We start from the raw sequence: 227,586 nt of genomic DNA on the forward strand, positions 1-227,586 counted from the left end.
CGAGCGCCTGGTGCAGCCACGCATGCTGGAGTTCCTCGGCCAGTTGCAGATCGCCTTGTTCGCTATCGACGAGGCGCACTGCGTGTCCCAGTGGGGCCATGATTTCCGTCCCGAATACCTGCAACTCGGTCAGCTGGCCGAGCAGTTTCCCGATGTCCCGCGCATCGCCCTGACCGCCACCGCCGACAAGCGCACCCGCGAAGAAATCGTCACGCGCCTGCACCTGCAGGACGCCGAGCGGTTCCTGTCGAGTTTCGACCGGCCGAACATTTTCTATCGCATCGTCCCCAAGGAGCAGCCGCGCAAGCAATTGCTGGCGTTCCTCAGCGAGCGGCGCAGCGACGCCGGTATCGTCTATTGCCTGTCGCGCAAGAAGGTCGACGAGGTAGCAGCGTTTCTCTGCGAGCAGGGCTTCCCGGCCTTGCCTTATCACGCTGGGCTGCCGTCGGATGTGCGGGCGGCCAACCAGAAGCGCTTTCTCAACGAGGAAGGCCTGATCATGGTTGCCACCATCGCCTTCGGCATGGGCATCGACAAGCCCAACGTACGCTTCGTTGCCCATATGGATCTGCCCAAGTCGCTCGAGGCGTATTACCAGGAAACCGGGCGTGCCGGCCGTGACGGCTTGCCCGCCGACGCCTGGATGGCCTACGGTCTGCAAGACGTGGTGATGCTCAAGCAGATGCTGCAGAACTCCGAAGGCGACGAGCGCCACAAGCGCGTCGAGCACCACAAGCTCGACGCCATGCTCGCACTCTGCGAGGAGACCCGTTGCCGACGCCAGGCGCTGCTCAAATATTTCGACGAAGACATGCCCAACCCTTGCGGGCACTGCGATAACTGCGTCGACGGCGTGCAGACCTGGGACGCTACGGAGCCTGCGCGTCAGGCGCTGTCGGCGGTGTTCCGTACCGGCCAGCGCTATGGCGTCGGCCATCTGGTGGATGTGCTGCTGGGCAAGGACAACGAGAAGATTCGCAGCTTCGGCCACCAGCAGCTGGCGGTCTGGGGTGTCGGCAAGGACCGCTCCGAGCACGATTGGCGCACGCTGTTCCGCCAGCTGGTCGCACGTGGCCTGGCCGACATCGACCTCGAAGGCTACGGCGGCCTGCGCCTGAGTGAAACCTGCCGGCCATTGTTGCGCGGCGAGGTGACCCTTGAACTGCGTCGCGAGCTCAAGCCACAGACCGTCGCCCGCAGTGGCGGAGGCAGCCCGGCCAGCCAACTGGTGCGTGCCGACGAACGCGAGCAGTGGGAAGCCCTGCGTGCGTTGCGGCGCAAGCTGGCTGAAGAGCACGGCGTACCGCCATACGTCATCTTCCCGGACTCTACCTTGCTGGAAATGCTGCGCAGCCAACCTCAGAGCATGTCCGACATGGCCCGCGTCAGCGGTGTCGGCGCGCGCAAGCTGGAGCGTTATGGCGAGGCCTTCCTCGAAGTGCTCGGGGGTACCGCCGAAGCGGCGCCGGTGGTTGCCGACATTCGCCACGAACTCATCAGTCTGGCCCGCGCGGGCATGACGCCGTCGCAGATTGCCGGTCAGCTCAAATGCACCGAAAAGAACGTCTACAGCCTGCTGGCCGAAGCCATTGCCGCCCAGCAGCTGTCGCTGGATCAGGCGCTGGACTTGCCTGAAGATCTCATGGCAGAAGTACAGGATGCGTTTCTCGACGGTGAAGGCGAGTTGCCGCCAGTGGCCGCCGTCGCCGAGCTCTTTGCCGGACGCGTGCCGGAGGGTGTCTTGTACTGTGTGCGCGCCGCGCTGCAGTCTGAATTCGAGGTCTGATCGCGGCGGGTTGGCGTAGTGATATCGGTATGACTATTGCGTCATGCCTGCGGACATGCTTAGCTCACTAATTATTAGTAATGTTCCTACGTGAGTCGAATATGCCGTTGACTGATCAACATCGTTTTGGAATGCAATTGGCGCAGCTGTCGCGCGGCTGGCGCGCCGAGCTCGATCGGCGTTTGATCGGCATGGGGCTGTCCCAGGCGCGCTGGCTGGTGCTGCTGCACCTGGCGCGCTTCACCGAAGCGCCGACCCAGCGCGAATTGGCACAGAGCGTTGGCGTCGAAGGGCCGACCCTGGCCCGGCTGCTCGACAGTCTTGAAGGTCAAGGGCTTGTCAGCCGCCAGGCGGTGCTCGAAGACCGTCGCGCGAAAAAGATCACCCTGAGCCCCCCGGCCTTGCCGATCATCGAGCAGATCGAGGCCATCGCCAACGACCTGCGAATTGAATTGTTTCAAGGCGTGGACGAAGAAGAGCTGCGTATCGCGATGCGTGTGCATTCGCGTATTCTCGCTAATCTGGAAAAGTAATCCCTGAGTAACGCTCAGGGTCGTGTTGGCCCTGGGCAGCCTCCTGTGCCCTGAGTGGCTTCTGTGCTTGGTGAAAACAGGCCGGCACGCTATAAAAGAGTCATCGGAAGCAGTTTCCTCAAGGGATTCCCATGCAAGAACGCGTTTCGTCAGGTTTCGGGCGGGTCATTCCGGCTCCCAAGGTTTCCCTTCTGGCCGCGATGGTCGCTGCCGGGGCGCTGTTCTATTCGGCGCTGGCGCCGGCGTTGGGGCTAGGCGAGATCAGCTTGCACTCGGCACTGAATCAGCCGCTCAATGCCGATATCGAACTGGTCGATGCGCAAGGGCTGGACCGCAGCGACCTGGCCGTTGGCCTGGCCAGCGCTGATGAATATAGCCGCGCTGGTATCGATCGCGTGTTCTTTCTCAATGATCTGCGTTTCACTCCGGTATTTCAGGGTAATCGCAAGTTCATTCACGTCAGTTCCGTGCGCCCGGTGGTCGAGCCTTATTTGAGCTTTCTGGTGCAGGTCAGTCGGCCAGGCGGCCAATTGCTGCGGGACTACACGGTACTGCTGGACCCAGCGGGTACGGTGCCCCTGACCCCAGCGAGCATTCCGACCGGCAGCGCCGCCTCGGCCGACCAAGGCACCGATTACACCCGCGCAGCGGCCTCGTCCTCGGCGCCGCCCCCTGCGCCGCCGAAGGCCGCCGCCACGCCGGCAGCAAACTTGCCGGCGACCAGCGAGAACAAGCGTTACACCGTGGTCGCCGGCGATACCCTCTGGACCGTCGGCAAGAAGCTGACCGCTGCTGGTACACCGACACCACCCAACCAGCTGGTACGAGAGCTGCGCGATCTGAACCCGGCGCGTGGCCCGTTGAAAGTGGGACAAAGCTTGCGGGTACCGGATTCCGCGGTATTGCCGGGCGCGCCCGCCGATCAGATCACGCCTGTCAGCGATGCCAGCGCCGGGGCTACACCGAGCAATCCTGGCGCGCCGGCGGCCAATGCGCAGACACCGGAGCAACTGACCGCGACCGTGCTGCAGAATCAGCAGTTGCAACAGAGCCTGGATGATGCCAACGCCCGGTTGCAGGCGATTCAACAGCAAGATGCGCTCAAGGATAAACAGCTGGCTGATCTGCAGGCACGTGCAGGCGCTACGCCAGGCGCTGTACCACCCGCCGGCAGCCAGGCGCAGCCGGCGACTCCGAGTGCGCCCGCTGTCTCAGGTACAGCGTCCGCCGCAGGTGCCGCAGGTGCCGCAGGTGCCGCGGGTGCCCCTCCTGCGCAGCCTGCGCCCGGCGCCAATCAGGCCGCACCGGGGCCCGCTGTATCGAAGCCCGTGCCGGCACCTGCCGCGCCAGTGGTACCGGACAGCGACGACTCCTGGCTACTGATTGCCGGTGCGCTGGCCGCCGTGCTGCTGTTGCTGGCAGCATTGCTGTTGGCAAGGCGTCGCCGCCAGCAGCAATCGGCCATCCTCGCCCCCGAGCTGATGGCCGCTGCGGTCAACGACGATGTGGTGGTGCGCTCCGCTCGCACGCCGGTCCTGGCGCTGACCGAAACCCAACTCAACGACGGCGGTCGCTACGGCGGCGAGCGTGCTACCAAAAGCGAGCCGACGCTGGCTGGTGCTCCCACGCCCGCCGTGCAGGCGCCTGCGCGACGCGAAAGCGGTCCGGCCACCGACGCCCTGGATGGCGCGAGCATTTATATCGCTTATGGCCGTTTCAATGAGGCCCTGGGCATCCTGCGCGAAGGCTTGAGTAACGAGCCCCACCGCACCGACCTGCGCGTGCGCATGCTCGAGGTCTTGGGCCAGCAAGGCGATGCACAGGGCTATGCCGAGCAGGAGGCGCTGCTGCTGGCGGGTGGCTACAGTGCGTCCACGCTGGAGCAGACACGCGCGCGTTATCCCAAGCTGGCGCCGGCGCCGGTGGCCCCCGTGCAACCGGCACCGGCCCACAGCACTGCGGACCCTGCGCCCGCGACAGCCGCTTTGGCTGCCGGGGTCATTGCAGCAGGTGTCGCTGCGGCTCAGGCCCTGGATCGCGAGCCTGAGCCGCCCGCCGAGGCCCAGGAGCAGGCAGGTATTTCGCCGGGGGCCGACGCCCCCGATCCGGTGCCGAGCGCCGAAACGGCTGCAGAGCCAGATCTTTCGACCGCCCACAGCTTCGACGCCCTGGCCGATGACTTCCCTGACCTGGGCGATTTCGACCAGCTCCCCGAGCTCGAACCCGCCGCCGACCCTGTGCCTGAATCCTTCGATGAATTCCAGCTCAACCTCGACGACCTGTCACTGGATGCCGATTGGGGCATGGTCAGCCCGTTCGACACCCCTGGGCGTCCCAAGGCCAGCGCGCCTGAAGCGCCTGCCGCTCCGGCGGAAGTCGATCACGATTTCGCCTCCAATCTCAAAGAGCTACCGGAAGTCTTCGAGATGCCCGACGAGCAGTTCCTCAGCGACTTCGCCGACCCGCAACTGCCTGTCGATCTTGAAGCGGGTATCGAGCTGGATGAACAACCCGACACCCATCAGATCGATCAGGACGCGTTGGACAACGCCTTTCTGGACAGTTTCATCACCGATGCCGATCTGCCCGAACTGGACGCCTTGACCGTCGACTTCGATGATCTGGAGCGTCAGCAGGCATCGGCGGAAAAGCTCGAGCAAGCTCAAGGGTTGATCGAGCAAGGCGATTTTTCCCAGGCCAGCGACCTGCTGCTTGAGCTGCTGCGCGAGGGTGACGACTCCTGCAAGCATGCTGCACGACAATTGCTGTCGAGCATCAGCTGATGCCCGCCGCTACTGCCAGGCCCCTAGTGGTCATCACCTACTGCACGCAGTGCCAATGGCTGCTGCGTGCCGCCTGGCTGGCGCAGGAGCTGTTGAGTACCTTCGCCGATGACCTGGGCGGCGTGACGCTGGTGCCGGCCAGCGGTGGCGCATTTGCCATCACCTGCGACGGCGTGCAGATCTGGGAGCGCAAGGCCGACGGTGGTTTCCCCGAGGCCAAAGTGCTGAAGCAGCGTGTGCGCGATCAAATCGACCCGCAGCGGGATCTGGGCCATAACGACAAGGTGACTTGACCTCTATCGATAAGTAAGCTGCCTTGCGTGCTGTTCCCTGTTTGCGGTATAGACCCAAGCAATGACACGGCAGAGAAACCCCATGGCCGCGCGCACGACCTCTTCAAGCTGGGCAACCGGCATCGTCAAGTCTTTGGAACTGGCTGGTCTGGATTGCGCAGCGCTGTTCAAGCAATTGGGGCTGGACTTCGCCGCGCTACAAGACCCCGACGCGCGTTTTCCCCAAGACGACATGACCCGCCTCTGGCGGTTGGCCGTGGAGCAGTCCGGTAATCCGGCCATTGGTCTGAACATGGGCAAGGTGGTGCGCCCGGCGTCGTTTCATGTGGTCGGTTACGTGCTGATGTCGAGCCCGACGCTGGCGACCGGTTTCGAGCGGCTGGTGCGTTACCAGCGCATCATCGCCGAAGGGGCCGATGCGATCTTCCGTCGCCTGCCGGACTGCTACCTGCTGATCCTCACTGTACACGGCGACCTGTTACCACCCACGCGCCAGAGTGCCGAAGCCTCGCTGGCCACGGCGCTGGCGTTGTGCGGGTGGTTGACCGGGCGAGTGCTGCACCCGATCAAAGTGCTGATCCAGGGCGATGCGCCGGTCGATTTGAGCCCTTACCGCGAGGCGTTTCACGGGCCGCTGGAATTCAACGCCGCCCATGATGCCCTGATGTTTCGTCATGAAGACATGGACGCACCGCTGCCCACCGCCAATGCCGCCATGGCAACCTTGCACGATCGATTCGCGGGGGAGTATTTGACGCGGTTTTCCGAGAGTCAGGTGACCCACAAGGCTCGTCAGGTGTTGTGCCGGATGATGCCTCACGGCGAGCCCAAGCGTGGACAGGTTGCACAGACCCTGCACTTGTCCCAGCGCACCTTGCAGCGCCGATTGCAGGAGGAGGGTACGAGTTTTCAGGCGTTGCTCGATGAAACGCGCCGACAGCTGGCCGAGCAGTACCTCGGGCAACCACGCATGACGCTACTGGAAATCGCGTACCTGCTGGGTTTCGCTGACCCGAGCAATTTCTTCCGGGCCTTTCGCCGTTGGTTCGATGTCACCCCAGGAGAATACCGCGCGCGTCTTGGGCAAGTGCCGCCGGTTCCCCTCAGTGACGCCAGAACGCCGGCATGCACAACACCAGCACGGTGATGATTTCCAGGCGGCCCAGCAGCATGCCGCCGGAGAGGATCCACTTGGCGGTGTCCGGGAGGCTGGAGAAGTTGCCGGCCGGGCCGATGGTTTCGCCCAGCCCTGGGCCGACCCCAGACACCGTGCTGGCGGCGCCGGTGAGCGCCGTCATCCAGTCCAGGCCCAGCAGCGACAGCGCCAGGGCGATAGCGCAGATGGTGATGGCGAAGAAGAACGAAAACGTCAGGATCGAGCGGACGATTTCTTCGTCCAGGCGGTGACCGTTGTACTTCTGCTTGATCACCGCGCGTGGATGGATCAGCTGATTGAGGCTGGCCTTGAGCAGAATGTAGGCGACCTGGAAGCGAAAGATCTTGATGCCGCCCGCTGTGGAGCCAGAACACCCGCCAATAAAGCCCAGATAGAAGAACAGCATCAGCGAAAAGTTGCCCCACAGGCTGTAATCGCCCAGCGCAAAACCGGTGGTGGTCACCACCGATGTCACGTTGAGGGCGACATGGCGGATGGCGTCCCACCACGGCAGCTTGGCAGTCCACCAGTACCAGGTACCGAGCACCAACCAGGTCACCACCAGCAATCCGAGGAAACCCTGCACCTGCTCGTCGCGGATCAGCGCCCAGCGATTGCCCCGCAGCGTCGCGACGTACAGGGTGAAGGGCACGCTGCCGAGGATCATCACCACCACTGCGACCCAGTGCACGGCCGGTTGCGACCACTTGCCCAGGGATTGATCGGAGGTCGAGAAGCCGCCCGTGGAGATCGCCGACATCGCGTGGTTGATCGCATCGAACGGGCTCATGCCCGCCAGCCAGAACGCCAGAGCGCCGAGGGCGCTGATGCCCACGTAGACCATGACGATGTACTGCGCGACGCGGTGGGAGCGAGGCATCAGTTTGTCGGAACGATCGGATGATTCGGTCTGGAACAGGCGCATGCCGCCAATCCGCAGCAGCGGCAGGATCGCCACGGCCATGCCGATAAAGCCGATGCCGCCCAGCCAGTGCAGCAGCGAGCGCCACATGAGGATGCCCGGCGACATGGTGTCCAGGCCGCTGAGCACAGTGGAGCCGGTGGCGGTGATGCCGGACATGCTTTCGAAGAAGGCGTCGGTGTAGCTGATGTGCTGGGTCAGCAGAAACGGCAGGGCGGCGAAGATCGCCACCACCACCCAACTGCTCACCGTCAGCATGTACATGTCGCGCGGACGCAGTTGCGCGTTGTCGGGCCGGCCGGGCGCGACCAGCGCCAGCCCGCAGACAAAGGTGATCAGGCTGGCCCAGAGGAACGAGTGCATGTCGCTGGAACGGTGGAAAATCACCAGGGTCAGCATCGGGATGACCATGCTGATGGCCAGGGTGACAAGGAAGATACCGATGATGAAACCGATCATCCTGAGGGTCGGCAAGGCCATTGAATCCGCTCGGGCATAGGAGAAAGGCGGCCATTCTACCTGCGGGCCCGGCCATGTAAACGTTAGAATAGCCGCTCATTGATCACAGGAGGTAACCGATGGAAGCTCTCGACGCTTTGCTCAACCGGGTCTCGATACCCCGTCTGGAAGCCCCCGCTCCTAGCGCCGAACAGCGCGAAATACTGTTCCAGGCGGCGTTGCGGGCGCCTGACCACGGGCAGTTGCGGCCTTGGCGGTTTCTCACCGTCGAAGGGGATCGCCGCGAGCAGTTGGGCGAAATACTCGCCGAGGCGGTGGCGCTCAAGGGCGGTGAAGTCAATCCGGCAGCCCTGGACAAGGCCCGGGCCATGCCGTTGCGCGCGCCGCTGGTGGTGGTAGTGATAGCCCGCTTGCAGGAGCACCCCAAGGTGCCGAAGCACGAGCAGTTGCAGGCAGCGGCCTGCGCGGCCCATGGCATTTTGCTTGCGGCGTATGCGCAAGGGATCGGCGCGGTGTGGCGCACCGGCGAGCTGGGCTATACCGAGCATGTCGCCGAGGCGCTGGGGCTGGGGGAGGGCGAGGAGTTGATTGCGTTCCTGTATCTGGGCACGCCGATGAAGGCGGCGCGGGTGCCGGAACCGTTGCCGACCGGCGACTTCGTTCGGGCTTGGTAGAACGCTGAAGCCACCCGTATCAAACCCCCGGCCGCGGCTCCAATGGCAACTCCAGCTTCGCGACGAAGCCCCCGGCCGGATGATTGCTCAGTTGCAGGCTGCCGCCGTGGCGTTCCGCTGCCCGTCGCGCAATCGCCAGGCCCAGGCCGTGCCCGGCCGATGTCTGCCCGGGCGCCCGGAAAAACGGCTCGCCCAGTTGCGCCAGGTGCTCGGTCGGCACCCCCGGCCCGTGATCGCGAACGGTAATCTCGATCTGTCCGTTGCGCAGCCGGGCGTTGATTTCGACGGGTCTGTCCGCCGGGCTGAAGCGCAGGGCGTTGCGCAGCAGATTGTCCACCGCGCGCTCCACCAGCATCGGCCATCCTTGCAGCGTCAGGCCAGGCTGAGCGTCGATCCGGACGTCGATATCGGCGGCGCTCAATTGCGCATCCTTGCGTACACCGCCCAATAGCATATTGACGTCCACGGTTTCGGCGCTGGCGTGTTCGGCATCGACCCGGGCCAAGGCGAGGATTTCGCTGATCAGATCCTCAAGTCGGTCGCATTCTCGAGTCAGTCGTGGCCACAGGGCTTCGCGCTGCTGCGCTTCGGCGCGCTCGGCCAGCGCCAGGGCAATGCGCAGGCGGGCCAGCGGCGAACGCAATTCGTGGGACACATCACGCAGCAATTGCCGTTGGCTGCCGATCAGGCTCTGCAAGCGCGAGCCCATGCGGTTGAAATCGGTGGCCAGCACGCCGAACTCGTCGCGCCGGTTGGCCAGTTGCGCCAGGCTGTTCTGCTGGTAGCTGGCCTGGCCAAGGTCGTGCACGGCGCCGCGCAGGCGGTTCAGCGGGCGGGTGATCGACAGCGTCACCAGCAGACTGAACAAGGTCAGTACCACCAGCGAGATGGCCAACGCCGACAGCGGCCAGAACAGGCTGTGCTTGCGCCATTCGTCCAGCTCCGGGAAGGGGATGCGGTAGATCAGCAGATAGGTGTCGCCGGAGGTCGGGCTGGTGTATTCGGTGGCCAGGCGCCGCCAGGGGAGGGGGCGATCATCGGCTCGGTTGTCATTGCGCTGGCGTGCTTCCATGGCCTCGGCGCGGGGCGGCACGGTGCCAGGCACTACCGGATCCCCGGATTCATTGAGCACCTGGATGCTGATATGGAACTGCCGGCGGCGTTGCTCCAGCAGTGCCTGGGCGGCATCTTTGCCTTGCTCCTCGAAGGTCTGCGTCCAGGTTTGGGCGAAGTCGCGGATAGCCGGATGGCGGCTGAGGATCCAGGCATCCTGATTCAACAGATAGCCCATCAGTATCGACAAGCCGGCGACGAGCGCGATGGCAAGCCAGAAACTGGCCAGAATGCGCCAGAACAATGAACGCAAGATGCACCTCAATGAGCAAAGCCCGGCACCGCGTGAGCGGGCCGGGCGGTTAATGTCCGGGCAAGGCCGAGCGCAGCCTTGCGTCAGCGCTTACTGAGCCTTCTGGCCTTTCTGCGCTTTCCAGGCCTGGAACTCGGCCCATTCGGCGCGACGTTCGTCCTGTTTCTTTTTCATGTCGTCGAAGGTCTTCTGCTGGTCGGGCTTGAGCACTGCACGCACGTCGGATTGGGTCTTGGTGCGGTTGGCGTCCATCTCGTCCTTCAGGGCCTTTTGATCGGCTGCCGGCAATTTTTGCAGGTACTTGTCGGCGATTTCGCGGCTGTGCTGGCGCTCTTCACCCATCAGTTTACCGATTTGCTCACGTTGGTCGCGGCTCAGGTCGAGTTTGTCGAAAGGGCCTTCGCCACGATGATGCTCCATGCCTGGGCCACCGAAACCTGGGCCGAAGCCTGGGCCTTTGTCCGGGCCATCACCCGGGGCAGCCATGGCAATGGTCGGCAGTGCGGTAGCGAACATCAGAGCGATCAGGGTCTTGCGCATGGTGTATCTCCTTGTCTCGTCGCCGGTGTCTGTACCGGATGTGGCCAGTTTAAGGAGATCAAGGTCAGCAGCAGTCAGGCGAGCGTAAAGCTTGAGTAAAGAGGCTCGTGACCAGCCCTGACAAATACGACTGACCACCTAGACCCCTATGGGAGCGGGCCCTGCCCGCGAATCACCAGGCAGCGTGAAGTGTCAGGCAGGACGCATCCGCCGTATTCGCCCAGGTCCTGCATTCGTGAGCAGAGCTCGCACCGACAGACAGGTGCCGATCACTCCGCGTAGTAGTACCCGCGGCTGCGCAGGGCGACGATACGCGGACGGCCATCGGCGTGGGGGCCGATCTTCTTGCGCAGATTGCTGACGTGCATGTCTAGGCTGCGGTCGTACAGGGTCAGCTTGCGCCCCAGAGCGATCTGCGCCAGTTCCTGCTTCTCCAGGGGCTCGCCGGGCTGGCGCAACAGTGCTTCGAGCAGGCGGCTCTCGGAGATCGTCAGGGTGATGTCGAGCTCCTTGATGGTAACCACGCCACGCGCCGGGCTGAAGCACAGGTCGCCCAGCTCCAGCTGCCCAGTGGCCGCCGCCGGATGGCTGCGGCGTAACACCGCGCGCAGGCGAGCGGTAAGTTCGCGTGGATCACAGGGCTTGGCCAGGTAGTCGTCGGCGCCCAGCTCAAGGCCGAGAATCCGGTCCAGCGGCTCGCCACGTGCCGACAGCATCACCACTGGCAACTCGGCATGCTCGCTGCGCAGCTGCTTGAGCACCTCCAGGCCGCTGCCGTCGGGCAGCATCACGTCCAGCACCACCGCGTCCGGCTCCTGCTCGGCGAGTGCCTTGCGGGCGCTGGCGCCGTCGTGGCAGGCACGCACCTGAAAGCCTTCCTGGCTCAACCAACTGCTCAGCAGTTCGCAAAGTTCGACATCATCGTCAATCAGTAACAGGTCGCTCATGGGGTACTCAGGCGCAGGGCTTCAAGGCAGCACTTGTTTGAACGGCTTGACCAGCACCTGCTGGTAGACCCCTGCACCGATATACGGATCGGCGTCGGCCCAGGCCTGGGCAGCTTTCAACGACTCGAACTCGGCGACGATCAGGCTGCCGGTAAAGCCCGCTTCGCCCGGATCGTTGCTTTCGATCGCAGGGTGCGGGCCGGCCAGCGTCAGGCGACCTTCGCTTTGCAGTTGTTTGAGGCGCTCGAGGTGGGCAGGGCGCACGCTCAGGCGTTTTTCCAGGGAATCGGCAACGTCGGTGGAGATGATGGCGTAGAGCATGTCAGTCCTCGGATGCAGGTTTGTCATGGAGGTAGCGGGACAGGTAGATACCTTGGCCCACCAGGAACAGCAGGGTCATGCCCAGGCTGCCGAATACCTTGAAGTCGACCCAGAAGCGCTCGAAGGTGAAGGCGACGAACAGATTGGCGGCGCCGCAGATGATGAAAAACACTATCCAGGCAATGTTCAGGCGCGTCCATACCGGCTCAGGCAGGGTCAGGGCATGGCCCATGACGCGCTTGATCAGCAGGCGGTCGCCGATGAAATGGCTGCCGGCAAACACCAGCGCGAAAATCCAGTTGACTGCCGGTGCCTTCCATTTGAGGAAGGTCTCGCTGTGGAAGGCCAGAGTCAGGCTGCCGAACACCAAACAGGCGATCAGCGTCAGCCATTGACCCTTCTCGAGCTTGCGCTGTTTGAGGTACAGCGCGCCATAGACCACCACCGAGCTCGCGATCAGTACTTTGGTGGCGCTGTAGATATCACCCAATTGCAGGCTGTAGCCGGCTACCTCAAGGGTGTGGGCCGGGACCTTGTAGACGATGAAGAACAGCAGCAGCGGAATGAAGTCGATTAATTGTTTCACAGAAGGCAGCCAGAACCAGGATGTGGCGGCATAATAACAAACATCAATGACCGAGAAAGCGCGCCACCTATGAATGTTGATCTGCACTGTCACAGCACTGCCTCCGATGGCGCCCTGGCGCCCGCTGCGGTGGTGGCCCGTGCTTTCGACAAGGGGGTGCGCTGCCTGGCGCTGACCGACCACGACACCCTCGAAGGGCTGGTCGAGGCCCGCGAGGCCGCCCGGAGCCTGGGCATGCAGTGGGTCAGTGGGGTGGAAATGTCCTGCACTTGGGGCGGCGCGACCATTCACGTGCTGGGCTACGGCTTCTCCCTTGACTCGCCACCATTGGTCGCCGCCATCGACAAGCTCCACCATGGCCGCTGGCTGCGGGCTGAGGAGATCAGCCGCAAGTTGGCGCTCAAGGGCATGCCCGGGTCGATGGAAGGCGCGCGGGCCATCCAGCAAGCGCTGGGCGATAGTGGCAACGCGCCGGCACGCCCGCATTTCGCGGATTTTCTGATCCAGGCCGGTCACGTCAAGGATCGCGCCGAGGCGTTTCGCAAGTGGTTGGGGGCCGGCAAGCTGGGCGACGTCAAGCTGCACTGGCCGACGCTGGAAGATACCGTGGCGACCCTGCGCGAGGCCGGTGCCTGGGTCAGCCTGGCCCATCCGCTGAACTATGATTTCACCCGCAGCAAGCGTCGCCGGCTGATGGCCGAGTTCATTCAGGCCGGTGGCCATGCCATCGAAGTGGTCAATGGCCTGCAACCGGCCGATCAGGTCGGGGTGTTGTCGATCCTGGCGCGGGAGTTCGGTCTGCTGGTCAGCGCTGGCAGTGATTTTCACGCGCCGGATCAATGGGCCGAAATTGGTGTCTACCGACCAGTACCTGAAGACCTCCCACTGTTACTGGGGCGTTTCAAACATGAGCCACTTGTCGTCTGACCAGGAAGAGCACGTGAGCCAATTTTTCCAGATTCATCCGGAAAGTCCCCAGTCGCGCCTGATAAAACAGGCTGCGGAGATCATCCGTCGCGGCGGCGTGGTGGTGTTCCCCACCGATTCCTCCTACGCCTTGGGCTGCCAGATCGGCGACAAGGCGGCGGTCGAGCGCGTGCGCCGCTTGCGCCAGCTCGATGACAAGCACAATTTCACCTTGATCTGCGCCGATCTCTCGCAATTGGGACTGTTCGCCAAAGTCGACACCGGTGCGTTTCGTCTGCTCAAGGCGCATACACCCGGGCCTTATACTTTTATCCTCAACGCCACGCGGGAAGTGCCGCGCCTGTTGATGCACCCCAAGCGCCGTACCATCGGCCTGCGGGTCCCCGAGCATCCCATCGCGCTGGCGCTGACCGAAGAACTGGGCGAGCCGCTGATGAGCGTCAGCCTGATCATGCCGGGTGAAACCGAGCCGATGAGTGACCCGTACGAAATGCGCCAGTTGCTCGAGAAGCACGTCGACCTGATTATCGACGGTGGTTTCGGCGGAGTGTCTGCGTCCACGGTGATCAACCTGGCGGGTGACGAGCCGCAAGTGGTACGCGTGGGCTGTGGCGACCCGACCCCGTTCATGGTCGAGGCATGAGCGATATCACCTCGGCGAGCACTGAATCGCTGACCGACATCCCCCAGCAGCTGCAACTTGCGTTGGTCTACGGTCAGGCCGTCACGGAAATGCCGGTCGACCTGTACATCCCGCCCGACGCCCTGGAGGTCTTTCTCGAAGCCTTCGAAGGCCCCCTCGACCTGCTGCTCTACCTGATCCGCAAGCAGAACATCGACATCCTCGATATCCCGGTAGCCGAGATCACCCGCCAATACATGGGCTACGTCGAGCTGATGCAGCACGTGCGCCTGGAGCTGGCGGCGGAATACCTGGTGATGGCCGCCATGCTGGCCGAGATCAAATCGCGGATGCTGCTGCCGCGTTCTGCGGCCGTCGAGGAGGAAGAGGGCGACCCGCGTGCCGAGCTGATGCGGCGTTTGCTGGAGTACGAGCGCTTCAAAGCCGCCGCCGAAGGGATCGACACCCTCAGCCGCGTCGGTCGTGACATCATCGTGCCCAAGCTCGATGCCCCCGAAGCCAAGGCGCGCAAGCTGTTGCCAGAGGTCAGCCTCGAAGAAGTGCTGCTGTCCATGGCCGAAGTGCTGCGCCGCGGCGATCTGTTCGAAAGCCACCAGGTCAGCCGCGAAGCGCTGTCGACCCGCGAGCGGATGAGCGAAGTGCTCGAGCGCCTCAAGGGCGGTGGCTTCGTGCCGTTCGTCGCGCTGTTCACCGCAGAGGAAGGCAAGCTTGGGGTAGTGGTGACCTTTATGGCCATTCTCGAGCTGGTGAAGGAATCGCTGATCGAACTCGTGCAGAATGAGCCTTTTGCCGCTATCCATGTCCGCGCGCGAGCCGAATAACGAGCACATGCATGAACCTCAATGAACCCCGCGAACTGGCCGCCCTGCTGGAAGCCTTTCTGCTTGCCTCGGGAAAGCCCCAGGGCCTTGACCGCCTGTACGAACTTTTCGAGGAAGGCGAGCGCCCCGAGCCGCCGGTATTCAAGAAAGCCCTCGACCTGCTGCGCAAGAGTTGCGACAACCGTGCGTTCGAGCTGGTCGAGGTGGCGTCCGGCTACCGGCTGCAGATTCGTGAGAAATACGCGCCCTGGGTCGGCCGCTTGTGGGAAGAACGCCCGCAGCGCTATTCCCGAGCGATGCTCGAAACCCTGGCGTTGATCGCCTATCGCCAGCCCATCACCCGGGGCGAGATCGAAGACGTACGTGGCGTGGCGGTCAACAGCAACATCGTCAAGACCCTGCTCGAACGCGAGTGGATCCGCGTAGTGGGCTATCGCGATGTGCCCGGCAAACCGGCCATGTTCGCCACCACCAAGGCGTTCCTCGACCACTTCAACCTGAAGAACCTCGACGACCTGCCACCGCTGGCCGCGTTGCGCGAAATGGAGCCCGAGCCGCTGCCCGACGTCGAGGACGCCCCCGTACCTGCACACTTGCAGGCCTTGGCCGATGCCAGCCTGGAGGATGAAGACGAGGCGGCGCCGCGGGATGAAACCAGTTTCCGCACCTTGTTGCTTGAGCTGGACGAGATGGAGCAGGGCCTCAAGACCGATTTCGATGATTTACGTGTGGAGGAGGTTCAGGCAAACCCTGACGAGCCAAACCCCGACGAGCCAAACCCTGAGGATTCAGGCGCTGAAGAACGGCGCGCAGACCAACCGGGCGCTGAAGAGCCAGGCCTTGCAGGAGCGCCTGGCGCCGACACGGATAATAACGTCGAGCCTGATCCGCCAGAAGTTCGCGCGCCGGTCAACGTGATCGGTGATTCCCCGGCGATCTTCGCCGAGCATCGGGCCAGCGTCGCCGCCGCACGGGAAGCGCTCAAGGCGTTGTACCAGCAGACGCTTGAACGGTCGTCTGCGGACGAGGACGAAGACGATCAGGATGAAGATGAACCGGACGATCCGGCCCGAGTCTGATACTGCATGAACGCTAAAAATCCCTGTATCGACATCTGTAAATTCGACGAAAACGTCTGCATCGGCTGCGGGCGTACCAAAGCCGAGTGTAAAGGCTGGAAGAAAATGGAAAAGGACGAACGCCGCGAGGTGAACGAACTGTCCATAGCCCGTCTCAACGACATGAAGGCCACCGGCCAGCGGAAAAAAAAGAAACACTGACTATTTCCACTACGCTGGGATGCGTAGCGCCGCTCAAGCGCGTATGATTCGCGACCTTTTGTGCTAAACCGCTTTGGTTTTCCACTGTGGGGCGGGCAAAGCCTGCTTGCACAGGTGCAGCGCACAAGACCATGATTTTTTGTTCGGGCACCTGCCCGAACTCGACCCACCGGGAGGTGCTTAAGATGAGTGAACTCGATCAGCAAGATCAGGAAATCGGTCCAGCCGGCGAAAAACTGCAGAAAGTGCTGGCACGCATCGGCGTAGGCTCACGCCGTGACGTCGAGGCCTGGATCGCCGCCGGCCGCATCAAGGTCAACGGCCGCGATGCCACCTTGGGCCTGCGCGTCGACCTGCACGACGCGATCACCGTCGACGGCAAGGTCATCAAGCGCGAAGAAGCGTCCGAGACCGTGCGTCGCGTGATCATCTACAACAAGCCCGACGGCGAAATCTGCACCCGTGACGACCCAGAAGGCCGTCCGACCGTGTTCGACCGCCTGCCGCGCCCGCGCGAGGGTCGCTGGATCAACGTCGGCCGTCTCGACATCAACACCACCGGTTTGCTGATGTTCACCACTGACGGTGAGCTGGCCAACCGGCTGATGCACCCCAAGTTCGAGATGGACCGTGAATATGCGGTGCGTGTACGTGGCGAAGTCGACGAAGACATGCTGTTGCGCCTGAAGAACGGCGTGATCCTCGAAGACGGTCCTGCCCGTTTCACCGATATCCAGGAAGCACCGGGTGGCGATGGTTTCAACCATTGGTATCACTGCGTGGTGATGGAAGGTCGCAACCGCGAAGTACGTCGCTTGTGGGAATCTCAGGGCTTGATGGTCAGCCGCCTGAAACGTGTACGTTTCGGCCCGGTGTTCCTCAATTCCGATTTGCCGATGGGGCGCTGGCGCGAACTGACTCAGTTCGAAGTCGATACGCTCAGCACCGAAGTCGGCCTGACGCCAGTCTTGCAGCCGACCGTCAGCACCAAGATCAAGGACAAGCTCGACCGTATGCAGCGCAAATCGTCGCGGCCGATGGGCCGTAGCGAGCGCGTGCGCCAGTTGCGTCCGGCACACGATGGGGCTGCACCTGCAGAGCGTCCGGCCCGCCAGCCTCGTGACGAGCAAGCCCGTGGCGGTGAAGCGCCGCGTGGTGAACGCGCGCGTACCGATGCAGGTCGTGGTGATGCCCCTCGTGGCGACCGTGCACGCAGCGAAGCTCCCCGTGGCGAGCGCAGCCGCACTGACGCCCCTCGTGGCGACCGGGCTCGCACCGAGGCTCCGCGTGGTGAAAAACCCACCCGTGGTACCCCGGTTGCGGATCGTCCACGCGATACCACCAAGCGCCCTGCCAAGCCAGCGCCAAAGCGCCCCGGTGTCGGCCTGACCGACGCGCCGTCGGGCAAGCGCCGTGGCCCGGCCGCCGGTGATGGCCAGCGCCCAGGCTTCGGCCGCCGCAAGCCGAAACCCGAGTAATCAGCGGGTGGCGATAAAAAACGCCAGCCTTAGCGCTGGCGTTTTTTTGCGCGCAGGTGGAACGCACTCCGAACTGTCTTCCTGAAGCGATCTGAGCCCCTGACCCCAATGCTCGAAATCTCCAACAACGTCCACCTCCCCGATGCCGAGATCGAGCTGACGGCCATCCGCGCCCAGGGCGCTGGTGGTCAGAACGTCAACAAGGTCTCCAGCGCGGTGCACCTGCGCTTCGATATTCGCGCGTCATCATTGCCGGAGTTCTACAAGGAGCGCCTGCTGGCACTGCGTGATAGCCGCATCACCAGCGACGGGGTGATCGTTCTCAAGGCCCAACAGTACCGCACGCAAGAGCAGAATCGCGCCGATGCGTTCGAGCGGCTGCGCGAGCTGATTCTGGGAGCCATCAAGGTGGAGAAGAAGCGCCGCCCGACCAAGCCCACGCTGGGCTCCAAGACCCGCCGCCTGGAGGGCAAGACCAAACGCGGGGCGATCAAGGCTGGCCGCGGGCGGGTGGATTTCTAGAGCGCGACGTCGGGATGGCGCGCCGCTTGTTGGCTTTGACGGAACAAACGCAGGCTTAGCACCATGCCGGCCAAGGCTGCCACTGCCGCGACCAGAAAGATCGCGGCGAAGCCGAAGCCACTGGCGACCGCACCCGCCACCGGGCCGGTGATGCCGAGGGACAAATCCACGAACAGCGAAAAGGCCCCTACGGCCGCACCACGACTGGAGGCAGGCACTAGGTTGACCGCCTCGACGCCTAGCGCCGGAAATACCAGCGAAAACCCGAAACCGCTCAACGCCGCGCCGGCCATGGCCAGTTCGGCATTGGGTGCAAGCCACAGCAGCAATAGCCCCAGCGTCTCGACGCTGAGGCAGGCAATGGCCACGCGAAAGCCGCCGATGCGGTTGATGAGGTTGCCGAACAACAGTCGCGCAAGGATGAAACTGCCGCCGAACAGGCTCAAGGAAAGAGCGGCGTTATCCCAATGCTGCGAGCCGAAATACAGGGTGATGAAGGTCGCGATGGTACCGAAGCCCACGCCGCCCAAGGCCAGGCCACAGCCATGGGGGAAGACTTTCCAGAGTACGTGCATGAACGGCAGACGCTCGCCGACCACGATTGGCGCGGGTGGCCGATTCCATGCGAAGGCAATCCCCACGGCGGCCAGCACGATAATGCTCATGCCCACGCTCCATAGCCCCAGATGCGAGGCCATGACCACACCCATTGGTGCACCGATGGCCAGCGCGCCGTAGTTGGCGATGCCGTTCCAGGAGATCACCTTGGCGGTGTGGGCCGCGCCGACCCGGCCGATGCCCCAGCCAATCGCCCCCGAGCCCACCAGGCTTTCGGCAAAGCCCAGAATGATCCGGCCAAAGAACAGGCTGACCAGGCTGGCCATGGGAAAACTGTGCAGCCAGGCCGACACCAGCATGCACGCACCGCTCACCCCGCAGGCGCCAAGACCGATCAATACCGCGCGTTTGCTGCCCTTATTGTCGATGATGCGCCCGGCGAACGAACGGCTCATCAAGGTCGCCAGGTACTGCACGCTGATCACCAGGCCGGCGATCACCGCGCCGAAGCCAAGGTCGGTGTGCACATAGCCGGGCAACACCGCCAGCGGAATGCCGATGCTGAGGTAGCCGATAAAGGTGAAGACAACAATGGAGACGACTTGCAGCGTGATCTGCATCGGCCGCTGGGAATCAGGCATGTAGGGGTCAACTCTGTTGCACGGAAAGGGGAGAGCTGCGGTTGTCAAGGTGGCTATGATAAGTCGCGCACGGTGTGAGTGACACCTTGTAACGATTATTTTAAGCGAGCGCTGTCAGCGGGTGGCGCAGTCCAGGCGACGCGATGATTCAGGACGCAGGGATCGAGGGTGCCAGCAAGCGGGTGGCAACCAGTGCGGCGACCGCTTTGTCGCGGCTGCCGAAGCGGGCCAGCAGGATTTTTTGCTTGGCGGCGGGCAAGCGCTGCCAGACGTCGAGCATCTGTTGCGCGGTCTCGATCATCAGGCCGGCCTGATGTTCGTCGATAGGTGGATTCATGGCGATTTCTGTCGAGGCTGGGAAACAGCCACCAGCATAGCAGGCGTCTGAGGCGCAGTGGAAAGCAGCAGGCGCTGCCGGGGATCACACTGCGCCAGAGGGTGACGTCTAGTCTTTGCGCTTGGCCGGCTGCGGTTCAGCGCGAGAGTCGGCATTCATTGCTTGTTGCTGGCTGGCCGAGACTTTGGATTCCGAGGGTTCTGGCTGGTGCAGGCTCGGGAAGGGGAGGTTTGGGATTTCATGCATCTTGGGCGCTCCACAGGGAAAGGAATGTTCGGAATATTACGAAAATGCGCCGACAGGATAACTCAGGGCATGTGACAGAGCGATTATAAGTCGATTAAATCTGCTAGATGGCAAATTGCCGCAGGGTGGGGAAAGAGGTGCCACATTGAGCGCCAAAACCCCATACGGCCCTAAGACGCCAGCTTGAGACCCAACAGCCCGATCACGATCAAGGCCACGCTCGCCAGCTTGATCAGCGCCATCGACTCGCCAAACAGCACCACCCCGGTGATGACCGTACCCACGGCGCCCAGCCCGCTCCATACCGCATAGGCCGTACCAACGGGCAGTTCGCGCACCGCGATGCCCAGCAGGCCGACGCTGCAGATAATCGCCAAAACGGTGAGTACGGTGGGGAGGGGGCGGGAAAAGCCGTCGGTGTATTTCAGGCCGACGGCCCAGCAGACTTCCAGCAAGCCGGCACAAAACAGAATGATCCAGGACATTACAGACACCTCATCGTTTGCAGATGGGGTCGTCCCCGGATTCAAGTCTGTGGCGACGAAGGTCGTCCTTCGTGCTGACCATGGTGCCTAAAATCGATTCCGGGGACAAGTTGCCTCAGTGGGCGGCGGGTTTGTTCTCCAAGGTTTCGCTTGGCACGTTTGGGTCCTCCATGCGGCGGAACCAGGTCGCCAGCAGTGCTCCGGAAATATTGTGCCAGACGCTGAACAGCGCGCTCGGCACCGCCGCCAGCGGCGAGAAGTGCGCACTGGCCAAGGCCGCGCCCAGCCCCGAGTTCTGCATACCGACTTCCAGGGCCAGTGACTTGCGTTGCGCCAATGGCAGCTTGCACAGCTTGCCGGTGAAGTAGCCCAGCAAGTAGCCGAAGCTGTTGTGCAGCATCACCACCAGCATGATCAACAGCCCGGACTCGGCGATTTTCGCCTGGCTCAGGGCAACCACCGCACACACGATCATGACGATGCTGACCACCGAAATCAGCGGCAATACCTCCACCGCCAGCTTGACCCGCTCGCCCAGCAGACGTTGAGCGACCACGCCAAGGATGATCGGCAGCATCACGAATTGCAGGATCGACACGAACATGTCCATGAATGAAACCGGCAGCCAGGCCGAGGCCAGCAGCCAGATCAGCGCGGGCGTGAGCAGCGGGGCCAGCAGCGTGGTCACAGCCGCGATGGCCACCGACAAGGCGAGGTCGCCTTTGGCCAGCCAGGTCATGACATTCGACGAGGTACCGCTCGGGCAGCAGCCGACGAGGATCACCCCTACGGCGATTTCCGCAGGCAGGTGAAACAGCTCGCAAAGAATCCAGGCCACGCCCGGCATGATCACGAAATGCGCGACCACGCCCAGGCCGACCCGCCACGGGTGGCGAGACAGTGCGGCGAAATCATCCAGCTTGAGCGTCAGGCCCATGCCGAACATGACCAGCCCCAGCAGCGGTACGATCCAGGTTTTCAGGCCCACGAACCATGTCGGTTCGCAGTACGCCAATACGGCGAACAGCAAGACCCAGTAAGCGAACGTATTGCCGACGAAGCGGCTCAAGGCGGCCAGTGCACGCATGGCGGTGTGTGTCCTTTTTATAATAAAAGAAGCAGGTCGTTCAAATGTGGGCGCGACCCCGGCCGCTCCCACAGGTCAGGTCTGTTTCAGATACCCTGTGGAATCTCTTCCCCGCCCAGTGCTTCGAAAAGCGCCGGGAGGAACTCGCCGAAGGTCAGCATCATCAGCGTGAAGCTCGCGTCCTGCTGCCCGAGATCGTCTTCGCCGCCGTTCTCTTCGGCTTCATTGGTCAGCAACTCCTCGAAGCGCAGGCGCTTGACCACCAGCTTGTCATCCAGCACGAAGGAGATCTTGTCCTGCCAGGCCAGCGACAGCTGGGTCACCTGCTTGCCAGTGCTCAAGTGCAGCTGGATTTCTTCGCTGGTCAGGTCCTGGCGCTTGCAACGGACGATGCCGCCGTCTTCGTGGGTGTCGCGCAGCTCGCACTCGTCCAGTACATAGAAGTCATCGGCGGCTTTCTGGGTCTTGACCCAATCGGTCATCACTGCGGTCGGGGCGATCTTCACGCCCAACGGTCGCACTGGCAGCGAGCCGATCACTTCGCGAACGGTGGATAGCAGATCTTCGGCACGCTTGGGGCTGGCCGAGTTGACCAGAATCAGGCCCAGTTTCGGCGCGATGGCGGCAAAGGTGGACGAGCGACGAATAAAGGCACGGGGCAGGAACGCCTGGATGATCTCGTCCTTGATCTGGTCGCGTTCCTTCTTGTAGACCTTGCGCATCTGCTCGGCCTCGATCTCTTCGACCTTTTCCTTGACCGCGTCACGCACGACGCTGCCTGGCAGGATGCGCTCTTCCTTGCGGGCGCTGATCAGCATGAAGTCCTGGCTGACGTGCACCAGTGGCGCATCTGCACCCTTGCCGACCGGGGCGACGAAACCGTAAGTGGTCAACTCCTGGCTTGCACAAGGGCGCGCCAGTTTGGTGGCCAGTGCGGTTTCCAGCGCCTCGGCGTCGAACGGAATATCCTGGGTGAGGCGGTAGACGAGCAGGTTTTTGAACCACATGAGGTGAATCTCTCCTTAATACACAAGGCGGGCATTATTCTCCCTGTAGCCGCTCAGGCCAACCGGTTCTAAGTCTTTGGAAGGCCTGAAAAAAATATTTTAAAAAGTGCTTGCCAGAGGTAGGGGGCGTCCGTAGAATGCGCGCCACACCGAGAGTGAAAGGGTGATTAGCTCAGCTGGGAGAGCATCTGCCTTACAAGCAGAGGGTCGGCGGTTCGATCCCGTCATCACCCACCAATCTCTCTTTGTGTATCGCGCAGCGGTAGTTCAGTCGGTTAGAATACCGGCCTGTCACGCCGGGGGTCGCGGGTTCGAGTCCCGTCCGCTGCGCCATATCTCGCTTCAAGGCCCACTGAACTCCTTGAAGCAAAAAACAAGCGACCTTAACCGGTCGCTTTTTTTTGTCCAGATTTTTCCCCTTTGCACCGAACCTGTAGCGAGGCGGCTTGCCCCCCGAGAGGCAGGCCCGCAACAGCGATGTTGTCGGCAACATTTTCGGGGGCAAGCCTCCTCGCTACAGGGGTAGGTAACGCAGCGGCATGGCCGTGGTGTATTTGATCTGTTCCATGGCAAAGCTGGAGCTGATATCCGACAGCCCGGGTATCTGGATCAACTGCTTGTACACTGCGTCGTAGCCGGCGATGTCCGGCACCGCCATCTTCAGCAGGTAGTCGGTGTCGCCGGCCATCCGGTACAACTCCACCACCTCGACGATCTCGGCTACCCGCGCATGGAAGGTCTGCAGCCATTCGGCACTGTGCTGATTGGTCTTGATCGACACGAAAACCGTCACGCCTATATTGAGTTTCGAGCGATCGAGCAGCGCCACGCGTTTGCGCAGGATGCCTTCCTCTTCGAGCTTTTGAATGCGCCGCCAGCAGGCCGTGGTGCCCAGGCCGATGCGTTCGGCGAGGGCGCCGATGGCGAGGGTGCAGTCATCCTGAAGGATTTCGAGGATGGCGCGATCGAATTTGTCCATTGTTCGTCCTGATCGATTAAGGCGCAGAGTTTACGCTGCGTCGTCGCATTCGAGCCGCAATTCACGGGCTGTCTTCAGCAGCGCGCCAGAATCCACTGCACGAAATCCTTCACCTTCGGCACCTCGGCCGCGTGCTCGGAGTACGCCATGAAGTGCGCGCCGTTGCTTGGGGTGACGTGGCTCAAGGGCACCACCAGTTTACCTTCACGCAGTTCCTCGGCGACCAGATAGCGTGGGATCAGGGCGATGCCGCAGCCGGCCAGCGCCGCGTGAATGCACATATAGAAGGTATCGAAACGCGGCCCGTGGTAGCTGTTCTGCGAACTCAAGCTCTGGGCCAGGAACCACTCATGCCAGGCCTCGGGTCGCGATGTACATTGCAGCAGCACCTGTTCGGCCAGTTGCGTAGGGTTGTCGAACGGGCGCTCGGCCAGCAGCTCCGGGGAGCACACCGGCACTACATCTTCACTGAACAGCTCCAGGCAGGTTGCACCCGGCCAGGTGCCCTGGCCGAAAAAGAACGCCACATCCGCCTTGGCCTGCAACAGGTCGAACGGCTCCAGTTCGCTGCGGATGTCCAGGTGGATATGCGGGAAGTGCTTGCCGAAGCCTTTGAGGTTGGGGATCAGCCAGCGCGCGCCGAACGTCGGCTGCGTGGCCACACGCAGCACCTCGGTCTCGGCGCCATAGGACAGGATGTAGCGGCTGGACATGTCGATCTGGGTAAGGATCTTGTCCACCTCGGTGAGGTACAGCGAGCCTGCCGGGGTGAGCTGCAGACGGCGGCGCACGCGTTGGAACAGATGGTGCTGGAGCATCTCTTCGAGCTGCGCCACCTGCTTGCTCACCGCGCTCTGGGTCAAGTGCAGTTCCTGGGCAGCACGGGTGAAACTCAGGTGCCGCGCCGCCGCTTCGAAGCATTGCAGCGCGGTCATGGAAGGGGTCAGGCGTCGGGACATGGTTGATCGCTTTCGGGGGCTGGCCCCTCGCTACAGGGTCTGGAGGTCTATTCCCTCACGGAATGACCCTGTGCGTAAAGGCCAGTGCTCACTGACCGGCGTTGCGGCTATGGCGATAATCGCTGACCGCTTGATAAACCGCCTTGCGCAGGCGATTGATGCCACCGATCGGGCGGTGAGCTTCAAGTCCGTGCCAGGGGTTGAACGACAGGTTGTCACACATGAGGTTCTGCTCTGGGGTATCGAAGTCCTGCGCTGGCACACGGATGCGGGCGACGGTCTCGAAGGGGGCATCGGCCTCGCGCCATTCGATGCTGGTGTCTTCGATGGGCATATAGCGGCGTGCGTCCTGGCGCTGGATCTGCAAGGCGAAACACGCCGGTTGGCGATCGGCCGACAGTTGCTGGAACAGTGCGGTGCGCAAGAAATTCGGCAGGTCGGTGTTCTCCGCCGGCACGCTGTAGGCCGGGCAACTGGCGGGGTCGGGGATAACGCGGAACTTGGCGTTGGCACTGCCGAACTTGTACGGCGATACCGAGTAGTAGGTCGCCAAGGTCGGGCTCGCCGGGGCGCCTGCCAGGGTCGCCTTGGCAATCATCAGGTGACGCAGCTGCCAGGTGCGCGGATCCCAGCTCGGGAAGAACGCCATGGCCTGCTTGCCATCCGCCTGCGCAGCGATGTTCTGCCGATACTCGGCGACGTCGCTGACGAAGAAGTTGGCATGGCTGAACATCACAAAATCCTGCTCGTGCAGCGGCTGGCCGTCGCTGCCCGTGGCATTGGGCAACAGTTGCGTACCGGGCACGTCGAGCAGCTTGATGGCCATGCCGCGGGCGTCGTGAATCGCGTCGAATTGCGGGTAGGCGTTGCCGTTGGACAGGCGAATCCAGGCGTTCCAGTGCTGCCCCGGCTGGGCGAATACACCCTGGCGCAAGTCGTTGCGCAGGTCCTGCGGCACCGTCACTTCGGCCTTGACGCAGCCGTGGGCCTTGGCATGGGCGTCGCGCAGGTAGCGGGTCTGCTCCTTGTGCTGGTCGACGATGCGCACGGCGGTCTGGATGATGTCCTGGGTCATGGCGGCTTCGTCAGCAGGGATCTGCTCCTGGTCCGCCACCGGCCCGGAAAACTTCCAGGCGTACCAGGCCGTACCCAGCAGCCAGCCCAGTGCACCAAGCACCAACAGCCACAGCAGCAGTCGTATCAGCAATCGACCGATTCGCAGCCACAGGCGCGCCAGCGGGCTCGGCAGGGCGGGGGTGAACATCCGACGTTCTCTCATTGCAGTTGGCTCTCCAGGGGCCCGCCCAGCACTTTCAGGTATTCGAGCAGCGCCCACCGTTCCTGAGGCTGCAGCAAGCGGCCGATCACCCCGCGGCCACGGGGGCCATCACGGAATTCATGGCCGCTGTTGTGGTTACCGGTGATGCGCGTATCGAACAGGAAACCGCCAGGGAAGGCCTCGGTGCGATAGCCGACATGGGCCGGGTCGAACTCGAAGGTGCCGCGGTAGAAGGTACGGGCGCGTTCGTCCTGCGGCGACAGCAGCTGGTAGAGGGTGGGGACTGAGCCGTTGTGCAGAAACGGCGCGGTGGCCCAGGCGCCATCCAGTGGCCGGGCCTTGTAGGCGCGCTCCTCGCGTACACCGATGGGCAGGCCGAAGCCGTCCATGACCTTGCGCTGATCGGCGTCGATGCCTGCTTCGCGATAGGCGCGGTCCTCGACAAAGGCGGTCACGTAGGCCAGGCCCTTGGCCGAAGACAGCTGGCTGAGGTCCAGCGTCGGGTTGGCCGGGTACAGGTTGACATCCAGCTTGGCCAGCTCGGCCTTGTCCCATTGCAGGGCGCTGAGGTCGTAACGATAGTCGGCGATGTTGTCGGCGGCGGTGGCATCGGTGCCGATGTAGTCCACGGGCAGGAGCTTGAGCGTTTGCACAGGCCGCGGTCCGCTGCGGTCCAGCGACGGTACGTGGCAGACGGCGCAGTTTTCCTGAAACAGCGCCCGGCCCTGGCTGGCCAATGGCAGGTCGATCTTGCCCAGCAGATCTTCGGGCCAGGTCGGCGGCTTGAGGCTTTGCAGGCTCTGCTCGATACGGTGCAGGTCGGCCAGGCGCACGCTGGAAGGGTATCGATCGTTGCCACGCAGTGGCTGGCCGTGATCGTCGAAGAACTTCAAGGTGGCGCCCACGCCCAGCGACTCGCCGATATTGCGCGCCATGGGCTGCTGCGCCGAGCCGTTCCATTGCACCCAGTCGAACGTCCAGATATCCCACAACTCGGGGTAGTCGACCGGAGCGTTGGCGACGCGATAGTTGCTGGGTGAAATGGCGTCACCAAAGGTGGCGTTGGCGATACGTCCGAAGGCGTCGGTACGGCCCGGGCCTTCGAGCGTCGGGTAGAGGCCCCGGTGAGTGTCGTTCCAGGCGACCTTGAGGAAGGTGTCGAGGGAAACCTTGAAATCCTTGCGCAGCTGCTCGTGCTCGGCCTCGTAGCGATCCTGCAGCACCGCATGGGCGAAGCGGTTGAATTTCCACGGCAGGTAGTAGGTGGCGGCCATGCTGGCGACCAGCGCCTGGCCAAAGGCACCACCGCGCAGGGTCGGCACGCTGGAAGGCAATACATGTTGCGCCGGGCCACCGTCGATGCGCAGCGCGGTACCTTTATAGCGCAGCTCGCCGGTATGGCAGGCAGCGCAGGTGATGTCCAGGTACTGCACAGGGTCGCTGGCATTCTGATGGCGGGTAAAGCCCACGGGCAGTTGTGCCGGGTTGCTGGCGCTCGGGGGATCGATCAGAAAGCCGAAGCGGCCCATATTCGCTGGGGCTGTAAAGCGCTCTGCGGAAAACGGCATTTCCAGCTGGGTGAACCAGTCGTAGTGCAGGCCCTTGATTTGCGTGCCTTGGGGGGTGAAGTAGTAGGCCTCGCGTTGCTCGGCGCTCCACTGCGGCAGGTAGCGGGTGCTTTCGGCGGGCTGCCAGGCCGGTAGATTGGGGTTGATGATGTAGTAGACCACCACACCGATGATCAGCACCACCAGCGCACCAAGCGCCAGGAGGACACGCGAGATAACGTGCAAGTTCAGACATCCTTGTATGAGTCGAACTGCTGTTATGCCTCAGTGCTGTCGTAGTGGCAAGTCGCTATTTTCTGCTTTTTGCAGGTTTTTTTCCGACGCTGCTGTAGGGGGAGTCTGGTACCGGTTGCAATCGCCGCATTTACGGGCAGTGCGGGTTTCGGCCGTGGCGGCTTTTTTTAGCTCGGATGACCGCTCCGGCCGTGCATGGGTGGCCTTTGCCACCTCTGACGTCACCGGAGCTCCGTCACATCCGGATCAATCTTCTTCTTTAACCGTGGCCACGTCGTCAGCGCGCACGCGCACCTTTTTGCCGGCCACATCGGTGAATTCATAGAAACCATCGGCGGTCTTGGTCTTGGGCATGTCCTTGGTGAGGTACTGGCTGCCGTTTTGCAGGGTCACCACGGTTTGGGTCGAGCAGCCGGCGAGGGCCAAGGTGGCGAGCAGGGCGGGGATCAGGTAGCGATTCATGAAGAGCTCCAGTGGGTAAATGTTTTTTCAAATGATTCGAGCCCGGCGCGCAGAAATAATTCTGTCAGCGGGTCATAGCGTCTCCGATGACCGGTCCAGCCCCGGTGGGGCAAGGGTCATAGCGCAAATTCATGCCCGTCATAGAAAAATCCGGCTGAACATTTTCACTCGGGCCGTGGTCGACTCTACAGACCGCGATGATCGTCTTGCGCGATCACTCCCCATCATTTGTTCAAACGACTGGAGATCCACCATGGCCGTCGCCAACGTTAAAAGTGAACTGAAAACCGTGTCCGCCGTAAAAAACAAAGCCGAGAAGGGCGAAGACGCACGCCTCTCGAACCAACCCGAAGTTGGCAAGGAACTCGCGGTGCTGCTGGCGGATGTATTCTCGCTGTACATCAAGACCAAGAATTACCACTGGCACATGCACGGCTCGCATTTCCGCGACTACCACCTGTTGCTGGAAGAGCAAGCCACTCAGCTATATGCCATTACTGACGTAATCGCCGAGCGCGCCCGCAAGATCGGCCAGCCGAGCATTCGTTCGCTGGAGCAGATGGTACAGATCAAGCGTCTCGCCAGCAGCGAAGCCACTGACCTGAGCGCCGAGCAGATGCTCACCGAGCTTCACGAGGACAACCAGGCGCTGGCGGCCTTCATGCGCACCACCCACACCATTACCGACGAAGCCAACGACGTGTCCACCACCAGCCTGCTGGAAGAGTGGATCGACCAGGCTGAAGAGCGCGCGTGGTTCCTGGGTCAGACCGTAGGTATCTGATCCGGTAGTTGCGTGATGACAAGAGCCCCACTTTAGAGTGGGGTTTTTTGTGCACGTTGTACGGGGATCTTTGCGGGCAAGCCTGGCTGCAACCCGTTTACGACTGAGGTTCGGCCAACGCTGTGCGAGCAAAGCTTGCTCGCGAGGGGGCCAGTGATCGCGGCGTAGCGGCACCGGACACCCTTCAGGTCATAAAACCCTGCATCAGTGCTTAAGCCCTGTCATGCAAGGTCGATAAAGAGGTCAATGGCCCGATTTTCGTCGGGCCGAACCTTTTCATCGTTGAGCATGGCCATGAAGCTTTCAAATATTTTCAACAGCAGCAAAGCCTCATCCCAAGGCAGTACCAGCGTGGTGTGCAGCGCCGGCGAGCTGGAGCGCGAGCTGCAAGCGCTACGCTTCACGCCGGTGCTGGTCACCGGCTTCGTCTCGCCCCACGTCGACCTCGATCAGGTCGCGCGGCGCATCAAGCAACGCTTCCCCAGCGCCGTCATCAGCCTGTGCACCACCTCGGGCGAGCTGTGCAACGGCGCCAGCCAGCTCTATTGCTCCACCGGCGAGCGTTGGGACCGGCTGGTGCTGCAACTGTTCGACAGTAGCGTGATTGCCTCGGCCGAGGTGGTGATGGTGCCGCTCGAATGCGAAGACATCCGCAGTGGCGGCAAGCGCCTGGCCATGCGCGAACGTATCGCCAAGCTGGTCGGCCATATCAAACGCGTGCGCATTCAGACGGCCATCGATCATCGCGACACCCTGGCCTATATCGTTTTCGACGGCTTGTCGGCCTCCGAATCGTTTTTCATGGAGGCGTTGTACGAGTCCGGCCGCTTCCCGTGCCTGTTCGTCGGTGGTTCGGCGGGTGGCAAGGGCGACTTCAAGCAGACCTTGATCCATGACGGCCAGCGCAGCTACGAGAATCACGCGCAGATCGTCTTTATCAAGACCCCGGCCGACGTGCGCTTCGGGGTGTTCAAGAGCCAGAATTTCCAGGCATCGAGCCTGAGCTTCAACGTGCTGACGGCCTCGGTCGAGGACCGCACCATTCATCAGATCGTCGACGCCCAAGGCAATATCAAGACCATGGTGCAGGCCCTGTGCGAGGCCTTCAAATGCACGCCGGATGCTCTTGAGCGGCATCTGGCCGAATATTCGTTCGCCATCCGCGTAGGCGAGGAACTGTTCGTGCGATCCATCGCGCGCATCGACTACGACCGCCAGATGGTGCAGCTGTTCTGCGACGTGGCACCGGGTGAAGAGCTGGTAATGGTCAAGCGCACCCCGATCCGCGAGGCGACGCGCAGCGATTTCCAGCGCTTCTTGCAAGGCAAGGGTGGCAAGCCTGTGGCGGCGATCCTCAACGACTGCATCCTGCGCCGGCTCAACAACGACAAGGACCTGGGCAGCATGACCGGGATCTTCGGCGACGTGCCGCTGGCGGGTTTCTCGACCTTCGGCGAGATTCTGGGCCTTAACCTCAACCAGACGCTGACGGCGATTTTCTTCTTCCGGGTGCCCAAGGCGGCAAGCTTCGCCGACGAATACGTCGACAATTTCATTGCCCATTACGGCGAGTTCAAGGCGTTCTTCCTGCGCCGCCAGATCAAGAAACTGGCCGGCCTCAACCACGTGGTGGTCAAGCAGATCAGGGCGCTTAACGGCAAGGACTTCACCAGCTACCTGGATACCCAGGGCATGGATGAAAACGTGCTGCCGGTGTTCAACGGGTTGTCCGACCTGGGCCGGGTCCTGGCTCAGGCCAGCGAGCAACAGCAGGAGATTGCCGATCAACTGCAGCATTATTCGGGCGAACTGCATTTGTCGATGGACGACCTGACCAGCACCATCGAGCGCCAGAGCAGCGTGGCGGCCGATGCCGGTGCCACCGTCGAGAGCCTGTCGGCGCAGGCCGGCGATACGGTCAACGGCGCGCGCGAACTGGCGCAATCGAGTTTGCGTATCCAGTCCATCGTCCAGGTCATTCAGCAGATTGCCGGGCAGACCAACCTGCTGGCGCTCAACGCGGCCATCGAAGCGGCGCGTGCCGGCGAGATGGGTCGGGGCTTTGCGGTGGTGGCCGACGAGGTGCGCAAGCTGGCGGAAATCACCCGCAAGAATGCCGGCGAGATCGGCGTCGATATCGACCTGCTGTCGAGTGAGATTCAACGGGTGGCGCAACAGATCGAGGATCAATCCACGGCCGTCGGCACCCTGCGCGAAATGCTCGACACCCTGGAGGACTCCAGTCGCCTGACCGGCGGTACGGCGCAACGGACCAAGGGCATCGCCGACACCCTGACAGGGCTGACGCACGGGGGCAGTCACTAGGAAGTGCATCGTCCGGCGCTGATGGGCAGCTACGCTCATGCAGCGTCGTGCGTTGCCGATACACCCTCTACCTGACAACAGTTTCAATCCTGCGGATATCCCCAGCATGCTAAAAACAATACAAGCTCGCTATACCGCCACCTTCGTGGGTTTCGTCCTGCTGATCGCCGTGCTCACAGGCGTCGGCATCAACCTGTTCATCACGCCCAGCCTCACTGCCACCGACGAGCGCCATCTGATCAACGAAGCGGGGCAGGTCAGCACCGTGATCAAGACCGAGCTGGCCAGGGTGCAAGCACAGCAACGGGTCATCACCGAAACCGTGCCGCAATTGGACAGCGACAGCATCGACCGGCTGTTGCCGAGCATGGTCAACCAGTATGGCGAGCTGAAGGTGTTCGGCGGCGGCGTCTGGCCACTACCTGACAAACGTACCCCCGGCCGGGCCAAGCACAGCACCTTCTACCACCGCGATGCCAGTGGCAAGTTGATCGTCAACACCCACTGGAACTCGCCTGAGTCCCTGAACTATTTCGAGCAGTCCTGGTACCTCGGTGGCCTCAAGACGCCTGCCGGGCAGTGCAACTGGGCTGCGGCCTATCGCGACGACGCCAGCCCCGAGCCGCGCACCAACTGCGCCATGGCCATCACCAAGGACGGCGCCGCCTATGGCGTGGCGACCATCGACGTGACCCTGGGTTTTTTCAACGATCTGATCGCCCAGAAAGAGCGGGAGATCCATGCCCAGCTGATGATCGTCGAGAGCGACGGCAAGGTGCTCAGCAACCAGCCGGAAATCCCGGGTAACAACGTGCTGAAGAACCTCAGCGACCTGGCTGGCCAGTACCCCTTTGCGGCAGCGCTGCAGAGTGCCCTGAAAACCCCCGCCAAGGCCGGCGCTACCCACACCACCTACACTGGCAGTGACGGCAAGGATTACAGCTTGTTCGTGCAGCCGCTCGAGGGCACCCCTTGGCTAATGGCAGTGGCGCAACCTACCGAGGTGCTGGCGGCGCTGAGCAGTAAGGTGCTGACGACTTTGGCCATGCTGCAGATCCCCATGGTGATCGTGATGCTGCTGGTGATCGTCTTCGCCCTCAGCCAGTTGATGAAGCGTCTGGCGGTGCTCAAGGCCAATATCGATACCTTGTCGGCGGGCGATGCCGACCTGACCAAGCGTATCGTCATCCGCGCCGAAGACGAGGTCGGTGCGGTGGGGCATTCGGTCAACCGCTTTATCGTCTACCTGCAAAAGATGATCACCGAGGTGTCCGAGTCGTCTTCGATGATCGCCGGTGGCATCGAGCAGTTGCGTGGTCAGTCCCATGGCACCAACCGGATTCTCACCCGGCACGCCAGCGAGACCGACCAGGCCGTTACCGCCATCACCGAAATGAGCTCTACGGCCGAAGACGTGGCGCGTAACGCCGCGCAAACGGCGAGCATGACCCAGGTCGCCAACGAAAAGGCCCGTCACTCCAAGATCGTGGTCGAGGACGCGTCGAGCAGCGTGCGCGAGCTGATCACCGAAGTGGAGGAGGCTACCAGCAAGGTGCGGGCGATGGAGCAGGATGCCCAGCGCATCAACTCGGTGCTCGGGGTCATCGGCGAAATCGCCGGGCAGACCAACCTGCTGGCGCTCAACGCCGCTATCGAGGCGGCGCGTGCCGGTGAACAAGGGCGCGGTTTTGCCGTGGTGGCCGATGAGGTGCGAGCCTTGGCCGGGCGCACCCAGGCCAGCACTTCGGAAATCAACGAAATGCTCACCAAGCTGCAGCAAGGTGTAGGCGCTGCGGTGGTGGCGATGGAGAACACCAAGGAGCGTTGCCAGGCGACGGTCGACAAAACCTCCAAAGTCAATGAAGGCCTGGACGGCATGGCCGAATCAGTGGTGCGCATCAATGACCTCAGCACCCAGATCGCCACGGCAGCCGAGGAGCAGAGCGCAGTGAGTGAAGAGATCAACCGCAACATGGTGGCGGTGCGGCATATCGTCGAGGAGTTGGTGGCAGGGGGCGCTCAGAGTGAGCAAAGTACGGCGGCGCTGGCGGCTTCGAATGACAAGCTGATTGCGGTGGTGCGCAAGTTCAAGCTTTAAGCGCGCAGCTTAGCTGCGAGCTCAAAGCCTGCGGGCTGCAGGCTGCAGGCTGCAGCTTGCAGCTCAACCCTTGCCGCTGCGCTCAATACGTTTGCCTTGGCGGGCTCCGATCGCCCGGGCCTGGCCGTCTCGCTGTTTGCCGGTGCGGGCCTCGCTGATCAGGCCGGGGATCAATGCGCCTTCGGGCAGGTTCTTCCAGAATCGTGTCGGCAGGTGCCCCTGCATGACCTTGGGGTTCAATCGCGCGGGGTTGAAGATGTGGCTGTAGTAGGTCAGCCACAATTCGCCCTGTGGGTCCTCGGCACCCTGAGCCAACTGCTGCCATGGCGGTGGGCAGCGGCGCTCGTGGATGAGCTGGGTGCCATCGTAGTAGACGCCATCCTGCGGTGTTGCGATCAGCCAGCGCTTTTGCCCCATGCGCCCGATGAAGTGCTCGCTGGCGCTGGCCAGAATGTCGTGGGCAGGCTCGTGCCAGGCCACGTATTCGGGGCCAAGGGTTGCATGGGCAGAGTCCGCTCCCGTAGTGGGCTGTGGATCTGTGGGAGCTGACTCTGGCTGCGAAGGGGGCAACTCGATAAACCGCAAGAACGCATGCAGGTGATGGGACTCCCTTGTCACCTGCTTGATACGCCGATGCAACTCACTGCCCAGTGCATCCCCCGCCAGCATGGCCGTGCGGTCGCCATGGCTGACACGCCAGAGCACTTCGTAAAGCAAACTCCAGCGCTGGTCGCCGCGATAGCGCGCTGCCGTCTGCAACAGCTCGATCAATGCCAGCGGGATGCGCGCCTGATAGGGCCCGGGCGTTGACGGCACCACCTCGTCGGTGGCGAACAGGTCGGCCACGGTGCTCCAGCTCACCTGGGCCGGATCGATCTGATGGCTTAGCAGCCAGCGTGCCTGCTGCCGCCAAGTGTCGAAGAGGTCATCGCAATCCAGGCTGATCATCCCCACAGCCCCAACTGCTGGGGCTGCGGGCGATCGCGCATCTGCTCGCGCAACAGGATGGTGGAAGTTTCCGCCTGCTGCGGGTGATAGTCGCTGGTGATGAAAAATGGCTTGGCCTTGGCCAGGACGCAGCGCAGGCGGGTCAGGTCTTCGTAGCGAATTCGTCGCTGACGGCGCAATTCGACCAGGCGCTTGGTGGTGCGGATGCCGATGCCGGGAATCCGCGCGATCAGGGCCGGTTCGGCGCGATTGAGGTCCAGCGGGAAGACACTGCGGTTCTCCAGCGCCCATGCCAGTTTGGGGTCGATGTCCAGCGCCAGATCGCCCGGTCCGGCGAGCAACTCGTCGGCGCGGTAGCCGTAGCTGCGCAGCAGAAAGTCGGCCTGGTACAGACGGTGTTCGCGCAACAGCGGCGGGGCGGCCAGCGGCACGCTTTTCGGGCTGTTGGGGATGGGGCTGAAGGCCGAGTAATAGACCCGCTTCAAGCCGTAATTGCCATAGAGCGATTCGGCGCTGTGGAGGATGGTGCTGTCGTCGGTGAGGTCGGCGCCGACGATCATCTGCGTACTTTGCCCTGCCGGCGTGAAACGGGGCGCGCGTGGCTCGTTGAGCACGGTCTGCTGGCCGGTGTAGATGGTGCCCATGGCCCGTTTGATCGAGCCCACGTCCTTTTCTGGCGCGAGAATCTGCAGGCTGGCATCCGTGGGGAGTTCGATATTGACGCTCAGGCGATCGGCATAGCGGCCGGCCTCCTCGATCAGCAGCGGATCGGCCTCGGGAATGGTCTTGAGGTGGATATAACCGCGGAACTGGTGCTCCTCTCGCAGCAGTCTGGCCACGCGAATCAATTGCTCCATGGTGTAGTCCGCCGAGCGGATGATCCCGGAGCTGAGGAACAGCCCGCTGATGCAGTTACGCCGATAGAAGTCCACCGTCAGACGCACCACTTCCTCAGGCGTAAAGCGCGCTCGGGGTACATCGCTGGAGCGTCGGTTGACGCAGTATTGGCAGTCAAACAGGCAGAAGTTGGTCAGCAGGATTTTCAGCAACGACACACAGCGCCCATCCGGCGTATAGCTGTGACAGATGCCCATGCCATCGGTCGCGCCCAGCCCGGCCTTGCCTTCAGAGCTGCGCTTGGGTGCGCCGCTGCTGGCGCAGGAGGCATCGTACTTGGCGGCATCGGCGAGGATGCTGAGCTTGTCGATCAGCTGCATGGGATTTTCCGTATACTGTTTTTATGTACAGTACAGTATCGTTGTGGGCCCCACAACGCCTCTGGTCGGGAGTTGCCCCAGCGCTCGCCGATGCCTATAGTCCAGATGCCTGCAGCCCACGTCGATCAATACCCTGGACAGCCCATGCTCAGCCAAGCACTTCCCCGTTTTCCACGCCTCGAACTGGTCGGCGCCCCCACCGCGCTGGAAAAGCTCGAACGCCTCTCGGCGCTGGTCGGCCGCGACGTCTATATCAAGCGCGATGACACCACCACCCTGGCCATGGGCGGCAACAAGGTGCGCAAGCTCGAATATCTGGCCGCTGACGCCTTGGCCCAGGGCGCCGACACCTTGGTGACTGCCGGCGCGCTGCAGTCCAATCATGTGCGCCAGACGGCTGCATTGGCAGCGAAGCTCGGGCTGGGCTGCCACGCCTTGCTGGAAAATGCCTTGGGCGATACCGCAGGGGCCGACTACCTCGGCAACGGCAATCGCTTGTTGCTGGACCTGTTCGGCACTGAGGTCGAGAACGTCGACAACCTGGACGCCGCCGATGCGCAATTGCTGGCCGCCGCCGATCGGCTGCGTGCGGCGGGCAAGCGCCCTTATGTCGTGCCGATCGGCGGCTCCAATGCGCTGGGGGCCCTGGGCTATGTGCGCGCCGGGTTGGAGCTGGCCAAGCAGATCCGCGCCAGCGGGCTGGATTTTGCCGCTGTGGTGCTGGCCTCCGGCAGCGCCGGTACCCACAGCGGCCTGGCGTTGGGGCTGAGCGAAATCCTGCCGCAGTTGCCGGTCATCGGTGTGACCGTTTCGCGCCCCTCTGCGACTCAGGCCCCGAAGGTTCAGCGCCTGGCCGAACAGACCTGCCATTTGCTGGAAGTCGATTTGCCCGAGCACTTCAATGTACAGCTGTGGGACGAGTATTTCGGCCCGCGTTACGGTGAGCCGAATGCTGGAACCCTGGCGGCTATCAGGTGCCTGGCGAGCCAGGAAGGCCTGTTGCTCGATCCGGTCTACACCGGCAAAGCCATGGCCGGTTTGCTGGATGCCATCGAGCGAGGCCGCTTGCCAGAAGGGCCGGTGATCTTCCTGCACACCGGCGGCGCTCCGGCACTTTTTGCCTATCCACAGGTCTGGAATAAATAGCATAAGGCTCGAATTTTTTATTCTTTTGCGTGCTTTGCGACACATCCTATAGTGGCGCCGCAAATCGACTCCCATCACAACAAAAGGGGCTGTAAATGATTCTTTCCGCTTGGCGTCGAAACCTCCTGTTGGGCAGCCTGGGCGTGGTGCTCGGCTCGGCAATGCTCGGCCAGGCCGTGGCCGGTGATCAGTTGCAGACTATCCAGAAAAACGGCTCGTTCAGCGTCGGTGTCGAGGGCACCTATCCGCCGTTCAGCTTCCAGGACGAGAACGGCAAGCTCAGTGGTTTCGAGGTCGAATTCGCCCAGGCGCTGGCCAAGCAGTTGGGGGTCAAGGTCAAGATCCAGGAAACCAAGTGGGACGGCATGCTCGCCGCGCTGGACTCCAAGCGCCTGGACGTGGTGATCAACCAGGTCACCATCTCCGAAGCACGCAAGCAGAAGTACGACTTCTCCCAGCCCTATACCGTCTCGGGTATTCAAGCGCTGGCCCAGAAGAAAGACGCCGGCAAGTACGAGAAGCCCGCCGACCTGGCCGGCAAGAAAGTCGGCGTAGGCCTGGGCTCCAACTACGAGCAATGGCTGCACGACAACGTGGCGCAAGCCGTGGTCAAGACCTACGACGATGACCCCACCAAGTATCAGGACCTGCGCATCGGCCGTATCGATGCGATTCTGGTGGACCGCCTGGCGGCGCTGGAGCTGATCAAGAAGACCGGTGACACGTTGGTCCTGGCCGGCCCTGCGTTCTCCCGTCAGGAAGCCGGCGTAGCACTGCGCAAGGGCGAGCCGGAACTGCTCGCAGCAATCAACCAGGCGATCGACAAGCTGCGCGCGGATGGCACCCTGGCGGCCTTGTCGAAGAAGTATTTCGGCGCTGACGTCACGCAATGAGCGAAAGCAGCTTGCAACTGATGCTCGACTCGGCGCCCTTTTTGCTCAAGGGCGCCTATTACACGGTTTTTCTGAGCCTGGGCGGGATGTTTTTCGGCCTGTTGCTGGGTTTTGGTCTGGCGTTGATGCGCCTGTCGACGTTCAAGCCCTGGAGCTGGATCGCGCGGATCTACGTGTCGTTCGTTCGCGGCACGCCGCTGCTGGTGCAGTTGTTCGTGATCTATTACGGCCTGCCGCAATTGGGCATCGAGCTGGACCCGCTGCCGGCGGCGCTGATCGGCTTCTCGCTGAACATGGCCGCCTATGCCTGTGAAATCCTGCGTGCGGCCATCGGCTCCATCGAGCGCGGGCAATGGGAAGCCGCTGCCAGTATCGGCATGACCCGCGGGCAAACGTTGCGCCGCGCCATCCTGCCTCAAGCGGCCCGCACGGCTTTGCCGCCACTGGGCAACAGTTTCATTTCGCTGGTCAAGGACACCTCGCTGGCGGCCACTATCCAGGTGCCTGAACTGTTCCGCCAGGCGCAGTTGATCACGGCGCGCACCTTCGAAATCTTCACCATGTACATCGGCGCCGCGTTGATCTACTGGGTGCTCGCCAGCGCCTTGGCGCACCTGCAACATCGTCTTGAACTGCGGGTCAACCGCCACGACCAGCAGTAAGGAGCAGCAACGCGATGATTGTGGTGGACAAGCTCAGCAAGCATTTCAACGGCGTCCCGGTGCTCAAGAATATCGACCTGCGCGTCGAGCCTGGCGAGGTGGTCGCCATCATCGGCCCCAGCGGTTCTGGCAAGACCACCTTCCTGCGCTGTCTGAACCTGCTGGAAACCCCGGATAGCGGGCGTATTCAGGTCGGCGATATAGAGATCGACGCCAGCAGGCCGTTGGCGCGGCAGCAGGAGCTGATTCGTCGGTTGCGCCAGCAGGTGGGGTTCGTGTTCCAGAACTTCAATCTGTTCCCTCACCGGACGGCGCTGGAGAATGTCGTCGAAGGCCCTATCGTGGTGAAGAAGGTCCCCCGCGACGATGCTCTTGAGCTGGGGCGCAGGCTACTGGCCAAGGTCGGCCTCGCCGGCAAGGAAGAGGCTTGGCCGCGGCGCATGTCCGGTGGTCAGCAACAGCGCGTGGCAATCGCTCGCGCCTTGGCGATGGAGCCCCAGGTGATTCTGTTCGACGAACCCACTTCGGCGCTCGACCCCGAACTGGTCGGCGAGGTGCTGGCCACGATTCGCAGCCTGGCCGAAGAAAAACGCACGATGATCATCGTCACTCACGAGATGCAATTCGCTCGCGATGTGGCCAACCGTGTGGTGTTTTTCGACAAGGGTGTGATAGTCGAGCAGGGTGAGGCGAAGGCGCTGTTCGCCGCGCCGAAGGAAGAGCGGACCCGGCAGTTCTTGAGCAAGTTTCTGGCGCATGCGCATTGAGGATAGCTGGGTTTGTGCCATCGCTGAAAAGCCCGCCTGGTCGTGATCCAGATCGGGCCCTGAAAATGATCAGGTTCAGGTGACTTCACGCCCCTTGCTCACCGCTCGGGTATGCCACAGCGTCGGCGCCAGGAACAGCATCGCCAGTGCGCACGCGGCAATCAGCAGCACGAAGCCGCCGTCCCAGCCAAAGTGATCCACGGTATAGCCCATCAACGCGCTGGCCGCGACCGAGCCGCCCAGATAGCCGAACAGGCCGGTGAAGCCTGCGGCGGTACCGGCGGCTTTTTTCGGTGCCAGCTCCAGTGCCTGCAGGCCGATCAGCATCACCGGGCCGTAGATCAGAAAGCCGATAGAGACCAACGCGATCATGTCGACCAGCGGGTTGCCCGGTGGGTTGAGCCAGTACACCAGGGTGGCCACCGTCACGAGGGCCATGAACACCATGCCGGTCAAGCCGCGGTTGCCGCGAAAGACCTTGTCCGACATCCAGCCGCATAGCAGCGTGCCGGGGATGCCCGCCCATTCATAGAAAAAGTACGCCCATGACGTGGTGTCGACCGTGAAGTGCTTGGCTTCCTTGAGGTAAGTGGGTGCCCAGTCGAGCACGCCGTAGCGCAGCAGGTAGACGAAGACGTTCGCCAGGGCGATGTACCAGAGCATTTTGTTGCGCAGCACGTATTTGACGAAGATGTCACGGGCGCTGAATTCGGCTTCGTGACTCTCGTCATAGCCTTGCGGGTAGTCGTTCTTGTAGTGCTCGATGGGCGGCAGGCCGACCGACTGCGGGGTGTCGCGCATGGTCACCAGGGCGAAGATCGCTACCACCAAGGCCACGGCCGCCGGTACGTAGAAGGCCGCGTGCCAGTCGTTGGTCCAGCCCAGGCCGAGCAGAAACAACGGCCCGATCAGGCCGCCGCCGACGTTGTGCGCGACGTTCCAGACCGACACCACGGCGCCGCGCTCCTTTTGCGACCACCAGTGCACCATGGTCCGTCCGCTGGGTGGCCAGCCCATGCCCTGGGCCCAGCCGTTGATGAACAGCAGGATGAACATGATGCTGACGCTCGAGGTCGCCCATGACGAAAAACCGAACACGAACATCACCGCTGCCGACACCAGCAGGCCCAGCGGCAGGAAGTACCGCGGGTTGGAGCGGTCCGAGACCAGGCCCATGAGGAACTTGGACAAGCCATAGGCAATCGCGATGGCGGACATGGCCATGCCCAGCTGGCCGCGGGTGTAGCCTTCCTCGATCAGATAGGGCATGGCCAGGGAGAAGTTTTTGCGTAGCAGGTAGTAGCCGGCGTAGCCGATGAAGATCCCGGCGAAGATCTGCCAGCGCAGGCGCCGGTAAGTGCTGTCGACTTCGGTTGCAGGAATGGGGGGCAGGTGCGGGGCAGGGCGCAGGAAGGCGAACATCGTGACTCTCCGTTTTATAGTTGGTGCGCGAAAACGAATGTTAAATTTTCGTTACAGAAAACAGGAGAGGTTAAGTATTACTGAATGTCTGCGAGCAGCAGGGCTCGAGGACGCGATGAAGCCAGCGTCCCCCAGAAGCGTGGTGCCTGAGGGGACGATCTCTCTGGGGTGGCCTGCTGGGCGTTCGATTCAGCCGCGAGGGGTTCAAGCCTTGAAGCGTCGTACCTTGGCGGCGTCGGTCTGCACCTCGGTCGCTTCAGTCGTGGCCACCAGGCACTTGCCATCGTGCTGCACGTTGATGTCTGCGATGCGGCGAACGGCTGGCATGCTCAGGAAACCGTCGCAGCCAAAGCCCTTGTCCGGTGCGCCGTGCTCGGTTACACGCAACAGCAGTCCTTGGGGGGGCAAGGCTAAGTCGAGTGGTTGTTGCTGGCCCGCGACCCAATATTGTCCGCCGGTCAGCGTGGCACCGATGCCCTGCAAAGAGGTCTTTTGGTTGGCGATCATCCAGTAGCTGGGCGTAAAACTCGGATCTGGATGTCCGCTTTGGTCAAGTCTGAATAGCAGACCGCCCACGCGGTCTGGATTATCTGTCGGCTGGTTGCTGCCGATGACGATGAGCGTGTTGCTGGCGGTGACCCAGACATTCTCCAGGGAGATGGCATAGCCGCTGACCGGGTTTTCGTCGGTCTCGAACCGCAGGTCATTCGCCCCGGTTGGCGCGGTGGCATAGAAGCCCTCCGTGCCAAAGCTTTTGTCCAGTCTGCCCTTGGCGTCAAGCCTGGCCATCAGGCCTGTGCGCCCCGCCTTGCCAGCGACTATCCAGCCTGCGGTGGGGGAGGGGATCATCGCGCGAATTTCCATAGCGGTGTCTTGGTACTGGAGTTGGAGGTAGCCATCCTCGTGAAAGCTGTAGTCGATGGAGCCGTTGCTGTTCAGCTGTACGATGTAACTGCGAGGTTGCTGGATAGCCCAATGCTGGTGGGTGAAGTCAACGGTGATCTTGCCGTCGACATCGACGTGGGGATGGGCTTTCACCGTACTCCGGCGCTGCGGTTGCTCCAGTGAATCGACCACATCTCGCAGCGGTGGGAAATGGCCCATCAGGACCCGTCCGTCATTGTTGAAACTGCCGTCGCGCTCACCATCGAGGTAGTAGCGAGTGCAGCCCAGATTATAGTCGTTGGTCTTGGGGTTGACGTACCGTACGAATGACAAGAAGCGCCCTTCATCGAACATCACCAGTTGCGATGGGTATGCGCTCAGGTAGCCGTCACTGGCATAGCGTTCGTTGAGGTAGCCGGTATTGTCGTTGAACGTCCTGTCGAGGCCTCCGGCAGCGTCGAGCTTCATCAGACCGGGGCCAAGCCTGCCGTTTTCGCGGATTTCAACGGCCACCAGGATCGAGTTGTCCTTCAAGACCAAAAGCGAGTTGACAGCGCGGACTTCCACTCCCTCCACACCAAGAAGCGAATGGAGATGGACCTCACCGGCCGCGCCGAAATCAGGGTCGAGAAACGCACTGGGAACACTACGGCGCAAAGGTGGCATGGACGACATCGCTTTTTCAAGTTGGAACGCTCACGCTATTCCACGATGTCCAGCTCTCCTACTCTCACATCTGTGAGCTACAGCGGGGGATTTTTTGTGGTAGGCACGGTGGCAGCGCCGAAGATGTCGGCCTCGCAACCCAGATCGGCCAAAGGGCGACTAGCCGGGGATGCAGGGGCGAACCCGAGCCTGTGCTCAAGGCCTGGGTTCTTGCACTCTGCCGAGGAGGTGACGGCAACCCGCCGATTTCAGTGCTGCCGACGGCGCCGCGGATCGGCGTCGGAATCCATCTTGATTGGCACCATGACCATGTCTTCATGACGTTTGCCGCCACGAATCAGGCCGATCGTCATGAAAAAGGCAACGACCAAAGCAGCTATCCAGCACAACGCGAAGGTGGCCATGGGAACTCCAGCATCAAAGGGGTGTAACTGGTTTTCGGCAGACCGTGTTCAGACTTTAAGCCGCTGGTCGGCGACGGCTGCGGCCATCACCCGAGGCGTGATGGGGTAGCGCTGGCACAACCGGAAACAGTTCCAAGGTGCTGACAGGTTGCCGCACGGCAGGCGCTGCTCTAAGGTCTGTGGGCGGCTGAGGAACGCCGCTTCTACTCGAACGATGTCATGGAGACTTCCGATATGCGCAACTATCTACTTCCTTCCCTCGTACTGGCCCTGGCAACGACTTTTTCTTCGGTGCCGGCGTTCGCTGCAACCCCCCCAGCCAGCGAAGCCGGGAAAATGGCTGAGATGGCGCCCATGAGCAAGGTCAACCTCAATACGGCCGACCAGGACACCCTGCAGCGCGAACTGACGGGGATTGGCGGTGCCAAGGCCGCGGCCATCGTCGAACACCGCCAGAGCAAAGGCGCGTTCGCTTCGGTGGACGAGTTGCTGGAGGTGCAGGGAATCGGCAAGGCGCTGGTGGAAAAGAACCGGGACCGGCTGACGATCGAATAAAACCGCGGCGCCCGTATTGAAAAGGCCGGTCCATGACCGGCTTTTTCGTGGGCGTCCCCTGGGGCGCATCGACTGAATGATACCCGTCATTTCATTTTATGGATTATGAGTGTAATTTAAAAGCCCCGGCGGGTTCACATGCGCCGGTGAACCAATGGGTAGAGGGTCATATGCTGAATCGCAGGATTGTAGTCACCGGTATGGGCGTGGTATCGCCTTTGGGTTGCGGCGTCGAAACCGTTTGGCAGCGTTTGCTGGCAGGACGTTCAGGATTGGGGCTGCTGCCCGAGACCGTGGTGGCAGATCTGGCCGGCAAGGTGGGGGGCAGGGTCCCGGATCTGGCGGATGACCCCCAGGGCGGCTTTGACGCCGACGCGGCGGTGGCGCCCAAGGATCAGAAGAAGATGGACCGCTTCATCCAGTTTGCCATGGCTGCGGCTCGTGAGGCCTTGCTGCAGGCTGGGTGGGCACCGCAAGGAGAGGCCCAGCAGTCGCGCACGGCCACGGTGATCGGCTCTGGGATCGGCGGTTTCGGTGCCATCGCCGAAGCGGTCCGTACCACCGACAGCCGTGGGCCGCGACGGTTGTCACCATTCACCATCCCGTCGTTTCTGGTTAACCTCGCGGCGGGCAATGTCTCGATCCAGCATGGTTTCAAAGGCCCCATGGGCGCACCGGTAACGGCTTGCGCGGCGGGTGTGCAGGCCATAGGCGACGCGGCTCGGATGATCCGTGCGGGTGAGGCGGACATTGCCCTGTGTGGTGGAACCGAAGCGGCGATCGATCGAGTCAGCCTGGCCGGGTTCGCCGCTGCGAGGGCCTTGTCCAGTGGCTATAACCATGCGCCAGAGCAGGCTTCGCGGCCGTTCGACCAAGGGCGCGATGGATTCGTGATGGGCGAAGGTGCGGGATTGCTAGTGATCGAATCGCTGGAGCATGCCTTGGCGCGGGGTGCACAGCCGCTTGCCGAACTGGTGGGTTATGGCACCAGTGCCGACGCCTATCATCTGACCGCCGGGCCCGAGGATGGCAGCGGAGCGCGCCGGGCCATGGAGCAGGCGTTGGCTCAGGCCGGTATCGAACCGCAGCGAATTGCTCATCTGAACGCCCATGCCACCTCCACGCCTGTGGGCGACAAGGGTGAGCTGGCGGCGATCCGCAGTGTGTTCGGCGCTGCGGCCAAGGTGGCTATCACCTCGACCAAATCGGCTACCGGGCATCTGCTTGGCGCAGCAGGTGGCCTGGAGGCGATCTTTACCGTGCTGGCGCTGCGTGACCAGGTCGCCCCTGCCACGCTCAATTTCGAGGTGCCTGACGAGGCGGTGAAGGCTCTGGACATAGTCAGTGGTCGAAAGCGACCGATGGCAATGGAGTATGCGATGAGCAATGGCTTCGGCTTTGGTGGCGTCAACGCAAGCATTGTGTTCCGCCGTTGGCCACAATAGTCAGGCCCGTCGTGATCACGACACAAGGTCAGTGGCCTGATCAAAAAACGATCAGATCTGCGCAGGCCATGTAAACCGTGGCCTGTAGGCGGTTCTCCCAAGGTTGTCCACAGGCAGACCTAGGGAAAATGTGCACAAGCCATTGAAACTGCTCGTTTTTTGTCCAGTCGGCTGCAAGCCGCTCAGGCTATGGGGTTGCGCAGTATTCCCCCAGCTTATGCACAGCCTGGTGCAGGTTTTTGATGAATAACCTTTGGTGCGTCTGCTGGGCAAAGGGCTCGCCGGCTAAGTGGACGCACATGCGGTCAGAAGTGAGCGTCACCCTGTAAGGAATTGCCAGAATTACGTGGATGACGTGATCAAAAAATAACCAGATGCCTGCAGCCCTTGCTAGCCGTGGCCTGTAGCCAGTTCTCCCAAGCTTGTCCACAGGCAGACGTAGGGAAAATGTGTACAAGGTATTGAAACTGCTCGTTTTTTACTCAAGTAGCGCAAAGCCATACAGGCTATGGCCTTGCGCCACGTTCCCCCAGCTTATACACAGGCTCATTCAAGTTTTTGATGAACAACTGCGAGTCGCGGTGCCAGCAGATTATTGAACTCAATCAGGCGCTTACAGCTGATCAATAATTGATCAAATCTGTGCAGCCCTTATAATCCGTGGCCTATAGCTAGTTCTCCCAAGCTTGTCCACAGGCAGACGTAGGGAAAATGTGTACAAGGTATTGAAACTGCTCGTTTTTCGCTCAACGTTGCGCAAGCCATGGTTTATAAGGCCCGCTGAGCGATTCCCCCAGCTTATGCACAGATTGACTCAAGGTTTCATGGGATATCTGCACCGGGGCGCGCCTGGCGTTTGAGCGCTTCGCGGGCGGTGGCCAGGATGCGGGCGGCGAAGTCTTGATCCTCGACGCTGCGAGAAAGTACCAAGGCGCCGATCAGCGTCGAAAGCATCACCAGGCTTTGCGCCTCGGCGTCTTCACCGTCGCCCAGCGCTTGCGCCATCAAGCCCGCACGGTGTTGTACCGCGCGGTCCACCAATGGGCTGGGTTGGCCACGCTGGCCCATCTCGGCGGCCATGGTCGGCAGCGGGCATCCGCGTTCCGGGTGATCACGATGGGCATCGCTCAGGTACATATCGATAAAGCCTTCCAGCGGCTTGTCCCCGGCGAACTTGGCGGCCACCAGGGTACCCATTTCCTCGCTGGCCGAGCGCAGCGCAGTCTCCACCAGATCGTCCTTGGATTTGAAATGCGCATAGAAGCCGCCATGGGTCAGCCCCAAGGCCTTCATCAGCGGTTGCAGGCCAGTGGCGCCGATACCGTCCTTGCGAAAGCGAGCAGCGGCTTCCTTGACGATACGCTCGTGGGTTTGGGCTTTATGATCAGCTGAGTAACGCATGAAGTACCTCTGCTGGTACGATTTGAATGTTGGTTGACATGTTAACAGGCCAAGTGCTCTCTGAGCATTTCGACCGCTGTGCGCGTAGTACAGAAGGTGAGAGCGCCAACCATTCTCCCCACGCGCTACAGCGTTATGAGTCCGGAATTGAATCAGCGCTCCCGAGCTTCCTTCGCATCCATCTCGGCGTTGCGCTCGTGGACGCGCTTGAGCTCTTCAGGCGTCATCTCGACCTTTTGTGCGCTTTGACGCAGGACCAGAAGGCCACCGACGATCGAGCCGATCGCCACTAACAGAATCAACCAGGCATACCAGGGCATGTGACCCTCCTAAGACAGCGGACTCGCCGCACGGGCTGCGACGAACTGGCGCTGATACCCGTTTGAGCGACGTGATGTCGCAGTGGTTCCATTGTAGCGGGTGACCGTCGCGACGCTTGCACAGTGCACGCGCAAAATCCGCTACAATGCGCGCCGATTTCGACTTGCCCTGAGAGCCCCGACATGTCCACCTGCCAGACGCCCATCATTGTCGCCCTGGATTTCCCGACCCGTGACGCCGCCTTGAAGCTGGCCAACCAGCTCGACCCGGCCCTGTGCCGCGTCAAGGTGGGCAAGGAGCTATTCACCAGCAGCGCGTCGGGCATCGTCGAGACGCTCAACGCGCGTGGCTTCGAGGTGTTTCTGGACCTGAAATTCCACGACATCCCTAACACCACCGCCATGGCCGTCAAGGCCGCTGCGCAGATGGGCGTATGGATGGTCAATGTTCATTGCTCGGGTGGCCTGCGCATGATGGCGGCGTGCCGCGAGGTGTTGGATCAGAGCACGGGCACCAAACCGTTGCTGATCGGCGTGACAGTACTGACCAGCATGGAGCGCGAAGACCTGGCCGCCATAGGCCTGGACATCGAGCCTCAGGAGCAGGTACTGCGCCTGGCGGCGTTGGCGCAAAAGGCCGGTATGGATGGCCTGGTGTGCTCTGCACTCGAAGCCCAGGCGCTCAAGAGCGCCCATCCGACGCTGCAACTGGTAACCCCGGGTATCCGCCCTGCGGGCAGCACGCAAGACGATCAGCGTCGCATCCTTACTCCGCGTCAGGCGCTGGATGCCGGCTCCGACTATCTGGTCATCGGTCGTCCGATCAGCCAGGCCGCCGATCCGGCCAAAGCACTGGCGGATGTGGTTGCTCAGTTGGCGCTTTGATCACCCATTCAGGCCCCGCCGCGCGCAAACTTCGCTCCCACAGTGCAACCGGCACCCGAGCCGTACACCTGTAGGGCAAAGCATGCTCGCGAAGAGGCTGCTTGCCCCAGCCTCATGATCTCTCACGCATCTGGCCTCACGTGAGTCGTCCACTTCGCACAACGACCCGCAACATAGCCAAAAGCGACATCCGCATAGCTATTTGCCATTATTCCGACGTCAAACACTTGTTGCCACGCTGATACAACCCTCACCCTGCACGAAACTTGTATGGGCAATGCCGCCCACCCGGGGCATCAAGGGAGCGAAGCAATGAAGTCGGCCAGCAGTGGATGGTTTGCCAACCTCGCGATGGCGAAAAAACTGGCGGTGGGCTTCGCCTTGGTATTGCTGCTGACCTTGGCCGTGGCCGCGCTTGGAGTATGGTCCCTGCGTACCATCAGCGAACGAGTCGACGGCCTCCAGCAGATGTCGGCGCTCAAAAGCGAGCTGCTGGCTGCGCGCCTGCTGGAACAGGATTTTGCCCTGCATTCGGACACCAAGCAGGCCGATGCCCTGCGCAAGGGCGTCGATGCACTCCTGGCCACTGCTGCTCGACTCAAAACCCTCAATCCCGCCAATGAATCGGTCATGAGCGGCGCCGAAGCCGATCTCAAGGCTTACCGTGCCGCGTTCGATCAGTTTTTCGATATCAGCCAGAGCAAAGAGCTGTCGCTGGAGATGGCCAGTTGGTCGGTGGCCAACGTCGCCAACAACCTCGACGTGTTGCAGGCCGGTTTATCCGATGATGGCACTTACGAGTTGAAGAAGTCCCAGGGCGAAAAGGGCAGCGAGTTCATCGACCAGGCCAATCAGGTTGGCCAGGTCGGGCGCCTGATGTTGCAGGCCATGGAGGAGGCCCGAGTGCGTCTGGACAAAAGTCGCAAGGGTGAAGCTGACGACAGCAGCCAAGGCCGCATCACCCAGGCGGACGACGCGTTGAGCCAGGCCAAGGAGCTGCAGACCAAGGTCGAGGACGCGGGCTATCAGACGGTGATTGGCGAAACCGTCACCCACATCACGGCCTTCAGCCAGACGCTGGGTGAATACACCGATCTGCTGGCCAAGGAAAAACAGACCTCCATGCAACTGCATGACCGCGCCAATCAGGTGGTTAGTCGCGTCAATCAGGCCTATGCCGAGCAGAATCAGGCAATGCAGGCCGAGCTGAAGAAAAACATGCTGTTGATCATCGTCGCTTCCGGCCTGGCGCTGTTGGTGGGCGTGCTGGCGTCGTGGCTGATCACCCGCCTGATCGTCACGCCTCTGCGCAGTGTGATTCGCCGTGCGCAGCAAATTGCCGACGGGGATCTGAGCGCTGAGACCAGCGTCGATCGGCGTGACGAAATCGGTCAATTGATGGCGGCGATGCAGCAGATGGGCGCGGGGCTGAGCCGCATCGTCAGCGGCCTGCAAACGGGTATCGATCAGTTGGCGCATTCGGCGCAGTCCTTGTCGGCAGTGACCGAGCAGACCAACCTCGAAGTCAGCACACAGCAGGAGGAAACCGAACAGGTGGCCACGGCAATGAACCAGATGACTGCCACCGTTCATGACGTCGCGCGCAACGCCGAGGAGGCAGCGCACGCGGCCCAGGCGGCCGATAACAAGGTCGAGAGTGGTCAGCAGGTGGTGCGTCAGAGCATGCGGCGAATCGAGCAGTTGGCCAGCAGCTCGCAATCCGCCAGTCAGGGTATTTCCAGCCTTAGTGAGGAAATCCAGAACATCGGGTCGGTGCTGGCAGTGATCAAGAGCGTTGCCGAGCAGACCAACCTCCTGGCCCTGAACGCCGCCATCGAGGCGGCGCGGGCAGGGGAGCAGGGCCGTGGCTTTGCGGTAGTGGCCGACGAAGTACGGGCGCTGGCACGCCGCACTCAGCAATCGACTGCGGAGATCGAGCGGCTGGTCAGTGCCTTGCGCCTTGGCGCCCAGGCGTCGGTTCAGCAGATCCAGAGCAGCGAGGAGTTGGTCAAGCTGGCAGTCAGCGACGCCCTGCAGACCGAAAGCGCCCTGGGCAGCATAGCCTCGGCGGTGTCGGTGATCCAGCAGATGAACCAGCAGATTGCCGCCGCCGCGGAACAGCAAAGCTCGGTGGCCGAAGAGATCAACCGTAGCGTCACCAGCATCCGCGCCAGTGCCGATCAGTCGGCGGTGGCGATGCAGGGTAACGCGGCTTCAAGTATCGAACTGGCGCAGCTGGGGCATGAGCTGAAAGGCATGGTCGGGCATTTCCGGCTGTAGTCAGGCGTAGATATCACCGGCCCTTCGCGGGCAAGTCTTGCGCCCACGGCGGTCGTACACCTGTGGAGCAAAGCTTGCTCGCGACAAGGCCAGTGCAAGCGCAACAAGCATCAGGCTTTGCGCCAGTTGAGAATCAGCAGAGTCAGCATCCCTGCCACGATGCCCCAGAACGCCGACCCCACGGAAAACAGCGTCAGCCCCGATGCTGTCACCATGAAGGTCACCAGCGCCGCCTCACGTTCTCTGGGCTCGCTCATGGCCTGGGTCAGGCCGTTGATGATCGAACCGAACAGTGCCAGTGCCGCGATCGACAGCACCAGTTCTTTGGGCAAGGCCGCGAACAGCGCTGCCAGGGTCGCACTGAAGATCCCCGCCAACCCATAGAAAATCCCGCACCACATCGCCGCTGTGTAGCGTTTTTGCGGGTCTTCATGGGCATGGGGGCCGGTGCAGATCGCCGCGCTGATCGCCGCCAGGTTCACCCCGTGAGACCCAAAGGGCGCCAGCAGCAGCGAAGCGATGCCGGTCGCGGTAATCAACGGCGATGCCGGCACCTGATAACCATCTGCCCGCAATACCGCGACCCCAGGCATGTTCTGCGAGGTCATGGCCACCACGAACAGTGGAATGCCGATGCTGATGGTTGCGCCCACCGAGAACGACGGCGTGGTCCATTCAGGCACCGCCACTTGCAAATGGAACTCGCTGAAATCCAGCAGCCCCAGCAAGCCGGAAACCACGGTGCCGAGTACCAGCGCCGCCAGCACCGCATAGCGCGGCGACACGCGCTTGACGATCAGGTAGGTGAAGAACATGCCCAGCACCAGGCCGGTACGATGCTGGGCTGCGACGAAGATCTCGCTGCCGATCTTGAACAGAATTCCCGCCAGCAGCGCCGCCGCCAGGGACGAGGGCAGGCGCTTGACCATTTTCTCGAAACTGCCGGTCACGCCGCAGATGATCACCAGCACCGCGCAAGTGATATAGGCGCCGATCGCCTCGCCATAGCTGACGCCGCCCAGGCTGGTGATCAGCAATGCAGCGCCGGGAGTCGACCAGGCCACGGTGATCGGCGTGCGATAACGCAGCGACAAGCCGATGCTGCAGATCGCCATGCCGATCGACAATGCCCAGATCCACGATGAAATTTGCCCGCTGGTGAGCCCGGCCGCTTGCCCGGCCTGGTACATCAACACCAGGGAGCTGGTGTAGCCGGTCATCATGGCAATGAACCCGGCAACCACCGCCGAAGGCGAGGTGTCGGCGAGCGGCCGCAGGGGCGTCTGGGTGGGATACTGCATGGATACCCTCCTTGGGCGATCAGAGGGGCGCCAGCCTAAACGTCGCAGTGGATAAGGCTGCGATACAGGTAGGGAAATGTTTTGCAATACAGTGAGCCACAAAGAGGCAGTCGAGCCCGTGCTTGGTTACCGGTGAGCAATGGCGATGATGGCTACCCACCATCGCTGCTGAAAAGAATCCGTCTCTTCTTGAGGCGCTGTTGTTCGCTGGAGATCTGCTGAGCAATATTTCAACGCCGTTTTCTCTATCCCTCGCTAGGGGTCCCCTGGCTTTGCTACAGTCATCCCCTATTCCATGGGGGACGCGAGATGTACAAGGTCTACGGCGACTATCTGTCAGGCAACTGCTTCAAGATCAAGCTGATGCTCCATCTGCTGGGCGTCGAGTATTCGTGGCACGCAGTGGACATCCTCAAGGGCGAGACCGAAACCCCCGAGTTCCTGGCCATGAACCCCAATGGCAAGGTCCCGGTGCTGGAGCTCGAAGACGGCACCTACCTGTGGGAATCCAATGCGATTCTGAATTTTCTCGCCGATGGCAGCCCGTTCCTGCCCACCGAACCGCGCTTGCGCACCCAGGTGTTGCAGTGGCAATTCTTCGAGCAATACAGTCATGAGCCGTATGTGGCGGTGGCGCGGTTCATCCAGTTCTATCAGAAGATGCCGCAAGATCGCCTGGAGGAATACAAGGTCTGCCACAAGCGTGGCTACAAGGCTTTGCGGGTGATGGAGAAGCAGCTGGAGTTGACGCCGTATCTGGTAGGCGATCAGTGCTCGATCGCCGATATCGCGCTCTATGCCTACACCCATGTTGCCGATGAGGGCGGCTTCGATCTCACGCCATTCCCGGCCATTCGCGCCTGGCTCGAGCGCGTGGCGGCATTGCCGGGTTATATCGGGATGCGTTGATCTCGGCCCGCACAGCTTGCCGAAAACCGTCGCAAGCCATCAGGCAGCAGCGAAACGCTTGTTGAGATACTCGATGATCACCTTGGATTCATACATCCAGGTGGTCTGGCCGTTCTCTTCGATGCGCAGGCACGGCACTTTTATCTTGCCGCCTTCGGCCAGCAGAGTATCGCGGGCGCTGGCGTCGTTCTTGGCATCGCGCAGGGTCACCGGCACGTTGAGCTTGTGCAGAGTGCGGCGAGTTTTCACGCAGAACGGGCAGGCGTGGAACTGATACAGGGTCAGGCCCTGGGCGGCTGTGTCGACGGCGGCCTGGGCATCGCTGTTGCGTTTCTGCTTGGGTGGACGGGTCAGCAGATCGCCAATCACGATCACCTGGCCAAGGCCCACGCGCAGGGCTTTCATCAACATTGCAGTCTCCACACGGTCAGTGTAGCGAGGGGGCTTGCACCCGAAAATCGCGATCAAGGCCCACCGTGGCGAGTCCTGAATCATTCAGGGGCAAGCCCCTCGCTACAGATGAGTTACTTGATCAAACTCAGAAATTCACTACGAGTCGCCGAATTTTCGCGGAATTCGCCCAGCATCACTGAAGTGATCATCGAGGAATTCTGCTTCTCGACACCGCGCATCATCATGCACATGTGCTTGGCCTCGATCACGACAGCAACGCCCAGTGCACCGGTCACCTGCATGATGGCATCGGCGATCTGGCGGCTGAGGTTTTCCTGGATCTGCAGGCGGCGGGCGTACATATCGACGATACGCGCCACTTTCGACAGGCCCAGAACCTTGCCGCTTGGGATATAAGCGACGTGCGCCTTGCCGATGAATGGCAGCAGGTGGTGCTCGCACAGGGAGTAGAGCTCGATGTCCTTGACCAGCACCATTTCGCTGTTGTCCGAGCTGAACAGGGCGCCGTTGGTGACTTCCTCGAGAGTCTGCTCATAGCCGCGGCACAGGTACTGCATGGCTTTGGCGGCGCGTTTGGGCGTGTCGAGCAGGCCTTCGCGGTTCACGTCCTCGCCGAGTTGGCCAAGGATCGCGGTGTAATTCTGTTCCAGGGACATGGATCTACCTGTCAAGTTTTTCGCAAACGCGAAGGGTACGGTTACCGGGCACGCGCCGCAAGTTAAAGCTTATTCGTCGCGGCCTTCGAGCATGGTCCGCTTGAGCATGACATAGACCGCGCCGGCGCCGCCGTGACGGGGTTGGCAGGACGTGAAGCCGAGCACCTGGGCATGTTGTCGCAGCCAGGTGTTGACGTGGCTCTTGATCATCGGCTTCTTGCCGTCCAGGCGCACTGCCTTGCCATGCGTGACCCGCACGCAGCGGACCTCGAAGCGCACCGCTTCGGCGAGGAAGGCCCACAGGGTTTCCCGCGCCTTTTCGACGTTCATGCCGTGTAGGTCGAGGCTGCCTTCGAAACCGATTTGACCGAGCTTGAGTTTGCGCATCTGGCTTTCCTGCACGCCGTCACGGGCCCAGTGCAGGTCGTCTTCGGGGCCGACGTCGATGACGAACTGATCAGACAGCCCGTCGACGAGGGTGGCGTCGGTGCGCACCGTGGCCGCCTTGCGCAGCGTGTTGAGGTTTTTGCGGTCGACCCTGGCTTTGCCGGTGTCGGCACGGTCATGGCGAATCGGCTTGACGCCTTTTACTTCGCTCTTGAACAGGGAAAAATCATCGTCTTGCATGTCGGCCTCCAGCGCAGAAGGAGGAGTTTACGCGAGTCAGTCATGCTTTTTCATCAGATGCGGCGACATGTTCAGCGCGCTGCTCCGGCGCAGGCGACGGCGGCAGGCACGCCAGAGGCCGACACCCAGCCACAGCACCAGTAGCCCCACGAGCGTGATGACGCCCGAGCCAACCGCTGTGGTGTTGAGATCGCCGATGGCCGGCGCGTGGCCCAGCAAGCTGCCAATGCCAGCCATGGTCAACAACACCCCCAAGGTGGCCAGCACTGCCGCAAACGCCGCCGCCAGGCGCATGCGCCAGGTGCCTTGGCCGCGAGGGCGAAGCCGACGGGCATTGAAGCCGCCATCGGATATCTTCATTACGCTTTCCTCAATGGGCGTTACTGGGTTGAACGTCGGGATTGGACTGCGCTGCAGCCATGATGTTCCGGGGGCGCGGGGTGCAGGCGCTGAACGCGCTGGCAAGCCCCACGGGGTCAGATCAGATCAGCTCGGCGGTGGTGCTCACCGAGGCGAAGTTGTCAGCCATGGTCGCCATGCCCACGGCCTTGACCTGTTCGGCGCTCAGCACGCTGCCTTTGTACGGCAGGTCACGAGTCGCGCAGGCGTCTTCGACCAAGGTGCAACGGTAACCATAGTCCTTGGCGGCACGGATGGTGGTGCTGACGCTGGAGTGGGTCATGAAGCCGCAAACGATCAGGTCGACATTGCCCAGGCCTTCAAGGTGCTGGTGCAGATTAGTGTTGTTGAATGCGTTGGGCAGGCGTTTTTCGATCACGGTCTCGTCGCCTTGCGGGCCGACGCCATCGATGAACTGGCCGCGATTGCCTTGCGGGTCGAACAGACCGCCGACGGTGCCGAGATGGCGGACGTGGACGATCGGGCGGCCAGCGGCGCGGGCAGCCTGGAGGAGCAGGGCGATGTTCGCGACGGCCTTATCGATCTCGAACAGGGCCAGAGGACCGCTGAGGTACTCTTGCTGCGCATCGATAATCACCAGGGTGGCGTGGCTCAAGCTGGTAGGCGGGTAACCGCGACCGCTGAGTTGAAACATCGTCTTCGGATCGGACATCGAGGGCTCCTTTGGTTAGGGCTTTTGCGACATTCTCCACTGCTTCGCGCGTTCTGTGAATCACTGTGATTGCACAGCCCGTGGTTACTGGCTTTGCGGGCTGTCCAAGTGGCCAGTATTCGGCGCCATGACGCGGTCGGAGTGCCTGCGGACACCGGCACTGTCCGTGATAAACTCCGCAGTCGTATCGATTGGAGTATGCCTGTGATCACTTCCCGCCTGCGCACTTTGCGCGACCACATCCGTTGGGCCGTCAGCCAGTTTCATGGTGAAGACCTGTTCTTCGGCCACGGCACCGACAACGCCTGGGACGAAGCGCGACAGTTGGTGCTGGGTGCGCTGCATTTGCCGTGGGAAATCGCCGACAGCTACCTCGATTGCCGTCTTGAGGACGACGAAGTCAGCAAGGTCCAGCATCTGATCAAGCGCCGCGTCAAGGAACGCATCCCGGCCGCCTATCTGCTGAACGAGGCGTGGTTCTGCGGCATGTCGTTCATCGTCGACGAGCGCGTGCTGGTGCCCCGTTCGCCCATCGGCGAGTTGATCGAAAACCGCTTCGAGCCCTGGCTGGCACAGGAGCCGGCGCGCATCCTCGATCTGTGCACCGGTTCCGGCTGCATCGGCATCGCCTGCGCCGACGTATTTCCCGAGGCCGAAGTGGTACTGGCGGATCTGTCCTTCGAGGCGCTGGAAGTGGCCAACCAGAACATCGAGCGCCACGGCGTCGATGCGCGGGTCTATACCGTGCAGGGCGATGGCTTCGACGGCCTGCCGGGCCAGCGTTTCGATTTGATCGTGTCCAATCCGCCCTATGTCGACGCCGAGGATTTCGCCGATATGCCGCCGGAGTACCAGCACGAGCCGGAACTGGGCCTGGCCTGCGGCGATGATGGTTTGAACCTGGTGCGGCGCATGCTCGCGCAAGCGGCTGATCACCTGAACGACCACGGTTTGTTGATCGTCGAGGTCGGTAACAGCCAGGTGCATGTCGAGGCGCTGTATCCGCAAGTGGACTTCGCCTGGCTGGAATTCAGCCGCGGGGGCCATGGGGTGTTCATGCTCAGCGCGCAACAGTGCCGCGAGCATCAGGCGCTGTTTGCCGAGCGAGTCTGACCTGTAGCGAGGGGGCATGCCCCCGTTTCGCGGTGCGTCAGACACCCCGAGGTGATGGGGGCCGCCGCTCCAGGTTCAGCGGTGCGTCGCCATCCAGATCAGCAACCCGGCCTGGAACACCGAGAAGGCAATCAGGCAGGCGATGGTGAAGCGCAGGCTGTGGTCGTCGCGCCGATACTGGCTGACCGACTCTTCATGTTTGCGCAGCTGCACTTCCTTTTCCGCCAGGTTGTGATCGGCCAGTTCCAGCATGGACGCCACGTCGAGAATTTCCACCGGCTGGATGCGTTCGGGGTTCCAGGTCGCCAGCAAGCCGCCGACCTTTACCGGCTTGTAGCTGCCCTTCAGATGCTGGGCATCTTCATAGCTGACTTCCAAACCATGGGTCGTGAGCACGTGATCGCGGCGCAGGCGATGGCCTTCGACCAGCGCCTCCTTGTTGGGCAGGTCAGCGCCTTCGATGCTGTAGGCCGACCATTTGGGCTGCGCCCAGATTGCCGCCTGGGCCAGCAGAAAGCGGCCGATGCCACGGTTGCCGGGTTCGGTCTGCAGCACCTCGGGAATGGTGCGCACGGTGTGTTTTTCGTGATCGACCCATACGTCCAGGCTGTTCTGCTCGGGCCGGGTGCGTTGCCCCGGCAGTTCGATTTCCAGGCGCAGCAGACTGTAATGGGCATTGTGCCGCTCGGCGCGCCCAAATTGGATGAAGCGCAACGGTCGCGGACCGGTGTTGCGGTCAGCGGGCAGGGGCACCAGGCGCAGCATCTGGAAATGCTCCGGGCGCACGTCGTCCCATGGCAGCTTGGGCGCTTCAGGGACGGTCGCTGCGGTCTTGGCGTCGACGGCCGTATTAAGGGGGGCGGTAGTCATGGGGGATTCCTCGTGCTCGAAGGGTGTATCGGCAGAGGTACAAAAAGCTGAAGTGGCGGTTCAGGGTGTGTGCAAGCTTTGCCGGCCTCTTTGCCGCCGAACGCGCAACCTTGCTCCCACGGATTTACACAGATCCGGTGGGTGCAACGCGCGCCCGCGGGGCGGCGATCTCACTGCAATCAGTGGTTTGCGGTAAACGCCAGCATTGCCGACAACTGGCACATCGGCAGGCCGCTGTCGGCGTGCCATTGGTTGAAGACGTCCTGCACCAAGGCCTGGTCGCGTTTGCTGCTGGGCACCTTGTCGACGATATTCTGTGCATTCAGGGCGGCTACCACGTCCCAGGTAGGGATGAAGGTGTCCTTGCCGATCATGCGCAAAAAGCGCGGCGCCGACAAACCACCCAGCTGGGTGCCGTGCTTGGCCAGGTATTGCCACAGCCCGGTGATCTCGGTCACCGGCCAGTCGGCGATAAAGGCGCCGAAACTACCGTGTTCGTGGGCGATGTCGAGGATCATCTGCGCGTTGCGGGGCACGCTCTTGAGCTTGCCCAGGTGGCGGATGATGCTTTTGTCCTGCATCAGACGTTCAAGGTGCTCGGCGCTCATCAGCACGACCTTTTCTGGATCGAAACCGAAAAAAGCTTTCTCGAAAGCCGGCCACTTGGCATCCACCAGGCTGTGCTTGAGGCCGGCCCGAAAGACCCGCAAGGCCATGGTCGACAGATAGCGATCGACGCTGATCTTGCGCAGCTTTGCGGGCGTGAGCGGCGTCGGCAGCTGAGCATCGAGGGCCTTTTGCGAGCCAAAGCGGTTGAGACAGAACTCGTGCAGCCATTTGTAATCTTGCATCAAGCCAGATCCTTTGCGACCTTGCCCAGGCGTTGGCCGAGGGCGCGGCACAGGGTCAGTTCGTGTTCGTCGAGGGGGAGCTTGCCATCGGCACCGGCGTGGTGGCTGGGGCCGTAGGGCGTGCCGCCGCCGCGGGTGTCGAGCAGAGCCGACTCGCTGTAGGGCAGGCCGGTGATGAGCATGCCGTGGTGCAGCAGCGGCATCATCATCGACAGCAGGGTGGTTTCCTGGCCGCCATGCAGGCTGGCGGTGGAGGTAAAGACCCCGGCCGGCTTGCCGACCAGATCACCACTGAGCCACAGGCTGCTGGTGCCGTCGAGAAAGTACTTGAGCGGCGCGGCCATGTTGCCGAAGCGCGTCGGGCTGCCGATCGCCAGACCGGCGCAACCTTTGAGGTCGTCGAGGCTGGCGTACAGCGCACCCTGCTCCGGAATCTCGGGGGTGACGGCTTCGCATTCGCTCGACACCGCCGGCACGGTGCGCAGGCGCGCTTCCAGGCCGCTCAGTTCAACGCCACGGGCGATCTGCCGGGCCATTTCCCGGGTGGCGCCGTGACGGCTGTAATACAGCACCAGAATGTAGGGCGTGCTCACTTACAGGATCTCCAGGACATTTTCCGGTGGCCGGCCGATGATGGCCTTGTCGCCGTTGACCAGGATCGGCCGTTCGATCAGGTTGGGGTGCGCGACCATGGCGTCGATCAGCGCGCTGTCGCTCAAGCTGCTGTCGGCCAACTCGAGAGCCTTGTATTCGTCCTCGCCGGTGCGCAAAAGTTGCCGCGCGCTTAGCCCCAATTTGTCCAGCAGGGTCTTGAGGGTGGCGGCATCGGGCGGGGTGTCGAGGTAGCGCACGATGGTCGGAGCCAGCCCGCGGGCTTCAAGCAACTCCAAGGCGCTGCGTGATTTCGAGCAGCGCGGGTTGTGGTAGAGCGTCAGGTCGGTCATGGCGGGCGCCTATTACTTGCGTTCGGTGGCGGCTATTCTAACCACCTGGTGGCATCGATAAAGAGGAAAGCGGCAATGACTCGGCATTTCATCTCTGGCGTGGCCCTCATGGTGGCATTGCTGCTGGGAGGCTGCGGAGCGGACTATGGCCCGGACCAGAACGGCAAGCCGGTGGCGGCGCGGCAACTGGATGATCAGTGGCTGGTGGTCAATTACTGGGCCGAGTGGTGCGGCCCGTGTCGCACCGAGGTCCCGCAGCTCAATAGCCTGGCCGATCAGCTCAAGGGGCAGGGCGTCGCGGTAGTCGGGGTCAATTTCGACAACCTGCAGGGCGCAGACCTCAAGCAGGCGGCAGACAATCTGGGGATTCGCTTCACGGTACTAGCGAACGACCCGGCGCCGCGTTTCGACCTGCCGCAAAGCGATGGGTTGCCGGTGACCTACATCATCGACAGTAAAGGCAAGGTGCGTGATCAACTGGTCGGCGAGCAGACGGCGGCGGGGGTGCAGGCGCGGTTGAAGGCGTTGCGTCAGGGGTGAAGTGGGGGGGCTGAACGGACGCCTTCGCGAGCAAGCTTTGCTCCCACAGCCGTGCGGAGCTGGACCGGCTGGCACCGTAGGAGCAAAGCTTGCTCGCGAAGCGGCCAGCCCAGTCGTCACATGTCTTCGATCAGGCCGCTGCCGCCTGGCATTTCGGGCAGCGATGTTGCTCACCCGTGGTGCGCCAGCCAAGTTCGGCGATCCGCGCAACGGCTGCCGGCTGCTGGGCTTTCTGGCCCAGCTTGGCATCGACGGCGAACTCGAACGTCAGCTCGGTGTTGCAGGTGTCGCATTGCACTTTCCATTCGTGAATCGACAACTCGCCGAACACTGGCCCTTTGGCCACAGCCGTCCATTGCCCCGGAGGATTGATCAAGTGACGAACCTTTTCCACCGTGAGGCGCATCGACAGGGTTTTCGAACCCTTAAGCGTGACCAGGAGCACGTCGTCGGCCTTGATCGAGCCGCCGTTGCCGGTGACCTGATAACGGCCAGGCACCAGCGCCCGGCACTCGGTCAGGGTGTGTTGAGGGTTGAATAGGCTGTAGCGGAAATCGTGTTCGACCATGTGGTCCTCCAAATTGGCGCGCATGCTATCACGGCGGCGGCGCTGCAGCGGCATTCAGGCAGGCGCTGTGCGATGCAGCGGCGCGCGCTGAGTCACCGCCATATTCAAGCCTCCTCCCGCGCCTGCTCAGCCAGCCGCATGATCGCCTGATCGAGTTCGTCCAGCGCTTTGCCCGCCCCTTCATCATGCTGTTTGAGCAAGGTCTCGCTGCGCTGACACGCCGCGCGCAGCTGAGGCACGCCGCAGTAGCGGGTGGCGCCATGCAGGCGGTGCACGCGCTCGATCTGCGCGTTGATATCGCCGCTGTCACGGGCCGCGCGGATCGCCTGGCGGTCGCTTTCCAGGGCGGCCAGCAGCATCGCCAGCATGTCGGCGGCGAGGTCGGCCTTGCCGGCGGCCAGGCGCAGGCCCTCCTGTTGATCGAGTACCGCCAGCGGCCCGGCTTCGCGCGGCGTTTCGAAGCTGCTGCGCGCGGGGCTCAGGTGCAGCACCAGGCCGGTCCATTTCAGGACCACCTGGGCCAGTTGCCGCTCGCTGATCGGTTTGGTCAGGTAGTCGTCCATGCCACTGTGCAGCAGCGCGCGCTTCTCGTTGGCCATGGCGTGGGCGGTCAGCGCGACGATCGGCAGCGACGGGCCGGTCTGCGCGCTCTCCCAATGGCGGATGCGCTCGGTGGTCTCACGGCCGTCCATGTCCGGCATCTGCACGTCCATCAACACCAGGTCGAAATGTTCGGCCTGCACCGCTTGCAAGGCCGCCATGCCGCTGTCGACGGCGCGTACTTCGGCCCCCAGGTCCTCCAGCAGCGTTTGCACCAGCAGCAGATTGGCTGGGTTGTCATCGACGCAGAGCACCTTGGCGATCCGACTGTTGCCAGTTTCCAGGTTGTTGCCCAAGCCCAACGACAAGCGCTTGGGGTTGATCAGGTCGGCCAGGCTGCGACGCAATTTGCGCGTACACGACGGTTTGGCCTGTAACTGACTGTGGGCATTGGGCACCCGCGGTTGATACAGCGTGTGTTCGGTGGTGGGGCACAACACCAGCGGCTGGCAACCGAATTGTTCGAGGCCGCGCACGTGTTGCTGCAGTTGGTCGGGTGGCATGTCGTGGCTGGTAACACCCAGCACAGCCAGCTCGATAGGCTGCCCGGCCAGTTGCGCGGCCTCGACGGCAGCGATCATTTTCTGCGCCGTAGGGAAGGCGCTGACGATCAGCCCCGAATCTTCAAGCTGATGCTGCAGGGCCTGGCGCGCCAGCTCGTGACTCTCGAGGATGGCCACGCGACGGTTCAGCAACGGCGGCGCCGGGCGATCTTCGGCATCGTCGCGGGCCTTGGGCAATGACAGTGAAATCCAGAAGGTCGAGCCCTCGCCCGGGGTGCTGTCGACGCCGATCTCGCCACCCATCTGCTCGACCAGGCGCTTGGAAATCACCAGCCCCAGACCGGTGCCTCCGGGCTGGCGCGACAGCGAGTTGTCGGCCTGGCTGAAGGCCTGGAACAGCGCCTGCACATCCTGGGTCGAGAGGCCGACGCCGGTGTCCTGAACGCTGATGCGCAATTGGGCGTTGTCCTCGTCGTCATCCTCGAGCATGGCGCGGGCGACGATGGTGCCTTCACGGGTGAACTTGATCGCGTTGCTGACCAGGTTGGTGAGGATCTGCTTGAGGCGCAACGGGTCGCCGACCAGCGAGATCGGCGTGTCGCGGTATACCAGGCTGACCAGTTCGAGCTGCTTGGCGTGAGCGGCGGGGGCGAGAATGGTCAGGGTGTCCTGGAGCAGGTCGCGCAGGTTGAATGGAATACTGTCGAGCACCAGCTTGCCGGCCTCGATCTTGGAGAAGTCGAGAATCTCGTTGATGATCCCCAGCAGGCTGTCGGCAGACTTTTCGATGGTGCCCAGATAGTCGAGCTGCCGTGGGCTCAGCTCGCTTTTCTGCAGCAGGTGGGTGAACCCGAGAATGCCGTTGAGCGGCGTGCGGATCTCATGGCTCATGTTGGCCAGGAACTCCGACTTGATGCGGCTGGCTTCAAGCGCCTCTTTGCGGGCCATGTCGAGCTCGATGTTCTGGATCTCGATGGTTTCGAGGTTCTGGCGGACGTCTTCGGTGGCTTGGTCGATACTGTGCTGGAGTTCCGACTGAGCGTCCTGCAGGGTCTCGGCCATGCGGTTGATACCGGCGCCGAGTTCGTCCAGCTCGTGACTGCCGAGGGGCGGCAGGCGGTTTTCCAGGTTGCCATCCTTGAGCTGCGCCACCGCCTGGCGGATGCGCGCGATGGGGGCGCTGATGCCATGGCTCAGGCGCAGTGCCAGCAGGCCGGTCAGCAGCAGGGCGCCCGCCATCAGCACTACGGTCATGAACAGGATGCGATAGCCGCGCAGCAGGGTGCCGCTGTGGGAAATTTCGATCTCGACCCAGCCCAGCAGCCGGTCCGCTTCGCCCGGGACGGCATCGCCCGCCAGGTCGCGATGGCGGCCGTATACCGGTTGCAGATAGCGGGTGGCGTCGTTGCCACTGACTTGTAGCTGGCGTTGGCCGCTACCCTCGGGCTCGGGGTTGAGCATGCTCGGCCCGGCGTGGGCCATGGGGCGCTTGTCGGCATCGAGGAACGCCACCGAACGCACATCGGCCTGTTCCAGCGCCTGCGCGGCGATGCGCTCGAGCCAGGCGTCGTCGTGCTTGATCAGCGCCGGGGCCACCAGCGGGGCCAGTTGCTCGGTGAGCAAGGCGCCGCGGCGCAGCAGGTTGTTCTGCAGCTGATCCTGCTGTTGCCAGGCAAAGTAGCCCCCCAGCAGCACCGCCATCAGCGCCGCTGGCAGCAGGGCCAGCAACATCACTCGGCTCTTGAGCCCCAATTTGTTCAGCACAGCACTCTCCACCATGGCCCATGCGGTGAAAAATACCCCGAGAAGCGCCGCTGCGCACCCACTAACTCATGCGCAAGTGGAGTCCAGGCGGGAGCGGGCTGTGCCCGCGAAGGCGTCCGACCTGACACCGCGCCACCCGTATTCGCAGGCAGAGCCCGCTGCCACAGGGATAACCCCGGGCAAACGTTGCTTGCCCATCCCTGTTGTTTAAACAATAATTCAGCAAATGAGAACCAACAGCAGAAGCCAATGAATCCCGCTCCGCTTGGCCCCCCCTCCATTCTTGCCGTTGAAGACGATCCGGTCCTCGGTGCCTTCGTGCACGATCAGCTCGGCCGTTGCGGCTTCGAGGTGACCTGGTGCCGCGATGGCAGAATCGCCCTCGACATGGTGCGTAGCAACGCCTACGACGTGGTGCTCATGGACGTGCTGTTGCCTGGCATGAACGGCCTCGATGTACTCGGCCACCTGCGCGAGCACTCGGCCACGCCGGTGATCCTCATGTCGGCGCTGGGGGCCGAGGCCGATCGCATCAACGGTTTTCGCCGTGGGGCCGATGATTATCTGCCCAAGCCGTTCAGCGTCGATGAGTTGCATGTCCGGGTCGAGGCGATTCTGCGCCGCGTGGCCATGGAGCGCCGCCATCAACCACCGCTGCCCGCCGCCCCGGTCGATGCCTTGACCTTCGACGAGCAGCGCACGGATGTCTGTCACGAGGGCCGCTGGGCCGGGTTTACGCCCAGCGAGTATCGGCTGCTCGAAACCTTGCACCGCAGCGATGAAGAAGTCCTGACCAAGGCCTTCCTCTATCAGCACGTGCTGCAGCGCGGCTATGCCCAGCACGATCGCAGCCTGGACATGCACGTCAGCCAGATCCGCCGCAAGCTCAAGGCCATCGGCTACGAGGCGCGGGCGGTGCGTACCGTGTGGGGGCGCGGTTATACCTTGAGTGCTGCCTCCAGCACGACGAGCGCGATGCCGAACGCCTACCATGCGCTCGGTTGATCTGCCCTACCGCCACTCGCTGTTCTGGAAGCTGGCGGGGCTGCTGATCGCGTTCTGCTTGCTGATGATCTGGCTGAGCTGGTCATGGGGGCGCTATATCGAGACCCGGAACGCCTATCTGTCCAATGAGGCGCGCCAGACCCTGAGCGGCTATGCCGAGCAGGCCGAGCACGCCTGGCAGCAGGGGGGGCGGTATGCCCTCGATGCGTGGCTGCTGAAAGTGCGTGAGCGCGAACGTGGCTGGGTGGCCGTGGTCGGCCCGAACCTGCAATCGTTGAGCAGTCAGCCATTGAGCGATGCCGACATGCAGCGCATGACCTTCTTGCGCGGGCTGGACTGGCCGACCAGCCGTCGGGCCAAAGCAGCGCCCTGGATGAAGGTGCCATTCCCCGATACACCCTCCGCCGGCATGCTGGTGATCGAGTTGCCCGAGCGCTTTGTGCCCGGCGGCTATTTGCTGTTGTGGCAATTACTGACCAACGGCCTGGCGCCTGCGCTGTTGACCTTGCTGCTGTGCGTGGGCCTGTATCGCATGCTGGTGGTGCCGCTCAATCAATTGCGCGAGCAGGCCAAGGCTTGGCGCGCCGATCAACTCGGCACCCGCCTGCCGATCGAAGTGGCGCGCCGCCACGATGAATTGGGTGAGCTGGGGCGGGCCTTCGATCAGATGTCCGAGCGCCTGCAGACGACGGTGCAATTCCAGCAACAAGTGCTGCGCGACCTGTCCCACGAGTTGCGCACGCCCCTGAGCCGACTGCGGGTGGCCTGCGAAACCGAAAACGAGCTCGAGGCCATGCGCCAGCGCCTGAGCCGTGAGGTCGACGGCATGCAGCGGCTGGTGGAAGACACCCTGCAACTGGCCTGGCTGGACACCGAGCGGGCGCCCATGGCGCGCGAGCCGATTCAGGTGCAGGCGTTGTGGGAGATGATCGCCGAAGATGCCTGCTTCGAGAGCGCCTGGCCCATGGCGCAACTGCAGTGCCAGGTGGGCGCCGACTGCTGGGTCGAGGGCAATCTCAACAGCCTGGCGCAGGCCCTGGAAAACATTCTGCGCAATGCCATCCGCCATTCACCGGCCGGCGGCATCGTGACCTTCGGCGGCCACCTGGAAAACGGTCGCTGGCACCTATGGCTGGAGGATCAGGGCGGCGGTGTCGCCGAAACCGACCTGCAACGCATTTTCGCGCCCTTCACCCGCCTTGATGGTTCGCGGCCCGGTGACGGCGGTTTCGGCCTGGGCTTGAGCATCGCGCGCAACGCCCTGTTGCGCCAGGGCGGCGCGCTCTGGGCACACAACGGCACGCGGGGGCTGCGCCTGAACCTGTGCCTGGCGGCTGCTTATAACGTACCGGCATAACCCCCGCACTTTGCGTGATATGGGCTGCGCACGTTTGCCGGTATGATAGGCGCCCCCGCAGTCTGGATTGCGAATTCGCCATGACCCTGCAGTATCCCACTATCGCCGATTGCGTCGGCAACACGCCGCTGGTTCGTCTGCAACGACTGTCCGGCGTCACCAGCAACACCCTTCTGCTGAAGCTGGAAGGCAATAACCCGGCTGGTTCGGTCAAGGACCGCCCGGCGCTGTCGATGATCACCCGCGCCGAGGGCCGTGGCCAGATCCAGCCCGGCGATACCCTGATCGAGGCGACCTCCGGCAACACCGGTATCGCCCTGGCGATGGCGGCGGCCATCAAGGGTTACAAGATGATCCTGATCATGCCGGACAACTCCACGGCTGAGCGCAAAGCGGCCATGACCGCCTATGGCGCCGAGTTGATTCTGGTCACCCGTGAGCAAGGCATGGAAGGCGCTCGCGACCTGGCTGAACGCATGCAGGCCGAAGGCCGCGGCAAGGTGCTGGATCAGTTCGCCAACGGCGACAACCCCGAGGCGCACTACCGCAGCACCGGCCCTGAGATCTGGCAGCAAACGGGTGGCAGCATTACTCATTTCGTCAGCTCCATGGGCACCACCGGTACCATCATGGGTACCTCGCGTTACCTCAAGGAACAAAATCCCCAGGTACAGATCGTCGGTCTGCAGCCAATGGAGGGCTCGGCCATCCCCGGTATCCGTCGCTGGCCGACCGAATACCTGCCAAAGATCTATCACGCCGAGCGCGTCGATCGGATCGTCGACATGGCCCAGAGCGAAGCCGAGGACATGACCCGTCGCCTCGCCCGCGAAGAGGGCATTTTCTGCGGCGTGTCTTCCGGTGGTGCGGTGGCGGCGATGTTGCGTCTGTCCCGTGAAGTTGAAAACGCGGTGATCGTCGCGATTATTTGCGACCGCGGCGACCGATACCTGTCGAGCGGCATTTTCGATGCGCCCAACTGATGGCTAAAAAAAGCACGGGCCTGCGATTTCAGCCGGCCGGCGGCAGTCGCGCCCCGCAAGTCCCCACAGGCAAGAAGCAGCGCCTGACGCTCGAGCGCCTGAGCAACGACGGCCGTGGCATTGCCTTTATCGACGGGCGCACGTGGTTCGTCTCTGGTGCGCTGGAAGGCGAAGAGGTGGAGGCGCGGGTGCTCAACACCCATGGCAAAGTGGTCGAGGCGCGCAGCGAAAAAGTCCTCAAGGCCAATCCGCAACGCCGCCTGGCGCCCTGCGCGCGGGCCGATATCTGCGGTGGCTGCAATGTCCAGCACATGCCCCACGCCGATCAGCTAGCCTTGAAGCAACGGATGCTTGCCGAGCAACTTTCCCGTATTGCCGGCGTCGAACCCGACGCCTGGGCGGCGCCGCTCACGGGGCCGGAGTTCGGCTATCGGCGGCGTGCACGGGTGGCTGTGCGCTGGGAGCCAAAAACCCGTCAGTTGCAAGTAGGGTTTCGTGCCACTGCCAGCCAGGACATCGTCGCCATTGACGATTGCAGCGTGCTGGTACAGCCCTTGCAGCGTATTTTCAATGAGTTACCGGCGTTACTGCGTTCGTTCGCCAAGCCGCAAGTACTGGGTCACGTCGAACTGTTCAGCGGGACGGCCTTGGCGGTGATGGTCCGCCATGTGGCGCCGTTGGCCGAAGCCGATCAGCAGGTGTTGCAGGAGTTTTGCCAGCGCCATGACGCGCAGCTGTGGCTGCAGGGCGAAGATCGCCCCCAGCCCGTCGACCCGCAGGCGCGCCTGGGCTTCACGTTGCAGCCCTGGCAGCTGGAACTGGCCTATCGGCCGGGGGATTTCGTTCAGGTCAACGAGGCGGTCAACACCGCCATGATCCAGCAGGCGCTGGAGTGGTTGGCCCCAGGCAATCAGGAGCGGGTGCTGGATCTGTTTTGCGGGCTGGGCAACTTTGCCTTGCCATTGGCCACCCTGGCGCGCGAAGTGATCGCGGTCGAGGGTGTCGACGCCATGGTGGAAAGGGCGGCGCAGAATGCCGTCAGTAACAATTTGCAAAATGTTGGCTTCTATCAGGCCGACCTGTCCCAACCGCTGGCAACGGCGGCCTGGGCGACCCAGGGCTTCGAGGCGATCCTGCTCGATCCACCCCGTGATGGCGCATTCGAAATTGTGCGTAATATCAAGGCCTTGGGGGCAAAGCGGGTGGTGTATGTGTCCTGCAATCCGGCGACTCTGGCCCGCGATACGGTCGAGTTGCTCAAGCAGGGGTACAAGTTAAAACGTGCCGGGATCCTCGATATGTTTCCGCAGACCGCACATGTCGAGGCCATGGCGTTATTTGAAGCGAGCTAGGATGCTCGTCTAATCCGTTTGGCGTGCGAATGCCTGGTCCCTGCCTGAGCCTGGCAGGGGCCAAAGCCAGCGACAGTTGATGCCCCCCGAGGGCGTCGTAGGGAAGGTAACAAGATGGTACAGGTGAGAGCGAACCAGCCGATCAACACCGACGGCAGTATCAATCTCGACGCGTGGCTCGATCATATCGTCACCGTTGATCTGGCGCTCGACCGCGAAGCCTTGAAAAAGGCCTGCGAGTTCGCCCATCAGGCGGAGTTGAACGGTAATGCGGCCAAGCATTCTTGGGCCGATGGCACCGCGTGTTTCCAGGCTGGGCTCGAGATCGCGGAAATTCTCGCCGATCTCAAGCTCGATCAGGACTCCTTGGTGGCGGCGGTGGTTTATCGCGCTGTGCGCGAAGGCAAGGCGACCCTTGAAGAGGTCACCGAGCTGTTCGGCGCCACGGTCGGCAAACTGGTCGACGGCGTGCTGCGCATGGCTGCCATCAGCGCCAGCCTCAGCCCGCGCCAGTCGTTGGTGCTGGGCTCGCAGGTGCAGGTCGAAAACCTGCGCAAGATGCTCGTGGCCATGGTCGACGATGTGCGCGTGGCCTTGATCAAACTGGCCGAGCGTACGTGCGCGATTCGTGCGGTCAAAAGCGCCGACGACGAAAAACGCAACCGCGTGGCGCGCGAGGTATTCGATATTTATGCGCCGCTGGCCCATCGTCTGGGCATCGGCCATATCAAGTGGGAGCTGGAGGACCTGTCCTTCCGCTACCTGGAGCCTGAGCAGTACAAGCAGATCGCCAAGTTGCTGCACGAGCGCCGGCTCGACCGTGAGCGCTTCATCAGCGACGTCATGGGCCAGTTGCACAACGAGTTGCTCGACACCGGGGTCAAGGCCGACATCAGCGGCCGCGCCAAGCATATCTATTCCATCTGGCGCAAAATGCAGCGCAAGGGCCTGGAATTCAGCCAGATCTACGACGTGCGCGCGGTGCGCGTGCTGGTCCCGGAAATGCGCGACTGCTACACCGCGCTGGGGATCGTGCACACCTTGTGGCGGCATATTCCCAAGGAGTTCGACGATTACATCGCCAACCCCAAGGAAAACGGCTATCGGTCGCTGCACACAGCGGTGATCGGCCCGGAAGGCAAGGTCCTCGAGGTACAGATCCGCACCCATGCCATGCACGAAGAGGCCGAGCTTGGCGTCTGTGCGCACTGGCGCTACAAGGGCACCGACGTCAAGTCCGGCTCCAATCATTACGAAGAAAAGATCTCCTGGCTGCGTCAGGTGCTCGAATGGCACGAAGAGCTGGGCGATATCGGCGGCCTGGCCGAACAGCTGCGGGTCGATATCGAGCCGGATCGGGTCTACGTGTTCACCCCCGACGGCCACGCCATCGACTTGCCCAAAGGCGCTACGCCGCTGGACTTCGCCTACCGGGTGCACACCGAAATCGGTCACAACTGCCGGGGCGCGAAGATCAACGGCCGCATCGTGCCGCTCAACTACAGCCTCAATACCGGCGAGCAGGTCGAGATCATCACCAGCAAGCACGGTACGCCGAGCCGCGACTGGCTGAACTCCAACCTGGGCTACGTCACCACCTCGCGGGCGCGGGCCAAGATCGTCCATTGGTTCAAGTTGCAGGCTCGCGATCAGAACGTGGCGGCCGGCAAGAACCTGCTCGAGCGCGAACTGAGTCGCCTCGATCTACCACAAGTGGACTACGAGCGTCTGGCTGAAAAAGCCAACATGCGCACCGCCGAGGACATGTACGCCGCATTGGGCGCCGGCGATCTGCGCCTGACCCAGCTCGTCAACCTGGCCCAGCAACTGGTGGAGCCGGAGCGCGGTACCGAGCAGCTGGAGCTGATCCCGCGCAAGGCCACTGGCTACAAGCCGGGCAAGCGCGGCGATATCCAGATCCAGGGCGTGGGCAATCTGTTGACGCAAATGGCCGGCTGCTGCCAGCCGTTGCCAGGCGACGCGATCGTGGGCTATATCACCCAGGGCCGCGGCGTGAGCATTCACCGTCAGGACTGTGCCTCGGTGCTACAGCTGGGCGGCCGCGAGCCGGAGCGCATCATCCAGGTCAGTTGGGGGCCGATCCCGGTCCTCACCTACCCGGTGGATATCATCATCCGTGCCTACGACCGCTCCGGACTGCTGCGCGACGTCTCTCAGGTATTGCTCAACGAGCGCATCAACGTGCTGGCGGTCAATACCCGCTCGAACAAGGAAGACAACACCGCGCTCATGTCGCTGACCATCGAGATCCCCGGCCTGGAGGCCCTCGGGCGCTTGCTGGGGCGCATATCGCAGTTGCCGAATATCATCGAGACGCGGCGTAATCGTACGCCTTGAACATTCAGCCAGGCTTGCGGGCCTCATCGCGAGCAAGCTTTGCCGCCACAGGCGTACGTCCTGCAGGCGCAAAGGCTTGCCAGCGAAGAGGCCGGGCCTGCCAGCCCCGAGACAGTTGATGTACACACTCCAAGACTTGCTCACTCTCATGGCCCGCCTGCGTGATCCGCAGCATGGCTGCCCGTGGGATATCAAGCAGACCTACGCCAGCATCGTGCCCCACACCCTTGAAGAAGCCTACGAGGTCGCTGATGCCATCGAGCGCGGCGATCTCGACCACTTGCAGGGTGAGCTCGGTGACCTGCTGTTCCAGGTGGTCTACTACAGCCAGCTGGCGCGCGAAGAAGGGCGCTTTGAGTTCGCCGGCGTGGTCGATGGCATTACCCGCAAGTTGATCCGCCGCCATCCCCATGTATTTCCCACGGGCGATCTCTACGCGCCGCCAGACATGCCGCGCCTGAGCGAAGAGCAGGTCAAGCAGCGCTGGGAAGAGATCAAGGCCGAGGAGCGCGCCGAGGCTGCCAAGGCCCCGGAGCAGTTGTCATTGCTCGACGACGTGCCCGCCACCTTGCCGGCGCTGTCCCGCGCCGCCAAACTGCAGAAGCGCGCGGCGGGCGTCGGTTTCGACTGGCCCGCGGCGTTGCCGGTGGTGGACAAGGTCCGCGAAGAACTCGATGAAGTCCTCGAAGCCATGGCCAGCGGCGATCAAGCGGCCATCAGCGACGAGCTTGGCGACTTGCTGTTCAGCGTGGTCAATCTGGCGCGGCACCTCAAGGTCGACCCCGAAAACGCCCTGCGCGGCGCCAACCGCAAATTCGAGCGACGCTTTCGTTTTATCGAACAGGCATTGCGCGACACCCACCGTCCCATTGAAGATTGCACCCTTGAGGATTTGGACGCTCTGTGGGGCGAAGCCAAACGTCAGGAACACAACCTGCCCAGCTGTGGCTGAGCCGTTGCATAAGTGAGCGAGCACCCATGAGCCTTTCCCTGCGCGACCAATTGTTGAAAGCCGGTCTGGTCAACCAGAAGCAAGTCAAGCAAGTCACCAAAGAGAAGCAAAAGCAGAAACGTCTGGAGAACAAAGGCCAGGTCGAGGTCGATGACAGCCAGCAACGTGCGGCCCAGGAGGCCATGGCCGAGAAGGTCAAGCGCGATCAGGAGCTCAACCGTCAGCAACAGGAAAAGGCCGAGCAAAAGGCCCGTGCGGCGCAGGTCAAGCAGTTGATCGAAGCTTCACGCTTGCCCAAACTGACCACCGAGGACTATTTCAACTTCGTCGACGACAAGAAGGTCAAGCGCCTGTCGGTCAACACGTTGATGCGCAGCAAGCTGAGTAGTGGTTCGCTGGCGATCGTCAGCCATGGTGGTGGCTATGAGGTGATTCCGCGCGAGGCCGCGCTGAAGATCCAGGAGCGCGATCCGCATCGGATTCTGCTGCTCAACACCCAGGTCGAAGAGCCGGCTGAAGATGATCCGTACGCGGCTTACAAGATTCCGGACGATCTGATGTGGTGAGTCGATAATCCAAAGCCCGTTAACAGACAAAACCCCGCATTGGCGGGGTTTTGTCTGGCTGGGGCCGCTTTTGCAAGCTTATGACAGCTGACTACGTTGCGCCTCGAGTTTCTCGAGTTCTTGCTTGTAGCTCAGCGCGTCACGTTCATCATGGAACATGCCGACCAGCAAATCCTGTTGGTGTACGTCCCAGATGCGCACGCCATGGGCAATGGCTTCGTGGGACATGTGGGAATCATCGCGTTCACTTACTTTTACTGTCATTCTGCAAACTCCAGTTTTGAGATCTGCATCGGAGAAGTGGTGCAGTGGCTCTGTTATAGAATTGGTTAGGATCCTAAGTAAACTGATTTTTTCGGTTCACTTTCATGGCAGAAAATTCACGATCGCTGTAGCCCGCATGATTCAAGGTCTGTGGCGTTTTGTCGCAGGTAAAAATCGAACATGAAAGAAAATTCATAGTTCGCAAGTGAACGCGATGGCCCGTCTTCCGACAATAAAAAACCCCGCAGCTGGCGGGGTTTGATCAGCAGGGGCAGGCTTAGCTGCCTTTAACAGTCTTGCCGTCCACCGTGCCTTCCTTGAGCATGATGTTGTATTCCTTGCCGTCCTTTTCAACCTGTTGCAGGCGCACCAGCAGGTAGTTCCAGTCCTTGGCGAACCACAACACGGTAGTGCGCTGATTCTGTGTCGGATCGCGCACGCGCTCGACCTTCACGGCGTCAACCTGACCGGCTTCAGTCGCGACCTTCTCGGTGCCTAGCACGCGGAAATCATAGGTGTCGACGTCGCCGCCATCGACCACTTGGTAATTCATGGCCTTTTTGCCCGCAGCAACGTCACGCTGCAGCGCCAGCTGGTAGGTCGACTTGTCGAGCATGCCGGCATTGAGCGTAACCTTCACGGCGTCGCCGCGATCGGTGCCGGTGACCGTCTTGGTGCTCCAGTCGAAGTCCAGATCGGTCTTCTTGGCCTTGCCCAGGCCCCCGCGTTCGAAGTGATAGCTTTGCGGCAGCAGGGCGTCCTTGTCCAACTTGATGACGCTGCTTTCGTTGAGATTGGCGATCATCATCGACGCCTGGAAGTTGAGGGTCCAGGTGCCGTCACCGTTGGACTTGAGCTCGCGAGACGCCGTGCCGCTCATGGGCAGTTGCTTCCAGTCGGCGGTGTAGCTGGCGGAGAAGGGCTTGAGGTCTGCGGCCTGAACAGCCGGCAGCGTGAACAATGCAAGAGCGAGCAGCAGAGCGCGACGCATAGAATCTCCTAAAGTCGAATCGAATGACCACTGGCCGGAAGGCGCTTGCCGTCAAGCATGGCACCCTGTTCGTCGAGGCACAATCGGCCCTCGGCAAACCAGCGTATGGCCAGCGGGTAAATCTGATGTTCCTGGGCGTGCACGCGTTGCGCCAGTGATTGCGGCGTATCGTGCGCGGCGACCGGCACTACGGCCTGTACGACCAACGGTCCGCCATCGAGTTCCTCGGTGACGAAGTGCACGCTGCAGCCATGCTCGGCATCGCCGGCATCGAGCGCCCGTTGGTGAGTGTGCAGGCCCTTGTACTTGGGCAGCAGGGAAGGGTGGATGTTGAGCAGGCGGCCCTGATAGTGCCGCACGAAGGCCGGGCTGAGGATGCGCATGAAGCCGGCCAGCACAACCAGATCGGCATCGAAACTGTCGATCAGCGCTACCAGGGCGGCGTCGAAGGCCTCGCGACCCTCGAAACCGGTGTGCTCCAGCACCCGCGCGGCGATACCTGCATCGCGGGCGCGCTGCAGGCCGAGGGCATCGGCGCGGTTGGAAATCACCGCGCTGATGCGTGCCGGGTGAGCCGCATCCGATGCGAGCCCGATGCTGTCGATCAGGGCTTGCAGGTTGCTGCCGGTGCCTGACAGCAGCACCACAACGTTGCAGGTTGCCGGCATCAGTGAGCCTTGACGTTCTTCAGCTCGACCTGCGCAGCGCCTTCGGCAGCAATGCCGATTTCGCCGATGACCCATGGCTGTTCGCCTGCAGCGCGCAGGCTGGCCAGGGATTTTTCGACATCGGCCTGGGCCACGCAGATGACCATGCCGACGCCGCAGTTGAGCACGCGGTGCATCTCGTGCTCATCGACGTTGCCCTGCTGCTGCAGCCAGTCGAATACCGCCGGACGCTGCCAGCTGGCCACGTCGACCACGGCCTGGGCGCCCTTTGGCAGCACGCGCGGGATATTGTCCAGCAGACCGCCGCCAGTGATGTGGGCCATGGCCTTGACCGCGCCGGTGTCCTTGATCAGTTGCAGCAGTTGCTTGACGTAGATGCGCGTTGGCGCCATCAGCAGGTCGGTCAGCGGCTTGCCGTCGAGCTGGAGGCTCTCGATGTCGGCGCCGGCGACTTCGATGATCTTGCGGATCAGCGAGTAACCGTTGGAGTGCGGGCCGGACGATGGCAGGGCGATCAGCGCGTCGCCAGCGGCGACCTTGGAGCCGTCAATGATCTCGGCCTTTTCCACGACACCGACGCAGAAGCCGGCCAGGTCGTAGTCTTCGCCTTCGTACATGCCAGGCATTTCGGCGGTTTCGCCGCCTACCAGCGAGCAGCCCGCCAGTTCGCAACCAGCGCCAATGCCGGTAACTACGTCAGCGGCGGTGTCGACATTGAGCTTGCCGGTGGCGTAGTAGTCGAGGAAGAACAGCGGCTCGGCACCGCAGACCACCAGGTCGTTGACGCACATGGCCACCAGATCGATGCCGATGGTGTCGTGGCGGTTGAGGTTCAGCGCCAGGCGCAGCTTGGTGCCGACGCCGTCGGTACCGGAGACCAGTACGGGCTGCTTGTAGCCGGCCGGGATTTCACAGAGGGCGCCAAAACCGCCCAGGCCGCCCATGACTTCGGGGCGCGCGGTGCGCTTGGCGACGCCTTTGATGCGTTCGACCAATGCTTCGCCGGCGTCGATGTCTACACCGGCGTCCTTGTAGCTCAGGGAGGGTTGCTTGCTCATGATCCAGGCCTTTTTAGAGGGAGGGATTCGGGAATACGACCGCGACGGGCAAAGGGGCCTTGTGCGCACGAGGCGCAAACGGGCCGGCTCGGGTCATCGTCGGTCTGCGAAGGCGCGCGATTTTATCAGGCTTGCCGGTTAGCGGCCATCCTCAGGCCGACGGCAGGGGTGGATTATTTTCCCCGCGGGCCACTGCAGCGATGGGGTGGACACAAGGTTTACGAATTCTTTTATTGGCTAGCTGAATGAATTGCGGGAAAGTGTGGTCACAAAGCACAGTCCGCTTCTGCCCGTCGGGAATCCTTCATGCGTCTGCACCACTATCTGTTTGCCAGCTGTCTATCCGTATTGAGTCTGTCCAGCCATGCCGAGGTGGTTGCCAACCTGTATCAGGTCCAGGAACCCGTCGCTAGCCAGACCCCGGATGAGCGCACCCAGGCCATCCAGCGTGCCCTCGAAACCCTGGTGCTGCGCCTGACCGGCGATCCCAAGGCCATCAACAGCCCGGGGCTGGCTTCGGTAAAAGGCGATACCCAGCAGATCATCAGCCAGTACGGCTACGACGCCGGCCCGCCGCAATCCCTGCAAGTCGATTTCGACCCCGTCAGCACCGACAAGGCCCTGCGCGGCGCCGGGCTGGCGATGTGGGGCAACAACCGGCCGGTGATTCTCGGCTGGTGGCTCAACGAAAACACCGACGGCGCCAGCCTGGTCGGCGATGGCCAGGCCACGGCACAACCGCTGCGTACCGCAGCCCGCCACCGTGGCCTGCCGTTGCGTCTGCCGCTGGCCGACCTTAGCGAGCAATTGGTCGGCACCGCGAAGAATCTCGAAGGCACCGATCCTGCGCCGCTGCAAAGCGCCTCCGAGCGCTACGGTGCCGATGCCCTGCTGGCGGTGCATGCCAGCCAGAACGGCGACAAATGGCAGGCCAAATGGCGGCTGTGGCTGGGCGGGCAGAAGGAGCTGGGCACCAGCGAAGGCGCCGATCAGGCCACGTTGGCCGATGCGGTGATGCTGGCGGTGAGCGAGCGCCTGGCGCCGCGCTACGTAGCCAAGCCCGGAGCCTCGGCCGACCTGACCGTGGAGATCGGCGGCATGACCCTTGATCATTACGCCGAGATGGGCCGCCTGCTCGAGCCTTTTGGCGGGCAGATCAAGAGCGTCAATGGCGACAGTGTGACCTATAAGGTTACCGCCAGTGCCGACCAGATTCGTTCGCAGATGACCTTGGCCAAGTTGCATGAAGTGCAGCCTGCGGCGCCAGTCCCGGTTGCCGCGCCAGTGCCACCCGCGGCGCCCGCTCCAGTAGCTCCGGCGGCGTCCGCGAACGACCTGCACTTTCACTATTGACTACATCCCCCTGTGAGTGCGGGCTTGCTCGACCTTTGATGAACAAATGGAAATACAAATGACCGACATGCGTCGCTGGTTCTGGTTAGGTGCGGTGCTGCTGCTGTGTGCCTTCGTCTACCTGTTGCACCCTATTCTTACGCCATTCCTGATTGCCATCCTGCTCGCCTACATGGGCGACCCGTTGGCCGATCGGCTTGAAAAGCTCAAGCTGTCGCGCACCCTCAGCGTGGTAGTGGTGTTCGCCTTCTTTACTTTGATCGTCGTCATCGCCCTGGCAGTCCTGGTGCCGATGCTGGCCAAACAGTTGATCAGCCTCTACCAGCTCGCGCCACAGATGCTTGACTGGCTGCAGCAGACCGCCTTGCCGTGGGTGCAATCCCATGTCGGCCTGAGTGACGGCTTCTGGAAGTTCGACAAGATCAAAGCGGCCATTTCCGAGCACATGGGCCAGACTGGCGACATCGTCGGCGTGGTACTGGCGCAAGCCACCACCTCCACCCTGGCGCTGATCGGCTGGCTGACCAACCTTGTACTGATCCCGGTAGTGGGCTTCTATCTGCTGCGTGACTGGGATGTGATGATGGCCAAGATCCGCAGCCTGCTGCCACGCCATCGCGAAGATCAAGTCGTCAATCTGGCTGGCGAGTGTCACGAGGTGCTGGGGGCGTTCATTCGCGGCCAATTGCTGGTGATGGTTGCGCTGGGCTTCATCTATGCGGGTGGCCTGATGCTGGTCGGTCTCGACCTGGGCCTGTTGATCGGTATGGTGGCGGGTCTGGCGGCGATCGTGCCGTACATGGGCTTCATCATCGGCATCGGTTCGGCAATCATCGCTGGGCTGTTCCAGTTTGGCCTCGACCCGACCCACATGGCCGGTATCGCTGCGGTGTTCATGGTCGGTCAGCTGCTTGAAGGCATGGTCCTGACGCCATTGCTGGTAGGCGATCGCATCGGGCTGCATCCGGTGGCGGTGATCTTCGCCATCCTTGCTGGGGGTGAATTGTTCGGCTTCACTGGAGTATTACTGGCCTTGCCGGTCGCCGCAGTGATCATGGTGCTGGTGCGTCACGTCCACGACCTCTATAAAGAGTCGGACATCTACGGTGGCGGTGAAGACCCTGAGCTATAAAGCCTGAAGGGGTGAGCTGCTCTCGCAAACCTTTGATTTTGCTTGTGGTCTGCCGCATTGTGCGTCTAGCGCGAGGGGTATAGACTTTGCCCACTTCATCCAGAGGCCCTTTGCGGCTCGCCAGAGCCGTTCAGCCAGCATGAAACCGATTCAGCTGCCCTTGGGTGTGCGTCTGCGCGACGACGCCACCTTTGTCAATTACTACCCAGGTGCCAACGCGGCAGCCCTCGGCTATGTCGAGCGTTTATGCGAGGCCGATGCCGGCTGGACCGAAAGCCTCATCTACTTGTGGGGCAAGCATGGGGTAGGGCGCACTCATCTGTTGCAGGCCGCGTGCTTGCGCTTCGAGCAAATGGGCGAGCCGGCGGTTTACCTGCCGCTGGCGCAACTGATGGACCGCGGCGTCGAGCTGCTCGACAACCTGGAGCAATACGAGCTGGTCTGCCTCGATGACCTGCAAGCGGTAGCGGGCCGCGCCGATTGGGAAGAGGCGCTGTTCCATCTGTTCAATCGCCTGCGTGACAGCGGTCGGCGCTTGCTCATCGCGGCGTCCCATTCGCCGCGCGAATTGCCGGTAAAGCTGGCTGACCTCAAGTCGCGCCTAACCCTTGCGTTGATTTTCCAGATGCGCCCATTGTCGGACGAAGACAAATTGCGTGCCCTACAACTGCGCGCTTCACGTCGCGGCCTGCACCTGACTGACGAAGTCGGGCACTTCATCCTCACCCGCGGCACCCGCAGCATGAGTGCGCTGTTCGACCTGCTCGAACGGCTGGACCAGGCATCCCTGCAAGCGCAGCGCAAGCTGACCATCCCCTTCCTCAAGGAAACACTGGGCTGGTAACGGCGCCATGTCGAGGAAATTCGTCGTCACCCCGAGAGTTGGCCTGGACCTTGCTTTATGTCAAGGAGCCACTAGGCTGCTGTTACCGTTTTTCTGGCGTTTCCCCCTGACAAACCCGTTTCTTAGAAGTTTTTTGCGCGCCCATCGATTCAAACAATCTATGGACCTTTGCGGTGAAACCGCGACGTAGAGCGTTTTCAATGGATTGACGTCAAAACCCGAATAGGTATTGGCGCCTCGACGCTTGGTGATTTCGTCAGTCATATCAAGTCAATGGCCAGTGTTTCTGCGGCTTTGCGCGAGGTATGGGCTGTGGGCAGGCGGGTTAGATGTCACCGCGAAACCGTTGAGTCACAAAATGTTCGATTGAATTTGCAAATGACGACGATAAAAGGCAATATCGCCACTTCTTAATTTTCTTACCCACGGTCGTGCCCATGCTTGCTCGCTTAGCACCCCTCGTGCCCATTGCACTTGTTACCCTGCTCGCAGGTTGCGCCGCCCAGTCACCGGTGTCGCAACAGCAGGTTACAGATCCAGTCATCGCGCAATCTTCAATCCACGCGCAGTCCCAGACTCAAGGCCACGGCCGCAGCAGCTCGATCGCTTCCGCCAACGCTTCCTCCGTATTCGAAGACGAAATCGCCACCGAGAACGAACTGGCGCGTTTCTCCAGCAACAACGCCTACCAGATGCCAGCCTTGGCTGACAGTATCCTGGAACGCGGCAAATCGCTGATCGGTACTCGCTACCGCACAGGTGGTTCTACCGAAAAAGGCTTCGATTGCAGCGGTTTCATCGGTTATCTGTTTCGTGAAGAGGCCGGCATGACCTTGCCGCGTTCCACGCGCGAAATGATCAACGTCAAGGCGCCGCTGGTAGCGCGCAACAGCCTCAAGCCGGGCGATCTGCTGTTCTTCAGCACCCGCGGGCGTGGCCGTGTCAGCCATGCCGCGATCTACCTGGGCGACGATCAGTTCATCCACTCCAGCAGTCATCGCAGCGGCGGCGTCCGTATCGACAGCCTCGACGACGCCTACTGGAGCAAGACCTTCATCGAGGCCAAACGCGCCTTGGCGATGGCGCCGACTACCGTGATTTCGCGCAAATAAATCACGGCTGTTAACACAGGCAATACCAACGAGCGACGGGGCTGACTACCTTCGTCGCTTACGTGTTTTCAGGTTTCAGGCTTCGAGCTGTTTTCTTCGGCAGTTGGATCAGGATGTTCTGCTATGTCGTATTGCGCCCGTTTCTCGCTGTTGCTGGTGATTGCCTTGTTGGGTGCCTGCGCCAGTGCGCCGCCGCCCTCTGCGCCGCGTGTGGTTCAACAGCCGGTCATAACCTACCCCACAGAATTCGCTCCTGCCGCAGATGACGTGTTGTTCCGCGCACTCGGGCTGGTAGGCACGCCTTATCGTTGGGGCGGCAATACCCCTGATTCGGGTTTCGATTGCAGTGGCCTGATCGGCTTCGTCTACCGCGATGCGGCCCATATCGCCCTGCCGCGTACCACCCGCGACCTGGTGGGCATGCGCGCACCGCAGGTCGACAAGGCCTCGTTGCAGTCGGGGGATCTGGTGTTTTTCGCCACCGAAGGCTCGCAGGTGAGCCATGCCGGCATCTACGTGGGGGAGGGGCGCTTCGTCCATGCACCGGCCACGGGCGGCACGGTGCGTCTCGATTACCTGAACAATCCGTACTGGGCCCGCACTTATCGCGATGCCAAGCGCGTGCTGCAACCGGAGCATATCGCGCGCAATCCCTGATCTTTCACGTTATGCATTGACGCCGCCTGCATGTTCGGCGGCGAAGGGGCCCTTAGTTATTACCGTTACCTTGCGTCATGCCCCCTGCTGCACGCTCTCCAGTAACCGCTGCGCCGACATCGGCCTGCCCAGCAGATAGCCTTGCAAGGTCGTGCAGCCCAATTGCGTGAGCATTTCCTGCTGCTCCGCAGTCTCCACCCCTTCGGCGACAATCCTCAGCCCCAGCGTCTTGCCCAGTGCGATGATCGCCGAAACGATGGCGGCATCGTCATTGTCTTGCGCCAGTTCGGTGACGAAGCCGCGGTCGATCTTCAGTTCATTGGCCGGTAGACGCTTGAGGTACAGCAGGCTCGAATAACCGGTACCGAAGTCATCGATGGAGATGCTGACCCCCAGCGCGGCCAGCTGATCGAGCACGATCAGCGCCGCCTCTGCATCGCGCATGGCGGTGGACTCGGTCACTTCCAGAGTCAGGAAGCGAGCCGGCAGGCCGTTGCTCAGCAAGGCATCGCGCACCACCTCGACCAGCCCCGGATGCGCCAACTGCACGGTCGATAGATTGACCGCAATGTTCCAGGCGCCATGACCCCGAGCATGCCACTCGCTCATCTGTCTGCAGGCTTCATTGATCACCCAGTTGCCGATCAGCCCGGTGCGCTCGGCCAATGGCAGGAAGCGGTCCGGCGGCACCAACCCTTCACCCGGCCGTTCCCAGCGCAACAGGGCCTCGACGCCGGTCATCGGGCCATCGGGCGCGACCATCTTGGGTTGGAAGTGCAGCAGGAATTCATGTTGATCGAGGGCCTTGCGCAGGTCCTGTTGCAACTGCAATTGCTGGTGCGCGTTGACGTTCATGGCGCTCTCGAAGAAGCAGTAGCAGTCGCGGCCTTGCTCCTTGGCATGGTACATGGCAGCGTCGGCGTTGATCATCAGCTCATGATTGGTATCGCCGTCCTGGGGGAATATGGCGATGCCGATACTGGTGGACACGTGCACGGTCTGACGGCCGATGACGTAGGGCGAATGAATGCTCTCGACCAAGCGTTGGGCCAGGACGGCAGCGTCTTCCGGCTCGCCCGGATCGATCAGCACCACGAATTCGTCGCCGCCCAGACGCGCCACGGTATCCTCGCCGCGTTTAGCGTTCTGAATGCGTTTTGCCACCTCGACCAGCAGCAAGTCACCCGTGTGATGGCCATAGACGTCGTTGACTGCCTTGAAGCCGTCCAGATCCATGAACAGCACGGCAAAATGGCTCTTCTGCCGCACTGCCTTGTGAATAGCCTGGTCCAGGCGGTCGTTGAGCAAGATACGGTTGGGCAAGCGCGTCAGGTTGTCGTGCAGTGCCAGTTGCACCAGTTCGCTGTTGGCGCGATCCAGCGAGGTCGCCAGCAGGCTGGTGCGCGCGTCGAGCATCGACACGATCAAGGCGATGGCGCACACCGCCAGGGTCACCACGATCACCAGCACCACCAGCCATTTGCTGTCGATGCCGTCGCCGGCAGCGCCGCAAATGCTGCCGACCGGGAACTGCGCAGCGGCCATGCCGGTGTAGTGCATGCCGACGATCGCCACGCCCATGATCAGCGAGGCCAGAAAACGCAACAACGTGATGTTTTTGCCTTCGCCGCGCAGGTGAAACGCAATCCACAACGCCGCACCCGAGGCAAGGATGGCGATCACCACAGACAGCGCGAACAGGGACTGAATGTACTGCACATCAGGGCTCATCAACAGCGCATGCATACCGGTGTAATGCATGGCGGCAATACCGATGCCCATCAACACCGCGCCACCCGCCAGACGTGCCAGGGGCAGGTCCTTCTGGCACACCAGCCACAGGGCAAACGCCGACGAAGCGATGGCGATCAGCAGCGACAGCCCGGTGAGCGTCAAGTCGTAGCCCAGGGCGATGGGCAGCCTGAAGGCGAGCATGCCGATAAAGTGCATCGACCACACACCCAGCCCCATGGCGAATGAGCCACCCATCAGCCACAACACCGAAGCCGTGCCTTGAGTGCGGGACACTCGCCCGGCCATGTTCAGCGCGGTATAGGAGGCAATGATCGCGACGATCAGGGAAAAGACCACATAAAGGCTGTTGTAACTGCTGGCAAGCATGGCGACATCCGTATTCGGTACCCGACCCCCTTTTATCGGCGGGTTGGTCATTCACTGAAGAGAGGCAGAGGGTCAGCCAACTATTAGTGCGCTTACAAATAGACCTATCGCGAACACCACATGGCCGATCACGTTCAGCGCGCGCGCGAAATTCGGATTGGGCGCTTTCGAACAGGCCACGCCGACGCCCATGCCCGGCTGCAGAATGAACCAGCCGGCACCGACGGTGACCAGGCCGACGATCAACGCTGGTGTGAACGTGGGCGCATGCACCCATTGCACGCCCCAGATCAACAGCAGTGCGGCAGCGAAGATGATCCCCACCGCGTAATGCATGATCCAGCCGATGCGCAGCTCGTTGGCGACGGCGGGCGACTGCCCGATGCCTTGTCGATGCACGAAGGTGCCCTGGGGCATGCCGGCAAACCAGCGACCGACCAGGTGCCAAGGCGGCGTCGGCAGTTTGAACACGGCTTTGAGCAACTGTGCCCAGATGTCCAGCAGGGCAGTGGCGGCGATGCCGGTGAGCACGGAATAAAGAATAAAGGCGAGCATCTTGATCCTTGTGGGCAGGTGGTCGGGGCAGCGGTGGCACTGCAACAGTGCTTGGCTCAAAGTAGTGCATGTCTGCACATGGCGCGCGTCTGACAGTAGCAGTACCGCACAATACTGGCGAACCGCTAGCTTGGACGCCAGAAGATCGGGGAGTGGCACGTATTGCGCTGAACCGAATCAGGTTGGCCGCTTTCCAACAGACAAGTGAAGCCCAGGAGAGCCCTGATGGAAATCTTGTACACCGACCTGGTCGGCCTTGAACGTGGCGAGTCTGATGCCTGCACCGAGATCTGGCTGGCTGAGCCCCAGCGTTGTCTGTGGCGCGCAACCCAAGTGGTCAGCCATGAAATGATGAGTGAAGGCACCCACGAACAGAACCTGCGGCGCATCTACATCCGCAGCGGGCCGATGGCTGACAATGCGCAGATCGAACAAGCCGTGCGCCAACGATTGCTCGAGCGGGGGCGCCAAGGGGAGTTCCCGCCCCCGGCCTGAAAGTCGCAGGGCTGGATTTGATCATTCTTTAACGGGCGGAACCCATGGCATCCAAGCACAACTCTGTAACACCTCCTCAAGCACTGCCCGGCAGCTCGGGCTTCGTCAAGGTTCGCGGCGCCCGCGAGCACAATCTCAAGAATGTCGATGTCGACATCCCCCGCGATGCCTTGGTGGTGTTCACCGGCGTGTCGGGCTCTGGCAAGTCGTCGTTGGCGTTTTCGACGGTCTATGCCGAAGCGCAGCGGCGCTACTTCGAGTCAGTTGCGCCCTACGCGAGGCGCCTGATCGACCAGGTCGGGGTGCCCGACGTCGACGCCATCGATGGCTTGCCACCGGCCGTGGCCCTGCAACAGCAGCGCGGTACGCCAAGCACGCGCTCGTCGGTGGGCAGCGTGACCACGCTGTCGAGCCTGGTGCGCATGCTCTATTCCCGTGCCGGGCATTACCCGCCGGGCCAGGCGATGCTCTATGCCGAAGACTTCTCGCCTAACCTGCCTCAGGGTGCGTGCCCTGAATGCCATGGCCTGGGGCGGGTCTATGAAGTCACCGAAGCGACCATGGTCCCGGATCCGTCGCTGACCATCCGCGAGCGCGCCATCGCCGCCTGGCCGCTGGCCTGGCAGGGGCAGAACCTGCGCGACATCCTCGTGACCCTGGGCTATGACGTCGATGTGCCGTGGCGCGACCTGCCACAGGAGCAACGCGACTGGATTCTGTTCACCGAGGAACACCCGACGGTACCAGTTTACGCCGGCCTGACTCCGGCGCAGACCCGCACCGCCCTCAAGCGCAAGGCCGAGCCGAGCTACCAGGGCACTTTCACCGGTGCGCGGCGCTACATCCTGCACACCTTCACCCACTCGCAAAGCGCGCTGATGAAAAAACGCGTCAGCCAGTACATGATCGGCAGCGCCTGCCCGCTGTGCGACGGCAAGCGCCTCAAGCGCGAAGCCCTGTCGGTGACCTTCGCGGGTGTCGATATCGGCGAGCTGTCACGCCTGCCGCTGCTGCAATTGGGCGAGCTGCTGGAGCCGGTGGCGCAGAACCGCGAAGGCCATAATCATGCTCACAACGATTCATCCTTCACCGTGGAAAAACGCCTGGCCGCCCAGCGCATCGCCCAGGATCTGCTCGAGCGGGTGCAGGCCCTGACCGATCTGGGCCTGGGCTATCTGGCGCTGGAGCGCAGCACGCCGAGCCTGTCGTCGGGCGAGTTGCAGCGCCTGCGCCTGGCCACGCAGCTCAATTCGCAACTGTTCGGCGTCATCTACGTGCTCGATGAGCCCTCCGCCGGCTTGCACCCGGCCGATGGCGAAGCGCTGTACACGGCCTTGCAGAAACTCCAGGCGGCTGGCAACTCGTTGTTCGTGGTCGAGCACGACACCGAGATCATGCGCCGCGCCGACTGGTTGATCGATGTCGGCCCGGCAGCCGGGGAGCGCGGCGGGCAGGTGCTGTACAGCGGGCCGCCCGCGGGCCTGGCGAAGATAAAGGCCTCGCAGACCCGTTCGTACCTGTTCGACGACCACAGCCCCAAGGCCGAGGCACGGCGCGAGCCGCAAGGCTGGTTGCGTCTCGAAGGGGTGACGCGTAACAACCTGCGCGACCTGAGTGCGGAATTCCCATTGGGCTGTTTTACCGCGGTCACGGGGATTTCCGGCTCGGGCAAATCCAGCCTGGTGAGTCAGGCCTTGCTCGAGCTGGTGGGCGCACATTTAGGTCCACATAGCGGCCAATCCAGTGACAGCCGCGAGCCGCAGGAACTCAACCTCGAAGACGACACCCCGCAAAGCAGCGAAGGCCGGGTGACTCGCGGCCTGGAGCACATCAAGCGGCTGGTGCAGGTGGATCAGAAACCCATTGGCCGCACCCCGCGCTCCAATCTGGCCACCTACACCGGGCTGTTCGATAACGTGCGCAAGCTGTTCGCCGCCACCGCCGAGGCCCGCGCGGCAGGCTTCGACGCGGGGCAGTTTTCCTTCAACGTCGCCAAAGGCCGTTGCCCGGGGTGCGAAGGCGAGGGCTTCGTCAGCGTCGAGTTGCTGTTCATGCCGAGCGTCTATGCGCCATGCCCGACGTGCCACGGCGCCCGTTACAACCCCGAGACGCTGGCCATTCACTGGCAGGGGCTGACCATCGCCCAGGTGCTACAGCTGACCGTCGAACAGGCCTTGGCGGTGTTCGCCGAACAACCGGCGGTGTTACGCGCGTTGCAAGTGCTGGCGGATATCGGCTTGGGCTACTTGCGGTTGGGGCAGCCGGCGACCGAGTTGTCCGGTGGTGAAGCGCAGCGCATCAAGCTGGCCACCGAATTGCAGCGCAATCAGCGCGGTGCCTCGTTGTATGTACTGGACGAGCCAACGACCGGGCTGCACCCGTTGGACGTCGATCGTTTGCTAGTGCAGTTGAATGCGCTGGTAGACGGCGGGCACACGGTGATCGTGGTCGAGCACGAAATGCGCGTGGTGGCGCAGAGTGACTGGGTGATCGATATCGGCCCGGGGGCAGGGGATCTGGGTGGGCAGCTGGTGGCGGCGGGTACGCCGCAGCAGGTCGCCAAGGTCAAAGGCAGCCGCACGGCGCCGTATCTGGCGCGGGCTTTAGGCTTGGGGTAGGGCTTGAGGCCTTTTCGCCGTCTTACGCGCTCCCTCGCTCATACATCTGCGTACAGATGCAGCGTCGTACATCTGTGGAAATTCCATGGTGATGGGCAAGCAGGACGGGCCCCTTCGCGAGCAAGCTTTGCTCCCACGGGTGTACGGCCAAGATGCGGCACTATAGGAGCAAGGGGGGCGCGTCAGGCGGCGAAAAGGCCGCAAGACCCTCATCAGCAAACCGTGCTCAATCCTCAAACCCGATCTGCTCGTGAATCTCGTCGACCTTCAACTCCAAGCGATACGCCACGGCAATGAACAAGGCCTGGCACAGGCACAGCGTCGCGCTCAACGAGCGAAAGGCGAACGAGCTGCCCTCGTTCACCAGCAGCACCGCGTTGGCGCGCTTGGCCAGCGGTGAAAGGTTGCTGTCGGTGATGATCAACGTCTTGGCCTGATGATGCTGGGCGATGCGCAGGCAGTGCTGGGTTTCCTTGCCGTAGGGAGTGAAGCTAATGGCGATCACCAGGTCGTTGGCGCGCACGCTGCGCATCTGCTCGCGATAACTGCCGCCCAACCCGGACACCAAATGAATGCGCTTGTTGGTGTGCTGCAGGTTGTACACCAGGTAGTCGGCCACCGCGAACGACCGGCGCACGCCCACCACATAGATGTTCTCGGCATTGACCACCAGGTCGACGGCCTTCTCGAACACCGCATCGTCGAGCTCCAGCCCCAGGCGCTCGATGCCCGACAGCGTAGCGCTCACGCATTCACGCGCCAGGTCGCCGCCGCTGGCTTTCTCCGACTTGTTGTCGATCAGGTTGCGAATGCGCTGCTGGTAGTTCTGCACCGGGGTGGTCTTGAGCGTATAGGCGTCGCGAAACAACGCCTGCATCTCGCTGAAGCCACTGAACCCGAAGCGCTGCGAAAAGCGCACGATAGCCGAAGGGTGCACCTCGCATTCACGGGAAATATCGCTGATGCGGTCGACCATGATGCGGTCGCTCTGCTGGGTCATGTAACTGGCGATGCGTTTGAGCTGACGCGGCAGGCTTTCGTATTCGCGGCTGATCTGCTGCAACAGTTGTTCAGCGGTTTCCGGGGTCGCACTGCTGGCGACGGCGGTGTCGCTTTCATCAGGGGCTGTCACCGGCGGTTCGGAGCGTGACATGGGCAATCCTTATGGCGTGGTCGCGTCGGCTGGTCTGGGACGTCCGTTCGACTTCTGGCTGTTGCCGCCCAGTCTACAGGCTCTCGGCGAGAAAAATCTGCGGGTGTGTGGGTGGCAGGAGGCGCTCGGCTGAAGCGTTACAGCCAGACTAAAACAATGTTTCCGCATGTTAATGGAATAAATTTTCCGAGTAAAAAAATTATAGAAAAAATATTGATTACGGCAAAAAGAAGTTCTAGAGTTCGCTCACACCAAACGCGTTTGCCACACTCTGGGGCGACGCAGGCTGATAAAAATAACAGGAGCCAGCATGGGCCAGACTCGATTTGCCAGTGGGCGACAACTGGATTTGATTTGCCTCGGGCGCCTGGGCGTCGACCTCTATGCACAACAGGTCGGCGCGCGCCTCGAAGACGTCAGCAGTTTCGCCAAGTACCTGGGTGGCTCGTCCGCCAACATCGCCTTCGGCACCGCGCGTCTGGGGCTGAAGTCGGCCATGCTGAGCCGCGTCGGCGACGACCACATGGGCCGCTTCCTGGTCGAGTCGCTGGCGCGCGAAGGCTGCGATGTCAGCGGCATCAAGACCGACCCCGAGCGCCTCACCGCCATGGTCCTGCTGGGCCTCAAGGACCGCGAAACCTTCCCGCTGGTGTTCTACCGTGAAAACTGCGCCGACATGGCCCTGTGCGAAGCGGATGTGCGCGAAGACGTCATCGCCTCCGGCAAGGCGCTGTTGATCACCGGCACGCACTTTTCGACCGAGCGGGTCTACAACGCCAGCATCCGCGCGCTCGACTACGCCGCCAGGCACGACGTCAAACGCGTCCTCGATATCGATTACCGCCCGGTGCTCTGGGGTCTGGCCGGCAAGGCCGATGGTGAGACACGCTTCGTCGCCGACCAGAAAGTCAGCGAGCACGTGCAGGGTATCCTGCCGCGTTTCGACCTGATCGTCGGCACCGAAGAAGAATTTCTCATCGCCGGGGGCAGCGAAGACCTCCTCACCTCGCTGCGCAAGGTCCGCAGCCTGACCGCCGCCACCCTGGTCGTGAAGCTCGGCCCGCAAGGCTGCACGGTGATCCACGGCGACATTCCGGCGCGCCTCGAAGACGGCGAAATTCACCCAGGCGTGCGGGTCGAAGTGCTCAACGTGCTGGGCGCCGGCGATGCCTTCATGTCGGGCTTTCTCAGCGGCTGGCTGCGTGATGCCAGCGATGCTCGCTGCTGCCAGTTGGCCAATGCCTGCGGCGGGCTGGTGGTGTCGCGCCACGCCTGCGCCCCGGCGATGCCGACCCCGGCCGAGCTTGAATACCTGTTCAACAGCCCGGTGCCCATTACGCGGCCGGATCAGGACGTCGCCTTGCAGCGCCTGCATCAGGTCAGTGTGCCGCGCAAACAATGGAAGCAGCTGTTCATCTTCGCCTTCGATCACCGTGGCCAGCTGTTCGAACTGGCCCAGCAGGGCGGTGCCGACAGCAAGCGCATCAGCGAGTTGAAGATGCTGTTCATCCAGGCAGTGCAGCGGGTCGAAGCCGACCTCGCTCAGCGCGGTATCGATGCCGATGTCGGCTTGCTGGCCGATCAGCGCTTCGGCCAGGACGCCCTCAACGCCGCGACTGGCCGTGGCTGGTGGGTGGCGCGCCCGGTGGAGCGCCAAGGCTCGCGGCCACTGGCGTTCGAACACGGCCGCTCGATCGGCAGCAACCTGATCGCCTGGCCCAAGGAACAGATCATCAAGTGCCTGGTGCAATACCACCCGGACGACGAGCCGCTGCTGCGCCTTGAGCAGGAAGCGCAGATTCGCGGGCTCTTCGAGGCCTCTCAGGTCAGCGGCCACGAGTTGCTGCTGGAGATCATCCCGCCCAAGGATCACCCGTCCACCTACCCGGACGTGCTCTATCGGGCGATCAAGCGCCTCTACAACCTGGGTATCTACCCGGCCTGGTGGAAGATCGAGTCGCCGAGCGCGGCCGAGTGGGAACAGCTCGATGCCCTGATCCAGGAGCGCGACCCCTATTGCCGGGGCGTGGTGCTGCTGGGCCTCAACGCGCCGACCGACGTACTCGCCGAAGGGTTCCGCAATGCTCGCGCCAGTACCACCTGCCGGGGTTTCGCGGTGGGCCGCACAATCTTCCAGGAGCCGAGCCGCGCCTGGCTGGTCGGGGAAATCGACGATGAAGCGCTGATCCAGCGCGTGCAGGCCACCTTCCAGACGTTGATAGAGGCCTGGCGCGACGCCCGCAGGCAGTGATCCGCGCGCCGACCGCCGCAGCATGAACCGCACACAAGAATAAATAACAGGTACCGCCATGTCCGCTATCCGAATTGGCATCAATCCGATTTCCTGGAGTAACGACGATCTGCCCGCACTGGGCGGTGAAACGCCGCTGAGCACCGCCCTGAGCGAGGGCAAGGAAATCGGCTATGCAGGTTTCGAACTCAACGGCAAATTCCCCAAGGACGCCAAGGGGGTCGGCGACGTCCTGCGCCCCTACGACCTGGCGCTGGTGTCGGGCTGGTACTCCAGCCTGCTGGCGCAGCGCTCGGCCGCCGAAGAAATCGACGCCATCGCCAACCATGTGCAAGTCATGGCGCAGAACGGCGCCCAGGTGCTGGTGTATGGCGAAGTGGCCGACGCCATCCAGGGCAAGCGCATTGCGCTGGTGGAGCGCCCGCGTTTTCATACCGACAAGGCCTGGCAGGCCTACGCCGACAAACTCGACGAACTGGCGCGTTTCACCCTCAGCCAAGGCGTGCGCCTGGCCTACCATCACCACATGGGGGCCTATGTCGAGTCGCCCAGCGATATCGACCGGCTGATGGCCCTGACCAGCACCGATGTCGGCCTGCTGTTCGACTCGGGGCACTGCTACCTGGGCGGTGGCGAGCCGTTGCAGGTACTGCGCAAGCACATCGATCGAGTCTGCCACGTGCACTTCAAGGACGTGCGCAAGGGCGTGGTGCAACTGGCGCGCAACAACCTGTGGAGCTTCCCGGACTGCATCGTCAACGGCGCCTTTACCGTGCCTGGCGATGGCGACATCAACTTTGGCGAGCTGCTCGACGAGCTGCTCGCCCATCACTACCAAGGCTGGCTGGTGGTCGAGGCGGAGCAGGATCCGGCCGTGGCGCCCAGCTACGCTTTCGCGCAAAAGGGCTACCAGACCCTGCGCCGTCTGCTTGATGAGAGGACTACCCAATGAGCCTGCTAGTCAAAAGCAATGCCCGTGGCCAGACCATGGTGCAACTGCCCCAGGGCGAACTCGAATACGTCGGTTTCGCCGCCTACCGCTTGAGCCTGGGCGAGAGCCTGCCGGTCAGCGCCGGCGACCAGGAACTGTGCCTGGTGCTGCTCAGCGGCCGCGTCGATATCAAGGGCGAAGCGCCCCAAGGCGGTTTCAAGTGGGACAACATCGGCGATCGCCGCTCGGTGTTCGAGGACAAATCGCCCTTCGCTGCCTACCTGCCACCGGGCAGCCAGGCGCAGATTACCGCGCTGAGCGATGTGCAGATCGGCGTGTGCGCCGCGCCCGGCGCCAAGGACACCGGGCTTGGCCCGCGGCTGATCGAGCCGGCCAGCATGAAGCGCAGCGTCCGTGGCAAGGGCGCCAATACCCGCTACGTGTGCGACATCCTCCCGGACACCGAGCCGGCCCATTCCCTGCTGGTGGTGGAAGTGCGCACGCCGTCCGGGCATTCGTCCAGCTACCCGCCGCACAAGCACGACACCGACGACCTGCCGCACCAGAGCTTTCTCGAAGAGACGTATTACCACCAGATCAATCCGCCGCAGGGCTTCGTGTTCCAGCGCGTGTACACCGACGACCGCAGCATCGATCAGGCCATGGCGGTGGAAAACAGCGACCTGGTGGTGGTGCCCAAGGGGTATCACCCGGTCAGCGTGCCTTATGGCTACGAGTCGTATTACTTGAACGTCATGGCCGGGCCCAAGCGGGTCTGGCAGTTTCATAACGATCCGCAGCATGCGTGGTTGATGGATTTGTAAAACCAAGATCTGCGGTGCTGCTGCCATTGGCGGGCACAGGCGCCCCACACTCTTCAGACTGGAGACAACAATAAAATGAGCACTGCCCCGGTTATTGGTCACTACCTCGACGGCGAGGTGCAGCACAGCGGCACCGAGCGTTTCAGCGATGTCTTCAACCCGGCCACCGGTGAGGTCCAGGGCCGCGTCGCGCTGGCCACCCAAGGCACCGTCGACGCCGCCGTGGCCTCGGCGCTCAAGGCCTTCCCGGCGTGGTCCGAGCAATCCTCGCTGCGCCGCGCGCGGGTCATGTTCAAGTTCAAGGAACTGCTCGACCAGCACCACGACGAACTGGCGGGCATCATCAGCCGCGAACACGGCAAGGTGTTTTTGGACGCCAAGGGCGAAGTCACGCGCGGCATCGAGATCGTCGAATTCGCCTGCGGTGCGCCGAGCCTGCTCAAGACTGATTTCAGCGACAACATCGGCGGCGGCATCGACAACTGGAATCTGCGCCAGCCTCTGGGTGTGTGCGCCGGGGTCACGCCCTTCAACTTCCCGGTCATGGTGCCGCTGTGGATGATCCCGCTGGCGCTGGTGACGGGTAACTGCTTCATCCTCAAGCCCTCGGAGCGCGATCCGTCGGCCAGCCTGCTGATGGCCCGGCTGCTCAAGCAGGCCGGTCTGCCCGATGGCGTGTTCAGCGTGGTGCAAGGTGACAAGCTGGCCGTCGATGGCCTGCTGCAGCACCCGGATATCCAGGCGATCTCCTTCGTCGGCTCGACACCGATCGCTGAATACATTCACACCCAGGCCAGCCAGCGGGGCAAGCGTGTACAGGCGCTGGGCGGCGCCAAGAATCACATGATCGTGATGCCCGACGCCGACCTCGATCAAGCGGCCGATGCGCTGATCGGTGCTGCCTATGGTTCGGCGGGGGAGCGCTGCATGGCGATCTCCATCGCGGTGGCGGTCGGTGACGTAGCCGACAAGCTGATCGCCAAGCTGCTGCCGCGCATCGACCAGCTCAAGGTTGGCAACGGCATGCAGCCCGACAGTGACATGGGCCCGCTGGTGACGGCGGTGCACAAGGCCAAAGTCGAGGGCTACATCGCTCAGGGCGTGAAAGAAGGCGCCGAGTTGCTGGTAGACGGCCGTGGTTTCACGGTGCCTGGCGCCGAGAACGGCTTCTTCGTCGGCGCGACCTTGTTCGACAAGGTCGGCACTGACATGAGCATCTACAAGGAAGAGATTTTCGGGCCGGTGCTGGGCATCGTCCGGGTGGCTGATTTCGCCACGGCGGTGGAGCTGATCAACGCTCATGAATTCGGTAACGGCGTGTCGTGCTTCACCAGTGACGGCGGCATCGCTCGGGCGTTCGCACGCAACATCAAGGTCGGCATGGTGGGCATCAACGTGCCGATCCCGGTGCCCATGGCCTGGCATTCGTTCGGTGGCTGGAAGCGCTCGCTGTTCGGCGATCATCACGCCTATGGCGACGAAGGCGTGCGCTTCTACAGCCGCTACAAGAGTGTCATGCAACGCTGGCCGGACAGCATCGCCAAAGGCGCCGAGTTCAGTATGCCGACGGCTAAATAAACCCTGAACCAATGGCGACTGGACGGCCGTTTTCGCGAGCAAGCTTTGCTCCTGCAGGTGCACACCGCACCTGTAGGAGCACAGCTCGCCCGCGACGAGGCCCACTGGCCCAACACCGATGTTCCTGAACACTGCTACCTGGAGAATAAAAACAATGTCCCAGCCCCTGCGTTTCGCCCTGAATCGTATGGTTGCACCGCGTCTGTCGCTGCCCGACTTCATCGACCTGGCGGTGAGCCTCAAGGCCGATGCCATCGAGATCCGCAACGACCTCAACGGCATCGAGATCGAAGACGGCACCCCTGCCCAGGTGGTGCGTGAACTGTGCGAAGAGCGCGGCATCCGCGTGCTGTCGATCAACGCCCTGTATCCCTTCGATGTGTGGAACGACGAACGCCGCGCCCAGACCCTCAAGCTCGCCGCCTATGCCCGTGACTGCGGCGCTCAAGGGCTGGTGATGTGCCCGCGCAACGAGCACGCCGACCCACGCAGCCCCGCCGAACGCAATGCCGGTTTGCGTACCGCACTCACTGAACTGGCGCCGATCCTGCGCGAGCACGGCTTGCTGGGTTTCGTCGAGCCACTGGGTTTCGAAGAGTGCGCGCTGCGCTACAAGCGCATTGCGGTAGAAGCGATCAAGGCCATCGGCGGCCTGGATGTGTTCCGCCTGGTGCACGACACCTTCCATCACCATCTGGCCAGCGAACACGAGTTCTTCCCGGAGCTGACTGGCCTGGTGCACATCTCCGGTGTCGAGGACGCCCAGGCGCCGCTCAATACCATCCGCGATGGCCACCGCGTGCTGGTTGGCGACGGCGATATCCTCGGCAACGCGGCGCAACTCGACACGTTGCTGAGCACGGGGTATCGCGGCTATGTGTCGTTCGAGCCGTTCGCCGAAAGCGTTCATGGCCTGAGCGACATCCGCCAGGCGCTGGCGGCGAGCATGGCGCATTTGCGTACGGCGTTGGCCTGATTTCGTGGGCAGCGCCTGCTCCCACAGGGATCAAAAGCGAACGCAAGGCAGCACATAATAATTGAAGGTGTGAACATGACCACAACCCGACTGACCATGGCCCAGGCCCTGGTGAAATTCCTCGACAACCAGTACGTCGAGGTCGATGGCGTCGAAAGCAAATTCGTCGCTGGGGTGTTTACCATCTTCGGCCATGGCAACGTGCTGGGCGTCGGCCAGGCGCTGGAGCAGGATGCCGGCGAGCTGGTGGTGCACCAGGGCCGTAACGAGCAGGGCATGGCCCACGCCGCCATCGGCTTCGCCAAGCAGCACCTGCGGCGCAAGATCTACGCCTGCTGTTCATCGGTGGGTCCCGGTGCCGCCAACATGCTCACTGCGGCCGCCACGGCCACCGCCAACCGCATTCCGCTGTTGCTGCTGCCGGGCGATGTATACGCCAGCCGCCAGCCCGACCCGGTGCTGCAGCAGATCGAGCAGTTCCACGACCTGAGCATCAGCACCAACGACGCCTTCCGCGCGGTGAGCAAATACTGGGATCGCATCAACCGCCCCGAGCAACTGATGAGCGCGGCCATTCACGCCATGCGGGTGCTCACCGATCCGGCCGAAACCGGCGCGGTGACCCTGGCCTTGCCGCAAGACGTGCAGGCCGAAGCCTACGACTACCCGGACAGCTTCCTGCAAAAGCGCGTGCACCGCATCGATCGTCGGCTGCCCACCGAGGCCATGCTCGCCGACGCCGTGGCGGCGCTGCGCGGCAAACGCACGCCCTTGATCATCTGCGGCGGTGGGGTCAAATACGCCGGCGCCAACGCGCAACTGCAGGCCTTTGCCGAACGCTTCGACATCCCCTTCGCCGAAACCCAGGCGGGCAAGAGCGCCATCGTCTCGGCCCATCCGCTCAACGTCGGCGGCATCGGCGAAACCGGCTGCCTGGCCGCCAACCTGCTGGCCAAGGAAGCCGACCTGATCATCGGCATCGGCACCCGTTACACCGACTTCACCACTTCATCCAAGTGGCTGTTCCAGCACCCCGAGGTGCAGTTTCTCAACATCAACATCAGCCCCGCCGACGCCCTCAAGCTCGACGGCGTGCAGTTGCTCTGCGATGCCAAGGTCGGCTTGCAGCAGCTGTCCGATCACCTGGCCCGCACCGGCTTTCGCTCGGGCTGGAACAACCGCGTGCAACAGGCCCGCGCCGAACTGGATGCCGAGGTCGATCGTATCTATCAAGTGGAATACACCAGCGCCGATTTCGTCCCCGAGATCAACGATCACATGGACCCGGCCGTACTGCGTGAATTCATCGAGCTGACCGGCTCGTGCCTGACCCAGAGCCGCGTGCTCGGCGTGCTCAACGAAACCCTGCCCAGCGACGGCATCATTGTCGCGGCCGCCGGCAGCCTGCCCGGCGACCTGCAACGCAGCTGGCGCAGCAAGGGCGTCAACACCTATCACCTGGAATACGGCTACTCGTGCATGGGCTACGAAGTCAACGCCGCCTTGGGCGTCAAGCTCGCCGAGCCGCAGCGCGAGGTCTATGCGCTGGTGGGCGACGGCTCGTACATGATGCTGCATTCCGAACTGGCGACTTCGATCCAGGAGCGGCGCAAGATCAACGTGGTGCTGCTCGACAACATGACTTTCGGCTGCATCAACAACCTGCAGATGGAACACGGCATGGACAGCTTCGGCACCGAGTTCCGCTTTCGCAACCCGGACAGTGGCCAGCTCGATGGCGGCTTCGTGCCGGTGGATTTTGCCATGAGCGCAGCGGCCTACGGCTGCAAGACTTACAAGGTCTCGACCGTCGAGCAACTGCGCGCGGCGTTGGCCGATGCTCGGCTGCAAACGGTGTCGACGCTCATCGACATCAAGGTTCTGCCCAAGACCATGATTCACAAATATCTGTCCTGGTGGCGCGTGGGCGTGGCGCAAGTGTCCACCAGCGCGCGCACCGATGCGGTGGCCAAGACCCTGAACGAACGACTGGCCAAGGCCCGTCAGTACTGATTGCGCTCTGACCAACAAAAACAATCTGGAGGCTTCACATGGCTACCTCTTCTACACCGCTAAAACTGGGCGTCATCGGTACCGGCGCCATCGGTCGTGACCATATCCGTCGCTGCAGCCACGCCTTGATCAATAGCACGGTGGTGGCGGTCACCGATATCAACCTGGAGCACGCCGCCAAGGTCGTGGCCGAGCTGGGCATTGCCGCCGAGGTGTATGCCGATGGCCATGCGGTCATCAATGCGCCGGAAGTCGAGGCGATCCTGGTCACGTCCTGGGGCCCGACCCACGAAGAGTTCGTGCTGGCCGCCATCGCGGCGGGCAAGCCGGTGTTCTGCGAGAAGCCGCTGGCAGTGACCGCCGAGGGCTGCCGGCACATCGTCGATGCCGAGATCGCCTACGGCAAACGCCTGGTCCAGGTGGGCTTCATGCGTCCTTATGACGAAGGTTACCGCGCGCTCAAACGGGTCATCGACAGCGGCCAGATCGGCGAACCGCTGATGCTCCACTGCGCGCACCGCAACCCCACCGTGCCGGAGCAGTACAAGACCGACATGGCGATCACCGACACGCTGATTCACGAACTCGACGTGCTGCGCTGGCTGTTGGCCGATGACTACAAATCCGTGCAGGTGGTGTTCCCGCGCAAGACCAGCAAAGCCTTCGCCCATCTCAAAGACCCGCAGATCGTGCTGATCGAGACGGTCAAGGGCACGCGCATCGACGTCGAGGTATTCGTCAACTGCCAGTACGGCTACGACATTCAATGCGAAGTGGTGGGGGAGACCGGTATCGCGCGGCTGCCGGAGCCGTCGCAGGTGCAGTTGCGCAGCGAGGCGAAGCTGTCCAACGCGATTCTGATGGACTGGAAGGACCGCTTTATCGCCGCCTATGACGTCGAGTTGCAGGCCTTTATCGACGGCGTGCGCGCCGGGCACATCAACGGCCCGTCGGCGTGGGATGGTTTTGCGGCGGCGGTGGCGGCCGATGCCTGTGTGGCAGCGCAACAGAGCGGCACGATCGTCGAACTGGGCCTGCCTGCGCGGCCGTCGTTCTATAACTGAGCCAATAGTGGGTTCATTGCTGCAAGAGGTGCGTTGCCTGTGCGGACCTCTTCGCGGGCAAGCCTTGCTCCCACAGGGCAGTTGCAGAGTCGTGCGCCTGTGGGCGCAAGGCTTGCCCGCGAAGACAATGGCCGATGCACCTCTGCCGCAAGAGCCGAGCGCGATTTCGCGTACACAGTCGCTATCAAAAGGATCCTCTTATGCGCATCGGACTGGTTGGCTACGGCTTTGGTGGCCGTTTCTTTCATGCTCCCCTGCTCACCAGCCTGGCCGACGCCAAGCTGGTGGGCGTGGTGACTCGTTCCGACGAGCGCCGCCAGCAACTCAGCGCTGATCACCCCGGCGTCCCGGCGTTCGACAGCATCGGCCAACTGGTCGAAGCCGGCGTCGATCTGCTGGTGATCTGCACGCCGTTACCCGGTCGTGCCGCCCTGATCCAGGAGGCTTTCGATCACGGCATCGCCGTCGTCAGCGACAAGCCCTTCGCCTTCAACGCCACCGAGGCCAGCGCCTTGATCGCCGCCGCGCACAGCGCCGGTGCGCCCTTCACGGTGTATCAGAATCGGCGCTGGGATTCGGACTTTCTCACCGTACGCAAACTGATCGCCGAGGGCACACTGGGCACCGTCAGCCATTTTGAATCACGCTTCGAGCGCTACTCGCCACAGTCCCTGGGCGACACCAGCGCCGGCGGGGTGTTGCTCGACCTCGGCAGCCATCTGGTGGACCAGGCCCTGCAACTGTTCGGCGCGGTCGAAACGGTGTACGGCGAGCTGTACTACAGTCCACAGGCCCCTGACGTGGATTATGGTTTTTTCGTGGCCTTGCGCCATCGCAATGGGGTGGTCAGCCACCTCTATGGCAACAAATTGCAGGACGCCGAGCCACGGCGTTTTCGCGTGACCGGCAGTAACGGCACTTATTGTGTCGAGGGCCTCGATGGCCAGGAAGAAGCAACCCTGGCCGGCCGCTCACCGCGCAGCGAAGGCGAGCGCTGGGGCGTCGAAGAGCATCGACGCTGGGGCTGGTTCGAACGCGGCGCCGAACGGGAGAAAGTGCGCAGCGAGCACGGCAACTGGCCGCAGTTCTATGGGCAGGTGGTCGAGGCCATCAATGAAGGTCGCGAACTGCCCGTAGCACTGGATGAAGCTCTGCTGACAGTGCGCGTATTGGACGCCGCGCGGCTGAGTTCAGAGCGCCGTCAGGTGGTGAAATTGACCGATGATGGCAGCGCAGAAAGAATTTAGAATAAAATTCTAAAACAGGTTGATATGGAAATTATTTTCTAATAGAGTCGTTCCAAGGTTGCCGATCCTCACAATAAAACCAACAAATAAACAGGTACCGTCATGAACATGCTCCGCACTGCGCGTCACGCCGCACCTCTTCTGAAAACACTGGCCAAGGCCTGTGCCCGTCTGCTCGATGTCGCTTTCCATCCCAAAGGTATCGAACGCAATGGCGCGCTGGTGCTGTGCATTCCCGGTGCCCCCATCGTGCGTTTGCACTGACCGCGACGCTGTCCAGCTGCCTCTGGAAAAGCTGTTTCAAGAACGCACCTTCAAGAACGCACCTTCAAGAAAAGCACCTACAAGAAAAACAAGGAACCGCTCGCTCATGAAGACTCCACACCTCTTAGCTTCACTTGCCTTGTCTCTGTCCCTCTCGGTGGCCAGCGCCAGCGCTTTTGCCGATATCAAGATCGGCGTGGCCATGTCGCAGTTCGACGACACCTGGCTGACCTACCTGCGCGAGTTCATGGATAAACGCGCCAAATCCATCACCACTGAAAAAGTCAGCCTGCAGTTCGTCGACGGCCGTGCCGACGTCAACAAGCAGTTCGACCAGGTGCAGGAGCTGATCAGTAACAAGGTCGACGCCATCATCGTCAATCCGGTCGACACCGCTGCCACGGCCAACATCACCAAGACTGCCGAAAAAGCCGGTATTCCGCTGGTCTACGTGAACCGCAAGCCGGACGGCGACAAGCCGCTGCCCAAAGGCGTGGCCACGGTGGTTTCCGACGAAATCGAAGCCGGCCATCTGCAGGGCCAGTTCGTCGCGGACAAGCTGAACGGCAAAGGCAATGTGGTGATCCTGTTGGGCGACCTGGCCAATAACGCCACGACCAATCGGACCAAAGGGGTCAAGGAGATATTCGCCAAGTATCCCGACATCAAGGTCATCCAGGAGCAGACCGGGATCTGGCTGCGTGACAAAGGCATGACCCTGACCAACGACTGGTTGACCCAGGGCAAGGAATTCAACGCGGTGGTTTCCAACAACGACGAGATGGCCATTGGTGCCGCCATGGCGCTCAAGCAAGCCGGCGTCAAGGAAGGCAGCGTGTTCGTCACCGGCGTCGACGGCACCCCCGACGGCTTGAACGCCATCGAGAAGAAGCAGATGGCCGCCTCGGTATTCCAGGACGCCAAGGGCCAGGCCGAAGGCGCGGTAGATGTCGCGGTGAAGATGGTCAAGAAAGAAGACTATCCGGCGGCGACCGTCATCCCATACCGCCTGATCACCCCGGAAAACGTCGCGACCTTCAAATAAAACGCTCAGGGCTTCGCGCTTAGCGATTCGAACCTGTGCCCATGGTGGCTCGCGCCTGACGCGGCCACCCTGAAGATGGAGAGCCTGTCATGTTTGCCCAAGCCAACCTCGCAATGCCCACCGCGCAAGCACTGCCGACTGGCGCAACGGATCCCCAAGCGTCGCCCTATTTGCTGGAAATCACCCACATCAGCAAAGGCTTCCCAGGCGTCATCGCCTTGTCCGACGTGCAGTTGCGCGTCCGCCCAGGCTCGGTGCTGGCGTTGATGGGCGAGAACGGCGCGGGCAAGTCGACGCTGATGAAAATCATCGCCGGCATCTATCAACCCGACGCCGGCGAGCTGTTCCTGCGCGGCAAGCCCGTGAGCTTTGCCACGCCTTTGGCCGCATTGCAGGCCGGCATCGCGATGATCCATCAGGAACTCAACCTGATGCCGCACATGACCATTGCCGAGAACATCTGGATCGGCCGCGAGCAGCTCAATGGCCTGCACATGGTCGACCACCGCGCCATGCACCGCGCCACCGCCGATCTGCTGGGGCGCCTGCGTATCCGCCTCGACCCGGAAGAACAAGTGGGCAACCTCAGCATCGCCGAACGGCAGATGGTCGAGATTGCCAAGGCGGTGTCCTACGACTCCGACATCCTGATCATGGACGAGCCGACTTCGGCCATCACCGAGACCGAAGTCGAGCACCTGTTCTCGATCATCCAGGACCTCAAGTCCCAGGGCAAAGGCATCATCTACATCACCCACAAAATGAAGGAAGTGTTCGCCATCGCCGATGAAGTCGCGGTGTTCCGCGACGGCCAGTACATCGGCTTGCACAAGGCCGACACGCTGAATGACGACACGCTGATTTCGATGATGGTCGGCCGCGAACTGAGCACGTTGTTCCCGGTGCGTGAAACGCCGATCGGCAAACGCCTGCTGACCGTGCGCGACCTGAGCCTCGACGGGGTGTTCGAGAAGGTCTCCTTCGACCTGCACGCCGGCGAGATCCTTGGCATCGCCGGGCTGATGGGCTCGGGCCGCACCAATGTCGCCGAAGCGCTGTTCGGCATCACCCCGAGCACCGGCGGCGAGATCACCCTGGACGACCAACCGCTGCGCGTCACCGATCCGCACATGGCCATTGAGAAGGGCTTCGCGCTGCTCACCGAAGACCGCAAGCTCACCGGCCTGTTCGGTTGCCTGTCGGTGCTCGAGAACATGGAAATGGCGGTGCTGCCGCACTACGTGGGCAACGGTTTCGTTCACCAGAAAGCCCTGCGCGTGCTGTGTGAAGACATGTGCCGCAAGCTGCGGGTCAAGACCCCGTCGCTGGAGCAGTGCATCGACACCCTGTCCGGCGGCAACCAGCAGAAGGCGCTATTGGCGCGCTGGCTGATGACCAATCCGCGCATCCTCATTCTCGACGAGCCGACCCGTGGCATCGACGTCGGCGCCAAGGCCGAGATCTATCGCCTGATCGCCTTTTTGGCCAGTGAGGGCATGGCAGTGATCATGATTTCTTCCGAGCTGCCTGAAGTGCTGGGCATGAGCGACCGGGTCATGGTCATGCACGAGGGCGAACAGATGGGCATCCTCGATCGCGCCGACGCCACGCAGGAGCGGGTCATGCAGCTCGCTTCGGGTATCGCTGTGCATTGATCCGGTCGGTCCCCTGTGGGAGCGGGCTCTGCCCGCGAAATTTCGATACCGCGCGGCTCCTGAGCGCCGCGCCGCAACACCACCCGGGCCACCGGCCCGCGTCAGAACAAGAAGAGGTGAGTGGCTATGAACACAATCGTGGAAAACAAACCGGCCACGGCGCCGACCCGTTCGCGGCGGCGCATGCCGACCGAGCTGAGTATCTTCCTGGTGCTGATCGGCATCGCGCTGATCTTCGAAGCCTTCGGCTGGATAGTGCGCGACCAGAGTTTCCTGTTGAACAGCCAGCGCCTGGTGCTGATGATCCTGCAGGTATCCATCATCGGCCTGATTGCCATCGGCGTGACCCAGGTGATCATCACCACCGGTATCGATTTGTCCTCCGGCTCGGTGCTGGCGCTGTCGGCGATGGTCGCGGCGAGCCTGGCGCAGAGTTCTGATTTCACCCGCGCGGTGTTCCCGTCGCTGACCGACATGCCTGTCTATGTGCCGGTGATCGCCGGGCTCGGGGTCGGCTTGCTGGCAGGAGCGATCAACGGCAGCATCATCGCCATGACCGGGATTCCGCCCTTTATCGCCACCCTCGGCATGATGGTGTCGGCCCGTGGCCTGGCGCGTTTCTACACCGAGGGCCAACCGATCAGCATGCTGACTGATTCGTACACCGCCATCGGCCGTGGGGCCATGCCGGTGATCATCTTCCTGGTAGTGGCGGTGATCTTTCATATCGCCCTGCGCTATACCAAGTACGGCAAGTACACCTACGCCATCGGCGGCAACATGGCGGCGGCGCGTACCTCGGGGATCAACGTCAAGCGCCATTTGATCATCGTCTACAGCATCGCCGGCTTGCTGGCCGGATTGGCCGGGGTCGTGGCGTCGGCACGTGCCGCGACGGGTCAGGCCGGCATGGGCGTGTCCTACGAGCTGGACGCCATCGCCGCCACGGTGATCGGCGGTACCAGCCTGGTAGGTGGCGTGGGCCGGATCAGCGGCACGGTGATCGGCGCACTGATCCTTGGGGTCATGGCCAGCGGCTTTACGTTCGTGGGCGTCGACGCCTATATCCAGGACATCATCAAGGGCTTGATTATCGTGATCGCAGTGGTGATCGACCAGTATCGCAACAAGCGCAAGTTGAAACGCTGAAGCGGATTGCAGCCCATTGCAGGTGGTGCATCGACCACCGTCTTCGCGGGCAAGCCTTGCTCCCACAGTGCAAGTCGGTCTCGAGCCGTACACCTGTGGGAGCAAGGCTTGCCCGCGAAAGCGTCGGTCGCCACAGCGCAAGATTTCAGTCAGCTCACACACTCCCACAGTGCAAGTCGATCTCGAGCCGTACACCTGTGGGAGCAAGGCTTGCCCGCGAAAGCGCCGGTCGCCACAGAGCAAGATTTCAGTCAGCTCACACACTCCCACAGTGCAAGTCGGTCTCGAGCCGTACACCTGTGGGAGCAAGGCTTGCCCGCGAAAGGGTCGGTCGCCACAGCGCAAGATTTGAGTCAGCTCACACACTCCCACAGTGCAAGTCGGTCTCGAGCCGTACACCTGTGGGAGCAAGGCTTGCCCGCGAAAGCGCCGGTAGCCACAGCGCAAGATTTCAGTCAGCTCATACACTCCCACAGTGCAAGTCGATCTCGAGCCGTACACCTGTGGGAGCAAGGCTCGCCCGCGAAAGCGCCGGTCGCCACAGCGCAAGATTTCAGTCAGCTCACACACTCCCACAGTGCAAGTCGATCTCGAGCCGTACACCTGTGGGAGCAAGGCTCGCCCGCGAAAGCGCCGGTCGCCACAGCGCAAGATTTCAGTCAGCTCACACACTCAACATCTGTAGCGGCCAGCGCCGGGTGATGTCATCGACACGCCCGGCGCTGAGGTTGAAGCCCGCCATCCACTGCTGGCTCAGGGTCAGCCACTCAGGCAGGTCAGGCTGGCTGGTCTGGCCCAGGTCCGAGCTGTACAGCACTCGCGGCAACTCCCCCAGCACCGCAGCGAAATCGTCGGCCGGTTGATAGCCCAGTAGATAGGTGAGGGCGGTCTGCTCGATGTACAGGAACGGCAAATCCCCCAAGGCTTGCAGCGCTTTGGCGTCGAGCCCGGTCAACGGGTTGGCCGGCTGGTTGAGCATCAAGCGTGGCACCCCAAGGCGATCCGCCGCTTCTACCAGCCGTAACACCTCAGGCCCGTTGGCATGCCCGGTGGAAATCACCAGTGGGTAGTCACGGCTCATGCGCAGCAGATCGAGTGTGGCGGCGGTGAGCTGGCCGCTGTTGTCGCTGACGGTCAACGGCTGGATCGGCCGCTGGCCGAGGATCGGGTGGCTAAGGGTGCGGGCCAGGCGGCTACTGTGCTGGCGCCCGGTGACGGTGGGCAGGTGCACGATAAAGCGCAGGTCGGCATCGTGCTGGCACAGCGAGCGTTCGACCACGCGGGTATCGAGGCCGCCGGCGATTTCGTTGAGTACCACCGAGCCGGACACCGGCAGGCCGCGGGCGCGGGCTTCCCAGGCCTGGGCGGCAGTGCAGCCGAGGTGATTCTTGAGTACGACCCAGCCGTTGTGCTCGCGGTAATGCTCGCCGACAGCGGTGGCGCTGTGGCGGCGCAGGTAGGCATCGGGGCCGGCGTGGTAGTGCACGTCGATGAAGGTTGCGTGGGTGATGTTCATGGTGAGGGCCTGTCTGGAAGTTGATGTCGACTGGGCGAGCCTCTTCGCCGCCGAACGCGCACCCTTGCTCCCACAGTGCGCAGCGGCCCTGAGTCGTACACCTGTGGGAGCAAAGCGTGCTCGCGAAGAGGTCGGTGCGGCTGGCGCATAGTCTGTTCATGATGCGCTTTGTGCGGTCAGGCGCAGATGTTCCTGCACCCACGCCCAGACCCGCGCCGGGTGTTCGATATGCGGGCGCATGCCGCTGCCGGGGATGCTGGCGGCGAGGTGTCGGGTGGTGCGCGGGAAGCTGATGTTGCTGGCGCGTACCAGATGCGATTGTTCGCCGTAGAGGCTCAGGAGTTTGCCGGGATAGGCGTGCACGGCATCGCGTACATCGAGTCGTTCGAGCAGGCCAAAGCCGCGTTCGAGCCGTTCACACGCCAACGCATCCGCCGTGGGCCTGGGCCGTGCGTCATCCCTGTCGCGAGCAGGCTCGCCCCCGACAGGCCGGGGCTGCGCTGGGCGGTGGGCGAGAGAGGGGCCGTCGGGGGCAAGCCCTCTCGCTACAGAGTCGCCTGCGGATGGGGCGATCGTTGCGTTGGCACCTGCGTCTGCCGCCACCCAGTGCTCCAGCCAGCGCAGGGCCTCGGTCAGCTCGCCAGCGGCGGCCAATTGCGCCATATACCCCAGCCGCTCATCCAGCTGTGAATCAGCCTGGGTCGGCGCGCTGATCAGCAAGGTCGCCGGTATCGATGCGGCCCAGCGGCTGGCCAGCAGGCTCTGCACCACCGCGCCGCCCAGGGCGCTGCCGGCCAGTAGCTGGATTGGCCCAAGCCCTTGGAGAATCCGCCGCCAGGCATCGGCAAAGGTCGGCAGATCTTCAGGCGCCGGTTGCAGTGACAGGCTGTCGAAGATCATCACGCGATACCCAAGCGCCACCAGCCGCTCGGTCAGGGGCGCGAAAAACTGCCCTTCGTCCCAATACGGCATGACCGGCGCCATGACCACGGCCAAGGCGGGGCCATGGCCGTGGCTGACGAAGTTGATGTCGCTGGCGCCTGACACCGTGCCACCGGCCTGTGCGCCGATCGAGGCAACAACGCTCGATTCAATGCGGCCGCGACCACTCGCCGCCGGTTCAGCGAAAGGCTTCATAGGCATAGCCGCGCTCCTTGTTGCAGCGCGCTCCGGGCCGCCGCGACGATCTGCTCGACCAATTGCCCTGCCGGGAGAATATCGTTGACCAGGTCCACCACCTCGCCGGCCCAGATCGCCCGCACATCGAGGTTGTCGTCGCGTAGCGCTTGCGCATAGTCGTAGGCGACGCTGGCGGCCGCACTGCTCAGCAGATGCTCTCGGCCCAGCCAGCGTTCAGTGAACTGATTGGCCAGGGCGCGGCCGCTGTAGTGCTCCGGCCAGTCGATGCCGCGGATCTGATCGAAGCCGCGGGTGCGCACGGTATCGCTGGCGATGCCGTGCACCACTCGTTGCTTGAGCCCGGTGGAGGGCAAGGCTTCGTCGCTGGCCAGCAAGCGCGTGCCCATCATCACCCCGTCGGCGCCCAGGAGCAGCGCGGCAGCCATGCCGCGACCGTCGGCGATACCACCGGCGGCGATCAGTACGGCCTTGTCGCCCACCGCGTCACGCACCGCCGGAATCAACGGCAGGCTGGCACGGCGCAGGCTGTGACCGCCGGCCTCGGCGCCTTGCACGATCAAGGCGTCGGCGCCGGCATCGAGCGCGGCAAGGGCCTGATCGACGTCGTGCACCTGCACCACCACCAGGGCGCCGGCGTCCTTGATCGGCGCGACGAAGGGCCGCGCGTCGCCGAACGACAAGGCGACCACATGGGGCTGGTACTCCAGCGCCAGATCGAGCAGGGCCATGTTCTTGGCTACGGTGAACATCACCAGGCCGACGCCCCAGGGCTGGCTGACTTCACGCATCTGCTCCAGCTCGGTTTTCATCCAGGTCGGGTCGCCGTAGCTGGCGCCGATCAGCCCCAGCCCGCCCGCTTGCGATACTGCCGTTGCCAGGCGCGCGCCAGACACTGCGCCCATGGGCGCGAGCACAACGGGGTGGGGGATGTTGAACAGTCGGCACAGTTTGGAATCGAGGGTACTCATCGGGTACAGGCTCCATTGCGGGCATCAGCGCCCCATCAGGCGGCGCGATGCTGAAAAGTGACGGCGCGGTGCGCAGGTCAAGAGGCGGTGACAGGAGTTTCCAACGCGCTGGGGATGTAATCGGTGACGCGGTACAGATGGAATTCCCAGCTGCCGGTCTCCTTGAGTTTCAGATAGCGGCGGTTGAATTCGTCGTCCTGAAACAGTGACTCGAACTCGGCCTGATCGCGCCACAGCGCCTGGTTGATGACGGTCTTGCCATCGATGCTCTTGTACAACCGACTCCACTCGAACGAGGGATAGGTACGGGCCACGTAGCCCACCGCCGAGCGCAGCACGTCAAGCGCGGCGTCCTGCTGGCCCTCGTCGACGTGCACCACGTTGACCAGGTAGATGGCGTCTTGCTCGTTGCTGGCGAAATCGCTCATGCCACATCCTCCAGCGCCGGCGAGTAGGGCTGGCGCAGGCCTTGTTGTTCGAGGCGCGGCAGCACGTCGGCGACAAAATCGTCGAGGCCCTGGTGGTAGTCCAGCCAGGTCAGGCACAGGCCGTCGATGCCCAGTTCGTTGTAGGCATTGCACTGCTCGGCGATCATCTGGGCGGTGCCCACCAGCGGCATGCCGGCAAAGCCCGCCTTGAAGTGAAAGCGAAAACGCTCGGCGTCTTCGGCGTTGGCGAACATGCCGCTCTGCACGCCGATCTCGGCAGTGACGTTATCCAGCGCGGTCTCGTCGCCGTGCTGATTGACGTAGTAGTCCAGATAGTCTTCGGCCTCTTTGAGCGAGTCCTTCTGCACCACGTAGGCGTACACCCAGATCTGGATTTCGCGCCCGTATTCCTTGCGCGCCAGGTCGCGGTAGGTGTTGATCTGCGCGCGCATGGCGTCGGGGCCGTCTTCCTGTTTGAGAATCAAAAACGCCGCATCGCAATGCTCGGCGCAAAAACGTCGGCCGCGCTCTGAGCCCCCGGCGTTCATCAGGAACGGCCGATTGAGCGGCTTGGGTTGCGACACGCCTTGGGCGATGTTGAAGAACTCGCCCTTGAAGTCGAAGGCGCTGGGTTCGGTCCAGGCCTTGCGGGCGATGCTCAGCCATTCATCGGCGTGGTCGTAGCGGCGGTCGTGGGGCAACTGGGCGCCGCCGTTGAACATGCCCATTTCCTTGCCGTACCAGCCACAGATGATGTTGAGGCCGAAGCGCCCGCCGCTGATGTGGTCGATGGTTGCCGCCTGCTTGGCGGCGAACAGCGGGTGCACGGTAGACAGATGCGAGGTGGTGAACAGCGCGATCTGTTCGGTCACCGAGGCCAGGCCGGCGGCCCAGGTGTAGGTCTCGTACGACACGCCCATGGGGTCGCTGTCGCCCCCCCAACCGCGCCAGCGACCGACCGGCAGCAACAGTTCGAGGCCAGCGCGATCGGCTTTTTTCGCCAGTTGCAGGTTCGCGGTCCAGTCGGCGGCGGCCAGGCGTTCAGGCGCCGAGGTCAGGGTGCAGCCGCCTTCGATATTGATGCCGAACACGCCGAGCTTGAGGCGGTTGGGGCTGCTGAACATGGGGTTGGGCTTGCGGGTGATTGCAGTCATTGTGCTGCTCCTTGCGGGGTGGCTTGAGGGTTGGCGTTGAGCCAGGGCTGGTCGTAGCGATGCAGGCGCCGTGCTTCGCCCAGCGACAGGCCGCGGCTGATCGACAGGATGATTTCGCGCTCGGTGCGCTCCACGGCTTCGGCGCGCTGCAGTACCGCTTCGAACTGCGCGCGGGGGATGGCCAGGCAACCGCTAGCGTCGGCGACGATGACATCACCGGGGTAGATCGCTACGCCGCTGATGCGCACCGGTACTTGCACGGCCTTGAGCTGCACGCGGTTCTTGCCGGACTGCATGAAGCGGCCGCGGCTGAACAGCGGGTAGTCGAGCCGTCCGACCGTGTCGAGGTCACGGCCGACGCCATCGATCAGGGTGCCGTTGATGCCGCGCTGGCTGGCGAAGTGGGTGAGGATGTCGCCCCACACCGTGGCATCCAGGCGGCCGTCGTTGCAGGACACGATCACCGAATCGGCAGGTACGTCATCGATGTAGTTGGCGGCGTTGCGAAAGCCGCCGTGCTCGGTCACCGGCTGGTATTGCACGGTGTAGGCATAACCGCAGCAGCGTGTGCCGGGCACTTGCTGATGCAGGCCCAGCAGGCCGCCCGCGATGCCGAGGCTGTCGAGGGCATCGCTCAGGGCGGCGGTGTCGAGGGCGGCGCAACGCAGCAGCAAGGGATCAGGGGTGGCGTTCATGAAGGGCTTCCGACGGGGTAGAGGGTGCGGCTGGCCAGGCTGTTGGCCAGGCTGCGTTCGATGATGGCGCTGGCGACCTGGCCAGTGGTGGCGGTGCCGCCCAGGTCCGGGGTCTGGCAGACGCGCCGAGCCACCTGAGTGACCGCGCGCTGGAGGGCGTGGGCCTGGTCGCTGTAGCCCAGGTGGTCGAGCAGCAGGGCGACGCTGAGGAACATCGCGCTGGGGTTGGCGACGTTGCGGCCGACGTAGCCGGGGGCGCTGCCGTGCACCGGTTCAAAGTAGGCCGCTTTGCTGCCGAAGTTGGCGCTCGGCGCCAGGCCCAGGCCGCCCATCACGCCGGCGCCGAGGTCGGAGAGGATGTCGCCGAACATGTTTTCTGCCACTACCACGCCGAAGCGCTCGGGGCGACGGATCATCCACAAGGCAACGGCGTCGACGTTATCGATGTTGGCGGCGATGCCGGGGTAGTGCAGCGCCACTTCGTCGAAAATGCCCTTGGCGAAGGCGCCGCTGTGGCGCAGCACATTGGGCTTGTCGGCCAGGGTCACGCGGTCGAAACCTTGCTGGCGAGCATGCTCGAAGGCGAAGTGGAACAAGCGCGTCAGGCCGTTGCGGGTTTGCAGGCGCAGGGCCACGCAGGCGTCATCCGGGCCGTTGCGGGTCCAGGGGGCGCCGTGCAGCTCGCGTTGCTGCAAGAGTGGTTCGAGTTCGGCCGGCACCCGGCCGTAATCCAGGCCGGCATACAAGCCTTCGGTGTTCTCGCGGATCACCGTGAAGCAAAAGCGATCGTTGCCCAGCACATCGGTCACCGGTCGCACGTTGGCGTACAGGCCCAGTTGCTGGCGCAGCTGGATCACCGGCGAGACATAGTTCAGGCCTTGGCCACGCAGGTGCTCGGGCAATTGCGCCTCGGCCTCGTGCAGTGGCTGGCTGGTGATGGCGCCGAGCAAGGTGGCGTCGGCGGCGGCGATCTGCGCCCAGGTGCGGCTCGGGACCGGATCGCCGTCGCGTCGCCAGCATTCCCAGCCGATCTCGGCGAACGTCAGATCGATGGGCAGTTGCAGGGCGTCGAACAGCGGCAGAACCGCGTCGGTGACCTGCGGGCCGATGCCGTCGCCGGGCAATACGCACACGCGATGGCGGGTCATGGCCGTGCTCCTTGGGCGTGGCGCGCCGTGAGGTTTTGTTCATGCAGGGCGCGCAGACCGTGGTAGGTCGAGGCCAATTGCAGGCGGCTCATCACTTCATCGAGCCGCGCCTGCACATCGAACGGCAGGTTGTAGGCGCCGAGCATTACATCGACCAAGGGCGCTGGCAGGTTGCTGGCGCTGACCTGTTGCGCGGTGTATTCGGACAATTGCAAGGCCTTGACCAGGTCGTGACGGTCACGGTGGTCGCAGCGATGCAGGTAGCCGATGAGCATGCCCAGCGGCAGGTTGCCGGCGCCTTTGCCCATGCCGCACAGCGAGGCATCGATGTACTCGGCGCCGGCGTCGATGGCGGCCATGGCGTTGGCCAGGGCCAGCGACAGATTGTTGTGGGCATGAAAGCCCAGTGGCGTGTGCACTTCGCGGGCGGTGCGATCGAACAGCCGCCGCACGTCGTCCGGCAGCATGTGGCCGTTGGAGTCGGCAAAGCAGATGACATCCACACCGGTCCCTTCGGCGCGCAGGGCCATGTCGGCGAGCACCGCCGCTGGCTGGGTGGTGACGTGGGTGATATTGGCGCTGACCTCGACACCGAACGACTTGGCCAGGGCCAGGGTCCGCAGGCCTTCGTCGAGCTGATCCAGGCGCAGGCACACCCGCACCATGGCCACGCCGCGCTCGGCCAGTTGTGCCAGGTCGACGGCAGTGACATTGCGCGGGTGGACCATCACGCACAGCCCCAATCGCCCCTGTGCGGCTTTGACCAGGGCGTTTATATAGTCGCCGGTCACGGCGCTGTTGGCGCCATGCTCCGGCTTGCGGATGAATGAGCCGTTGCAGTAACCGATCTCGGCGCAATGCACGCCAACCTCGGCCAGATGCGCAACGGCATTGATGGCGTAATCGGTGGTGAATTCGAAGTTGTTTCGATATCCCCCATCACGCAGCGTCACATCAATGATTCTGACTTGGCTCATGACTCGATTCCCTTGAGTGGATGCTGGTACTGCTGGGAGTCGATGGTCGTGGCGAAAGGCAATAGGGTAAATTCCCAAAAAATTGCCAGGGGGAGGAGAAAATTCCCCTTGTGGGGGCGGGGCGCCGGGGTGTTCGATAGGCGCTATCGAATCCGCCAGGCCCGCGCCTTCAGAGGGGGGCGGTCAGAGGCTGGCGCCGGCCGGGAAGCAGCCGATCAAAAAATCCATCACGGCGCGCACTGAAGGATCCTTGCGCAGCTCGACATGCACGCCCAGCCAGACATCCACGACCAATGTCGGGGCGGCGCATTCTAGCCGCTGCAGGAGTGGATCCTGGCGCGCCAGGTAGTCCGGCAGCAGCGTGACGCCCAGGCCACTGCGCGCCGCTGCGGCGCGCACCTCCGGACTGCGAGCACGCAGTACCACCGGGCGCTCGCCGACCACCTCCTGCAACCAGTCGTGCTGAGGCGAGGCGTTCATGGCCTGGTCGTAGAGGATGTAGTCGTATTGCTCGGGCGGCCGCGCGTGGGTATAGCCCGGCGCCGCATAGAGGCTATACGACAGGCTCGCCAGGCGGCGCACCACCATGTCGGTCTGAGCCGGGCGGCGCAGGCTGATCAGCAGGTCGGGCTCCGGCGCTTTGGCGCTGGCTGGGTCCTGCCCGGCGTCATCGGGCAGCAGCAGGCTGACGTCGATCGCTGGCTGTTGCCGACGCAGATGGCCCAGGTGCGGGGCGATGAACGCCGAGGCCAGTGGCGCCGGCGCGCTGATCGACAGCGGCACGAAGCGTTGGGTTTGCGAGCGGGCGATTCTACGGATGGCCTGGGCGTCCTGATGCATGCGCTGGCCGATCTCCGCGACGCGGCGGCCAAAGGCGGTGAGTTGATACTGGCGCTGGCGACGGTCGACCAGCTTGAAGTTGAGCGCCTGCTCAAGGGCGGCGATGCGCCGGGCGACCGTGGCATGTTCGACGCCCAGCTCGCGGGCAGCACCGTTCAGTGAGCTGACGCGGGCAAAGGCCAGGTAATGGCGCAGGTTTTCCCAGTCGAACATGCTCGGTTCATGGGCGGCGGGCGCAGTTCGTCCAACACCGGTTGGCGGGAGGGTAGTGGTCATCGGGAGATTGCTCGGTTACGGGTGGAGCGGGCGCTATCTCACACCCCGTAGACCGCGTTGCGCAGGAGCCGGGCCAGAGCCGAGTCCGTTGTGTTTCCAGCTGTGTTGGTGAGGGCGACCCCGCTCAGGCGCTTGAGCGGATCGACGAACCAGGAGTGACCGCCAGCGCTGTGCAGGCGCCAGGTGCCGATCGATTCCGGGCTGTCGGCGGCCAGCGGGTCGCGCAGCACCGTAAAGCCCAGGCCGAAGCCGCGACCGGGCCAGCCTTGCAATTGCAGATCGCCGGTCTGGATGGCGGCCATTTCGCCGATCAGCACTTTGGGCAGCAGCACGCCGCCGTCCTGGCGCAGGGCCTCGAGCAGCAGCAGGTAGTCATCGGCACAGCTCAGGATGCCGTCCTTGAGCGGATGCACTGCCTGGCCCTTCACGAATACCGGGCCGGGGCCGGGCCGATTGGCCACGACATACCCCGTGCTGCGTAACTGCAGCGGGCCGATGACATAGCGTTGCAGGGCCGCTTCGAGGGAGCCGCCGGCGAACTGGGCGATCACGCCAGCGAGTACGTCACTGGCCATGGAGTAGCCCCAGGCGCTGCCCGGGCGATAGCGCAGCGAGGCCATGCCGAGTTGACGCAGGGTGTAGGGCAATTGGGTGTCGTCGGCAACGCTGGCATCCTGATAGGCCTCGGCCGCGACAGCGGCGGCGGGCAGGCGTCGGGGGAAGCCGGCACAGTGGCTGAGCAGTTGCCGCACGGTGATGACCGCCAGGCTGCCATCGGCCAGCAGGGGCGTGAAGTCCGGCAGCCAGCGATGAATGTCTTCGTCGAGGCTCAAGCGCCCCTCACCGACCAGAGCCATGGCCGCCACCGAAACCAGCAGGCGTGAGAGGCAGGAGAGGCGGAATACGGAATCGGCCGCGACAGGCGTGCCGTGGGCAGGGTCGAGCACCCCCACATCGCGCTGGTAGATAACCTGTCCGTCCAGTGCAACACGGATCTGCCCGCCGATCAGATGACCGCTGCGCAACGCCGATTCGATCGCTGCATCGACGCGGCAGCCAATGGCCCCAGCGCTGAGCAGGTCGTAGGCGTACACCGTACGAAGCGGGACATTGACGGACATTTTCAATCCAATTGAAACAATTTTGATAAAGCGATGGTAGCGGGGGGCGCAAGCGCAGAAACAGAGGGTACACTTCCGATCTAAGCGGATGTTTGTGTCCGCAATCAGGGAGTCCTGCAATGGACAAGCTCAATGGCATCACCGTGTTCGTGCAGGTGGCTGAGAGTCGCAGCTTCGTGGCCACCGGCCGGGCACTGGGGGTTTCGGCCTCGGCGGTCGGCAAAAGTATCGCGCGCATGGAGCTCAAGCTCGGCGCCCGGCTGTTTCACCGCAATACCCGCAGCATCAATCTGACCGCCGAAGGCGCCATGTTTCTGGAGCGCTGCCGGCGCATTCTCAACGAGCTGGAGGCCGCGGAACAAGAGTTGTTCATGACCTCCGAGTCGCCCAAAGGGCGCTTGCGGGTGAGCATGCCGCAGGTGGGCAACGTGATGTTCGTGCAACTGGCGCGGTTCATGGAGCGTTTTCCGGAAATCCAGCTCGATCTGGAGTTCACCGATCGCCTGGTAGACGTGATCGAAGAGGGTTTCGACGCGGTGATCCGTACCGGTGTGCTCAACGATTCACGGTTGATGGCGCGGCGTCTGGGCGACTTCGCCTTTCACATCATCGGCGCTCCGGCGTACTTTGAGCGCTTCGGTGTACCGAGCAGTCTTGATCAGTTGAGCGAGCACCATTGCCTGCATTACAAGCTCGCTTTCAGCGGCAAACTGGAGCGCTGGCCATTTCGCGATGTGGCCGCCTCGGTCGAAGCGAAGATTCCGGTCACCATGGTCTGCAATAATATCGAGATGCTCATCCATGCCGCGCGCATGGGCCAGGGGCTGGCCTGCGTGCCTGAGTTCTCGGTGCGCAAGGACCTTGAGGAAGGGCGCTTGCGTTCGATCATGGCCCCGCAGCTGGATCGTGCCCTGCAGATGCAGGTGGTGTGGCCGTCGAGTCGGTTCCTGACTCCAAAATTGCGCGCGTTCATCGATTTCATCTGTGAAGAGGGGTTGTAGGCCGTCAGGTGATTGTGCAGCGTTCAGGCGCGGCTCTTGGCGGGCAAGCCTTTGAGTCGTGCAGCTGTGAGAGCAAGGCTTGCCCGCGAAGAAGCCGATACAGCTGAGATCTATTTCAGGAATCTCCCATCGTCGAGCATTGTGAGGCACAATAGCCGCAGACTTTTTTCGGGATTCGCAATGTCCAGATTCACAGGCTTCGGCTTGCCCCGTGCTGCGGTGGCGCTGGCGGCCGTGCTGGCCAGCCTGGCCGGCTGCTCCAGCAACAAGCCAGCCATCTATGATCATGAAAACTTCGACGAGTCGGGGACCTATTCCCGTACCTACCCGGTGACCGACGTAGCGTCCTGCGAAGCGGCGCGGCGCGCCTTGCTGAGCCAGGGCTACATGATCACCAGCAGCGACCCCAAGCTGGTCAGTGGTCACAAAAGCTTCCAGCAGACCGGCGATACCCACATGGAGATCAGCTTCAATGTGGTCTGCGCCACCGATGGCGGGCATGGTGCGACCATGTTTGCCAACGCCCTGCAGGACCGCTACGCGCTGAAGAAAACCAACAACTCGGCCAGCCTCGGGGTCGGTGTGCTGGGTTCGGTGTCGATGCCGATCGGTTCCACGGATGATTCGATGGTCAAGGTGGCCAGCGAAACCGTGACCTCGGACAAGTTCTATGATCGCTATTTCGCCCTGGTGGAAAACTTCCTGCCCAAGGATGCCAAGCCCAAGCCCACCGTCGAGGTAAAGCCCAAGGACGAGTTGGGCGTGCCTGAGCAGCCAGCCGAGCAAAAGCCTGGTGCGCAAGCGGCGCCTGTCGTGCCTGTGCCGGCAGCGGTGCCTGCTTCGGTAGCGCCTGCACCTGCGGCGGCGCCTGTGCTGCCCGCAGCACCGGTAAGCCCGGCGGCCTCGGTGGTTGCCGCGCCTGTGGCCACGGGCGCTGCGGCAGTCGCGACCACCGAGCCGGTTGCCACGCCCGTACAGCCGGCCGCCGCTGCCGCCGGCGCGCCAGCCCCGACGGTTGCCAGCACTGTGAGCTCTGCCCCCGCAGCGTCCGCGCCGTTGACCTCGACCCCAGTCGTTCCGGTAGCGCCAGCGGTGCCTGCGCAATTGCAGGCCGTGGATGAAACCGTGCAGTCGCAGCCGGTGGTGCCGCCGGCCGATCTCGAGGCGCCGATCTCCACCCAACAGCAGGCCAGCACACCTTGACGCTCAGTGCCCGGCAGCCACCGCATGCCGGGCACTTCACGCCATTAGGCTCTTCGATGAAACCTTTTTCTCCGGGCCATGATCTAGTCTCTGGCAGGTCATCCAGGAGAGCGTCATGTACCGGTTTTTCGAACAATTGAGCACTAGAATCGCCGCCCCCTTCATCCAGAAAGAACGCCGTCACAGCAAGGTCTGGGAATGTCAGTGCGGTCAGTCGATCTTCTTTCGCAACAGTCAGTGCCTGGCCTGCCAGGCGGCGTTGGGCTACTGGCCCCACCGCGGGATGTTGTCGTCGTTATCAGCGGGCCCTGAGCTGGGTACCTGGAGCCTGGATGCCGAAGAGCAGGCGGGGCTGTTCCGTCGCTGCGCCAACCTCGATACCCCAGCGGCCTGCAACTGGCTGATCCCGATGAACGACAGCGGCGACCTGTGTGTCGCCTGCGCGCTCAATCGCACCATTCCCGATCTGTCGGTCCCGGAAAACGCCGGTTACTGGTGCAAGGTCGAGACCGCCAAGCGCCGCTTGGTCGCCCAATTGCTCGACTTGGGCCTGTGGGTGATTCCCAAGACCCAGGACGAGGTCACAGGGCTGGCCTTCGATTTCGTCGGCGTCGACATCAGTGGCGTGGCGCCGACGACCGGCCACGCTGACGGCCTGATCACCCTGGACATCAAGGAAGCCGACGACGCCCACCGCGAGAAGGTCCGCCTGCAGATGCGCGAACCCTATCGCACCCTGCTCGGGCACTTTCGTCACGAAGTCGGCCACTACTACTGGGACCGCCTGATCGCCGACAGCAAGTGGTTGGAGGATTTCCGCAATCTGTTCGGCGACGAGCAGGCCAGCTATGCCGATGCGCTGCAACGCCACTACGACCAAGGCGCACCGCTGGACTGGCAGGAACACGCCGTGAGCGCCTACGCCACCATGCACCCATGGGAAGACTGGGCCGAAACCTGGGCGCACTACCTGCACATGATGGACGCGGTGGACACCGCCCTGGGCTTTGGCATGAGCGCCAAGCAGATGGACCTGGACTACCAGCCGTTCCCGCTGGAAACCCTCTACGACCCAGAACACAAGAGCGGCCCGGCGTTTCTGGCGTTCGTCAATGCGTGGATCGAGCTGGCCGGGATGCTCAACGAGCTGTCACGCTCGATGGGGCAGCCGGATTTCTACCCATTCGTACTGCCGCCTGCGGTGATCGCCAAGCTGCACTTCATTCACTTGGTGATCCAGGACGCCGGCGGGCGTGCTGATGAAGTGCTTAACGTCTGACCCCTGCGGTACCCCTGCCTCGGGAATGTACGGCTTCGCGCCGCACATCCCTGGGGACACCCATGATATTGGCCAGCAGCACCGGTCTCTTAGCCGCCACTCAAGCCCCGCAACTGTCCTTTACAACCCCAACACCATCCGCCGCTCAAACCCGACCCGGCCTTTATAAGCCTCACCCTGATCCACCCAGCCCATCGCCGTATACAACCCCAGCGCTGCCTCATTCCCCGCATCCACCGACAACTCCAGCCGTATCACCTGCGGCCACACCTTGGCCACAGCCGCCGGCAACTCCGCCAGACACGCGCGCCCAAGCCCGCGCCCCTGCTGGCGATAATCCACCTGCAGGGCATTCAGCGTCGCGGCCTGCGCATGAGCCCAGGGTGCAAGCATCTGCCCGCGCTTGATCAGCAGAAACGCCAACGGCACACCCTCTACCAACAGCGCAAAGCCACGCACCGCATCCTCCGACAGCCCCACGAGGCCGTACAGCGCGCTGGCGATATCGCCGCTGAAATCCTTTTGCTCGGGCGTCACCTCGATGTCCAGCAACTGCTCGCGCTGCTCGGGTGTCAGGTCCAGATAATCGACCAACTGCACAACTACCACCTTAAGCACTGTTTTGAGGGGCAAACAGGGTCGCTCGCCAAGGTTCCCCAACGCAAGCGGCAAGTGCCTGAAGGCCATGGAAATTTTCTCTGCGATCAGAGGTTGTAACTTCTCGCCAGACCGGTACAATGGCCCCGCTCGCCGCCAGGTGAGCAGCGCGTTATGGTGACCCCATCGGTCCCCCCGCATCGATTACCCGTGAACCTGGTCAGATCCGGAAGGAAGCAGCCACAGCGGGAACATTGAGTGCCGGGGTGTGGCTGGTGGGGTTGCCTCCATTCTTAAAACTCGTTGTAAAACAATGAGTTGTCAGCTGAAAAATCTCGATGTGTGACAGCGTTTAGGTACACCTAGATGGTTCACCTTGCTGTCATTTTATATCTTCTGAATCCGACATTCCAACGTATTCCAGTTCACGCCCCGCGTTCCGTAGACTTGGCTCCTAAGAAACTTGATCGCACAGAGTAGGAATTTCATAAAAATTAGGTATAGTGGCGATAATGCCATTACGCGATTTTTAAATCGTTTAGTAAGGCCACATGACTGTTATTTAAAAAATATTAAGCTGGGATGCTGGAGAAATTATCTTGAGTCTGATCGTGGATGTGGTCTCTTTTCTTGCTAACCTGTTGACCGTTGTAGCGTCCACTATTGCTATCTATTTATTTTTTGCAAAGGGTAAAGAGATCTCTACTGTGTTCTCTCTATTGGTTAATTATACTTTTCAGTTGTCTATTTCTGAGATAAAGGAAAAGCTTGAGCGATTAAATGACTATAATGCCAAGGATCCGGGCAGCGGTGATATAATTGAAAATATTTTTCATGAGATAATTGGTCAAATTCGAGGGAATGATAAGCTTAAGGGCCATTTTCACGAGTTAACAGAGAGAATGGAAGAGCTCGCCTCAAACAGACGGAAGCTCACAGAGCCTAAAAAGCGTGCAGTTGTCAGTGAGTTGCGAGAGAGGCTGAGAAACCTGAATGTTGCCAATATTGATAGCCTGATGGGGGGAGAAAGGGTATGAGCAAGATCGTAGAAGCCATCAATGTGATGGTATCTAATCAGGATAAAATTGATACTGCGCTACAAGGCGAGTACGCATCAGAAATTTTCTTTAGCTATCAGAATAAGCATAAGTGGTCAATTGTAAGAAGTGATGCCGATGATTTCTATCTTCATTATTATCCTATAAGAACCTCTCTTGCAGAGTTGGCTGAATGGCCTGATGAAGCTTGGCATAATTTCGGCGGAATGGTTTCATATAACTCAAAGGATCTTGGTACTAAAGAGGCTAAAGAGTCGCTCCGGGAGCTTTATACAGTAGTGAAAGAAAAGGTTTTTGGTATGGATGATGTTTTATCCGATATTATAAATAGTGACGCGGACTGGTAGTAGTTACGCCTGTTGCAACGAGGCTGGGGTTCTGGGATCACGCCATATATTTTGAGTGGTTCACGTAAGGATGACGACCATGAAGGCAATCGCTGCAACTTTTCTTTTCGCTGCTCTGGCAGGTTGTGCAAACCATGAACCCGACCCGTCCCAACTGGCGATTAGAGATGATGCACAGTGCCAGTCCTATGGGGCGAAGCCCGGATCAGATGCCTACGTGCAGTGCCGAGTGAGCTTGGCGAACCAGCAGGGACAAGCGAACGAAATGCGTCGACAAAGGGCACTTCAAATACTGATGAACCAGCAGGGGCAGAAGCCACAGTAGCCTTACAAGTTGCAACCTGTACCCGCCAAGCAGCAGACCAACTGCATTTCCAATAGCGTAGGACAAACCGTCTACACAAGTTGCCAATAGACTTTCTGCGCTGGTAGTGGCGGGGGCGAGTATGTCGAGGTACGGCAGGACGGTGATGGTGAGGCCGCTGGCCAGAGCAGTTGTCTGGATGTCAAAGGATGCTCTTGCCCTGCGGGCAAGTAGCCACTACTCTGGTGCCCCGTATTCTGAGTTTTTTGATAAGGATTTCGTATGCACCATATTATCCGTGCCTGTGCGTCTTTGGTTGCCCTTGGTCTTTCCACCAGCGTATTTGCTCAGTGGAGCACGACTATCGAAGATGACATTTTTTCGGGCGGCAAGAAGGGCATGATGCTTGCCGACATCGGTGCTCGGCAGGCCATTGCCTTTGACTGTGATGCCGACAACCTGACGGTCTCCTTTATCACTGAAGGAAAGTGGCCTGCGGACGGACGTAGCACTGGCTGGGACCTATTGATCAAAGTGGATCAGGGCAAAATCCATAAATTCCTAGCTGTGAGTGGCCAGCGCAATTCCGACCATCTTCAATACCTTGCTTCAGACAAGGCAGAGATTCTGGCTGTGGTCAAAGAAATAAAAGACGCGAAGTCCCAGATTCTATTGGGGCTGCAATCTAAAGAGTACGACTCGAAATGGTCCGGCACTGTTGACACTGCTGGCTCCACGCGCGAGGCAAACAGGTTCCTTACGGCTTGCAAGTTGTGAGGCGCTGGGATCATCTGCCGGTAAAGATCACTGCCATTAAAATGTTTGTGGCGGTAGCGCTGGCTGGGGCAATGGGCCTCGATGCCACCACCGCGCAGGCCCAGACTGGGAATGAAATGGGAAAAAATTGCAGGTCCTTCTTGAAGGATAAAATCCCTGATGGCGAATATTTCAATGCAGGTCTCTGCGGGGGGGTGTGGCGGGCGTTACAGACACGTTGAAGGTCGCGCATTTTGGGGGTCCGCAGAAGTTTCCGGTATGCATTCCAGACGAAGGTTTTCACCATGGGGCAAGCGGCTCGCATCGTTGTTAAGTATTTCGACGACCATCCAGAATCTTTAAATCGCGATGCAACGGTCTTGCTATAAAAGCCTTCGCTGCCGCCTATCCGTGCAAGTGACAAGGCCGTTTTCTGTCGACAACCATTCCCGCCGCGACAGCAACCTTGCAACTTGAAAAGCGATTGCATGGGCTGGCCATAAAGTAAGCCGAGGCGTAGGCATTGCTTAACGCGGGTCGACCGGGCCTCATGGCAGAGCTCCAAAGGGCACCATAAATAACTTCTCAGTTGTTAAAGAGCGGTGCTGCCAGAAGGCCCTGTGAGGCCAGATGGTGAGCGTTCATACGATGCACCTCCTCGGGTGTCGTCTGTTGCAGTGATGCTCAGGCTTGATCCTGAGCGGTCTTGGCTTCACGTTTGATCCTATACACCGTAGCAACGCCACAGTCAGCAAGCTTGGCCACGTCATCAGCACTCATATCTGGGTGCTTGGCTGCCAGTGCATATACTTTTTTCCAGAGATCGAAGTTTTTCGTCTTGCCTGTCGGCTTCCACTCAGGATCAGCGGCCTTCTTGTTCTCTATGCCTTGCTTGATCCGCTCAACACGCTTTTCTTGATCCAGCCGTGCCATGGTCGCCATCAGGTCCAAGAGCATGTTGTTGATCACTTCCATGATCTGTCCTGTGATGCCTTTGTCTTGCACCAGCATATGACTGGTGGGCAGGTCAGCGATAACCATACGCAGGCCCTTGGCCTTGATCGTGGTCTTGAGCACATCCCAGTCATCCTGTGAGAGTCTCGAGAACCGGTCCACGCTTTCGCACAGCAGAATTTCACCTGACTTGGCGGTATCGAGCAGACGCATCAACTCTGGTCGGTCGACCTTGGTCCCGCTGATGTTCTCGGCATAGACGCCGACCACGCCCAAACCTTTCTCGACTGCAAACGATTCCAAAGCCACTTTGGCACGGAGTGCATCTTGATCCTTGGTCGAAGCTCGGAGGTACAAATGGGCGTTCATGGTCAACTATCCTTTGGCATCTTTGTCGATAGGCCAATGATAGTACGATCACATAGCTATCGCTAAGACTTTTATGATAGTGCCCGACAGGCGGTTATCGCACTACCGTACGAGTAGACTGCTTTGATAGCCGGTTTGGCGAATTACAAGCGAGCGCTGAGCCACCCAAGGTAGTCATTGCCAGCGTGCGTGAGCACGAGGTGATTATGAGCGGTGGATTTGTAGTCTCGGGTGAGGTGCCTTGTCAGTAGCAAGGAATCAATGACTGCTTGGTCATCAGGACTGAAGTGAAGCCAATACTTGCACCGGAAAACTAACAGCAAGACGCGAAGTTGGTCCCGCTGGGAGTCCTTCACCGGACAGCAGCCAAGAGAAAGGGCTGTAGGTGATGCTCATGGTTCACTCATCCAGCAGTTCAACAGTGCGCGACCTTTATCCGTGATCCGCACACGCAATTCACTGCCTTGCTCGCTCGGAATGAACTCAGTGGTCAAATGACCAGAGTCGATAAGGCGCTTTACCCATTCAAGGCAATCACCCTGCAACGTGATCCTGCGGCCTCGGGCGGCCTGTGTGAGCAGAATTTCAGAGAAGGACATTGGGGCGGGCATTCAGGCAGGTCCTTTGCTGGATTAGTTCGAGCGTTTTGGTGCAGAAAATCATAGTTGGAGCGTCGGTGACAGGATCGGGCCTAACCGTTTCTGGCCAGAGTCCCCGGAATTAATGGGCTACACGCGTGCTACAACTTCTACGGTCTATCAATTCCCTACAGAAAATATGGTATTGAGCCTATTTCTGGGGGTTATTTGGGGTTATTGGGGGTTATTGTTCTTCGCTAATTGCAAGGCTTGTATTGTAGACTTGTGTTTACGATGATCAGCCCGGACAGCACCCATGGAAGTCATAACGGAAAAGTTTTTGCGAAAAGCTGATAATCGCTTGATCGATGAGGACGTAGCCTTACACCAGCGACCTTTCCACGTTATGGCAGACTGGATGGACGAACAAGGGATAGCTGGTGATTTTTTAGATGAGGGAAGATGGAAGCCCCTGATGGCGGCGTACAAAAAACTCTACCCAACCGGCGATTTCTCCATGCCGGGGCTTTTATCCGCTGGTGTAGCGATTCGCGACAGAATGTACCCGGTACATGTCGGAATTGGATTCGGTACTGTGAGTATCGATCCACTGGAAATGATCACAATAACAAGAGAGGAACTTTCCTCAATATTCAATACCAATCCTCAGGAAGGCTGGAAAGCTCTCTATGGGGTTTGTGATCTATGGGATTTTTCATACAGTATTGATGACTTGCGATTTAACGGCTCTCCGGCCACAGACCTTCTTAATAATGCAAGGTCGGCAATAACAGCTACAGCTCGCACCCTGTTAGGTTCAACAAACATAGATTCCGCTGTGCAGTCATGCTGTCTTGCTGCTGAATTATCGATAAAAGGTGTTCTTGCAATTCTGGGCGTATCAGAAAAGACAATAAAATCTTTGTCGCATAATTTAGTGAAAGCAGCCGACCTACTAATAAGTATGAGATCAAATGGTAACGATCAAATGCTTAGAGATGCTTGCAGTAATTTCCCCAATTACGTGAGCACCCGTTACTCCTCTCACGGACTCAAGCGTGTTGAGCTAATGGCACTTGCGATGAGGTCACAGTTCGTCGCCGCTGAGGTTTTGCGTAGAGTTTCCGAAAGGGATTTCGCGAGCGACATCTATACTGCTACGAAGCAGGCTCGACCCAAGGTATAGAGTAGTTAAATAAGCATGGCATCTGACGGAAGGGAATCTACTCTGCATAGCGTCCGCTATGGCGAAATGTCATGTGCTCTTAACTGGTCAATCAAAGGCTGATGCACGGTCAAGGCAAGTCAGCACTACAGCGGCGCTGTGAGGTCATTCACCAGTGAAGGTTTACCCCACCTCACGGTGGACGAATCGACCTATGACCTCCGGTCGAACACTATCCAATAAATGAAATCACAGAAAATCTGTCTTTGATCTTGATCTTGATCTTGATCTTGATCCTCTCTTTTCGTGCAGAACACGAAGTGCGGTAGCACTCGTCACCCACGAACAAGGTGATAACCCGTATGCCCGGCATACTATTCCGAGCAAAGGCACCAGCAAGGGCGGTTTTGTGTCGACTACTTTTATTGGAGGGTGATTCTGTGCTGAAGTCTTCTGTGGTGCGAAGTCACCAGAGTTTAAATCTCAGACGTTGACGTCTGACGTAATTCCTTTCATATGTAAGGGATTTCAACAAGTGCCCGTATTACGTGGCCTGTAGGCAATATCTCTCATAACTTTTTAAGTAAAGCTACGCGAAGGTCATGCTGCGAGTGAAATACTTTCACCGGATTGCACAGATGCCTTGCTGGGGCTGTACCACGCTTTCAGTGCCCCCCTTGTTCGCTGTCGTAGCTACGATAGACCAGCGATGGGTTGATCAATATTTTGATTTCCCCTTCTCTCATGTTGCCTGTCTGCTCGGCCATCTCAAGCACGTCGTCCACTTCGATGCCAAGATATCTGACCGTGTTTTCCAGCTTGGTGTGACCAAGACGTATCTGTACTGCTCTGATGTTTTTCGTTCTCCGATAAATCAACCATGCCTTGGTCCGTCGCATCGTATGAGTACCATATGGCACTGGGTCGAGGCCGATGGAGCTTACCCAGGCTTTCACTATGCGCGAGTATTGACGCGTGGATAGGTGCTCGGAAGTTGTTAGCCGACTGGGAAACAAGAAGTCTCCGTTTCTGAGTCCAGCCTGTATTACCCATTCCTCCACAGCGAGTCGCGTCTGCGCAGTGATCTCGAATTGGGCGGGCCGTTTTGTCTTCTGCTGCATCACCATTGCCCTAGCTACAACGTGATTTCCGTGCGCGACATCACGAACACGTAGCTTCATCAGATCGCATGCACGAAGCTTGCTGTCGATTGCTAAATCGAAAAGCGCTAGACACCTCACGTTTTGCGCAAGCTCAAGCCTGATTCTGATGCCCCAGATGTCTCGCGAGCGGAGCGGTGATTTTTGACCAACCAGCTTGCCTTTATTCCAGGGCTGGTACGAGGTAGCAGTTTTTGCGTTAATGTCATTACCTCCGTTTATGGAGGTTTAGCATGACCCTGTGCAAGAAGGGCAGCAGTCGGCCAGAAGCGGACATTAAGATTCAAAATAACTTGGGCTCAGAGGGGAGCGAAGCTTCCTGTTGCAACTACGGTTGAGCGAAGTCAAGTCGCAGCAATCATTCATTGACCAAGTCTTCAGTAAGCCACGGCTTAGCGCCTTGAACCGGAATTCTCGATGCCTTGATTCGTTGTATGCGGATAGGATTCCATTGATGTATGAGGCTTTGCTCATAGCCCTCCGCGTTCGTAAACAGATCCTCGCCGATCTCCGCAATAAATAGACTAAAGCCAGAGCGAAGCAACCCCATGAGAAGGTGTTGATAGCCGGCGTTGTAGCGAGCGGAGCCCTTGTAACCACCCGCTTGATTGGGGCCAAAGTACTTGGCTTTACCAATATAGTAAGGTCTTTCTCCATCGTCAGGATGATGAAAAACGTAAAGGCAATATGAGCAAGGCAGCGCCTCGCATGCGTTTTCTTTTGTGAAGTGCCGCCAATTCAGTTGCATTTGCTGATGCTCAACGCTAGGCATAGTCGGCCTGCTGTAGTGGTTCAGTTGATGGGCTTGTAGGGTGGGCAGATGGGCCATCACAATATCGCCCCCAAGCCGTTCATATGGACCGCCAGTGCTTGGCCAAGGTAGCTCGGGCCAAAGGGGCTTTTACAGTGGCCCCAGGATAATCAAAGAACAGAGCGGCGCACTGCACTAGTTGGGCTTTGGGGGCCACGGAGCGCCGAGTGGCGTTAGCTTGTCTTTGATTGCTGCTTCAATAAACTCGTCACTCGTATTGAATTTCTTGTGAAGCTTAATGAAATCATTGGCATCCATGCCGAGATTGTAGAGTAAACCTGCTTGGGCGTATTTGCTCAGTCCCGGCAGGTCTGGAAGCACGTTTATAAAAGAGTCTTTCCAAACGCCCACTGCTTCTGGGCCAAGCTCAGTCATAATAACATCTTGAAAGCCTATTTTGGCTAACTGAGTTTGTGCTTTGACGCGGGCATATTTCTCTTTACTGGTGAAATCCACAGGTGGCAGTTGGTTGATGGCATCCACTGCCAATTCAAGCCTATCTAGCTGCTGGCTCGCTTTCCAGTAGGCGTAGACTTAGCTCGCAACCGGAATTTTGGGAGCGACTTTTTGGAGGATATCTGATAGATCTCCTCCAAAGGAAGCTATCCGGCGATATTTATCAGCATCTGTGCCACTCCCACCCAGCTCAAACTCAATTTGCTGCAGTCGCGTCATGCTATAGGCGGAATATTCGGGGGAACAGGTCTGCACACAAAGCGAATAAAGATCAGCAAAGTCTTTGGCCCACGCTTTGTTTGGATTAGCTCCGACGACATCGTTAATTCTCGTAGTTGCTTGTTTTGCCGACGCAATCCTAGCTGGATCGTTTGTTGAGTTTTGAGCCCCCCCAATTACGGGGGGCTCTCCCCCAGGCATTGGGATGGTGACGCCGACAGCCATATTTACGCTGCAGTTCTTCCCAGGCTTTTTGCCACCCAGACCGCACATGAACTCTTCAAACTCCCCCCAGAATTCATCAGTGTTGTGCCAGACTATTTTTCCCAGATTTTTTGGCGTTCGCTCGACTTCCCGCCAAACCTTGTCGAAGATGTTGTTGCTCTTCTTCACGACTACAGTTTGCACCGTGCATTGCAAGTTGCTCTCGTTAATCACTGTGAGTGATCCCGTAGCACCTTGAGCGTTCGCGCAAGCTATAGGGAACACCGACCTCTTCGCATAGTCAACTTTGTATTTATATCGGTAGCCATCGGAGCCTAATTGTTCACAGACGGCAGAGCTGGGCATTGTTCTTGGGTCAAGCGCCCAAAAAATGTCATTCATGTTGCCAGTGAGGCCACTAATTAGCCCAGACGTCGAAGATGCGAAGCTGTCTCCAACACAAGTTATTTTAGTTCCGTCCGGGGTGACAATTTGTGTAGTGTCTTGGTATCCAAACTGTTCGGCTAATGAATTCTTAATTTTCCAAGGTAGCGCCGTCCATGTCCCCGTTTGCTGGCCATCACTCATGGAGCCTAGAAAAACCGCAGAGGGAAACTCTCCTCCGTTGGGATATAAGAAAATCTTCAATGGGCCATCCGAGAAATCGCCACCCTTAGATGTTCCATATATGACAGGCTTACCGAAAATGCTGATAATGACAGGACCCGACACCGCGAGGAGGTCTGAAAATTCGCCCTTTATCGACATTTGGCTTTGCCGATTGAGGAGTGAGCCTTGTCCTTTGGGACGGCCGTTTTCAAAAGCGCCTGTATAGATGAACCCTGGCCACGTGTCGGAGTAACCCATGATTGCGCCCGGCATAGGCGGTATCCAAGGGCCGCCAAATACCAAACGGCCTTGCCCGTGAGCTTTCCCGTTAAGAACCTCACCTTGGTAGTTCTGGATGGAAATATATTGATCACCTTCGACCTTTATTCGCGCTTCCTTTTCCTTCCATTCCTTAACTGCTATACCGGCTGTATTGGGTGACAAGCCATTCACGAACTCGAGAAAATCAATGTTTGCGGCAGGCTCGGTGCCGCCTGATGCAAGTGGAATTTGGGAAAACATCGAGAAACTCATCGCACATAACAGTGTTCCAAAAAGGTTCTTCATATCGCTCTCCTCGACACAAAATCCAATCATAGGGCGAAATACCTAGCAACGTGGCGGCTACCGTTGTCTGCTCTTTCGCAAGTGCGGCGTACGCTGCTTCGCTTGGAGCATTCGCTGTCTTCTCTTGTGTCGCACGCAACTTGAGCTCGTTTTAGGCGTCGGCCAATCCTTCTAAGATAGCCAACCCTTATGGTGCGTAAGCGAAGTCACCATGGTTATCGATGTAAGCACGGGCACAATGGGTATCGAAGGTTGAGATGTCCGAAAGCGGCTCAGGTGACCCTTTAGACCATGCGTGAATTTCCTGAATAATCGCCATTCAGCGTCTTCCTTGACGTTGCGTCACACATATCTAACAACGTTCCACAGAGTGGCAATTTGTTACCTATATGTCTAGTGAGAATCAGAAAAATGGGCAACCTTGTCCTGCATCTGGCCGGTAGGGCGCTCCATAAGAGGCAGCTATTGGCCGATTTCTGCCTGTCGCCATGGGCTGAAACCAACCCGTAGCGGACATTCATAACGTTTGACAAAACAGGCGTCCATCATGCCTAGCGCATTGGGCACCTTTTGGATAAAAAGGTTAGGCATCAGCATGTTAAGCCACTGTTGAACGTGGGCCTTGTCTAAGATTCGGATATTCCGCGAGCATTGTTTGCGCTAGGTTGAAGTCGTTGGACGTGGAAAAGATATAGCGCTCGCTCCATGCAATCTGCAGGGAGTTGAAATTCTCAACATTAGCAACTGAGTACTGCACTGGCTTGCCACTCAAAAGGGAATCGCTCATGGCAACGATTCCTTCGGGATCAGCTCCATCTTCCGCTCTTCGCGTGGCAACCAATGACCGTGCGCCACGGTGAACAAGATCGGTCAGAGTAGGGCACCACATTGCCAGAGCTCGAGTAGGCGAAAGTGGAAGGTAGATTTCAATACCAGGAGTCGTCAGTCCAAGGTTCCCTCGAAGAGCCCGATCAATCATGTTCTGACGCGTTAACGGATTGTCGCTTAGAAGGAATGGACGTTGTCTTGATGTCGCAGCGAGAACCCAGTCCTTGCCTAGAAAGTGATCTGCGTAAATTGAGGGGGCGCTGAAGACAATCCTTGCGGTCTGTTCCTTCGAATCGCTCTCCGGAATATCGCGAAGAAGCTCTTCGGCCTGTGACCCAGGCGCAATTTGATCGCCATTCTGCTCGAAGTGTTCCCTCACCATTCTGGGGAACGCGTTCCACTCCTCGCGAAAGGTCTTGGTTCTGGTGAGTTGTACCGCAAGGAACGAGGCCAAGATGTGCTTTTGCTCATCCGCAAGGCTCGAGAGCGAGTCAGCATCGAGGATCGTGCTGATCACTAATTTGGCATGCCCTTCTAATTCAGAGAGCCACGGCTCGATAGATAGCGGCTGGCCTTGATACTCAAAGTCGTAGAACCGATTTTCACTGGCAAGATTCTTTGTGTTTGAAGGAAAGCTTCGATTCGAGGACTTGTCATAGACCCAGACCTGATCTTTCTTTCCGTTACCGAAGTTCCGCATGAGGAATTGCGGCACGTAGTGCTGAACTTTTGCGATCGTCATCTCAGCTGTGCTCTCGTGGTGTGCTTAGAGGTGGCGCAGAGAATGAGACGTGGCCCAGACGCCCTGTGGCCTTCTAGATTCGAAAGCTGTATCGATGACGCTACCCATTTGCCGTCACTGTGTCCACCGTCTGCTTCTGGCCCAGAGTGTGTAAAAACGCCCGGACAAACCCTTGCTATGATTTCTGAGATATTCATCGCGAGGGGAACCCATGAAACGGTTTATCCAAGGTGAACACCGAGGCCAAAGCACCTTGCTTCCCGAAAGCCTAGACGACTACGTCGGCGATACTAATCCGGTGCGCGTAGTCGATGTCTTCATCGATGAACTCGACCTTGCTACGTTGGGTTTTGATGGCGTCATTCCAGCCGAAACCGGCAGACCTGCATACCACCCAGGGATCCTGCTGAAGATCTATATTTACGGCTATCTGAACCGCATCCAATCGAGCCGACGCCTTGAGCGAGAAGCCCAACGCAACGTCGAACTGATGTTGCTAACCGGGCGGCTCATGCCCGATTTCAAAACCATCGCGAACTTCCGAAAAGACAACAGCAAGGCCATTCGCGGCGTCTGCCGCCAGTTCGTTTTGCTCTGTCAGCGGTTGGGCCTTTTCGGAGAAACCCTGGTCGCCGTCGACGGCAGTAAATTCAGGGCGGTTAACAACCGTGACCGCAACTTCACCAGCGCCAAACTTAAACGGCGGATGGAAGAAATTGAGTCGAGCATCAGCCATTACCTGGCTGCACTTGATGCAGCTGATCGGCAACTGCCAACTGCCTCCGAACCAGACGCTACGCGCCTCGCAGAGAAAATCGCGAAGCTTGAAACTCAAATGAAAGAGCTTCGACTGATCGAATCTCAGCTCAACAGTTCGCCTGACAAGCAGGTCTCGCTGACCGATCCAGATGCCCGTTCGATGATGACGCGTGGCAACGGAATCGTCGGCTACAACGTGCAAACAGCGGTCGACACCCAGCACCATTTGATCGTCGCTCACGAGGTCACAAACGTCGGTTCTGACCGCGACCAACTCAGCTCCATGGCGAAGCTCGCGCAGGAAGCCACCGGCTCAGGAGCATTATCGGTCGTGGCTGATCGGGGCTACTTCAAAGGTGAAGAAATCCTGGCCTGTCACAACGCCAATATCAGTGCCTACGTGCCAAAGCCGATGACCTCAAACGCCAAGGCAGATGGGCGACTCAACAAAGATGCCTTCGTTTATGACGCAACGAAAAACGAATACACGTGCCCGGCTGGTGAGGCACTGATTTGGCGATTCTCCAGCGTTGAGAAAGGCATGAATATGCACTGCTACTGGAGTTCGAAGTGCCAGAGTTGCACGCTGAAAACTCAGTGCACGCCAAGCACAAATAGTCGAGTAAGGCGCGGGGAGCATGAAGCTGTGCTGGAGGAAATGCAACGTCGGTTGAACCAGGAGCCGGAGATGATGCGGGTTCGAAAACGGACGGTTGAGCATCCCTTCGGGACGCTCAAACAATGGATGGGGGCAACGCACTTCCTTACTCGAAAACTTAATGGAGTGAGTGCGGAGATGAGCTTGAATGTGATCGCCTACAACTTAAAACGGGTGATGAAAATCATCGGCACCGAAGGCTTGTTGAGGGCGATGACGGCGTAAAAGCCTCGGCTTTTGCTTCTGCAAGAGGTGCCCAAGCGCTTCATAAACGCTTTGACACGTCACCAGCGCGGATCATGGTAAATGCTCGGGAAATCGCCACGCCCAAGAGCGCTGAGCTTAGGCATCCAAAGTACGAAAGTGTTTTTACACACTCTGGACCCGAAGCTGCTATTGCGTCTGTTACACGCCGAGACCAGAACGGCTTGGGCTAGGATTCGTTCGAACCTTTCGTGGATGGTTCAGTGGCAGGATTTGCGCGATGGCAAATCCCACTTCGAAACAGGTGAAGCCAAGGATCAGAAAACTGGCTCCGTGGGCTACCGCGAATAGTTGCCAGACAGCGAACAGCATCCTCGCCACAGCGTCATATAATCCAACGCTACGGCTCGGCTGTAGTAACCGCCAGAGCGACCATACCACCACCACGCTGCCCAGCAGGTTGGCGAAAAGCATGGCGGTAATGTCCAGTGTCGGTATTGGTCGGTCCAATGCAAGCATGCTGGATAGCGTGGCGAAGCTTTTAAAAACCAATCCCGCGGTCAAAGGTGTCATAAAGCCCGCAGTAACGACCAGGTCGTAGAAAGCGCTTACCCGGACAATTTGTAGATTTCTGTTTGCGCTGATCATAATGGGCTCTCACAGTTCGAACCCGCAGGCTAAAGCCTGGTGTTAGGTCCAGAGTCAACGCGAGATTGAAATTTATGAAGATCGGAGAAGTGGCAGCATATACGGGGGTCTCAGTCGACGCCCTAAGATTTTATGAAGAGAAAGGCTTGATCAAGCCGCTTCGTGCTGCCAACGGCTATCGGTTTTATCCTGAGCAGATGCTGCAACTGGTCGGGTATATCAAGTTGGCGCAGCAGCTTGGATTTTCGCTAAGAGAGATCGGCGAGAATCTGCCTTTATTGTGGAACAGTGAAGGCGCCTCCAGCGGCCTGCTGGCACAGTTATTCGAAGAGAAAATCGCTTTACTTGATGAGCGCATCGGACAAATGCGCACGCTGCGCAATCTCTTGGCCGAGCGAGCGGCGCAGGTATGCCCTTTAGTGGGCACCGGTCACGTCCCGGCGATCAACGGCAGCAACATCTTGTGATCGAGAGGGCGGTGCTAGCGCGCGCCAGGGCGGCCTTAGATATCCGCGTCGAACCCTTTTGCCGCCATCGCGTCGGTGGCAGCGGCATGAGCCAGTCCGAAGCCTATGCGAGGTAGGCTGGGAACGGAGTCTTCAAAGGCGACCAGCTTTGCTATTGGATGTCCTTTTTGGTGATGATGATTCCGCTTCCTCGGGCTGCTTCTTGCACCAAACGCGATAAATGAGTCTTTGCCGTGCTGATGTTTACGGTGGTCACATTCATCCTATCGAGCGTTCTCTATCTTCTGACAAGTCGATTGCCCCAGGAGGGATATAAGAGCCTGCCCCGGTTTGGTGTATCAGCGCCATTCGTGGCGGCTGATATGCCCTGTCGGGGGCAAGCCCTCGCGCTACAGGTGGGTGTTGGCTATCGAATGCAGGGCCTCAAGCGTCCATCCCGCCAATCAACGAATCGACCACCGCTTTGGCGGACTTGAGCGTGTGGGCCATGGCGAAGGCGTCTTCACTGGAAATCACTCGTGCGCCCATTGCGGTGTCGTGTAGCGACGCATGCAGGGAGTTGAGCAGGGCGGAGACGGTTTCCATCGCGTCGGCGATCGGGATGTCGGGGGTTACGGCGAACAGGGAGCGGTCGAGGTGGGCGTCGCCGGTGGGGCAGAAGGCGTGGCCGGGGGCTGTTGTAATCTTCGATTCAGTCATAAATGCAGTTCCAATTGTTTTTAGGAGCTGCAACCGTCCGTTACCAAGCGAAAGGTGGCAGCTGTACGCAGGTTGGTAAACCGGTCGGAACCACCCGGCAGGCCAAAGCCTCCCGCGTACAGCCGCCATAATGCAATTTGCAGACACGACAGAGCGGTCAGCAGATTGATCAAGCGCTGAAGAATTCCGAATCGGGTTACCAAGCCCGGTCGCTGATGAGCAGCGACGTCGGCACCATACCGATGACGGGGAGGGCTGGCAAGGCTGGCTATATCACAGCAGCCAGGTAGATATGAGCTGTGGCATGTACGCGCAAGGCCCGCTTGCCGAAATCCGCTTCCGAATTCCATTACGGCAACCTCGAACCTGCCGAATTACCTGATTCGGCAATATTGTGCCGAATTATTGCCGCAATATTGCCGTATTATCGCCGTATCACTATTATCGGCCCATTGCCCAACACCACCCCAGGGCGCCGAGCCGAAGCGACAATGATCATGGCGAACAAACCCAACCGTAGCAGCCTCATCGAGTTCTTCCGTGCTCGCCCGGAGTCCTGGCTGTCCCTTTCCGACCTGGTCCAAGCGTTCGACGTGCCCGAGCGAACCCTGCGCAGCTGGCTCGGCGCTGCTCTGCAGCAAGGCGATCTCGAATCCCGAGGCAGCACCAAAGCCCGTGCCTACCGCCTCGCTCGGCCCGCTGTGTGGGCAGCGCCGCCGCCATCAGCGGCCTACGAAGTCCGAGAGTCCGGTACCGAGGCCGTGTTCTCCCCGCGCAGCGCCGAGATCATCCGCCGTGTACGGGGCCCCTTGTTCTCCCGTAATCCATGTTCCTATCGCGAAGATTGGCTGCGCGGATACCAGCCAAACATCACCCACTACCTGCGCCCCGAAGACCTGGCCCTGCTCCACGAAAACGGCCGCCGTGCCAGCGACGAGATGCCGGCCGGCACCTACGCGCGCAAGATCTACAACCGCCTGCTCATCGATCTCTCCTACAACTCCTCGCGCCTGGAAGGCAACACCTATTCGCTGGTCGACACCGAGAAGCTGGTGCTGGAAGGCATCGCCGCCGACGGCAAACTCGATATCGAGCGGGTGATGATCCTCAACCACCGCGAGGCTATTCGCTATCTGGTCGACGGCATCCATTCGCTGGAGGCGACCAGCGACAATATCCGCACCCTGCATTACCTGTTGGCAGAGGGGCTGGTCGCGCCGGGCGAGGCGGGCAATCTGCGCGATGACGGCGTGCGGATATCGTCCAGCAGTTATATCCCTTGGGAGGGCAAGGCGCGTCTCGAAGGTCAGCTCCATCTCATCGCCAACACTGCCGCCCAGATCCGCGACCCTTTCGAGCAAAGCCTGTTTCTGCTGGCGCATGTGGCCTACCTGCAGGGCTTTATCGACGTCAACAAGCGCACTTCGCGGATGGCCGCGAATATCCCGCTGGTGCGCTACAACTTGGTGCCATTGTCGTTCGGCTATATCAGCACCGAGGACTACGCCAGCGCGATGATCGCGGTGTATGAACTCAACGAGATCGGCCCGCTGGCGGACCTCTATCTGTGGTCGTATATCCGCAGCTGTGGACGTTACGGTGCGGTGGCGGAGTCAGTCGGCATCGATACGCTGCGCGTGTTGCATCGCCAGCAGAGAAGGGCGCTGATCGCTCGCGTCGTCCGAGAACAGCTACACGGTGAGGCGCTGGAAGGGGTGCTGGCAGATGCGATCAGCTCACTACCACCAGAGCAGCAAGACAAGTTCATCGAGGACACGCGTTACGATCTGCAGCATCTGTCGAACGTGAGCATTGGCGGCATGGGCCTGACCCGCGCCCAGCTGGAGCAGTGGCTGGCTGAACGCGGATAACCGGACGGGAAAAATCGCAGGCAATAAAAAACCCGCCGAAGCGGGTTCTCCCAAGACCATCCCAACATCCTGTCGGTGGCCATCCGGGCCATGGTCGATCGTCCTTGATCCAGCAGCGCTGCCTGCGTTGCTGTTGATGGGTCTAGATTACTGCTTGGCCCCTGTCAGCAACAGAGCCAAACACCGCCGCGTCGTGTAAGCCTTTGGCTATAGCGTGCGTCGTCAACCGGCAAGCCCTCAGCGCCGCTTGCCGTTATCCAGCACCCGCGCGGCGATATCGTCCAGTGCCACCACCTGATTCACGCCGCCCAGCTTGATCGCCTCGCGGGGCATGCCGAACACCACGCAACTGGCTTCATCCTGGGCGAAGGTCTCGGCGCCGGCGTCATACATCTCCTTGAGCCCGCGGGCGCCGTCGTCGCCCATGCCGGTCATGATGATGCCGGTGGCGTTGCGCCCGGCGAAGCGCGCCACCGAGCGGAACAGCACGTCCACCGAGGGCCGATGGCGATTGACGTGGGGGCCGTCCAGCACCTGCACGTGATAGAAGGCGCCGCTGCGCTTGAGCACCATGTGCTTGCCGCCGGGAGCGATCAGCGCCAGGCCCGGCAGCACGCGGTCATTGTTACGGGCTTCGCGCACTTCAATGGCGCACAGGCTGTTGAGCCGCTCGGCAAAGGACGCGGTGAATTTTTCCGGCATGTGCTGGACGATCACCAGCCCTGGGCACACCCTCGGCAAGCGCGTCAGCACTTGCTCCAGCGCCTGGGTGCCGCCGGTAGAGGTGCCGATGGCGACCAGGCGCTCGGTGGTCTGCGCCATGGCCTGGCCACTGGCCGGCAGGATCACGTCAGCCGTGCAGCGCGGCGGGGGCGCCACGGCGGGCCGCGGCCGGGCCTGCAATACGCGCAGATTGGCCTTGGCTGCACCGCGTACTGCGCTGAGCAACTCGGCCGCCGCTTGCTGGAGGAAATCCTTGAGGCCGCTGCGCGGTTTGGTGATGACCTCGACGGCTCCGGCGGCCATGGCCTGCAGCGCGGTTTCGGTGCCTTTTTCGGTCAGCGACGAGCAGATCACCACCGCGGTGGGGCGCTCGCTCATCAGTTTGCGCAAAAACGTCAGGCCGTCCATGCGCGGCATTTCGATGTCGAGGATGATCACGTCGGGCCAGCGCTTGGCCATTTTATCCAGGGCGAACAGCGGATCGCTGGCGGCGCCCAGCACTTCGATATCCGGCTCGCCTTCGAGGATGCCCTGGATGACCTGACGGACCACGGCCGAATCGTCGACCACCATGACTTTGATCCTGTTCATCATGGTTTGCGGTAGATCGAAGGCGAGATGACGTCGAGGCTGTCGCACACGCCGTTGAGGCTCTCGGAGTGGCTGACCAGAAAGTACCCACCGCGGCGCAGGTGCGGCAACAGGCGCTGCACCACTTGGCGCTTGGTGGCCATGTCGAAGTAGATCATCACATTGCGCAGCATGATCACGTCGAATTCGCCTAGGCGCGGCAGCGGTTCGTTGAGGTTGATGCGGGTGAACTGCACGCGTTCGCGCAGGCGCCGTTCTACCAGCAGGGTGCCGGCCTGGCGGCCGATGCCTTTGAGGCAATGGCGGCTGAGCAGGTCGTGGGACAGGTTGCGCGCGCGCTCCATGGGGTAGTGGCCGGCGCGGGCCTTGTCGAGCACCTGAGTGCTGATGTCGGAGGCCAGTACTTCCCAGGGGCTGTTGCCCAGGCCGTCGGCCAGGGTCATGGCGAGGCTGTAGGGCTCTTCACCGCTGGAGCAGGCGGCGCTCCAGATGCGCAGCGGCCGCGTGCTGGAGGCGTGGGGCAGGACCTGCTCGCGCAGGAAGTCGAAATGCTTGGGCTCGCGGAAGAAATACGTCTCGTTGGTGGTCAGCATGTCCAGCGCCATCAACGACTCGGCGGCGCCTTCCTGGCTGCTGATCAGGCGAAAATAATCGCCATAGCTGTTCATCTCGTGATGGCGCAGGCGCTTGGACAAGCGGCCTGCTACCAAGGCTTTTTTCGCCGGGCTCATGTGGATGCCGGCGGTGGCGTGCAGCCAGGCCTGAAACTGCTGGAATTCCCTGTCCTTCAGGGCGACGCTGTTCATGCGGCGCTGTCTGCGGTGACATTCGACAGCACCGCCATGTCCTCGACGCTCAGCACATGATCGACATCCAGAGCGATGACGAATCGCCCGTCGATGCGCGCCATGCCGCTGATGAAGTCGGTGCGGATGCGCGAACCGAAACTGGGCGGCGGCTCGATGGCCTCGGCGGGAATGTCCAGCACCGCCGACACTGCGTCCACCAGCAGGCCGAACACTTGGCGTTCGCCGTCTTCGGCCTGTACTTCGATGATCACCGTGCAACTGCGGCGGCTGATCTTCGAGCGCGGCTGGCCGAAGCGCGCCGCCAGATCGACCACCGGCACCACGGCGCCGCGCAGGTTGATCACGCCACGCACGTAGTCGGGCATCATCGGCACCACGGTGAGCTGGCCGAACTCGATGATCTCCTTGATGCCCGGGATCGCCAGGGCGAACAGTTCGTCGCCCAGGGTGAAGGTCAGGTATTGGTTGTCCTGGCTATCGCTGGCCGGGATTTTCTCGGCGGTACTCATGGTCGCGCCCTCAGAAGTGGGTGAATTCGGCTTCGTTGAGTTCCAGTGCCGGCTGCGCGGCGCGGGGCTTGGCGCGTGCCGGGGCAGGGCGCTGAAGCTGCGTGCGAGGGCGGGCTATGGGCGCCGTTTCACTGCTCTCGGACTCCAGCGTGAAGAAGGCCATGGCGCGTTGCAGTTGCTCGGCCTGGCTGCTCATTTCCTCGGCGGTGGCGGCCAGTTCCTCGCTGCTCGAAGCGTTCTGCTGGGTCACCTGATTGAGCTGGACCATGGCAATGTTGATCTGCGCCACGCCCGCGGCTTGTTCTTCGGACGCCGCACTGATTTCCTGGACCAGATCGGAGGTCTTGGTAATTGACGGTACCATCTCGCCGAGCAAGGCGCCGGCGCGTTCGGCCAGGTCGACACTGCTGGTCGACAGTTCGCCGATCTCCTGCGCGGCGATCTGGCTGCGTTCGGCCAGTTTGCGCACTTCGGCGGCGACCACGGCAAAGCCTTTGCCATGCTCCCCGGCGCGGGCGGCCTCGATGGCGGCGTTGAGGGCCAGCAGGTTGGTCTGGTAGGCGATGTCGTCGATGATGCCGATGCGCTGGGCGATCTTCTTCATGGCGGCGACGGTCTGATCCACTGATTTGCCGCCTTCGCCGGCTTCGCGCGCGGCCTTGCTGGCCATGCCGTCGGTGACCTTGGCGTTGTCGGTGTTCTGGTTGATGCTGGCGCTCATCTGCTCGATCGAGGCGCTGGTTTCCTCGACGCTGGCAGCCTGCTCGCTGGTGGCCTGGCTCATCGATTGGGCGGTGGCGCTGACCTCTTCGGAAGCACTGGCCAGGCCGTCGGCGGCGTGACGCACTTCACCGATGATGCGTGACAGCTTGCCGACCATGTTCTGCATGGCGCCGACCAGTTGCCCGGTTTCATCGCGGCTGGTGACTTCGAGGCGCGCGGTGAGGTCGCCTTCGGCCAGGCGCTGGGCCAGTTCGGCGGCCTGCTTGAGCGGACGGGAAATGATGCGCGACACGAACCAGGCCATGAACAGCCCCAACACCAACGCGGCGATCAGCACACCGACGATGGCGATGCGTGCACTGGCGTACACCCGGTCGCCCTCGGCACTGGCGGCGATGGCGCCATCATTGTTGACCTGCACCAGGCGCGACAAGCTGGCTGACAGCCGATCGAACACCACCTTCGAAGGGCCATTGAGCAAGGCGCGGGCCTGCTCCGTCTGGTTCTGCCGGGACAGGTCGAGCAAGCCCTTGCTGTTGTCGAAGTAGCTGTTCATGTCGGCACTCACGGTGTCGTACAGCTGCTGCTCTTCAGGGCTGCTGATCAGGCCGCTGTAATCGCTCAAACGTTTTTGCGCGTCCCCGCGTGATTGGGCGAGTTGGCCTTCGATGGTGACTTTGTCCTGGTCTTCGGAGAGCACGTGGCGTGCTTCGCGGGTGCGGTATTCGGACATGGAATAACGCATGCCGGAGGCCGTGCGCATCGACGGGATCCAATTGTCTTTCATGTCGGTCGAGGTCTCGTTGACCTTGGCCAGTTCGATGATGGAGAACGCGCCCATGACGACTGTGAGCGACAGCACGGCAATGAACGAGGTCAGCAGCTTGGTGGAGATTTTCAGGTTGTAGAACCATTGCATGATGAACGTCCTTGGGACTAGCCCGGCCTAGAAGGTGTTGCGAGTAAGAGAGGAGTGTTCGATCGCGCGCGGCCTGTGCTGGCTGTGCTGTTCGATCAAGGTCTTGAGCAGGGCGGGAATGTCGAGGATCAAGGCCACGCTGCCGTTGCCCAGAATGCTCGACCCGCTGATGCCGCGCAGGCCGCCGAACAGCGGCCCGAGCGGTTTGATGACAGTCTGGTGTTCGCCCATCAGGCGATCGACCACCAAGCCGGCTTTCTGGCCTTGGGCCTTGACTACCACCACGTTTTCCCGGCGCGGCAGGTCGCCGTCCAGCGCCAGGTGTTCACGCAGGAACACCAGCGGCAGAACTTCGCCACGCAGGTCGATATGGCCCCGCTCGCGCAGGGTGTCGCGCTGCCCGTGGGGCAGCTCGATGCATTCGTGCACCACGTCCAGCGGCACCACGAAGCCGCCGCTGGCCACTTCTACCAGCAGGCCGCTGATCATCGCCAGTGTCAGGGGCAGGCGGATGCGCACCGTGGTGCCCAGGCCCGGCTGGCTGTAGAGGTCGATGCTGCCGCGCAGGCTGGTGATGTTGCGCTTGACCACGTCCATGCCGACGCCGCGCCCGGACAGATTGGTGACGGCTTCGGCAGTGGAAAACCCCGGTTCGAAAATCAGGTTGAGCAGTTCGCGCTCGCTGGGCTCCACGGCGCCGATCAAGTTCTTGTCGCGGGCCTTGGCGAGGATGCGCTGGCGGTTGAGGCCGGCACCGTCGTCGATCAGCTCCAGGACGATGCTGCCCGAATCATGGAAGGCATTGAGGTGCAGGGTGCCACGGGCGGGCTTGCCGGCCGCGACTCGTACGTCGGGGGCTTCGATGCCGTGGTCCATGGCGTTGCGCAGCAGGTGCATCAGCGGGTCGCCGATGCGTTCGACCAAGGCTTTGTCGAGCTCGGTGTCGGCGCCGCTGATGACCAGTTCAATGTCTTTGCCGAGTTCTTCGCTGACGTCGCGCACCACCCGCTGGAAGCGGTTGAAGGTGTCACCGATCGGCACCATGCGCATGGCCAGGGCGCCATCGAGCAACTGTTCGACGAGGCTGGCGACCACCGACGTGGCTTCGCGCAGGTGTTCGTCGCCTTGTTCGCGGGCCAGCAGCTGAGCGCCGGCACTGGCCGTGATCAGTTCGCCAGCCAGGTCGATCAGGGTTTCCAGCTGGTCGGCGCGCACGCGGATAAACCGCTGGCTCTTCACCTCGCCAGTGGCTTTGTCCGGGCTGCTTGGCGCCGTGGGGTGTTCGTTCAGGAGCGCCGGCGAGGGCTCGCGCAGGTCATCGGCGCTGACCGTGCCACAGCGCACCAGGGCGTCGGTCAGCCACGGCGCCTCGGCGCCCATGTCCTGCAGCCATTGGCGATAGTGGGCAGCGGATGTGTCGGGGGCGAAGATGAACAGGCGGCAATCGTCGCGCACGAATTCGAAGGCTTCGGCGAGGGTCGCTTCATCGTGTTCGGACAGCAGCCTGATCTCGAAACCCAGGTAGCAGGTCTCGGCATCCATGTGCGCGGCGGGCGGCAGCTGTTCGGCGCAGGTGACCACGCCCAGCAGTTCGCCCAGGGTGGCCAGGTAGCGCAGGAAGGACAGCGGGTCCATGCCGTTGCGCAACATGTCGGGGCCGAAGCGTACCGAGATATGCCAGGCGGCTTCGGTTTGCAGCGCGGCGTGGGTCAGGGCCGGCGCGGCGGGGTGCTCGGGTTGTGCCTGACGATAGCGGTTCAGGCGCTCACGCAACTGCGCTTCGTGGCTGAGGCTTTGCGCGGTGAGCGTCGAGCGCTGCACCGCGACCACCTCGACCAGTTCCAGCAGGTGGTCGTTGCACTCCAGCATCAGGGCGATCAGTTCACGGTTGGCCTGCACCTGGCCGTCACGTAGCCGATCCAGCACGTCCTCGACCACATGGGCGAAGCTGACGATGGAGTCCAGTGCGAACAGGCCGGCCGAGCCTTTGATGGTGTGCGCTGCGCGAAAGATGCTGGCCAGTTGGTCGGCATCCTCGGGCGTGTGTTCGAGTTGCAGCAGGGATTGCTCCATGTCCTGCAACAGTTCGCGCGCTTCGGCGATAAACGTCTGCAGGGCCTGTTCGAGGTCGATATTCACGGCGGCTGTCCTGTCAAAGGGCGTGTCGGGCCCGGTTTCCTTGGTCCTGGGAGGTGTTAATGCGCCGAGCTGAAGTGTGCAGTGAGCTGACACAGGCTCAGTACCTGCTCCACCGCAGGGCTCTGCGCCACCAGCTGCAGGCTGGCACCGGCGGCGTGCAGTTCGCGGTGCGCGAGCAGCAACAGTTGCAGGCCGGCGCCGTCCATTTCCGCCACGTCGGTCAGGTCCAGCTGCCAGCTTTGCGCGTCGGTGAGCCAGGGCAGCCACAGGGCCGCCAGCTCGGCGGCGCTGTAGATGGTCATCTCGCCGCGCACGGCCATGTGGGTGACGCCTTCGAGGCTGTTGGCGGTGATCATGGCAGGATCAACTTGGCGACCGCTGCCATCATCTGCGCCGGCTGGAAAGGCTTGACCACCCATGCCCGAGCACCGGCGGCCTGGCCTTCCTGTTTGCGGCTTTCCTGGGATTCGGTGGTGAGCATGATGATCGGCGTGAACTTGTACGCGGCGAGCTTTTTCACCTCCTTGACGAAGGTGATGCCGTCCATGTTCGGCATGTTCACGTCGCTGATCATCAGGTGCACTTTCTGCCCGGTGAGTTTGCTCAGTGCATCCTTGCCGTCGCAGGCTTCGAGCACGTCGTAACCCGCGCCCTTGAGCGCGATCCCGACGACCTGGCGAATGCTCGCCGAGTCATCGACCACCAATACGGTCTTGGCCATTAGTCCTCTCCTTAGAAGAATGTGATTGCGTGTTCGTCGGCGGCCTTGGCGGCGCTGCCGTGATGATTCTGGCGTTGTTCGCGCATGGCGTAGCCGCGCTCCATGTCGGCCATCCACGCGCGGATGTCCAACACCAATGGCTGGCCGCGCTGCTCGGCCTGTTGCAGTTCGTCGTGCAGGTGGTTCATGCGTTCGCGCACTTGGGCGAGGATCTGGCTGACGCGATCCTGGAACTGCAGCGCGACCAGCACCTGGCTGATTTCCTCGCCGATGCCGGCGCTTTCGTTGAGCAGGCCTTCGGCCGAGTCGCGCAACTGGCCGGTAATGGTGCCAAACCGTGCGAGCACGCTTTCGATGGTGTTCTGCGAGGCGCTGACGCTGTCATGGCTGCGCTCGCTGCTCTGGCCGGCGACCTCCACGAGGCGGGTGATGGCGCCGTTGATGATGTCGACCTTGGCGGACATCTTCTGCCCGGTCTCGCTGGACTGGCTGGACAGGGTGCGCACGGCATCGGCCACTACCGCAAAACCGCGCCCGGCTTCTCCGGCTCGGGCAGCCTCGATGGCGGCATTGAGCGCCAGCAGGTTGGTCTGCGCGGCGATCGCCGCCACATCGGCCGCCATGGCCCGCAACTCGCCGGTATAGGCGGTGAGGTTGCTGACCTCGCCGAGCATCTCGTCGCGGCTCTGTTGGGCGATACGCAGCGACTCGACCACTTGATACAGCTCGCTTTCGCTGGCGCTGAGCCCGCCCGCGCTATCGGCGCCATTGCCGGCGGCAGCCTGGGAGGCCTGCACGGTGTGGTCCAGGCGCCCGGAAATATCCACGAAGCGGGCGGTCAGGTCATTGATCGCGTGCTCGGTCTGGTCCCGCGAGGTATCGATCTGCCGCATCCAGATGGGCAGGGCTTGCTGAAACAGGCTTTCGGCCACCGGCCGCGCCGCGTTTTCGTGCAGTTGGGCGTGGGCGTCGCTCAGTGCTTGCAATCGGGCTTGGCCTTGGTGCTCGGCATTGCGTACCTGCCACAACGAATAAACACTGGCGGCCAAGGTCGGCACGAGCGTGCAGCCTGCCACCAGCCACCAGGAAAAAGCGCCGCCGGCCTGGGTCGACAGTACTGCACCCGCCAGGACCCCTGCGGCGATACCGGGGAGGATGACAGCAGCGGGATTGGCTTTGCGGATGGGAGTCATAAGGGGCGTCCATAACCAGGTAACAAGTGCAAGCTGAGCTTGGGAGTTACTGGGTTATCCCCTATTAGAGTAAAAACTTGACGCCAAAAGCCTGCCGTTTGTCGCTTTTTATCCAGTGGTTTATACAGGGGTTGTACAAGCCGTGAGCTGAGCTGGCTCGCGTAAATCAGCTAAAAAGTGGTGTAACGTCAGGTTTCCAAACGCGTTTTGATGATCGGTCAACAGGCCAATCCGCTGATGATTTCTCCGTTTTGCTGCGTACTTTGTACAGCTTCCTGGCCGTCTTGCGCAGAGCACCTTGCGAACGACCGCGGAACGAAATACTTCTGATAATACTGTTGATCCATACAGTGGTTGGCATTACCCTGTGGGCTGGACCTTGATACCCTTCCTGGCTGGCAAACGCTTATGACCGACACTGACCTCCTGAACGACGAACCTGACTGCGGCCCCTTTCCCACTGCCCTGGAGATGCTGGAGCAGCAGTGCGCATTGCTGGCCACCGAACTCGACGATACCAATGCCGAGTTGCGCGCCTGCCGTCAGCGTATCGCGGTGTTGGTGGTCCAGCATGGCAACGATGCCAACGAAATCGCACGCCAGCGTACCGAGTTGGTGAGGCTGGGCTGGGAGCTGTCCACGGCGAGGGTGGACGCAAGTCGGGAGGCTGCAGGGGAGGGCGCGTACGACGGGCATTGCCACGGCGCCCGGGAATGATACAGGTAGCCTGCAAGGCAAATCGCGGGCAATAAAAAACCCGCCGAAGCGGGTTTTCCCAAGACCATTCCAACTCCTGTCGGCAGCCTCATGGCCATGGTCGATCGTCCTTGATCCAGCAGCGCTGCCTGCGTTGCTGTTGATGGGCTCAGGTTACTGCGTGGACGGAGCGAGCACTAGAGCCGATCACCACTGTGGTGTGTAAGCCTTTGGCTATAGAGGGTGTCGGATCGGCAAAATGAACCGTTAAAGTGACCCTTGGCGCAGCTCGCGCACCAACGACTCACCGCTGATCTCTGCTACCGACTTGGCCCCGGTCAGCACCATCGCCACGCGCATTTCCTTTTCGATCAAGTCCAGCAAGTTGCTTACCCCCGCGCCGCCCGCCGCTGCCAGCGCGTAGATGAACGGGCGCCCGAGCAGCACACTGTCCGCGCCCAGGGCGATCATGCGCACGATGTCCAGGCCGTTGCGTACCCCCGAGTCGGCCAGAATCGCCAGTTGGCCCTTCACTGCATCGGCAATCGCCGGCAGGGCGCGGGCGCTCGAGAGCACGCCGTCGAGCTGGCGGCCGCCGTGGTTGGAGACGACGATGCCGTCGGCGCCGAAGGTCACGGCATCGCGGGCGTCTTCGGGGTCGAGGATGCCCTTGATGATCATCGGGCCGTCCCAGAACTCGCGGATCCATTCCAGATCCTTCCACGAAATCGACGGATCGAAATTGCTGCCCAGCCAGCCGATGTAATCCGCCAGGCCCGTGGGATTGCCGCGGTATCTGGAGATGTTGCCCAGGTCGTGAGGGCGGCCATTGACGCCTACATCCCAGGCCCAGGCCGGGTGGGTAACCGCTTGCCACATGCGTCGCAGCGGTGCGTTGGGGCCGCTCATGCCGGAGTGGGCATCTCGATAGCGGGCGCCTGGCACGGGCATGTCGACGGTGAACACCAGGGTGGTGACGCCCGCAGCTTTGGCGCGCTCCAGGGCGTTTTTCATGAAGCCGCGGTCCTTGAGCACATACAGCTGGAACCACATGGGCCGGGAGAGGGTAGGCGCGACTTCTTCGATGGGGCACACCGACACCGTCGACAAGGTGAAGGGAATCCCCTTGGCGTCGGCTGCCTTGGCGGCTTGCACTTCGCCGCGGCGGGCGAACATGCCGCACAGGCCGATGGGCGCGAGGGCTACCGGCATGGCCAAGGTCTGGCCGAACAGTTGGGTCTGCAGGCTCAACTCGGACATATTGCGCAGCACCCGCTGGCGCAGCGCGATGTCGGCCAGGTCGGCGACATTGCGATGCAAGGTGTGCTCGACGTAGGCGCCGCCGTCCAGGTAGTGAAACAAAAACGGCGGCAGCTTGCGTTGCGCGGCGGCGCGGTAATCGGTGGAGGCGGAGATGATCATGGGGCGGCGTTCTCTGTTGTTGTATAGGGAGAGCGGCGGCGGTCGATTGGTATTACCAATTTACAAGTTCTACGAACCAGATTAAAAGGATGGGGCGAAGGCTGTCAATTTTCGGAGAAGGGCATGGGGTTCGGACAGGTACAACAGCGGCGATTGTCGGATGACATCGTCACCAGGCTGGAGAGCATGATTGTCGAGGGCACCCTCAAGGCCGGCGAGCGCTTGCCGGCCGAGCGGGCACTGGCAGAGCAGATGGGCGTGTCGCGTCCATCGTTGCGTGAGGCCCTGCAAAAGCTGGCGGCCAAGGGCTTGCTGGTCAGCCGTCAGGGCGGTGGCAACTACGTAGCCGATTCACTCGGCTCGACCTTCAGCGATCCGCTGTTGCACTTGCTGGAGAACAACCCCAGCGTGCAGCGTGACCTGCTGGAATTTCGCCACACCCTCGAAGGTTCCTGTGCCTTCTACGCCGCTCAGCGCGCCACCAGCCTCGATCATCAGCGCCTGCGCGATGCCTTCGAAACCTTGCAGCACTGCTATGCCAGCGAGGGCAAGCTCGACCGCGCCCAGGAAGCACTGGCCGACGCCAACTTCCACCTGGCCATCGCCGAGGCTAGCCACAATGCCGTGCTGCTACACACCATCCGGGGCCTGTTCGACCTGCTCAAGCGCAACGTAATGACCAATATCGGCGGCATGTACGCGCTGCGCGACGAAACCCGCGACATGCTGATGGCGCAGCACAGCGAGCTGTTCAACGCCATTATCGAAGGCCGTGCAGAAGACGCGCGGGATATCTCCAATCGGCATATCCATTACGTCCAGGAAGTGCTGGCCGAGGGTGTGCAGGAGGCCCAGCGGGTGGCCCGGGCACAGCGGCGGCAGGGGATTTGAGTGCCTAGGCGCGCCGCCGCATCCATTCATCCACCACATCCCCCATGGTCTTGGGCGTGCCATCGACTATCCACGCCATGAACTCCCGATCGAATTTGAACGAAGCCCCACATTGTTCGACCATGAACCGTCGCACATTCTGGGTATTCCTGTAGCCGGAAGTCACCGGGGTATCGCGGGTGATAACGGCGCTGTGCCAATCGAACTGCATGCCGTGCGCTTCCTTGACCAAAACGTGTGTGCCGCGATCTTACCTTAACCGCCCCCAGTGCCGCCTTAGACACCTGAACACATAAGCTCAGACACATACGCTCATGGACAACGCTGCCCGACTGATTCATGATTTCAGCCGTTTACGAGCCTGGAACACGTCACGGAGCATTTGTCAGTGGAACACTCACGCAACACCGCAGCCGATACGGTTTACATCGTACGCATCGACGGTACCCGTTTCGGGCCTTACAGCACCGAGGTCGAGCCCAACAAGGCGTTGATCTACGAAGTGACCCTCAATGCCGGTGCCGGCGACACCCTGGAGCGCATCCGCGCCGATGGCAGTGTCGAGACCTACCTGATCACCAATACTCACTTCCAGCCGCAGATGAGCGCTGTCGAGGCCCACTACACCGTGCGCCTGCGCAAGGACTGAGTTCAGCGCTGATCGGCGCCGGCCGAGCCGCTGTAGCGTTCGATGATTCTGTCGATCTCGCCGGACATCTTCATCCGCAGCAAGGTGCGCAGGATCCGTTGCACGGGAACGTCCGGGTCGTTGCGCACGTAGCAGCCCAGGCCTTGGGCGCTCAATAGTCTGAGGGGGTGCAGCTGTTGATCCGCCGGCTGGCTGCTGTTGAACCAGTTGAGCGCCATCTGATTGCTCACAGCGTACTCATAACGCCCGGCCTTGAGTTTCATCAATACCTGCACCTGATTGCGTCCGTCGTCACGGATCAACTTGTTGCTGTCGAAGTAGGGTTGCAGATTCGGATAGCTGTAGCCCAGCACGGTACCGATCTTCTGCACCGACAGTTGCCCTGGGTCTACAGGCAGGGCATGTTCGGCGCTGCCGATCAGATAATCCTTTTGCGTGATCAGGGGCAGGCTCCAGATATAGTCCCCCGAGAGGTTGGGGCCCCATGACTGCGAGGTGTAGCAGCGAATGTCCACCTGGCCGCTTTCCATTGCCGCTTGCAGGCGCAGGCGTGGCAGCACATGGAATTCGGCCGGGGCGCCGATCTGGGCGGCGAGGCTGGTCATGATCTGGAACAGAATGCCGTCGTCAGGTATGCCATCGTCGATCTCCATCAGCGGCATGGACCAGGCGTCCGACACCAGGAAACGAATGGGTCGAGTGTCCGCCAGCGCCGTTGAAGCCCATAACATCCCGATCAGAATGCACCAAGCTTTGCGCATCTAGCCCCCGAGGGTCCGAAAACAGCAGTCGTTTGGCAGGTTATGGGGTAATACACACGTCCACTGGGTGCTTTTTGCCCCCTTGTCCGCTAGGATTAGCGGTCTTTTGCAACCCAGTCGCGATGGTTTTCGATGAGTTATCAGGTTCTTGCACGTAAATGGCGTCCGCGCTCGTTCCGCGAAATGATCGGCCAGACCCATGTGCTCAAGGCTTTGATCAACGCGTTGGACAATCAGCGCCTGCATCATGCCTACCTCTTCACGGGGACCAGGGGTGTAGGCAAGACTACCATCGCGCGGATTATTGCCAAGTGCGTAAATTGCGAAATTGGCATCACTTCGACACCATGCGGTACGTGCTCGGTGTGCCGCGAGATCGATGAGGGTCGTTTCGTCGATCTGATCGAGATCGACGCCGCCAGCCGCACCAAGGTCGAGGACACCCGCGAACTGCTCGACAATGTGCAGTACGCCCCCAGCCGCGGGCGCTTCAAGGTCTACCTGATCGACGAAGTGCACATGCTGTCGAGCCACTCGTTCAATGCCTTGTTGAAGACGCTCGAAGAGCCGCCGCCCTACGTCAAGTTCATTCTTGCCACCACCGATCCGCAAAAGCTGCCCGCCACCATCCTGTCGCGCTGCTTGCAGTTTTCCCTGAAAAACATGACCCCCGAGCGGGTGGTCGAGCACCTCAGCCACGTGTTGAGCGTCGAGAACGTGCCGTTCGAGGACGACGCCCTGTGGTTGCTGGGCCGCGCCGCCGACGGTTCGATGCGCGATGCCATGAGCCTCACCGACCAGGCCATCGCCTTTGGTGAGGGCAAGGTGCTGGCGGCGGATGTGCGGGCCATGCTCGGTACTCTGGATCACGGACAGGTCTACGGTGTGCTGCAGGCGTTGCTCGAAGGCGACGCGCGCGGGCTGCTGGAGGCGGTGCGTCATCTGGCCGAGCAGGGGCCGGACTGGAATGGCGTGCTGGCGGAAATCCTCAACGTGCTGCATCGCGTCGCAGTGGCGCAGGCCCTGCCTGAAGCCGTGGACAACGGCCAGGGCGACCGCGACCGGGTATTGGCTGTGGCGCAAGCGCTGCCGGCCGAGGATGTGCAGTTCTATTACCAGATGGGTTTGATCGGCCGTCGGGATTTGCCCCTGGCCCCGGACCCGCGCAGCGGTTTCGAGATGGTCCTGCTGCGCATGCTCGCGTTCAGGCCGGCGGGCAGCAGTGATGCACCGCCGCAAACGCTAAAGCCAGTGGGGATCAGCCAGGCCACAGCTGATTCCTCCAGGGCAGTGGCGGCACCGGCAGCAACCCCGAGTGTGCCGGTAGCCGTTCCAGCCCCAGCACAAACAACGCCTTTGCCTGTCCCTACCGAGGAGGCGCTCCCGGTGCAAGCCGCCCCTGCGCAGGCGAGTTCTGCCAGCGCAGAAGCTGGCACGGATACAGCGCCCGCTTCGCAGGCAGAGCCAGCTCCCACCGCTTCGGCGGCCGCTGGGGGGGATGATAATCGGCGGCAAGCCACCTCTTTACAGGGGGGGGCGGCGCACCAAGATCCAGTCGACGATCCGGATCTGCCTTGGAACGAGCCCGCTGCGCCAATGCAGGCCGAACCCGAGGCTTATGACGAGCCGCTGCTGGACACCGAATCCGAGCAGCCGATGCTCACTCCCATGCCAGCACCGACACCAGCCAGCGTGGTGCCGGCCGCGCCGGAGCGCGAGTCCCTGGACAGCGAAGATGAAGGCGACCGCATCGACAGCGCCGCGCACCTGCAGCCGGTGCCCGATGCCTTCGTGCCCGCCGGCATGGACCGCGACGACGAGCCGCCGCTGGACGAGGACTATTACGAAGCCGATATCGACGCTTCGAACTATACGTTCCTCGACGATCTGGCCAGCGCCACGCCCGCGCCTGCACCGGCCGAACCCGAGCCGCTGCCGGCCTCGCAGCCGGCGACAGGCCTGGCCCTGCAATGGCTGGAGCTGTTCCCGAAATTGCCGATCTCAGGGCTCACGGCCAGCATCGCCGCCAACTGCAGCCTGATGGCGCTCGAGGGCGACGACTGGTTGCTGCACCTCGATCCGGCCCAGAGCGCGCTGTTCAACGCCACGCAACAGCGCCGGCTCAACGATGCCCTCAATCAGCACCATGGGCGTACGATTACGCTGAAGATCGAGCTGGTCCGCCCCGAGCAGGAGACCCCTGCTCAGGCGTCTTCTCGCCGGCGTACCGAGCGTCAGCATGAAGCCGAGGCGTCGATCCAGTCCGATCCGTTCATCCAGCAGATGATGCAGCAGTTCGGCGCGACCGTGCGAAACGATACTATTGAACCTGTCGACGTTCCGGTGAGCCAGAACGTATAACCCGTCAACGGCGCTGCCCGAGGCGGCGCCCACTACAACCCTACTTACGAGGTGAATTCCCATGATGAAAGGTGGCATGGCCGGCCTGATGAAGCAGGCTCAGCAGATGCAGGAAAAAATGGCCAAGGCGCAGGAAGAACTGGCCAATGCCGAAGTCACCGGTCAGGCCGGTGCCGGCCTGGTCAGCGTGGTGATGACCGGTCGTCACGACGTCAAGCGCATCAGCCTCGATGACAGCTTGATGCAGGAAGACAAGGAAGTGCTCGAAGACCTGATCGCCGCCGCGGTCAACGATGCCGTGCGCAAGATCGAAGCCAACAGCCAGGACAAGATGTCCGGCATGACCGCTGGCATGCAATTGCCGCCGGGCTTCAAGATGCCGTTCTGATTTTCATGGCACTTACAAAAAGCCAGGCTCCGTGCCTGGCTTTTTGCGTTGTGCGCGCCTGCAATCGTGGGAACGTGCACCTGGCCCATCGGTCTGCTTAAGTAGTGTTCAACTTTCAGGAGCCTTCTTCATGTCCACCGAACTGACCCTCAACCAGCGTTTCGTCCTCGCCTCGCGGCCCAAGGGCGCGCCGACGCCCGAGAACTTTCGCCTGGAGCGCGTGGCCTTGCCAGAGCTGCAAGATGGCGAGGTGCAACTGCGCACGCTGTTCATGTCGCTGGACCCTTACATGCGTGGTCGCATGAGCGACGCACCGTCCTACGCCGCGCCAGTGGCGATCAACGAAGTGATGACGGCCGGCGCCGTGAGCCAGGTGACGGCGTCACGCAATCCGAAATTCCAGGAAGGCGACCTGGTGCTGGGCGCCACCGGCTGGCAGACCCACAGCATCAGTGATGGCAGTGGCATCATCCCCCTGCCAGCGGGTATTCCTTCGCCGTCCATGGCCCTCGGCGTGCTGGGCATGCCCGGCATGACCGCCTACATGGGCCTCATGCACATCGGCCAGCCCAAGGAAGGCGAGACGCTCGTGGTCGCGGCGGCGTCCGGGGCGGTGGGCTCGGTGGTCGGTCAGGTGGCCAAGCTCAAGGGCCTGAAAGTGGTCGGGGTGGCCGGTGGACCTGACAAGTGCCGCTATGTGGTGGACGAATTAGGCTTCGATGCTTGTATCGACCACAAGAGCGAGACCTTCGCCGAGGACCTGGCCACGGCCTGTGGCCAAGGCATCGACATCTATTTCGAAAACGTCGGTGGCCACGTATTCGAAGCGGTGATGCCGCTGCTCAATGCCCGTGCGCGCATACCCGTGTGCGGATTGATCGCCCAGTACAACGAGTCTGCGCTGCCCGAGGGGCCGGATCGCTTCACGGTGCTGCCGCGGCTGTTGCTGACCAAGCGCGTTCGTATGCAAGGCTTCATCGTGTTCGATGACTTCGGCGATCGCCATGCCGAGTTCTATTCGGCCATGGTGCCGTGGGTTCGGGACGGCAAGATTCGCTTTCGCGAACACGTGGTCGATGGTCTGGAAAATGCGCCAGAGGCCTTTATCGGTCTGCTGCAAGGCCATAACTTCGGCAAGCTGGTGGTCAAGGTCGCCGACGCCTGAGTATTTGACGCTGAGCCCCGGCGCCGGTATAAACCGCGTCTCGTTGTCATTGCAGGTTTCTTCGCCATGAGCTTCAGCCCCTTGATTCGCCAACTGATCGACGCCCTGCGTATCTTGCCGGGCGTTGGCCAGAAAACCGCCCAGCGCATGGCGCTGCAGTTGCTCGAGCGCGATCGCAGCGGCGGCACGCGGTTGGCGCAGTCCTTGGCGCAGGCGATGGACGGTGTCGGGCATTGCCAGAAATGTCGGACCCTGACCGAAGAAACGCTCTGCCCGCAGTGCGCCGACACGCGTCGCGATGACACCTTGTTGTGTGTAGTCGAAGGGCCGATGGACGTCTACGCGGTGGAGCAGACCGGCTACCGCGGGCGCTATTTTGTCCTCAAGGGGCATTTGTCGCCGCTCGACGGGCTGGGCCCGGAGGCCATCGGTATCCCGCAATTGATGGCGCGTATCGAAGAGCAGGGCAGCTTTACCGAGGTGATCCTGGCCACCAATCCTACAGTGGAAGGCGAGGCCACCGCCCATTACATCGCGCAATTGCTCAACGGCAAGGGCCTGGTGACCTCACGCATTGCCCACGGCGTACCGCTGGGCGGCGAATTGGAGTTGGTCGATGGCGGCACGCTTGCGCATTCGTTTGCCGGGCGCAAGCCGATCGCGCTGTAACCACCCACCCTGTTTAGCCCCGGGAACGGGGCTATTCCCTGTAGCGCGCGGTAGCAGTCACGAATCCAGTGTGCCGCCTGCCAGGGCGCACAGCTGGATCGGGTCGAGGATGTGCACTTCCTTGCCCTGGGCATCCAGCAGGCCGTTCTGCTGGAATCGCGTGAATACCCGCGACACCGTCTCCACCGCCAACCCCAGGTAGTTGCCCATCTCGTTGCGCGACATGCTCAAGCGAAACTGATTGGCCGAATACCCCCGCGCGCGAAACCGCGCCGAGAGGTTGACCAGAAAGGTGGCGATGCGCTCGTCGGCGGTCTTTTTCGACAGCAACAGCATCATTTGTTGGTCGTCGCGGATTTCCCGGCTCATGACGCGCATCAGTTGCCGGCGCAACTGCGGCAGTTGCATGGCCAGTTCATCGAGCCGCTCGAACGGGATCTCGCAGACCGAGGTGGTTTCCTGGGCCTGGGCCGATACCGGATGGCGTTCGGTGTCCATGCCCGACAGGCCGACCAGCTCGCTGGGCAGATGAAAGCCGGTGATCTGTTCGGCGCCGCTGTCGCTGACACTGAAGGTCTTCAAGGCCCCGGAACGCACGGCGTAGACTGCATCGAAGGTATCGCCCTGGCGAAACAGGTACTCGCCTTTTTTAAGCGGGCGGCCGCGGCGGACGATATCGTCCAGGGCGTCCATGTCGGCCAGGTCGAGCGACAATGGCAAGCACAGGGGAGCCAGGCTGCAATCCTTGCAGTGTGTCTGATTGTGGCCTCGCGGCGTGGCCCGTACCGCCGAGGCCGGCGATGCGTTGCGCACGATGAAGGACGCTGGATCTGACATTGTTTGATTCCTTGTGACAAACACGCATGAAAGGCAAGGTTAACCCACTGATGGTCTTCGGGCCACCGTAGCCGGTTCAGATGACCTGTGAAAACGCTGTTGACCGTAAACCGCCGTGTAGCGATCGAACACCGCGCAGACAGCCCTTACCAGCAGCCGCCCTGCAGGCAGGACCGTGAAACCATGGGGCTTCAAGCCGATCAGGCCGTCGGCCGCCAGTGCCAGCAGGGCTGGCCACTGCGCAGCGAAATAGTCGCGAAAATCGATGGCGTATGTTTTCTCGATTAGCGCGAAGTCCAACTCGAAATGGCAGATGACCTGACCGATGATCGCAGCACGCAACCGATCGTCGGCATCGCACAGCACACCGCGCAAGGTAGCGAGCTGGCCGCTGGCAAGGCGTTGCTGATACTCATTGATGTCGCTGGTGTTCTGGCAATACAGATCGCCCACGTGACTGATGGCCGAAACCCCGAGGCCGATCAGGTCGCAATGACCATGGGTGGTGTAGCCCTGGAAATTGCGGTGCAGGCGGCCTTCTTCCTGGGCGCAGGCCAGGTCGTCATCGGGCAGGGCAAAATGGTCCATGCCGATATGACGGTAGCCGGCGGCGGATAATTGCTCGATGGTGCGCTGCAGCATTTCCAGTTTTTGCCCCGGTGCCGGCAGGTCCTGGCGCTCGATACGGCGCTGGGGCAGAAAACGCTCGGGCAGGTGCGCGTAATTGAACACCGACAGGCGATCCGGTTGCAGGTCGATGACTTGCGCCACGGTGTCGGCAAAGCTGGCGACGGTCTGCTGCGGCAGGCCGTAGATCAGGTCGATATTCACCGAGCGAAATTGCAGGGTGCGCGCGGCCTCCACCAGCGTGCGGGTTTCACCCAGGCTCTGCAGGCGATTGACCGCGCGCTGCACGGCCGGGTCGAGGTCCTGCACGCCGAGGCTGATACGGTTGAAGCCCAGTTCACGCAGCAGCCCCATGGTCGACCAGTCGGCTTCGCGCGGGTCGATCTCGATACTGTAGTCGCCGGAGTCATCATCCTTGAGCGAGAAGTTCTCCCGCAGGCTGGTCATCAACTGGCGCAGTTCGGCGTGGCTGAGGAACGTTGGCGTGCCCCCGCCCAGGTGCAATTGCTCGACCACCTGCAGGAGGTCGGCATGGCAGCCCAGTTGCTGGATTTCCTGTTCCAGGCGCGTCAGATAAGGCTGGGCCCGACCGCGGTCTTTGGTGATGACCTTGTTGCACGCGCAGTAGTAGCAAATGTTGGCGCAAAACGGCAGGTGCACGTACAGCGACAGCGGGCGCAACGCCTTGCGGCTGCCGCGCAGGGCCTGCATGAGGTCGAAGCTGCCCACCTGGCTGTGGAATTGCACGGCGGTAGGGTAGGAGGTGTAGCGCGGGCCGGACAGGTCATAGCGCTTGATCAGCTCGTCATCCCAGCAGGGGGCATCGTGCATGGAGGAGTTTTCCGGTGGCGGGGCGAATGCAGCATTTTAGGCGCCGACGCCTGCGGGAAAATTGACCCAGATCAATAGTGCGCCGCTCGCTCAGTCCAGCAAGGGATTAAACAGACGAGTGCCACACGTCAGGATCTCGGTATCTTGCGCTTACAATGCAGCCTGGTGACTGCCGTTGTCCTGATGTGTCCAAGCGCGCGACCATAGCGGCCTGGCAACGTTGCCATCACCATTACGGAGCCTCACGATGAATGCTGAACGGGACCCATGGGCGCAACGCGTCAGCGACAACGGCTGGCTGTGGAATTCGGCTCAGAGCCAATCGGCGGAGGGCGAGCCGCTGTGCCTGATCTTCGCCCATGGTGCGGGCGCGCCGATGGACAGCGCGTTCATGAACACCATGGCCGAGCACTTGGCGCAACGCGGGATCGACGTCCTGCGCTTCGAATTCCCCTACATGGCGCAGCGGCGTATCGACGGCGGCAAACGCCCACCTAACCCGCAAGCGCGCTTGCTGGAGAAATGGCGAGAGGTCTATGCGCTGGTGCGCACCCAAGTGGCGGGGCGGCTGGCGATTGGCGGCAAGTCCATGGGCGGGCGCATGGCCAGCTTGCTGGCGGACGAGTTGGGGGCGGATGCGCTGGTATGCCTCGGCTATCCATTCTATGCCGCGGGCAAGCCGGAGAAGCCGCGGGTCGCGCACCTGGCCGACCTGCAGACCCGCACCCTGATCATCCAGGGTGAACGCGATACCTTGGGCAACCAGGCGACGGTGGCGGGCTATGAGGTGTCAGAGCAGATCGAGCTGTACTGGCTGCCGGCGGCCGACCACGATCTCAAACCGCTGAAGGCGTCCGGGTTCACCCATCAGCAACACCTGGAAAGCGCCGCCGACCGCGTGGCGGCGTTTCTCTATTGATCGTGGCGCGGTGATCACAGCGTGCGGGACGCATCAGGCTTGAGCAGGCGGCGTAGCTTCCATCGCCAGCAGCGGGACCAGGTCCGTACCGGTGAAGGTGCCGCTGACGGCCAGCAATGCCCCTTCCAACTCGATCTGTACCTGGCCGTCGAATTCGATTGAAAGCTTGCGGTTGTTCCAATCGATATCGACGTTGGCGCCGCCACGCATACCCTGGTCCCAAAGACCGCCAGGCAGCATCCGGGTGTAACGGCTGTAATAACCGGCGTCACCCGGTTCGAAACGTTTACGGATGACGTCGTCGCTGCGCATAGCCGGCAATCTAACGCGGATACTCTGATAGTCCGGGGTGAAGGGGCTGCCGACGGAGCCTTTCATGAACCAGCTTGATTGCTGCTCGGTCCATTCGAAAAAGGCAACGCCAGTGTAGTCCTGACCGTTCAGGTTCCAGCGCAGGATCCCGCTGGCATGGGTGTCGACGGGGGAGGGGGTGGGTGAGGTCATGATGCTCTCTCATGGCGCCGATGGACGCGGTGGTGGTTGAGCCACCACCTTATCCATCAGGTTGAAAACGCATCACTGACAGAACGGAGAGTTACGTTCGCAATGAATCCGGTATAGGCGCACTTCGACTCACCGATTGAACCGCTCCACTAGCGAATACTGGCTTTGCGCCGTGCGGGTCAGCTCGGTGCTCAGGTTGGCCGAGCTTTGCGCCTGTTCGGCGGTCACGTCGGCGAGGTCGGCGATGGTACCGATGTTGCGGCTGACCTCTTCGGCTACCGCGCTTTGCTGCTCGGTAGCGGCAGCGATCTGCGCGGTCATGTCGGTGATATTGGCCATGGCCTCGCTGATGCCCACCAGCGCTTGATCGGCCTCCATGACCCGCGCCACGCCTTCTTCGGCCTGACGGTTACCCGCTTCCATGGTGTTCACCGCGTTGCTGGCGGTGCCTTGCAGCTTGGCGATCAGGGCGTGGATCTGCCCGGTCGACTCGCTGGTACGCTGCGCCAACTGGCGCACCTCGTCGGCGACCACGGCAAAACCGCGGCCCATTTCACCGGCGCGGGCGGCCTCGATGGCGGCGTTCAGGGCCAGCAGGTTGGTCTGGTCGGCGATGCCTTTGATGACATCCACCACGCCGCCGATCTCGTTGCTGTCCTTGGCCAGTTGCAGCACGGTCTGGCCGGTTTCGCCCACCACCACCGACAGGCGCTGGATGGCGTCGCGGGTCTCGCCGGCAATCGCCCGGCCTTTGCCGGTCAGGGTGTTGGCTTGCTGAGTGGCCTCGGCGGTGCGGTGCACATGGCTGGCGACCTGCGCAGTGGTCGCGGCCATCTGGTTGACGGCGGCCGCCACCTGTTCGGTTTCGACACGCTGGCGTTCCAGGCCGGTGGAGCTGTTGTGCGCCAGTACATCGGATTGCCGCGCCTGATCGCTCAGGTGCTCGGCGGTGTCCTGCAAGCGGGTCAGGCAGGTTTTCAGGCGGGCTTCCTGACTGAGAATGGACATCTCCAGGCGCGCCTGGGCTCCCCGGCTGTCGGTATACATCTGCGCGATCAACGGATCGGAGGTGGTCTGCTCGGCCAGGCGCAGCAGGCGCTTGAGGCCCCGTTGTTGCCAGCTCAGGCCCAGCAGCCCCAGGGGAATCGACAACCCGGCAGCCAAGGCGAAGCCCCAGCCAGAGTTGAGCCACAGGCCGATCAAAAAGCCGATCTGGCTGATCAGAATGAACGGCAGCCAGTTCTCGATCACCGGCAGCCAGTGATCGCGCTGCGGCACGGCCGCCTTGCCGCGGTTCAGGCGTTCATACAGTGCTTGTGCACGGCGGACCTGCTCGGCGGTGGGCTTGATCCGTACCGACTCGTAGCCCACCACCTGGCTGCCATCGAAAATCGGCGTCACGTAGGCGTTGACCCAATAGAAGTCGCCATTCTTGCAGCGGTTCTTGACGATCCCCATCCATGGCAGACCCTGCTTGAGCGTCTGCCACATGTGTTCGAACACCGCTGATGGCACATCGGGATGGCGCACGGTGTTATGGGGCGCACGGATCAGCTCTTCGCTGGTAAAACCACTGATCTCGATAAATGCATCGTTGCAGTAAGTAATGACGCCCTTGGCATCCGTGGTGGAGATCAGCCGCTGCTGGGCCGGGAAAGTCCGTTCGCGCTGAGTGATGGGCTGGTTGTTTCGCATGGCAGAGTCTTTCCGCATAGGCTTTGCGCGGTTATCGGCACGCGCGCGGAGGAGTTGAGGAAAAACGCACGGTTTGCGCGTTTGTATTGATCCAGGTCAACGAATTGACCGATTCAGAGTTTGAGCGGATAGGTGAACAGGCCGAAATGGATAAGGTTGATCCCGAAGTGGCAGCCGGTCGCGGCAAGCAGCCCGCCATAGCGCCATGCCACCCCGTACCCGATGCCCGCCAGCGTTGCCAGCAGCGCCCAGGTCCAGCCACCGCCCAAGTGCGTCAGCCCGAACAGCACGGCGCTCAGGCTAATGGCCAGCGGCACGCCCCAGCGCCAGCGCTGCCAGCGACCGCTTAGCCAGCCGAGCAGGTAACCGCGAAACAGCAGCTCCTCGCTCAAGCTGACCAACAACAGATTGTTGGCGGCCCATAGCCAGGCGCCGGCCGGCCACTTGGGAGCCCAGGCCACGGCGTGCAACGCCATTGCCAGCCCGAACAGACCGCTCGCCGTGATCGCCAGGGTTCGCACCGTGGCCTGTTTGATCAGCCCCCAGGGCCGCGCGGCAACCGCCCAAGGACAGCACAGCAGGATCCACGCGCCGATCAGGGGCTTGTCCAGATTCAAGAAGAGCGAGAAGGGCGGCGCCCCCGCGCTCAATACCTGCCGATCGATGATCAAGGCGTTATCGAAATCCGGCACGCGGTGCAGCGCCAGTCCCAGCGCCAGGAGCACGAAGCCTCCATGCCCCAACCAGGCCAGTCGCGCCTGTCGAGTCGCGATTCCCAGCAGTCCCAGGAGCGCGATGTACGGGAATGCCGAGAAGCCGATGTGGCCATAGCACAGCGCCATGCCATACCCGGCAGTCAATAAGAGGAGGGCGATCTGACGCTGAGCCTGCATGGAGCACATCCGAATCGGAGCAGAGCGCGCAGATTAGCGATGCTGCCGAGGGATGTCTGTAGGACGTTTCCCAAGTTGATCGTGCCTGCGTGGCACGACCAACCGTTCACCCCATGTGGGGTATCAGGATGCGATCAACTGGCGCAACACGTAATGCAGGATGCCGCCGGCCTTGAAGTATTCGACCTCGTTCAACGTGTCGATGCGGCACAGCACCTGCACCGTCTGCTGCTCGCCATTTTCACGGGTGATGCGCAGGTCGAGGTGCATATGAGGCTTCAATTGGGCTCCGGTCAACCCCAATACATCAAAGGTCTCGCCGCCGGTCAGTTGCAGCGATTTGCGGTTCTGTTCCGACAGGAACTGCAACGGCAACACACCCATGCCGACCAGATTGGAGCGGTGGATACGTTCGAAGCTCTCTGCAACGACTGCCTTGACCCCCAGCAGATTGGTGCCCTTGGCGGCCCAGTCGCGGCTTGAACCCGTCCCGTATTCCTGGCCGGCGATCACCACCAGGGGGGTGCCGGCGCTCTGGTATTGCATGGCGGCATCATAGATCGGCATTTTTTCGCCAGTCGGTACGAACAGCGTGTTGCCACCTTCTTCGCCACCTAGCATTTCGTTGCGGATGCGGATATTGGCGAAGGTGCCACGCATCATCACTTCATGGTTGCCGCGGCGCGAGCCATAGGAGTTGAAGTCCCGCGACTCCACGCCTTTCTCGCGCAGATACCGCCCGGCGGGGCTGTCGGCCTTGATATTGCCGGCGGGCGAGATGTGGTCGGTGGTCACCGAATCGCCGAGGATCGCCAGCGCCCGGGCCCCGGTCACGTCCTTGATTTCCGGCAGGGGGCCGGCGATGTTGTCGAAGAACGGTGGATGCTGGATGTAGGTGGAATCTTCCTGCCACACGTAGGTGGCGGCCTGGGGCACCTCGATCGCTTGCCACTGGGCGTCGCCTGCGAACACTTCGGCGTACTCCTTGTGGAACATGGCGGTATCGACCTTGGCCACCGCCGCAGCGATTTCCTGCTGGCTCGGCCAGATATCGCGCAGGTACACCGGATTGCCATCGCTGCCCCGGCCCAGCGGTTCGCTGCTGATATCGATGCGCACATTGCCCGCCAACGCATAGGCGACCACCAGCGGCGGCGAGGCCAGCCAGTTGGTTTTGACCAACGGGTGCACGCGGCCCTCGAAGTTGCGGTTGCCGGACAGCACCGAAGCGACCGTCAAGTCAGACTGCTGGATGGCTTTTTCGATCGGCTCGGCCAGTGGCCCGGAATTGCCGATGCACGTGGTGCAGCCATAGCCCACCAAATCGAAGCCCAAGGCATCGAGATACTGGGTCAGGCCGGCCGCGTTGTAATAGTCGGTCACCACCTTGGACCCTGGCGCCAGCGAGCTCTTGACCCATGGTTTGCGTTTGAGGCCTTTCTCGACGGCCTTTTTCGCCACCAGGCCGGCGGCCATCATCACGCTGGGGTTGGAGGTATTGGTGCAGGAGGTAATGGCCGCGATCACCACGGCACCGTTCTGCAGGTTGTAGGTCTCGCCGTTATAGGTGTACTGGGCCTCGCCGGTCTGTTCAGCATTGCCGACGGCCACACCGCCGCCGCCCTCGCTTTCCAGTCGGCCTTCTTCCCTGCTGGGCGGCTTGAACTGCAGCCCAAGGAAGTCTTCGAAAGCACCCGGCACTTTGGGCAGCGGCACGCGGTCTTGCGGGCGTTTGGGGCCCGCCAGGCTGGCTACCACCTCGCTCATGTCCAGTTCCAGCGTGGCGCTGAAGGCCGGTTCCTGACCGGGCAGGCGCCACAGGCCCTGAGCTTTGCAGTAGGCCTCGACCAGCGCCACCGTGGCGTCGGGGCGGCCGGACAGACGAAGATAATCCAGGGTCACGTCATCCACTGGGAAGAAGCCGCACGTGGCGCCGTATTCGGGTGCCATGTTGGCAATGGTGGCGCGGTCAGCCAGTGGCAGTTCGGCCAGGCCGTCGCCATAGAACTCGACGAACTTGCCCACCACGCCTTTCTTGCGCAGCATCTGTGTGACGGTCAGTACCAGGTCGGTGGCGGTAATGCCTTCGTTGAGTTTGCCGATGAGCTTGAAGCCGATCACTTCCGGGATCAGCATCGACACCGGCTGGCCGAGCATGGCCGCTTCCGCCTCGATACCGCCCACGCCCCAGCCGAGCACGCCGAGGCCGTTGATCATGGTGGTGTGCGAATCGGTGCCTACCAGGGTGTCGGGGAAGGCGTAGGTGCGGCCGTCCTCGTCCTTGGTCCACACCGTGCGGCCGAGGTATTCGAGGTTCACCTGGTGACAGATGCCGGTGCCGGGCGGTACCACGCTGAAGTTGTCGAAGGCGCTCTGTCCCCAGCGCAAAAAGGCGTAACGCTCGCCGTTGCGGTGCATTTCGATGTCGACGTTCTGGCCGAACGCCTGGTTGTCGCCGTACTTGTCGACCATCACCGAGTGGTCGATCACCAGGTCCACCGGTGACAAGGGATTGATGCGCTGCGGGTCGGCGCCCGCCTTGGCCACGGCGGCGCGCATGGCGGCCAGGTCGACCACTGCGGGCACCCCGGTGAAGTCCTGCATCAGCACCCGCGCCGGGCGGTACTGGATTTCCCGGTCGGAGCGGCGCTCCTTGAGCCAGTCGGCCAAGGCATGGATGTCGGTGGCAGTGACGGTGTGGTTGTCTTCCCAGCGCAACAGGTTTTCCAGTAGCACCTTGAGCGACATCGGCAGTTTTTGCAGATCGCCCAGGGTGGCGGCAGCGTCCGGGAGGCTGAAGTAGTGGTATTGACGGTCGCCGACCTGCAGCGTTTTGAGGGTTTTCAGGCTATCGAGAGAGGGCATGAACAAACTCCTTGTCGGGCCTCACGGTCAGGGCCCATGGGTTCAGTTTCTATGCACTGGACTGCGCGAGTGTGTCGCGGGTTCCGGAGTTCCTTTATCATGCGCGCTTTTCAAGGCAGCGGGATGAAACCCCTCTGCCGGCCAATGGCCTGCGCCGACGGCACCCTGGAGTGATCAATGAATACGCTGTTTATGCACTGTCGGCCGGGCTTTGAAGGCGAAGTCTGTTCGGAAATCGCCGAACACGCCGCGCGCCTGGATGTATCGGGCTACGCCAAGGCGAAGCCGGCCAGTGCCTGTGTCGAATTCATCTGTCATTCGCCCGAAGGGCCCCAGCGCTTGATGCGCGAGCTGCGTTTTGCCGAGCTGATCTTCCCGCGCCAGTGGGCCCGTGGCCGTTTCGTCGAGTTGCCGGAGACCGACCGCATCAGCGTGCTGCTGGCGACCTTGGCCGATTACCCGGTGTTCGGCAGCCTGTGGCTGGAGATCGTCGACACCAACGATGGCAAGGAGCTGTCGACCTTCTGTCGCAAATTCGAAGTGCCGCTGCGCAAGGCGCTGATCAAGGCCGGCCGCCTGCTGGACGATCCGGCCCTGCCGCGTTTGTTGCTGACCTTCAAGACCGGCCGCGAAGTCTTCGTCGGCGTGGCCGAGGCCGACAATCAGGCGATGTGGCCCATGGGCATCCCGCGTTTGAAGTTCCCGCGCGAGGCGCCGAGCCGTTCGACCCTCAAGCTGGAAGAGGCCTGGCATCATTTCATTCCAAGGGAGGAGTGGGACGCGCGGTTACACAGCGACATGACCGGTGTCGATCTCGGCGCCGCGCCGGGTGGCTGGACCTATCAACTGGTGCGCCGCGGCATGCTGGTCACCGCCATCGATAACGGGCCGATGGCCGAAAGTCTGATGGACACCGGCCTGGTCAAGCACCTGATGACCGACGGCTTCACCTACAAGCCCAAGCCGACGGTAGACTGGATGGTCTGCGACATCGTCGAAAAGCCCGCGCGCAATGCCGCTTTGCTGGAAACCTGGCTGGGCGAGGGACTTTGTCGCGAAGCCGTGGTCAATCTAAAGCTACCCATGAAACAACGTTATGCCGAGGTGCGGCGCTTGCTCGACCGCATCGCAGAAGGCTTCAAGGCCCGCGGCATCAAAGTGGCCATCGGCTGCAAGCAGCTGTACCACAACCGTGAAGAAGTGACGTGCCACCTGCGCCGTCTCGATACGAAAAAGCCTTGATTCAGGAGTTACCCATGTCTGAAGCCCTTAGCGCTGCCACCCCTGTCGACGCGGTGCTCGACGCCAGCGGCCTGAACTGCCCGGAGCCGGTGATGATGCTGCACCAGCACATCCGCGACCTGGCGGGCGGCGGACTGCTCAAAGTGATCGCCACCGACCCGTCGACGCGCCGCGACATCCCCAAGTTCTGCGTGTTTCTGGATCACGAGTTGGTGCATCAGGAAGAGGCGGGCGGGACGTACCTGTACTGGATTCGCAAGAATAACGGGTGAGGGAGTGCGGTGATGCTGATGGCCTCTTCACCGCCGAACGCGCACCTTGCTCCCAGAGGTGTATGACTCGGGATCTCAGTGCACCGTAGGAGCGAAGCGTGCTCGCGAAGAGGCCCGCAAGCCAAACATCCTGCTCGCTACAACCCCGCTGAACGCCTAAACTGCGGCTCCGCCCAAGGAGCCTGCCATGCTGATCGTTGCTGACGAAAACATCCCTCTGCTGACCGAATTCTTCCAGGGCGCGGGTGAGATACGCCGCCTGCCTGGGCGCAGCATCGACCGCGCCGCGATCGCCGAGGCCGATGTGCTGCTGGTGCGTTCAGTCACCAAGGTGACCCGCGACATACTCGTTGGCAGCCCGGTCAAGTTCGTCGGCACCTGCACCATCGGCACCGATCATCTGGACCTCGAATACTTCAACCAGACCGGCATCCAATGGGCCAGCGCCCCCGGCTGCAACGCCCGTGGTGTAGTGGACTATGTGCTGGGCAGCCTGTTCACCCTGGCCGACCTTGACGGCGCCGACCTCAGCCGCCGTATTTATGGCGTGGTCGGTGCCGGCCAGGTCGGTGGACGTCTGATCGACGCCTTGCGCGGCCTTGGCTGGGATGTGCGGGTCTGTGATCCACTGCGCGAGCCAGCCGCAGGCGAGGTGCATGTCAGCCTTGACGAGATCCTTGCCGAATGTGACGTGATCAGCCTGCACACGCCGCTGACCCGCAGCGGCCCGGCGCCTACCTGGCATTTGCTCGACGCCGAGCGCCTGGCACGCTTGCGCCCAGGCGCCTGGCTGATCAACGCGGCCCGCGGCCCGATCGTCGATAACCTGGCACTGCGCGCCTTGCTCACCGAGCGCGACGACGTGCAGGCGGTGCTCGACGTCTGGGAGCACGAACCCAGTGTCGACCTGGCTCTGGCCGATCTCTGTGTGCTGGCCACCCCGCACATTGCCGGCTACAGCCTGGACGGTCGGCAGCGGGGCACCGAGCAGATCTATCAGGCCTTTTGTGCCTGGCAGCACCAGGCGCCGGCACTGCGCCTGTCCGATCTGCTGCCCAACGCCTGGTTGGCGGGCCTGGAGCTGCATGCCGACAGCGACCCGGCGTGGGCGCTGGCGATGGTTTGCCGCGCGGTGTACGACCCGCGCCGTGACGATGCCGATTTTCGCCGCAGCCTCAATGACGACGACGCCCTACAACGGGTGGCGTTCGATGCATTGCGCAAGCACTACCCGCCACGCCGCGAGATCGACGCCCTCAACGTGCGCATCGAGGGCGAAGCGCCATTGCTGCGTCAGCAGATGCATGCGCTGGGTATTCAGCTGGGCTGAGTCGCGACCCGAAAGTATCGGGCAGAAAAAACCCGGCGAAGGCGCCGGGTTCAGGAATTCTTGTTATTGAAGTGCTTGTGCCTGGCCAATACCTGAGGGTCACTTCCTGGGAGCAACCAGACGTTTTTCCAGCTCCCGACAGGCTTGTTGAACCATGTCTTCGGTGATCGGTACTTCGCGGCCCTGGGCGTCGATGATCGAGCCTCCGACGGCATGGTGTGGCTGGACGCGTTGGACTGGCAATGTTTCGCTCGGCTGCGATTGCAGGCTCATGGTCTCTCTCCTCATCAGATTGCGCGTAGCGTAAGACCCTGTCATGACCGAGGCATTACAACGGTCACCGACGCTTGCACGTTCTTCACAGGGGGTGGGTACAGCCCTGCAGGCGGCGACGTAGAGCGTTGCCGGGTTGTTCCTGCGCATGGACGCTGTTCGGACTGCCCTGCTTTAGCTGACTGACCGCCGCGCACGAAGTTCCGGCAGGGCGCCGCTGTCGCAAACCTTGCGACAGGGTGTAGGCTGGCCGCCCGAACCTGTGCAATGGCGTGGCCATGACCTTACTGACTTCGCGACATCGCCGCGCTCTGCGCCTGACTTTGGAGTTTGTCCGGCCTTACCGTTGGCAAACGGTGGGCGCCTTGATTGCCTTGGTCGTCACCGCCGCCATTGCCTTGTCCATGGGGCAAGGCGTGCGCCTGCTGGTCGATCAAGGCTTCGTCACCGGTTCGCCGGAGCGCCTGAACCACGCGATCGAGGTGTTCCTGCTATTGGTGCTGGCGCTGGCAGCTGGCACCTTTACGCGCTTCTATCTGGTGTCGTGGATCGGCGAGCGGGTGGTTGCCGATCTGCGCCGCCGGGTGTTCGATCACCTGATCGATCTGCATCCGGGGTTCTATGAAAGCGCCCGCAGTTCGGAAATCCAGTCGCGGCTGACCGCCGACACGACCTTGCTGCAATCGGTGATCGGCTCGTCGCTGTCGCTATTCCTGCGCAACGCCTTGATGGTCATCGGCGGCATCGTGCTGTTGTTCATCACCAACCCCAAGCTCACCAGCATCGTGGTGATCGCCTTGCCGCTGGTGCTGGCACCGATCCTGATTTTCGGTCGACGCGTACGCGGGTTGTCGCGTCTGAGCCAGGATCGCATCGCCGATGTCGGCAGCTACGTCGCCGAAACCCTGGGCCAGATCAAGACCGTGCAGGCCTACAACCACCAGGCGCTGGACCGCGAGCGCTTCGCTGCCACCGTGGAAGGCGCCTTTGATACGGCCGTCAAACGCATCCTGCAGCGTTCCTGGTTGATCACCTTGGTGATCGTGCTGGTGCTGGGGGCAGTGGCAGTGATGCTCTGGGTGGGCGGCATGGACGTGATGGCCGGACGCATCAGCGGGGGCGAGCTGGCGGCGTTCGTGTTCTATAGTCTGATCGTCGGCACCGCGTTTGGCACCCTCAGTGAAGTGATCGGCGAACTGCAGCGTGCCGCTGGCGCTGCCGAGCGTATCGGTGAACTGCTGCAGGCGCGCAACGAGATCCATGCCCCGGTCAGCGGCCTGCGGCAACTGCCGGCCCGCGTCAGTGGTCGTCTGGAATTGCAGGATGTGCGCTTCGCCTATCCGACCCGGCTCGACAAGCCTGCGGTCGATGGCATCAGCCTGACCGTGGCCGCGGGTGAGACGCTGGCGCTGGTCGGGCCGTCGGGGGCGGGCAAGTCGACCTTGTTCGACTTGCTGCTGCGCTTCTACGATCCACAACAGGGGCAACTGCTGATCGAAGGCGTGCCACTGCCGACCCTCGATCTCCAAGATCTGCGCCGCCACTTCGCCCTCGTATCGCAGAGCCCGGCGCTGTTTGTCGGTACGGTGGAAGAGAACATTCGTTACGGCCAAGGCAACGCCACCTTGGCGCAGATCGAGCAAGCCGCCCAAGCGGCCCACGCCCATGAGTTCATCCAGCAACTGCCACAGGGCTACCAGACGCTGCTAGGCGAGGGTGGGCAGGGATTGTCCGGCGGCCAACGCCAGCGCTTGGCGATCGCCCGGGCACTGTTGGTGGATGCACCGATTCTGTTGCTTGACGAGGCGACCAGCGCGCTCGATGCGCAAAGCGAATACCTGATTCAGCAAGCCTTGCCCACGCTGATGAAGGGCCGCACCACTCTGGTGATCGCCCATCGGCTTGCCACGGTACAGAATGCCGACCGCATCGCAGTGATCGATCAGGGGCGTCTGGTGGCGGTGGGAACTCATCGGCAGTTGCTGGACAGCAGCGAGCTGTATGCGCGGCTGGCGGCGTTGCAGTTTACAGCGGGGAGCATGCCGGGAGGCTGAAGGCGTCTTCGCGAGCAAGCGTGCTCCCACAGGTTCAAGACGCGAGAACGGGTTGTACTGTGGGAGCAATGCGTGCGCTCGAAGGAGCCATTCGCATCAACCTGACATCAGATCAGTCGCGATATTCACACAGGTAGGCGGTATCGACTTCGACTTTCAGCTGGAACTTGCTGTTGGCCGGTACGTTGAACTTGCTGCCCGCCGCGAACACTTCCCAATCATTGCCATCTGGCAGCTTGACGGTCAGGGCACCGGACACAACATGCATGATTTCACGTTGAGCCGTGCCGAATTCGTATTCACCAGGAGCCATCACGCCGACAGTGGCCGGACCTTCAGCGGTACCGAAAGCGATCGATTTCACGGTGCCATCGAAGTATTCGTTGACTTTGAACATGGGGCATCTCCGGGTAGATGGGCCAAAAGGGTGGCCAGTATGCCCAAGGAGGCTGGGGCCGTCATCCGCTTTTGAACAGGTCCGGCAATGCCAGCGGCAGCAGGCGAGCGGTGTTGCGGGCATCTTCCAAGGCGCGATGCTGCTGCCCGTTGAAGTGCAGGCCAGCCAGTTGCAAGGCGGTATTGAGTCCCGTGGGCCGCTGCAACTTCCGAGCCTTGGCGAAGCGCTGCTTGAGGTTGATATGAGGGACTTTGGCCAGCAGGCTGTCGATCCCGTGCTGTTGCCAGGCCAGCACGAATTGCTGACGATCGTAGTCACCCCAGCTCACCCAGGCTTCGATCTCGCCGGCGAAGCGTTGCAGCCAACGTTCGAAGGTCGGCCAGACCTCCAGCAGTGGCGCCGCCGTATCGATGTTGGCTTGGGAAATGTGCGTCAATTCGCGGCAGAAACTGGTCAGATGCGGCCTTCGCTGTGGCTTCACGAACCGCTGGAAATGATCCAGTTCACGGCCATCGCGGTTGACCAGGCTGGCACCCAGCTCGATGATTTCCATTTCGGCGACCGGCCAGCCTCCCTCATCGGTGGTGGCTTCCAGATCGATAACCAGCCAATACGGCATGGCACACTCCAAGGCGATGGGCTGATGGATCATAAGGCTGCTTGAGCGTAGAGCCTAGCCCCGAGCCGCAGTTCCCTGTGCCAGTTGTGTATCGGGTGTTGTGCCACGCTCCGGAGCGCGGCACTATCGTTCCTGAATCAGTACGGTTGTGGCGTTTTGATATTGTCTGGCGCCATAAAAACGCCTAGATTTAGTGCCCTCACTCTAGCCCAGGTTCCTCTCGTGCAGCTCAGCTCTCTGCGTGTCGCCCAAGTTGCGCTGTTCTGGTTATCCGCGACCTTCTTCAGCCTGCCTGCCGTAGCACAGCAAGAGGTGCGTATCGGGGCCGCGCATTTTCCACCCTATACCGTGCGTCCGGAGAGCGGCGCCGACACCGGATTGCTGCCCGAGATGGTGGCCGCGCTCAATCAATTGCAGAGTGACTACCACTTCGTCGTGGTGCCGACCGCCTTGCCGCGGCGCTTCCAGGACTTGAAGCAGGGGCGGATCGACCTGGCCATCTTCGAGAACCCGCAATGGGGCTGGCAGGAAATCGACCACATCAATGTGGATCTGGGCCTGGAGGATGCCGAAGTGTTCGTGGCGCTGCGCAAGGACGGCCGTGGCCAAGGGTATTTCGACAGCCTGGCCGGCAAGCGTCTGGCGCTGTTCAGTGGTTATCACTACGCCTTTGCCGGTTTCGATGCCGATCCGAGCTGGCTGGCCAGCCACTTCGACGCGACCCTGACCTATTCCCACGACAGCAACCTGTTGATGGTGCTGCGCGGGCGAGTCGACATCGCGCCCATCACTCGCTCATTCCTGACCGACTACCTGGCGCATAACCCCGAGGCGGCCGACAAGCTGATGATGTCCGAGCGCGTCGACCAGATCTACCACCACTATGCGATCTTGCGCCCGGGCGCACCGATCAGTGCCGAGGCGCTGCGCGGGTATTTCCAGCAGTTGCATGCCAATGGCGACTTGCAGCGCATATTTCAGCCGTTGCGGATCTCGGTGCTGCCGATGCCGGGCCTGTCGGCCCCGATGACGTCTGTGCCGAAATCGAAGGCTGCCAGCGAATAGCCTTGTTCGTCGACCTGCAACGCCCAGCCTTGCCGATCCCAGTCTCCCAGCACGATGCGCCGGGCAGGTTGGTCGGCCACCGTCAGCTTGTGAATCGCCGGGCGGTGGGTGTGGCCGTGAATCAGGGTGTCGACGCCGTATTGCTGCATGATCCGCGGTACTTCTTCGGCGGTGACATCGACGATGTCGTTGGCTTTCATGCGCGTCTGCGCCTTGCTTTCGCTACGCAGCTTGCGCGCGAGCTTGTGACGCGTGCGCAGCGGCAGGTGGCGCAATATCCACAAGGTGATGGGATGGCGCAAATAGCGCCGCAGGCGCATATAGGCTTCGTCACGGGTGCACAGGCTGTCGCCGTGCATCAGCAGCACCGGCTGACCGTTGAAGTCGACCCGGGTCGGATCCTCCAGCAGGGTGCAGCCCGCCGCCTTGCAGAACGCCTTGCCCAGCAGAAAGTCGCGGTTGCCGTGCATGAGGAAAATGGTCACGCCGCTGTCCGCCAACGACCGCAGCGCGGCGCAGATGGACTGTTGATAGGGCGTCATGGCGTCGTCGCCGATCCAGGCTTCGAAAAAGTCGCCGAGGATATACAACGCGCTGGCCGCGCGGGCGCGGCCAGCGAGGAAGTCAAGAAACGCCCGGGTAATGTCCGGGCGTTCTTCTTGCAGGTGCAGATCGGAGATCAGCAGTATCACTCAATGATCTCGGCGCTTTCGATGACAACGTCTTCGACTGGAACGTCCTGGTGGCCGTTCTTGCCAGAAGTCTTCACACCCTTGATCGCGTCGACGACCTCAGTGCCTTCGGTGACCTTACCGAACACCGCGTAGCCCCAGCCCTGGGTGTTCTTGGCGGTGTGGTTGAGGAAACTGTTGTCGCCAACGTTGATGAAGAACTGCGCCGAGGCCGAATGCGGCTCCATGGTGCGGGCCATGGCGACGGTGTACTTGTTGTTTTCCAGGCCGTTATCGGCTTCGTTCTGGATGCTTGGACGCTTGTCTTTCTTTTCCTGCATGCCAGGCTCGAAACCGCCGCCCTGGATCATGAAGTTGCCGATGACGCGGTGGAACACGGTGTTGCTGTAATGACCGGCCTTCACGTATTCGATGAAGTTGGCCACGGTGATCGGGGCTTTTTCGGCATTCAGTTCAATGACGATAGCGCCGTGGTTGGTGTTGAGTTTGACTTGAGTCATTGGGAAAATTCGCTCTTGTTGAAGAATTCAGTAGTGCTGACGCGCAGTCTAGCGTTCGGGATACGCTTTTGGCGGCGGTTTTTTCCGCTTGTCGCGCAATAAGGCGTCAGATTGTCGGCCGCGGCCTGTCAGGTGCCGGAGCGCTTGGGCTATGATACGGGCTTTGATTTGGTCGGCCTACCCTGGCCGCGCACTCGCATCGTTCAAGGATCCCATGAGCAAGCCTACTGCCGACACCGCTCCCAACGCCGCCGCCAAGGCCGGCCCTGCCGTCCCGACCAACTTCCTGCGCCCGATCGTGCAGGCTGACCTGGATTCGGGCAAGCACACCGGCATCGTCACGCGTTTTCCACCCGAGCCCAACGGCTACCTGCACATTGGCCACGCCAAGTCGATCTGCGTCAACTTCGGCCTTGCCCAGGAGTTCGGCGGCCAGTGCAACCTGCGCTTCGACGACACCAACCCGGCCAAGGAAGACCAGGAGTACATCGACTCCATCAAGGCCGACATCCAGTGGCTGGGCTTCCAGTGGGCCGGTGAAGAGCGCTATGCCTCGCAGTATTTCGACCAGTTGCACGACTGGGCGGTCGAGCTGATCAAGGCTGGCCTGGCCTATGTCGACGACCTCACCCCCGAGCAGGCCCGCGAATACCGCGGCAACCTCACCGAGCCTGGCAAGAACAGCCCGTTCCGCGAGCGTTCGGTCGAAGAGAGCCTGGACCTGTTCGCGCGCATGAAGGCCGGCGAATTCGCCGACGGCGCCCGCGTGCTGCGTGCCAAGATCGACATGGCCTCGCCGAACATGAACCTGCGCGATCCGATCCTGTACCGCATCCGTCACGCCCATCACCACCAGACCGGCGACAAGTGGTGCATCTACCCCAACTATGACTTCACCCACGGTCAGTCGGACGCCATCGAAGGCATCACCCATTCGATCTGCACCCTGGAATTCGAAGGCCATCGCCCGCTGTATGACTGGTTCCTCGACAACCTGTCGGTGCCGTCCAAGCCGCGCCAGTACGAGTTCTCGCGCCTCAACCTGAGCTACACCGTGACCAGCAAGCGCAAGCTCAAGCAGTTGGTGGACGAGAAGCACGTCAGCGGTTGGGATGACCCGCGCATGTCCACGCTCAGCGGTTTCCGCCGTCGTGGCTACACGCCTGAGGCGATTCGCAGCTTCTGCGAAATGATCGGCACCAACCGTTCCGACGGCGTGGTGGATTTCGGCATGCTTGAATTCAGCATCCGTGACGACCTCGACCGTAATGCGCCACGCGCGATGTGCGTACTGCGGCCGCTCAAGGTAGTGATCACCAATTATCCGCAAGGCCAGGTCGAACACCTCGAACTGCCGCGCCACCCCAAGGAAGACATGGGCGTGCGCGCCTTGCCGTTCGAGCGGGAGATCTATATCGACCGCGACGACTTCATGGAGGAGCCGCCAAAAGGCTACAAGCGCCTCGAGCCGGGCGGTGAAGTGCGCCTGCGTGGCAGCTACGTGATCCGCGCCGACGAGGCCGTCAAGGATACCGATGGCAACATCGTCGAGCTGCGCTGCTCCTACGATCCTGACACCCTGGGCAAGAACCCCGAGGGTCGCAAGGTCAAGGGCGTGATCCACTGGGTGCCGGCCGCCGCCAGCGTCGAGTGCGAAGTGCGCCTTTACGAGCGCCTGTTCCGCTCGCCGAACCCGGAAAAGGCCGCCGAAGGCCAGACTTTCCTGGACAACATCAACCCCGAATCCCTGCTGGTGCTCAGCGGTTGTCGTGCCGAGCCGTCGTTGGCGAACGCCGCGCCGGAAGACCGCTTCCAGTTCGAGCGCGAAGGTTATTTCTGCGCCGACCTGAAAGACTCGCAACCCGGTCGTCCGGTATTCAACCGTACCGTTACCCTGCGTGATTCGTGGGGCCAGAGCTAAGGATTCGTCGTGCTGACCATTTACAACACGCTCACCAAGAGCAAAGAAGTCTTCAAACCGCTGGATGGCAACAAGGTGCGGATGTACGTGTGCGGCATGACCGTGTACGACTTCTGCCACCTGGGTCACGGTCGCAGCATGGTCGCCTTTGATCTGGTCACCCGCTGGCTGCGTTTCAGCGGCTACGAGCTGACGTATGTGCGCAACATCACCGACATCGATGACAAGATCATCAACCGTGCGCGGGACAATGGCGAGACGTTCGACGCCCTGACCGCGCGCATGATCGACGCGATGCACGAAGACGAAGCGCGCCTCAACATCCTGCCACCGGACCTGGAGCCGCGTGCCACCGATCATATCCCTGGCATGCACGCCATGATCCAGACCTTGATCGACAAGGACTACGCCTACGCGCCGGGCAACGGCGATGTCTATTACCGGGTCGGCAAGTTCGTCGGCTACGGCAAGCTGTCGCGCAAGAAGATTGAAGACCTGCGCATCGGTGCCCGTATCGAGGTCGACGAGGCCAAGCACGATCCGCTGGATTTCGTCCTGTGGAAGGGCGTCAAGCCCGGCGAGCCGAGTTGGGAATCGCCTTGGGGGCCTGGGCGTCCCGGCTGGCACATCGAATGCTCGGTGATGTCGACCTGCTGCCTGGGCGACACCTTCGACATCCACGGCGGAGGCAATGATCTGGAGTTCCCGCATCACGAGAACGAAATCGCCCAGAGCGAGGCGGCCACCGGCAAGCCGTACGCCAACGCCTGGATGCATTGCGGGATGATCCGCATCAATGGCGAGAAGATGTCCAAGTCGTTGAACAACTTCTTCACCATCCGCGACGTGCTGGAAAAGTATCACCCGGAAGTGGTGCGCTACCTGCTGGTATCGAGCCACTATCGCAGCTCGATCAACTATTCCGAGGACAGCCTGAAGGAATCCAAAGGCGCTCTGGAACGCTTCTACCATGCCCTGCGCGGGTTACCCCGTGTAGAGCCGGTCGGCGGGCAGTCGTATATCGAGCGCTTCACTCAGGCGATGAACGACGACTTCGGTACGCCGGAAGCCTGTGCGGTGCTGTTCGACATGGTGCGCGAAATCAATCGTCTGCGTGAGGGCGACGAGGTGGCGGCGGCCGGGCTGGCAGCGCGGTTGCGCGAGCTGGCAGGAGTGCTGGGCGTGTTGCAGATGGACGCCGAGGACTTTCTCAAGGCGGGCGCTGAAGGTCGGGTCGATGCCGAGCAGGTCGAGGCATTGATCGAGGCGCGTCTGGCTGCACGTGCAGGCAAGAACTGGGCTGAGTCGGACCGGATCCGTGATGAGCTGACTGCATTGGGCGTCGTGCTTGAAGACAGTAAAGGCGGCACGACCTGGCGGTTGGCGGACTGATTCGCAGACACGCGCCTTGGCACTTTGGAAGCGGGCTCTGCCCGCGAAGCTGTTAACGGCTTCGCGGGCAGAGCCCGCTTCCACATAGGAGTGCGTTACTCCGCGTGCAGGGTCTCTGCGGCGTACAAGGTATTTTCCAGCAAGCAGGCGCGGGTCATCGGCCCGACGCCACCCGGTACGGGCGTGATCCAGCCAGCACGGGGCAGGGCGGTTTCGTACACCACGTCACCGACCAGCTTGCCGTCGGCCTGACGGTTGATGCCGACGTCGATCACGATCGCGCCTTCCTTGATCCATTCCCCCTTGACCAGCCCCGGCTTGCCGGCAGCGACCACCACCAGGTCGGCGCGTCCGACATGGCCGGCCAGGTCCTGGGTGAAGCGGTGCGTCACGGTGACGGTGCAGCCCGCCAGCAGCAGTTCCATGGCCATCGGCCGACCAACGATGTTTGAGGCACCCACCACCACGGCGTTCATCCCGTACAGATCCTGACCGGTGCTCGCCAGCAGGGTCATGATGCCTTTGGGTGTGCATGGGCGCAGCAGTGGAATGCGCTGCGCCAGGCGGCCGACGTTGTAAGGATGGAAACCATCGACGTCTTTGTCCGGGCGGATGCGCTCGAGCAGCAACGAGGCATCCAGATGGGCTGGCAGCGGCAGTTGCAGCAGGATGCCATCTATATCGGCGTCATCGTTGAGGCGGTCGATCAGTTCGGTCAGGGCCTGCTGAGTCGTCTCGCTGGGCAGGTCGTATGCCTGGGACAGGAAACCGACCTCTTCGCAATCCTTGCGCTTGTGCGACACGTAGACCTGAGAGGCTGGGTCGGTGCCCACCAGTATCACTGCCAGGCCCGGAGTGCGCAGCCCTTGCTGGCGGCGCTCGTCGACACGATGAGCGATCTGCTGGCGCAGGCTGGCGGCGATTGCCTTGCCGTCGATAAGTAGTGCAGTCATGACGCGTGATTAACCATCAAGAGGGAGAAAAATGTGCGCGCATTCTCGCATGTCACAGGCCGAGGGCAAAGGCGCTTGGTCTGCATATTCCGCTAACCCCTTAAATAAAATCAGTTTTTTTTAAAAAAGAGTTGACGACCTTTCGGCTCGCCTATAACATTCGTCGCACTTGTCGGGCAGGGCCTAGCACTGGTTAAACAGGTCGACAGGGTTGAGGCTTCAACAGCTCGATCAGGTTTGCTAAAGCTCTTGATTTTCGCTCTTCGGAACGTTGATCAAACAAGCGCCCGTAGCTCAGCTGGATAGAGCATCCGCCTTCTAAGCGGATGGTCGCAGGTTCGAGTCCTGCCGGGTGCGCCATTAGGCAGCTTTGGCACAAGTAAATGCAATATGGTGGGCGTAGCTCAGTTGGTAGAGCACAGGATTGTGACTCCTGTTGTCGTGGGTTCGATCCCCATCGTCCACCCCATATTCGAAAAGAAGGCGCCTGATTTTAACGAATCCGGCGCCTTTGTTTTAAAAGCTTTACCGCGGATGTGGTGGAATTGGTAGACACACTGGATTTAGGTTCCAGCGCCGAAAGGTGTGAGAGTTCGAGTCTCTCCGTCCGCACCAGTCAGTAGAAAGCAAGCCCCGAATTTCCTGAGGCCTCACGGCTCCAAGATCGGGGCTTTTTTTCGCCTTGATTTCGGGTCTGTGAGAAAGGATGTAGGTGAAGGCGCTATGGATCGTAGCGCGCTCCATCAGGCACAGAAGCCCCGCCAAGCTGCGTTCCACCAAGCTGCGTTCCACCAATCTGCAGTAGGCCGAACGCTTCGCTGATGCCTTGGCCTGTCTTCGGGCGGGGCGCTGATACACAGATCATGAAAAACCCGCCGAGGCGGGTTTTTTTTGGGGTTGCATTGGGTCAGATCCAGATAAAAAACGCGATCAGCACTGCCACCACTGCCCATTTCTCCAGGTAATAGCGTGTGCGATTGGTCTTTTTCATGGCCTTGCCGCGCAGGCGCACTTTATAGATACGGCTGAACAGGCGGTTGATTGCGCCGGTGCTGTCCTCGCTTGAGTTCGGCGCTGCCGCCGCCGACATCACATTGCGGCTGAACCAGCGATTGAAAGCGGCCGCCCAGCGGTATTTCAGGGGGCGCTCGATGTCGCAGAACAGGATCAGGCGATTGCGATCGGTGGTGTTCTCGGCGTAGTGAATGTAAGTCTCATCGAACATCACCGCCTCGCCATCGCGCCAGTAATAGCTTTCGCCATCTACATTGATATGGCAGCCCGGATCGTTCGGCGTGTCCAGTCCGAGATGATAGCGATAAGAGCCCGCGTAGGGGTCGCGATGTCGGACCAGGCGCGAGCCTGGCGGCAGTTCGGCGAACATCGCCGCCTTTACTGAGCCAATCTGCTGTAGCAGTTCGGTGGTGCGCGGGCATAGTTTGGTCGCTGAAGGATGATGGTCGCCGTACCATTTCAGGTAGAAACGCTTCCAGCCAGTTTTGAAGAACGAGTTGAAGCCGACGTCGTTGAACTGGTCGGAGCGCTTGATTTCCCCTTGGCGCATGAGCGCCAGGCCTTCAGCGCGGATTTCTTCCCAGTGCGTCTGCAGAGGGGCGAGATCAGGAAAGTCCGCTGTGCTCAGGTACGGCCGGTTGGGCAGCCGCGAGAACAGATAAAGGAAGCTGTTGACTGGGGCGAGCACGGTGGAGTGGTCACTTAGCTGACGGCTCAGTTTGTGCCTGACGCGCCCACGGAAATGGATGTAGGCGACCGACAGAACGAAGGCGATGACAATAATGGCTTTCATGTTGAGATTCGGGCTGTAGCCGTCCTGAGGCAGGAAACATCGAGAAAGAGCGCTGAATGTGTGGCCGTGAGCGAATGTTTTGCTGCGGCGCGGACATCAGGTCTGAGTAGTGTTGCCTTTTGGACGATATCAAAATCGCCCGGTTGCGCGCCAGCCGTCAAGTCGTAAGGTAGCGTTACTGCTTGCGTAACAATAACTTGGCGCAAGGAATGGGCCTCGGGGGTGGGTGTTTCAGGTGTTTTTGCTTGAGCGTCACGGTCGTCCAGGCGCTCGCGGGAGTCGTCTTTGTCGGGCAGGGTGACTTCTTGCGATTGACCCACTAGAATGCTTGCCCTTGATCTGGGGTCGGAAATGGCCGGCTAACGTCTGTGCAACGAGGAAAATCCATGCAAGTTTCTGTTGAAAACACTTCCGCTCTCGAGCGCCGCATGACCATTGGCGTGCCTGCCGAGCGCATTGAGGCCGAAGTCAACAAGCGTCTGCAACAGACCGCCCGCAATGCAAAAATCGCGGGCTTTCGTCCTGGCAAGGTGCCAATGAGCGTCATCCGTCAGCGCTATGAGGCCGACGCACGCCAGGAAGCATTGGGTAATGTCATCCAGGCTTCGTTCTATGAAGCCGTAGTCGAGCAGAAGCTGAACCCGGCTGGCGCTCCTGCGGTAGAGCCAAAAGTATTCGAAAAAGGCAAGGACCTGGAATACATCGCGACTTTCGAAGTCTTCCCTGAGTTCGCGGTCGCCGGTTTTGAAGCCATCAGCGTCGAGCGCCTGAGCGCCGAAGTGAAAGATGCCGACCTCGACAACATGCTCGAGATCCTGCGCAAGCAGAACGTCCGTTATGAAGCGGTCGACCGTGCTGCTGCCAACGACGACCAGGTCACCATCGACTTCGTCGGCAAGGTTGACGGCGAAGCTTTCGCTGGCGGTTCCGCTACCGGCACTCAGCTGGTACTGGGTTCGGGCCGTATGATCCCTGGCTTCGAAGACGGCCTGGTCGGCGCCAAGGCCGGTGAAGAGCGCGTTCTGAACCTGACCTTCCCGGAAAACTACCAGAACCTCGACCTGGCCAACAAAGCCGCCGAGTTCACCGTGACCGTCACCGCCGTGGCCGCTCCGACCCTGCCTGAACTGAACGAAGCCTTCTTCAATCAGTTCGGCATCAAGGAAACCGGTATCGACGGCTTCCGCACCGAAGTTCGCAAGAACATGGAGCGCGAGCTGCGCCAGGCGATCAAGACCAAGGTCAAGAACCAGGTCATGGACGGTCTGGTCGAGGGTAACCCGATCGAAGTGCCCAAGGCGCTGCTGTCCAACGAAGTCGATCGTCTGCGCGTGCAGGCCGTTCAGCAGTTCGGTGGCAACATCAAGCCTGACCAGCTGCCGGCCGAGCTGTTCGAAGAGCAAGCCAAGCGCCGCGTGGTGCTGGGCCTGATCGTCGCCGAGGTGGTCAAGCAGCACGACCTCAAGCCTGACGAAGCCCGCGTTCGCGAGCTGATCCAGGAAATGGCCTCTGCCTACCAGGAGCCAGAGCAGGTTGTAGCCTGGTACTACAAAAATGACCAGCAGCTGAACGAAGTGCGTTCGGTTGTGCTGGAAGAGCAAGTTGTGGATACTGTTCTGCAGAAGGCTAAGGTGACCGATAACGCGGTCTCTTACGAAGAAGCGGTCAAACCGGCTGAAGCAGCACAAGCCGACTGATCGTTCCACTCGTTTGAAAATACACCCATAAGCCAGCCTCGCGCTGGCTTATGCGTATTCAAGACATGACTATTTGGGAGTAACTGCAGAGCATGTTCCGTAATTCGTATATTCAGCAGAACTCTGATACCCAGGCCGCTGGCGGCCTGGTCCCGATGGTTGTCGAGCAATCTGCTCGTGGCGAACGCGCCTATGACATCTACTCGCGCCTCCTCAAGGAGCGAGTGATCTTTCTGGTTGGTCCGGTAGAGGACTACATGGCCAACCTGATCTGCGCGCAACTGCTGTTCCTTGAAGCGGAAAACCCGGACAAGGACATCCATCTTTACATCAACTCCCCGGGTGGTTCGGTAACCGCAGGCATGTCGATCTACGACACCATGCAGTTCATCAAGCCAAACGTGTCGACCACATGTATCGGCCAAGCGTGCAGCATGGGTGCGTTCCTGCTCACTGCCGGTGCCGAAGGCAAGCGTTACTGCCTGCCAAACTCGCGCGTGATGATTCACCAGCCACTGGGCGGTTTCCAGGGGCAGGCGTCGGATATCGAAATCCATGCCAAGGAAATCCTCTTCATTCGCGAGCGCCTGAACAAGCTGATGGCCAAGCACAGCGGGAAAACCCTGGAAGAAATCGAGCGTGATACCAACCGCGACAATTTCATGAGTGCCGAAGCTGCCCGTGATTACGGCTTGATCGACGAAGTGATCGAAAAGCGCCCTGCTTAACTCAAGCAGCTCAAAATAGGGCCGGTCGGCGAGTCTGACCGCCAGCGGGCTTGAAAAAGCTCGCAATAGCCTTCATCTTGTGTTGCAAGCCTATCGGATTTGGATCGAACGAATGACTGACACCCGCAACGGCGAGGACAACGGCAAGCTGCTCTATTGCTCCTTCTGTGGCAAAAGCCAGCATGAAGTGCGCAAATTGATTGCCGGCCCCTCCGTCTTTATCTGCGACGAGTGCGTCGACCTGTGCAACGACATCATCCGCGAGGAGGTGCAAGAAGCCCAGGCAGAGAGCAGCGCGCACAAATTGCCGTCCCCCAAGGAAATCAGCGGCATCCTCGACCAGTATGTGATCGGTCAGGAGCGCGCGAAGAAGGTCCTGGCGGTGGCTGTCTACAACCACTACAAGCGCCTCAACCAGCGTGACAAGAAGAACGACGACGTCGAGCTTGGCAAGAGCAACATCCTGCTGATCGGACCTACCGGTTCGGGCAAGACGCTCCTGGCTGAAACCCTCGCTCGTCTGCTCAACGTGCCATTCACCATCGCTGACGCCACCACGCTTACCGAAGCGGGTTATGTCGGCGAGGACGTCGAGAACATCATTCAGAAGCTGCTGCAGAAGTGCGACTACGATGTCGAGAAGGCCCAGATGGGTATCGTCTACATCGACGAGATCGACAAGATCTCGCGCAAATCGGACAACCCGTCCATCACCCGCGATGTATCGGGCGAAGGCGTGCAGCAGGCGTTGCTCAAGTTGATCGAAGGGACCGTAGCTTCCGTGCCTCCACAAGGCGGTCGCAAACACCCTCAGCAGGAATTCCTGCAGGTCGACACCCGTAACATCCTGTTCATTTGCGGTGGCGCCTTCTCGGGCCTCGAAAAGGTCATCCAGAATCGCTCCACCAAGGGCGGCATCGGCTTCGGCGCCGAAGTCCGCAGCAAGGAGGAGGGCAAGAAGGTGGGCGAGTCCCTGCGTGAAGTCGAGCCTGACGATTTGGTCAAGTTCGGTCTGATCCCGGAATTCGTCGGCCGTTTGCCGGTACTGGCGACTTTGGACGAACTCGATGAGGCTGCGTTGATGCAGATTCTTACCGAGCCGAAAAATGCCCTGACCAAGCAGTACAGCAAGCTGTTCGAAATGGAAGGTGTCGACCTCGAGTTTCGTACCGATGCACTCAAGTCCGTGGCTCGCCGCGCGCTCGAGCGCAAGACCGGTGCACGTGGCCTGCGCTCGATTCTCGAAGGTGTGCTGCTCGACACCATGTACGAGATTCCTTCGCAGACCGACGTCAGCAAGGTGGTGATCGACGAAAGCGTGATTGCCGGTACCTCCAAGCCGTTGCTTATCTACGAAAACAGCGAGCCGCCTGCCAAGGCAGCACCTGACGCATAACCTGCGGTACAGCGTGGAAAACAGAAGGGGCCTTCGGGCCCCTTTCGTTTTCCTGAGCCCAGCGCTTGTTTTTTTTGGGGCATGCCCCCACATTGGTTTCAGACCCAATTCCATCTGTGTGCGGCCCATGGCCGCTGAAGAGGCGAAATCATGAAGACAACCATTGAATTGCCTCTCTTGCCGTTGCGTGATGTCGTGGTATATCCGCATATGGTTATCCCGCTGTTCGTGGGGCGCGAGAAGTCGATCGAGGCTCTGGAAGCCGCGATGACAGGCGAGAAGCAGATCTTGCTGCTGGCACAGCGCAATCCTGCGGACGATGATCCGGGTGAAGACGCACTGTATCGTGTGGGTACCATCGCTACTGTCCTGCAGTTGCTCAAGCTGCCCGATGGCACCGTCAAGGTGCTGGTCGAAGGCGAGCAGCGCGGTACCGTCGAGCGTTACATGGAGGTAGACGGCCATTGCCGCGCCGAAGTGGCGCTGATCGACGAGACCGTTGCCGCTGACCGCGAGTCCGAAGTTTTTGTACGCAGCCTGCTCTCGCAATTCGAGCAGTATGTGCAGCTGGGCAAGAAAGTCCCGGCTGAAGTCCTGTCCTCCCTCAACAGCATCGATGAGCCGGGTCGCCTGGTCGACACCATGGCTGCGCACATGGCGCTGAAGATCGAGCAGAAGCAGGAAATCCTCGAAATCATCGATCTGCCCGCCCGGGTAGAGCACGTCCTGGCGTTGCTGGATGGCGAGATCGACCTGTTGCAGGTCGAAAAACGCATTCGCGGTCGGGTCAAGAAGCAAATGGAGCGAAGCCAGCGCGAGTACTACCTGAATGAGCAGATGAAGGCCATTCAGAAAGAACTCGGCGACAGCGACGAAGGGCACAACGAAGTCGAAGAGCTGAAAAAGCGCATCGATGCCGCCGGCCTGCCCAAGGACGCTCTGACCAAGGCTAATGCAGAGCTGAACAAGCTCAAGCAAATGTCGCCGATGTCGGCTGAAGCCACCGTGGTACGTACCTATATCGACTGGCTGGTGCAGGTGCCGTGGAAAGCGCAGAGCAAGGTGCGCCTGGACCTGGCCCGCGCTGAAGAGATCCTCGATGCCGACCACTACGGTCTGGAAGAGGTGAAGGAACGTATCCTCGAATACCTCGCCGTGCAAAAGCGCGTGAAAAAGATTCGCGGCCCGGTGCTGTGCCTGGTCGGTCCTCCTGGTGTGGGTAAAACCTCCCTGGCGGAGTCGATCGCCAGCGCCACCAATCGTAAATTCGTGCGCATGGCCCTGGGTGGTGTGCGTGATGAAGCCGAAATTCGTGGCCATCGCCGGACCTACATCGGTTCGATGCCAGGAAGATTGATTCAAAAGATGACCAAAGTAGGCGTCCGCAACCCGCTGTTCCTGCTCGACGAGATCGACAAGATGGGCAGCGACATGCGTGGCGATCCGGCGTCGGCGTTGCTGGAGGTGCTCGACCCCGAGCAGAACCACAACTTCAACGACCACTACCTCGAGGTCGACTACGACCTGTCCGACGTGATGTTCCTGTGCACCTCGAACTCCATGAACATCCCGCCTGCGCTGCTGGACCGCATGGAAGTGATTCGCCTGCCGGGCTACACCGAAGACGAAAAGATCAACATCGCCACCAAGTACCTGTCGCCCAAGCAGATTCAGACCAACGGCCTGAAAAAGGGCGAGCTGGAGATCGAGGTCGAGGCGATTCGCGACATCATCCGCTACTACACCCGTGAAGCCGGTGTACGTGGGCTGGAGCGGCAGATCGCCAAGGTGTGCCGCAAAGTCGTCAAGGAGCACTCCAATACCAAGAAGTTCTCCGTGGTCGTTGGTGCCGATTCGCTCGAAGCGTTGCTCGGTGTGCGCAAATTCCGCTACGGCCTGGCCGAACAGCAGGATCAGATCGGCCAAGTGACTGGCCTGGCCTGGACTCAGGTCGGTGGCGAATTGCTCACCATCGAATCCGCCGTGGTGCCCGGCAAGGGGCAGTTGATCAAGACCGGTTCGCTGGGCGACGTGATGGTCGAATCCATCACCGCCGCGCTCACTGTGGTCCGCAGTCGCGCCCGTAGCCTGGGCATCCCTGCAGACTTCCACGAGAAGCGCGACGTGCACATCCATATGCCGGAAGGGGCGACGCCCAAAGACGGCCCTAGCGCGGGCGTGGGCATGTGCACGGCCCTGGTGTCGGCCTTGACCCAGATCCCTGTACGCGCCGATGTCGCCATGACGGGTGAAATCACTTTGCGCGGGCAGGTACTGGCAATCGGTGGATTGAAGGAAAAACTTCTCGCGGCGCATCGCGGTGGCATCAAGACCGTGATCATTCCGGAAGAGAACGTGCGTGACTTGAAAGAGATTCCGGACAACATCAAGCAGGATCTTCAGATCAAACCCGTTAAATGGATTGACGAAGTCCTGCAAATTGCGCTGCAATACGCGCCGGAGCCCTTGCCCGATGTGGCTCCCGAGATAGTTGCAAAGGATGAAAAGCGCGATTCTGATGCCAAGGAAAGGATCAGTACGCACTAGCACGCATTTGTCCGGGAGGCTTCCTTGACAGATTTTTAGAGCCCTTGATATAAAGCGGCTCTTTTTGTGTCGGGGAGTCCGCCCGGCACCCGGTTTTTCTGTGTCGAATACATACTTAGAAATAACTTAATAGAGATATAAGGGGACTTAGAGTGAACAAGTCGGAACTGATTGATGCTATCGCTGCATCCGCTGATATCCCGAAAGCTGCTGCCGGCCGTGCGCTGGATGCAGTCATCGAATCCGTCACTGGCGCCCTGAAAGGTGGCGACTCGGTGGTTCTGGTCGGCTTCGGTACTTTCTCTGTAACTGATCGCCCAGCCCGTACCGGCCGCAATCCACAGACCGGTAAGACACTGGAAATCCCTGCGGCCAAAAAGCCAGGCTTCAAAGCCGGTAAAGCACTCAAAGAAGCCGTCAACTAAGCTTCTTCATCGCCTTGCCTGGCTAGGGCGGGAGTAATCCCGTCCTGGCAGCGGAGCGGTAGGCCGGTGGATCGCGAGATCCAGCCGGACACCGAGGTTCGCAGGTTGAACCCATCCGCTTCGCCAGTTACGAGAAGGCGCATCCTCGGATGCGCCTTTCTTCTATCCGGATTCTACCCACGCTCCGCGGTTGGTAATTGTGCACGACCGTTTCTGGGGGACGCATGCTGCAAAACATCAGGGACAATTCACAAGGCTGGATTGCCAAAACTATCATTGGTGTCATCGTCTGCCTGATGGCATTGACGGGCTTCGATGCCATCTTCCGCGCCACCAGTCATAGCGACGATGCCGCGAAGGTCAACGGCGACGAGATCAGCACCGCCGACCTGAACCAGGCGATAGAAATGCAACGGCGCCAGCTGCTGCAACAACTGGGCAAGGATTTCGATCCGGCGATGCTGGACGACAAGATGCTGCGCGAATCGGCTCTCAAGGGCTTGATCGATCGCAAGCTGCTGTTGCAGGGTGCCTCTGATTCCAAGTTTGCCTTCTCCGAAGCGGCTATTGACCAGGTCATGCTGCAAACGCCGGAATTTCAGGTCGATGGCAAATTCAGCCCTGATCGCTTCGATCAGGTGATCAAGCAAATGGGCTTCGGGCGTCTGCAATTCCGTCAGATGCTGGCCGACGAGATGCTCATTGGTCAATTGCGCGCCGGTCTGGCGGGCAGCAGCTTCGTGACCGATGATCAGGTGCTGGCGTTCGCCCGTCTGGAAAAACAGACCCGCGATTTCGCTTCCCTGACCTTCAAGGCAGATCCGGCGACCGCCAAGGTCACCGATGACGAAATCAAGGCGCAGTACGATCAGCACACCAAGCAGTTCATGAGCCCCGATCAAGTGGTGCTGGACTACGTGGAGCTGAAGAAGTCGGCGTTCTTCGATCAGGTCAAGGTCGACAACGACGCGTTGCAGGCGTTGTACCAGAAAGAAACCGCCAACCTTGCCGAACAGCGCCGAGCCGCGCACATCCTTATCGAAGTCAACGCCAAGACGACCGATGCCCAGGCCAAAGCCAAGATCGAAGAGATTCAGGCGCGCCTGGCCAAGGGCGAAGATTTCGCTGCGCTGGCCAAGGAGTTCTCGCAGGATCCAGGTTCGGCGAAAAACGGCGGCGATCTGGGCTACGCCGGTGAAGGTGTCTACGATCCTGCATTCGAGACGTCGCTGTATGCGCTCAAGCAGGGCGAGGTCTCGGCCCCGGTCAAGACTCAGTTCGGCTGGCACTTGATCAAGTTGCTGGGCGTGCAGGCTCCTGATGTACCGACATTCGCCAGCCTCAAGGACAAACTCACCAACGAGCTGAAATCCCAGCAGGTCGAACAGCTGTACGTCGATGCCAGCAAGAAGCTCCAGGACTCGGCCTATGAGGCTTCCGACCTGGCGCAGCCTGCTTCGGACCTCGGCTTGAAGGTGCAGACTTCGCAGCCGGTAGGGCGTGAGGGCGGCACGGAAGGCATTACTGCCAGCCGTCAGGTGATGCAGGCGGCGTTCAGCCAGGAAGTCCTGGATGAAGGCGCTAACAGCGCCGCGATCGAGCTCGATCCGGAAACCACCGTAGTAGTGCGCGTCAAGGAACACCGCAAGCCTGAGCAACTGCCATTGACCGCAGTGGCCGATGGTATTCGTTCCGAGCTGGCCAAGCAGCACGCCACCGAGGCACTCAAAGCCAAGAGCGAAGCGCTGATTGCCGGCCTGCGCGACGGCAAGATCGCATCGACTGCGGCTCAGGAGGGTCAGTCCTGGAAAGTGATCGAAGCGGCTAGCCGCAGTCAGGACGGTATCGACCCGGTAGAGCTGCAAGCCGTGTTCCGCATGGTCAAGCCCACTGACAAGGACAAGCCTGTGTACAGCAGCGTGACCTTGTCGGACGGCAGTGTCGTGGTATTGCGCCTCAACGGCGTCAATCAGGGCGCGGCGCCTTCGGATGAAGAGAAAGCCTCTTATCGTCGCTTCCTCGCTTCCCGTGCCGGCCAGGAGGACTTTGCCGCCTACCGCAAGCAGCTGGAAGCCAAAGCTGACGTGAAGCGCTACTAAGCGCAGTCAGCGGCAAACAAAAAAACCGCCGGGTGTGAACCCGGCGGTTTTTTTTCGTCTCTGTAACGAGGAGGCTTGCCTGCGAAAATCTTGCTGACGACCTCATTCTACCCGCGACGCCGCCATTCGGCGGGAAGCCACCGCGCTACACAACCGTGTGGCCACATAGAAACGCCGCCTCCAGCAGTTGCTGGGTATAGGCATGCTGCGGGTTGCTGAATACCGCTTCGGCATCCCCTTGCTCCACCACCTTGCCGTGCTTGACCACCATCAGCTGATGGCTCAAAGCTTTGATCACCGCCAGGTCGTGGCTGATGAACAGGTACGTGAGGTTGTGGCGCTGTTGCAGGCTGCGCAGCAGCTCAACCACCTGACGTTGCACGGTACGGTCGAGCGCCGAGGTCGGTTCGTCCAGCAGAATCAGTTCAGGCTTGAGCACCAGTGCCCGGGCAATGGCGATCCGTTGGCGCTGGCCGCCGGAAAACTCATGGGGATAGCGATGCCGGGTGTCGGGATCGAGCCCCACCTCCCGCAGCACGTCAATGATGGCCTCCTGCTGCTCTGCAGGCGTTCCCACGCCATGAATGCGCAAGCCCTCACCGACGATCTGCCCCACGCTCATGCGCGGGCTCAGGCTGCCGTAGGGGTCCTGGAACACCACCTGAATCTGGCGGCGCAGCGGACGCACCTGCTCACGGGCAAGACTGTCGATCGCCTGGCCCTTGAAGCGAATGCTGCCTCGGCTGGCAATCAGCCGCAAGATCGCCAGGCCCAACGTCGATTTGCCCGAGCCGCTCTCACCGACGATACCCAGGGTCTGCCCCTGGTGCAGGGTGAAATCGATACCATCCACGGCTTTGAGGTGCTCGGTGGTGCCACCGAAAAAGCCTTTCTTGACCGGGAACCACACCCGTAGATCCTGCACCTGCAACATCGGCGCGCCGACCTGATTGTGTGCTGGCTCGCCACGGGGTTCGGCGCCTAGCAACTCGCAGGTGTAGGGATGCTGGGGGGCGCAGAACAGGGTTTCGCAGTCAGCTTGCTCGACGATGCGCCCGCGTTGCATCACGCAGACCCGCTGCGCCACGCGCCTGACCAGATTGAGGTCATGGCTGATCAACAGCAGCGCCATACCCAGGCGCGCCTGCAACGATTTGAGCAGCTCGAGGATCTTCAACTGCACGGTAACGTCGAGCGCCGTGGTCGGCTCGTCGGCAATCAGCAGTTCGGGCTCGTTGGCCAAGGCCATGGCGATCATCACCCGTTGCCGCTGGCCACCGGATAGCTGGTGAGGCAGGGCCTTCAGGCGTTTATGCGGTTCGGCGATACCCACCAGTTCGAGCAGCTCCAGAGTGCGAGCCAATGCCGCCTTGCCGACGATACCCTTGTGCAGGGCCAACACTTCGCCAATCTGCTTTTCGAGGGTGTGCAGTGGGTTGAGCGAAGTCATCGGCTCCTGAAAGATCATGGCGATGCGGTTGCCGCGGATGTGCTGCAGCTTCTTTTCGTCCAGCGTCAGCAGGTCGTGCCCTTCGTAGTGGATGCTGCCCGTGGGGTGGCGTGCTTGGGGATAGGGCAGCAGGCGCAGGATGGAATGCGCGGTGACCGACTTGCCTGAGCCGCTCTCGCCCACCAGCGCCAGGGTTTCGCCGCGACGGATATCGAAGCTGATGCCTTCGACGGCACGTTGGCAGGCGTCGCCGTTGACGAACTCCACCGCCAAGTCGCGTATTTCCAGCAGATTGTCCTGGCTCATGTCATTTCCTGGGGTCGAAGGCGTCACGGGCAGCCTCGCCGATGAATACCAGCAGGCTGAGCATCACCGCCAGCACGGTGAAGGCACTGATGCCCAGCCAGGGCGCTTGCAGATTGTCCTTGGCCTGGGCCACCAACTCGCCCAGCGACGGTGCCCCGGCCGGCAAGCCGAAGCCGAGAAAGTCCAGTGCAGTGAGGGTGCCGATGGCGCCGGTGAGGATGAACGGCATGAACGTCATGGTCGAGACCATGGCGTTCGGGAGGATGTGCCGAAACATGATGCCGCCGTCCTGCATGCCCAGGGCGCGAGCCGCACGCACGTATTCCAGGTTGCGCCCGCGCAGAAACTCGGCGCGCACCACGTCTACCAGGCTCATCCATGAAAACAGCAGCATGATGCCCAGCAGCCACCAGAAATTGGGCTGCACGAAACTGCCGAGGATGATCAGCAGATAGAGCACCGGCAAACCCGACCAGATTTCCAGAAAGCGCTGCCCGGCCAGGTCGACCCAGCCACCATAGAAGCCCTGCAAGGCCCCGGCGATGACACCAATGATCGAGCTCGCCACCGTCAGCGTCAGGGCGAACAGCACCGAGATCCGGAAGCCGTAGATGACCCGTGCCAGGACATCGCGGCCTTGGTCGTCGGTCCCAAGCCAATTGTCCGCCGAGGGTGGCGCCGGCGCCGGCACACGCAGGTCATAGTTGATGCTCTGGTAGCTGAACGGCACTGGCGCCCATAACTGCCAGCTGTCTTTGGCCTTGAACAACGACTGTATGTACGGGCTCTTGTAGTTGGGTTCCAGGGGGAATTCGCCACCGAAGGCGGTCTCGGGGTAACGCTTCAAGGCCGGGAAATACCATGCGCCGTCGTAGCGTACCGCCAGCGGCTTGTCGTTGGCGATCAGCTCGGCGCCCAGGCTCAGGCCGAACAGCACCAGGAAGATCCACAGTGACCACCAGCCGCGCTTGTGCGCCTTGAAGCGTTCGAAACGGCGCCGGTTAAGAGGGGATAGCGTCATCTCAATGCTTCCTGCTGTCGAAGTCGATGCGAGGGTCGACCAGCGAGTAGGTGAGGTCGCCGATCAGCTTCACCAGCAGTCCGATCAGAGTAAAGATGAACAGGCTGCCGAACACCACGGGATAATCGCGGTTCATCGCCGATTCAAAGCTCATCAGGCCCAGGCCATCGAGCGAGAAGATCACTTCGACCAGCAACGAGCCGGTGAAGAAGATGCTGATGAACGCCGATGGGAAGCCCGCAATCACCAACAGCATCGCGTTGCGGAACACGTGGCCGTAGAGCACGCGACGGTTGCTCAGGCCCTTGGCCTTGGCGGTGATCACGTATTGCTTGCCGATCTCGTCGAGGAAGCTGTTCTTGGTCAGCAACGTCATGGTCGCGAAGTTGCCGATCACCAGCGCGGTGATCGGTAAGGCCAGGTGCCAGAAATAATCGCCGATCTTGCCGGCCCAGCTCAACTGCGCGAAGTTGTCCGAGGTCAGCCCGCGCAGCGGGAACCAGTCCCAGTAACTGCCACCGGCGAACACCACGATCAGCAGGATGGCGAACAGAAAAGCCGGGATGGCGTAGCCGACGATGATCGCCGAGCTGCTCCACACGTCGAACGCGCTGCCATGTCGGGTGGCCTTGGCGATGCCCAGCGGGATCGACACCAGGTACATGATCAAGGTGCTCCACAGCCCCAGCGAGATCGACACCGGGAGCTTCTCGGCGATCAGGTCGATGACCTTGGCATCACGGAAGAAGCTGTTGCCGAAGTCAAAGTGCGCGTAGTTCTTGATCATGATCCACAAGCGTTCCGGCGCCGATTTGTCGAATCCGTACATGTGCTCGATTTCTTTCACCAGTTCCGGGTCCAGGCCTTGCGCGCCGCGGTAGCTCGACGCGCTACCGCTGGCCGCCTCGCTGGCGCCGCCGCCAATGCGACTGGTGGCACCCTTGAAACCCTCGATCCGGGCGATGGCTTGTTCCACAGGGCCGCCAGGCGCGGCCTGGATGATCACGAAATTGATGATGATGATGCCGAGCAGGGTAGGGATGATCAGCAGCAGGCGCCGCAGGATATAAGCCGCCATCGGTCAATGCTCCGTCTTGTCGGCGGGAATGGGCGCGGCGACCGGTTCGGCCACGGCGTCAGGCTTGACCCACCACGTGTACAGGCCGGGGTCATACTTGGGTGGCACCGCTGGATGGCCGAGGCGCGACGAGTAAGCGGTGCGCCAGGTGCCGATGTACCAGTTGGGGATGACGATGAAGTTCCATAGCAGCACCCGATCCAGGGCCTGGGCGTGATGGATCAGGCTCTGGCGCGAATCGGCACCGATCAGACCGTCGACCAGGGTATCGATAGCCGGGTCCTTGAGACCCATGTAGTTGAAGCTGCCAGGGTTGTCGGCCGCCGCGCTGGTCCAGTAGCCGCGTTGTTCATTGCCGGGAGACGAGGACTGCGACAGGGTGGCGATGATCATGTCGAAGTCCCGCGAGCGTCGGCGGTTGACGTATTGCGAGGTATCGACCCGACGCAGCACCAGTTCGATACCGAGATCGGCGAGGTTGCGCTTGAACGGCAGGAGGATGCGCTCGAACTCTGGCTGCGCCACCAGGAACTCGATGGAAACCGGTTTGCCATTAGCATCGACCATGCGGTCGTCGACCACTTTCCAGCCGGCCTGCAGAAACAGTTTGTACGCCTGGCGTTGTTGCTCGCGGATGATGCCGCTGCCATCGGTCTTGGGGTTCTTGAATTCGCTGGTGAACACCCGATCGGGAATCTTGCCGCGCAGGGGCTCGAGAATCTTCAGCTCGTCTGCGCCAGGCAGGCCGTGGGCAGCCATGTCCGAGTTCTCGAAGAAGCTGCCGACCCGCAAGTACGCGCCGTTGAACAGTTGCTTGTTGGTCCACTCGAAATCGAACAACAGGCTCAGGCCTTCGCGTACGCGCACGTCCTGGAACAGCGGGCGGCGTTCGTTGAAGACGAAGCCCTGCATGCCGGTCGGGTTGCCGTTGGGGATTTCTTCGCGAATCAGGCGTCCGTCCTTTACCGCCGCGACGTTGTAGGCGGTGGCCCAGTTTTTCGCGCTGGTTTCCAGCCAGTAGTCGAACTGCCCGGCCTTGAGCGCTTCAAGGGCAACGCCGTTGTCCCGATAAGAATCACTGGTGATGGCGTCGAAGTTGTAGAAGCCACGGTTGACCGGGAGGTCCTTGGCCCAGTAATCCTTGACCCGTTCCATGCGGATGGAGCGGCCGGGCCGCACCGAGGCGACCTCGTACGGCCCGCTGCCCAGAGGGATTTCGAGGTTGCCCTTGGTGAAGTCGCGGGTCGCCCACCAATGCTTGGGCAGCACCGGTAACTGGCCGAGGATCAGCGGCAATTCGCGGTTGTCACCGCTCTTGAAGGAGAACAGCACGTGCAGCGGGTCTTCGGCCACGACCTTGTCGACGTCGGCGTAGTAGCTGCGAAAAAACGGCGAGCCGTCCTTGATCAGCGTCTGGAAGGTGAACACCACGTCTTCGGCACGCAGCGGATGACCGTCGTTGAAGCGCGCTTCGGGGCGTAGGGTAAAGCGTACCCAGGTGTTGTCCGGGGCTCTCTCGATGCCGCTTGCCACCAGGCCGTACTCGGTCATCGGCTCGTCGAGGCTTTGGGTCAACAGCGTGTCGTAGATCAGATTGACCTGGCTGGCCGGCACGCCCTTGCTGATGAACGGGTTGAGGCTGTCGAAGCCACCCGCGTCGGACAGGCGCAACGTCCCGCCCTTGGGGGCCTTGGGATTGACGTAGTCGAAGGACTGGAAATTGGCAGGGTACTTGGGCGGTTCGCCATACAGAGTAATGGCGTGTTGCGGTGTCGCGCTGGCAAGGCAGGCAAGCCCTGCCAACAACAGGCCGCTGGTCTGCGTGAGCAGGGCGCGCAGAGGGATCATGAAGCGGTCTCCGAAAGCTGCGTGGCCTCGGCGTACACGGCTCGCTGGCCGCGTGGTGCAGTGGCACGGACGAATTCAACGCGTGCCGGAAGATAACCGCCGACATGCCCGGCAAAATGGAGTGGACAGGGGGCACATCTAGACAGAAATTCGATCCCGGCGGCATGGGAATTATTGCCGTTACAGTAACAGCTTGTATCCGCAGGAAAAAGGGGCCGTGCGCCGAGGCGGCTGGCCCCGAAAATATGGGACCGTGCTCTGCCCGGGAACGCATCGCCGCGGCCCCAAAGCCTGATTACCGATCGCGATACACGATCAGCGTCTGGCCAGGCTTGAGCGCCTTGCCGGTACGGGGGTTCCAGCTTTTGAGGTGTTGCATCTCGACATTGAAGCGCTTGGCAACGATGTACAGAGAGTCGCCTTTCTGCACCTTGTAGCGGGTAGTGCGGGCGTCGTTCTTGGCCAGCGTAACGCTGGAGCGCTTGTCGTTCCGGGCGGCGACCACAGTCGTGCGCTTGCTATCGCGCCGGGTGTCCTGCATCACCAGCGTTTGCCCGACCTTCAGGCGTTGCCCGGAGAGCTTGTTCCACAGTTGCAGATCGCGGGTGCTGACCCTGTTGGCCTTGGCGATCATCGCCAGGTTGTCGCCCTTGCGCACGCGATAGGACTTGCGCTGGCTCGGGGTAACTTCGGCAACAGCCTGCTCGGTGACCGCGCGGGTAGGGCGCAGGCTGAGCAGCTCTTCTGGCTTCATGCTGGACAGGCTGGCGGTCAGCAGTTGCGCCTTGGCCGTCGGGATCAGCAAGCGCTGAGGGCCGTCGACCGTAGTGACGCGCTGCTTGAACGCCGGGTTGAGCTGGTACATCTCGTCTTCGTCGATATTGGCCAGCGCCGCGACCCGCGACAGGTCCACGCGCTGGTTGACTTCGACGACCTGAAAGTACGGTTTGTTCTCGATGGGCGTCAGATTGACGCCGTAAGCCTCGGGAGATGCCACGACTTCGGACAGGGCCAGCAGCTTGGGTACGTAGTCGCGTGTCTCTTGCGGCAGCGACAGGTTCCAGTAATCGGTCGGCAGCCCCAGGCGCACGTTGCGCTCGATGGCCCGAGTGACCGTGCCTTCGCCGGCATTGTACGCCGCCAGGGCGAGCAGCCAGTCGCCATTGAACATGTCGTGCAGGCGGCTCAGGTAGTCCAGTGCCGCGGTGGTCGAGGCGGTGACATCGCGACGACCATCGTAGAGGTTGGTCTGGCGCAGATTGAAGTAGCGCCCCGTGGACGGAATGAACTGCCACAGGCCCGTGGCATTGGCCCGGGAGTAGGCCATGGGGTTGTAGGCGCTCTCGATCACTGGCAGCAGCGCCAGTTCAAGGGGCATGTCGCGTTCTTCGAGGCGCTCGACGATGTAATGCATGTACAGGCTGCCACGATCGGCGGCGGTTTCCAGAAAGGCGGGGTTGCTGACGAACCACAGGCGCTGTTGCTCGACGCGTGGGTTTACGTCGATGCCGTCCTGCATCTGGAACCCTTCACGCATGCGCTCCCACACGTCCTGCGGGGCCTGGTGACGCTGGCTGGCACTGAGGAAGATGGGTTTCTGCTTGATGCGCGCGGTAATGGTGTGCGGTTGCGCCGCAGTTTGGGCATCGGGAAGCTGCGCCGAGGTCTGGCAACCGGCGAGCGTGGCGGATATGGCAATCGCGATCGCCTGTGCCAATCGCGTCAATGCGTCGCAATTTATGGTTCTGTTTATAGATGACGACATTGGTTGGAGGTGAGTTCCGCACGAAAATGTCGGGCGATTCTAAAAACTGACCGGTGGCGGGTCAACCTTTCAGAATTTTTCGACACAACCAGCCGCTGTTTAGAACTTATCTTTCCAAGCCCTCAGAGTAGTGAACACGCCGACTCCAGAGGCGCTGGCACCCGGATCCCGTTCGTCCACTTTTTGTTTAACGGATGTTTCATTAACCCGCAAAAACGGGTTCGTGCGCTTTTCCAGCGCGATGTTGGAGGGCACGGTGGGGATATTTTTCGCGCGCAACGCCTGAGCGTCCTGCATTCGCTGGGCGATATCCTGGTTATCGGGCTCTACCGCCTGGGCGAAGCGCAGATTGCTCAGGGTGTATTCGTGCGCACAGTAGACAAGGGTGGCATCGGGCAGCGCTTCGAAGCGCGACAACGACTGATGCATCTGCGCCGGAGTTCCTTCGAACAGGCGTCCGCAACCGGCAGCGAACAGCGTGTCTCCGCTAAACAGCAGGCCGAGGCTAGCCTGGTAATAGGCGATGTGCCCAAGCGTGTGGCCCGGCACCGCGAACACCGCCATTTCGAGGCCCATGACCTCGATTCGAGCATTGTCATCCAGGGCGATATCACGTGCGGGAATGTTTTCGGTTGCCGGCCCGTAGACCTGCGCGCCAGTGACCTGCTTCAATTTGGCAACGCCACCGACATGGTCATTGTGATGGTGGGTGACCAAAATGTCGGTCAGCTGCCAACCGGGGTGAGCCTCGAGCCAGGCCAGGACGGGTGCGGCATCGCCTGGATCGACCACGGCACAGTGGCGTTTTGCAGTGTCTTGTAACAACCAGAGGTAGTTATCGGTAAACGCGGGGAGGGCATCGATCTGTATCATGGTCGGATTCGCTAAACTTGTAGACGATGGTTGCATCTTACATGTCTGAGTGAATGGGTGCGCCGCCGGTACGTCACCGGCCCACTGGCCAACCTTATGCAGGAGATCGCAATGACCGAAAAAGTCGTGGCCCAGGCCGATCCGCAATGGCTTGCGCTGATCGATCAAGCCCGAGACTGGTTCAGTGGTCCGCTGGGACAACTGCTGCTGCGCGAAGAGCAGCACTTGCTCGAGGACGAACTCGGGCGCTTCTTCGGCGGTTATCTGGTGCATTACGGGCCAGGTGCCGAGCCGCCGCCCGTCGCCGCGCAGGTTCAGCGCAATGTGCGCCTGGGCGCGCCGCTACCGGGTGTCGAGATCATCTGTGAAGAGCAGGCCTGGCCGTTGAGCGAGCATGCTGCCGATGTCGTGGTGCTGCAGCATGGCCTGGATTTCAGCCTGTCGCCCCATGGCCTGTTGCGGGAGGCTGCGCGTAGCGTGCGGCCAGGTGGTCACTTGCTGGTGGTCGGTATCAACCCCTGGAGCCTCTGGGGGGTGCGCCATGCATTCACCAAGGACGCCCTGAACAAGGCGCGCTGCATTTCCGCCTCGCGTGTCGGCGACTGGCTCAACCTGCTGGGCTTCGCGCTGGAGAAACGCCGATACGGGTGTTATTGTCCGCCGCTTCAAGCGCCTGCCTGGCAGGCGCGAATGGCGGGGTGGGAGCGGCTGGCCGGTGCGAAGCAGCTGGCGGGCGGTGGCGTCTATGTATTAGTGGCACGCAAGATGGTGGTCGGTCTGCGGCCGTTGCGCGAAGCTCGACGCGAACCCATGGGCAAGTTGCTGCCGCTGCCGCTGGCCAAGGTCAATCGGCGCAACAGCCAGGATTAGGCGCCTGCACCCCGACGAGCACTTTGATGGAAAACGAATATGAGCGATGAAAGCGTCGAGATCTTCACCGATGGCGCCTGCAAGGGCAATCCCGGCCCCGGCGGCTGGGGTGCCTTGCTGGTGTGCAAGGGCGTCGAAAAGGAATTGTGGGGTGGCGAAACCGCTACTACCAATAATCGCATGGAGCTGACAGCGGCCATTCGCGGCCTGCAGGAGCTCAAGCGTTCGTGTGATGTGTTGCTGGTCACCGACTCTGAATATGTCATGAAGGGCATTCAGGAGTGGATGGTCAACTGGAAGAAACGCGGCTGGAAAACCGCCGCCAAGCAACCGGTGAAGAATGCCGATCTGTGGCAACAACTCGACGAGCAGGTCAATCGTCACAAGGTCAAATGGGAGTGGGTCCGCGGCCACAATGGGCACGCTGGCAACGAGCGCGCCGATGACCTGGCCAATCGCGGGGTCGATGAGGTTCGCGCGCTCAAGCGCAGCTGATCCAGGTCAAGCGCCGCAACAGGTCGCGAGAGCACCCGCAGGACAGGCAATGGTCTGACGGTCTTTCCCAACGGGGGCTGTGTTAGGCTGCCATAATTCACCACGACAGTCGGAAATTTACGAAACATGGTTCAACGGTATGTCGTCCTCGACACTGAAACTACCGGTATGCCCGTCACCGATGGCCACCGCGTCATCGAGATCGGTTGCGTCGAGGTACTCGGTCGGCGCCTCACCGGGCGCAACTTTCACGTCTATCTGCAGCCCGATCGCGAGAGCGACGACGGGGCGATCGGCGTTCACGGTATCACCACCGAATTTCTGATCGACAAGCCGCGGTTTGCCGAGGTAGCGGATGAATTCTACGAGTTCATCAAGGGCGCCGAACTGATCATCCACAACGCCGCATTCGACGTGGGTTTCCTCAACAACGAGTTCAACCTGATCGGCCAGCCTGAGCGTGCCGATCTCAGCCAGTACTGCACGATCCTCGACTCCCTGGCGATGGCACGCGCCCGTCACCCGGGCCAGCGCAACAGCCTGGACGCCCTGTGCAAGCGCTACGGCATCGACCTCAGTGGCCGCGACCTGCACGGCGCGCTGCTCGACTCCGAATTGCTGGCGGACGTCTATCTGGCAATGACCGGTGGCCAGACCAGCCTGTCGCTGGCTGGCAACTCCAGCGATGGCGAGAGCACGGGTGGGGATCAGGGCAGCGAAATTCGCCGCCTTCCAGAGACCCGTGAACGCAGCCGGGTGATCCTCGCCAGTGAGGATGAACTTGCTGCCCACGCCGTACGTCTGGAGATCATCGGCAAGTCCGCGGGTGCACCGCCGCTGTGGGTACAGCTGCTCGACAGCGCTGCTAACAGTTAAGCGCATCATGTCCATTGCAACCGTTGCTGGGGCGGTCTCCATCCGGGTCGCGGATGAAGGGTTTGCTCAGTACGTCGCGGCGGGTGACTTCGGCTTTATCGTCAGTGCCTACGCCGATCCGCAGATCGGCGTTGGTGTCGATCACTGGCAGCGTCGTAGCGTTGAACCCTATCGTAAATGCTATGGCATCGATCCGGACGAGTTCAGCTTCCTGCGCGAAGATTCTGCCCGAGGCGCAATCTTCGTGGCCTGGCTGGGAGAACGGGCCGTCGGGCATGTGGTGGTCAACATCAAATGGAACGGATTCGCCCATATCGAAGAGCTGGTCGTCGATGCGAGCGCTCGCCGTCGCGGGGTGGCCCGGCAATTGATCGATGTCGCCGGGTTCTGGGCACGCAAGCACAATCTACCGGGCATCATGCTCGAAACCCAAAGCAACAATCTCGCCGCCTGCCAATTGTATGAGCGTTACGGTTTCGTAATGGGCGGGGTCGATCACTGGCGTTATCGCGGGATCGATCCGCACACGCAGGAGTCGGCGATCTTCTGGTACCTGCTGTTTCCCTGAGCGCTACAGGGCAAGCATCGCTTCGGCTTTTTCCTCGACGATTTCCAGAAAGGTCTTCTGCGCCGCCGATGGCTTTTGCTCATTGAGCGTGAGGCTGTAGAGGGTCACGGGAATGGCCGGGGAGACTGGGCAACGATCAATGCCGCTGGCTTGCGAGCCCGCCGCGGTAAAGGGATCCACCAGCGCCAGGCCCTCGCCCGCTTCGACCATGCTGCGCATCATCTGGTAGGTTTGCACGCGCGTCTGGATGCGCGGGCTCGGCCGTACGCCTTGCAGACGATTTTCCAGATTCTGGCTAAGCGGGTCCTGCTGTTCGAGACCGATCATGCTTTGCCCGGCGGTCTCCTGCAGGGCGATGTACTTTTGTCGGGGCGCCAGCCAGCCGTGCGGCGCCAGCAGCTGTACCTTGCCTTCAAGCAGCGGGGTGCAAGTGATCTGCGGATGATCAGGGTTGTGCAGGCTGAGGCCCAGATCGCTTTCATGCAGCAACAGCCTGCGGACCATCTCATGACTGGTGTGTGCGGCCAGACTGCAAGTGGTGTCCTGAAAGCGTCGGCGCAGGGCGGCGATTGCTTTGGGCACCAGTTGCTGAGCGAGGGGTTGCGTGCAATCGACGCGCAGTGGTGGTTCCTGATGCAAGCGCAGGCCGTGAGCCTGGCGGCGCAGGCGTTCGAGATTATTCTGAAGCGTAGCGAGTTCGGGTTGCAGCACGCGGGTTTCAGGGGTTGCCTGCAAGCGCCCACGGACTTTGGCGAATAATAGAAAACCCAGCGCCTGCTCGGCTTCCTGCAATGTCGCGGTCACGGTCTCCGGCGGCAGGCACAGAAACTCCGCGGCGGCGCTGAGGTTGCCGGTCTGCATGATCGCGTCTATTACTTCGATATGCCGTAGTCGCATGGGTGGCGTCCATCTCCAGCAGGTGAGTGCCCGAGACGCATCCTAACGCAAACGCAGGCGCAAGTAGCAGGGTGCCATCGAGCGAGCGCGGTACTAAGGCGCACCACGCGAGAATGCCAGACAGTCGCTACTGGATTGCTGCGCGAGCGCAGCGGGGATCGTCAGATGACGGGAGGAACATACTCGTGCTCGCGCGTGATTTTCACGCCGCTTTGGACCAGCTCGAATTCGTCGTTACCCAAATGCTTCAGCCGATCACCAATGGCCAATTTATAGGTGACCCCATCAGTGCTGCTGGTGGCATCCACTTCGGATTCCTTGAACTCATGCACCGAATAGATACGGCCCTCCGCATCCCGTGCATGAAATTGTCCAACGAGCACTGCAGCCATTTGATTCACAACCTCTGTGTCTAGCGTGTATTGATCTGCACGATAGACCACTGTTTTATAGGGGAGTTTAGCGCGGCGGAAAAAATAATCAGGCGCCTGCCGCGTGTCAGCGTTCTGTTATACCACGGGCCAGCCTTTCGGGCCCGGGAATGTCCCTGCAAAGGCTGTAAAGAACCCGAGCCGGCGGGTAAACTCTCGCCACGCGCCGATCGATACCGGTATCGGCGCATCGGAATCTAGAGAGTCAGTCATGGGCGCACAGTGGAAAGCAAAACATAGAGAAGCCGCAGCCAACGCCAAAGGGCGGATTTTCGGCAAGCTGGCCAAGGAAATTTCGATCGCGGCGCGTTCGGGGGCCGATCCGGACACCAACTCGCGCCTGCGCCTGGTCATCGAGCAAGCCAAAAAGGCCTCGATGACCAAGGAGACCCTGGAGCGCGCAATCAAGAAGGGCGCCGGTATCGGCGGTGATGCGGTGCAGTACACCTTGGTCAAATACGAAGGCTTCGCACCGCACCAGGTGCCGCTGATCGTCGAGTGCCTGACCGATAACGTCAAGCGCACCGTGGCCGAGATTCGCGTGCTGTTTCGCAAGGGCCAGCTTGGCGCGGAAGGTTCGGTGTCGTGGGATTTCAACCATGTCGGCATGATTGAAGCCACGCCTGACAGCCCTGAGGCAGACCCGGAAGAGGCAGCTATCGAGGCCGGCGCCCAAGACGTTGAACCGGGCGAAGAGGGCGCGAGTTTGTTCCTGACTGAGACCACGGACGTCGATGCGGTGCAGAAGGCGTTGCCGGAGCAGGGCTTTACCGTGATTTCGGCGAAAATCGGTTATATCGCCAAGAATCCGGTAGCTCTCACCGATGAAACGCAGCTGGCTGAAGTCGAAGCGTTCCTGGACGCCATCGATGGTCACGATGACGTGCAGAACGTCTATGTCGGCCTGGCGGGCTAAGTACGGGCGGTACTCTGTGCTGGCGCTGCCGGCCTCCTCGCGACCAGGCGTTGCTCCCACAGTTGTATGCTGCGCTGTGGTAGCAACGCTCGCTCTCGCGAGAGCCAGGGCTGCTGGCCAAGCGTCAACCTAGCTGCGCCACCACCTCGGCAAAGCTGGGGCGGGCACTGACCTGCGGCTGGATGCATTGCGCCTGCAGCACCTGCAAGTGCGCGTCCGCCGTCTCGCAATGCGCCAACCATTCCCCCAGTAGAATCCCGAAGGCCCGGACTTCAATGCGTTCCAGCGCCTGAGCCAATGGCTGCCCGTCACGCGGATAGAACACCGCCGCCCCAAAGTCCCCCAGCAGGCATCGGCCGTCAGCCTGATACAGCAGGTTGTGGGCGTACAAGTCGCCATGAGCGATCCCCAGCCCGTGCAAATGCGCACCTACCGAGGCGATCGACGCGGTCATCTTGCGCACCGCCTCGATGCTGAGCGCGAAGCCCTGCGGATACACATCGCGGCTGCACGAGGCAAGGCTGGGCGGGCCGGCCATGTTCAGGTAGGCGCCGTCGATCAGGGTCATCACTAACGCCTGGGTGCCATGCGGATGGTCATGCACGCGTCCTTCGAGGGGGATCAGATTGGCATGCAGGCCGGCGTGCAGGCAGGCGCGCATTTCGTCCAGCGGCGAACCGTCGCTGGTCACCTCGCCTTTGTAGAGCTTGACCGCCACCTCATGGCCATCGCTGCGCCGTGCCCGATGGATGATGCCCGAAGCCCCTTGGCCCAGCACTTCCAGTAGTTGCAGTTGAGCCCACCCGATTGTTTGAGTGGGCGGTTCTTCATGAGGTGTGGCAAAGCCTTCGGGCAATGGATTACCGGCGTACGCCAGCCATGCCAGGCTGGGCAGGGTCATCAACCACTCCGGCAGTTGTGGCAGCTGATTGGCTGAGATGCGCAGCAATTCCAGGCGTTCGAGGCGCGACAGATCTGGCAGCGCAGTCAGGCGATTGCCGGCCAGCATGAGCTTTTGCATTTTGGTGCAGCCGCCCAGTTCATCGGGCAACTGCTCGATGCAGTTGTCTGTCAGGATCAGCCAGCGCAAGTGCGGCGGCAGGGCTTGTGCCGTTACGCTGACGATACGGTTGGCCTTGAAACCGACCATGCGTAACGAAGTGCAGCGACCCAGGCAGGGGGGCAGTTCGGCGAACTGGTTGTCCGAGCAGAACAGCACCTGCAGTCTGTGCAGGCGATGGAGGTCCTCTGGGAGGCTGCTGAGGGCGTTGCCGCTGAGGTTGAGCACCTCGAGGGTATCCGCCAGATCGAAAATGGCCTGGGGGAATTCGCGTAACCCGCAGGACAGGTCCAGTCGGGTCAGGCCGGTCAATTGGCCGGCTTCAAGGCGTGCGAGGGTGTCGGTCAACGGTAATTTTCCTGGAATAGAAGTCAGGTCGGGCTGTCGATAGTGCGCAATTGCCCAAGGCGACTGCGCGTGCGCATCAGGTCGATGGCCTTGGCATCCAATGCCTGATCCAGCGGCCACTGGCTGATGAGGGTAAGGTATTTGTCCTGATCGTAAAGCACGTCGACCAGATTGATGAAGCGTTGCTGCACGGCGATTGGACACTGGTCGAGCAGGGGCAGATTGTCGATGGTCCAATGATCGAAGCGTCGACACAGCTCCAGATAATCCATCACCGCGGTGGGCTGTTCGCACAGATCGCTGAAGTCGAAACCGATACGGCGATCGACGTTCATTCGGGCGCGCAATTGTCGGGTGCCAACTGCCAGCGCGAACGGCGCCGGGTTGACCGGCAGTTGCAAGGCCTCGCGCTGTTGCCGGTCACCGGGGTAGACGTAGCGGCCTTGGGCGAACTGCTGATTGGCGCCGGATTCGGGCACGCTGCGGTAGTCCTGATCGCCGCCGACTTCCAACACCTCCATGCGCTCGTGAATCAGCCGAATCACGGGCAGAAAACGCTCGTGATACAGCGGATTGGGCAGCAGCCCGGCGGGCGCGTAGTTGGAAGTCACCAGCAGGCATACGCCCCGTTCGAACAAGGCCTTGAACAGGCGCGTGATCAGCATCGCGTCGCCGATGTCGTGCACATGGAATTCGTCGAAGCACAGCAGCCGGCAATCGGCGAGCAGTTCATCCAGCGTGGTTTGCAACGCGTCTGCGCTGCCACGATGGGCGAACATGCCTTGGTGCAGGCGGGCGAAAAAATCGTGGAAATGCACCCGGCGTTTACGACTCAGGGGCACGCCCTGGAAAAAACCATCGAGCAGCCAGCTCTTTCCGCGCCCCACCGAGCCGTACAAGTACAGCGAACGTGGCGTATTGGCCCCGTCCAGCAACGGCTCGACCCGTTCGGCCATGCTGGCGATGACCTGCTGCTGGCCATGGCTCAACGTGTAGCCCAGCTCGCGGGCCTTGCCGTGAAAATGCTCGATCAGTTGCTGGCCGGCAGCGGGCAAGCTCCGTGCTGCGCCAGCAGTGGCTGGTCGCGACCATTTGAACCAGGGTTTTTTCGGGGGTGTCGCCGCCAAGGGAGCGTCCTCAGGAAATCGAAATGCAGCGATTATACGGAAAACCGCGGTTCTATTTCGGTGCAGTCATTGCGTGGCTTGAATGGTAGCGCCGATCGCCTGGCGCAATTGCGTGACCTTGGCCAACCCCGACGATCCGGTGGACGATGCCAGTAAGGCCTGGCCCGCTGACCGTCCCGTGGTGACCGCCGACACCTTGGTGATCGACACGCTCGAAGCGCAGAACGACGGCGAATGCCGGGACATCAACTACGCCCCCACTGTGTTGCCCAACGGTATCGAGGCGTCCAGCGACCCGTTGCTGGCGGCCCGCTCTGCCGCTTACGCAAGCTCCTATCTGCGCCGCACCGCAGAAGTGGATCAACTCAAGGAGGCGGGTAAATGAACACGTCATCCAAGCTCGCTCATTTCGTGCCTCTGGCGAGCTGGTTGCACTGCATGATGGCACTCGGGCTGTTGGCGATGCTGTTTATCGGTGCTGGCATGGTGGCGTCGGTATCTGAGCGCCATGAGTGGCTGATTCATCTGCACAAGCCGCTGGGCATCGCCTTCGTGCATGTTGCTGCCGCCTTGTACCACGGCCTGATCCGTCGTGATGGCGTGCTGCAGAGCATGGCCCGCGGCGCCGGCAAGAACTGACCCTTAACGCAGCTGGGGCAGGATACGAATGCAGGTCGCCAGCACATCCTTGCCCAGTTGCGCCGAACGCGCGCCATTCCAACCCGTACGCGGGTTGGGGGCATCATCGTGATCCTTGAAGGGCATCTCCAGGGTGAACGACAGGCAATCGAATGTTTCCCCGACGCTGTTGCAGGCCAGATTCAGATTGGCCTGGCCGGGCTGTGAACGACCATAGCCGTGGACTTGCTGGAAGTCCTGGGTCTGCTCGCACAGCCAGTCGCGAAACTGCTGCTCCAGCTGCGCGATACGGGGTGTGTATCCTGGGTTGCCTTCGCAGGCGGCGGTGAAGACATGCGGGATTTCTTCGTCACCGTGGACATCGATGAACAGGTCGACGCCGTATTTTTCCATCTGCTGCATGATAAACAGGACTTCGGGGGCCGTCTCGGCATCGGCGTCCTGCCAGGCACGGTTGAGATCGCGCCCGGCTGCGTTGGTGCGCAGGTGGCCATGGAAGGCGCCATCGGGGTTGACGTTGGGCACCAGATACAGATCGACCTCGGCCAGCAGAGGGGCCAGCGCCGGGTCCGAGTGCTGCAAGCGCTCGACGATGCCTTCCATGAACCACTCGGCCATATGCTCGCCTGGGTGCTGCTGAGCGATAAACCAGAGCTTGCGCCGGCCGGGTTGGCCGTTACCTAGGCGCAACAAGGGAATGTCGCGACCCTCCACACTGCGCCCGACCGCCAGCAGCTGCATGCCGGCCTTGTTCAGCGCATCGCTGACCAGCCGCTCATGGCGAGTGCGGCTATAGGGCTCGAAATAGGCGAACCATGCATCAGGCTGGGTGGAAGAGAGTTCAAAGTGCAACGCCTTGCCGTCGAAGTGCGAGGGCACGCGGAACCAGTCCTGCTGATCATAGGAGGCCACAGCCTGGTAACCCTGCCAGGCACGCGAAAAGGTCGAGGCGCCGGCGTTTTCGAGCACGAAACGATGGACCTCGCCGGGTATCAGGCCGCTGACCTTGAAGTGGAACCACTGAAAATGCTGGCTTTTCGTATCAGGACGAATGGCCAGGCGGACATGCTGGCGGTCGCTCGCGTCTATGACTTGAATATTGCCGCTGTCGAAGTCGGCGCGGATATCGAGCGAGGGGAGGGCCAGGGTCATGGTGTTGAATCCTTGTAGAGTACTTATGCGTCGATACTCTACACCCAAGCCGTTGTGTGGCGCAGGGATCAGAACGCCAGCACCATCAACAGGGCCATGCTCAGCAGGCCGGCCAGCCAAGCGCCGATCTCCAGAGGATGATGTCTTTGCCGGTAGCGTCCGCGCAGTGCCAGGTGCCGAGCCGGTGCCAATAGCCGTCGCCAATGCAGTTCGGTCTCGTGGAACGCGGCTAGATGTTCGGGCGCGGCATCCAGCCAGCGGCGAAAATCGATGCGTTCACTGGCGGTGGTCTGTGGATTCTGCAGCTTGACGTACCACTCGCAGGCGTGGACCTCGGCTGGGGCTAGCTCGGCGGGCGTGCGGGTCTGCTGGAGCGCACGGACCATGTCCTTGTGCAACTCTTCCAGAGAAATATCCAGCCGCTGGGCAATGGTAGGGTAGGGCAGCGCGTCGACGCGGCTGAGCAGAAAAACCTGCTGAGTGCGCCGCGACAGTTGCCTGATTCGCGAGCAGAGGTATTGTTCGGCGCCTGAAAGCTGCTTGTGGCCGTTATCTGGTGCGCGGTGAAACAATTGCTGTAGTGGGGTGAGCAGGCTGGTCATGAATCTGTGCTCCGCGTAAGGGGCAAGCGAACGACAATAGAGGCCTGGGCTGCGTGGCATCTTCCGTGACAATGCATCGAGCTTAGTCTTGTTGCGATTGATTCTCAAGTGCTGATCGCTCTTGATTGCACGGGAACGGGTCATTTCTGCATTTTAGATAGTTTCGGGACTTTTCAGCATTGATAGTGTTTTGCTATGATCACTTCATTAAGACGTACCGAATTCCTGCATAACGCAGTACCTTCTTCATTAGCCTGAAGAACCAAAAAAAAGACCCGGCAAAAAGCCGGGTCAAAAACCGTGATTAGCCTGATGAGGAGATAATCTGAAAGTCCGACCTAAGGTCTTTCAGGTTACCCAACTGATCTCGCGACCAGTTGGAGCAATAATAATCGTTATCATTTGCAAGTCAAATGATTTCTCCTCGAATTTGCTTCAGTTTTTTTCTGGCTGCCTGCTCTGGCGGCCTTTTCCTCGTAGCCCTTCCCACGCTTCCCCCGTCCAAGTCGGCCCGAGCGCCTTACTGCTGCTGCGGATGCACGTCCAGCGAACGATCCACCATGCTTCTGGCCATGTTGATCATGTGCACGACGCTCAGGCCGAGATCTCGCTGCGGCCCCTTGAGTGCGTCCGCAGATTCATAGGCAGTGGCTGCAGCGCAGCGTAGTAGTTCCGAGGCATGGTTGAGTGCATCGAGCATGCTCAGATCGTTGCGCGCGACGAAGGGTTCGGCGCTGGGTGTTGACGGTGCGGGTGCGAGATAGAAGTCCAGCGCTTTGCGTGACAGTGGGCAGTCTTTGAGCGACTCGCTCGGGACGAATTCGACGGTGGTGTCTTTTCGATGTCGCATAGTGCTTCCCCATTATAGGTCGCTGCGGTTTGACCGCTGCAGATTCAGGCTCCAGACTAATACTGCGCGTAGTTATTTCAAGGTTTCTGTTATTACATACTGTGTATGGAGCTTGGCGTCAGGGCAGGTAAGGTGCTCAACCATGAATAAATGGAAAGAGCTGGTCAAAGAAATAATGCGCGAGCAGAACGTCACCCAGACGGAGCTGGCAGAACGTGTCGGCGTCAGTCAGGGTGCGGTGGGGCATTGGATGCGTGGGCGCAGTACGCCCCATGTCAGCAAGATGAACCGTGTATTGCGTGAATTGGGCATGGACAATCTGGAGGTCGTGCAGATCCTGCGCACCGCAGAGCAGCGTGCTGATTACGAGGCTCACGCCGACGACCTGTCGCGCGCCACTGATCATGATCGCGATGCGCTGCACCGGAGCGTCTTGTACTTCTGCTACCCGCGTCTCACGTGGGCGGTAGCCGGAACCGATCAGCCGTCACGGGCGGCGTATTACCGTGGCGATGCCGGGGTCTCCGGCTACGAGGCGGTCGGGCCGGCGTACTGGCTGAAGGTCGAAGGCGATGCCATGAATTCGCCTGTCGGCGTCAGTGTGCCCGATGGCACCGAGGTATTGGTCGATCCCGGCCTGGAGGCGCAGGTCGGGGACCTGATCATTGCGCGACGACCGGGTATCGATCAGGCAATCCTGCGCCAGCTGGCCGCCGAGGGCAGCGAGCGTTTCCTGAAACCTTTGAATTCGACATATCCGGTGTACGAGTTATCTGCAGACTGCCTGGTGGTAGGCGTCGTGGTGCAGGCCATGCTTCAGATGGTTTGAGATGACTGAAGAGGGGGCGATGGGGCGAGGGCTGATTGCGGCTCGGGGTTCGTCAGATCGCAGAATGCACTGAGGGGAGCCGAAGCTCCCCTCTAATCGTGTATCGCGTGCTCTTTTTTTATTATTGCGGGGCGACCTATTGTTGTTTTTGTCAGTCGTGACCCGTACAGCCGTTTTGGTGACCCCCATTCGGGGTCAAGAGCAAACGTATTTTTTTGAGCGCTGACCTGCTTTCATCTTGCGATCCAGTCGATTCGGACGCTACCTCAGGGTAGTTTTGTTGTTCTCTGTCCGACTGCGGGGCGAACCCCTGAAAAGCACACCTTCTCCAAAAAAATCTGTTAGCTGCGTCTCTGCCGTGTTGTTCTTGTTATGTCAGAGTCGTTTCGTATTGTTTTTATTGGGTGTCGCAATTTTTCTTGTTCTTGTACGTAAGCTATAGCAGGGTGCGTGCCAACTTTATAAAAGCCTTTAAAATCAGCACCTTGAAAAAATCGTGTCGCACATGCCGTGGCAAAGTGTCGCAACCTGTTTCCATGTTACTCGTTTTTCTGACCGCCAGTTCATCGCCGGTAACACTCTCGTCGGAAAAGCTGTTACCTGAGCGCCGCTCCAGCGGCTCTGTTCAGCGCGGTTGGCTTTCGCGGAGGGTGATCTGCTGGCAGAGGTCGACGATCTGTTCGCGCATCCAGCGGTTGGCCGGGTCCTGGTCGGTACTCTCATGCCAGTACAAATGAGTTTCGACCAGGGGCACCTGATCCACGGGCAGGCTGACGTAGTGCAGTTCGTGCCGGCGGGCGAAGCGTTCGGGCACGGTCATGAGCATGTCGCTCTGCTGCAGCACTTGCGAGGCCATCATGTAGTGCTGCGAGCGCAACGCGATCTTGCGTTGCAGCCCTATACGGCCAAGCGCCAGATCGACGTGGCCCAGGCCGTTGCGGCGGCTGGAAATATGAATGTGGGGCTGGGTCAGATAGTCGTCCAGGCTCAGCTCCCGCCGCGCGAAGGGATGACCAGTGCGCATGGCGCAAACGTAACGATCGGCCAGCAGCTTGACGTGGCGCACCTGCGGGTCGCTGTTAAGGGGGGCGTCAACGGCAAAATCCAGATGCCCGGCGGCGAGCTCCTTGGTTGTCTCGCGGCGCTTGCACAAGAAACTCTCGATGACCACGGCCGGCGCCAGGCGTCGCAGGCGCTGGAACAAGGGCGGCAGGATCACCGCTTCGGTCAGGTCGGTCATGCTGATGCGGAAGGTCTTGCTGGCCTGGGCCGGGTTGAAGATGCGGCTCTCCTGCACCGATACACGCAACAGCGCCAAGGCGTTGCGCACCGGATTGATGATGTTTTGCGCCATGGGCGTCGGCACCATGCCTTGGGCGGTGCGCACGAACAGCGGATCCTTGAAGGTATCGCGCAGTCGCGCCAGAGCGTTGGACACGGCCGGCTGGGTAATGCCGACGATCTGACCGGCGCGGGTCAGGTTGGCTTCGGTGTAAATGGCATCGAAGACGATGAACAGATTGAGGTCGACCTTGCTGAGGTTCATGTGCTCACTCTCTTATTGTTGTGTTCCGGGCCTGCGGGGCGGCGCCGGTAGGATCCGATCATATATGGCTTATGAATGGTAATACACGCCGAGAATAGGTTGGATTGATCGGGAACGGCGTTTTAACCTCGAATGCTCTCCTTAGCCGATCGGGTCACTGCCATGGATTTCGCCTACTCCCCTAAGGTTCTGGATCTGTGTGAAAAGGTCTCGGCGTTCATGCGGGCCCATGTCTACCCGGCTGAGACCACCTTCGTCCAGCAGGTCAATGAGGGAGATCGCTGGCAGCCGACGGCGGTGATCGAAGCGCTCAAGGTCCAAGCCCGCGCTGAGGGGCTCTGGAACCTGTTCCTGCCCGATTCCGAGTACGGCGCGGGGCTGAGCAACCTGGAGTACGCCCCCTTGGCCGAGATCATGGGCCGCTCGTTGCTGGGGCCGGAGCCCTTCAATTGTTCAGCGCCGGATACCGGCAATATGGAAGTGCTGGTCCGTTATGGCAGTGCCGAACAGCGCCAACGCTGGCTGGAGCCGTTGCTGCGGGGCGAGATACGCTCCGCCTTCGCCATGACCGAGCCGCAGGTCGCCTCCAGCGATGCCACCAACATGCAAGCCACGGCAACGCGCGTCGGCGATCAGTGGCGGCTGGACGGCCGTAAATGGTGGACGTCTGGGGCCTGCGATCCGCGCTGCAAAGTCCTGATCTTCATGGGCTTGAGCGATCCGGATGGCCCTCGCCACCAACAGCATTCGATGATTCTGGTGCCCATGGATACCCCTGGGGTCAAGGTGCTGCGGCCCCTGACGGTATTCGGCTACGACGACGCTCCGCATGGCCATGCCGAGGTGCTGTTCGACGACGTTCGCGTGCCTTTCGAAAACGTGCTGTTGGGCCCCGGTCGAGGTTTCGAGATCGCCCAGGGTCGATTGGGGCCGGGCCGTATTCACCATTGCATGCGTTCGGTAGGCATGGCGGAGCGTGCGTTGCAGCTGATGTGCGAACGCGCCAATGAGCGGCATGCTTTCGGTCGGCCGCTAGGGCTGTTGGGCGGTAATCTGGAGCGCATTGCCGACTCGCGAATGGAGATCGACATGGCACGGCTATTGACGCTCAAGGCCGCCTACATGATGGACACCGCGGGCAACAAGGTGGCGCGCAGTGAGATCGCACAGATCAAGGTCGTGGCGCCCAACGTTGCGTTGCGGGTGATCGACCGCGCCATCCAGATACACGGCGGCGCGGGCGTCAGTGGCGATACACCACTTGCCTATATGTACGCGATGCAGCGCACGCTGCGGCTGGCCGATGGCCCCGACGAGGTACACCGCACCGCCGTTGGCAAGTACGAGCTCGGTGCCTGGCGGTCAGGCCGCGAACGCTGAGGGTTTCAGCCAAGTTCGAGCCAGATCGGCGCATGATCCGAGGGTTTTTCCATACCGCGCAAATCGTAGTCGACCCCGGCTTCCTTGATCCGCGACAGCAGCGCCGTGGAGGTCAGGATCACATCGATGCGCAAGCCGCGCTTGGGCTCGTCCTCGAAACCGCGGCTGCGATAATCGAACCAACTGAAACGATCGACGACTTCCGGATGCAAGTGGCGGAAACTGTCGGTCAAGCCCCAGCCCTTGAGGGTCGCCAGCCACTCTCGCTCTTCGGGTAGGAAGCTGCATTTGCCGGTCTTCAGCCAGCGCTTGGCGTTATCGGGGCCGATGCCGATGTCGCAGTCTTCGGGAGAAATGTTGATGTCGCCCATCACTACCACTGGCTGATCCTGCTTGAAGCGGCTGGTCAGGAGTGTTTGAAGGTCGGCGTAGAAGCGCTGCTTGGCCGGAAACTTGGTGGGATGGTCGCGGCTTTCGCCTTGAGGGAAGTAGCCGTTCATGATGGTCACTGGCTGGCCCTCGGCATCGCTATAGGTGCCCCAGATAAAGCGGCGCTGGGCATCCTCGTCATCACCCTCGAAACCCTTGTGCAGCGACAACGGTGGCTTGCGCGAGAGCAGGGCAACACCGTAATGACCCTTTTGCCCGTGAAACTCCACGTGATAGCCCAATGCCTGAACTTCGGCCAAAGGGAACTGCTCGTCCGAGACCTTGGTTTCCTGCAGGCCAATGACATCGGGCTGATGCTTGTCGATCAGCGCAGCCAGTTGATGGGGACGTGCGCGCAGGCCGTTGATGTTGAACGAGACGATTTTCATGAAGCCGCAGTCCTGGCAAAAGGCTGATGCTAACGGACCTTCAAGCCGCAGGCCAGCGCTGTGACAAGTGCCTGGCTGGTAACCGAATGTTTCGAAACAGTACGCACTCGGTGACAAGCTTTTGACGTGGTAGCATCTGCTCCATGAAGTTTCCAGGACGTTTCACCAGCAGCCTCATGCTGCTGTTCATCAGTGCTGCCGCGCAGGCGCAAAGCGAGTTGCAGGTTCGGGTCAAACCCGCCAATGCCGCCCTCAAGGCTAATATCGAGGGCTACATCGGCGCCCTTGGCGACCGTGACGAGCAGGCCCTGCTGCGGTTTCGCCGCGGTGCCGAGGAGCAGGCACGCAAGGCGGCACAGGCGTTGGGCTATTACCAGGCGCATATCGACAGTGAGGTCAACGCGGGCAAAAATCCGACGTTGGTTCTGAACGTCGAGCCCGGCGAACCCATTCACCTGCGCAATGTGGTGATTCGGGTCGATGGCCCGGCGAGCCAGTTGACAGCTTTCAAGTTGCCTTCCGGCCCCTTGCTGCGTGAGGGCGCGGTGCTCAACCACGGCCACTACGACGACGCCAAGCGGCTGATCCAGAACCAGGCATCGCGCTACGGTTTCTTCCAGGGGCGCTTCGTGCAACAGCGTCTGGCCATCGACCCTAAAGCGGGTGTGGCCGACATCGAGCTGGTCTACGACAGCGGCCCGCGCTTTACCCTGGGCAAGGTGCATTTCAGTGGCGACACGCCGTTCGACGATGATCTGCTGCAGCGTATGGTGCCGTTCAAGGAAAACACCCCTTACGATTCCGAACTGATCGCCGAGCTCAGCCAGGCGCTGCAATCGAGCGGTTACTTCGAAGGCGTGCGCGTCGATGCCACGCCCAGCAGCACCGCCGGTAACGCAGTGATTCCGGTGGATGTCGATCTGCAAACGCGCAAGCCGCGGACCATGGGCCTCGGGCTGGGTTACTCGACAGACGTGGGGCCGCGCGGCAAGGCCAACTGGACGCGACATTGGGTCAATGCCGAAGGCCACAGCTACGGGTTCGAGTCGGAAATTTCCGCACCCAAGCAGAATATCGGTCTGTGGTACGACGTGCCGCTCGACCCGCCCCTGACCGATAAACTGCGCTTCGCCGGCGGTTATCAGTATGAAGAGCTGGCCAATACCGACACCATCAGCAAGCTGCTCACCGTCGGGCCGGAATGGCACAGCAAATTGCCCAGCGGCTGGCAGCGGGTCATTTCCCTGAAATGGCAGCGTGAGGAATACCGCCTGGGCAGTGACTCGGGGCTGAGCAATCTGGTGATGCCGGGCATCAGCTACAGCTATTTGCGCAGCGACAACCGTGTCGATCCACACAATGGCTATCGTTTGCAGTTCGATGCTCAGGTGGCCAAGGAAGGCCTGCTGTCCGATACCAACCTCGTACATGGCGATATGACCCTCAAGGGCCTGACCACGCTGTGGCAGAACCACCGTTTCCTCGGTCGTCTGCAAGTAGGCGGCAGTGCCACCAACGGTTACCAGTCGATCCCGCCGTCGCTGCGCTTCTTTGCCGGTGGCGATCAGAGCGTGCGCGGTTACGACTACCAGAGCCTGTCCCCGGAGAACGAACAGGGCGACAAGATCGGCGGTCGCTACATGATCGCCGGCAGCCTTGAGTATCAATATTCGATTGCCGAGAAGTGGCGCATTGCGACCTTCATCGACCAAGGTAGCTCGTTCAACAATCTGGATCTGCCCAGCCTCAAGACCGGTGTCGGTATCGGCGTGCGTTGGGTGTCGCCGGTGGGGCCGATCCGTATCGATCTGGCCCACGCGCTGGATGATCCCGGCGGTATTCGCCTGCACTTTTCCATGGGTCCCGAACTATGAGATTTGTACTGTGAGCCGAGCGGTAAAACGGACTTTGCTGGCCTTGGCCGCACTGGTAGTCCTGATCCTTCTGGTAATGACGGCGGGCTTGAGCCTGTTGGCGACCGAGTCAGGCAGCCGCTGGGTGCTGGCGCGGGTCCCGGGCCTGACGCTGGACAACTTCAACGGTCGGCTGGCTGGTGCCTGGCGCGCCGATCGGCTGGCATGGGAACAGCCTGGCCAGCAGGTGCAATTGCTCGACGTCGATTTTGCCTGGTCCCCCACTTGCCTGCTGCGCATGACCCTGTGCCTGGATCGCGTGCACGTGGAGAAGGTCATGCTGCAGTTCGCCTCAAGCACCGGTGCCGAAAGCAGTAACGAGCCTGTGCAACTGCCCGATGTGAAATTGCCGGTCAGTCTGGAACTGGGCGATATCCAGATCGGCAGCGTGCAACTGGACGGCGCCGATCAGGTCCAGAATCTGCAACTGGCAGCCCACTGGGACGCCCAGGGATTACAGATCGACAGCCTCAAGGCCCAACGCGATGCCATCGCGCTCGACCTGCACGGGCAGCTGCAGCCGGGCAGCCAGTGGCCCCTGACGGTGGACGGCACGGTGCAACTCCCTGCAGTGGATGGCAAGCCTTGGCAACTGGCGCTGAACGTCCAGGGCGACCTGCTGCAGACTTTGCAAATCAAGGGCCGCAGCAGTGGCTACCTGGATGCCGACGTCAGTGGCCAGCTGCAGCCGCTGGCCAGTCAATTGCCTGCTCGATTGCAGATCGCCAGTCATGTGTTCAAAGCGGGCGACGCTTTACCGGACACCCTGGTGCTCAACGGCTTGCAACTTGATGCCAAGGGTGACCTGCAGGCGGGTTATCAGATTGACGGCAGTGCCAGCCTGCCGGCCGAGCAGGGGCCTGTAGCGCTGCAACTGCGCGGCCGTGTCGACGCCAAGGGCGCTGATGTTGCCGGTTTGAGTCTGACGGCAAGCCCCGATCAACGGTTAGCGGTCAGTGGCCACCTCGATTGGCAGCAGGGCCTGGCCGCCGATGCCAAGATCGAGTGGCAGGATTTCCCGTGGCATCGCCTGTATCCACAGGTGAGCGAACCTGCTGTCAGCCTGCAGCGCTTCACAGGCGAGGTGTCCTATCAAGATGGCAATTATCTGGGCAACTTCTCTTCGGCCCTCAAGGGACCTGCCGGGGATTTCACTGTGGTCAGCCCGTTCAGCGGCAACCTGCGCCAGGTCTTCTTGCCACAGCTGAGCGTGCAAGCCGGTCAAGGCAAGGCCGAGGGCCACCTCAATCTGCAGTTCGCTCAAGGCATCGGCTGGGACACGGCACTGGACTTGAGCGCGCTCGATCCGGCCTATTGGGTGGCGCAATTACCCGGCACCCTGGCCGGTCCGCTGCGCAGCAAAGGTCAATTCAACGATGGCCACTTGCAGGCTCAGGCTGACATCGACCTCAAGGGCCGTTTGCGCGGCCAACCGGCGGCATTGCAAGCCAAGGTCGAAGGGGCCGGCGAGCAGTGGACCCTCGGCGCGCTCGAGGTACGCCTGGGTGATAACAAGATCAACGGCAGCGCCAGTCTCCAGCAGCGCCTGGCCGGGCGCATTGACCTCGATCTCCCGCGCTTGGGGCAACTCTGGCCGGACGTGCAAGGGCGAATCAAAGGTCGCATCGACGTTGCAGGTACTCTGGCAGCCCCCCAAGGGCAAGTATCGCTGCAGGGCCAGCAGCTCGGTCAGGCCGACAACCATCTGCAGGCGCTCGATCTGCAAGCCCGCCTGGATGCCGCCCAACGGGCCAATCTGGAGTTCACCGCCAGTGGTATTGAAGCCGGCGATACGGCGCTCGGTACGTTGACCGCAAAAGGGCAGGGGACCCTGCAAAAACAGCAGTTGCAGCTTGACCTCAAAGGCCCGCAATTAGTGCTGGCGCTGGGCCTGGACGGCGGCCTGGATCGTGGCAATTGGCGCGGGCGCTTGGCCAGTGGTGATATCCAGGCCGGTGGTCAGGACTGGCGCCTGCAAAACCCGGCGACCCTGCAGCGTTTGGCCAACGGCCAGATCGACTTCGGTGCGCATTGCTGGCTGTCCGGCAAAGCCAGCCTGTGCGGCGAAGACCAGCGCCTGGCCCCCGAGCCGCGTTTGCGTTATCACCTCAAGCAGTTCCCGCTCGACAGCCTGGCACAGTGGTTGCCCAAGGATCTTGGCTGGAATGGCCAGCTCAATGCCGATGTGCAACTCGATTTGCCTGCCAGTGGCCCCAAGGGCCGGGTCACGGTAGACGCCAGTGGCGGCACCTTGCGGATTCGCGACAACGGCCAGTGGCTTGATTTTCCATATCAAGCCTTGCGGCTGGACAGCAACCTGAGCCCGCGACGAGTGGATGCTCAGGTCAAATTCCAGGGCGGCAAGTTGGGTGATCTGCAACTTGATGCCCAGATCGACCCGGTGGCCAGGGACAAGCCGCTGTCGGGCAGCTTCAGCCTGCAAGGGCTTGATCTCTCGGTGGCGCGGCCTTTCGTGCCGATGGTCGAGCGGCTCAATGGGCACTTGCAGGGCAATGGTCGGCTCGGCGGTAGCCTGCTGGCGCCGCAGGTCAATGGCGAGGTCGATCTGCGCGATGGCGAAGTGGCTGGCGGGCAGCTACCGGTCAGCCTGCAGGCCTTGCAGTTGCAGGCGCGGATCGCCGGCGAAAGCGTGCAGCTGAACGGTAACTGGAAGAGCGGCGACAAGGGGCAAGGCAGCCTGGGTGGAACCATCGACTGGGCCCAAGGGTTGGCGGTGAACGTCGATCTCAAGGGCACCGGCCTGCCAGTAACGGTGGAGCCTTATGCGACTCTCGAAGTCACGCCGGCGCTCAACGTGCATATGAGTGGCGGTCGCCTGGCGGTTTCGGGCAACGTCGCCATTCCCAAGGGCAGTATCCTGGTACGCGAGTTGCCACCCTCAACGGTCAAGGTGTCGGACGATGCGATCATAGTCGGCACTCAGACGGAGGAGGGCAAGGCGCCCCTGGCGATCGCCATGGATATCAATGTCGATGTCGGTCAGGACAAACTCACCTTCAATGGTTTCGGCCTCAGCGCCAACCTGGTCGGGCGCGTGCACATCGGCGACAACCTCGACACCCGCGGTGAGCTCAACCTCAAGGATGGCCGTTATGCTGCCTATGGCCAACGCCTGACCATCCGCCGGGCCCGGTTGTTCTTTGCCGGGCCTCTCGATCAGCCCTATCTGGACATCGAGGCGATCCGTCAGGTCGATGATGTGATTGCTGGCATTCGCTTGACCGGCAGTGCCGAGCAGCCCACCAGTGAAGTCTTCGCGGAACCGGCGATGAGTCAGGAGCAGGCGTTGTCCTATCTGGTACTGGGTCGGCCCCTGAGCACCACGGGTGAAGATAACAACTTGCTGGCGCAAGCGGCGCTGGGCCTGGGGCTGGCGGGCAGTTCGTCATTGACGGGGTCGGTGGCCAAGGACCTGGGTATCCAGGATTTCCAGCTCGACACTACCGGCAGCGGCACCACCACCAACGTCGTGGCCAGCGGCAAGATCACCGATAAGCTCAGCTTGCGCTATGGGGTGGGTGTTTTCGAACCGGCCAACACCATCGCGTTGCGCTACCTGTTGAGCAAGAAGGTCTATCTGGAGGTGGCCAGCGGCGTGGCCAGCTCGTTGGACATTTTCTACAAACGCGATTTCTAGCGTCACGCCCGTGTGCCTGAAGCGCTGCTGGGCAGCGCTCCAGGCGCGGCATTATCTGGTCACGGTATCCATGCGACGAATGTTGCCGATCTGGCGCAGGCTCAGCCCGTATTTGTCGGCCAGCGCTGTGCGCGAGCATCCGCGCATGCTGTCTTCATGGATCTGCTGATTGCGAAGTTGACGGGCGAAATGATCGGCCTTGGGGATTTCCAGCGAGGCACCGGCGAAGCGGTTGATCAGCGCGCGCAACGATTTGGGCGGTAGCGATTTGGCCAGCTTGGTGCGTTCGGCGTGCTTGGGGATGTACTTGGGGCGCCCGCCGAACAGCCGGGTAAGGCGGTAGGCCTGTTCGACACCGAGGCAATCCACCAAGGCTTGCAGGGACTTCGGCAGGTGAGTGACGTCGATACGTTTCAAGTCTTCGATGTTCATGGGACTTCCTTGTACAGCAGCAGAAAAATGAAAGTTGAGTCTTGGGCAAGACGCATTCTTTCCCAGCACTGCAGCTGGCTCTAGGTAACAAGGTCGTCGTATAGCGGGGATGTTTCTGATTGATCTGTAGGGGATTTTCCTTGGCGCTGTAGGGCGAATCTGCAGCAGTCGGCTCGACACCACTGAATGCCTGCAACCCGCGCCGAATGGGCTGCGCAGCCTAACGGAATGGCGGCATCTAGCAAAGTCTTGTGACATTCCCGTCGCCGATCTGGCAAAAAAAACGGCGGGCTCATCAGGAGCCCGCCGTCTTGGTTTTTATCGTCCCTGGAAACCTGGGCCGCCGCCAGGTCCGTGGCCGCCGCCACCACCGCCGCCGCCATAGCCGCCACCGCCACCACCGCCGTGACCGCCACCACCACCGCCTGGTGGCATGAATATCCAGCACCCACTCAACGTGAGGGTCAGTAGAATAGGAATCAACATTGTGATTCGACGAAGCATCTGCAAGTCCTCATGTTCGTAAAGGCGCCTGTGCCAAATCGGCTTCCGGCGCTGTAACATGTGACCGCATAATCGCCTTGGCATCCCGCGCACTGGGTATGCAGTTGGTGAGAGGGTTGATACAGACTCGATACAAACGCAATCAGGAACCGGCAATGACTCAGTCCCAACGCATCAAATACTCCCTGCTGATCGCCGTGGCCACGCTGGCCATCATGCTCGGGTTGTCCTATCTGCAAGCCCATGGCGTGATCACTGAAAAGGCCTTTCAGTACCTCGCCATGGGTGTTGCCGTGGTGGTCGTGATCATCAATGGGGTCATGCGCCGCAAAGTCATTCGTTCCTGAGACGGCCGTTCACGGCGCTTTCATTTGCAGCAAGGCCTCGGCGTCGGCACTCAGGCAGTAGTGCTTGTCGATATCGAGGAGGATCACACCATCACTGCCCAGGCGCTTGAGCACCTCGCGCACGCTCAGGAATGATGAACTCACGCCATGGGCATCCAGGTAACTGTGCACGCCACGTACGCCGATCTTGAGATGGTTGCGGTGGGCATCGAGCAGGGCATCGAGCACCTTCAAGCGAATCAGGCTGGTGCGCAGGCCAAAGTGCTTGAGCAGCGCCTTGATGCCATCGTAATCCACCCGCTCGACCGACGGGCCTTCCTCGCTGCTGCGTGAGCGGCGCTGCAGCGTTCTGCGCTGTGAGCGGTCGATGGCGGGAGAGCCGAGGTTGTGCATGCGAATGCTCCTTTTCAGTCAGTCCGGAAAACAGTCTCTCTAGACAAGACGAACGAAACGGCGAAATCCACACCCTTGTGCAAAAAAAGATGTGGATCGGCTGGTTTGATTGCGCTCGCGGCATGCGTTCTATTCGGCTATCAGGCCGCTACGGGCGCCCGGGCTGGCTTCGGGACAGCAGTGTTATCAGCAGCGCAACTGAATCTGCATTGGCGAGGATGATACGTTGACGCACCGCATCGTTGTGCATGAAAGCCTGTCGAGCGTCCTGCAGGTTTTTCTGCTTGCTGGTTTTGAGCACGAGACTGAAAGCCGGGCCATCGGCATCGGTGATGTCACGTCTGACGCCGTTGTCCAGCACGGTAAAGAGCTCGGCTGTCGGCGTTTGGGCGTTGAGTGCCTGATTCTGCGCCTTGGCGATGGTCTGCAGCAGCGCCTGACCGTTGGGGCCCGTTGCGTCGATCATGTCCAGATAGGGCGCCGAGGCTTCCAGGTAGGCGATGTCTTCGGTGCCACTGACAATGTGTGAAAGTTCGTGAATCAACGAGGTCGCGCGAAAGTGCGAAGGGATGTCGAAGCTGCGCTGGCTACGCCGCACGGCACCGCGCAAGACCGGCGGTATATCGAAAAACGTATCGGTGAGGAAGATTCGGCGGCGCACATCCTTCGGGTCGGTGGAGGCGACGATAAACGACACCCCTGGCTTGTTGAGGCCGAATACATAGCGGGGCGAAGTCTGTGTATCCATGCTGGCATCCATCAGTTCGGCCAAGATCTGGCCGGTCGCGCGCCTGACGTCATTGATCAACTTTGCCGGCACCGTGGCCAGCGAAAAGAATTGCTTGAGTACCTCCTGGCTGGTGCTCGGTATGCTTGACTGCCCTGGCGCGACATTCAGGGCGTCCATGCAGCGTTCGAGATAACGCTGCGCCCTGGTATGGGCGCGGACAAGTTTTTTGGCATTGCCGGGATAATACCGATGCATGTCCAGCATGCCTGAGGCCTGGGTGATGAACACCGCATCGATTTCGCGCTGCAGTGTTCGCTGGTCGTTCTGGTTGCTCCACGCACAGCCACCCCCCGCCAGGCCTTGGCGTATTTCCATCTCCCAATGGCCTTGGTCAGTGCGGCGCAGCGGTGGCCCCTCGCGGTGATCATCGACGATCGTCCAGCGGCCCTCGAGTTTGCGCACCTGATACACCTGACCGGCGACGGCGGCGTAGCGTTTTGCGGTCACCGTGTCGAGATAAATGCCGGCGGTGGAGTCGGTCTGCAGTGATCCAAGGGTAATATCGGTTGCTACGAATTCCTGCAGGCGGACCTTCAATTCGGGCGGAATATCATTGAAACGCCATGAAAACTCGATATTGACGTCGGAGACTGTGTTCGCCAGCAAGGCATCGGTACCTAGTCGCTCCCGGCGGGACGTGCGCTGCGCGATCAGGCTCACTATGGCGGCGCTGAACTGCGACATGGCTTGCCCCCATTCATGCTGGGCCAACGCTGTGGCCGAGCCCCTGATCCACTGCGCACTTTGCCAAGCGCATAACACCAGGGCGACCCGGCCATTGGCAAATGACAACCCGGTTGCGGCCAGTTGTTTCAACAGGCCGGCGGTGACCGCATGATCCCGTTGCTCGCTGGTAACGATCTGGCTTCTGGCCAGGCGCAGCAAATACGCTAGCGAATCCTTGAACAGGTAATCGACGACATTGCCGGCGACGGGCTGATAGGTGAGGCGCGTTTGGGCGGGACGTGGCATGGGGTGTTCGAAATCCGGGCCGGTGCTGGTCTCGAACCGTGGCACCGTTAGGCCGCCGTGGCTGTATCGCGAGCGCACGGCACCGTCGACTCGCTGCAGCACCAGATCCTGTAAATCACCACTGCCACGCATTTTTTCCATGAGCTCTGGCTCGTCACGATACTCGCGAAACACGAAGCCGGTGTGGAAGGTGGCGAGCAATACCAGCGGGCCGGACGTCTGCGCGGCGGTACCGAGCAGATAGACCCCGGCGACCCGGTCCGGAGCCACGTGGTCGGCAGCCAGCAGACACAGGGGGCGAATGACGTAGTTATCGCCTGGTGGCGCCTGGCGAGCCAGCGGGTCGGGCATGTCCAGCAGGGCTTCGATGAGCGTGTAGGCCTGGATACTGAGTTCGCCTTTGAGTTTTGCCTCGATCGCAGCATCCAGCAGTGTCAGCGGGATGTGTCGATGGAAGAGCGTACGCCGCTGGGCGTAGTCGGCATCGCCCGGCAGGAATCTGTTTTCCAGTTGGCTCAAGTAGTGCCTGCCTATGTCCAGGCGCTGCGCCAGTTCGGTGACATAGTCGGGTGTCAGCCCTGCGGGGACCGGCGTCTGGCCGCGCAGGCTGATCTTGATCGGGATGCCTGGCGCTGCCATGGCGCGGTGCAGCGCGTATTCGGCCAGCGACAGATCGAGCGCAGGAAAACTGACGCCCCCGGCGCCGCTGATCAGGCCTTCGGCCGCGGCGCTGAAGTAGAATCCGGACTTGAATTTTTCCGCTACTTGCACGCGAATCTGACCGACCTCCAGCTTTGCCGAGGGAAAGCTCAGGGTCAAGGCTGCTTGCAGGTGTTCGGTGGCGTAACCGATGGCTGACTGGATGCCGAACAGGTAGTGTGACTCGCGTGTTTGGCTGAATGTGAGACGCTGCAGGTTGTCCAGGTAAAGTTTGACGTCGGAGCTGCTGGCAGTACGAATCCAGGAGGGGATCAACTGTTTCAGGTGATCGCTGTACAGGGTGCTGGCTATTTCATCGAGCTGGTAGTCGAGCCCTAGCGGGGCGGCACATCGATCAACATACGCAAGCCACAACGCACCGGGGTAGCGAGTCTTGCATGCTCGATTGAAGGCACCCTCGGCGGTGAATATCTGCCGGGTCTCGTCGCTGCGTTGCAGGTATCGGGCATAGTCAGCCTCTTCGACGAATGTCTCGATCTGCAGGGGCTGTTGCGGCTCGCTCTGCAGGTTGTCCGACAATGCCGGGTGGAATCGCTCGGCGATCAGCGTCAGCCAGCCGGCCTGTGTTTGCGGGGCCCGCAACAGGCTTAACAACTCGGCCTTGCAGTCGGCCAGCGAATCGAACGCCACCGCGCCCATGAGGTGTGAGCACAGCACTACCCGGCCTTCTGGCTCCAGGCCGAGGCTGAGGACAATGACATTGCTCAGAGGAATCGCGAAAGCATTACCGGGCAAGCGCAGGTTGACGCGGTTAACCTCGATTCGTTGGTCCCCGAGCGCAAAGCGCATGGCGCGCGTCGGACGGTCCACCACCTGCCTGAGCCAGGTCCTGACCCATGCGTTGGCTTGATCGGCCTCGTCGCCCATGGTCAATTCTTCGCGCAACAGGGCCTGGCGAATCTGCAGGCTTTCGCCATGGGCATCGATCTGCGTGGCACCCACCCGTTGCGGGTAATTGTTGAAACGATGAAATTGCCCGACCCAGGCATTCTTTGCGCCTTTGGCCACATTATCGAGCAGACGATTGAGCAGGTGCGCGTCCAACCGTTCGATGACGCATTCGTCGTCATCGGTGATCACACAGTCGTCAGGCAATACGGTGGCGGGGCCCCGGGCCAATCGACCCAGTAGCAGGGTCAGCAGTGTTTCGCGCGCACGGTCGTCGCCTGCGGGCGCTGACGAATCAGATACCCAGATGGATTCGGCCCGCAGCCAGGGGGGACCGAGCATGGCCAGTTGCAAATCGATCTGGTGGTTCAGACAGCGCTTGAGGTCAGGCTGGGAGGCGCGAATTTCACTGAACCGGGTCTGCAGTGCGAACACGCGCAGGTAGGCAGCGGATGCTGGCGTCGTGGCGGGCGGCGTCGAGGTCGTAGAGACCTTACTGGCCCACCGGGATGATTGGCGCAGTTGCAGCAAGGCGGGCGCCAACAGGCCGCGGATATCCAAGGCGTCATCCAGGCTGGCCGCCGCTTCATCAGGGGCGGTGCCGCGCTGCGCTATGGCCAGTGCCAGATTGCTTTGCTGGGTGGTGACGATCGAGCGCAGGCGCTCGACGAACACCGGTTCAGTAATGTGGACGAGCCGAACTTCGATGTTTTTCATGGCACTCAACGGCGCCAGGTTCTGACCGCCGATGGCTTCGTCGAGTAATACCTTTTGCGCCGGGTCGGTGAGCCAGGTGCTCAATGCCTGTGCATCGGCAAAGTGCAGCAGGCCGACACGGGCACTGAACACGAACAACGCTGTGCTGGCCGGATTACTGTCGGTCAGGGCAAAGGTGCCGGCGAGCTCTATGCTCGCCAGCGCTCCGGAATGCAAGGCGATCCGGTGGGTGCGCAGAGGTGTCGCGCTGTTCACCGGGTTGGCACGCAACAAGCTGCGCAACCAAATCAGGCTGACAGTATCAATCGTTTGCTCGTGCGCGCCCTGCAGTAGGGCCACGTAGTAGTGGTGCGCCAGCGCCCGGGCGGCCTGTTGCAGGCGAGATCGGCCCTGGCTGTCCTCAGTCGCCCAGAAATTGCCGAGGGCATCTGCAAAGGAAGTGTTGAGACGGTTGATCGAAAAGCTGAAGGCATCGTCGAACGCGTTCTGACGCTCCGTCGACAACAGCTCGCCCTGCGGGTCGACCAACCGGGTGCTGGTGTCATGGGGCGACGGCACAGCGCAGAAATCGTCGAGTGCGACGTCTACGAGTCGGCGCGTCTGCCGCACATCGGTGGCGTCTTGCAGCGCAGTGACCTGATAGACCCAACTGTCAGGTTCGGCGTCCAGCGTCGCAGCGAGCCTGGTCAGGTCGCTGTGCAGACTGTCCTGAAGGACCCCGCGCAGACCGGGCAGTCGCAATAAGGTAGCGTCCCAGCCTTGGAGCAAGGCCTGCTGGCGGCTGAGGAAATTTTCCATCCAGTAGTCGAAAGGTGAGCTGGACAGCAGCTCGGCGCTGACCTGTTGGTCGTCACCTTCGCCATAGCGTTCGATCAACGCCAGATCGAGCAGATGACGGTCGGCGAACCGCTCGACCGCGCAGAGTGGCAAGCACAGGTAGACCGTTGTGATCGCTATGTCGGTATGGCTGATCATCAAGGCATCGGCGAATTCATGGCAGGTCCAGCCGGGAGCGCTCAGGCGATCGATGCGTAGCGGCGGCGACGTTTGCCAGGGCGTCTGGCAGAGCGCCGCGAGGATCTGGGCTTCGTTGATGGACAGTTCGTTGGTTTGGCGTGCATGGGCCAATTGGCGTGCGAAGGCGTTGCGCAGCGAGTGGGCGTGGAAGCAGGGCAGGGTGGTGGTCATGTTCGCGGCTCCTGGCGACGGGGAGTGGCCGACGCTGGGCCACGGAGCCTGGGAGCATAGGGTTGCCAGCAGGTGGCGCTGCGCTAGATATTGCTAGTGGATTGACAGCCCGGCTGTGGCCAGGAATTAATGGCAGCCGGTACATCCAACGGGAGGGACGAGCCATGTCGCAGACAAGCCAAGCTGCAGATGCATCGACGGTGCATCTTTCGTTCGTCGAGTTGACCGCGCTGCTGCAGCGGATTTTCGAGCGTCATGGCACCCGCCCTGAGGTGGCGCAATGCCTGGCGTTCAACTGCGCCAGCGCGCAACGCGATGCGGCGCACAGCCATGGCGTCTTTCGTATTCCGGGTTACCTGTCGACTTTGGCCAGCGGCTGGGTGGATGGCAAGGCCGTACCGGTGGTCGAGGACATCGCCAGCGGTTTCGTTGGTGTCGACGCCGCCAACGGCTTCGCCCAGCCGGCATTGGCCGCTGCGCGCGGGCTGCTGATCGACAAGGTGCGCAGCGCCGGGATTGCCGTGCTGGCGATCCGTAATTCCCATCACTTTGCCGCGCTGTGGCCCGATGTCGAGCCCTTCGCCCGTGAGGGGCTGGTGGCGTTGAGCGTGGTCAACAGCATGACCTGCGTGGTGCCGCACGGCGCCAGGAAGCCGGTGTTCGGCACCAATCCGATAGCATTCGCTGCCCCTTGCCACGGTCGTGATCCGATCGTTTTCGACATGGCCACCAGCGCCCTGGCCCATGGCGATGTGCAGATCGCCGCGCGCGACGGTCATGAGGTCCCGCCCGGCAGCGGCGTCGATCGTTTGGGTCAGCCGACGCAGGACCCTGAAGCCATTCTCGACGGTGGCGCGTTGCTGCCCTTCGGCGCCCACAAGGGCTCGGCCTTGTCGATGATGATCGAACTGCTGGCGGCCGCCCTCACCGGCGGGCATTTCTCTTTCGAGTTCGATTGGTCTGGCCACCCAGGCGCGAAGACGCCCTGGACCGGGCAGCTGATCATCGTCATCGATCCAGATAAAAGCCGGGGCACACCTTTCGCCCAGCGCAGTGAAGTCCTGGTCAAACAGATGGAGGCAGCGGGGTTGACGCGAATGGCGGGGGATCGACGCTATGCGGCGCGTGCTCTAGCTGAAACGGAGGGTATTGCCTTGCGTGCCAGCGAGCTGCGCGATCTTGAGGGGTTCTTGTAACGGCGCTTGCTGCATGCAGCGAGAGGCAGGCCCCTCGCTGCATCACTGGATCAGCGGCGACCCAGCAGCAGGCCGACGACCAGGCCAAACCCGGCCGAAACCGCCACGGTCTGCCACGGATGGCCACCGATGTAGGTCTGGGTCGCTTCGATGACCGGCTGCGCACGCTCGCGGGCTCCGCTGACTGATTCACGGGCCTGCTTGAGCTTCAGCGACACCTGTTCACGCAGGCTGTCCGCCTCTTCGCCCACCAGAGACGCACCGTCCTTGAGGAGTTTTTCGGACTCTTCGATCAGCGATGCCAGCTCGCTGAACGCCTGGTCCTTGATTTGATCTTCGGCTACCTGAGCAGCAGTCTTGCGAGCCATCTGGATACTCCTTGATAAATATATGGCAACAGGCTGTTGAGTCCTGTCGGTCTGGAAAGTTGCAGTGGGTTTGCAGCAAACCCAGGTTCGGGGTGTAAAATGCTCCCCACTTTTTCACCCCGGCAGCGAGCACGAGCGATGAGTTTCAATCTGGCCAACAAGTCCTTTGCCGAGCGGGCAATGATCGAAGACGAGAAGGCACGTCTTTATGAACTCTGGCAGCAGAACATCGGCCGCGCCAAGGGCGATGCCGCCCGACTGATCGCCGAAAAACCACGGCGCAAAGGCCGGTGGTCGGAGTGGGTCAGGGCCGAACTGGACGCCATGTCGCCGCCCGAATACGCCAACATGGTCAAAAGCGAAGTGAACAAGCTGATGGCGGCGGCCAAATAATTCAAGCGTTGCCTGAGCGTTTCAGGGCACCTGCCCCAGGGTGCCCAGGTCGATCACGCCGCTTTCCTTGAAACGTACCGTGCCAAACAATCCCCCCGCCAGTTTCCCCCGTACCACGTAGGGCAGGCCTTGCAGCCCCTGACTTTGGCTTAGACCCAGCGCCTGACGCAACGCCGAAAAGGCCGATACGCTGACCGGGACGGTCAACACCGCCTCTGAAAAACGCCCGATCGAGCCATGCTGGTCGCTCACACCCGACGCCAGCCCGCGGCCGTTGATGTCCAGATCCAAGGCCACACCGTCGTAATCGATGACATTGTCATTGGGATTCTGCAGGCGCAGCTTTACTGCCAGTCGCAACTCGAGATCCTGTGAGGGCAATGGTTCGAACCCGACTACGCTGATGTTGACCGGATCGCGCTGGGGCAATAATGCGCAAGCGCTCAGGGTCAATAGCAAAGTGGCCGTGAGGCAGGTGCGCAGCATTGAAGGCATGGTGTTCTCTTGGGCGGCAGATGAAATTCGCGAAGGGTGGCGGTGACTCGCTACCTAACTGCGACCACTTCTGGCATAAGGGGTTCGGCAGATTGGGTGTTGTCGTTCGCTGCACTGATGTCACAGCTGGAAACACCTGAGTCGGTCTGTTTGCTTCCATTCGATGCCATGGCTTCTATGCTTGCCCAGACAACCGCAATCAACCTTACCGCAAGGACCGTTGTTCATGAGTGTCGTGGCTCGCTGTATCTTCGTATGGTTGCTGATCGCAGCTCCCTGGAGCCTGGCCCAGGCGGCCACGGGCGGCATCGACTGGCTGGCCGCCAACGATCAGGCCAATCCGTACAGCAGCCCCATTCGGCGTATCAACCCGAACTCCCTGCAAGGTACCGAGCCGCTCGCACCGCAGTCGCCTGCCCAGCGCCAGCAGATCAACCCGCGACCCCCTACGCTGCAAAACGGTGGCGTAGGCAACGGCCAGAATTTACGGCCGACGCCAAAGGCTCCGCAGCTCGAACCCATTCATCCTCCCCGTCCCATTACGCCTTGAACGCCGCGAGATGCAAAAGGAATCCTCGATGACCCCAACAAAAATGCTGGCCAGCCTCTGCGCCGTCGCCTGTTTCACCCTGCCACTGCTGGCCAGCGCCGGGCCCGTGCATGAATACCCCAGCGAAAACGGCAAGCTCACCGTCGAAACGGTGGCCGAGGGGCTGCACTTCCCGTGGGCAGTGGCTTTCCTGCCTGACAACAAGGGCATGCTGGTGACCGAACGTCTGGGTTACCTGCGGGTGGTGACGGCAGATGGCAAGGTATCAAAGGCCATTCATGGCACGCCCAAGGTCTGGGAGAAGGAGCAGGGCGGCTTGCTGGACGTGGCCCTGTCGCCCAGCTTTGCCGAGGATCGCCTGGTCTATCTCTCCTACGCCGAAGGGGGCGGGCCCAACGGTGGTGCCGGTACCACCGTTGGCCGCGGCAAGCTGTCGGCCGACCTGACCCGTCTTGAAGACTTTCAGGTGATCTTCCGCCAAGAGCCAAAACTGTCCATGGGTAACCATTTCGGTTCACGGCTGGTGTTCGACAACGACGGCTATCTGTTCATCGCCCTGGGCGAGAACAACAAGCGCTCCACCGCGCAGGATCTGTCCAAGCTGCAAGGCAAGGTGGTGCGCATATTCCCGGACGGCAAGATTCCGCCGGACAACCCCTTCGTCGGCCAGCCGGGTGTGCGACCGGAAATCTGGACCTACGGCCATCGCAATCAGCAGGGCGCGGCGCTCAATCCCTGGACCGGCACCCTCTGGACCAACGAGCACGGCCCTCGGGGCGGTGACGAGATCAACATCATCGAGAAGGGCAAGAACTACGGTTGGCCGATTACCACTCATGGCATCGACTACACCGGCCAGCCGATTCCCGAGTCCCGTGGCAAGACCGCCGATGGCGTTGCCGGGCCGCACCATGTGTGGCTCAAGTCGCCCGGTATCAGCGGCATGACGTTCTATAGCGCCGATCGCTTCAAAGCCTGGGATCATGACGTGTTCATCGGTGCGTTGGTCAGCAAGCAGTTGCTGCGCCTGCACTTCGATGGCGACAAGGCCGTGCACGAGGAGCGCTTGTTGACACCGCTCAAGGCGCGCATCCGCGATGTGCGCCAAGGGCCCGATGGCTACCTCTACGTGCTCACTGACGAGCCCGACGGCCAGTTGCTCAAGCTCGGCCTGAAATGACCTGACAGCAAGGGGGCTGGCCAACCCATGCGCCAAGTGGGTGCTGGCTCTCCCTACAACAGCCTGATCGGTGTACCCGCATGCCAGGCCAATACGTCCTCGATCATGTGCTCGAAAAACTGCCGGTAGTTGTTCTGTGTGACATAGCCGATATGCGGCGTGGCCAGCAGGTTAGGCAGGCTGCGCAACGGGTGGTCGGCGGGCAGGGGCTCCTGTGCGAACACGTCGAGGGCCGCGCCCGCCAGGCGTTGGTGTTGCAGGGCGTCAATCAACGCCTGCTCGTCGACGATCGGCCCTCGCGAAGTGTTGATCAACAACGCGGTCGGCTTCATCCAACCCAGCGCCTGGGCGTCCACCAAGCCCTGGCTGCGTGGGCTCAGGACCAGATGTACTGTGAGGATGTCGGCCTGTTCGAACAGCTGCTGTTTGCTGACCCATGTCACGCCAGCCTCGCTGGCGCGGGCTTCGGTGAGGTTTTCGCTCCAGGCGATCACGCGCATGCCGAATGCCTTGGCGTAACCGGCGACTTTCTGGCCAATGCTGCCCAGGCCCAGGATACCCAAGGTCTTGCCGTACAGGTCGCCGCCCAGCCCGACCTGCCAACCGCCGCTGCGCAGGGAATTGGCCTCGGCTACCAGGTTGCGCTGCAACGCCATCAACAGGGCCCAAGTCAGCTCCGGGGCGGCATGCTTGTAGCTGTCGCTGCCACACACCAGCACGCCACGTTCACGGGCTGCGTTCAGGTCCAGCGCGGCATTGCGCATACCGCCAGTGGCCAGCAGTTTCAGGCGTGGCAAGCCGTCGATCAGCGCCTTGTCGAACACGGTGCGCTCGCGCATCACGCAGATCACGTCGAAGTCCTTCAAGCGCTCGATCAAGACGGCCGTCGCGGCCGGGTAATCGTGCACGAACACAAGCTCGCCCAATGCCTGCAGGGGCGCCCAGTTCACTACTTGGCTGGCGACGGCCTGCCAGTCATCCAGCACTGCAATGCGCAATGCGCTCATCGAGTTTGCTCCTGATCGATATCATTGGGTCTGCTTCAATTGGTACTTCCCAGCCAGCTCAGCAAAGCCTGGTGAAACTGTGCGGGTTGTTCCATTTGTGGCGCATGGCCCAAGCCCGGGAACTCCACCAGGGTGCTGTGGGGAATCATCTGCGCCACCTGTTTGCCCAGCACATTGTAGTGACCGATGCGCGCCTTGACGTCGGCAGGCGCAATGTCGCTGCCGATCGCCGTGGTGTCGGCATCGCCGATCAACAGCAGGGTCGGCATCTTCAGGTCCTTGAACTCGTAGACCACCGGCTGGGTGAAGATCATGTCGTAGATCAGCGCCGAGTTCCATGCCACCACGTTGTGCCCCGGGCCCTGGTTGAGGCCGGCGAGCATGGTCACCCAACGGTCGTATTCGGGCTTCCAGCTGCCGGCGTAATACGTGTGCTGCTCGTACTTGCGAATGCTCTGGGCATCGAGCTTGGTCTCGCGGTCGAACCATTGGTCGACCGTGCGATAAGGTACGCCCAGGGCTTTCCAGTCTTCCAGGCCGATAGGGTTGACCAGCGCCAGGCGCTCGACCTCGGTGGGGTAGAGCAGCGCGTAGCGAGTGGCGAGCATGCCGCCGGTGGAGTGGCCAAGGATAGTCGCTTCCTTGACTCCCAGGTCATTGAGCAATTCATGGGTGTTGTCGGCCAGTTGCTGGAAGCTGTACTGGTAGTGCTCGGGCTTGCTGGAGGTGCAGAAGCCGATCTGGTCCGGTGCGACGACCCGGTAACCGGCGTCGGTAAGTGCCTTGATCGAGCTTTCCCAGGTCGCCGCGCAGAAGTTCTTGCCATGCAGCAATACCACGGTGTGACCGTTGGCTTTGCCGTTGGCGGCGACGTCCATGTAACCCATTTGCAAGCTGTTGCCCTGCGACTCGAAGGTGAAGTGTTTCAAGGTGTAGGGGTAGTCGAAGCCTTGGAGTTCAGGGCCGTAGGTGGGAGCGGTTTCGGCGGCCATCGCACTGGTGCCCATCAGGCAGGACAGCAGCAGGGCGGAAAAACGGTACATGGTCGATTCCTCGGGGTCGTTCATCGGGGCGGCGTTGCAGCCACAGACCTTGAGTGGGCGCTACGGTTGCATGGCCCACTGACTTTTGCCCGGCAGCCCCCTAAGATGGCGCAGTGACACGGGCCCGCTATCAGCCGGACAATGCCCGGCCGCAGTTGCCCACAATAAGACATCGAACAAGGTAAGACCATGGCACAGCGGGACAGCATTTCCATGCAGATGGTGCGTGAAGCGCTGCTGCAAAGCGGTTTGTCGAGCGCTGAGGTGGTGCCGATGCTGACCAGCGCCGGGATCGACCCGCAACAGTTGCAGCAGATCGACGCCCGGGTGTCGGCGCGTGCCTATGCGCGGTTGTGGCGCCTGTTGGCGCGGCGCCTGGACGATGAATTCTTCGCCATGGACCCACGCCCGCTGCGCAGCGGCAGCCTGGCGTTCATCTGCCGTGGCGCCATCGCCCAGCCAACCGTGGCGCAGGGTCTGGAATCGATGCTGACGTTTCTGTCGTTGATGCTCGATCGCTTCGCCGCGCGCCTGACCCGCCACCAGGGGCTGGTGGAAATCGTCATCCACGACGTCGCGGCGCCGCCTGTGCGCGCCTTTGCCTGCTTCACGTTCTGGATGATCGTGCACGGTGTGCTCTGCTGGCTGGCCGGGCGACGTATTCCGATCCTCACCCTGGACCTGCGCAGCGCCGCGCCGGATGACTGTGGGGATTATCAGGTTATGTTTTGCGAGCACCTGCGTTTCGCCCAGCCGCGTACCCGGATGATGTTCGCCGATGAATGCCTGGACCTGCCGATCCGCCGCAGCGAGGCCGATCTGCAACGGTTTTTGGCGCGGGCCCCGGGTAATATCCTGGTCAAGTACCGCGATCCCGACAGTTTCGCCCAGCGCGTCAAAGCCCAATTGCGTGGCCAGGCACCCGCGCTGTGGCCCGAGACTGACACCCTGGCGCAGCAGTGGTGCATGTCGCCCGCCACTCTGCGACGGCGGCTGGCCGATGAAGAGCAAACCTATCAACGCCTCAAGGACACGGTGCGCAAGGAGCTCGCGGTGGCCGCAATGGCCGATGCCCGGCTGAGTTTTGCCGATATCGCCCAGACGCTCGGGTTTGCCGACACCAGTTCGTTCTACAAAGCGTTTCGCAAGTGGTCCGGCGCCAATCCGGGCCAGTATCGGCAGTTGATCCTCGGCGCCAACGGCCAAACCGCTCAGGCCGATTGAGTGTTTTGACCATTGCCGGTGGCTACCTTGCGGGGGGATGATTTTCTCCACTCAAGCAAGGAACAGGGCCCCATGCACATCGACAGCCAACGATTCCTGGTCACTGGCGCCGCCTCCGGCCTCGGTGCGGCCACCGCCACTTTGCTGGCCGAGGCCGGCGCTCGGGTGATGCTGGTCGACCTCAACGCCGAGGGGCTGGCGCAACGGGTACAGGCCCTGGGCAGCCAGACGCGCTACAGCGTGGCGGATATCTGCGTGGAGGCCGATGCTCAGGCCGCCATCGATGCTGCCACCGAAGCCTTCGGCGGCCTGGACGGGCTGATCAACTGCGCGGGCATCGTCAGTGGCGGCAAGATTCTCGGCAAACGCGGCGCCCATGATCTGGCAACCTTCGCCAAGGTCATCAACGTCAATCTGATCGGCAGCTTCAATATGTTGCGCCTGGCCGCCGAAGCCATGGCCCGCAATACGCCGAACGCCGACGGCGAACGCGGGGTGATCATCAATACCGCTTCGGTAGCGGCCTATGATGGTCAGGTCGGCCAGGCTGCCTACGCGGCTTCCAAGGGCGCCATCGCCAGCCTGACCTTGCCGGCCGCGAGGGAGCTGGCGGCCCACGGTATCAGGGTCATGACCATCGCCCCAGGAATCTTCGAGACACCGATGATGGCTGGCATGACCGAAGAGGTCCGCAGCGCCCTGGCCGCTGATGTACCTTTCCCGCCACGCTTGGGGCGCCCGGAAGAATATGCCGCATTGGTGCGACATATTCTCGAGAACTCTATGCTCAATGGTGAAGTCATCCGCCTTGATGGCGCGTTACGAATGGCCGCGCGTTGACACGTGCTGCTCGCAGCTGCCGTCAAAGCAATGAGGAACTCATAATGACAATAAGCAATGATCCAGTGGTCATCGTCAGTACCGCTCGCACCCCGATGGGCGGTTTCCAGGGCGACCTGGCCAGCCTGAGCGCGACGCAGCTGGGCGCTGCGGCGATACGGGCGAGCGTCGAGCGGGCCGATATCAACGCGGACAGCGTCGACGAAGTGCTGATGGGCTGCGTGCTGCCTGCGGGCCTCGGCCAGGCACCGGCGCGTCAGGCCGCTCTGGGGGCGGGGCTAAGCCAGGGCACGCCGTGCACCACGCTCAACAAAATATGTGGTTCCGGCATGCAGGCCGCCATTCTCGGCCACGACCTGCTGTTGGCTGGCAGCGCGCGGCGGGTCATTGTGGGCGGCATGGAAAGCATGTCCAATGCGCCATACCTGCTGGACCGGGCTCGCTCGGGTTATCGCATGGGTCATGGCCGAGTCATCGACCACATGTTTCTCGATGGCCTGGAGGATGCCTACGACAAGGGCCGGCTGATGGGCACCTTCGCCGAGGACTGCGCCCAGGCCAATGATTTCAGCCGCAGCGTGCAGGATGACTACGCGATCACCTCGCTCAAGCGTGCGCAACAGGCGATCGAGCAAGGCTGGTTTCGCTCGCAGATCGTTCCGGTAGAAGTCACTCTCAACAAGCAGCACCGCTTGATCACCGACGACGAGCAACCGCCCAAGGCCCTTCTCGACAAGATACCCACGCTCAAGCCGGCCTTTCGCGAGGGCGGCACGGTGACCGCTGCCAATTCCAGTTCGATCTCCGATGGCGCGGCGGCCTTGCTGCTGATGCGCCGTTCCGAGGCCGAAGCGGCAGGCTTGCGGGCGCTGGCTATCATTCATGGGCATGCGGCCTTCGCCGCTGCGCCGGGGCTGTTCCCGCAAGCGCCGGTGGGTGCCATAGAGAAACTCATGCAGCGCACCGGCTGGCGTCTGGACGATGTCGACCTGTTTGAAATCAACGAAGCCTTCGCCGTGGTCGCGCTGGTGACCATGGCCCGGCTCGGCCTGCCTCACGACAAGGTCAATGTGCACGGTGGCGCCTGCGCACTTGGGCACCCGATAGGCGCCTCAGGGGCGCGCATCCTGGTGACCTTGCTGGCGGCGTTGCGCCAACGCGGTGTGCGCCGCGGCGTCGCTGCCATCTGCATCGGCGGCGGCGAAGCCACGGCCATGGCCCTCGAATCTCTGGAGTAAAACCATGCTACCTGACGAACAACAACGACAAATTCGCGATGCGGCCCGAGATTTCGCCCAAGAGCGCCTACGGCCCTTCGCGGCTGAGTGGGACCGCGAGCACCGTTTTCCCCATGAAGCCATCGCCGAAATGGGTCAGCTCGGCTTCTTCGGCATGCTGGTGCCTGAAGAGTGGGGCGGCTGTGATACCGGCTATGTCGCCTACGCCATGGCCATCGAGGAAATCGCCGCCGGTGACGGCTCGTGCTCGACCATCATGAGCGTGCACAACTCGGTGGGCTGCGTGCCGATCCTGCGCTTTGGCAGCGACGCGCAAAAGCAGCGTTGGCTCGAGCCCCTGGCCAGTGGAGCCATGCTCGGCGGCTTTGCCCTGACCGAGCCCCAGGCCGGTTCCGATGCCAGCAGCCTCAAGTGCCGCGCGCGCCGCGAGGGTGAGTATTACATCCTCAATGGCGCCAAGCAGTTCATCACCTCCGGCAAGAACGCTGGCATGGTCATCGTCTTTGCGGTCACCGATCCGGCGGCAGGCAAGCGCGGCATCAGTGCCTTTCTGGTGCCCACCGACACCCCCGGTTACCAGGTGGTGCGGGTCGAGCACAAGCTTGGCTTGCATGCCTCGGACACCTGTCAGATCCAACTCGACGAACTGCGCATTCCGGTAGAGAACCGCCTGGGCGAGGAGGGCGAGGGCTATCGTATCGCCCTTGCCAACCTTGAAGGCGGACGTATCGGCATCGCTGCCCAGGCGGTCGGCATGGCCCGTGCGGCCTTTGAGGTGGCGCGCGACTATGCCCG

212 protein-coding genes, 5 tRNA genes, 1 other RNA gene and 2 pseudogenes (2 of these 220 only partly in view) are annotated in these 227,586 nt (G+C 61.5%); 111 read left to right on the forward strand and 109 right to left on the reverse strand.

The features are described from left to right. From recQ to LIX93_RS07655, 5 genes are all read left to right on the forward strand, one after another. A protein-coding gene (gene recQ, locus LIX93_RS07635; protein ID WP_226503395.1) for a DNA helicase RecQ crosses the window boundary here: on the forward strand, positions 1-1,786 show its 3' portion. The gene continues 344 nt to the left of window position 1, outside the view; only the last 1,786 of its 2,130 coding nucleotides appear in the window; its start codon lies off the left edge, out of view; it ends in the stop codon at positions 1,784-1,786. A gap of 101 nt (positions 1,787-1,887) precedes the next feature. Further along, complete coding sequence (locus LIX93_RS07640; RefSeq protein WP_226503396.1) at positions 1,888-2,319, forward strand: MarR family transcriptional regulator; 432 nt, start codon at positions 1,888-1,890, stop codon at positions 2,317-2,319. A gap of 131 nt (positions 2,320-2,450) precedes the next feature. Then, entirely contained in the window at positions 2,451-5,102 is a 2,652-nt protein-coding gene (locus LIX93_RS07645; RefSeq protein ID WP_226503397.1) for a FimV/HubP family polar landmark protein, read from the forward strand. Beyond that, complete coding sequence (locus LIX93_RS07650) at positions 5,102-5,395, forward strand: SelT/SelW/SelH family protein (protein WP_226503398.1); 294 nt, start codon at positions 5,102-5,104, stop codon at positions 5,393-5,395. The genes LIX93_RS07645 and LIX93_RS07650 overlap by 1 nt, the downstream gene beginning before the upstream one ends. A gap of 82 nt (positions 5,396-5,477) precedes the next feature. Then, positions 5,478-6,542: an AraC family transcriptional regulator gene (locus LIX93_RS07655; protein ID WP_226503399.1), complete on the forward strand. Its 1,065-nt coding sequence runs from the start codon at positions 5,478-5,480 to the stop codon at positions 6,540-6,542. On the opposite strand, the gene LIX93_RS07660 is transcribed toward LIX93_RS07655, so the two are convergent. After that, positions 6,499-7,953 carry a TrkH family potassium uptake protein gene (locus LIX93_RS07660; RefSeq protein ID WP_226503400.1) on the reverse strand — a complete coding sequence of 485 codons (1,455 nt, stop codon included), beginning with the start codon at positions 7,951-7,953 and terminating at the stop codon, positions 6,499-6,501. The two genes, LIX93_RS07655 and LIX93_RS07660, sit on opposite strands and share 44 nt — an antisense overlap. Positions 7,954-8,051: 98 nt before the next feature. Here LIX93_RS07660 and LIX93_RS07665 point away from each other — a divergent pair, with 98 nt between their 5' ends. Beyond that, positions 8,052-8,606, forward strand: coding sequence for a nitroreductase family protein (locus LIX93_RS07665; protein ID WP_226503401.1), 555 nt, complete (start codon positions 8,052-8,054; stop codon positions 8,604-8,606). A 19-nt stretch (positions 8,607-8,625) separates the two neighbouring features. Here LIX93_RS07665 and LIX93_RS07670 read toward each other — a convergent pair whose 3' ends face one another. The 5 genes from LIX93_RS07670 to LIX93_RS07690 form a co-directional block, all read right to left on the reverse strand. Next, positions 8,626-9,972: a HAMP domain-containing sensor histidine kinase gene (locus LIX93_RS07670; protein WP_226503402.1), complete on the reverse strand. Its 1,347-nt coding sequence runs from the start codon at positions 9,970-9,972 to the stop codon at positions 8,626-8,628. Positions 9,973-10,062: 90 nt separating this feature from the next. After that, positions 10,063-10,512: an LTXXQ domain protein gene (locus LIX93_RS07675; protein ID WP_226503403.1), complete on the reverse strand. Its 450-nt coding sequence runs from the start codon at positions 10,510-10,512 to the stop codon at positions 10,063-10,065. A gap of 269 nt (positions 10,513-10,781) precedes the next feature. Beyond that, on the reverse strand, positions 10,782-11,459 hold the full coding sequence (locus tag LIX93_RS07680; protein ID WP_226503404.1) for a response regulator transcription factor: 678 nt from the start codon (positions 11,457-11,459) through the stop codon (positions 10,782-10,784). A 21-nt stretch (positions 11,460-11,480) separates the two neighbouring features. Beyond that, complete coding sequence (locus LIX93_RS07685) at positions 11,481-11,780, reverse strand: YciI family protein (protein ID WP_226503405.1); 300 nt, start codon at positions 11,778-11,780, stop codon at positions 11,481-11,483. Between the two features lies 1 nt (position 11,781). After that, positions 11,782-12,366 (reverse strand): septation protein A, encoded by a 585-nt coding sequence (locus tag LIX93_RS07690; RefSeq protein WP_226503406.1) that lies wholly within the window; start codon positions 12,364-12,366, stop codon positions 11,782-11,784. A gap of 69 nt (positions 12,367-12,435) precedes the next feature. Here LIX93_RS07690 and LIX93_RS07695 point away from each other — a divergent pair, with 69 nt between their 5' ends. The 7 genes from LIX93_RS07695 to arfB all read left to right on the forward strand — a co-directional run bounded on the left by LIX93_RS07695 (position 12,436) and on the right by arfB (position 18,037). Next, positions 12,436-13,293, forward strand: a complete 858-nt coding sequence (locus LIX93_RS07695) for a PHP domain-containing protein (protein ID WP_226503407.1) — start codon at positions 12,436-12,438, stop codon at positions 13,291-13,293. 13 nt (positions 13,294-13,306) lie between these two features. Then, positions 13,307-13,936: an L-threonylcarbamoyladenylate synthase gene (locus LIX93_RS07700; protein ID WP_226503408.1), complete on the forward strand. Its 630-nt coding sequence runs from the start codon at positions 13,307-13,309 to the stop codon at positions 13,934-13,936. A gap of 122 nt (positions 13,937-14,058) precedes the next feature. After that, positions 14,059-14,757 carry a ScpA family protein gene (locus tag LIX93_RS07705; protein WP_226503696.1) on the forward strand — a complete coding sequence of 233 codons (699 nt, stop codon included), beginning with the start codon at positions 14,059-14,061 and terminating at the stop codon, positions 14,755-14,757. A gap of 11 nt (positions 14,758-14,768) precedes the next feature. Then, positions 14,769-15,836: an SMC-Scp complex subunit ScpB gene (gene scpB / locus LIX93_RS07710; RefSeq protein WP_226503409.1), complete on the forward strand. Its 1,068-nt coding sequence runs from the start codon at positions 14,769-14,771 to the stop codon at positions 15,834-15,836. Between the two features lie 6 nt (positions 15,837-15,842). Then, entirely contained in the window at positions 15,843-16,037 is a 195-nt protein-coding gene (locus LIX93_RS07715) for a DUF1289 domain-containing protein (protein WP_226503410.1), read from the forward strand. 185 nt (positions 16,038-16,222) lie between these two features. Continuing rightward, positions 16,223-17,515 carry a 23S rRNA pseudouridine(2605) synthase RluB gene (gene rluB / locus LIX93_RS07720; RefSeq protein ID WP_226503411.1) on the forward strand — a complete coding sequence of 431 codons (1,293 nt, stop codon included), beginning with the start codon at positions 16,223-16,225 and terminating at the stop codon, positions 17,513-17,515. Positions 17,516-17,623: 108 nt separating this feature from the next. Continuing rightward, positions 17,624-18,037 carry an alternative ribosome rescue aminoacyl-tRNA hydrolase ArfB gene (arfB, locus tag LIX93_RS07725; protein ID WP_226503412.1) on the forward strand — a complete coding sequence of 138 codons (414 nt, stop codon included), beginning with the start codon at positions 17,624-17,626 and terminating at the stop codon, positions 18,035-18,037. Here the strand turns inward: arfB and LIX93_RS07730 are convergent. The 6 genes from LIX93_RS07730 to rdgC all read right to left on the reverse strand — a co-directional run bounded on the left by LIX93_RS07730 (position 18,034) and on the right by rdgC (position 22,398). Continuing rightward, a complete protein-coding gene (locus LIX93_RS07730; RefSeq protein WP_226503413.1) occupies positions 18,034-19,236 on the reverse strand; it encodes an MFS transporter in 1,203 nt (400 codons plus the stop codon). The two genes, arfB and LIX93_RS07730, sit on opposite strands and share 4 nt — an antisense overlap. Positions 19,237-19,384: 148 nt before the next feature. After that, positions 19,385-19,573 (reverse strand): hypothetical protein, encoded by a 189-nt coding sequence (locus LIX93_RS07735; RefSeq protein ID WP_226503414.1) that lies wholly within the window; start codon positions 19,571-19,573, stop codon positions 19,385-19,387. 108 nt (positions 19,574-19,681) lie between these two features. Continuing rightward, on the reverse strand, positions 19,682-19,819 hold the full coding sequence (locus LIX93_RS07740; RefSeq protein WP_226503415.1) for a hypothetical protein: 138 nt from the start codon (positions 19,817-19,819) through the stop codon (positions 19,682-19,684). A 170-nt stretch (positions 19,820-19,989) separates the two neighbouring features. Then, on the reverse strand, positions 19,990-20,304 hold the full coding sequence (gene sugE / locus LIX93_RS07745; protein WP_226503416.1) for a quaternary ammonium compound efflux SMR transporter SugE: 315 nt from the start codon (positions 20,302-20,304) through the stop codon (positions 19,990-19,992). Between the two features lie 115 nt (positions 20,305-20,419). Further along, entirely contained in the window at positions 20,420-21,391 is a 972-nt protein-coding gene (locus LIX93_RS07750; RefSeq protein ID WP_226503417.1) for a bile acid:sodium symporter family protein, read from the reverse strand. Positions 21,392-21,477: 86 nt separating this feature from the next. Further along, the gene (gene rdgC, locus LIX93_RS07755) at positions 21,478-22,398 is read right to left on the reverse strand and encodes a recombination-associated protein RdgC (protein WP_226503418.1); all 921 of its coding nucleotides are present in this window, start codon (positions 22,396-22,398) and stop codon (positions 21,478-21,480) included. A 161-nt stretch (positions 22,399-22,559) separates the two neighbouring features. Here rdgC and LIX93_RS07760 point away from each other — a divergent pair. Together LIX93_RS07760 and LIX93_RS07765 are read left to right on the forward strand one after the other, a co-directional pair. After that, positions 22,560-22,635 (forward strand) — tRNA-Val (locus LIX93_RS07760). Between the two features lie 19 nt (positions 22,636-22,654). Beyond that, positions 22,655-22,731: transfer RNA gene (locus LIX93_RS07765), tRNA-Asp, on the forward strand. Between the two features lie 181 nt (positions 22,732-22,912). On the opposite strand, the gene LIX93_RS07770 is transcribed toward LIX93_RS07765, so the two are convergent. From LIX93_RS07770 to LIX93_RS07790, 5 genes are all read right to left on the reverse strand, one after another. Further along, entirely contained in the window at positions 22,913-23,377 is a 465-nt protein-coding gene (locus tag LIX93_RS07770; protein WP_226503419.1) for an Lrp/AsnC family transcriptional regulator, read from the reverse strand. A gap of 74 nt (positions 23,378-23,451) precedes the next feature. Then, positions 23,452-24,336: a transcriptional regulator GcvA gene (gene gcvA / locus LIX93_RS07775; RefSeq protein WP_226503420.1), complete on the reverse strand. Its 885-nt coding sequence runs from the start codon at positions 24,334-24,336 to the stop codon at positions 23,452-23,454. A gap of 88 nt (positions 24,337-24,424) precedes the next feature. After that, positions 24,425-25,600 carry a catalase family protein gene (locus LIX93_RS07780; protein ID WP_226503421.1) on the reverse strand — a complete coding sequence of 392 codons (1,176 nt, stop codon included), beginning with the start codon at positions 25,598-25,600 and terminating at the stop codon, positions 24,425-24,427. A gap of 11 nt (positions 25,601-25,611) precedes the next feature. Then, entirely contained in the window at positions 25,612-27,408 is a 1,797-nt protein-coding gene (locus tag LIX93_RS07785; protein WP_226503422.1) for a di-heme-cytochrome C peroxidase, read from the reverse strand. 255 nt (positions 27,409-27,663) lie between these two features. After that, entirely contained in the window at positions 27,664-27,879 is a 216-nt protein-coding gene (locus LIX93_RS07790; protein WP_226503423.1) for a YgdI/YgdR family lipoprotein, read from the reverse strand. Between the two features lie 253 nt (positions 27,880-28,132). Here LIX93_RS07790 and LIX93_RS07795 point away from each other — a divergent pair, with 253 nt between their 5' ends. The 3 genes from LIX93_RS07795 to LIX93_RS07805 all read left to right on the forward strand — a co-directional run bounded on the left by LIX93_RS07795 (position 28,133) and on the right by LIX93_RS07805 (position 33,086). Next, complete coding sequence (locus LIX93_RS07795) at positions 28,133-28,663, forward strand: DNA starvation/stationary phase protection protein (RefSeq protein WP_226503424.1); 531 nt, start codon at positions 28,133-28,135, stop codon at positions 28,661-28,663. A gap of 294 nt (positions 28,664-28,957) precedes the next feature. After that, positions 28,958-30,988 carry a methyl-accepting chemotaxis protein gene (locus LIX93_RS07800; RefSeq protein ID WP_226503425.1) on the forward strand — a complete coding sequence of 677 codons (2,031 nt, stop codon included), beginning with the start codon at positions 28,958-28,960 and terminating at the stop codon, positions 30,986-30,988. Between the two features lie 106 nt (positions 30,989-31,094). Beyond that, a complete protein-coding gene (locus LIX93_RS07805) occupies positions 31,095-33,086 on the forward strand; it encodes a methyl-accepting chemotaxis protein (protein WP_226503426.1) in 1,992 nt (663 codons plus the stop codon). A gap of 63 nt (positions 33,087-33,149) precedes the next feature. Here LIX93_RS07805 and LIX93_RS07810 read toward each other — a convergent pair whose 3' ends face one another. Together LIX93_RS07810 and LIX93_RS07815 are read right to left on the reverse strand one after the other, a co-directional pair. Next, the gene (locus LIX93_RS07810; RefSeq protein ID WP_226503427.1) at positions 33,150-34,034 is read right to left on the reverse strand and encodes a TIGR03915 family putative DNA repair protein; all 885 of its coding nucleotides are present in this window, start codon (positions 34,032-34,034) and stop codon (positions 33,150-33,152) included. Further along, a complete protein-coding gene (locus LIX93_RS07815) occupies positions 34,031-35,251 on the reverse strand; it encodes a putative DNA modification/repair radical SAM protein (RefSeq protein WP_226503428.1) in 1,221 nt (406 codons plus the stop codon). The genes LIX93_RS07810 and LIX93_RS07815 overlap by 4 nt, the downstream gene beginning before the upstream one ends. A 144-nt stretch (positions 35,252-35,395) precedes the next feature. Here LIX93_RS07815 and LIX93_RS07820 point away from each other — a divergent pair, with 144 nt between their 5' ends. The 4 genes from LIX93_RS07820 to tcyN all read left to right on the forward strand — a co-directional run bounded on the left by LIX93_RS07820 (position 35,396) and on the right by tcyN (position 38,719). Continuing rightward, positions 35,396-36,397: a D-cysteine desulfhydrase gene (locus LIX93_RS07820; protein ID WP_226503429.1), complete on the forward strand. Its 1,002-nt coding sequence runs from the start codon at positions 35,396-35,398 to the stop codon at positions 36,395-36,397. A 95-nt stretch (positions 36,398-36,492) separates the two neighbouring features. Continuing rightward, on the forward strand, positions 36,493-37,290 hold the full coding sequence (tcyJ, locus tag LIX93_RS07825) for a cystine ABC transporter substrate-binding protein (RefSeq protein WP_226503430.1): 798 nt from the start codon (positions 36,493-36,495) through the stop codon (positions 37,288-37,290). Further along, positions 37,287-37,952 (forward strand): cystine ABC transporter permease, encoded by a 666-nt coding sequence (gene tcyL, locus LIX93_RS07830; RefSeq protein WP_226503431.1) that lies wholly within the window; start codon positions 37,287-37,289, stop codon positions 37,950-37,952. Before tcyJ ends, tcyL begins: the two co-directional genes overlap by 4 nt. 14 nt (positions 37,953-37,966) lie before the next feature. Next, positions 37,967-38,719: an L-cystine ABC transporter ATP-binding protein TcyN gene (gene tcyN, locus LIX93_RS07835; protein WP_226503432.1), complete on the forward strand. Its 753-nt coding sequence runs from the start codon at positions 37,967-37,969 to the stop codon at positions 38,717-38,719. Between the two features lie 75 nt (positions 38,720-38,794). On the opposite strand, the gene glpT is transcribed toward tcyN, so the two are convergent. From glpT to LIX93_RS07850, 3 genes are all read right to left on the reverse strand, one after another. After that, the gene (gene glpT / locus LIX93_RS07840) at positions 38,795-40,141 is read right to left on the reverse strand and encodes a glycerol-3-phosphate transporter (protein ID WP_226503433.1); all 1,347 of its coding nucleotides are present in this window, start codon (positions 40,139-40,141) and stop codon (positions 38,795-38,797) included. 204 nt (positions 40,142-40,345) lie between these two features. Continuing rightward, the gene (locus LIX93_RS07845) at positions 40,346-41,692 is read right to left on the reverse strand and encodes a delta-60 repeat domain-containing protein (RefSeq protein ID WP_226503434.1); all 1,347 of its coding nucleotides are present in this window, start codon (positions 41,690-41,692) and stop codon (positions 40,346-40,348) included. A 248-nt stretch (positions 41,693-41,940) separates the two neighbouring features. After that, complete coding sequence (locus LIX93_RS07850) at positions 41,941-42,096, reverse strand: hypothetical protein (RefSeq protein ID WP_226503435.1); 156 nt, start codon at positions 42,094-42,096, stop codon at positions 41,941-41,943. Between the two features lie 234 nt (positions 42,097-42,330). Between LIX93_RS07850 and LIX93_RS07855 the strand changes: the two genes are divergently transcribed. Then, the gene (locus tag LIX93_RS07855; RefSeq protein ID WP_226503436.1) at positions 42,331-42,651 is read left to right on the forward strand and encodes a ComEA family DNA-binding protein; all 321 of its coding nucleotides are present in this window, start codon (positions 42,331-42,333) and stop codon (positions 42,649-42,651) included. Positions 42,652-42,824: 173 nt separating this feature from the next. Beyond that, entirely contained in the window at positions 42,825-44,096 is a 1,272-nt protein-coding gene (fabF, locus tag LIX93_RS07860) for a beta-ketoacyl-ACP synthase II (protein WP_226503697.1), read from the forward strand. A gap of 822 nt (positions 44,097-44,918) precedes the next feature. Here the strand turns inward: fabF and LIX93_RS07865 are convergent. Next, entirely contained in the window at positions 44,919-45,497 is a 579-nt protein-coding gene (locus tag LIX93_RS07865) for a TetR/AcrR family transcriptional regulator (RefSeq protein ID WP_226503437.1), read from the reverse strand. Positions 45,498-45,649: 152 nt separating this feature from the next. Further along, positions 45,650-45,817, reverse strand: coding sequence for a DUF2897 family protein (locus LIX93_RS07870; protein WP_226503438.1), 168 nt, complete (start codon positions 45,815-45,817; stop codon positions 45,650-45,652). Positions 45,818-46,000: 183 nt separating this feature from the next. Between LIX93_RS07870 and pyrF the strand changes: the two genes are divergently transcribed. Then, a complete protein-coding gene (gene pyrF / locus LIX93_RS07875) occupies positions 46,001-46,702 on the forward strand; it encodes an orotidine-5'-phosphate decarboxylase (RefSeq protein WP_226503439.1) in 702 nt (233 codons plus the stop codon). Positions 46,703-47,014: 312 nt separating this feature from the next. Next, positions 47,015-48,982, forward strand: a complete 1,968-nt coding sequence (locus LIX93_RS07880; protein WP_226503440.1) for a methyl-accepting chemotaxis protein — start codon at positions 47,015-47,017, stop codon at positions 48,980-48,982. A 110-nt stretch (positions 48,983-49,092) separates the two neighbouring features. On the opposite strand, the gene LIX93_RS07885 is transcribed toward LIX93_RS07880, so the two are convergent. After that, positions 49,093-50,283, reverse strand: coding sequence for a benzoate/H(+) symporter BenE family transporter (locus tag LIX93_RS07885; protein WP_226503441.1), 1,191 nt, complete (start codon positions 50,281-50,283; stop codon positions 49,093-49,095). 309 nt (positions 50,284-50,592) lie between these two features. Here LIX93_RS07885 and LIX93_RS07890 point away from each other — a divergent pair, with 309 nt between their 5' ends. Continuing rightward, entirely contained in the window at positions 50,593-51,192 is a 600-nt protein-coding gene (locus LIX93_RS07890) for a glutathione S-transferase family protein (RefSeq protein WP_226503442.1), read from the forward strand. A gap of 39 nt (positions 51,193-51,231) precedes the next feature. Here LIX93_RS07890 and LIX93_RS07895 read toward each other — a convergent pair whose 3' ends face one another. From LIX93_RS07895 to LIX93_RS07915, 5 genes are all read right to left on the reverse strand, one after another. Continuing rightward, a complete protein-coding gene (locus LIX93_RS07895) occupies positions 51,232-51,603 on the reverse strand; it encodes a glutaredoxin (RefSeq protein ID WP_226503443.1) in 372 nt (123 codons plus the stop codon). A 113-nt stretch (positions 51,604-51,716) separates the two neighbouring features. Next, positions 51,717-52,262 (reverse strand): GTP cyclohydrolase I FolE, encoded by a 546-nt coding sequence (folE, locus tag LIX93_RS07900; protein ID WP_226503444.1) that lies wholly within the window; start codon positions 52,260-52,262, stop codon positions 51,717-51,719. A 69-nt stretch (positions 52,263-52,331) separates the two neighbouring features. Then, entirely contained in the window at positions 52,332-52,889 is a 558-nt protein-coding gene (locus LIX93_RS07905) for a Smr/MutS family protein (protein ID WP_226503445.1), read from the reverse strand. A gap of 36 nt (positions 52,890-52,925) precedes the next feature. After that, positions 52,926-53,249: a hypothetical protein gene (locus LIX93_RS07910; protein ID WP_226503446.1), complete on the reverse strand. Its 324-nt coding sequence runs from the start codon at positions 53,247-53,249 to the stop codon at positions 52,926-52,928. Between the two features lie 121 nt (positions 53,250-53,370). Then, the gene (locus LIX93_RS07915) at positions 53,371-53,961 is read right to left on the reverse strand and encodes a cysteine hydrolase family protein (RefSeq protein ID WP_226503447.1); all 591 of its coding nucleotides are present in this window, start codon (positions 53,959-53,961) and stop codon (positions 53,371-53,373) included. A gap of 204 nt (positions 53,962-54,165) precedes the next feature. Here LIX93_RS07915 and prmB point away from each other — a divergent pair, with 204 nt between their 5' ends. Then, positions 54,166-55,074: a 50S ribosomal protein L3 N(5)-glutamine methyltransferase gene (prmB, locus tag LIX93_RS07920; protein WP_226503448.1), complete on the forward strand. Its 909-nt coding sequence runs from the start codon at positions 54,166-54,168 to the stop codon at positions 55,072-55,074. A gap of 75 nt (positions 55,075-55,149) precedes the next feature. Here the strand turns inward: prmB and LIX93_RS07925 are convergent, their stop codons facing one another. From LIX93_RS07925 to arsC, 4 genes are all read right to left on the reverse strand, one after another. Continuing rightward, a complete protein-coding gene (locus LIX93_RS07925) occupies positions 55,150-55,944 on the reverse strand; it encodes a hypothetical protein (RefSeq protein ID WP_226503449.1) in 795 nt (264 codons plus the stop codon). 179 nt (positions 55,945-56,123) lie between these two features. Next, the gene (locus tag LIX93_RS07930) at positions 56,124-56,795 is read right to left on the reverse strand and encodes a DNA-3-methyladenine glycosylase I (protein ID WP_226503450.1); all 672 of its coding nucleotides are present in this window, start codon (positions 56,793-56,795) and stop codon (positions 56,124-56,126) included. After that, the gene (gene wrbA, locus LIX93_RS07935; RefSeq protein WP_226503451.1) at positions 56,795-57,388 is read right to left on the reverse strand and encodes an NAD(P)H:quinone oxidoreductase; all 594 of its coding nucleotides are present in this window, start codon (positions 57,386-57,388) and stop codon (positions 56,795-56,797) included. The genes LIX93_RS07930 and wrbA overlap by 1 nt, the downstream gene beginning before the upstream one ends. Then, positions 57,389-57,739: an arsenate reductase (glutaredoxin) gene (gene arsC, locus LIX93_RS07940; RefSeq protein ID WP_226503452.1), complete on the reverse strand. Its 351-nt coding sequence runs from the start codon at positions 57,737-57,739 to the stop codon at positions 57,389-57,391. Between the two features lie 75 nt (positions 57,740-57,814). On the opposite strand from arsC, the gene LIX93_RS07945 reads away from it, so the two are divergent. Then, entirely contained in the window at positions 57,815-58,279 is a 465-nt protein-coding gene (locus LIX93_RS07945) for a TlpA disulfide reductase family protein (protein WP_226503453.1), read from the forward strand. A 130-nt stretch (positions 58,280-58,409) separates the two neighbouring features. On the opposite strand, the gene LIX93_RS07950 is transcribed toward LIX93_RS07945, so the two are convergent. Then, a complete protein-coding gene (locus LIX93_RS07950) occupies positions 58,410-58,847 on the reverse strand; it encodes a hypothetical protein (RefSeq protein WP_226503454.1) in 438 nt (145 codons plus the stop codon). 104 nt (positions 58,848-58,951) lie between these two features. Beyond that, complete coding sequence (locus tag LIX93_RS07955) at positions 58,952-61,714, reverse strand: response regulator (protein ID WP_226503455.1); 2,763 nt, start codon at positions 61,712-61,714, stop codon at positions 58,952-58,954. Between the two features lie 249 nt (positions 61,715-61,963). On the opposite strand from LIX93_RS07955, the gene LIX93_RS07960 reads away from it, so the two are divergent. The 7 genes from LIX93_RS07960 to LIX93_RS07990 all read left to right on the forward strand — a co-directional run bounded on the left by LIX93_RS07960 (position 61,964) and on the right by LIX93_RS07990 (position 70,287). Next, positions 61,964-62,719 (forward strand): response regulator transcription factor, encoded by a 756-nt coding sequence (locus LIX93_RS07960; RefSeq protein ID WP_226503456.1) that lies wholly within the window; start codon positions 61,964-61,966, stop codon positions 62,717-62,719. After that, entirely contained in the window at positions 62,706-64,076 is a 1,371-nt protein-coding gene (locus LIX93_RS07965) for a sensor histidine kinase (RefSeq protein ID WP_226503457.1), read from the forward strand. The genes LIX93_RS07960 and LIX93_RS07965 overlap by 14 nt, the downstream gene beginning before the upstream one ends. An 80-nt stretch (positions 64,077-64,156) precedes the next feature. Then, positions 64,157-65,059, forward strand: coding sequence for a cysteine synthase CysM (cysM, locus tag LIX93_RS07970; RefSeq protein WP_226503458.1), 903 nt, complete (start codon positions 64,157-64,159; stop codon positions 65,057-65,059). Beyond that, positions 65,059-66,411, forward strand: coding sequence for a 23S rRNA (uracil(1939)-C(5))-methyltransferase RlmD (rlmD, locus tag LIX93_RS07975; protein ID WP_226503459.1), 1,353 nt, complete (start codon positions 65,059-65,061; stop codon positions 66,409-66,411). Before cysM ends, rlmD begins: the two co-directional genes overlap by 1 nt. Positions 66,412-66,525: 114 nt before the next feature. Beyond that, positions 66,526-68,769: a GTP diphosphokinase gene (gene relA / locus LIX93_RS07980; protein WP_226503460.1), complete on the forward strand. Its 2,244-nt coding sequence runs from the start codon at positions 66,526-66,528 to the stop codon at positions 68,767-68,769. A 118-nt stretch (positions 68,770-68,887) separates the two neighbouring features. Further along, positions 68,888-69,721 (forward strand): nucleoside triphosphate pyrophosphohydrolase, encoded by an 834-nt coding sequence (gene mazG, locus LIX93_RS07985; protein WP_226503461.1) that lies wholly within the window; start codon positions 68,888-68,890, stop codon positions 69,719-69,721. Between the two features lie 26 nt (positions 69,722-69,747). Further along, positions 69,748-70,287: a DUF2058 domain-containing protein gene (locus LIX93_RS07990; RefSeq protein WP_226503462.1), complete on the forward strand. Its 540-nt coding sequence runs from the start codon at positions 69,748-69,750 to the stop codon at positions 70,285-70,287. Between the two features lie 78 nt (positions 70,288-70,365). On the opposite strand, the gene LIX93_RS07995 is transcribed toward LIX93_RS07990, so the two are convergent. From LIX93_RS07995 to purM, 4 genes are all read right to left on the reverse strand, one after another. Next, a complete protein-coding gene (locus LIX93_RS07995; RefSeq protein WP_226503463.1) occupies positions 70,366-70,551 on the reverse strand; it encodes a hypothetical protein in 186 nt (61 codons plus the stop codon). A gap of 277 nt (positions 70,552-70,828) precedes the next feature. After that, complete coding sequence (locus LIX93_RS08000) at positions 70,829-71,542, reverse strand: DUF3108 domain-containing protein (RefSeq protein WP_226503464.1); 714 nt, start codon at positions 71,540-71,542, stop codon at positions 70,829-70,831. Positions 71,543-71,550: 8 nt separating this feature from the next. Then, entirely contained in the window at positions 71,551-72,210 is a 660-nt protein-coding gene (gene purN, locus LIX93_RS08005; protein ID WP_226503465.1) for a phosphoribosylglycinamide formyltransferase, read from the reverse strand. Next, positions 72,210-73,268 (reverse strand): phosphoribosylformylglycinamidine cyclo-ligase, encoded by a 1,059-nt coding sequence (purM, locus tag LIX93_RS08010; protein ID WP_226503466.1) that lies wholly within the window; start codon positions 73,266-73,268, stop codon positions 72,210-72,212. Before purM ends, purN begins: the two co-directional genes overlap by 1 nt. 306 nt (positions 73,269-73,574) lie before the next feature. Between purM and LIX93_RS08015 the strand changes: the two genes are divergently transcribed. The 5 genes from LIX93_RS08015 to LIX93_RS08035 all read left to right on the forward strand — a co-directional run bounded on the left by LIX93_RS08015 (position 73,575) and on the right by LIX93_RS08035 (position 78,366). Beyond that, entirely contained in the window at positions 73,575-74,621 is a 1,047-nt protein-coding gene (locus tag LIX93_RS08015) for a DUF2066 domain-containing protein (RefSeq protein ID WP_226503467.1), read from the forward strand. Between the two features lie 58 nt (positions 74,622-74,679). Then, positions 74,680-75,753, forward strand: a complete 1,074-nt coding sequence (locus LIX93_RS08020; RefSeq protein WP_226503468.1) for an AI-2E family transporter — start codon at positions 74,680-74,682, stop codon at positions 75,751-75,753. 139 nt (positions 75,754-75,892) lie between these two features. Then, a complete protein-coding gene (gene hda, locus LIX93_RS08025) occupies positions 75,893-76,597 on the forward strand; it encodes a DnaA regulatory inactivator Hda (protein ID WP_226503469.1) in 705 nt (234 codons plus the stop codon). Between the two features lie 437 nt (positions 76,598-77,034). Continuing rightward, positions 77,035-77,709 (forward strand): NlpC/P60 family protein, encoded by a 675-nt coding sequence (locus tag LIX93_RS08030; protein ID WP_226503470.1) that lies wholly within the window; start codon positions 77,035-77,037, stop codon positions 77,707-77,709. Between the two features lie 123 nt (positions 77,710-77,832). After that, on the forward strand, positions 77,833-78,366 hold the full coding sequence (locus tag LIX93_RS08035) for a C40 family peptidase (protein ID WP_226503471.1): 534 nt from the start codon (positions 77,833-77,835) through the stop codon (positions 78,364-78,366). Between the two features lie 75 nt (positions 78,367-78,441). Here the strand turns inward: LIX93_RS08035 and LIX93_RS08040 are convergent, their stop codons facing one another. Then, positions 78,442-80,487: a bifunctional diguanylate cyclase/phosphodiesterase gene (locus tag LIX93_RS08040; RefSeq protein ID WP_226503472.1), complete on the reverse strand. Its 2,046-nt coding sequence runs from the start codon at positions 80,485-80,487 to the stop codon at positions 78,442-78,444. Between the two features lie 72 nt (positions 80,488-80,559). Continuing rightward, entirely contained in the window at positions 80,560-81,042 is a 483-nt protein-coding gene (locus LIX93_RS08045) for a DUF2938 domain-containing protein (protein ID WP_226503473.1), read from the reverse strand. A gap of 225 nt (positions 81,043-81,267) precedes the next feature. Between LIX93_RS08045 and LIX93_RS08050 the strand changes: the two genes are divergently transcribed. Both LIX93_RS08050 and LIX93_RS08055 read left to right on the forward strand, forming a co-directional pair. Next, positions 81,268-81,537 (forward strand): hypothetical protein, encoded by a 270-nt coding sequence (locus LIX93_RS08050; protein WP_226503474.1) that lies wholly within the window; start codon positions 81,268-81,270, stop codon positions 81,535-81,537. 44 nt (positions 81,538-81,581) lie between these two features. Further along, positions 81,582-84,155 (forward strand): excinuclease ABC subunit UvrA, encoded by a 2,574-nt coding sequence (locus LIX93_RS08055; protein ID WP_226503475.1) that lies wholly within the window; start codon positions 81,582-81,584, stop codon positions 84,153-84,155. A gap of 226 nt (positions 84,156-84,381) precedes the next feature. On the opposite strand, the gene LIX93_RS08060 is transcribed toward LIX93_RS08055, so the two are convergent. Next, positions 84,382-85,308, reverse strand: coding sequence for a MurR/RpiR family transcriptional regulator (locus LIX93_RS08060; protein WP_226503476.1), 927 nt, complete (start codon positions 85,306-85,308; stop codon positions 84,382-84,384). Here LIX93_RS08060 and LIX93_RS29555 point away from each other — a divergent pair. The 13 genes from LIX93_RS29555 to LIX93_RS08120 all read left to right on the forward strand — a co-directional run bounded on the left by LIX93_RS29555 (position 85,307) and on the right by LIX93_RS08120 (position 100,305). Continuing rightward, positions 85,307-85,441 carry a hypothetical protein gene (locus tag LIX93_RS29555; protein WP_260524677.1) on the forward strand — a complete coding sequence of 45 codons (135 nt, stop codon included), beginning with the start codon at positions 85,307-85,309 and terminating at the stop codon, positions 85,439-85,441. The two genes, LIX93_RS08060 and LIX93_RS29555, sit on opposite strands and share 2 nt — an antisense overlap. 177 nt (positions 85,442-85,618) lie before the next feature. Beyond that, complete coding sequence (gene iolC / locus LIX93_RS08065; protein ID WP_226503477.1) at positions 85,619-87,559, forward strand: 5-dehydro-2-deoxygluconokinase; 1,941 nt, start codon at positions 85,619-85,621, stop codon at positions 87,557-87,559. Between the two features lie 58 nt (positions 87,560-87,617). Next, on the forward strand, positions 87,618-88,511 hold the full coding sequence (iolE, locus tag LIX93_RS08070) for a myo-inosose-2 dehydratase (protein ID WP_226503478.1): 894 nt from the start codon (positions 87,618-87,620) through the stop codon (positions 88,509-88,511). Continuing rightward, complete coding sequence (gene iolB, locus LIX93_RS08075) at positions 88,508-89,314, forward strand: 5-deoxy-glucuronate isomerase (protein WP_226503479.1); 807 nt, start codon at positions 88,508-88,510, stop codon at positions 89,312-89,314. The genes iolE and iolB overlap by 4 nt, the downstream gene beginning before the upstream one ends. 75 nt (positions 89,315-89,389) lie before the next feature. Continuing rightward, positions 89,390-90,892, forward strand: a complete 1,503-nt coding sequence (locus LIX93_RS08080) for a CoA-acylating methylmalonate-semialdehyde dehydrogenase (protein ID WP_226503480.1) — start codon at positions 89,390-89,392, stop codon at positions 90,890-90,892. A gap of 154 nt (positions 90,893-91,046) precedes the next feature. Then, positions 91,047-91,868 (forward strand): TIM barrel protein, encoded by an 822-nt coding sequence (locus LIX93_RS08085; RefSeq protein WP_226503481.1) that lies wholly within the window; start codon positions 91,047-91,049, stop codon positions 91,866-91,868. Positions 91,869-91,943: 75 nt separating this feature from the next. Continuing rightward, entirely contained in the window at positions 91,944-93,881 is a 1,938-nt protein-coding gene (iolD, locus tag LIX93_RS08090) for a 3D-(3,5/4)-trihydroxycyclohexane-1,2-dione acylhydrolase (decyclizing) (RefSeq protein WP_226503482.1), read from the forward strand. 38 nt (positions 93,882-93,919) lie between these two features. Further along, positions 93,920-94,945, forward strand: coding sequence for a Gfo/Idh/MocA family oxidoreductase (locus tag LIX93_RS08095; protein ID WP_226503483.1), 1,026 nt, complete (start codon positions 93,920-93,922; stop codon positions 94,943-94,945). A 200-nt stretch (positions 94,946-95,145) separates the two neighbouring features. Then, a complete protein-coding gene (locus tag LIX93_RS08100) occupies positions 95,146-96,192 on the forward strand; it encodes a Gfo/Idh/MocA family oxidoreductase (RefSeq protein WP_226503484.1) in 1,047 nt (348 codons plus the stop codon). 102 nt (positions 96,193-96,294) lie between these two features. After that, a complete protein-coding gene (locus LIX93_RS08105; RefSeq protein WP_226503485.1) occupies positions 96,295-96,456 on the forward strand; it encodes a hypothetical protein in 162 nt (53 codons plus the stop codon). A 106-nt stretch (positions 96,457-96,562) separates the two neighbouring features. Next, positions 96,563-97,501, forward strand: a complete 939-nt coding sequence (locus tag LIX93_RS08110; protein ID WP_226503486.1) for a sugar ABC transporter substrate-binding protein — start codon at positions 96,563-96,565, stop codon at positions 97,499-97,501. Between the two features lie 113 nt (positions 97,502-97,614). Then, complete coding sequence (locus tag LIX93_RS08115; protein WP_226503698.1) at positions 97,615-99,156, forward strand: sugar ABC transporter ATP-binding protein; 1,542 nt, start codon at positions 97,615-97,617, stop codon at positions 99,154-99,156. Between the two features lie 126 nt (positions 99,157-99,282). Beyond that, positions 99,283-100,305, forward strand: coding sequence for an ABC transporter permease (locus LIX93_RS08120; protein ID WP_226503487.1), 1,023 nt, complete (start codon positions 99,283-99,285; stop codon positions 100,303-100,305). Positions 100,306-100,969: 664 nt separating this feature from the next. Here the strand turns inward: LIX93_RS08120 and LIX93_RS08125 are convergent. From LIX93_RS08125 to LIX93_RS08170, 10 genes are all read right to left on the reverse strand, one after another. Next, positions 100,970-101,821, reverse strand: coding sequence for a DUF6282 family protein (locus LIX93_RS08125; protein ID WP_226503488.1), 852 nt, complete (start codon positions 101,819-101,821; stop codon positions 100,970-100,972). A gap of 156 nt (positions 101,822-101,977) precedes the next feature. Then, a complete protein-coding gene (locus LIX93_RS08130; RefSeq protein WP_226503489.1) occupies positions 101,978-102,964 on the reverse strand; it encodes an alpha/beta hydrolase in 987 nt (328 codons plus the stop codon). Continuing rightward, positions 102,955-103,929, reverse strand: a complete 975-nt coding sequence (locus LIX93_RS08135; RefSeq protein WP_226503490.1) for a nitronate monooxygenase — start codon at positions 103,927-103,929, stop codon at positions 102,955-102,957. The genes LIX93_RS08130 and LIX93_RS08135 overlap by 10 nt, the downstream gene beginning before the upstream one ends. Before the next feature lie 77 nt (positions 103,930-104,006). Then, entirely contained in the window at positions 104,007-104,357 is a 351-nt protein-coding gene (locus LIX93_RS08140) for an antibiotic biosynthesis monooxygenase (protein ID WP_226503491.1), read from the reverse strand. Next, positions 104,354-105,511 carry an LLM class flavin-dependent oxidoreductase gene (locus LIX93_RS08145; RefSeq protein WP_226503492.1) on the reverse strand — a complete coding sequence of 386 codons (1,158 nt, stop codon included), beginning with the start codon at positions 105,509-105,511 and terminating at the stop codon, positions 104,354-104,356. The genes LIX93_RS08140 and LIX93_RS08145 overlap by 4 nt, the downstream gene beginning before the upstream one ends. Continuing rightward, positions 105,508-106,206: an RraA family protein gene (locus LIX93_RS08150; RefSeq protein WP_226503493.1), complete on the reverse strand. Its 699-nt coding sequence runs from the start codon at positions 106,204-106,206 to the stop codon at positions 105,508-105,510. The genes LIX93_RS08145 and LIX93_RS08150 overlap by 4 nt, the downstream gene beginning before the upstream one ends. Continuing rightward, complete coding sequence (locus LIX93_RS08155) at positions 106,203-107,354, reverse strand: isocitrate/isopropylmalate family dehydrogenase (RefSeq protein ID WP_226503494.1); 1,152 nt, start codon at positions 107,352-107,354, stop codon at positions 106,203-106,205. The genes LIX93_RS08150 and LIX93_RS08155 overlap by 4 nt, the downstream gene beginning before the upstream one ends. Continuing rightward, the gene (locus LIX93_RS08160) at positions 107,351-108,331 is read right to left on the reverse strand and encodes a nucleoid-structuring protein H-NS (RefSeq protein WP_226503495.1); all 981 of its coding nucleotides are present in this window, start codon (positions 108,329-108,331) and stop codon (positions 107,351-107,353) included. Before LIX93_RS08160 ends, LIX93_RS08155 begins: the two co-directional genes overlap by 4 nt. Positions 108,332-108,514: 183 nt before the next feature. Then, on the reverse strand, positions 108,515-109,384 hold the full coding sequence (locus LIX93_RS08165; RefSeq protein WP_226503496.1) for a LysR family transcriptional regulator: 870 nt from the start codon (positions 109,382-109,384) through the stop codon (positions 108,515-108,517). Positions 109,385-109,485: 101 nt separating this feature from the next. Then, positions 109,486-110,568: a serine hydrolase domain-containing protein gene (locus LIX93_RS08170; RefSeq protein WP_226503497.1), complete on the reverse strand. Its 1,083-nt coding sequence runs from the start codon at positions 110,566-110,568 to the stop codon at positions 109,486-109,488. 119 nt (positions 110,569-110,687) lie between these two features. Between LIX93_RS08170 and LIX93_RS08175 the strand changes: the two genes are divergently transcribed. The 3 genes from LIX93_RS08175 (at position 110,688) to LIX93_RS08185 (ending at position 114,051) form a co-directional block, all read left to right on the forward strand. After that, positions 110,688-111,569 carry a LysR family transcriptional regulator gene (locus LIX93_RS08175; protein WP_226503498.1) on the forward strand — a complete coding sequence of 294 codons (882 nt, stop codon included), beginning with the start codon at positions 110,688-110,690 and terminating at the stop codon, positions 111,567-111,569. Positions 111,570-111,749: 180 nt separating this feature from the next. Then, positions 111,750-112,772: a DUF2242 domain-containing protein gene (locus tag LIX93_RS08180; protein ID WP_226503499.1), complete on the forward strand. Its 1,023-nt coding sequence runs from the start codon at positions 111,750-111,752 to the stop codon at positions 112,770-112,772. A gap of 115 nt (positions 112,773-112,887) precedes the next feature. Next, positions 112,888-114,051 (forward strand): putative zinc-binding metallopeptidase, encoded by a 1,164-nt coding sequence (locus LIX93_RS08185; protein ID WP_226503500.1) that lies wholly within the window; start codon positions 112,888-112,890, stop codon positions 114,049-114,051. 120 nt (positions 114,052-114,171) lie between these two features. Here LIX93_RS08185 and LIX93_RS08190 read toward each other — a convergent pair whose 3' ends face one another. Next, the gene (locus tag LIX93_RS08190) at positions 114,172-114,660 is read right to left on the reverse strand and encodes a GNAT family N-acetyltransferase (RefSeq protein ID WP_226503699.1); all 489 of its coding nucleotides are present in this window, start codon (positions 114,658-114,660) and stop codon (positions 114,172-114,174) included. A gap of 172 nt (positions 114,661-114,832) precedes the next feature. Between LIX93_RS08190 and ffs the strand changes: the two genes are divergently transcribed. From ffs to LIX93_RS08210, 4 genes are all read left to right on the forward strand, one after another. Then, positions 114,833-114,929, forward strand: an RNA gene (gene ffs, locus LIX93_RS08195) — signal recognition particle sRNA small type. A gap of 318 nt (positions 114,930-115,247) precedes the next feature. Beyond that, complete coding sequence (locus tag LIX93_RS08200; RefSeq protein ID WP_226503501.1) at positions 115,248-115,685, forward strand: hypothetical protein; 438 nt, start codon at positions 115,248-115,250, stop codon at positions 115,683-115,685. Continuing rightward, complete coding sequence (locus tag LIX93_RS08205; protein WP_226503502.1) at positions 115,682-116,053, forward strand: hypothetical protein; 372 nt, start codon at positions 115,682-115,684, stop codon at positions 116,051-116,053. Before LIX93_RS08200 ends, LIX93_RS08205 begins: the two co-directional genes overlap by 4 nt. A 586-nt stretch (positions 116,054-116,639) precedes the next feature. Continuing rightward, positions 116,640-117,134 (forward strand): hypothetical protein, encoded by a 495-nt coding sequence (locus LIX93_RS08210; RefSeq protein ID WP_226503503.1) that lies wholly within the window; start codon positions 116,640-116,642, stop codon positions 117,132-117,134. A gap of 663 nt (positions 117,135-117,797) precedes the next feature. On the opposite strand, the gene LIX93_RS08215 is transcribed toward LIX93_RS08210, so the two are convergent. After that, a complete protein-coding gene (locus LIX93_RS08215) occupies positions 117,798-118,436 on the reverse strand; it encodes a recombinase family protein (RefSeq protein ID WP_226503504.1) in 639 nt (212 codons plus the stop codon). 894 nt (positions 118,437-119,330) lie between these two features. Between LIX93_RS08215 and LIX93_RS08220 the strand changes: the two genes are divergently transcribed. Next, positions 119,331-120,200, forward strand: coding sequence for a HEPN domain-containing protein (locus LIX93_RS08220; protein ID WP_226503505.1), 870 nt, complete (start codon positions 119,331-119,333; stop codon positions 120,198-120,200). Positions 120,201-120,931: 731 nt separating this feature from the next. Here LIX93_RS08220 and LIX93_RS08225 read toward each other — a convergent pair. The 5 genes and pseudogenes from LIX93_RS08225 to LIX93_RS08245 form a co-directional block, all read right to left on the reverse strand. Next, positions 120,932-121,543 (reverse strand): annotated as a pseudogene (locus LIX93_RS08225) (tyrosine-type recombinase/integrase); the annotation flags it as partial. A gap of 154 nt (positions 121,544-121,697) precedes the next feature. Next, entirely contained in the window at positions 121,698-122,168 is a 471-nt protein-coding gene (locus LIX93_RS08230) for a hypothetical protein (RefSeq protein WP_226503506.1), read from the reverse strand. A gap of 117 nt (positions 122,169-122,285) precedes the next feature. Further along, the gene (locus LIX93_RS08235) at positions 122,286-122,633 is read right to left on the reverse strand and encodes a hypothetical protein (protein ID WP_226503507.1); all 348 of its coding nucleotides are present in this window, start codon (positions 122,631-122,633) and stop codon (positions 122,286-122,288) included. A gap of 51 nt (positions 122,634-122,684) precedes the next feature. Then, a complete protein-coding gene (locus tag LIX93_RS08240; RefSeq protein ID WP_226503508.1) occupies positions 122,685-124,205 on the reverse strand; it encodes a hypothetical protein in 1,521 nt (506 codons plus the stop codon). Between the two features lie 598 nt (positions 124,206-124,803). Next, complete coding sequence (locus tag LIX93_RS08245; RefSeq protein ID WP_226503509.1) at positions 124,804-125,775, reverse strand: DUF4238 domain-containing protein; 972 nt, start codon at positions 125,773-125,775, stop codon at positions 124,804-124,806. A gap of 211 nt (positions 125,776-125,986) precedes the next feature. Here LIX93_RS08245 and LIX93_RS08250 point away from each other — a divergent pair, with 211 nt between their 5' ends. Next, complete coding sequence (locus tag LIX93_RS08250; protein ID WP_226503510.1) at positions 125,987-127,417, forward strand: IS1182 family transposase; 1,431 nt, start codon at positions 125,987-125,989, stop codon at positions 127,415-127,417. 180 nt (positions 127,418-127,597) lie between these two features. Here LIX93_RS08250 and LIX93_RS08255 read toward each other — a convergent pair whose 3' ends face one another. Then, positions 127,598-128,044 carry a hypothetical protein gene (locus tag LIX93_RS08255; RefSeq protein WP_226503511.1) on the reverse strand — a complete coding sequence of 149 codons (447 nt, stop codon included), beginning with the start codon at positions 128,042-128,044 and terminating at the stop codon, positions 127,598-127,600. 74 nt (positions 128,045-128,118) lie between these two features. Here LIX93_RS08255 and LIX93_RS08260 point away from each other — a divergent pair, with 74 nt between their 5' ends. Next, positions 128,119-128,511, forward strand: a complete 393-nt coding sequence (locus LIX93_RS08260; RefSeq protein ID WP_226503512.1) for a MerR family transcriptional regulator — start codon at positions 128,119-128,121, stop codon at positions 128,509-128,511. A 423-nt stretch (positions 128,512-128,934) separates the two neighbouring features. Here LIX93_RS08260 and LIX93_RS08265 read toward each other — a convergent pair whose 3' ends face one another. Then, positions 128,935-129,210: a DUF3077 domain-containing protein gene (locus LIX93_RS08265; RefSeq protein WP_226503513.1), complete on the reverse strand. Its 276-nt coding sequence runs from the start codon at positions 129,208-129,210 to the stop codon at positions 128,935-128,937. A 497-nt stretch (positions 129,211-129,707) separates the two neighbouring features. Between LIX93_RS08265 and LIX93_RS08270 the strand changes: the two genes are divergently transcribed. Next, positions 129,708-131,081: a Fic family protein gene (locus LIX93_RS08270; RefSeq protein WP_226503514.1), complete on the forward strand. Its 1,374-nt coding sequence runs from the start codon at positions 129,708-129,710 to the stop codon at positions 131,079-131,081. A 237-nt stretch (positions 131,082-131,318) separates the two neighbouring features. Here LIX93_RS08270 and LIX93_RS08275 read toward each other — a convergent pair whose 3' ends face one another. From LIX93_RS08275 to LIX93_RS08310, 8 genes are read right to left on the reverse strand one after another with little or no spacing between them, the layout of a single operon-like run. Beyond that, positions 131,319-132,398, reverse strand: a complete 1,080-nt coding sequence (locus LIX93_RS08275; RefSeq protein ID WP_275948745.1) for a chemotaxis response regulator protein-glutamate methylesterase — start codon at positions 132,396-132,398, stop codon at positions 131,319-131,321. Continuing rightward, on the reverse strand, positions 132,395-133,201 hold the full coding sequence (locus LIX93_RS08280; RefSeq protein ID WP_226503516.1) for a CheR family methyltransferase: 807 nt from the start codon (positions 133,199-133,201) through the stop codon (positions 132,395-132,397). The genes LIX93_RS08275 and LIX93_RS08280 overlap by 4 nt, the downstream gene beginning before the upstream one ends. After that, a complete protein-coding gene (locus tag LIX93_RS08285; protein WP_226503517.1) occupies positions 133,198-133,713 on the reverse strand; it encodes a chemotaxis protein CheW in 516 nt (171 codons plus the stop codon). The genes LIX93_RS08280 and LIX93_RS08285 overlap by 4 nt, the downstream gene beginning before the upstream one ends. A gap of 10 nt (positions 133,714-133,723) precedes the next feature. Then, positions 133,724-135,355: a methyl-accepting chemotaxis protein gene (locus LIX93_RS08290; RefSeq protein ID WP_346015219.1), complete on the reverse strand. Its 1,632-nt coding sequence runs from the start codon at positions 135,353-135,355 to the stop codon at positions 133,724-133,726. 27 nt (positions 135,356-135,382) lie between these two features. Next, entirely contained in the window at positions 135,383-137,494 is a 2,112-nt protein-coding gene (locus LIX93_RS08295; RefSeq protein WP_226503518.1) for a chemotaxis protein CheA, read from the reverse strand. 56 nt (positions 137,495-137,550) lie between these two features. Beyond that, entirely contained in the window at positions 137,551-137,850 is a 300-nt protein-coding gene (locus LIX93_RS08300) for an STAS domain-containing protein (RefSeq protein WP_226503519.1), read from the reverse strand. Further along, positions 137,847-138,215, reverse strand: a complete 369-nt coding sequence (locus LIX93_RS08305) for a response regulator (RefSeq protein WP_226503520.1) — start codon at positions 138,213-138,215, stop codon at positions 137,847-137,849. The genes LIX93_RS08300 and LIX93_RS08305 overlap by 4 nt, the downstream gene beginning before the upstream one ends. 11 nt (positions 138,216-138,226) lie before the next feature. After that, positions 138,227-139,408: a methyl-accepting chemotaxis protein gene (locus tag LIX93_RS08310; RefSeq protein ID WP_226503521.1), complete on the reverse strand. Its 1,182-nt coding sequence runs from the start codon at positions 139,406-139,408 to the stop codon at positions 138,227-138,229. 408 nt (positions 139,409-139,816) lie between these two features. Between LIX93_RS08310 and LIX93_RS08315 the strand changes: the two genes are divergently transcribed. Continuing rightward, positions 139,817-140,125: a hypothetical protein gene (locus tag LIX93_RS08315; protein WP_226503522.1), complete on the forward strand. Its 309-nt coding sequence runs from the start codon at positions 139,817-139,819 to the stop codon at positions 140,123-140,125. A 246-nt stretch (positions 140,126-140,371) separates the two neighbouring features. On the opposite strand, the gene lldD is transcribed toward LIX93_RS08315, so the two are convergent. After that, on the reverse strand, positions 140,372-141,526 hold the full coding sequence (gene lldD, locus LIX93_RS08320; protein WP_226503523.1) for an FMN-dependent L-lactate dehydrogenase LldD: 1,155 nt from the start codon (positions 141,524-141,526) through the stop codon (positions 140,372-140,374). Positions 141,527-141,649: 123 nt separating this feature from the next. Between lldD and LIX93_RS08325 the strand changes: the two genes are divergently transcribed. Further along, complete coding sequence (locus LIX93_RS08325; RefSeq protein ID WP_226503524.1) at positions 141,650-142,417, forward strand: GntR family transcriptional regulator; 768 nt, start codon at positions 141,650-141,652, stop codon at positions 142,415-142,417. 4 nt (positions 142,418-142,421) lie between these two features. Here the strand turns inward: LIX93_RS08325 and LIX93_RS08330 are convergent, their stop codons facing one another. Further along, entirely contained in the window at positions 142,422-142,628 is a 207-nt protein-coding gene (locus LIX93_RS08330; protein ID WP_226503525.1) for a DUF6434 domain-containing protein, read from the reverse strand. Positions 142,629-142,805: 177 nt separating this feature from the next. Here LIX93_RS08330 and LIX93_RS08335 point away from each other — a divergent pair, with 177 nt between their 5' ends. Further along, complete coding sequence (locus LIX93_RS08335) at positions 142,806-143,066, forward strand: hypothetical protein (protein WP_226503526.1); 261 nt, start codon at positions 142,806-142,808, stop codon at positions 143,064-143,066. Positions 143,067-143,068: 2 nt separating this feature from the next. Here LIX93_RS08335 and LIX93_RS08340 read toward each other — a convergent pair whose 3' ends face one another. Next, complete coding sequence (locus tag LIX93_RS08340) at positions 143,069-143,827, reverse strand: ABC transporter substrate-binding protein (RefSeq protein WP_226503527.1); 759 nt, start codon at positions 143,825-143,827, stop codon at positions 143,069-143,071. 132 nt (positions 143,828-143,959) lie between these two features. Between LIX93_RS08340 and dnaX the strand changes: the two genes are divergently transcribed. The 4 genes from dnaX to recR all read left to right on the forward strand — a co-directional run bounded on the left by dnaX (position 143,960) and on the right by recR (position 148,410). After that, a complete protein-coding gene (dnaX, locus tag LIX93_RS08345; RefSeq protein WP_226503528.1) occupies positions 143,960-146,188 on the forward strand; it encodes a DNA polymerase III subunit gamma/tau in 2,229 nt (742 codons plus the stop codon). Positions 146,189-146,249: 61 nt separating this feature from the next. Continuing rightward, positions 146,250-146,576 carry a YbaB/EbfC family nucleoid-associated protein gene (locus tag LIX93_RS08350; protein ID WP_226503529.1) on the forward strand — a complete coding sequence of 109 codons (327 nt, stop codon included), beginning with the start codon at positions 146,250-146,252 and terminating at the stop codon, positions 146,574-146,576. Between the two features lie 130 nt (positions 146,577-146,706). Further along, on the forward strand, positions 146,707-147,741 hold the full coding sequence (locus LIX93_RS08355; protein WP_226503530.1) for an NADP-dependent oxidoreductase: 1,035 nt from the start codon (positions 146,707-146,709) through the stop codon (positions 147,739-147,741). A 66-nt stretch (positions 147,742-147,807) separates the two neighbouring features. After that, positions 147,808-148,410: a recombination mediator RecR gene (gene recR / locus LIX93_RS08360; RefSeq protein ID WP_226503531.1), complete on the forward strand. Its 603-nt coding sequence runs from the start codon at positions 147,808-147,810 to the stop codon at positions 148,408-148,410. Between the two features lie 57 nt (positions 148,411-148,467). Here the strand turns inward: recR and fnr are convergent, their stop codons facing one another. Further along, positions 148,468-149,247 (reverse strand): fumarate/nitrate reduction transcriptional regulator Fnr, encoded by a 780-nt coding sequence (fnr, locus tag LIX93_RS08365; RefSeq protein WP_226503532.1) that lies wholly within the window; start codon positions 149,245-149,247, stop codon positions 148,468-148,470. Positions 149,248-149,286: 39 nt separating this feature from the next. Beyond that, on the reverse strand, positions 149,287-150,705 hold the full coding sequence (gene hemN / locus LIX93_RS08370) for an oxygen-independent coproporphyrinogen III oxidase (protein WP_226503533.1): 1,419 nt from the start codon (positions 150,703-150,705) through the stop codon (positions 149,287-149,289). Between the two features lie 247 nt (positions 150,706-150,952). Between hemN and LIX93_RS08375 the strand changes: the two genes are divergently transcribed. Then, the gene (locus LIX93_RS08375; RefSeq protein WP_226503534.1) at positions 150,953-151,624 is read left to right on the forward strand and encodes an alpha/beta family hydrolase; all 672 of its coding nucleotides are present in this window, start codon (positions 150,953-150,955) and stop codon (positions 151,622-151,624) included. A gap of 33 nt (positions 151,625-151,657) precedes the next feature. Here LIX93_RS08375 and LIX93_RS08380 read toward each other — a convergent pair whose 3' ends face one another. The 4 genes from LIX93_RS08380 to acnA all read right to left on the reverse strand — a co-directional run bounded on the left by LIX93_RS08380 (position 151,658) and on the right by acnA (position 157,581). Beyond that, a complete protein-coding gene (locus LIX93_RS08380; protein WP_226503535.1) occupies positions 151,658-152,128 on the reverse strand; it encodes a hypothetical protein in 471 nt (156 codons plus the stop codon). 129 nt (positions 152,129-152,257) lie between these two features. Continuing rightward, on the reverse strand, positions 152,258-153,823 hold the full coding sequence (locus LIX93_RS08385) for a PAS domain-containing methyl-accepting chemotaxis protein (protein WP_226503536.1): 1,566 nt from the start codon (positions 153,821-153,823) through the stop codon (positions 152,258-152,260). 113 nt (positions 153,824-153,936) lie between these two features. Further along, positions 153,937-154,716 (reverse strand): CPBP family intramembrane glutamic endopeptidase, encoded by a 780-nt coding sequence (locus LIX93_RS08390; RefSeq protein WP_226503537.1) that lies wholly within the window; start codon positions 154,714-154,716, stop codon positions 153,937-153,939. Between the two features lie 123 nt (positions 154,717-154,839). Continuing rightward, positions 154,840-157,581, reverse strand: a complete 2,742-nt coding sequence (acnA, locus tag LIX93_RS08395; RefSeq protein ID WP_226503538.1) for an aconitate hydratase AcnA — start codon at positions 157,579-157,581, stop codon at positions 154,840-154,842. A gap of 177 nt (positions 157,582-157,758) precedes the next feature. Between acnA and rlmM the strand changes: the two genes are divergently transcribed. The 3 genes from rlmM to pdxB all read left to right on the forward strand — a co-directional run bounded on the left by rlmM (position 157,759) and on the right by pdxB (position 160,425). Continuing rightward, positions 157,759-158,823: a 23S rRNA (cytidine(2498)-2'-O)-methyltransferase RlmM gene (rlmM, locus tag LIX93_RS08400; protein ID WP_226503539.1), complete on the forward strand. Its 1,065-nt coding sequence runs from the start codon at positions 157,759-157,761 to the stop codon at positions 158,821-158,823. 14 nt (positions 158,824-158,837) lie between these two features. After that, a complete protein-coding gene (gene tusA / locus LIX93_RS08405) occupies positions 158,838-159,095 on the forward strand; it encodes a sulfurtransferase TusA (protein ID WP_226503540.1) in 258 nt (85 codons plus the stop codon). Positions 159,096-159,282: 187 nt separating this feature from the next. Then, positions 159,283-160,425: a 4-phosphoerythronate dehydrogenase PdxB gene (gene pdxB / locus LIX93_RS08410; protein WP_226503541.1), complete on the forward strand. Its 1,143-nt coding sequence runs from the start codon at positions 159,283-159,285 to the stop codon at positions 160,423-160,425. A gap of 99 nt (positions 160,426-160,524) precedes the next feature. Here pdxB and LIX93_RS08415 read toward each other — a convergent pair whose 3' ends face one another. Continuing rightward, a complete protein-coding gene (locus tag LIX93_RS08415; RefSeq protein WP_226503542.1) occupies positions 160,525-160,698 on the reverse strand; it encodes a PA1571 family protein in 174 nt (57 codons plus the stop codon). A 278-nt stretch (positions 160,699-160,976) separates the two neighbouring features. Here LIX93_RS08415 and LIX93_RS08420 point away from each other — a divergent pair, with 278 nt between their 5' ends. After that, entirely contained in the window at positions 160,977-162,752 is a 1,776-nt protein-coding gene (locus LIX93_RS08420; RefSeq protein ID WP_226503543.1) for an ABC transporter transmembrane domain-containing protein, read from the forward strand. A 112-nt stretch (positions 162,753-162,864) separates the two neighbouring features. On the opposite strand, the gene LIX93_RS08425 is transcribed toward LIX93_RS08420, so the two are convergent. Together LIX93_RS08425 and LIX93_RS08430 are read right to left on the reverse strand one after the other, a co-directional pair. Next, the gene (locus LIX93_RS08425) at positions 162,865-163,149 is read right to left on the reverse strand and encodes a pyrimidine/purine nucleoside phosphorylase (RefSeq protein ID WP_226503544.1); all 285 of its coding nucleotides are present in this window, start codon (positions 163,147-163,149) and stop codon (positions 162,865-162,867) included. A gap of 61 nt (positions 163,150-163,210) precedes the next feature. Then, on the reverse strand, positions 163,211-163,768 hold the full coding sequence (locus LIX93_RS08430) for an exonuclease domain-containing protein (protein ID WP_226503545.1): 558 nt from the start codon (positions 163,766-163,768) through the stop codon (positions 163,211-163,213). A 288-nt stretch (positions 163,769-164,056) separates the two neighbouring features. Here LIX93_RS08430 and LIX93_RS08435 point away from each other — a divergent pair, with 288 nt between their 5' ends. Beyond that, complete coding sequence (locus LIX93_RS08435) at positions 164,057-164,833, forward strand: transporter substrate-binding domain-containing protein (protein WP_226503700.1); 777 nt, start codon at positions 164,057-164,059, stop codon at positions 164,831-164,833. Here LIX93_RS08435 and lpxH read toward each other — a convergent pair. Beyond that, on the reverse strand, positions 164,746-165,525 hold the full coding sequence (lpxH, locus tag LIX93_RS08440; RefSeq protein ID WP_226503546.1) for a UDP-2,3-diacylglucosamine diphosphatase: 780 nt from the start codon (positions 165,523-165,525) through the stop codon (positions 164,746-164,748). The genes LIX93_RS08435 and lpxH overlap by 88 nt on opposite strands. Further along, complete coding sequence (locus LIX93_RS08445) at positions 165,522-166,025, reverse strand: peptidylprolyl isomerase (RefSeq protein WP_226503547.1); 504 nt, start codon at positions 166,023-166,025, stop codon at positions 165,522-165,524. The genes lpxH and LIX93_RS08445 overlap by 4 nt, the downstream gene beginning before the upstream one ends. A 214-nt stretch (positions 166,026-166,239) precedes the next feature. Here LIX93_RS08445 and LIX93_RS08450 point away from each other — a divergent pair, with 214 nt between their 5' ends. Together LIX93_RS08450 and cysS are read left to right on the forward strand one after the other, a co-directional pair. Next, complete coding sequence (locus LIX93_RS08450) at positions 166,240-167,946, forward strand: glutamine--tRNA ligase/YqeY domain fusion protein (RefSeq protein WP_226503548.1); 1,707 nt, start codon at positions 166,240-166,242, stop codon at positions 167,944-167,946. A 9-nt stretch (positions 167,947-167,955) separates the two neighbouring features. Beyond that, positions 167,956-169,338 (forward strand): cysteine--tRNA ligase, encoded by a 1,383-nt coding sequence (gene cysS / locus LIX93_RS08455; RefSeq protein ID WP_226503549.1) that lies wholly within the window; start codon positions 167,956-167,958, stop codon positions 169,336-169,338. 95 nt (positions 169,339-169,433) lie between these two features. Here the strand turns inward: cysS and folD are convergent, their stop codons facing one another. Continuing rightward, on the reverse strand, positions 169,434-170,291 hold the full coding sequence (gene folD, locus LIX93_RS08460; RefSeq protein WP_226503550.1) for a bifunctional methylenetetrahydrofolate dehydrogenase/methenyltetrahydrofolate cyclohydrolase FolD: 858 nt from the start codon (positions 170,289-170,291) through the stop codon (positions 169,434-169,436). 283 nt (positions 170,292-170,574) lie between these two features. On the opposite strand from folD, the gene LIX93_RS08465 reads away from it, so the two are divergent. The 3 genes from LIX93_RS08465 (at position 170,575) to LIX93_RS08475 (ending at position 170,906) form a co-directional block, all read left to right on the forward strand. Continuing rightward, positions 170,575-170,651, forward strand: a tRNA-Arg gene (locus LIX93_RS08465). A 33-nt stretch (positions 170,652-170,684) separates the two neighbouring features. Beyond that, positions 170,685-170,760, forward strand: a tRNA-His gene (locus tag LIX93_RS08470). A gap of 61 nt (positions 170,761-170,821) precedes the next feature. After that, positions 170,822-170,906: transfer RNA gene (locus LIX93_RS08475), tRNA-Leu, on the forward strand. 292 nt (positions 170,907-171,198) lie between these two features. On the opposite strand, the gene lpxO is transcribed toward LIX93_RS08475, so the two are convergent. After that, the gene (lpxO, locus tag LIX93_RS08480) at positions 171,199-172,098 is read right to left on the reverse strand and encodes a lipid A hydroxylase LpxO (protein WP_226503551.1); all 900 of its coding nucleotides are present in this window, start codon (positions 172,096-172,098) and stop codon (positions 171,199-171,201) included. Positions 172,099-172,484: 386 nt separating this feature from the next. Between lpxO and tig the strand changes: the two genes are divergently transcribed. The 6 genes from tig to LIX93_RS08510 all read left to right on the forward strand — a co-directional run bounded on the left by tig (position 172,485) and on the right by LIX93_RS08510 (position 180,990). After that, on the forward strand, positions 172,485-173,795 hold the full coding sequence (gene tig / locus LIX93_RS08485) for a trigger factor (protein WP_226503552.1): 1,311 nt from the start codon (positions 172,485-172,487) through the stop codon (positions 173,793-173,795). Between the two features lie 92 nt (positions 173,796-173,887). After that, positions 173,888-174,523: an ATP-dependent Clp endopeptidase proteolytic subunit ClpP gene (clpP, locus tag LIX93_RS08490; RefSeq protein WP_226503553.1), complete on the forward strand. Its 636-nt coding sequence runs from the start codon at positions 173,888-173,890 to the stop codon at positions 174,521-174,523. A 112-nt stretch (positions 174,524-174,635) separates the two neighbouring features. Further along, a complete protein-coding gene (gene clpX, locus LIX93_RS08495) occupies positions 174,636-175,919 on the forward strand; it encodes an ATP-dependent Clp protease ATP-binding subunit ClpX (RefSeq protein WP_226503554.1) in 1,284 nt (427 codons plus the stop codon). 150 nt (positions 175,920-176,069) lie between these two features. Then, positions 176,070-178,466, forward strand: a complete 2,397-nt coding sequence (gene lon / locus LIX93_RS08500; RefSeq protein WP_226503555.1) for an endopeptidase La — start codon at positions 176,070-176,072, stop codon at positions 178,464-178,466. A 152-nt stretch (positions 178,467-178,618) separates the two neighbouring features. Next, the gene (locus tag LIX93_RS08505) at positions 178,619-178,891 is read left to right on the forward strand and encodes an HU family DNA-binding protein (RefSeq protein WP_065986445.1); all 273 of its coding nucleotides are present in this window, start codon (positions 178,619-178,621) and stop codon (positions 178,889-178,891) included. Positions 178,892-179,115: 224 nt separating this feature from the next. Then, positions 179,116-180,990 carry a SurA N-terminal domain-containing protein gene (locus LIX93_RS08510; RefSeq protein WP_226503556.1) on the forward strand — a complete coding sequence of 625 codons (1,875 nt, stop codon included), beginning with the start codon at positions 179,116-179,118 and terminating at the stop codon, positions 180,988-180,990. A gap of 145 nt (positions 180,991-181,135) precedes the next feature. Here the strand turns inward: LIX93_RS08510 and LIX93_RS08515 are convergent, their stop codons facing one another. The 6 genes from LIX93_RS08515 to gloB form a co-directional block, all read right to left on the reverse strand. Continuing rightward, complete coding sequence (locus tag LIX93_RS08515; RefSeq protein ID WP_226503557.1) at positions 181,136-182,746, reverse strand: ABC transporter ATP-binding protein; 1,611 nt, start codon at positions 182,744-182,746, stop codon at positions 181,136-181,138. A 1-nt stretch (position 182,747) separates the two neighbouring features. Continuing rightward, complete coding sequence (locus tag LIX93_RS08520) at positions 182,748-183,767, reverse strand: ABC transporter permease (RefSeq protein ID WP_226503558.1); 1,020 nt, start codon at positions 183,765-183,767, stop codon at positions 182,748-182,750. Between the two features lies 1 nt (position 183,768). Then, a complete protein-coding gene (locus tag LIX93_RS08525; protein ID WP_226503559.1) occupies positions 183,769-184,845 on the reverse strand; it encodes a microcin C ABC transporter permease YejB in 1,077 nt (358 codons plus the stop codon). 3 nt (positions 184,846-184,848) lie between these two features. Continuing rightward, the gene (locus tag LIX93_RS08530; RefSeq protein ID WP_226503560.1) at positions 184,849-186,693 is read right to left on the reverse strand and encodes an extracellular solute-binding protein; all 1,845 of its coding nucleotides are present in this window, start codon (positions 186,691-186,693) and stop codon (positions 184,849-184,851) included. Between the two features lie 295 nt (positions 186,694-186,988). Next, on the reverse strand, positions 186,989-188,458 hold the full coding sequence (locus LIX93_RS08535; RefSeq protein WP_226503561.1) for a transglycosylase SLT domain-containing protein: 1,470 nt from the start codon (positions 188,456-188,458) through the stop codon (positions 186,989-186,991). Between the two features lie 99 nt (positions 188,459-188,557). Continuing rightward, the gene (gene gloB / locus LIX93_RS08540) at positions 188,558-189,331 is read right to left on the reverse strand and encodes a hydroxyacylglutathione hydrolase (protein WP_226503562.1); all 774 of its coding nucleotides are present in this window, start codon (positions 189,329-189,331) and stop codon (positions 188,558-188,560) included. Positions 189,332-189,442: 111 nt separating this feature from the next. Here gloB and LIX93_RS08545 point away from each other — a divergent pair, with 111 nt between their 5' ends. The 4 genes from LIX93_RS08545 to LIX93_RS08560 all read left to right on the forward strand — a co-directional run bounded on the left by LIX93_RS08545 (position 189,443) and on the right by LIX93_RS08560 (position 192,140). Further along, positions 189,443-190,201 carry a class I SAM-dependent methyltransferase gene (locus tag LIX93_RS08545; RefSeq protein ID WP_226503563.1) on the forward strand — a complete coding sequence of 253 codons (759 nt, stop codon included), beginning with the start codon at positions 189,443-189,445 and terminating at the stop codon, positions 190,199-190,201. A 39-nt stretch (positions 190,202-190,240) separates the two neighbouring features. Beyond that, on the forward strand, positions 190,241-190,696 hold the full coding sequence (gene rnhA, locus LIX93_RS08550; protein ID WP_226503564.1) for a ribonuclease HI: 456 nt from the start codon (positions 190,241-190,243) through the stop codon (positions 190,694-190,696). Between the two features lie 126 nt (positions 190,697-190,822). Further along, positions 190,823-191,572: a DNA polymerase III subunit epsilon gene (gene dnaQ / locus LIX93_RS08555; RefSeq protein WP_226503565.1), complete on the forward strand. Its 750-nt coding sequence runs from the start codon at positions 190,823-190,825 to the stop codon at positions 191,570-191,572. A 7-nt stretch (positions 191,573-191,579) separates the two neighbouring features. Beyond that, positions 191,580-192,140: a GNAT family N-acetyltransferase gene (locus tag LIX93_RS08560; RefSeq protein ID WP_226503566.1), complete on the forward strand. Its 561-nt coding sequence runs from the start codon at positions 191,580-191,582 to the stop codon at positions 192,138-192,140. Positions 192,141-192,143: 3 nt separating this feature from the next. Here the strand turns inward: LIX93_RS08560 and LIX93_RS08565 are convergent, their stop codons facing one another. Both LIX93_RS08565 and LIX93_RS08570 read right to left on the reverse strand, forming a co-directional pair. Beyond that, positions 192,144-193,037, reverse strand: a complete 894-nt coding sequence (locus LIX93_RS08565) for a LysR substrate-binding domain-containing protein (RefSeq protein ID WP_226503567.1) — start codon at positions 193,035-193,037, stop codon at positions 192,144-192,146. Between the two features lie 161 nt (positions 193,038-193,198). Continuing rightward, positions 193,199-193,429, reverse strand: a complete 231-nt coding sequence (locus LIX93_RS08570; protein ID WP_226503568.1) for a hypothetical protein — start codon at positions 193,427-193,429, stop codon at positions 193,199-193,201. Positions 193,430-193,679: 250 nt separating this feature from the next. Between LIX93_RS08570 and LIX93_RS08575 the strand changes: the two genes are divergently transcribed. Continuing rightward, a complete protein-coding gene (locus LIX93_RS08575) occupies positions 193,680-194,384 on the forward strand; it encodes a YebC/PmpR family DNA-binding transcriptional regulator (RefSeq protein ID WP_226503569.1) in 705 nt (234 codons plus the stop codon). 124 nt (positions 194,385-194,508) lie between these two features. Here LIX93_RS08575 and LIX93_RS08580 read toward each other — a convergent pair whose 3' ends face one another. Both LIX93_RS08580 and zapE read right to left on the reverse strand, forming a co-directional pair. Then, positions 194,509-195,792: a leucine-rich repeat-containing protein kinase family protein gene (locus tag LIX93_RS08580; protein WP_226503570.1), complete on the reverse strand. Its 1,284-nt coding sequence runs from the start codon at positions 195,790-195,792 to the stop codon at positions 194,509-194,511. A 23-nt stretch (positions 195,793-195,815) separates the two neighbouring features. Then, the gene (gene zapE / locus LIX93_RS08585; protein ID WP_226503571.1) at positions 195,816-196,919 is read right to left on the reverse strand and encodes a cell division protein ZapE; all 1,104 of its coding nucleotides are present in this window, start codon (positions 196,917-196,919) and stop codon (positions 195,816-195,818) included. A 91-nt stretch (positions 196,920-197,010) separates the two neighbouring features. Between zapE and LIX93_RS08590 the strand changes: the two are divergent. Both LIX93_RS08590 and LIX93_RS08595 read left to right on the forward strand, forming a co-directional pair. Then, a pseudogene (locus LIX93_RS08590) lies at positions 197,011-197,304 on the forward strand (catalase); the annotation flags it as partial. Beyond that, positions 197,301-197,558: a hypothetical protein gene (locus LIX93_RS08595; protein ID WP_226503572.1), complete on the forward strand. Its 258-nt coding sequence runs from the start codon at positions 197,301-197,303 to the stop codon at positions 197,556-197,558. The pseudogene LIX93_RS08590 and the gene LIX93_RS08595, both read left to right, overlap by 4 nt. Before the next feature lie 3 nt (positions 197,559-197,561). On the opposite strand, the gene LIX93_RS08600 is transcribed toward LIX93_RS08595, so the two are convergent. From LIX93_RS08600 to LIX93_RS08610, 3 genes are all read right to left on the reverse strand, one after another. Then, complete coding sequence (locus LIX93_RS08600) at positions 197,562-198,710, reverse strand: M14-type cytosolic carboxypeptidase (protein ID WP_226503573.1); 1,149 nt, start codon at positions 198,708-198,710, stop codon at positions 197,562-197,564. 68 nt (positions 198,711-198,778) lie between these two features. Continuing rightward, positions 198,779-199,312, reverse strand: coding sequence for a DUF4880 domain-containing protein (locus tag LIX93_RS08605; protein ID WP_226503574.1), 534 nt, complete (start codon positions 199,310-199,312; stop codon positions 198,779-198,781). 520 nt (positions 199,313-199,832) lie between these two features. Further along, a complete protein-coding gene (locus tag LIX93_RS08610) occupies positions 199,833-200,162 on the reverse strand; it encodes a DUF3077 domain-containing protein (protein WP_226503575.1) in 330 nt (109 codons plus the stop codon). A 142-nt stretch (positions 200,163-200,304) separates the two neighbouring features. Here LIX93_RS08610 and LIX93_RS08615 point away from each other — a divergent pair, with 142 nt between their 5' ends. After that, positions 200,305-200,991 (forward strand): S24 family peptidase, encoded by a 687-nt coding sequence (locus tag LIX93_RS08615; protein WP_226503576.1) that lies wholly within the window; start codon positions 200,305-200,307, stop codon positions 200,989-200,991. A gap of 625 nt (positions 200,992-201,616) precedes the next feature. Here LIX93_RS08615 and LIX93_RS08620 read toward each other — a convergent pair. After that, positions 201,617-202,537 (reverse strand): LysR family transcriptional regulator, encoded by a 921-nt coding sequence (locus tag LIX93_RS08620; RefSeq protein ID WP_226503577.1) that lies wholly within the window; start codon positions 202,535-202,537, stop codon positions 201,617-201,619. 162 nt (positions 202,538-202,699) lie between these two features. On the opposite strand from LIX93_RS08620, the gene LIX93_RS08625 reads away from it, so the two are divergent. Continuing rightward, on the forward strand, positions 202,700-203,917 hold the full coding sequence (locus tag LIX93_RS08625; protein ID WP_226503578.1) for an acyl-CoA dehydrogenase family protein: 1,218 nt from the start codon (positions 202,700-202,702) through the stop codon (positions 203,915-203,917). Positions 203,918-203,922: 5 nt separating this feature from the next. On the opposite strand, the gene xthA is transcribed toward LIX93_RS08625, so the two are convergent. After that, positions 203,923-204,735, reverse strand: a complete 813-nt coding sequence (gene xthA, locus LIX93_RS08630) for an exodeoxyribonuclease III (RefSeq protein ID WP_226503579.1) — start codon at positions 204,733-204,735, stop codon at positions 203,923-203,925. Positions 204,736-204,878: 143 nt separating this feature from the next. Between xthA and LIX93_RS08635 the strand changes: the two genes are divergently transcribed. Together LIX93_RS08635 and LIX93_RS08640 are read left to right on the forward strand one after the other, a co-directional pair. After that, the gene (locus LIX93_RS08635) at positions 204,879-206,609 is read left to right on the forward strand and encodes an autotransporter assembly complex family protein (protein WP_226503580.1); all 1,731 of its coding nucleotides are present in this window, start codon (positions 204,879-204,881) and stop codon (positions 206,607-206,609) included. Positions 206,610-206,685: 76 nt separating this feature from the next. Beyond that, positions 206,686-210,306 (forward strand): translocation/assembly module TamB domain-containing protein, encoded by a 3,621-nt coding sequence (locus tag LIX93_RS08640; RefSeq protein WP_226503701.1) that lies wholly within the window; start codon positions 206,686-206,688, stop codon positions 210,304-210,306. A 51-nt stretch (positions 210,307-210,357) separates the two neighbouring features. Here LIX93_RS08640 and LIX93_RS08645 read toward each other — a convergent pair whose 3' ends face one another. After that, on the reverse strand, positions 210,358-210,738 hold the full coding sequence (locus LIX93_RS08645) for a Mor transcription activator family protein (RefSeq protein WP_226503581.1): 381 nt from the start codon (positions 210,736-210,738) through the stop codon (positions 210,358-210,360). Between the two features lie 318 nt (positions 210,739-211,056). Beyond that, a complete protein-coding gene (locus LIX93_RS08650; protein WP_226503713.1) occupies positions 211,057-211,224 on the reverse strand; it encodes a hypothetical protein in 168 nt (55 codons plus the stop codon). A 173-nt stretch (positions 211,225-211,397) separates the two neighbouring features. On the opposite strand from LIX93_RS08650, the gene LIX93_RS08655 reads away from it, so the two are divergent. Further along, positions 211,398-211,589 carry a hypothetical protein gene (locus tag LIX93_RS08655; protein ID WP_226503582.1) on the forward strand — a complete coding sequence of 64 codons (192 nt, stop codon included), beginning with the start codon at positions 211,398-211,400 and terminating at the stop codon, positions 211,587-211,589. A gap of 9 nt (positions 211,590-211,598) precedes the next feature. Here the strand turns inward: LIX93_RS08655 and LIX93_RS08660 are convergent, their stop codons facing one another. Both LIX93_RS08660 and LIX93_RS08665 read right to left on the reverse strand, forming a co-directional pair. Next, positions 211,599-211,982 (reverse strand): fe2+ zn2+ uptake regulation protein, encoded by a 384-nt coding sequence (locus LIX93_RS08660; RefSeq protein WP_226503583.1) that lies wholly within the window; start codon positions 211,980-211,982, stop codon positions 211,599-211,601. A gap of 148 nt (positions 211,983-212,130) precedes the next feature. Further along, positions 212,131-217,257: a M35 family metallopeptidase gene (locus tag LIX93_RS08665; protein WP_226503584.1), complete on the reverse strand. Its 5,127-nt coding sequence runs from the start codon at positions 217,255-217,257 to the stop codon at positions 212,131-212,133. 164 nt (positions 217,258-217,421) lie between these two features. Here LIX93_RS08665 and LIX93_RS08670 point away from each other — a divergent pair, with 164 nt between their 5' ends. Continuing rightward, entirely contained in the window at positions 217,422-218,453 is a 1,032-nt protein-coding gene (locus LIX93_RS08670; protein ID WP_226503585.1) for an Ldh family oxidoreductase, read from the forward strand. A gap of 50 nt (positions 218,454-218,503) precedes the next feature. On the opposite strand, the gene LIX93_RS08675 is transcribed toward LIX93_RS08670, so the two are convergent. After that, positions 218,504-218,821 carry a DUF883 family protein gene (locus tag LIX93_RS08675; protein WP_226503586.1) on the reverse strand — a complete coding sequence of 106 codons (318 nt, stop codon included), beginning with the start codon at positions 218,819-218,821 and terminating at the stop codon, positions 218,504-218,506. Between the two features lie 138 nt (positions 218,822-218,959). Here LIX93_RS08675 and LIX93_RS08680 point away from each other — a divergent pair, with 138 nt between their 5' ends. Next, positions 218,960-219,214 carry a hypothetical protein gene (locus LIX93_RS08680; RefSeq protein WP_226503587.1) on the forward strand — a complete coding sequence of 85 codons (255 nt, stop codon included), beginning with the start codon at positions 218,960-218,962 and terminating at the stop codon, positions 219,212-219,214. Between the two features lie 21 nt (positions 219,215-219,235). Here the strand turns inward: LIX93_RS08680 and LIX93_RS08685 are convergent, their stop codons facing one another. Continuing rightward, entirely contained in the window at positions 219,236-219,700 is a 465-nt protein-coding gene (locus LIX93_RS08685; protein ID WP_226503702.1) for an LEA type 2 family protein, read from the reverse strand. Positions 219,701-219,935: 235 nt separating this feature from the next. On the opposite strand from LIX93_RS08685, the gene LIX93_RS08690 reads away from it, so the two are divergent. Together LIX93_RS08690 and LIX93_RS08695 are read left to right on the forward strand one after the other, a co-directional pair. Beyond that, a complete protein-coding gene (locus tag LIX93_RS08690; protein ID WP_226503588.1) occupies positions 219,936-220,259 on the forward strand; it encodes a hypothetical protein in 324 nt (107 codons plus the stop codon). 28 nt (positions 220,260-220,287) lie between these two features. After that, positions 220,288-221,439, forward strand: coding sequence for a PQQ-dependent sugar dehydrogenase (locus LIX93_RS08695; protein ID WP_226503589.1), 1,152 nt, complete (start codon positions 220,288-220,290; stop codon positions 221,437-221,439). Between the two features lie 53 nt (positions 221,440-221,492). Here LIX93_RS08695 and LIX93_RS08700 read toward each other — a convergent pair whose 3' ends face one another. Together LIX93_RS08700 and LIX93_RS08705 are read right to left on the reverse strand one after the other, a co-directional pair. Continuing rightward, positions 221,493-222,446, reverse strand: a complete 954-nt coding sequence (locus LIX93_RS08700; RefSeq protein WP_226503590.1) for a D-2-hydroxyacid dehydrogenase family protein — start codon at positions 222,444-222,446, stop codon at positions 221,493-221,495. Positions 222,447-222,481: 35 nt separating this feature from the next. Continuing rightward, positions 222,482-223,453, reverse strand: coding sequence for an alpha/beta hydrolase (locus LIX93_RS08705; protein ID WP_226503703.1), 972 nt, complete (start codon positions 223,451-223,453; stop codon positions 222,482-222,484). Positions 223,454-223,678: 225 nt separating this feature from the next. Between LIX93_RS08705 and LIX93_RS08710 the strand changes: the two genes are divergently transcribed. From LIX93_RS08710 to LIX93_RS08725, 4 genes are all read left to right on the forward strand, one after another. Further along, positions 223,679-224,713: an AraC family transcriptional regulator gene (locus tag LIX93_RS08710; RefSeq protein WP_226503591.1), complete on the forward strand. Its 1,035-nt coding sequence runs from the start codon at positions 223,679-223,681 to the stop codon at positions 224,711-224,713. 72 nt (positions 224,714-224,785) lie between these two features. Next, on the forward strand, positions 224,786-225,553 hold the full coding sequence (locus LIX93_RS08715) for an SDR family NAD(P)-dependent oxidoreductase (RefSeq protein ID WP_226503592.1): 768 nt from the start codon (positions 224,786-224,788) through the stop codon (positions 225,551-225,553). Between the two features lie 44 nt (positions 225,554-225,597). Beyond that, positions 225,598-226,791 (forward strand): acetyl-CoA C-acyltransferase, encoded by a 1,194-nt coding sequence (locus LIX93_RS08720; RefSeq protein WP_226503593.1) that lies wholly within the window; start codon positions 225,598-225,600, stop codon positions 226,789-226,791. Between the two features lie 4 nt (positions 226,792-226,795). Continuing rightward, positions 226,796-227,586, forward strand: partial view of an acyl-CoA dehydrogenase gene (locus tag LIX93_RS08725; protein ID WP_226503594.1) — the 5' portion only. 337 nt of this gene lie beyond the right edge of the window; 791 of the gene's 1,128 nt are visible here — the first part of the coding sequence; its start codon is at positions 226,796-226,798; its stop codon lies beyond the right edge, outside the window.

The sequence above is a fragment of the Pseudomonas sp. MWU16-30317 genome (assembly GCF_020515695.1).
In the GTDB taxonomy this organism is placed as follows: Bacteria; Pseudomonadota; Gammaproteobacteria; order Pseudomonadales; family Pseudomonadaceae; genus Aquipseudomonas.

Coding starts and splice junctions, on each gene's coding strand:
- LIX93_RS07740 (WP_226503415.1), bottom strand. CDS start 19,819: ATGCATGAAATCCCAAACCTCCCCTTCCCGAGCCTGCACCAGCCAGAA.
- LIX93_RS08300 (WP_226503519.1), bottom strand. CDS start 137,850: ATGATCACCGCCAACAGCCTCGAAGGCGTCACCCACATGGCCGTGCGC.
- LIX93_RS08315 (WP_226503522.1), top strand. CDS start 139,817: ATGACCGACACTGACCTCCTGAACGACGAACCTGACTGCGGCCCCTTT.
- LIX93_RS07855 (WP_226503436.1), top strand. CDS start 42,331: ATGCGCAACTATCTACTTCCTTCCCTCGTACTGGCCCTGGCAACGACT.
- LIX93_RS07870 (WP_226503438.1), bottom strand. CDS start 45,817: ATGCCCTGGTATGCCTGGTTGATTCTGTTAGTGGCGATCGGCTCGATC.
- dnaQ (WP_226503565.1), top strand. CDS start 190,823: ATGGTTCAACGGTATGTCGTCCTCGACACTGAAACTACCGGTATGCCC.
- tig (WP_226503552.1), top strand. CDS start 172,485: ATGCAAGTTTCTGTTGAAAACACTTCCGCTCTCGAGCGCCGCATGACC.
- LIX93_RS08600 (WP_226503573.1), bottom strand. CDS start 198,710: ATGACCCTGGCCCTCCCCTCGCTCGATATCCGCGCCGACTTCGACAGC.
- LIX93_RS08150 (WP_226503493.1), bottom strand. CDS start 106,206: ATGAACGCCACCCCTGATCCCTTGCTGCTGCGTTGCGCCGCCCTCGAC.
- LIX93_RS08270 (WP_226503514.1), top strand. CDS start 129,708: ATGGCGAACAAACCCAACCGTAGCAGCCTCATCGAGTTCTTCCGTGCT.
- hemN (WP_226503533.1), bottom strand. CDS start 150,705: ATGCACGATGCCCCCTGCTGGGATGACGAGCTGATCAAGCGCTATGAC.
- LIX93_RS08240 (WP_226503508.1), bottom strand. CDS start 124,205: ATGAAGAACCTTTTTGGAACACTGTTATGTGCGATGAGTTTCTCGATG.
- LIX93_RS29555 (WP_260524677.1), top strand. CDS start 85,307: ATGGGCAATCCTTATGGCGTGGTCGCGTCGGCTGGTCTGGGACGTCCG.
- LIX93_RS08160 (WP_226503495.1), bottom strand. CDS start 108,331: ATGAGCCAAGTCAGAATCATTGATGTGACGCTGCGTGATGGGGGATAT.
- LIX93_RS07800 (WP_226503425.1), top strand. CDS start 28,958: ATGAAGCTTTCAAATATTTTCAACAGCAGCAAAGCCTCATCCCAAGGC.
- LIX93_RS07890 (WP_226503442.1), top strand. CDS start 50,593: ATGTACAAGGTCTACGGCGACTATCTGTCAGGCAACTGCTTCAAGATC.
- LIX93_RS07715 (WP_226503410.1), top strand. CDS start 15,843: ATGAACGCTAAAAATCCCTGTATCGACATCTGTAAATTCGACGAAAAC.
- LIX93_RS08510 (WP_226503556.1), top strand. CDS start 179,116: ATGCTGCAAAACATCAGGGACAATTCACAAGGCTGGATTGCCAAAACT.
- LIX93_RS08645 (WP_226503581.1), bottom strand. CDS start 210,738: ATGAACATCGAAGACTTGAAACGTATCGACGTCACTCACCTGCCGAAG.
- LIX93_RS08115 (WP_226503698.1), top strand. CDS start 97,615: ATGCCCACCGCGCAAGCACTGCCGACTGGCGCAACGGATCCCCAAGCG.
- LIX93_RS08215 (WP_226503504.1), bottom strand. CDS start 118,436: ATGAACGCCCATTTGTACCTCCGAGCTTCGACCAAGGATCAAGATGCA.
- LIX93_RS07815 (WP_226503428.1), bottom strand. CDS start 35,251: ATGCAGCTGATCGACAAGCTCAGCATCCTCGCCGATGCCGCCAAGTAC.
- LIX93_RS08280 (WP_226503516.1), bottom strand. CDS start 133,201: ATGAACAGCGTCGCCCTGAAGGACAGGGAATTCCAGCAGTTTCAGGCC.
- LIX93_RS08175 (WP_226503498.1), top strand. CDS start 110,688: ATGGACAAGCTCAATGGCATCACCGTGTTCGTGCAGGTGGCTGAGAGT.
- LIX93_RS07925 (WP_226503449.1), bottom strand. CDS start 55,944: ATGACTACCGCCCCCCTTAATACGGCCGTCGACGCCAAGACCGCAGCG.
- clpX (WP_226503554.1), top strand. CDS start 174,636: ATGACTGACACCCGCAACGGCGAGGACAACGGCAAGCTGCTCTATTGC.
- LIX93_RS08180 (WP_226503499.1), top strand. CDS start 111,750: ATGTCCAGATTCACAGGCTTCGGCTTGCCCCGTGCTGCGGTGGCGCTG.
- LIX93_RS08390 (WP_226503537.1), bottom strand. CDS start 154,716: ATGCAGGCTCAGCGTCAGATCGCCCTCCTCTTATTGACTGCCGGGTAT.
- LIX93_RS08000 (WP_226503464.1), bottom strand. CDS start 71,542: ATGCGTCGCGCTCTGCTGCTCGCTCTTGCATTGTTCACGCTGCCGGCT.
- LIX93_RS08340 (WP_226503527.1), bottom strand. CDS start 143,827: ATGCGCAAAGCTTGGTGCATTCTGATCGGGATGTTATGGGCTTCAACG.
- LIX93_RS08155 (WP_226503494.1), bottom strand. CDS start 107,354: ATGACCCGCCATCGCGTGTGCGTATTGCCCGGCGACGGCATCGGCCCG.
- LIX93_RS08520 (WP_226503558.1), bottom strand. CDS start 183,767: ATGACGCTATCCCCTCTTAACCGGCGCCGTTTCGAACGCTTCAAGGCG.
- LIX93_RS07770 (WP_226503419.1), bottom strand. CDS start 23,377: ATGGACAAATTCGATCGCGCCATCCTCGAAATCCTTCAGGATGACTGC.
- LIX93_RS08450 (WP_226503548.1), top strand. CDS start 166,240: ATGAGCAAGCCTACTGCCGACACCGCTCCCAACGCCGCCGCCAAGGCC.
- LIX93_RS08080 (WP_226503480.1), top strand. CDS start 89,390: ATGAGCACTGCCCCGGTTATTGGTCACTACCTCGACGGCGAGGTGCAG.
- iolC (WP_226503477.1), top strand. CDS start 85,619: ATGGGCCAGACTCGATTTGCCAGTGGGCGACAACTGGATTTGATTTGC.
- glpT (WP_226503433.1), bottom strand. CDS start 40,141: ATGTTCGCCTTCCTGCGCCCTGCCCCGCACCTGCCCCCCATTCCTGCA.
- LIX93_RS08635 (WP_226503580.1), top strand. CDS start 204,879: ATGAAGTTTCCAGGACGTTTCACCAGCAGCCTCATGCTGCTGTTCATC.
- purN (WP_226503465.1), bottom strand. CDS start 72,210: ATGCCGGCAACCTGCAACGTTGTGGTGCTGCTGTCAGGCACCGGCAGC.
- lon (WP_226503555.1), top strand. CDS start 176,070: ATGAAGACAACCATTGAATTGCCTCTCTTGCCGTTGCGTGATGTCGTG.
- LIX93_RS07660 (WP_226503400.1), bottom strand. CDS start 7,953: ATGGCCTTGCCGACCCTCAGGATGATCGGTTTCATCATCGGTATCTTC.
- relA (WP_226503460.1), top strand. CDS start 66,526: ATGGTACAGGTGAGAGCGAACCAGCCGATCAACACCGACGGCAGTATC.
- LIX93_RS08535 (WP_226503561.1), bottom strand. CDS start 188,458: ATGTCGTCATCTATAAACAGAACCATAAATTGCGACGCATTGACGCGA.
- tcyJ (WP_226503430.1), top strand. CDS start 36,493: ATGATTCTTTCCGCTTGGCGTCGAAACCTCCTGTTGGGCAGCCTGGGC.
- LIX93_RS08265 (WP_226503513.1), bottom strand. CDS start 129,210: ATGACTGAATCGAAGATTACAACAGCCCCCGGCCACGCCTTCTGCCCC.
- LIX93_RS08130 (WP_226503489.1), bottom strand. CDS start 102,964: ATGCCTATGAAGCCTTTCGCTGAACCGGCGGCGAGTGGTCGCGGCCGC.
- fnr (WP_226503532.1), bottom strand. CDS start 149,247: ATGTCAGATCCAGCGTCCTTCATCGTGCGCAACGCATCGCCGGCCTCG.
- LIX93_RS08420 (WP_226503543.1), top strand. CDS start 160,977: ATGACCTTACTGACTTCGCGACATCGCCGCGCTCTGCGCCTGACTTTG.
- acnA (WP_226503538.1), bottom strand. CDS start 157,581: ATGCCCTCTCTCGATAGCCTGAAAACCCTCAAAACGCTGCAGGTCGGC.
- LIX93_RS08610 (WP_226503575.1), bottom strand. CDS start 200,162: ATGCGACATCGAAAAGACACCACCGTCGAATTCGTCCCGAGCGAGTCG.
- LIX93_RS08690 (WP_226503588.1), top strand. CDS start 219,936: ATGAGTGTCGTGGCTCGCTGTATCTTCGTATGGTTGCTGATCGCAGCT.
- LIX93_RS08685 (WP_226503702.1), bottom strand. CDS start 219,700: ATGCTGCGCACCTGCCTCACGGCCACTTTGCTATTGACCCTGAGCGCT.
- iolE (WP_226503478.1), top strand. CDS start 87,618: ATGTCCGCTATCCGAATTGGCATCAATCCGATTTCCTGGAGTAACGAC.
- purM (WP_226503466.1), bottom strand. CDS start 73,268: ATGAGCAAGCAACCCTCCCTGAGCTACAAGGACGCCGGTGTAGACATC.
- LIX93_RS08330 (WP_226503525.1), bottom strand. CDS start 142,628: ATGCAGTTCGATTGGCACAGCGCCGTTATCACCCGCGATACCCCGGTG.
- LIX93_RS08705 (WP_226503703.1), bottom strand. CDS start 223,453: ATGGGCACCAGTGCGATGGCCGCCGAAACCGCTCCCACCTACGGCCCT.
- LIX93_RS08325 (WP_226503524.1), top strand. CDS start 141,650: ATGGGGTTCGGACAGGTACAACAGCGGCGATTGTCGGATGACATCGTC.
- LIX93_RS08625 (WP_226503578.1), top strand. CDS start 202,700: ATGGATTTCGCCTACTCCCCTAAGGTTCTGGATCTGTGTGAAAAGGTC.
- LIX93_RS08560 (WP_226503566.1), top strand. CDS start 191,580: ATGTCCATTGCAACCGTTGCTGGGGCGGTCTCCATCCGGGTCGCGGAT.
- LIX93_RS08210 (WP_226503503.1), top strand. CDS start 116,640: ATGCACCATATTATCCGTGCCTGTGCGTCTTTGGTTGCCCTTGGTCTT.
- LIX93_RS08655 (WP_226503582.1), top strand. CDS start 211,398: ATGACTCAGTCCCAACGCATCAAATACTCCCTGCTGATCGCCGTGGCC.
- LIX93_RS07780 (WP_226503421.1), bottom strand. CDS start 25,600: ATGTTCACCCCCGCCCTGCCGAGCCCGCTGGCGCGCCTGTGGCTGCGA.
- LIX93_RS07695 (WP_226503407.1), top strand. CDS start 12,436: ATGAATGTTGATCTGCACTGTCACAGCACTGCCTCCGATGGCGCCCTG.
- folE (WP_226503444.1), bottom strand. CDS start 52,262: ATGTCCCTGGAACAGAATTACACCGCGATCCTTGGCCAACTCGGCGAG.
- LIX93_RS08595 (WP_226503572.1), top strand. CDS start 197,301: ATGAACACGTCATCCAAGCTCGCTCATTTCGTGCCTCTGGCGAGCTGG.
- LIX93_RS08415 (WP_226503542.1), bottom strand. CDS start 160,698: ATGAGCCTGCAATCGCAGCCGAGCGAAACATTGCCAGTCCAACGCGTC.
- LIX93_RS07995 (WP_226503463.1), bottom strand. CDS start 70,551: ATGACAGTAAAAGTAAGTGAACGCGATGATTCCCACATGTCCCACGAA.
- LIX93_RS08165 (WP_226503496.1), bottom strand. CDS start 109,384: ATGTTCGACTGGGAAAACCTGCGCCATTACCTGGCCTTTGCCCGCGTC.
- clpP (WP_226503553.1), top strand. CDS start 173,888: ATGTTCCGTAATTCGTATATTCAGCAGAACTCTGATACCCAGGCCGCT.
- LIX93_RS07865 (WP_226503437.1), bottom strand. CDS start 45,497: ATGCGTTACTCAGCTGATCATAAAGCCCAAACCCACGAGCGTATCGTC.
- LIX93_RS08120 (WP_226503487.1), top strand. CDS start 99,283: ATGAACACAATCGTGGAAAACAAACCGGCCACGGCGCCGACCCGTTCG.
- LIX93_RS08650 (WP_226503713.1), bottom strand. CDS start 211,224: ATGTTGATTCCTATTCTACTGACCCTCACGTTGAGTGGGTGCTGGATA.
- LIX93_RS08260 (WP_226503512.1), top strand. CDS start 128,119: ATGAAGATCGGAGAAGTGGCAGCATATACGGGGGTCTCAGTCGACGCC.
- LIX93_RS08675 (WP_226503586.1), bottom strand. CDS start 218,821: ATGGCTCGCAAGACTGCTGCTCAGGTAGCCGAAGATCAAATCAAGGAC.
- LIX93_RS08095 (WP_226503483.1), top strand. CDS start 93,920: ATGGCTACCTCTTCTACACCGCTAAAACTGGGCGTCATCGGTACCGGC.
- recR (WP_226503531.1), top strand. CDS start 147,808: ATGAGCTTCAGCCCCTTGATTCGCCAACTGATCGACGCCCTGCGTATC.
- LIX93_RS08310 (WP_226503521.1), bottom strand. CDS start 139,408: ATGACTCCCATCCGCAAAGCCAATCCCGCTGCTGTCATCCTCCCCGGT.
- pyrF (WP_226503439.1), top strand. CDS start 46,001: ATGTCCACCTGCCAGACGCCCATCATTGTCGCCCTGGATTTCCCGACC.
- lpxO (WP_226503551.1), bottom strand. CDS start 172,098: ATGAAAGCCATTATTGTCATCGCCTTCGTTCTGTCGGTCGCCTACATC.
- LIX93_RS08385 (WP_226503536.1), bottom strand. CDS start 153,823: ATGCGAAACAACCAGCCCATCACTCAGCGCGAACGGACTTTCCCGGCC.
- LIX93_RS07895 (WP_226503443.1), bottom strand. CDS start 51,603: ATGTTGATGAAAGCCCTGCGCGTGGGCCTTGGCCAGGTGATCGTGATT.
- LIX93_RS08135 (WP_226503490.1), bottom strand. CDS start 103,929: ATGAGTACCCTCGATTCCAAACTGTGCCGACTGTTCAACATCCCCCAC.
- arfB (WP_226503412.1), top strand. CDS start 17,624: ATGCTCGAAATCTCCAACAACGTCCACCTCCCCGATGCCGAGATCGAG.
- LIX93_RS08220 (WP_226503505.1), top strand. CDS start 119,331: ATGGAAGTCATAACGGAAAAGTTTTTGCGAAAAGCTGATAATCGCTTG.
- LIX93_RS08530 (WP_226503560.1), bottom strand. CDS start 186,693: ATGATCCCTCTGCGCGCCCTGCTCACGCAGACCAGCGGCCTGTTGTTG.
- LIX93_RS07950 (WP_226503454.1), bottom strand. CDS start 58,847: ATGGTCGAACACGATTTCCGCTACAGCCTATTCAACCCTCAACACACC.
- LIX93_RS08680 (WP_226503587.1), top strand. CDS start 218,960: ATGAGTTTCAATCTGGCCAACAAGTCCTTTGCCGAGCGGGCAATGATC.
- LIX93_RS07930 (WP_226503450.1), bottom strand. CDS start 56,795: ATGCAAGATTACAAATGGCTGCACGAGTTCTGTCTCAACCGCTTTGGC.
- LIX93_RS08620 (WP_226503577.1), bottom strand. CDS start 202,537: ATGAACCTCAGCAAGGTCGACCTCAATCTGTTCATCGTCTTCGATGCC.
- LIX93_RS08125 (WP_226503488.1), bottom strand. CDS start 101,821: ATGAACATCACCCACGCAACCTTCATCGACGTGCACTACCACGCCGGC.
- LIX93_RS07805 (WP_226503426.1), top strand. CDS start 31,095: ATGCTAAAAACAATACAAGCTCGCTATACCGCCACCTTCGTGGGTTTC.
- LIX93_RS07735 (WP_226503414.1), bottom strand. CDS start 19,573: ATGAATCCACCTATCGACGAACATCAGGCCGGCCTGATGATCGAGACC.
- LIX93_RS08445 (WP_226503547.1), bottom strand. CDS start 166,025: ATGACTCAAGTCAAACTCAACACCAACCACGGCGCTATCGTCATTGAA.
- tcyN (WP_226503432.1), top strand. CDS start 37,967: ATGATTGTGGTGGACAAGCTCAGCAAGCATTTCAACGGCGTCCCGGTG.
- LIX93_RS08040 (WP_226503472.1), bottom strand. CDS start 80,487: ATGCTTGCCAGCAGTTACAACAGCCTTTATGTGGTCTTTTCCCTGATC.
- LIX93_RS08285 (WP_226503517.1), bottom strand. CDS start 133,713: ATGAGTACCGCCGAGAAAATCCCGGCCAGCGATAGCCAGGACAACCAA.
- LIX93_RS08525 (WP_226503559.1), bottom strand. CDS start 184,845: ATGGCGGCTTATATCCTGCGGCGCCTGCTGCTGATCATCCCTACCCTG.
- dnaX (WP_226503528.1), top strand. CDS start 143,960: ATGAGTTATCAGGTTCTTGCACGTAAATGGCGTCCGCGCTCGTTCCGC.
- LIX93_RS08035 (WP_226503471.1), top strand. CDS start 77,833: ATGTCGTATTGCGCCCGTTTCTCGCTGTTGCTGGTGATTGCCTTGTTG.
- LIX93_RS07640 (WP_226503396.1), top strand. CDS start 1,888: ATGCCGTTGACTGATCAACATCGTTTTGGAATGCAATTGGCGCAGCTG.
- LIX93_RS08660 (WP_226503583.1), bottom strand. CDS start 211,982: ATGCACAACCTCGGCTCTCCCGCCATCGACCGCTCACAGCGCAGAACG.
- rlmM (WP_226503539.1), top strand. CDS start 157,759: ATGAATACGCTGTTTATGCACTGTCGGCCGGGCTTTGAAGGCGAAGTC.
- LIX93_RS07845 (WP_226503434.1), bottom strand. CDS start 41,692: ATGCCACCTTTGCGCCGTAGTGTTCCCAGTGCGTTTCTCGACCCTGAT.
- LIX93_RS08020 (WP_226503468.1), top strand. CDS start 74,680: ATGACCGACATGCGTCGCTGGTTCTGGTTAGGTGCGGTGCTGCTGCTG.
- LIX93_RS08255 (WP_226503511.1), bottom strand. CDS start 128,044: ATGATCAGCGCAAACAGAAATCTACAAATTGTCCGGGTAAGCGCTTTC.
- LIX93_RS07945 (WP_226503453.1), top strand. CDS start 57,815: ATGACTCGGCATTTCATCTCTGGCGTGGCCCTCATGGTGGCATTGCTG.
- gloB (WP_226503562.1), bottom strand. CDS start 189,331: ATGATACAGATCGATGCCCTCCCCGCGTTTACCGATAACTACCTCTGG.
- LIX93_RS07810 (WP_226503427.1), bottom strand. CDS start 34,034: ATGATCAGCCTGGATTGCGATGACCTCTTCGACACTTGGCGGCAGCAG.
- LIX93_RS08085 (WP_226503481.1), top strand. CDS start 91,047: ATGTCCCAGCCCCTGCGTTTCGCCCTGAATCGTATGGTTGCACCGCGT.
- LIX93_RS08250 (WP_226503510.1), top strand. CDS start 125,987: ATGAAACGGTTTATCCAAGGTGAACACCGAGGCCAAAGCACCTTGCTT.
- LIX93_RS07885 (WP_226503441.1), bottom strand. CDS start 50,283: ATGCAGTATCCCACCCAGACGCCCCTGCGGCCGCTCGCCGACACCTCG.
- LIX93_RS07645 (WP_226503397.1), top strand. CDS start 2,451: ATGCAAGAACGCGTTTCGTCAGGTTTCGGGCGGGTCATTCCGGCTCCC.
- LIX93_RS07655 (WP_226503399.1), top strand. CDS start 5,478: ATGGCCGCGCGCACGACCTCTTCAAGCTGGGCAACCGGCATCGTCAAG.
- LIX93_RS07910 (WP_226503446.1), bottom strand. CDS start 53,249: ATGAAGATATCCGATGGCGGCTTCAATGCCCGTCGGCTTCGCCCTCGC.
- cysM (WP_226503458.1), top strand. CDS start 64,157: ATGACCCTGCAGTATCCCACTATCGCCGATTGCGTCGGCAACACGCCG.
- LIX93_RS08430 (WP_226503545.1), bottom strand. CDS start 163,768: ATGCCGTATTGGCTGGTTATCGATCTGGAAGCCACCACCGATGAGGGA.
- folD (WP_226503550.1), bottom strand. CDS start 170,291: ATGACTGCACTACTTATCGACGGCAAGGCAATCGCCGCCAGCCTGCGC.
- LIX93_RS08570 (WP_226503568.1), bottom strand. CDS start 193,429: ATGGCTGCAGTGCTCGTTGGACAATTTCATGCACGGGATGCGGAGGGC.
- LIX93_RS08145 (WP_226503492.1), bottom strand. CDS start 105,511: ATGACTGCAATCACCCGCAAGCCCAACCCCATGTTCAGCAGCCCCAAC.
- scpB (WP_226503409.1), top strand. CDS start 14,769: ATGAACCTCAATGAACCCCGCGAACTGGCCGCCCTGCTGGAAGCCTTT.
- LIX93_RS07730 (WP_226503413.1), bottom strand. CDS start 19,236: ATGCCTGATTCCCAGCGGCCGATGCAGATCACGCTGCAAGTCGTCTCC.
- LIX93_RS08670 (WP_226503585.1), top strand. CDS start 217,422: ATGTCGCAGACAAGCCAAGCTGCAGATGCATCGACGGTGCATCTTTCG.
- LIX93_RS08105 (WP_226503485.1), top strand. CDS start 96,295: ATGAACATGCTCCGCACTGCGCGTCACGCCGCACCTCTTCTGAAAACA.
- LIX93_RS07820 (WP_226503429.1), top strand. CDS start 35,396: ATGCTCAGCCAAGCACTTCCCCGTTTTCCACGCCTCGAACTGGTCGGC.
- LIX93_RS08380 (WP_226503535.1), bottom strand. CDS start 152,128: ATGACCTCACCCACCCCCTCCCCCGTCGACACCCATGCCAGCGGGATC.
- LIX93_RS07965 (WP_226503457.1), top strand. CDS start 62,706: ATGCGCTCGGTTGATCTGCCCTACCGCCACTCGCTGTTCTGGAAGCTG.
- LIX93_RS08575 (WP_226503569.1), top strand. CDS start 193,680: ATGGGCGCACAGTGGAAAGCAAAACATAGAGAAGCCGCAGCCAACGCC.
- gcvA (WP_226503420.1), bottom strand. CDS start 24,336: ATGTCCCGACGCCTGACCCCTTCCATGACCGCGCTGCAATGCTTCGAA.
- LIX93_RS08605 (WP_226503574.1), bottom strand. CDS start 199,312: ATGACCAGCCTGCTCACCCCACTACAGCAATTGTTTCACCGCGCACCA.
- hda (WP_226503469.1), top strand. CDS start 75,893: ATGAAACCGATTCAGCTGCCCTTGGGTGTGCGTCTGCGCGACGACGCC.
- LIX93_RS07990 (WP_226503462.1), top strand. CDS start 69,748: ATGAGCCTTTCCCTGCGCGACCAATTGTTGAAAGCCGGTCTGGTCAAC.
- LIX93_RS07905 (WP_226503445.1), bottom strand. CDS start 52,889: ATGCAAGACGATGATTTTTCCCTGTTCAAGAGCGAAGTAAAAGGCGTC.
- LIX93_RS08565 (WP_226503567.1), bottom strand. CDS start 193,037: ATGCGACTACGGCATATCGAAGTAATAGACGCGATCATGCAGACCGGC.
- mazG (WP_226503461.1), top strand. CDS start 68,888: ATGTACACACTCCAAGACTTGCTCACTCTCATGGCCCGCCTGCGTGAT.
- LIX93_RS07650 (WP_226503398.1), top strand. CDS start 5,102: ATGCCCGCCGCTACTGCCAGGCCCCTAGTGGTCATCACCTACTGCACG.
- lldD (WP_226503523.1), bottom strand. CDS start 141,526: ATGATCATCTCCGCCTCCACCGATTACCGCGCCGCCGCGCAACGCAAG.
- iolB (WP_226503479.1), top strand. CDS start 88,508: ATGAGCCTGCTAGTCAAAAGCAATGCCCGTGGCCAGACCATGGTGCAA.
- rdgC (WP_226503418.1), bottom strand. CDS start 22,398: ATGTGGTTCAAAAACCTGCTCGTCTACCGCCTCACCCAGGATATTCCG.
- LIX93_RS08355 (WP_226503530.1), top strand. CDS start 146,707: ATGTCCACCGAACTGACCCTCAACCAGCGTTTCGTCCTCGCCTCGCGG.
- xthA (WP_226503579.1), bottom strand. CDS start 204,735: ATGAAAATCGTCTCGTTCAACATCAACGGCCTGCGCGCACGTCCCCAT.
- LIX93_RS07680 (WP_226503404.1), bottom strand. CDS start 11,459: ATGAGCGACCTGTTACTGATTGACGATGATGTCGAACTTTGCGAACTG.
- LIX93_RS08640 (WP_226503701.1), top strand. CDS start 206,686: ATGACGGCGGGCTTGAGCCTGTTGGCGACCGAGTCAGGCAGCCGCTGG.
- LIX93_RS08050 (WP_226503474.1), top strand. CDS start 81,268: ATGGAAATCTTGTACACCGACCTGGTCGGCCTTGAACGTGGCGAGTCT.
- LIX93_RS07685 (WP_226503405.1), bottom strand. CDS start 11,780: ATGCTCTACGCCATCATCTCCACCGACGTTGCCGATTCCCTGGAAAAA.
- LIX93_RS07880 (WP_226503440.1), top strand. CDS start 47,015: ATGAAGTCGGCCAGCAGTGGATGGTTTGCCAACCTCGCGATGGCGAAA.
- LIX93_RS08665 (WP_226503584.1), bottom strand. CDS start 217,257: ATGACCACCACCCTGCCCTGCTTCCACGCCCACTCGCTGCGCAACGCC.
- LIX93_RS08305 (WP_226503520.1), bottom strand. CDS start 138,215: ATGGCCAAGACCGTATTGGTGGTCGATGACTCGGCGAGCATTCGCCAG.
- LIX93_RS08140 (WP_226503491.1), bottom strand. CDS start 104,357: ATGAGCGATTTCGCCAGCAACGAGCAAGACGCCATCTACCTGGTCAAC.
- LIX93_RS07850 (WP_226503435.1), bottom strand. CDS start 42,096: ATGGCCACCTTCGCGTTGTGCTGGATAGCTGCTTTGGTCGTTGCCTTT.
- LIX93_RS07675 (WP_226503403.1), bottom strand. CDS start 10,512: ATGCGCAAGACCCTGATCGCTCTGATGTTCGCTACCGCACTGCCGACC.
- LIX93_RS08015 (WP_226503467.1), top strand. CDS start 73,575: ATGCGTCTGCACCACTATCTGTTTGCCAGCTGTCTATCCGTATTGAGT.
- LIX93_RS07915 (WP_226503447.1), bottom strand. CDS start 53,961: ATGTCCGATCCGAAGACGATGTTTCAACTCAGCGGTCGCGGTTACCCG.
- LIX93_RS08245 (WP_226503509.1), bottom strand. CDS start 125,775: ATGACGATCGCAAAAGTTCAGCACTACGTGCCGCAATTCCTCATGCGG.
- LIX93_RS08515 (WP_226503557.1), bottom strand. CDS start 182,746: ATGAGCCAGGACAATCTGCTGGAAATACGCGACTTGGCGGTGGAGTTC.
- LIX93_RS08100 (WP_226503484.1), top strand. CDS start 95,146: ATGCGCATCGGACTGGTTGGCTACGGCTTTGGTGGCCGTTTCTTTCAT.
- LIX93_RS07665 (WP_226503401.1), top strand. CDS start 8,052: ATGGAAGCTCTCGACGCTTTGCTCAACCGGGTCTCGATACCCCGTCTG.
- rnhA (WP_226503564.1), top strand. CDS start 190,241: ATGAGCGATGAAAGCGTCGAGATCTTCACCGATGGCGCCTGCAAGGGC.
- rlmD (WP_226503459.1), top strand. CDS start 65,059: ATGGCTAAAAAAAGCACGGGCCTGCGATTTCAGCCGGCCGGCGGCAGT.
- LIX93_RS08185 (WP_226503500.1), top strand. CDS start 112,888: ATGTACCGGTTTTTCGAACAATTGAGCACTAGAATCGCCGCCCCCTTC.
- LIX93_RS07750 (WP_226503417.1), bottom strand. CDS start 21,391: ATGCGTGCACTGGCCGCCTTGAGCCGCTTCGTCGGCAATACGTTCGCT.
- LIX93_RS08030 (WP_226503470.1), top strand. CDS start 77,035: ATGCTTGCTCGCTTAGCACCCCTCGTGCCCATTGCACTTGTTACCCTG.
- iolD (WP_226503482.1), top strand. CDS start 91,944: ATGACCACAACCCGACTGACCATGGCCCAGGCCCTGGTGAAATTCCTC.
- LIX93_RS08170 (WP_226503497.1), bottom strand. CDS start 110,568: ATGTCCGTCAATGTCCCGCTTCGTACGGTGTACGCCTACGACCTGCTC.
- sugE (WP_226503416.1), bottom strand. CDS start 20,304: ATGTCCTGGATCATTCTGTTTTGTGCCGGCTTGCTGGAAGTCTGCTGG.
- LIX93_RS08700 (WP_226503590.1), bottom strand. CDS start 222,446: ATGAGCGCATTGCGCATTGCAGTGCTGGATGACTGGCAGGCCGTCGCC.
- LIX93_RS08045 (WP_226503473.1), bottom strand. CDS start 81,042: ATGCTCGCCTTTATTCTTTATTCCGTGCTCACCGGCATCGCCGCCACT.
- tusA (WP_226503540.1), top strand. CDS start 158,838: ATGTCTGAAGCCCTTAGCGCTGCCACCCCTGTCGACGCGGTGCTCGAC.
- LIX93_RS08720 (WP_226503593.1), top strand. CDS start 225,598: ATGACAATAAGCAATGATCCAGTGGTCATCGTCAGTACCGCTCGCACC.
- LIX93_RS07960 (WP_226503456.1), top strand. CDS start 61,964: ATGAATCCCGCTCCGCTTGGCCCCCCCTCCATTCTTGCCGTTGAAGAC.
- rluB (WP_226503411.1), top strand. CDS start 16,223: ATGAGTGAACTCGATCAGCAAGATCAGGAAATCGGTCCAGCCGGCGAA.
- LIX93_RS08205 (WP_226503502.1), top strand. CDS start 115,682: ATGAGCAAGATCGTAGAAGCCATCAATGTGATGGTATCTAATCAGGAT.
- pdxB (WP_226503541.1), top strand. CDS start 159,283: ATGCTGATCGTTGCTGACGAAAACATCCCTCTGCTGACCGAATTCTTC.
- LIX93_RS08110 (WP_226503486.1), top strand. CDS start 96,563: ATGAAGACTCCACACCTCTTAGCTTCACTTGCCTTGTCTCTGTCCCTC.
- LIX93_RS08375 (WP_226503534.1), top strand. CDS start 150,953: ATGAATGCTGAACGGGACCCATGGGCGCAACGCGTCAGCGACAACGGC.
- LIX93_RS08350 (WP_226503529.1), top strand. CDS start 146,250: ATGATGAAAGGTGGCATGGCCGGCCTGATGAAGCAGGCTCAGCAGATG.
- LIX93_RS08715 (WP_226503592.1), top strand. CDS start 224,786: ATGCACATCGACAGCCAACGATTCCTGGTCACTGGCGCCGCCTCCGGC.
- LIX93_RS08615 (WP_226503576.1), top strand. CDS start 200,305: ATGAATAAATGGAAAGAGCTGGTCAAAGAAATAATGCGCGAGCAGAAC.
- LIX93_RS08055 (WP_226503475.1), top strand. CDS start 81,582: ATGGCATCCAAGCACAACTCTGTAACACCTCCTCAAGCACTGCCCGGC.
- LIX93_RS07795 (WP_226503424.1), top strand. CDS start 28,133: ATGGCCGTCGCCAACGTTAAAAGTGAACTGAAAACCGTGTCCGCCGTA.
- LIX93_RS08710 (WP_226503591.1), top strand. CDS start 223,679: ATGGCACAGCGGGACAGCATTTCCATGCAGATGGTGCGTGAAGCGCTG.
- LIX93_RS08230 (WP_226503506.1), bottom strand. CDS start 122,168: ATGGCCCATCTGCCCACCCTACAAGCCCATCAACTGAACCACTACAGC.
- LIX93_RS08695 (WP_226503589.1), top strand. CDS start 220,288: ATGACCCCAACAAAAATGCTGGCCAGCCTCTGCGCCGTCGCCTGTTTC.
- LIX93_RS08425 (WP_226503544.1), bottom strand. CDS start 163,149: ATGTTCAAAGTCAACGAATACTTCGATGGCACCGTGAAATCGATCGCT.
- LIX93_RS08545 (WP_226503563.1), top strand. CDS start 189,443: ATGACCGAAAAAGTCGTGGCCCAGGCCGATCCGCAATGGCTTGCGCTG.
- tcyL (WP_226503431.1), top strand. CDS start 37,287: ATGAGCGAAAGCAGCTTGCAACTGATGCTCGACTCGGCGCCCTTTTTG.
- LIX93_RS08275 (WP_275948745.1), bottom strand. CDS start 132,398: ATGATGAACAGGATCAAAGTCATGGTGGTCGACGATTCGGCCGTGGTC.
- LIX93_RS08290 (WP_346015219.1), bottom strand. CDS start 135,355: ATGCAATGGTTCTACAACCTGAAAATCTCCACCAAGCTGCTGACCTCG.
- LIX93_RS08060 (WP_226503476.1), bottom strand. CDS start 85,308: ATGTCACGCTCCGAACCGCCGGTGACAGCCCCTGATGAAAGCGACACC.
- LIX93_RS07790 (WP_226503423.1), bottom strand. CDS start 27,879: ATGAATCGCTACCTGATCCCCGCCCTGCTCGCCACCTTGGCCCTCGCC.
- arsC (WP_226503452.1), bottom strand. CDS start 57,739: ATGACCGACCTGACGCTCTACCACAACCCGCGCTGCTCGAAATCACGC.